The organism is Cryptosporangium aurantiacum (assembly GCF_900143005.1).
Lineage (GTDB): Bacteria > Actinomycetota > Actinomycetes > Mycobacteriales > Cryptosporangiaceae > Cryptosporangium > Cryptosporangium aurantiacum.
The window spans coordinates 169360-396645 of sequence record NZ_FRCS01000003.1 but is presented as its reverse complement, the minus strand read 5'-3'; the positions used below and the strand labels follow the sequence as shown (position 1 = coordinate 396645).

Below are 227286 nucleotides of genomic sequence, written 5' to 3'. Positions count from 1 at the left end.
ACCTCGTGCTCCGGTTGTCCGACCAGGTCTGCGTCCTGGACTTCGGGGCGCGGATCGCGCACGGCACGCCGGCGGAGATCCGCGCGGACCCGATCGTCCGCGCGGCCTACCTGGGCGAGAACCTCGAGGAGGCGCGATGACCGACCCGCTGCTCACCGTTGACGCCGTCGAGGTCCGGTACGGCGCAGCGCTCGCCCTGGCGGGACTGTCCCTGACCGTGGCCGAGGGTTCGGTCCTGGCCGTCGTCGGGCCGAACGGCGCGGGCAAGAGCAGCCTCGCGCGCGTGCTGGGCGGTCTGGTCCGGCCGACGGCCGGCACGATCCGGTTCGCGGGTCGGGACGTCACCGGTTGGGGCGCCCACCGGGCGCGCCAGGCCGGTCTCGTCCACCTCCCCGAGGGGCGGGGCGTCTTCACCGGCCTCACCGTCGCCGAGAACCTGCGGATGGCCGCCGCGATCGTGCCGCGTAGCGAACGCGCGGACGCCGTCGGCCGGGCCTACACGCTGTTCCCGGTGCTGGCCGAGCGGCGGCGGCAGCTCGCGGGTTCGCTGTCCGGTGGCGAGCAGCAGATGATCTCGCTCGCGCGTGGGCTGATCGTCTCGCCGCGCGTGCTGGTGGCGGACGAGATGTCACTGGGACTCGCCCCGAAGATGGTCGACGTCGTCTTCGAGGGGCTCTCTGAGGCGCGGGGGGCCGGCGTCACGATCGTCCTGATCGAACAGTACGTACATCGAGCCCTGGCCTTCGCCGACCACTGCGTGGTGCTGCACCGCGGCGCGGCGGCCTGGAGCGGCCCGGTGGCCGAGGCCACCGACGACGTACTCGCCCGCTTCCTCGGGACGAGTGCTGCCTAGCTGCCACATCCAAGTTTTCCTACATTACTCGCTGTTGCGATGAAGGAGCTGTGAGTGAGAACACGAGCGAATCGTGTCCGGAACCTGCTGCGAACGGCCACCGCGGCGTTACTCGTCGTCGGGCTCGCCGCCTGCGGCTCGGGGTCCGGCAGTAGCGGCAACGAGGACGGCGATGCCCTCGCCGAGGGCGCCCCGATCAACCTCGGCCTGCTGACGTCGCTGTCCGGTGGTTACTCGTCGGGATTCGTCCGGGCCGAGAAAGGCGTCAAGGCTCGTCTGGAACTGGAGAACGCGAAGGGCGGCGTCAACGGGCACAAGCTCACCTTCACGACGGCCGACGACACCTCCACGCCGGACGGGGCCGCGAAGGCGGTCCGCAAGCTGACCCAGCAGGACAAGGTGTTCGGCATCATCGACGCCAGCCCGGTGTTCTACGGAGCGGCCCCGCTGACCAAGCAGGCCGGCATACCGGTGTCCGGTGCCAGTTTCGACGGCTCGCCGGCCTGGCTCGACGACAGCTACACCAACCTGTTCGACGCCTACGGCTACGGCGACCCGGACAAGGCCTTCACCACGTACGGGAAGTTCTTCAAGAGCCAGGGAGCGACGAAGGTCGCCGCGCTCGGGAACGTCTCGCCGTCCTCGGCGGCCTCGGCCGCGGGTGTCGTCATCTCCGCCGAGAAGGCCGGCCTGCAGCGGGGCTACCTCAACACCAAGCTCCAGCCGGGCACGACGGACGTCGGCCCGATCGTCCTGGCGATCAAGAACTCCAAGTCCGACGCGGTCTACATGGCCGTTCCGCCGGCGACGGCGTTCGCGGTGATCGCCGGGTTGCGTCAGGCGGGCGTCACGCTCAAATCCTCGGTGCTGGCGACCGGCTACGGCGGCGCGCTGCTCCAGAGCGAAGCCGCGGTGGCGGTGGGCCAGGGCATCAACTTCGGCTCCGCGTTCACCCCGATCGAGGCGAACACCCCGCAGACCAAGGCGTTCCAGGAGGCGCTGGTGAAGTACGCGGGCGACACCGCCCCGCCGGACTTCGGTGCGTATGTCGGATGGGTCACCGCGGACTTGTTCATCCATGGGCTCAAGCAGGCCGGTGACGAGATCTCGCAGAAGTCGTTCATCGAGAACACCCGCAAGAGCACGTGGGACGGCGCCGGCATGGCGAAGCCGACCGACTTCTCGAACATCACGCACTCGACGCCGGGTCTCGGTCCGGACGGGTGCGTCAACATCCTGAAGCTGACCGGCAAGAAGTTCGTCCCGATCGAGGGGGCCAGTCCGATCTGCGGCGAGGAGATCCCCGGGGTCGATCCGCTGCCGTAGGCGCAGACGTGAGAGCCGGGCCCGGAACTTCCGGGCCCGGCTCTCACGAGTTGTGCGATCAGGGCTGGCCGGGACGCAGGTAGACGAACAGGCCGTCGGCGTCGGCGAGCACGTCGGCGCCGTCGGTGAGGGTGCCGCTCAGGAACAGCTTCCGCCCCTCGGTCCGGTCGACCGAGCCGGTGAACCGGAGTTCCCGGTCCAGCGGCGTGATCTTGCGGAAGTTGACGTGCAGGTAGGCCGTACGCGAGCGCGCACGGCCACCGTTGCCGGCCAGCCGGCCGAGGATCTCGTCGAAGAGCAAGGGCAGCCCGCCGCCGTGCACTGCGCCGCCGCCACCGAGGTAGAAGCGTCCGAAGGTCACGGTCCCCGAGACGTGATCGGGCTCGTGGCGGTCGTAGTGCAGCGCCGGGATCAGCGCCTGCGCACGGCCGGGAACGTCGACGAGCCGGCCGGACAACTGTCCGCCCTCGTCGGTCCGTACGGTGTCGAGCAGGGCCGTCGCGCGGGCGAGCAGATCGGCTGCGGTCTTCGCCTCAGCGGTCGACGGGCGTGCCCCGGCCACGGCGTTCTGCAGAGCCCGGAGTTCCTCGACGAGGCCCACGAACGCCGCCGCGGACTCGGGGTCCGGCGGACGGCTGTCATTCCAGCGCGGAATGCTGCCTGCGGCCGGATTGATGTCCTCGGTGGCGATCGTGGGTCCTCTCCGAAGTGAGCCGGGCGGTCAGGATTCCCGCACGATTCGTTCGACGGCTCGGCGGCGAACGAGCTTCCCCGTCTCCGTGCGTGGAAGCTCGGACCAGAAAACGATACGCTCCGGCGTTTTCGACCCGCGTAGGTGCGAGCGGACGTAGGCGCGGAGCTCGTCAGCGTCGACGTCGGAGCCGGTGCGTCGGACGACCGCGGCCTCGATCCGCTGCCCCCACTCGTCGTCCGGTATCCCGACGACGACCGCGTCCGCGACCTGGCCGTGGCGGAGGAGAACCTCCTCGATCTCGGCCGGAGCGATGTTCTCCGCGCCCCGGATGATCGTGTCGTCCGCGCGCCCGCCGATGAACAGGTAGCCGTCGGCGTCGAGGTAGCCCTGGTCGCGGGTGTCGAACCAGCCGTCGTCGTCGAGCGCAGTGCCGCTCCCGGCGTACTCCCCGGAGACCTGATCGCCGCGCACCCAGATTCGCCCCGGCACGCCGGGCGGGGCCGGCCGCCCATCGAAGTCCCGGACCTGCAACTCGATGCTCGGCACGATCCGGCCCGCCGAGGACAGCCGGGCCCGGACGGCCGGGTCGTCGCTGCCGATCGCGGCACGGTGGTCGTCCGGGCCGAGCACCGCGATCGTCGAGCTGGTCTCGGTGAGCCCGTAGGCGTTGACGAACGCGACGTCCGGCCAGCGGGTCAGAGCCCGTTCGATGACGACGGCGGGCATGCTGGCGCCGCCGTAGGCCAGGCTGCGCAGCGTCGGCACCGCGAGGTGCGCGTCGTCGGCCTCCATGATCCGGGACAGCATCGTCGGGACGACCATCGCGTGCGTGACGTTCTCCTGCCGCGCCACCTCCAGCCACTCGACCGGGGTGAACTGCTCCAGCACGATCGTCCGCCGACCCGCGTAGAGGTTGCTGATCGCATTCGCGACCGCGGCGATGTGGTACGGCGGGACGCTGATCAGGCAGGCCTCCTCGGCGTCCGCCGAGGCGAACTCAACGGTCCCGAGGACGTAGGAGACGAGGTTGTGGTGGCGCAGCACGACACCCTTCGGTGCCGAGGTGGTGCCGGACGTGTAGATCAGCACCGCCGGTGCGTCGGACTCGACGGGCTCGGCTCCCTCACCGACCTCCGCGGCGCGGGCCGCGGCCTTCTCCAACCACTCCTCGGTGGTGACGACGTTCGCCACGCCGGCGTCGCGCAGGAGCTCCGCCTCTTTCGCTCCGGCGATGCCGTACGCGTCGGGGTGGTTGGCCACGAGCGCCGTCAGCGCCTCGGCGGACAGGCGGTAGTTCAGCGGAACCAGTGGTATTCCGGCCCGAGCGGCGGCGAACAGCGCGAGCGGGAACGCCGGACCGTTGACGCCGAGGTAGATCACCGCACGAGCGCCGACCTCACGGAAGAGGTCCGCCCCGCCGCTGCTGAGGTCGCGCAGCGTCCCCGCCGTGAACGCGGTGTCTCCGCGGCCGACGATTCTGCGGTCGCCGAACCCGTCGGCGGCCATGTCCAGGAGCAGGGTGAGGTTCACCGGTTCAGTCCGAGGCCGGCAGCGGCTTGGCGGCCTTCACCGAGAGCGGGTTGCCGTTGACGGCCAGCCGACCCTGTCCGGGCTTGGTGCAGAGCACCTCCAGGGTGTCGGCGGCATCGGCGTAGCGCTTTCCGATGAGCGTGGGTTCCTGCTGGTCGGGCGCGATCGGAAGGCGGTCCTCCGCCTTGACCGACTTCGGGTCGAGCATCTCGACGCCGCCGCAGGTGATCGTCAGGTCTTCGTTCGGCGCCCGTACGACGACGACGGTGGTCCCGTCGACGAGGCTCGCCAGTGACTGGCCAACGCGCGGTTTGGTCAAGGTCGTCCTCCGAAAGTCACGGAATCCGTCGCCCGCTGCAGCGCGGTACTTCGTCCGGTGAGACGTCCGGGGACAGCGAGCGGGATGGGGGGCCGTCGTTCGGATAAAGGTACCTTAGATAACCATCTTGGGGAACAGGTCGAGGGAAGAACCCAGGTCAGGGCAGCAGGTCGATGACGTGACGATCGGTCACGCCGGTGTCCCGAGTCAGCCGCTCGCGGGCGGCCCGCATATGAGCGATCCAGTGCCGCTCGGCGCCCTCACCGTCGCGCTGCCGGAGGAACGCGAGCAACCGTCGGTAGGAACGGACGGCCCGCCGGTTGTCGGCAGCGATCTCCTCCGGGCTGCGCGGGCTCTCCCGATAGGCGGCCTCGACGTGCCGGGACGTGATCGTGCCCAGCATGGTGATCACGGTGGCCAGCGTCCGGTTGCCCGCGAGCTCGACCAGCCGCCGGTGCAGGTCCACGGTGGCGGCGCCGAACGGGAGCCGCGTGTCGGTGGAGGTGGCCGCTCGGTCGATCTCGGCGGCGAACGCGTCGTGGTCGGCGTCGCTGCCCTGCTCGGCCAGGCGGCGGGCGGCGGCGGGCTCGATGGTCAGGCGCGCGTCGTAGACGTCGCCGAGCGTGGTGCCGGCCATCGTCAGGACCAGGCCGAACAGCGGTGCCGCGGCGGCCGGGCCGGGGATACTCACCTGGGCGCCGCCGGGTGGCCCACGCCGGACCCGGACCAGTGAGTCGGCTTCGAGGAGCCGGAAGGCCTCACGCAGCGTGGGACGGGACACGCCGTACCGCTCGATTAGTTCCGCCTCGGTCGGTAGCCAGTCGCCCTCACGCAGCTCGCCGTCGACGATCTGCCTGCGGATCCGGTCGGCCAGGAGATCGGCGGTCTTCTTGGGCCGGACCGCGTCCCGTGCGCCCTGCCCCAGTGCTGGCACGTCACCCCCACGGCGTCTGATCGGCGCCAGTGTAGTAGCGGGCGTGGGGCGGCTGCCCCACGCCCGCTGAGCCGCTGATCAGCCGGCGACGATGTTCCGCTCCCGCAGGTCGGCGATGCGGTCGGCGTCGTAACCCAGTTCGGTGAGGATGGCGTCGGTGTGGTGGCCGGCCAGCACACCGCCCAGCGCCCGGGTGGATGAGCGGGAGAACCGCACGGCCGGCTGCGGCCGGAGGTGCTCCTCGAAGATCGGGCTGACCGCGGTCGTGCAGTATTCGTCAGCCAGCGCCTTGTCGGTCTGCAGGTGCACCTCGGGCAAGCCCTCGTGCACCTGCACGAGCCCGACGCCCGCCGCGACCAGCTCGCGTTCCCAGTCGGACGCCGCCCGGCCGGTGAACAGTGTGCCGAGCACCTCCGCCAGAGCCGCGTCGTTCTCGGTCCGGGACTCCGGGGTGGCAAAACGGGGGTCGTCGAGCCCGGCGTCGGCGGGTAGCGCGGCGACCAGCTCGTCCCACTCCTCCGGGGCGAGCGCGGCCAGGTACACCCACCCCTCGGCCGCCGGGTACATCCGGTACAGAGCGGCGAAGCCGTGGCCGCCGAGATCCACGGTCGGTGCGGGCGGCCGACCGGGGTAGTCGACCAACTGGTGCACGAGGGCGTGGGTGGCGCTGCCGATCATCGTCGCGGTCAGGTTCCCCAGCGCCCGCCCGCGCCGCCGGGCGAGAACGCCGAGCAGCATCGCCGACGCCACGGCCAGCGCGGCCACCCCGTCGGCCTGGATCGACGGGATCGCCGAGGCCGCGTTGAGGCGGACGGCGGCGGCTTTGATCTGGTCCATCGTCTCGGTCGCCGAGGCGGCGTCCGGCGCGTCGGTCAACGCGAAACCCATCGCCGCGCCGATCGACGGGGCGTAGGCCGGGCGCGAGCCGTAGGGCCCGTCGGTGCCGTAACCGGGGGCGTTGACGTACACCAGGTCCGGGTTGATCGCCTTCAGCGTCTCGGCGTCGATGCCGGCCCGCGCGGCCGCTCCGGCGCGGAAGCTCTGCAGCACCACATCGCTGCGCCGCGCCAGTTCGTGGACGATCGCCCGGCCCTCGTCCGTGCGCACGTCGACGGAGATGCTCTCCTTGCCCTGCATGACCTTCATGCCGCCGGCCTCGGGGAACGGGAAGACGCGGCGGATCGTGTCGCCCTCCAGCGTCTCCACCTTGATCACCCGGGCGCCCAGGTCGGTCAGCACGGTGGCGCCGAACGGCCCGGCGAACATGAGGCCGAAGTCGAGGATCGTGAGCCCCTCGAGCGGAAGCCCGCGCCCGGCGTCGGGGGCGGTTTCCTCCTGGGGTGCCGGGGCGGGCCGCGAGCGCAGCGCCGCGCCGTCGGCGTCGAGACGAGGAGCGGGGCGGGGCGGGGAGAGCGGCTTCTCGTCGACGTGGACGAGGGTCGACGGCTGGGTCACCGGACCGAGGTCAGGATCGTCGACCGTGACGACCCGCCCGTCGTGGACGAGTTGCGGATGCGCGAAGACGTCAACACCGGCGCGGTAGGGCTCCGCGCTGATGTTCTTGTTGGTGCGGAACACCTCCTCCCACTCCGCGATGGTCCGCTCCCGGACCCGGCTGATCATCAGCTCCCAGAGTTCGGTGCGCAGCTCCTGCGTGGGCAGGTTGGGCAGCCCGGCCCACTTCGGGTCGGCGAACACGTGGGCGAGGCCGAGTTCCTGCATCATGCCGGCGAACAGGCGCGGCTCGACCTGGGCGAACTGTAACCAGGTGCCGTCCTTGGTGGGGGCCGCCAGCAGCGGATAGACCAGGGCGGCGAGCGGTTCGCCGTTGTCGTCGTAGGCGTCGACCACGTGGTACGCCTCGGGCCAGCGGATACCGACCATTTCCGTGTACCAGGTCCAGGTGTCCAGCAGCGTGACGCCGCGGACCATGTCGGACTCGACGTGCTGGCCGCGACCACTGGACTCCCGCTCGATGAGCGCGGCGAGGATGCCGTGCAACGCGGCTTGCGCGGCCCCCCAGGAGGCGTAAGGCACGGAAATGAACGCCGGGCCGCGGCGGGTGATCGAGCGGTTCTTGCTTTGGAACAGCCCCATCTTGGCCATCACCAGGCCCTCGTAGGGCTTCAGGTTCGCCCATGGGCCGGTCGCTCCCCAGGCGGTGAGCTCCGCGCTGATCAGACGCGGGAAGCGCGCACCGAGCGCCTCGGCGGTCAGCCCGAGTGCCTCGGAAACCGCGCGCGGATGGGTGGTGACCAGGACATCGGCGTCCGCCAGCAGGACGTCGAGCCGCCCCCGATCGTCGGGCTCCGAGAGGTCGAGCACGACGCTGCGGCGGCCACGGGCCAGGGCGGGCCAGCCCGGCTGGCGGCGGATCGGGTTGCCGCCGGGCGGCTCGACCCCGATGACTTCGGCTCCGGCGTCAGCGAGGAACTGGGTGACGCTCAGGCCCTGCGTGGACGTCGAAAGGTCGACGACGGTAAGGCCGGCCAAGGGATCTATTCGAACCCCTCCAGGGCCGTCGTGGGCAGGGCCGGAGTTCGGGCCTGTCATCGTCCACCTCCACGTGGATGAAACGTCGTCGTTCCGCGGGTCCCCGTAGTGTGATGTGGCTCGCAGCAAGCGGTCAAGAGTCTAGATTCTTTAGCTTCGTTTTGGTCGCGGACGAAGCGTCGCCGCAGCTCCGAAGCCATCCCTGCTCGACGAGGGTCGACGTCACCTAAACATCACGAATGACCAACATAGTAAACTAAGACATCTAGCATCGAGAGTGCTGGAGTGAGCGCACGAGAACCGAAGGGAGCGATCGGTGAGCGATGCGGCAACCGAGAGCGGGTTACGGGAACAGCGGCGCGGACACGTGGTCGAGTTCACGATCGACCGGCCGGCGCGACGCAACGCGCTGACCGTCGCGCTCGTGTCCGCGCTCGCCGATCGACTGTTGGCGGCGGGCGCGCAGGGTGTCCGCGCGGCCGTGATCGCCGGTGGCCCGCCGGTGTTCTGTGCGGGCGGGGATCTCGTCGATCTCGGGGCCGTCGCCGACGAGGGACCGATCGCGGTCAACGAGGTCGTGTACACGCAGTTCCACCGTCTGGTGAGCGCGCTGAGCACCGTGCCGTACCCGGTGATCGCGGCGATCGACGGCGCGGCACTCGGCGCCGGCCTGGATCTCGCGCTCTGCTGTGATCTGCGGGTGGCCACCGGCCGCTCGACGTTCGCCAGCTCCTGGATCGGCGTCGGTCTCGTTCCGGGGATGGGCGGCGCGCATCTGCTGACGCGGAGCATCGGGTCGAGCCGGGCACACGAGTTGGTGCTGCTGGGACACACCATCGACGCCGTGACCGCGTCCGACTGGGGCCTGGTGAACCGGGTGGTCGAACCAGACGCGCTGCCCGGCGCGGTCGCGGAGGTGACCGATCGAGTGGTGTCCCTTCCAGCGACCGCGGTGGCTCGCAGCAAGGCGAGTCTCCGCCGGGCTGCGCAGGCCGGCCTCACGGAGGAACTCGCCACGCTGGGCGCCGTGCAGGGCACGCTGCTCACCGGCCCGGACTTCCGTGAGCGGACCGCACGATTCCGCTGACCGGCTGACGGCCGTGCGGAAGCGGGTCCCGGCCCGCTCCCGCACGCCGACGTCAGCGGCCGGTCCAGACCGGCGCGCGCTTCTCCGCGAAGGCGAGCGCGCCTTCCTTGGCGTCCGCCGAGTGGAGAACCGGCTCCACCAGCGACCACTGCTGGTCCCACTGACTCTCGGTCGTCCAGTCCGCGGAGCGCACGATGATCTGTTTGGTGGTCGCGACCGCCAGCGGACCATTGGAAGTGATCCGGGCGGCGAGGGCCTTCGCTCCGTCCAGCGCGCCGCCCGACGGGGTGAGCGCGTTGACCAAACCGAGGCGGTGGGCGTCCGGTGCGGCGAGCGGGTCACCGGTCAGGGCCAGCTCCATCGCGATCGCCGAGGGAATGCGGCGGGGGAGCCGGATGAGCCCGCCGGCACCGGCCACGAGCCCACGCTTGACCTCAGGGATGCCGAACTTGGCATCCTCGGCGGCGACGATCAGATCGCAAGCCAGCGCGATTTCGCAGCCGCCGGCCAGTGCCCAGCCCTCGACCGCGGCGATCAGCGGCTTCCGTGGTGGCGCCTGGGTCAATCCGCCCAGCCCCCGGCCGTCGACCGTGACGTCCTCCCCGGCCAGGAACGCCTTGAGGTCCATGCCGGAGCAGAAGCTGCCGCCGGCGCCGGTGATGATGCCCAACGTCAGGTCGGCACGAGCGTCCAACTCGTCGAGCGCGGCCGCCACCCCGGCAGAGACCGCGTGGTTGATCGCGTTCCGGGCTTGCGGCCGGTTGATCGTGATGACCACCACGCCGTCGGCATACTCCACCTGGACTTCGTCGCTCATGGTCGGGCCCTTTCGCCGCGTGGACTGTGTCTGCGAAGTAAACTATCTGAGTGAACTATCTTTACCTAGTTGGGTTGCTGGGCGGCAAGAAGCGGATGCTCCGATGAGGGCGCTGGTGCTCACCGCGCTCGACGGCCCGGACGCACTGCGCTGGAGCGAGGTGGCGGCCCCCGTTTCGTCGACACGGGTAGTGATCGATGTCCGAGCCGCGGGGATCAGCTATCCGGATCTTCTACTCACCCAGGGCCGGTATCAGCTGAAGGCCGAGGCCCCCTTCGTTCCCGGCTCGGAAGTGGCCGGCGTCGTGGTGAGCGCGCCAGCCGGATCGCCATGGCGACCCGGTGACCGGGTGTGCGCGGCCACGCCGTTCGGGGGTTACGCCGAGTCGGCCGTCGCCGACCCGGCGTGGGTCTGGCCACTGCCACCGGAGCTGAGCTTCGTCGAGGGCGCCGCGCTTCCGACGAACTACTACACGGCCCACTTCGCGCTCGTCCGGCGCGGCCGGATCGAAGTCGGGGAGACGGTGCTCGTGCTCGGCGCGGCGGGTGGGGTGGGCACCGCGGCGATCCAGGTCGCCCGTGCTCTCGGCCATCGTGTGATCGCCGTCGTGCACCGCGACGGTGCCGACGATTTCCTCCGCGGGATCGGGGCGGACGACGTCGTCCGGCTCCGGACCGGGTGGGCGGCGAAGGTCAAGGAACTCACCGGCGGACGGGGCGTCGACCTCGTCGTCGATCCGGTCGGCGGCGCGGCGTTCGACGAGGCGGTTCGCGTGCTGGCGCCCGAAGGGCGCTTGGTGGTGCTGGGATTCGCCGGCGGTGCGATCCCCACGGTCAAGGTCAACCGTCTCTTGTTCCGCAACGTCAGCGTGGTGGGGGCCGGATGGGGTGAACTGGTCCGGGCTGATCCCGATGCGCTCCGGGCCGTAGCCGGTGCGGTCGCGGATCTGGTCCGGGCCGGCCTTCGTCCGCCGCCTCCGATCATCGTTCCGATGGCGGCGGGCGCGGACGCGCTGCGGAAGCTGGGCGCCGGCGAGATCCTCGGAAAGGCGGTCCTCGTGCGGGAGGGGGCGTGACCGGCTCGCATGCCGCAGGTCACACCAGCATCGAGGAGAGAAAGCTACCTTAGTGCACTATCTTCACGGGCGAGGGCGTCAACCGGGGAAGAGGGCTGATGAGCGAACAACGGCACGCGTCCGAGCGTCGGGAGGTTTGGCGCTACCCGTTCCAGCACGAGATCCACGCCAGGTACGGCGACATGGACAGCTTCCAGCACGTCAACAACGTGGCGATCGCCCGCTTCCACGAGGACGCCCGGGTCGCGTTCCTCCGCTCGCTGTTCGGCGTCGAGATCGCTCTGCGCAGCGGGGAGTACCACTTTCTCGTCGCCGAGGTCCGGGTCACGTATCTGGCCGAGGTCGCCTACCCGGGCGCGTACCGGATCGGCGTCGGGGTCGGCCGGATCGGCCGCTCGTCGATCGTCCTCAACAGCGGCCTGTTCCAGGGCGACGAGTGCCTGGGGCTGTGCGACACGGTGCAGGTCAACATGGATCACGCCGGTCCGACGGCGTTGCCCGAAGAGCGTCGGAGGCTTCTCGAAACCGTCCGCTTCGCCGCGGCGGTGCCGCAGCCCGCCGTGTGACGCAGGCCGAGATGCAACGAGCGGCTTCGGCTCGAAGGAGAACCATGCGATTCGACGCGACTCTGCCGCCCGAGCCCGACCTGACGCCGTCGGTCGCGCGCGCGTTGGAGGCCGAGGGCTGCGACGGTCTGTGGATGGGGGAGCTCGCCCACGACCCGTTCCTGATGGCGCTGCGCGCGATCGACGCGACCGAGCGGGTCGCGATCGGAACCTCAGTGGCGATCGCGTTCGCCCGGACACCGACGACGCTGGCCAACTCGGCCTACGATCTGGCCCGCTACAGCCGGGGCCGGTTCGTCCTCGGCCTCGGCTCACAGATCAAGGCGCACATCGAGCGGCGGTTCTCGATGCCGTGGTCGCACCCGGCGGCCCGCATGCGGGAGTTCGTGCTGGCACTGCGAGCGATCTGGGCCACTTGGCATGAGGGGACCCGGCTCGACTACCAAGGCGAGTTCTACTCCCACACGCTGATGACACCGATGTTCTCCCCGGCCCCGCACCAGTGGGGACCGCCGCCGGTCTACCTGGCGGGGGTCGGAGAGCTGATGACTGCGGTCGCGGGTGAAGTGGGCGACGGGTTCTTCCTGCACGCGTTCACGACCAGCCGCTACGTGGACGAGGTCACCCGGCCCGCGCTGCTTCGTGGCCGGGCCGCGGCCGGCCGCGATGGCCTGGACGGGTTCAGCGTTTCCGGGCCGTCGTTCGTCGCGATCGGTCGCGACGAGGCCGAACTGGCGACCGCGATCGCGGGCACGAAGAAGCAGATCGCGTTCTACGCCTCGACCCCCGCCTACCGCCCGGTGCTGGATCTGCACGGCTGGGGCGACGTCCAGCCGGAGCTGACCACCCTGTCCAAGCAGGGCAGGTGGGACGACATGACCGGTCTCATCGACGACACGATGCTGGCGGCCTTCGCCGTCGTCGGGTCGCCTGCCGACGCCGGCCGGGCCTTCGCCGAGAAGTTCGGCGGTTTCGTCGACCGGGCCACTGCGTACGCGCCGTACAAAGTCGACGCGGACGTCTGGCCGGAATTCCTGGCCGCAGCCCGCGCCGCGTCGCCGTGAGCGCGACGCATCCTAAGGTGGAAGAGGCAGCCGCACGGCACGGAGCGAGGAGGGCATGGGTGGCACGTCCGTCCCGTCCTTCGGCACCGGCGGAGCCGCACGCGCTCGGCATCGAGCAGATCGTCGCCGCCGCCCTCCGCGTCGGCGTCAGCAAGGGCTTCTCGGCGCTGACGATGCGGTCGCTGGCGGACGAGTTGGGCACTTCGCCGATGGCGGCGTACTACCACGTGCCGAACAAGAACGCGCTGCTCGATCTCGTCATCGACAGCCGGTTGGAGGCGGTGGAGATCCCGCCGCCCGAGTTCGGGCCGTGGGACGCACGCGTCCGCGAGTTGCAGGGCCGCTCGGCCGCGGCGCTGGAGCCCTGGGCCGGCCTCGACCTGCTCGTCTTCGAGCGGCCGCCGACCACGCACGGGTTGCGGCTCATGGACGGCTACCTGCGGATCCTGCTGGACGGTGGGTTCACACCGCGGAACGCGGCCCAGGCGTTCAGCATCCTGCACGCCTACGGGATGAGCCGCGTGGCGTTCGAACGTCGTCTGCAGGACGCGGATCGCGGCAGCGACCGCTCGGAGGAACGTGCGCAGTGGCCCGCGTTGCGGGTCGTTGAGGACGTGTGGGCCGACCTCCACCGGTCGGATCTGCACGATTTCGCTATGGACGTCGTCCTGGACGGGCTGCGGGACCTTCTCGCCCGCCAGTAGACCGGGCGTCCATCTCTGGGCCTCTGTGAAAGGGGACTCGTGTGTTGAAGTTCGGGTACAAGGCGTCCGCGGAGCAGTTCGGTCCGCGTGAGTTGCTCGACTACGGCGTGCTGGCCGAGCAGGTGGGGTTCGACTCGGTGTGGGTGAGTGATCATCTGCAGCCGTGGCGGCACGACGGTGGTCACGCGCCGAACGCGTTGGCGTGGCTGGGGGCGCTGGGCGCGAGTACCGAGCGGGTGCAGATGGGCACCAGCGTGCTGACCCCGACGTTCCGGTATCACCCGGGTCTGGTCGCGCAGGTCTTCGCGACGCTCGGGCTGCTCTATCCGGGTCGGGTGATTCTCGGGGTCGGCTCGGGGGAGTCGATGAACGAGGTTCCGCTGGGTGTGGAGTGGCCGGACAACAAGGAGCGCTTCGCCCGGCTGAAGGAAGCCATCGAGATCATCAAGCTGCTCTGGGCCGAGGACCGCGTCGATTATCAGGGCCGGTTCTGGAATCTGGAGAAGGCCACGATCTACGACAAGCCCGAGCAGCCGGTGCCGCTGTACGTGGCGGGGTCGGGTCCGGCGGCCACCCGGATGGCCGGACGGATCGGCGACGGGTACATCACGACGTCCGGTAAGGTTCCGGAGCTCTACACCGACACGCTGATTCCGGCGCTGCGCGAGGGTGCGGAGAAGGCCGGCCGGAGCGTCCAGGATCTGGACCTGATGATTGAGGTCAAGGTGTCCTTCGACCCGGACAGGGCCAAGGCACTGGAGGACACGCGGTTCTGGGGCGCGCTGGCTCTGAAGCCGGAGGAGAAGAGCGACGTCGAGGACCCGATCGAGATGCAGCGGCTGGCCGACGCGCTGCCCACCGAGCGCACCGCGTCCCGGTTCATCGTCTCGGACGAGCCGGAGGAGCACGTCGCGGCGATCAAGCGCTACATCGACCTGGGGTTCACCCACCTGGTCTTTCACGCCCCGGGCCCGGACCAGGCCCGCTTCCTGAAGCTCTACGGCGAACAAATCCTGCCGCTGCTGCGCAAGGACGGAGCCTGAGCCGGGGGTCAGCGGTGGTGGATGTCCGTCGGTTCTACACCCGGAAGCGGCTGACCAGGGCCTGCAGGTCGGCCGACATCCGCGCGAGCTCCTCGGCCGACTGCTGAGTCGTGGAGACGGTCGCCGTCGTGGTCTGCGCGGCGGCCGCCACACCGGAGATGTTGTCGGCGATGCTGGAGGAACCGGTCGAGGCTTCGGCGATCGACCGGCTCATCTCGTTCGTGGTGGCGGTCTGCTCCTCGACGGCCGAGGCGATCGTCATCTGGTAGTCGTTGATCTGGGCGATGATGCCGGAGATCTGCTCGATCGCCGCCACCGCGGAATCCGTGTCGGCCTGGATCGCCTCGACCCGCTTGGAGATGTCCTCGGTCGCCTTCGCGGTCTCCTGAGCCAGGTCCTTGACCTCGTTCGCGACGACCGCGAAGCCCTTGCCCGCCTCGCCGGCACGGGCGGCCTCGATCGTCGCGTTGAGCGCCAGCAGGTTCGTCTGTTCCGCGATCGACGTGATGACCTTGACGACGTTGCCGATCTCCACCGACGACTCACCCAGCTTGGCCACGGTCGCGTTCGTCTGCGCAGCCGCGTCCACGGCCTTGGATGCCACTCCGGCGGCGTCGTTGGCCGACTGGGAGATCTCCCGGATCGCCGAACCCATCTCCTCGGTACCCGCCGCGACCGTCGACACGCTCCGCGAGACCTCCTCGGACGCCTGCGCGAGAAGACCGGTCTGGCTCGAAGTCTCCCGCGCGTTTCCGGCGATCGCCTCGGCCGAGACCGACAGCTGCTGGGAGGAGTCGGCCAGCGTCCGGGCCGAACTGGCCAGCGCCGCGACCGTCTGGCGGATCGACTCGGTCGCCCGGTTGACGGCGGCGGCCATCACGCCGACCTCGTCGCGGGAGTCCACCGGCGCGTGCCGGGTCAGGTCACCGTCGGCGACGCCGTCCAACACGTCCCGGACGCGGGCGACGCGCCGGGCGATACTGCGGCCGATCCACACGGCGAGCGACACGGCGATGATCAGGCCGATGACGAGCACGATCAGCATCGTCGTCTTCGCGCCGTTGGCGTCGTCGTGCGCCTTGTCGGCGGCGGCGTCGGTCTGCTTTTTCTCCAGCGCGACGAGTGCCGCGACCGCGTCGTTCATCGCGGTCTGGACCTCGCTGAACGCGGCGGAGACTTCTGCCGAGCTCGTCCCCATCGTGATTCCGGACGGCAGCGCGTCGCCGAACAGCCGGTAGTTGAGCATGGCCTTGTATTTCGTCCACGCCGCGCTGAATGTCTGCACCTGGGTCTTCCAGGTAGAAGAGGAGTCCGGGGTAGCGGCATAGGCCTGGCCCGCCGTGTCGACGGTCGCCTGGTTCGCCTTGATCGCGGTCTCATAGGTGGTCTTCGCTTCAGCGGTCGGTGCCGCGATGCTGTAGAGAAGGATGTTGGAGTTCAACGCTTTGAGCGTTCCTTCGATCTTCACCAGGTTGTTCAGCCGGGAGATGTTGCTGCTCTTCAGGCCCTGCACCTGGTCGTCGAGCGTCCCGAGCCGGTACCACGCGACCGCGCCGGTGACCATCGCGATCAGCGCCACCACGAGGACGGCGGAGAGCACCTTCGCTCCCACCGAGAGGTTGCCCAGGAGGCCGGAGCGGCTGGCGCGTGGGTTCAGCGGCGGAGCGGTCATCGATGCTGTCCTCAGAGGCGGGGCCTGAGCGGCCGACGACTGTTAGTGCCCCTATCGACTGGCGCGAACCAGTCCTGAGCGGGAACACACGAGAGGACCTGCAGCCACTGACGAAATCCGGCAGTAGTGTCAGTCTCTGTTGGCTAGCGATTCGGAGAAATCGCCTTCGATGGAGCTTAATCGCCGACTCATCCCGGAGTCTCGCCGGTCACACTGACCCTGATACTCCGACAATCCAGAGGTAAATTGTCAGTGTCGCCTCCGACCATCACGCCGCCGGTGACCGCCCTATCCATTCCCGGCCGCGGCGTAGCGGCCGACCGGCACAAGGAAGACAGCCATGCGTATTCAGGCAGCTCTGGTGGAGTCATCGGGTGGACCGTTCACGGTGGGTGAGGTCGATCTCGACAAGCCCCGTCCGGACGAGGTGCTGGTCCGGATCACCGCCGCCGGCATCTGCCACACCGACCTCGGTCTCCGGCAGAACTGGCCCGCCGCCCTCTCGCCGATGGTCTTCGGGCACGAGGGCGCAGGCGTCGTCGAGGCCGTCGGTGATGCGGTCACGACCGTCCAGCCTGGTGACGTCGTCTGCCTGAGCTACCGCAACTGCGGCGCATGCGCGGAGTGCCTGGCCGGCCACCCGGCCTACTGCCTGCGCAGTGACCTCAACGCCCGCGGTACCCGGGGCGACGGCAGCACGCCACTGTCCCGCGACGGAGTCCCCGTCTACGGAAACTTCTTCGGCCAGTCCAGCTTCGCCACCTACGCGTTGGCCTACGAGACCAACACGGTGAAGATCCCCGACGACTTCTCACCCGTCCTGGCCGCACCACTGGGGTGCGGGGTCCAGACCGGGGCGGGCACCGTCCTGAACGTGTTGCGTCCGGAGGCCGGCGCCACGCTGGTGATCTTCGGCGCCGGCGGCGTCGGGCTCAGCGCGTTGATGGCAGCTCACGGGGACGGCTGCGCGGTGGTCGCGGTGGATCCGGTCGCGTCCCGTCGGGAGCTCGCTCGCGAGCTGGGCGCCGTCGACACCCTCGACCCCGTCGGCCACCCGGACCTGATCGCGGCGTTGCGGGAGCTGACCGGTGGGGGCGCGCACTACGCGATCGACACCACCGGCCGGTCGGACGTGATCAACCAGGCACTCGGCGCGCTGCGCAGGCGGGGGACCCTCGCCCTGGTCGGGATCGGCGGGAAGGCCGAGTTCGACATCATGACCGTGATGTCGAACGGCATCCGCATCCGCGGGGTCATCGAGGGTGACGCCACTCCGGCGGACTTCATCCCCCGCCTGATCGACCTGCAGCGCGCGGGCAAGCTCCCGATCGAGAAGCTGATCACCGAGTACCACTTCGACGAGATCGAAGCCGCGGCGCGAGACGCCGCCTCCGGTCGCACGATCAAACCCGTCCTCACGTTCGCCTGACTGGCGTCCTCATCCCCTTTGGAGCCTCCGATGACCAGTGTGGAGCGCACCGCCGCGATCCTCGCCCCCGACCTCTCGCCGCACCGGATGCGCGAAATCCTCGAGGACCAGCGCACGGCCTTTCTGCGCGAAGGACCGCCCAGCGCGGCGGTCCGGCGCGATCGGATCGACCGGCTGTCGCTCGCCGTCCTCGAGCACGCCGACGAGTTGGCCGAGGCGCTCATGGCCGACTTCGGTAACCGCCCGCTCGCCAACTCGATCAGCAGCGACATCCTTGGCTCGCTGCCCGACATCGAGCACGTCCGCGCGCATCTCGAAGAGTGGATGCAACCGCGGATCATCGAGGGCACGGCCGAACGCGGCACGCCGACGTTCGTCCAGAACCGGCCGAAGGGCGTGGTCGGCGTCATCGGGCCGTGGAACTTCCCGGTGACGCTCGTCGTCACCCCCGCGATCGAGGCGCTCGCCGCGGGCAACCGGGTGATGCTCAAGTTCTCCGAGATTCCCGCCCGGACCGCCGAGGTGTTCGCCCGCGCGGTCGCCGAGCGCCTCGACTCCGAGGAGGTCGCCGTCCTCCGGGGTGGCCCGGAGACGTCGGCGGCGTTCTCGAGCCTGCCGTTCGACCACCTCTTCTTCACCGGCTCTCCCGGGGTCGGCCGGCACGTGGCCGCCGCCGCGGGGCGCAACCTGGTGCCGGTCACGCTCGAACTCGGCGGGAAGAACCCCGTCGTCGTGGCACCCGACGCGGACGTCGCCGTCGCCGCCGAGCGCATCTCCGCCGCCCGGATGATGAACGGCGGCCAGCTCTGTCTCTGCCCGGACTGGGTCTTCGTGCCCCGGGCCGGTCTCGACGAGTTCGTCGACGCCTACCGGGCGAGTACGAGGCGGTACTTCCCCACCGTGCTCGGCAACCCCGACTACGTGACCAGCGTCAACGACGCCAACTACAGCCGGGTCGTCGGTTTGATCGACGACGCCGCGGCCAAGGGCGCCACGATCGTTCCGATCGCGCCGGACGAGGAGCAGGGCGCGCTGCCCGATCCGGTGACCCGACGGATTCCGCCCACTCTCGTGCTCGGCGTCACTGAGGAGATGGACATCGCCCACGACGAGGTGTTCGGCCCGGTGATCAGCGTCCGACCGTACGACACGGTCGACGAGACGATCGAAGCGATCAACGCCAAGCCCTCGCCGTTGGCCGCCTACTGGTACGGCGCCGACACCGCTGATTTCCAGGACTTCCTTCGGCGTACGACGTCCGGAGGGGTGACCCGCAACGACATGGCGCTGCACTTCGGTATCGAGGGCACACCGTTCGGTGGCGTCGGGCAGAGCGGCATCGGCGCCTACCACGGCCGGACCGGCTTCGATGCCCTCAGCCACCAGCGCACCGTCACCGGCAGCGAACTGCCGATCGGTATCGCGCCGAGGTCGATGCCGCCCTACACGCCCGACGCTCTCGACGGACTGCGTCAGAAGGTCGCCGCAGCCGCCCAGGCCACGCGAGACCGGCTCGCGGCGCCCTGAGGGGGCTCAACCGAGCCGAAGGCCCACCTTATGGCACTGGGTGTCAGAACGGGCGTACTGTTCCTGTGGAAGGCACGAGCACCACGAGAAATGAGACTCCGATGGCTGGACGGGTTGAGGGCAAAGTCGCGCTGATCACGGGTGCGGCACGCGGGCAGGGCCGCGCTCACGCGGTGCGCCTGGCGCAGGAAGGCGCGGATATCATCGCGGTCGACATCGCCGGGCAGCTCCCGGGTGTCGACTACGATTCGCCGACTCCGGAGGACCTGGCGGAGACGGTGCGCCAGGTGGAGAAGCTCGACCGGCGGATCGTCTCGGCGAAGGTCGACGTGCGTGACCGGGCCGCGCTGCACGCGGCGGTCGAGGAGGGCGTGGCGGAGCTCGGCCGCCTGGACGTGATCGTCGCGAACGCGGGGATTTGTATTCCGCGGGCCTGGGACCAGGTCACGCAGGAGATCTACCAGGACACGATCGACATCAACGTCACCGGTGTGTGGAACACGGTGATCAGCGGAGCGCCGCATCTGGTCACCGCGGGCGGTGGTTCGGTGATCATCATCAGCTCGGCGGCCGGGCTGAAGGTGCAGCCGTTCATGGTTCCCTATACGACCAGTAAGTGGGCGGTCCGGGGTATGGCGAAGGCGTTCGCCGCTGAGCTCGGGCAGCACAACATTCGGGTCAACAGCGTGCACCCGACCGGGGTGAACACTCCGATGGGAGGCGGGGACATGCAGGCCGCGATCGGCGCGGCGATCGCCGGCTACCCGCGGCTGGGTGGCATGTTCACGAACATGCTGCCGGTCGATGGCACCGAGCCCGAGGACGTCGCCGACACGGTGCTGTTCCTCGCGTCCGACGAATCGAAGTACATCACCGCACACGAACTCGCGCCGGACGCGGGCAACACCGAGTTCTGAGGGTCGAGGGCATCCGGCGGCCGGCCGCCGGATGCCCTCACGCTCGCCGTCGTCGCTCGTCAGCCGGTCGTCGGTGTGGGCAGCGTGATCCGGTCGGGGGACGCGGAGATGAAACCGAAGAAGAAGGCACTCCAAGCCGTCACGTAGAGGCTGTTGCCGACGAGCGCTCGGTCGGCCAGCTGTGCGTCGCGCTGCAGGAGACCGGTCAGCGCGGTCAGGGCGATCGCTTCGAGACCCCAGTTCCACCGGACGTTGCCGTGCATGCTCGCGTTGAAGTAGCCCTGAGTCCAGCCTCCGGTGGCATCGCCGCCCCAATTCGTGCTCGCCGTCGCCGGCGCCGAAGCCCAGAGGGTCCGCAGGTCGTTCGGCCCACCGGGGACGTCACCGGGAGCAGAGCCGACGAGGATCCGCTCGAACTCGGCGGGGTTTCGGCCCTTGGCCTCCTCAAATGCCTGGCGGGCGCTAGCCAGCCAGGAGGGTATGGGATCGGCGTAACCGACCTCCAGGAACTGCGTGGGGTCGGCGACCACGTTGTCGGCCTGGTAGGGCCGCAGGAGAGGGTTTCTCTGCCCGAGCGGCGGTGCCTCGCCGATCGTGATCAGGTAGAAGGTGTCGTAAGCGGCGCCGAAGAGCAGGCTTCCGATGATGGCCGTGTCGCCCTTCATCGCTTCGGGGGCGGTCCGGAGCAACGTGGTGATCAGGTCGAACTTGTCGGCGGCGGAGCCGGCCACCGCGGCGTCGAGCGCGGCCAGGGCGGCGGACATCCCGCTGGTCGACTCCGCCGTCGGCGGGGTGAAGATCTCGGGTGGTAGCGGTTGGGCCACGTACTTCCGCTGTTCGGCACCGCCCCAGTAGCAGGTGGCGTAGAGCAGCCAGCGCGCTTGCCGGAGGGTCACCCCGGAGGTGAATCCGTTCCGCATCGCGGCGGCGTTGAATCTGTCAGCGAGCCAGAAGTGGAACCCGATCCAGCTGGCGGTGGGGTCGAGTCGTCGTTGCTCGGCGATCGGGTGGAACTCATCGGCGAGGCTGCGTAACAGGTCGGGTGCGGGGTCCATGGCCTCGGCCATGGCGGGGAAGAACGGAAGCATTTTGATCCCTTCGATCCGCAGCAGGGAGTCCTTGATTCTGCTAGCAGTATTCAAAGTTTGTTGGTGAATCCGATATCGGAATACCGGGTGTCGGGGAGGCACCGGATAATCGCCGGCATGACCGACTCGACGGCGGGCCCCCGGAAGTCCGCCGCCATGGCGCTGGCCGACGAACTGCGCGAGGAGGTGCTGTCCCGCTCTGCGGTCGGCGAACTGCTGGGCTCGGAGAGCGATCTGGTACGTAGGCACGGCGTGAGCCCTCCGACGTTGCGCCAGGCCATGCGGGTATTGCAGGCGGAGGGTCTGGTCTCGGTACGGCGAGGGGTCAACGGTGGGTTCTTCGCCGCCGCCCCGTCCGCGGCGGCGGTGGCTCGAGCCGCGTCCACGCTGCTGCGCCATCAAGGTGCGACGCTCGACGACATTCGCGCGGTAGTGCGTTTCGTGGCGCCCGAAGTCGCCGCCCTGGCCGCGGCGAATCCGGACGCGGGACAGCGGTCCCGGTTGTTCGCGTTCGTCGAAGACGCGTGGGCCGGCCGGCCCGACCTGACCGACGGAGAGGTTCTCGGGGTCGCCGTCGAGTTCGGGCGGGCGTTGGGCCGCCTGTCCGGCAATCCGGCGCTGGCGCTGGTGGCCGACGTGCTCAGCACTCTGGTCGCCGGAGGCGCCGGCAGCTTCGATCCGTCCAGGCCACCCCTCGGTCCCGACCGTGCCCTGGCTATCCGGGAGGCGCACCTCGCCATTGCGACCGCAGTGCTGGAACGGGACTCAGAACGGGCGGCGCGGACCATGCTCCAGCTCTGTGAATTGAGCCATGACTGGGGGCCCGCCGAGACGGATGACACTCCCGCGACCCGGTCTTCAGGCCGGACGGGGACCCCGTAGGGTGCCGCGTCCGGCCTGACGCGGCGTCTCTACACGGCTTGACCCCCGCTCGGGCCCGGCCCTGCGGCCGGGCCCGGCCGACAGGTCCTCGGCCTGCTCGGGCCGAGCGTCGGGATCTCCACGCACTTCTCTGCCGCCGCGAGGCGCCCGGGCTCAACCGCGGTGCCTAGCGAGGAGCCCGGCCGTTGCCGGACCGCTGAGCGAGTTCGGTCTCAAGATCGCTCAGAAACCTGCCGAGCGACCCCACCAGAACGTCGACCTCGCTGTCCGACCATGAGGCCAAGACCGCGGTCAGCAGGTCCTCGCCCCACATCTCGGCCTCGTGCAGCACCCGCTGGCCGGCGGGGGTCACTGCCAGGACGGCCACCCGTCCGTCGATCGGGTCCGGTCGACGCTCGACCAGGCCGCGCTCGACCAGGGCCCCGACGAACCGGCTGATCGTCGAGGCGTCCAGCGCGCATGCGGTCGCCAGATCCTTGCCCCGGCAGAGGCCGCCCGGCGGGGTGCGGCCGATGGCGGTCAGGACGCCGAGACCCCCGAGAGGAACCGCGGTCTCTCGGTTCAGGTGGTGGCGGGTTAACCGGAGGTCGCGCGAGAACGTGCGGATGTGATCGCGAAGCGCGGGCAGCGGCTCGGCGTGCGCGGGCGGATCGCCTCCGTCGGACCCCGCAGTGCCGATCGAGTTGCCGGCGGGCACGACGAGCTCGTCGTTGAGTGTGCCCATGTCCTCGTCACCTCGTTGTTCTCGCCGAAGCCCTCCTTGACATAGTGCACCCAGTGCAGTAAATCGTGCAAGGGTGAGCGGCGCACGGGGCAGACCCCAGACGGTTGAACCGATGCGTGTCTGCCGGGTCGCGACGGAACTGTTCGACGCCAGAGGCTACGACGCGATCACGATGAACGAGGTGGCAGCGGCGGCGGGAATCAGCCGACGTGCACTGTTCAACCACTTTCCTAGCAAGTCCGACCTGCTGTGGACCGGCGTCGAACCCTTCCTCTCGTCCTTGCGCCGCCACCTCGCGGGCCGAGAGGCCGAACAGGTCGGAACCGCGTTGGTCGCCGCGATCAGCAGTGCGATCGTGGACCTCGGTCCGGACCTGGCGATGACGCGGATCCGGCTGCGGATCATCGCCGAGCACCCGGCGCTGGCGCACGGTGAGCGTCCGGGGCTGCTCGCTGTGTACGAGGAACTGGTCACGTTCCTGTCCGGCCGTGCCGGGGCCGATCGGGCGCAGTTGGAGGTCCGTGCCCAGGCCGCGGCGGTGACCGCGGCGGTGTTCTTCTCGCTCCTCACCTGGGCCTCGGGACCGCCCTCGGAATCCGCCCCGGACGCGATCCGCCGAGGGCTCGCTGCGCTCGCCGAACTTGCGCCGAGCCACACCGTCCTCTGATCGTGCCGACGGGTGCTGCCACCGGTTCGGCCGCGACGGAACAGCCGCGGTGACTGACCCGGAGCCAGTTAAGCGGGGTCTATCACGCTGTCGGCCTTGGTCCGAGTAGCCGTAGCAGGAGGTCGAACGCCGGCTCGCTCGGTGACGTAGCGGGCCCCGGTCCTTTGACGGCCCGTACGGACGCACGCTCGTCGGGACTCGCCGACGCCGATCGCGGAGGCAAGCGCGCCGAGCAGCGCATCGAGTGGCCCGCCCTCCGGGCGGTCGAGGGCGAGCGGGCCGACCTGCACCGGTCGGACCTGCACGAGTTCACCCGGGACGTCGTGGACGGACTGCGTGCCCTCCTCGCCCGCCAGCGGTGATCAGGTGCATTCCGGCCGGCATCGCGCGAAGGGCCGCGCGAGTCAGTGGACGACTATCCGGGCCGAGGCGAGGTTGGGAATCCGCCGGTGTGGGTCGCTCACGTCACCGTCCCGGTGCGACGCGACTCGCGCGGTGGCGTAGTAAGTACCGGGGCGACCGTAGGTGTGCACGGTCGTGACCTCGGCCGTGGTCCGGCCGGGCTCCAGGTCGTGGTGGTGCGGAAACTCGCCGGTCCCGGCGAAGTCCCAGTCGAGGGCGACCAGCGTTCCGGCGCCCGGCGGAACTCGGACGGTGGCGGTGAGGCTCACCGCGTCTCCGGCGGCGATCTCGGCGCGGGCCCCGCCGTTCGCCGTCACGGAGACCACCGGCTGGATACCGCCGCGTTCGACAGCGTCGGCGGCGAGGATCACCTTGCCGTCGCGGTAGTCGTATCGGGTGTCGGCCGGCTCGACGCCGTTCTCCACCCAGTCGATCAGGTCGGCGAGGCTCTGTTCGATGACCGGCAGGTAGTCGATCAGCCACGTGGTCGTCGCGCGATCCGGCGCCGAGGGCAAGTACTGCGACGGGATGTGTTCGGCGTTCTCGGTCCAGCGCAGCCGGAACTTCTCGGCGGCCGAGTCCGGGCCCTGGGCGCGATGGACGGCGGTCTCGTACATGGTGCCCTGCGGCGGCCACAGCGACGCGTCGTGCGTGTGGTGCACCCAGAGCAGTTTGCCCTCGTACTGGCCGGAGTAGGCGACGCCCATCAATGGCGACATGGTCGGCACGGGGTGCTGCGCGTAGATCGGGGCGCCGTCGAGCCGGAGGAAATCGAAGTAGGCGTCCTCCATGAGGTGATGGCGGTAGTAGTAGCAGAACGCCAGGAACCTGCGGTTGTCCAGCGCGACCTGGTCGCCCACCTGGACGCCGGTGAACCGCTGCAGGTTGGCTTCGGTCACGCCGTCGCCGTGCATCAGGTCGCCGACGTGGCCTATGCAGTAGAGCTGCCGGCCGGCGGCTTCGCCGGTGAGGATCTTGATGCCGGCGCCGAGCCGGTAGCCGTCGCCCGCGTAGTCGACCTCGATCGCGACCGGGAAATCCGGTCCGGCATTCATCCCGGCCATCAGCTGGAGCCCGGCGTAGTCCGGACCCGCGTACGCGCTGTCTTCCTGCAGTATCCGGGGAGTCACGACGCGGGTCACGGTGGCCGTGGTGTCGATGAGGTCGTCGGCCACCGCGTCCGGCAGGTCGTGCCCGACGTAACCGGGCCGGGTCCAGAAGGCGGTGAAGTAGTCGGCGTCCTGCTCGGCCAGCCGGTCGGCGATCGCCGACCACAGCCAGATCTGGCCCATCGGCGAGAAGATCATGAACTCGTCACCACGCGGATAGCCCAGCCGGTAGAGGTTGGCGAGTTCTTCGCGCTGGTGGGTGGTCAACCCGGCGTACGGGTCGCCGCTGCCGCCCGGCCGCGTCGCGTCGACGACCCTGTCGGCCTCCCGGCGCAGCAGGCGCTGGACGTTGAACATCGAGGCGAAGGCCATCACCTGTGCGCCCTTCATCGGCGCGGTGGTGCCGTGTTCGGCGATCTCGCCGCCGCCCATGAACGGCAATGCCGCGTCGTAGACGTCCGGGGCGTTCTCCAGGCACAGCGGCGACCGCCGGGCGCCGCCGCTGCCGCCCCAGACGTAGGCGTGGTGCGGCCGCTGCCCGTAGATCTGCTCGGCCAGGTGTTTGGAGAGGTGAGCGACCTCGGCATGCGACCGGTACCCGTAGAGCGTTGAGTCGTCGCCCGCCCGGTGGTCGACGTCGTCGCCGATGTGACCCGAGTTCGACTCGACCATGTAGCCGCCTTGCCGGGCGACCAGCTCCAGCCCGCCCATCAGCTGTCCCATCGGGCCGCCGAACGCGTCTTCGTGGCCGGCGTGGGCCCCCTCCATCGGCTGGAGCAACCGGCCGCGGTAGACGTCCTCGCCGGGGAAGTAGAACGAGAAGCGGGTGTCGGTGTCGGCGAAGCCGCCGTGCACGAATCGGTGCGGTATCGGCTTGTCCAGCCACTCGTCCTGATCGATGTACGGGCGTCCGAAGTACGCGTCCCGGCCCTGGTACGTCTCGACGTCGAGCGCGTCCCTGGAGTTCATGAGCGTCCTTCCCTCGAGCCCGGAGACCGCGGGCGCTGACGAGCGTTCCGGCGGGTCGGGAAATTGAGCCTTCGGCTCTCTTACTGACGCTGTGTCCGCGGTGATTTCGGCGCTCAGGTCAGCGAGAGCGCCGACAAGGTGGAGCCACTCTACGACCGTTCTGACGTTATGTATATGGAATGCGGAACTCCGACTTCGCGCCTGTCGAGGCGAAGCTGACGTTGCTCGCCGACGACCTGATGTGGTGGACCTCGCCCCTGCGGCGAGCGCGCGACCGAGGAGTCGCCGCAGAGCCCGCAGTGACCGCATCGAATCCATCCCAGCCGTCGACTTGACAGTTGCGTCAAATCCTTATCGGATGACTGTCGTCGCTGGCGTTGGCGATCTGGCGGTAAGAGGATGCGGTCGGTCTTCGTCATAGCTGACGCTCCCGTCGGAGACATGACCGGAGCACAGGAGCAGCATGAGGCTGAGTTTTCAGTTCCCGACCCGGGCCGTGAAGCACTGGGAGAGCTGGGCCGGGCCGCACAGCCTGGCCGAAATCGCGGTCGCGGCCGAGGAAGCCGGGATCGACATGATCTCCACGACCGACCATCCGTTCCCGGCGCGGGATTGGCTCGCGAACGGTGGCCACCACGCGTTCGACCCGTTCGTCGCGCTGTCGTTCATGGCCGCGGCCACCCGGCGGATCCGCTTGATGACGTTCGTGCTTGTCGCCGGCTACCGGAGCCCCTACCTGACCGCCAAAGCGACGGCCAGCCTCGACCTGCTCTCCGGCGGCCGCCTGGTCGTCGGGATGGGAGCGGGGTACCAGGAGGCGGAGTTCGGCGTGCTCGACGCCTCGTTCTCGGACCGCGGCCCCCGGTTCGACGCGGCGATCGCCGCGATGCGCGCGGCCTGGAGCGGTGAGCCCGTACACCGCGAAGGCCCGCACTACCCGGCCGACGACCATGTGATGCTGCCGAGGCCGGCGCAGCGCCCCGGCCCACCGATCTGGATCGGTGGGAACAGCAAGGCCGCCCTCCGTCGGGTGGCGGCGCTCGGTGACGGATGGCTGCCGTTCGAGCAGTCGGCGGCGGCTGCGGCGGTCACCGGCACCCCCACGCTGGCCGTCGACGAATTCGCGGAGCGGGTGCGGACGCTGAAGGCCGCGCGTGTGGCGGCGGGCCGTTCGCCGGACGTGGACGTGTGCTACTCGCCGGCGACCCGCCGGGACGTGGAGCGCACCATCGACCAGCTGTCCTCGGCGCTCCCGGCGTATCGGGCGGCCGGCGCCACCTGGGTGTCGATCGAGTCGCACGCCCGGTCGGCGGCGGAGTGCCTGCGTGAGGTGGTCCGCTACGGCGAGGCGCTCGGGAGCCGCACCCCGGCCGTCGCTGGAGCCGGGGCCCCGCCCGGCCGTGACGCCACTCCGGGCGAGCCCGGGAACGCGCCGTGAGCGGCCGGCCGCTGGAGTCCGGACTCGCCGACGCACCCGCGTCCAGCCTCGCCGAGCTGCTCCGGCTGGAGCGGCTCGACGACGACGTCTACCGCAGTGTCGTGCTCTTCGACCAGGACTACCGGTTGTACGGCGGGCAGGTCGCGGCCCAGGCGCTGCTGGCCGCCGGCGGCACCGTGCCGGATGGGCGGGTAGCCCACTCGTTGCACGGATACTTTCTCCGCGAAGGGGACGCGGCGGTGCCGGTGGTGTTCGAGGTCGCCCGCGACCATGACGGACGCATGTTCTCCGCCCGGCGGGTCGTCGCCCGGCAGGGAGACCGCGTCATCTTCAGCACCGCGGTGTCGTTCGGGCGTCCGGCTGACGACGCGATCGACGAGCAGCGCGAGGAGGCGCCGACCGTGCCGCCCCCGGACGGTTTGCCGGTGCCGCTGCTTCCCGCGTTGCACCTGGTCCACGCCCGTCTACCGCCGCAGCCGTATCCCGACGCGCTCTGGCCCACCCGGATCTGGGTTCGCGTGTCGAGTCCGCTCCCCGTTGACCCGCTGTGGCATGCGGCCGCGATCACCTATGTCTCCGACGCGTCCAGCGGTCTGGGCGCCGTCGTCCTGGGACTCGCCCAGGTCGGCGCGAGCATCGACCACGCGGTGTGGTTCCACCGGCGGGCTCGGGCCGACGATTGGCTGCTCGTGGATCTCCGGCCGCGCACCGTCGGGCGCGGCCGCGGGTGGTACAGCGGGCAATTCTGGGACGCCGGGGGAGCTTTGGTCGCGAGTCTGGCCCAGGAGGCGCTGTTCCGGGTCGAGCAGTAGCGGTCTCCGCCGCTAGCGCAGCATGAGCGTGCCGCCGTCGACCGCGAAGATCTGACCGGTCATGAAGCGGGCGCCGGGGGAGGCGAGGAAGGTCACGACCGGCACGAAGTCGCGTTCGATGTCGCCGAGCTTGCCGCCCAGCGGAACGCTCTGCTTCAGCATCGCGTCGTGCGCTGCCAGTTGCTCGGGCGACATGGAGGCACGGGTCTTGTCGTACATCGGGGTCCAGATGGCCGGTGCGATGGCGTTGACGGTGATGCCGTACGTGCCCCACTCGACGGCGATCGAGCGCATCCAGGCGATGACGGCACCCTTGCTGGCAGCGTAGGCGGCTTTGTTCGGATAGCCCTGGACTCCGGCCGCGGACGCGAAGTTCAGGATCTGCCCGCCGTTGTCCTTCAGGTGCTCGAACGCGGCCTGGTTGGTGAGGAACGTGCCGGTGGCGTTGACCGACATGACGCGGCCCCAGGTGTGCATGTCGAGGGACTCGGCCGGGCCGCCGGGCGCGATGCCGGCGGCGTGGATGAGCACGTCGAGGCCGCCCAGGTGCTCGGTGGCGGCGGCGAACGCCGGCTGCACCGACTCCTTGCTCGACACATCGACCTGGACGAAGTGCGCGCCGGCCTGCTTGGCGATGTCGGCGCCGACGGGCCCGCTGAGGTCCATCGAAACGACGTTCGCGCCCGCCTTCGGTAGAGCACGGACGAGTCCTTCGCCCATGCCGCTGGCGCCACCGGTGACGATGATGCGCCGGCCGCTGAGATCGGTCACGGCATTCTTCTTTCCTCGGAGAGCAGGACTTCGGTACCGAACGACCGGGTCCAGTTGGGGAAGAGCGTCAGGAGCGCCCGGACGAGTTCGGGACGGTCGAAGGGCGTGTCGCCACACACCCATTTGCCGATCAGTGCGGCCATCCCGTGGGCGACCGCGTGGGCGATGGCGTCGCGGACAGCGGGGGCTTCCAGGGCGACCCTTCCGCGGCTGGAGAAGCCGGGTCGCAGATGCCGGGCCAGGATGTCGCCGAATCGGATCCGCAGAGAGGTCGAGTCCGGTCCGAACACCATCCGGTACAGCACGGGCTGGCTCTCCAGGTGGCTGAGCAGCGCATCGAGGCTCAATTCCGCGGCCGCTCCGTGCGATTCGAGCCCGCTGTCCCGGGCGAGGAGATCGAAGCTGACGATCCCTGCCAAAGCGTCATCCAGCGTGCTGAGGAGCAGTTCATCCGCACTCTCGAAGTGCACGTAGAAGATCGAGCGGCTGGTGCCGGCGCGGCTGACGATCGCGCTCACCGACGGCGTGCGGCCGGTCTCCGCGCAGAGCGCAAGAGCCGCCTCGGCGAGGCGGCTCTTGGTCCGGGCAGGGCGTGGGTCGGTCGACACGAACGCAGGCTACGCCTAGTGACGACTTTTTGGCCAGCTGTCCTAAAACTCGTTGCGGAGCACCAGCTCAGTCGAACATCAGGCCGCCGTCGATGAGCAGGCCGACACCGGTGATGAACGCGGCCTGGTCGGACAGCAGGTAGGCCACGGCCTGGGCGACCTCTTCGGGGGTGCCGAGGCGGCCGATCGGGATGAGATCGGCCCATTCCCGCTGGTTCTCCTCCGGGAAGCCGGCGAGACCGGGGGTGAGGATGGTGCCGGGGCAGACGGCGTTGACGCGAATGTTGCGGCGGGCGTACTGCAGAGCGGCGTTCTTGGTCAGGCCGATGACGCCGTGTTTGGCGGCGGTGTAGGCGGCCATGAACGGTGCGTTTTTGACCCCGGCGTTCGAGGCCATGTTGACGATGCTGCCGTGGCCGGCGTCGACCATGACCTTGAGTTCGGCGCGCAGACAGAGGAACGTGCCTCGCAGGTCGATGCCCATGACCTGGTCCCAGGTCTCGATCGGCATCTCGTGCAGGTCGCCGGGCTGATGCCCGATGCCGGCGTTGTTCACCGCGAGGTCAAGGCCGCCGAGGTGCTCTACCGAGCGGGCGATCAACTCGTCGACGCTGTCGGCGTTCGACACGTCCGCCGGGACGAAGGTGGCCGCGCCGCCGGCGGCGAGAATCGTCTCGACCGTCTGCTTCCCGCCGTCCTCGGAGACGTCCGAGACGACGACGTTCGCGCCGAGCGACGCGAGGTGAACCGCGGTCGCCTGCCCGATGCCGGCGCCCGCACCGGTCACGACTACACCCGCACCATCGAATGCCATGGCGGTTCTCTTCCTCGAGTCATTTATGACACCGTATCGGTGACGTAAATAGACGATAACTCCGTGTCACGCATTTATGCAACCGGACCGGTGGCGATATCCTGGGCGCATGGCGGCGTCCTCGGGCAGTGGTGCGCGTGGGCGGCCGCGCGACCCGGACGTGGAGGACCGCATCGTCCGAGCCGCGGTCGACGAGCTGGCCGAGGTGGGTGTCGCGGCTTTCAGTCTGAACTCGGTCGCGGCGCGGGCCCGGGTCGCGAAGCGCAGCATCTACAGCCGCTGGCCCGACCGCGAGGGCCTCGTCGCAGCCGGTCTAGCGTCGCTCTCGGTCGGCCTGGAGCCGCCCCGCACCGGCACGCTCTCCGGCGACCTCGAGATGTTGTTCGACCAGATCGCCGACATGCTCGCCGAGCCGCGCCGGTCCGTGTTGGCGCGCTGCGCGGCCGAGCTCGCGTCCTATCCGGTGCTCTACGCGGCGTTCAAGCGGGACGTTATCGATCAGAGCATGGCGGTGATCGAGGGCGCTCTGGTCGACGCCCGCGCGCGTGGCGAGGTGCGGTCCGGCGATTCGCCGGCTCTCGTCGCGGAGGTGTTCGTCAGTGCCATTTTCGGGCGCAGCACGTACGCCCCGCACACGCAGCCCGGCGGTGTGCCGGAGATGAAGAGCGGATTGATCGCCGTGACTCTGCACGCCTTGGCGTGGCGGCCGACGACTCCCGGTTGACTTCCTCGTCAGATTATTGACGCCTTCGGCGGCCTACCGCGAGGTGTTCAGCCCGCGCGGTGGGGTCCGAGTAGCAAATTCCCGCGTTAGCTTGACCGGTTTAGTGAGAGCAGAATCTGTTAACGAAACCGTCAAGTAGGGGTACCGTGCGGTGAAGCGCGTCACAACCGACGAGGAGTCGCGATGCCACTGCAGGACCACCATCAGATCGTTTCGGTCGACGACCACTTGATCGAGCACCCTCGGGTCTGGCAGGACCGGTTACCCGCCGCGCTTCGCGAGCGTGGCCCGCGCATCGTGGAGGCCAGCGGCAAGCACGTGTGGCACTACGACGGCGTGGTCTACCCGACCGTCGGCCTGAACGCCGTCGCAGGGAAGCCACCGGAGGAGTGGGCGCTGGACCCGGTCCGCTACGAGGACATGATTCCCGGCTGTTACGACCCGGCGGCCCGGGTCAAGGACATGGATCTGGACGGCATCCAGGCCGCGTTGTGCTTCCCCTCCTTCCCCGGGTTCGGCGGAGGCGTCTTCCAGCGCGCGCAGGACAAGGACCTGGCACTGCTCTGCCTCCAGGCGTGGAACGACTTCCACATCGAGGAATGGTGTGGGACCGCGCCGGACCGCTTCATCCCGCTGGCGATCGTGCCGACCTGGGACCCGGAGCTGGCCGCCGCGGAGATCCGCCGTACGGCCGCGATGGGCGCGCGGACGATCTCCTTCCCCGACAGCCCCGTGCCGCTCGGCCTGCCGAGCTTCCACAATGAGCACTGGGAGCCGCTCTGGAATGCCTGCGAGGAGACCGGGACGGTTCTCTCGCTGCACTTCGGTTCGGGCTCCTACGTGCCCGGGTTCTCGTTCGCGGCGACCCGTGCGATCCCCGGCGAGGTCGTGCTGCCGGACGCGCCGTTCGCGGTCGCGATCACGATCTTCTCTACCAACCTGATGTGGAGCGCCGCGGACTTGCTGTTCTCCGGTGTCCTGCAGCGCCACCCCAAGCTGCAGTTCTCGCTGGCGGAGGGCGGCATCGGCTGGATTCCCTACATCATCGAGCGGGCCGACTTCGTCTGGGAGCGGCACCGTTACTACCAGCCCATCGACTTCGATACACGCCCCTCGGACCTGTTCCGTAAGCACTTCTGGGGCTGCTTCATCGACGACGAGTTCGGTGTGGAGAATCGGCACAAGGTCGGCATCGACCGGATCATGCTGGAGATCGACTACCCGCACTCGGACTCCAACTGGCCCAACAGCCGGAAGCGGGCGGCCGAGGTGCTGGCCGACGTTCCCGACGACGAGGTCACCAAGATCACGGAGACCAACGCGCGGACGATGCTCCGGTTCCCCCGGTAGTGGCGGTCAACACCGCAGTCGTTTGCGTGGAGTGCCAGGACGGAGTGCTCGGCGAGCGCTCCGTCCTGCCCGCGCTCGGCGCGGACGCGGCACCGCTGATCAAGAACATCGCGCGCTTGGTCGACGGTGCCCGTACGGCGGGGATCCAGGTCGTCCACGCCACGTTCGGCGGCCTGCTCGGCACACCGGTGAGCACGGCCCCGATCTGGCGCCGGTTGGCGGAGCGGACCGCCGGCTGGACACCCGATCACCCTGCAACGGCGGTGCTGCCCCAGTTGAGCCACCCCGACGATCTCGTGCTGCCCCGCCGGCACGGGCTTTCCCCGACCTGGCGGACCGAGTTGCTGCCGATCCTGCGTGACCTCGGCATCGGCACGATCGTGCTGGCCGGAGTATCGCTCAACCTGGCACTGCCGATGGCTGCGGCGGAGGCGGGGCACGAGGGGTTCACCGTGGTCGTCCCGCGTGACGCGGTCGCCGGGACGCCGGCCGAGTACGGGGAAGCGGTCCTGGCCAACACGATGCGGATGCTCGCTCGGATCACTACCACCGACGAGTTACTCCAGTCGTGGCGCGCCACGCCGGAGATCCGGCCGCTAGGACCTGCTACGCCCGGACGCGCGGGCAGCGAGTGAAAGGGGAGGCCCGCTGGACGTGGATGGTGGAGCAGGCCGGGTACCTCACCGGCCACTACATCGCCGTCGACGGCGGCCAGCACCGCACGGCTTTCTGAGCGCGGAGCCTACGGAGCGGGGCTCGAAGCGGCTCCGGACGCGAACAGCGTCCGGAGCCGCTTCTTGTCGACCTTGCCGGTGGGCAGCGTCGGCAACGCGTCGACCACGTGCAGCGCCCGGGGCGCCTTGTGCCGAGCGAGTTGGACGCGGACGTGTTCCTGCAGCCCCGCGAGGGTCACCTCGCCGGCTCCGGTGGGGACCACGACGACACACACGGCCTCGCCCCAGCGCTCGTCCGGAACTCCGATCACCGCGCACGCGCCGACGGCGGGATGCGTGATGACGGCGTCCTCGACCTGCTGGGAGTAGACGTTCTCTCCTCCGGAGACGATCACGTCTTTCTTCCGGTCGACGAGATAGAAGAGGGGCACGCACAGCAGCACCCGGTCGGTGCTGCCGGTGCGCATCTGTCCCGCCGCGGGGACCTCGGCGAACTCCAGGCTGTTCGTGCCCAGCACCGCGATCCGGTCCTGGCGGCGTAGGCCGAGATCGGCCAGCGCGGTCGCCACGGACGCGGCGCGGTCACGCAGACCGCGGTTACCTCACAGAAGCTGCAACGAGAACAATGACATCGGTGTCAACTTACTCGGGTAATTGCGGCGGTGGAGTGGTCAAAGTCCAGCGAGATAGGGAGATCTGAGCATTGACGCTCATGTCACTTCTTCCTAGAGTCGGCCGCGACGAGGGGAGAACGTATGGAGATCTTTCGGAGCGTCGCGGAGCTGGAGAAGGCGGTCGGTCGCGAGTTGGGTCCCACCGACTGGTTCCTGGTCGGCCAGTCGCGCGTGGACGGTTTCGCTGACGTCACCGAGGACCATCAGTGGATCCACGTGGATCCGGAGCGGGGCGCGGCCGGGCCGTTCGGCGCCACCGTGGCGCACGGGTTCCTGACGGTCTCGCTGGTGCCGTTCTTCGTCAACCAGCTCCGCCGGGTGGAAGGCGTCCGGATGGGCGTCAACTACGGGCTCAACCGGGTGCGGTTCCCGTCGCCGGTGCGCGTCGGCAGCCGGATCCGCGCGCGCACGACGATGGCCGAGCTGGAGCAGGTCGACGATACGACGGTCCAGATGGTGTTGCGCACGGTCATCGAGGTCGAGGGTGGGAGCAAGCCGGCCTGCGTGGCCGACCTGGTGAGCCGGTACTACTACGATCCGGCCTAGGCGGCATGGTCCAGCACGCTGCGGATCGTCATCGCCACGGTGCGGATCAGGTCGCGTTCGTCGACGGGCAGTTTCTGCCCGCGGCAGTAGTACCAGGAGCGGTCGAGCATCGCGAGGACAGCGAGTCCCAGCGTCTCCGGCGTGTCGGTCGGTACGCGTTGCCGGTTGCGCAGGCTCATGCCGACGATCCACGCGGTACGCATCTGGAGCCGGGCCGAGCCGGCGCGGAACTCCTCGTCCTCCGGCGCTGATTGGGCCGAGGACAGGATGAACGCACCGTGGACGTCCATGAAGGCGAAGTAGCGCCGGACCCAGCCGGCGAGGTCGATGGACTCGATCGGCTGCGGCAGCTGATCAAGCTCGGTGACCACGTGGATGATGTCCCGGAACGACTGCTCGCCCAGGACCGTGAAGACTTCACGCTTGCCGCGGAAGTAGGTGTAGAAGCCGGCTCGGGAGATGCCGCAGGCGTCGGTGATGTTGTTGATCCGGGTTCCGCCGTAGCCCCGCTCGAGGAAGAGCGTCCGGGTTGCCTCCAGGATCGCGGTGCGCGTTCGGACTGCTCGTTCCCCGAGGGGTTCCGGGGTGTCCGGCGTCGCGTCGACGGTGGTGACTGACTCGTTGATCGTGCCCTCCAAGGCGGACGAGGCTGGCCGCCCGCAGCGGGCGGTGTCTTCGGGATCCCGGCCACGTCGATGAGGCAGACGCTCATTCGATCTTCCGCCTGACTGCACTGTCAAGCGAACCCCGCTCCTGCCCTATTGACGACCAGGAAAGCTGCTCGTTAGGCTTCTGACACTTTCGTCAAATTCTTGGCGCTGACCACCGGCGGGAGTCGAGAGATGGTTGAGGGCACACTGGCCGGGCGAACTGCTCTGGTCACCGGCGCGAGCCGGGGAATCGGAGCCGCGATCGCTCTCCGGTTCGCCGCCGAGGGCGCGAACGTGGCGCTGCTGGCCACGACGGCGCAGCCGAAGGCACGAATCCCGGGCACGGTGTTCAGCGTCGCCGGGCAGATCGAGCAGGCCGGCGGGCACGTGTTGCCGGTCGTCGGTGATTTGCGCCGCGACGAGGACGTGGAGCGAGCGGTCGCCGAGACGGTGGCGACGTTCGGCGGTCTCGATCTGGTGGTGAACAACGCGGCCGCGTTCGACACCACCCCCACCAGCCGGATCACGATGAAGCGCTACGACCTGCTGCAGGCGGTCAACGCGCGGGGCAGTTTCCTGGTCAGCCGCACCGCGTTGCCGCACTTGGAGAAGTCACCGGCCGCGCACGTCCTCTCGATCTCCCCACCGCTCACGCTCGATCCGCGCTGGACGGGCGCTCACCTGGCCTACACCGCGTCGAAATACGCGGTCAGCCTGATGACCCTCGGTCTGGCCGCCGAGCTGCGAGACGCCGGGATCGCCGCGAACTCGCTCTGGCCGAGCACCGCCGTGGCCACCGAAGGCATCCGGGTGATGCTCGGCGAGGAGGTCGCCGGACGGCAGGCCCGTCGGGTCGAGGTGATGTCCGACGCGGCGCTGGCCATCGTCCGCCGCGACCCGCGCGAATACACCGGCCGCCTGGTGACGGACGCCGAGGTGCTCGGCGCGGAGGGCGTCGACCTCGCGCGGTACAGCCTGAGCGACGACGAGAGCCAGCTGCAGCCGAGCTTCTTTCTCCCTGAGGAGGCAGGACGATGAGCACTCCGACGACCACCGAGGTCGTGCTGGCCCACGCGGCACTGCACTGCAACCTCAACACGGTCGACCTCGCCGCGGCCGAGGCGTTCTACACCGAGGCGCTGGGTTTGCGGGCGCGGATGCGGTCGATCAGCGTGAGCACGGACGGCACCCCGATGGGGCTCGGCCCCGACACGGCCAGCACCACTGCGTTTCTCTGGGACCACCGGGGGCCGCGCGCGGCCCCGGCCCTGGAGCTGGTCGGCTGGGAACGTCCGGCCACGGTGCCGGCCGAGACCGCGCCGCGAGGCTTCGTCGCCGTGGGCTTTCGGGTGAACTCGCTGCCGGCGGCAGGGGACCGGCTGCGCTCAGCGGGGGCCGCGGTCGACGAGGTGCCCCCGGTACCCGTGCGTGGCTCGCTCCGGTCCGCGCTGCGGACGGTCGACCCGGACGGCGTGACGGTCGAGATCGTCGAGGTCGCCGACGCCGACGACTCCACGGCGGCCCTCTCCCACCTGCGGGTGTACTGCACGGACCTGGCCCGGGCAACCGGCTGGTACGAGGGGATCGGGTTCGTGGTCGGCGCCACCGGCGCGGGTACGGCGTCGGTGGCGCTGCCTGAGGATCCGACGTTCTCCCTGGAACTCACCGAGCACCCGGCCGCGCCGCAGACCGACCGGGCCGCGAACACCCAGGGCCTCTACCGGATCGCGCTCGCCGTCGACGACGTCCGGGCGGCGCACGCGGTCCTGGCCGAGCGGACCGACGGCGTTCCCGAGCCGGTGTTCATCCCGATGCCCGACATACCGACCGGGGGATTCACCGTGCTGTTCCTCGCCGATCCGGACGGCGCCGTCGTGGAGCTGGTGGAGCGTCCGCGGTCGGCGGTGCGGCGGCCGGTACTGCCGGTATGAGCGGGCTCACCGCGGAGCAGCAGGAACTCCGGAGCATGATCCGTGCGCTGCTCGAGAAGCAGTCGCCCGAATCCGCCGTCCGCGCCACGATGGACACCGATCGAGGCTACGACCCCGCCCTCTGGACTTCCTTCGCGGAGCTGGGCCTGCTCAGCCTCGCGGTACCCGAGACCTTCGGCGGCGGCGGTGCCGGCTGGACCGAGCAGGGCCTGGTGTTCGAGGAACTGGGCCGGTCGCTGGCCTGCGCGCCGTATCTGTCCACCGTCGGGCTGGCGATCACCGCTCTCCTGGAGAGCGGTGACGATCGGGCGATCGAACGCTGGTTACCGAGCCTGGCGGCAGGTGACCGCACCGCGGCGCTGGTCCTTGGGGAGCGGTCCGGCCACTGGTCCACGACGGGCGAGGCCCTCACGGCGACCGCGACCGACGGTGGCTGGCAGGTGACCGGTGTCGCCGAACACGTCCTCGACGGTGCGACCGCCGACCTGCTCCTCGTCCTCGCCGTGGCCGATCCGGGGCCGACGCTGTTCGCCGTCGAGGCGGCCGGCCAGGACGTCCGGCGCACGCCGGTGACCACGTCGGACCGCACGCGGCGGATCGCCCACGTGCGGCTGCTGGACGCGGCGGCCCGGCCGATCGGTGCGATCGGTGGTGGCGCGGACATCGTCGCGGCGGCACTGCGGTACGGCCAGGTAGCTCTCGCCTGCGAACAGGTGGGCGGGGCGGCCCGTTGTCTCGAGCTCGCCGTGGACTACGCCAAGACCCGGGTGCAGTTCGGCCGGCCGATCGGATCGTTCCAGGCGGTCAAGCACAAATGCGCGGACATGCTCGTGGCCGTCGAGTCGGCCCGGTCGGCGTCCTGGGTGGCGATCCGCGCGGCCGGATCGGAAGATCTGCCGCTGGCCGCAGCCGTGGCGGCCGCGGTCTGCGCCGAGGCGTACGAGCACTGCGCGTCTGTCCTCGTCCAGGTGTCCGGCGGCATCGGCTACACCTGGGAACACCCGGCTCATCTGCACGTCAAGCGCTCCCGGGGCTCGGCCGTGCTGCTCGGCGCTCCCCATCAGCACCGTCGGCTCGTCGCCGAGCTGGCATCGATCCCCGCCGCCCATGTTCGGGAAGGAAGTCACTGATGACCTCACAGGTGCCCCTCGCGGAAGGGCTGTTCACCTGGCCCGCGGAGGACCCCGCGCTGATCGGCGGCCTGGCCTCCGACGGGTCCTTCGTCTTTCCCTACCGGCAGTACAAGCTGGTCGGCGGCGTGCGGGAAGAACTGGAGCGCGTCGAGCTGCCCCGGCGCGGAACGCTCTGGACGTTCACCACCCAGCGTTTCCGGCCGCCGGCGCCCCCGTACGCCGGCGCCGATGACATCAACTCCTTCGAGCCGTTCGCGGTCGGGTACGTCGAGCTGCCCGGTGCCCTGCGGGTCGAGGCGCGGCTGACCGAGTCCGACCCCGCCAAGCTGCGGATCGGCCAGGAGATGGAACTGCGGATCGTGCCGTTCGGCACCGATTCCGCCGGCAACGAGACGGTCCTGTACGCGTTCGCCCCGGTCTCGGAGGAGGCTCCCCATGGCACCGAGTGACGTCGCCATCATCGGCGTCGGTCTGCACCCGTTCGGCCGCTATCCGGGCAAGTCCGCGCTCCAGATGGGCGAAGACGCGGTCATCGAGGCGCTCGGTGACGCGGGGGTGGAGTGGCCGGCGGTGCAGGCGCTCTATGCCGGCAGCATGGAGGTCAAGAACCCGGAGGCGATCGTCGCGCTGCTCGGGTTGACCGGCGTCCCCGGCCGTGCGGTCTTCACCGGCTGCGCGACCGGCGCCACCTCGCTGGCGATGGCAGCGAACGCCATCCGGCTCGGTGACGCCGACATCGCGATCGCGATCGGACTGGACAAGCACCAGCGAGGTGCGTTCTCCGACCATCCGTCGGTCTCCGGCCTGCCGGACTGGTACGGGGAGGCGGGGCTGTTCCTCACCACCCATTTCTTCGGGATGAAGATCAACCGCTACATGCACGACCACGGCATCCCGGCCGAGACGTTGGCGCAGGTCTCGGAGAAGGCGTTCGCCAACGGAGCGAAGAACCCGAACGCCTGGCGGCGCAAGCCGCTCTCGGTCGACGAGGTGCTCGCGTCTCCGGTGCTGAACTACCCACTGACCCAGTACATGTACTGCGGACCGGACGAAGGCGCGGCGGCGGCGATCCTCTGCCGGGCCGACATCGCGCACCGATACACGACGCAGCCGGTCTACCTGCGGGCCAGCACGCTGCGTAGCCGCCGGGAAGGCGCGTTCGAGCTGCTCAGCCCTTCGTTCCCGCTGGCGACGGCGGACAGCGTGACGGTCGACGCCTCCCGCGAGGCCTACGAGCAGGCCGGCATCGGCCCGGAGGACGTCGACGTCATCCAGTTGCAGGACACCGACGCCGGCTCCGAGGTCATCCACATGGCGGAGAACGGCTTCTGCGCCGACGGTGAGCAGGTGGCGCTGCTGGCGGGCGGCGAGACCCGGATCGGCGGTCGTCTCCCGATCAACACCGACGGCGGGCTGCTCGCCAACGGCGAGCCGGTCGGGGCATCCGGGCTGCGGCAGGTGTACGAGCTGGTCAACCAGTTGCGTGGCCGGGCGGGCGACCGGCAGGTCGAGGGAGCCCAGGTCGGTTACGCGCAGCTGTACGGTGCGCCGGGCACGGCCGCCGTGACGATCCTGTCGGTATGAGTTCCCGCGCGGTGAGTTTCCGGGAAGAGGTCCGGGCGTGGCTGGCCACCGCCCCACGCCCGGCCGGCCTCCACGACTACGGACCGACGCCCACCGCTGCCGATGTGCCGGCCGGCCGGGCCTGGCAGGCGATCCTCGCCGAGGCCGGCTACGCCTGCCTGCACTGGCCGGAGCGCTGGGGCGGGCGGGACGCCGGCGTCCCCGACCAGGCGGCATTCGCCGAGGAAGCCGCCCGGGCGGGCGTCCCGCGACAGCTGAACATCGTCGGACCCGACCTGGTCGGGCCGGTCCTGATGACCTACGGCACTCCCGCGCAGCAGGCCGCGTACCTTCCGCGGATCCGCACCGGCCACGACATGTGGTGCCAGCTGTTCAGCGAGCCGGAGGCCGGTTCCGACCTGGCTTCGGTCCGGACCCGTGCGGTGCGCACGGACGCCGGGTGGGTGGTCGACGGGCAGAAGGTGTGGACCAGCGGTGGGGGGGACGCCGAGTACGGACTGCTGCTGGCCCGGACCGGTGGCCCCGGTCACCGCGGGCTCTCGGTGTTCGTGGTGCCGATGGACGCACCCGGTGTGGTCGTCCGGCCGTTGCTGCAGATGGACAACGAGAGCAAGTTCAACGAGGTGTTCCTCACCGGCGTCGCCCTGCCTGCCGACGCGCTGGTCGGCGCGGAGGGCGAGGGCTGGGCCGTGGCCACCGCCACGCTCGGCCGGGAGCGGCTCTCCCTCGGAGCGAACGCGGTGAGCATGTTCCGGTCGCTGGACGATCTGGTGGAGTCGGCTACCGTCCGCGGCCGGTTCGACGAGCACCTGCGGGACGAGGTCACCGATCTCTGGATCCGGGTCTGGTTGCTGCGCGCCACCTGGGAACGGGCGATCGCGTCCGGGGAAGAGCCCGGTGCGCCCGCGTTCTCGGTGCTGAAGCTGCTCAGCTCGGAGACCCAGCGGGACATCGGCAACACCGGGATCGAGGCGCTAGGCCTGGACGCCCTCTGGTCGGAGAACAACGAGCCGCTCGTCCACCGCATGCTCGTCGGCCACGCCCAGACAATTCTCGGCGGCACCAGCGAGATCCAGCGCAACATCCTGGCCGAGCGCATCCTCGGGCTGCCCCGGGACCCGTACCGGGCGCCCGCGTGAAGGGATTGGCCGATCTGATCCGGCCCGGTGCCCGGGTCGCGGTGGGGGACGGGCTGGGTGCCCCCCGGTCGGCCTACGCGGCGCTCGGTGCCGCAGCGCGGTCAGCGGGGGGCGTCCGGCTGGTGCTGGGCTGGGTGCCGGTCGCCGAGCCCGAACTGGATCTCGCCGCGTTCGCCGACGTGCGCGCGGTCATGTCGGGATGGGGCCTGCGGCGTCCGATCGAGGCCGGGCTGGTCCGGTCGCTGCCGGTACGGCTATCCGCGGTGCCGGCGCTGCTGGCCGGACCGCTGAGCCCCGACGTCCTGGTCGCCACCGTGGTGCCGCGGTCGGGCGGCGGCTACGGCTTCGGCACCGAGGTGTCCTGGCAGTGGGCCGCCGTCGACGCGGGGGCGATCGTCGCCGGTGTGGTCGCCGACGGTTTGCCGTCCGCCGACGCCGGCCCGCCGCTACCGTCCGACCGTCTCGTGCTGGTGGGGGAGTCCACGCTTCCGCCGCGGACATTGCGGCCCACTCCGCCCGGCCCTGAACACCGCGCGATCGCCGAGCGGGTCGCGGGCTACTTGCCGCCCGGCGCGCGGCTCCAGATCGGACCGGGTGCGCTCGGCGTCGCCGTGCTCGACGCGCTGCGTACTCCCATGCGGATCGACTCCGGGCTGCTCCCGGACGCCGTCGTCGACCTGGACAAGCGGGGCCTGTTGGTGGGACAGCCGGTTGCGACCTATCTCGCCGGTGGGTCGGAACTCCTCGACTGGGCGGATGGGCGGCCGCTCCTGCACCGGATCGAGTACACCCATGACCTCGGCCGGCTCTCGTCCGGCGAGCCGTTCGTCGCAGTCAACACGGCCCTGGAGGTGGACGCCCAGGGACAGGTCAACGTCGAGGCGCTCCCCGGCGCCGCGGTGGGCGGCATCGGGGGCCACCCCGACTACGCGGTCGCAGCGACCCGCTCGGTCGGAGGGCTCAGCATCGTCGCGCTGCCGCGCGCGCATCGGGGCAGCTCTACGCTCGTATCGGCCCTGTCCGGTCCGGTGAGCACACCGGGGCACGACGTGGACGTCCTGATCACCGAGGACGGAGCTGCGGACCTCCGCGGCCTGGACCGCAGCGAGCGAGCCGCCGCTATCCAGGCTCTCTGGAATTTCTAGACCGGCCGCGCCGGTCCGCGCGAGCGCGGACCGGCGCGGCCGGAGCTCACCGCGGCATACCCAGGACGCGGTCGGCCAGGATGTTCAGCATGATCTCGGTCGTGCCGCCGGCGATCGTGGCCGAGCGGGACATGAAGTAGTCACGCTGGGCCCGCTGCCCGCTCGAGTTCAGGATCCCGTCGATTCCGAGAGCGGCGAGCTGCACCTCGGCCTGGTGCTGCATGGCCCGCGCCCACAGCAGCTTGATGACCGAGTGGGCGGCACCGGGTGCGCCGCCCTCGGCGATCAGGCCGAGTGCGCGCTTGCCGAGCAGCCCGACCAACCTGGCCTCCAGGAGACACTCGGTCAGGGCCGACCGCGTGTCCGCGTCCAGATCGCGCCCGGCGAGCGCGGTCACGACGTCCTCGACGGACTGTTCCAGGCCGGCGGCCAGCTCGATGACCCCGGCGCGCTCGAACCCGAGCGTGGTCATCGTGACCGTCCATCCCGCGTGCAAGGGTCCGAGCAACGCCGACCGGGGGACCCGCACGTCGTCGTAGAAGACCTCGGCGAAGCCGCTCTCCCCGGTGATCATCGTGATGGGCCGCCGGGTGATGCCGGGGGAGTCCAGCGGTACCAGCAGCGCCGAGATGCCCTTGTGCGGCGGCGCGTCGGGGTCCGTGCGCGCCAGCAGCAGGCAGTGGGTCGCTTCCATGCCCTCGGACGTCCAGATCTTCTGCCCGTTGATCACGAACGCGTCGCCGTCGAGCACCGCGCGGGTGCGCAGAGAAGCGAGGTCGCTGCCCGAACCGGGCTCGGAGAAGCCCTGGCACCACACCTCGATACCGGCCTGGATCGCCGCCAGGTGCTGCTTCTGCTCCGGCGTGCCGTACCGCATCAGGGTAGGGGCGACGTTGTTCAGCCCGAGGACGCCGCCCATCGGCGACGGCGCCCGGTGGGTCGCCAGCACCCGGTCGCAGGCCACCCGGTCGACGATGTCGAGCCCCTGGCCGCCGTACTCGGCCGGCCACTGCGGGGCGACCCAGCCGACCGTGTGCAGCAGCTTCTGCCAGGCCATCCGGGCGGCGAACGACGGGTCATCCCCCCACTGCGCACGATGGATCGGCAACAGCCGGGCGACGTGACCGGCCAGCTCGGCGGCAGGACCGGAGGTCGGCGGCGCGAACGTCGGCCGCCGCTCGTCGGTCCGGTGGGCGGGGTCCAGCTGGCGACGCCGCGCCGCCGCGCCGCCGAACAGCGGCGTCATCACCGCTGCGCGCCGCAGGTAGAGGTGGACCTCGTGCTCCCAAGTGAACCCGATGCCGCCGAGGATCTGCAGGTACGTGTTCGAGTTCCGGTCGGCAGCGCGGGTGGCCGCCAGCAGAGCCATGGCGACGGCGTCCGCGAGCTCCGCGGAATCGTCCCCGGCGTCGAGACGGTTCGCGAGTTCGCGAGTGGCGGCGCGGGCCTGTTCGACCAGGGCGAGCATCTCCGCGCAGCGGTGCTTGATCGCCTGGAAGGACCCGATGACCTGCCCGAACTGCTGACGGTCGGCGGCATAGATCACCGCGCCGGCGAGGCAATGGCCGGCAATTCCGGTCAGTTCGGCGGCGGCCGCGGCCGCCGCCGCAGCCCGTCCCCTCCGGGCGGCCCGCAGCGCGTCCTCGCCGGAGGCGAGCACGGTACCTTCCGCGTCCCGGAGCGTCAGAGCGCCGAGCGGGCGGGTGGGGTCGACCGCCGGAAGCCGGTCGACGGAGAGCCCGGCGGTGTCCGTGCGCACGAGAACCAAGGCCGGCCGGGACGGTCCATCGGCCAGCAGCAGGACGTGCGAAGCCTCGGGCGAGAGCAGGGTCGCCACCTCGCCGGTGAGGGAGACCGCCGCACCGAGCTCGCCGTCCATCGATGCCGACACGCCGCTCGTCCGGGCAGCGCTGCCCGCGATCCAGCCGACCGTCACCACCGTGCTCCCGGCGATCAGCCGGGTGAGCGCGTCCGGGGCGTCGCCGGGAAGGCCGGCCAGCGCCGCGAGCGCCCCGGCGACCCCGACGGTCGGTGCCGGTGCCAGCGCGGCCCCCACCGCCTCCAGCGCGACGACCAGGTCGGCCCAGCGCCCGCCGCCCCCACCGAGATCCTCGGGCACCGGTAGACCGGCCAGCCCGATCTCGTCGAGCGCGGTCCAGAGTGGCAGCTCGGACACCTGCGCGGGGTCGCTGATCTGCTTGTGTCGCTGTTCGGCCGGCCAATGCCGGGCCAGCAGACCCGTTACCGCCTCGGCCAGGGCATTGTGCTCCGCCGTGTCGGCGATGGCGACGTGATCGGTCACTCGGTACCCCTCGGATGACTCAGCTGCGGCGGTCCCCAGGGCGTACTGGCACGCAGCGTTGCCTTGTCGACCTTGCCGCCGGGATTGCGGGGCAGCGCGTCGCCGCGGATCGCGACGTACTGCGGAACCTTGAAATCGGCGAGCACGCCCCGCGCGTACGCGACCAGCCCGGCCGGATCGATCGTGCTGCCCGGCCGGGGTACGACGACCGCACCGACCTTGTGCCCCATCATGGCGTCGGGGACGCCGACCACGGCGACCTCGGCGACGCCCGGGAACGCCGCGAGCGCGTTCTCCACCTCGACGCTGTAGACGTTCTCGCCGCCGCGGTTGATCAGATCGGTGCGGCGGTCGAGGATGTGGACGCGGCCCGCGTCGTCGAGGCGGACCAGGTCTCCGGTGTGCAGCCAGCCGTTCTCGTCGAGCGCCGCGGCCGTCGCCTCCGGCTGCCGCCAGTAACCGCTCATCACCTGGGGGCCGCGCACCAGCAGCTGTCCGACCCCCGCGTCTGCGTCCGGCCCGGACAGCGCCAGCTCGGTGGCCGCGACGGCGGTGCCGACCGAGTCCGCGTGGGTGAGTACGTCGTCGTGGTCGAGGCCGGTGACGCAGGCCGCCTCGGTCAGCCCGTACCCGGGCCCGAGCCGCGCGGCCGGGAACGCGTCGAGGATCGCGGCGACCTGGGAGGGCGGCGTGGGCGCCGCGCCGTAGCTGACCCGGCGGACGCCCGAGGTGTCGAGCCGGGCGAAATCCGGGTGGTGGAGTGCCTGCCAGTACATCGCCGGCACGCCGTTGAGGACGTCGATCCGCTCGTCCCGGATCGCACCCAGCCAGGCTCCGACCTCGAAGGCCGGCAGGATCACCGCGGCGCCGCCCGCAGCCAGCGCCGGGATCCACTGCATGCCGCAGGCCAGGATGTGGAACAGCGGTGCTGCCACCAGGTTGCGGGTCGGCTCGTCCGGCTCCAGTCGCAGCGCCAGCCGGCATTGCTCAGCGGCCGACAGCAGGGCCCGGTGGGAGAGCATCGCGCCCTTCGGGCGACCCGTGGTGCCGCTGGTGTAGAACAGCGCGCCGAGCGCTTCGGCGTCCGAACCGGATCGATCGATCGGACGCCCCTGCGGCACCGCGTCGTCGATCACCGCGAACGCCCCGGAGTCGGCCACGATGTAGGCGACCTCGGGCGGTGCCAGCCGGGTGTTGACCGGAACCGGGACCGCGCCGGCGAGCGTGGCACCGAGGAACGCGAGGCACCAGTCGGCGCCGTTGGGGAGGCGGATCGCGACCCGGTCGCCGGGCGCGACGCCCGCCTCGGCCAACCCCCCGGCCACCCGCGCCGCGGCCTGCCAGAGCTGCGTGTAGGTCAGCCGCCGGCCCGTGCGCAGATCGGCGATCGCCTCGGCGTGGGGCACCCGGTCGACAGTGGCTCCCAGCAGGATGCCGAGACTCGGTGCCAGGTGGGTGAATCGTGCGCCCCGATGACCGGGGACGACCAGCTCGGTGCTCATACGCCCACCGCCCGAAGCAGCCGCTCGTGGTAGACCGCCGGGCCGCCGAACAGCAGCTGGGAGGCCTTGGCCCGCCGGTAGTAGAGGTGCGCCGGGTGTTCCCAGGTGAAGCCGATGCCGCCGTGCACCTGGATGTTCTCCGCGGCGACGAACACGTACGCCTCGGAACAGACGAGGTGCGCAGTCGCGGCGGCCGCCGGCAGGCGAGCCCCCTCGTCGGCGGCTTCGGCGGCGTCGATCGCGGCGGCGTCGGCGAGCCGGACCCGGGTGAACATGTCCGCGCACTTGTGCTTGACCGCTTGGAACGATCCGATCGCCCGGCCGAACTGCACCCGCTCCCGGGCGTAATCCGCGCTGGCGTCCAGGCAGGCTTGCGCGCCTCCGACCTGTTCGGCCGCGAGAGCCGCGGTGCCCAGATCCAGCACCCGTGCCAGCACCGGCTCCGCGCCCCCGGCCGTGCCCACCAGCCGCGCGGGCGTGTCGTCGAACCGCACCCTGGCCAACGGCCGGGTGCCGTCCAGCGTCCGCAACGGGATCCTGGTGAGGCCGGGGGCGTCGCCGGGGACCGCGAACAGCGAGGGCCCGTCCGGCGTCGTCGCCACCACGAGCAACAGGTCGGCCGTGGCCCCGTCGAGTACCAGGCCGACCTCCCCGGAGAGAGCCTCGCGGTCACCGGTCACGGTAGGGAGGTCCCAGTTCTCGCTGACCGCGAACGTCGCGGTGCGGGTGCCGGCGGCGATGCCCGGCAGGTACGTCTCGCAGGCGTCCGCGTCACCGGCGGCCACCAGCGCGGACGCCGCGAGCACGACGGTCGCGAAGAACGGGCTGGGAGTCAGTGCCCGTCCGAGTTCGGAGAGGACGACATGGAGCTCGGCGAATCCGTAGCCGTCTCCGCCGTAGGCGGCGGGCAGCGCCAGCGAGACCAGACCCAAGTCGGCGGAGAGCCCGGCCCAGACCCCCGGGTCGTAGGCGCGCGCGTCGATCACCCGCCGTACGGCCTGCTCGTCACTGCGCTCCGCGAGGAACTGGCGCAGCGTGGCGCGCAGATCGTCGCGTTCGGCCGCGGTGGTGGTGACCCGGTCCGCCGAGAGCGCGGTCACTGGGCACCGCCCGAACGGCGCAGCTCACGGAACGGCGAGGTCGAGTCGATGCCCGGTTCCTTGGGAAGCCCGAGCACCCGCTCCGCCAGGATGTTCTTCATGATCTCCTCGGTGCCGCCCAGAATCCGGAGCGCCGGGGTGGAGAGCAGCAGCTCGGTCCAGGAGTAGGCGCCCCAGGCTCCGGTATCGGCGATCAGCTTCGGTCCGAGCACCTCGGCGGCGAAGTGCGCGCCGCGGGTCAGGTTCTGCGCGTACATCAGCTTCGAGACCGAGGCTTCCGGGCCGGGCTGTTCGCCGGACCGCACCTTCCGGATCGCCTGCCGGTTGAGTGCGTCGGTGGCGGCCTGGTCGGCGTAGAGCCGCGCCAGCTCCCGCCGGGTCGCCGGGTCGTTCCGGCGGCCGTTCTGATCCAGCAACCCGGTCAGGAACGGCAGCGACACCGCGCGGCCCGCCGGGCCGACGCCCTCACCGCCGACGGTGGCGCGCTCGTTCATCAGCGTGGTCAGCGCCGTCCGCCAGCCCGCGTCCACCGGGCCGAGCCGGTGGTCGTCGGGCACCCGGACGTCGGTGAGGAACACCTCGTTGAAGTCGGCGCCACCGGTCATCTGGCGGAGCGGGCGTACCTCGACGCCGGGCGCGGCCATGTCGACCAGAAACGCCGTGATGCCCCGGTGTTTCGGCGCGTCCGGGTTGGTGCGGCAGAGTGCCATCCCGATCTGGGCGTGCTGGGCGATCGACGTCCAGACCTTCTGCCCGGTCAGCACCCACTCGTCGCCGTCACGCACCGCGCGGGTGGTGAGGCTGGCCAGGTCGGATCCGGCGCCCGGCTCGCTGAACAACTGGCAGGCGATGACGTCGCCGGAGTACATCGCCGGCAGGTAGCGGGCCTTGATGTGCGGCTCCGCGTGCGCGAGGATCGTCGGCCCGATCATGCCCAGGCCGATCACCGCCAGCACACCGGTGTCGGGCACGTCGTACTCGGCCTCGATTCCGTCGTAGACCAGGTCGTGCAGCGTCGAGAGGCCGCGGCCGCCGTACTCGACCGGCCCGCTGATCCAGCCGAAGCCGGCGTCGTAGCGCCGGCGCTGCCAAGCCCGGGCGGCGGTGACTTTGGCCTTGTCGACGTCCGGCGGGTCGGTGCTGAAGTACGCGATCCGGTCCTCGCCCGCGCCCCATTCGATCGTGTTGGTCGCCGGCCGGCGCGCGGCGGCGGCGTCGAGGAACGCCCGTACTTCGGTGCTGAACGCGTCCAGGTCGTCGGTCATTCGTCGGCCTCCACTGCCACCACGGGGTCGAGGTCGGCACCGCCGAGCAGTGCGGTCCCGAGCTCCTCGGTCAACGACTGGTGTCCGCCGAGCAGCGCGTCGAGCGCGGCTCCCCGGGTGACGTAGCGGTGCACAGGTCCTTCGGCGGTCAGCCCCATGGCCCCGAAGACCTGCACCACGGCGCGCAGCGTGACGGCCTGCGCCTGGCCGGCGGCCCGTTTCGCGAGGGCCGCGGACCAGCTCGCGCCGTCGGATTCCGCGGCGCCGAGCGTGGATCGGGCGGCCTCGATCGCGACGTAGGACTCGGCGAGCCGGTGGCGGACGGCCTGGAACGACCCGATCGGTCGTCCGTACTGTTCGCGGCCGGTGGTGTGGGCCACGGCCAGAGCCAGCGCCGCGTCGCTGATCCCGATCAGCTCGGCGGCCAGCGCGCGCCGTCCGGCCGCGACGGCGTCCGCCCACGCGGTGTCCGGCCCGGCGGTACTCGCGCCGGGAGGCACGGGCAGGTTCCGCACGAGGAGCCATCGGGAGCCGCGGTCGAACCCGGTGACCGGTACGGCGGCTCGCGCCACCTCGTCCGCGGCGACGACCAGCGGGGTGAATCCGCTGCCGGTCGTCACCGGCAGGACCACCTCGTCGATCCCCTGCAGGGGTGCTAGCAGAATCCCGACCCGCTGGAGGGAGGACCCGTCGTCCGGATGCGGGTAGAGCACGGCGAGTTTGCCCGGCGCCGGCGGGAGAACCGAGGCGAGCTCAGCGAGCACGACGTCGTCGAGCAGGCGGGACCGGGCCAGCACCCGGCCGTGCTCGGTGAAGAGCAGTCTCGTCGCGGTGACGGGGTCGGCGGCACTCACTTCGGCCCAGCCGAGTTCGGCCAGGGCGGATTCCGGCTCGTCCGGCGCGGCCGTAAAGACGGCGTGCAGCGACGCGGTGAGCTGGTCGGCGGTGTCCCGGTCGAGTCGTTCGGTGACGCTGCTCATGCGCCACGCTCCCGCGGCAGCCCCAGGACGTGATCGGCGAGGATAGTTCGCTGCACCTCGGCGGAGCCGCCCATGATCGTGGCCGCGCGGCTGTACCACCAGTCCGCCCGCCAGCCGTCGGCGGCCGGGTCGTGCTCGAGGAGGAACCCGGTTCCAGGCAGGTCCCGGGCCAGGTCGTGCAGCCCGGTCTCGACCTGGGCCAGGAGGACCTTGTCCACGCTGGCCTCCGGGCCGACCGGCTCGCCGGCGGCGAGGCGTCGCACGGTGGCGGCGCTGCGGGCCCGGAGCGCCACCAAGTCGGCGTAGCAGGCACCGAACCGGCTGGCCGCCCCATCGGGCAACCGGCCGGTGAGCTGTCCGCGCAGCTCGCGGAGCCGGCGGAGCGCGGTCGCCGTGGACAACCATGCGAACATCGCCCGCTCGAACTGCAGGAGGTACATCGCCACGGCCCAGCCCTGGCCCTCGGCACCGACCAGCCGATCGGTCGGCACCACGACGTCGTCGAAGAAGACCTCCGCCAGTTCGTTCCGGTCGCTGGCCAGCGCGATCGGCCGGACGGACACACCGGGGGAGTCGGCGTCGATCATCAGTATGGTCAGCCCCCGGTGCCGCTCGGCGGCGGTGCCGGTACGCACCAGGCACACCAGCCGGGTGGCGGTCGCTCCGTGCGAGGTCCAGATCTTCTGCCCGTTGACGCGGTAGACGTCGCCGTCGCGAGTGGCCCGGGTACGGAGGCTCGCCAGGTCGCTCCCGGCCTCGGGCTCGGAGAAGCCCTGCCCCCACCACTCCTCACCGCGCAGGTACGCCGGGAGGTAGGCCGCCGCCAGGTCCGGGGCGAACCGCAGCAGGGGCGGTCCGAGCGTCTCCAGCAGTAAATAGGGCTCGGGGACCGGTAGGTCGGCCGCGGACAACGCGTCGTAGAACACGGCGCGGTGCAGCTCGTCGCCGCCCAGGCCACCGGCCTCGACCGGCCAGCCGTACCGGCTCCACCCCGCTCGGGAGAGCTCGCCGATCAGTTCGGCATGGTCGGCGATCTGCTCCTCGGTCGTGTGGTACTCCGCACCGCGCCAGCGGCCGAGGACCGACGACGTGCCGAGGTAGGCCCGTAGGCCGTCGCGGTAGTTCGCGAGATCGAGCGTCGCCTCGCTGGCGGGTGCGGTCATGCCCCCGCGCCTGTCGCCCGTGCCCGCGACTTCTCCAGGAACGTCGTCACGATCGCCCGGTGTTCCGGTGTGTCGAAGGACTGGTACTCCTCGGACAGCGCGTACTCGATGACGCCGGCGACGGCCCGCTTGAGGTGCATGTTCAATGCGCGCTTGGTGCTCTGGACGGCCTGCGGGGGGAGCTTCGCGAGCTTCGTCGCCACCGCGAGGGCGGCCTCGACCGATTCCCCGTCCGGCACGACGCGGTTGGCCAGCCCGAGCGCGACGGCCTGGTCGGCCGGGATGCGCTCGCCGGTGAGCAGGTACTCCTTGGCCCGGAGCATGCCCATCAGCAGCGGCCAGGCCGGCGCGCCACCGTCGGCGGCGGTGAGGCCAACCCCCACGTGCGGGTCGGCGATGTAGGCGCTCTCGGCGATCAGCACGATGTCGCTGCAGCAGGCGAGGCTGCAGCCCAGACCCACCGCAGGGCCGTTGATCGCGGCGACGATCGGTAACGGGAAGTCGAGCATCTCGGCGACCAGCCGGCCGGCGCCGTCGATCTCCTCCCGGCGCGCGGACCTGTCGTCCCAGAGGTCGACGAAGTGCTGCAGGTCGCCGCCGGCGCTGAAGGCCCGGCCGGCGCCGGTGAGAACCACCGCACGCGCGTCCCGGTCGGCCGCGATGTGGCGCCATACCCCGATGAGTGCTGAGTGGAGTGCCTCGTTGGTCGCGTTCAGCGCTTCCGGCCGGTTGAGCGTGACGATCCGGACGGGGCCTCGCGACTCGACCAGCAGCTCCGGTCCAAACGGATCGCTCATGAACGTCTCCTTGTCATGGTCGGACGCGCAGGTTCTCTCGATGAAAGCGTCACGAGAGTGACGCCGATTGCGCTGCCACGCGCTGGTTCCGCACTTCATCGCCATCCCACAAGTCTTTGACGAAACTGTCAAGTTCTTCTAGGGTCGGTCCGATGCCGGGTGGTCGTCCCGGTCGCCGACGGTCGGATACCCGGGTTATGGAGGCGAACGATGCGTGACGAGCGGTTGCTCGACGGTCGGGTCGTGATCGTGACCGGCGGTGGCCGGGGAATCGGGCGGGCGCACTGCCTCGAGCTGGCGGCACACGGTGCGATCGTGATGGTCAACGACCTCGGAGTCGGAGTCCGCGGCGAGGCCGGTGCGGACTCCCCGGCCGACGAGGTGGTCGCCGAGATCGTCGAGAAAGGCGGAACGGCGATCGCCGACGGATCTTCGGTCACCGACTGGAACGCCGTGTCCGGGCTGGTGGCCCGCGCCGTCGATCAGTTCGGCCGGCTGGACGGCGTGGTGAACAACGCCGGCATCCTGCGCGACGCGACGATCACCTCGCTCACCGAAGCCGACTGGGACGCGGTGATCGACGTCCACCTGAAAGGGACGTTCGCACTGACCAAGCACGCCTGTGACTACTGGCGGTCGGAGTCGAAGGCCGGTCGGCCGGTTGCCGGTCGGATCGTGAACACCACCTCCGGCACCGGGCTGGCCGGCAACGTCGGCCAGGCCGCGTACGGGGCCGCCAAGGCTGCGATCGCGAACCTGACGTTGACGACCGCGATGGAGGGAACCCGCTACGGGGTCACCGCGAATGCGATCTCGCCGGTGGCGTCGACCCGGATGACGGCAGGCACCGGCCTGGCCGCCGCGGCCGACGGCGGGTTCGACCCGTTTGACCCGGGCAACTCGTCGCCGGTCGTCGCCTGGCTGCTTTCGGCGGCGTCCGGCTGGTTGACCGGCCGCATCCTCCGAGTGGACGGCAACTCGGTGCTGCCCGTCGAGCCGTGGAGCGTCCGGCCCGGTCACGCGGGTCGGCCGGGACAGCGGGTGGACGCCGCCGAACTGGATGCCGCGATGCGCGTCGTGCTGGGCACCGCGCCCGCGGGTCTCGCCGGTCTGCGGCTCCGATGAGGGTCCGTCTCGTACACAGGGAGCGCCGATGAGGCAGTTGAATGCGGTGGGAACCTACCTTCCGCCCTGGGGGACCGAGCGGGCCCGGTCGGCCGGCCGGGACGAGGACGTGGTGACGATGGGCGTTGCCGCAGGGCGCGCCGCTCTCGGCGGACAAGGCGTCCCGGTGCGACGGGTGGTCCTGGTCAGCCGTGATCTGCCGCTGATCGAGGGAGGCAACAGCGCCGCGCTGCTGGCCGGGCTGGGCCTCGGTACGGGCGTATCGGTGGTCGAGCAGATCGGGGGTGCTCCGGCTGCCCTGGACGCGGTGGTCACCGCGGAGCGCGGCACTCTGGTGGTGGCGGTGGACGAGACACCGGCCGGCGCCGCCGCCGTACTCGTCGGCGAGACCGGACCGGCAATCACCGCGGTACGCCAGGTGACGCGCAGCCTGCCGGTGCGTGCCCGCGGCCGGGACGGGCTGGTGCGGGACTACGCCGATCCGCGCTTGGAACGGGAGCGCGGCGCCGGCGTAGCGATCGACCAGCTGGAGCTGCCGGCCAAACCCGTCGCCGTGGCCGGGCTTCCGGCGCGGCAGGCCTCGGCGCTGACCGAGGGGCGTCCACCAGCGCTCCCGACGTCGGGCGCCAGCTCGAGTCTCTTCGCGCTCGCGTCGCTGACCGGACCGGGGTTGGTGCTGGCGGTCGAGCAGGCCACCGCGAGCGCGGCATCGGTCGACGGGGTCGCTCCGACCGTGCGCCGCGACGAGCGGAGTCCGCGAGCCGGGGAAACGCGGACGGTCACGCCCGGACCGGAAATCGGGATCTCGCTGGCGGCCTACGAACGGGCCTTCGAGCCGAAGTTGCGGTGGGAAGCGGCCGCTTGCACCGAGTGCGGCACGCTTGCGTTCCCACCCCGGTACCGCTGCCTGGGATGCGGAGCGGAGGGCCGTTGGACGACGGCGTCGTTGCCGAGGACCGGGGAGGTCTACACCGCCGTGACGGTGCACGTCCCCGTGCCGGGGCTGGCCACGCCCTACTCGCTGGCGATCGTGGAACTCGATCAGGTCGGCGTGCGTGCGCTGGTACCGGTGACCGGGGCGCCCGCCGGTGCCGTCGGGATCGGTGACCGGGGGCGGCTGGTGTTCCGCCGGATGGCGATCCGGACCGGTATCCCCGATTACGGCTACGCGCTGTTGCCGGATGACGAGCGGGCGGAGGGATCTCGATGAGGCGAGTGGCCGTAGTGGGTGCCGGTATGACGGCCTTCGGCGAGCACTTCGGGCTCGGCATCAAGGATCTGCTACCGATGGCGCTGTCGGAGATGGCGGCCACGGTCGACAAGGGTCTGGACCGGGCGGACATCCAGGCGGCCTGGTTCGGTGAGCTGACGACGAGCGACGGGTTCCCGTCCGGGATCCTGGTCGACTCGTGCGGGCTGCTAGACATCCCGGTCACCCGGGTGGAGAACGCGTGCGCGACCGGGAACGACGCGGTTCGGAACGCGACCTACGCGGTCGGCTCGGGCGCGGTGGACGTGGCCCTGGTGATCGGCGCGGACAAGGTCCGGGAGTCGTCCTCGCGCGGCACGTTCTGGGAGTGGGCGGCGCTGACCCGGGACATGGCCTGGGACTACCCGCTGGGCCTGGTCGCACCGGCGAACTTCGCGTTACACGTCGCCCGGTACCTGCACGAGTCGCCGGCCACCAGGGAGCACATGGCGATGGTGGCGGTGAAGAACCACCGGCACGCGGTGAGCAATCCGAAGGCGCAGCTGCGGTTCGAGATCACCGTCGAGCAGGCGATGGCCGCGCCGATGGTGGTCGCGCCGTTCGGTCTCTACGACTGCACACCGCAGAGCGACGGCGCCGCTGCGTTGCTCCTCGTCGCCGAGGACGTCGTCGACCGGTACACCGACCGGCCGGTCTGGGTTCGTGGCGTCGGGCTTGGCCTCGACCGGGTGATGCACCAGCACAAGACCGACATGACGACGTTCCCGCCGACGGTGAAAGCCGCGCGGGCCGCCTACGCGATGGCCGGACTGGGACCCGACGAGATCGACGTGGCCGAGGTGCACGACTGCTTCACCGGCGTCGAACTGATCTCGTACGAGGACCTGGGCTTCGCCGAGCGGCTCGGCGCCTACAAGCTGATCGAGAACGGCGTCACCAGCGTCGGTGGCGCGAAGCCGGTCAACCCCAGCGGTGGTCTGAAGGCGAAGGGTCACCCGCCCGGCGCGACCGGCGTGGCGCAGTGCGTGGAGCTGTTCGAGCAACTCCGGGGTGAGTCGCACAATCAGGTGGACGGCGCGCGGAACGCGCTGGCCCACAACATCGGCGGTCCGACCGCCGTCTCCGCGATCACCGTTCTGTCGTCGGACCGAGGATGAGGCGGATATGCCCAGCAACGCGATAGCCGGTTGGTTCCAGATCGGATGGTCGACGGATCTGCAGGTCGGGGACGTACGGCAACTGCGCTATTTCGGCGAGGACCTGGTTGCGTACCGAGACACCACCGGAACGGTCCGGCTGGCCGAGGCCTACTGCCGGCACCTGGGAGCCAACCTCGCCGTGGGTGGGTGCGTGGTCGACGACGGCATCCAGTGCCCGTTCCACGGATGGGTGTGGCGGCCGGACGGCACCAACGCCTCGATCCCCTACGAGAAGCGCACCAGCCGCGTGCGCCTACGCGTCTGGCCGGTCGTCGAGCTTTTCGGAGTTCTGTTCGCCTGGCACGACCCGGCTGGACGCGCGCCGCTCTTCGACTTGCCCACCGAGTGGGCGGACATCGCGCCGCACCTGGCGGGACGGACGTTCCACGAGACCGGCCCGGCGACGCAGTCCCTGTTCCCCGGCACCACGATTCATCCCGAGATGGTGATCGAGAACGCCGTCGACCCGGCCCACTTCCGGTTCGTGCACCACACTCCGCAGGCGCCGACTGTGCTCCGCCAGGAGAACACCGACCACACCTGGTTCGCCAAAGTGGGGTTCGGACGCCGCTGGGAGGACGGAGTCGACCGCCCCGACGACCAGGTGGGCACGCTGCAGCTGAAGTTCTGGGGAACCGCGGTGGGCTTCAACGCCCAGACCGACCGGGAGCGCGTGATGATCATCCTCATCGCCACGACGCCGATCGACGACACCCGTAGCGACGTCTTCGGTACCTACTGGCCCGAGATGCTCCCGGACGATCAGGCCACCGGCCGGCACCAGTCGTACATCGACGACGCCAAGCTGGCGCTGCCCGACGACATCGCGATCTGGAACCACCAGAAATTCCTCGAGCGGCCCGCTCTGACGACCTCGGAGGCGGGCGGCTTCCGACGGATTCGCGAGTGGACGCAGAAGTACTACCCGGACGCCGGTGCCGAACCGCTCGCCCACCTGCGCGGCCGGAAAGCCACCGTGGCCGGCTAGTGAGGAGTCGTCATCAGGCCGCGCGGTAGACGCGCACCCGTGCGTGAGCCCTACTGCCCGACGGGCTCGCTGTGTTCGGCAACGAGGCGATCGACGGCCCGGCGGCGGACCAGCTTGCCGGTCTCGGTGCGGGGGAGCTCCGACCAGAAGACGATCCGGTCCGGTGTCTTGGAACCTCGCAGGTGCGACCGCACGTAGGCACGGAGTTCGGCGGCCCCCACTTCCGCACCGGGCCGTAGGACGACCGCCGCTTCGATGCGCTGGCCCCACTCGTCGTCCGGGACGCCGACGACGACGGCGTCGTCCACCTGCTCGTGGCGGAGCAGCACCTCCTCGATCTCGGCGGGTGCGATGTTCTCCGCGCCGCGGATGATCGTGTCGTCGGCACGTCCCCCGATGAAGAGGTAGCAGTCGGCGTCGAGGTAGCCCTGGTCGCGGGTGTCGAACCAGCCGTCGGCGTCGAGTACCGGACCGGTGCCGGCGTATTCGCCCGACACCTGGTCACCACGCACCCAAATCCGCCCGGGGACGCCGGCCGGTAGCGGTTGCCCGGCGTCGTCGCGGATCTGCAGTTCGACGGTGGGTACGACCTGTCCGGCCGAGGACAGCCGGGCGCGGATCGACGGGTCGTCGCTGCTGATCGCGGTGCGGTGGTCGTCGGGGCCGAGTACGGCGATCGTGGAGCTGGTCTCGGTGAGCCCATAGGCGTTGACGAACGCGACGTCCGGCCACCGGGTCAGCGCCCGTTCGATCACGGTCACCGGCATGCTGGCGCCTCCGTAGGCCACCGAGCGCAAGGACGGGACGACGAGCTGCTCGTCGGTGGCATCCATGATCCGGGAGAGCATCGTCGGCACGATCATCGCGTGCGTGACGTTCTCCTCGCGGGCTACGTCGAGCCACTCGGCGGGGGCGAACTGCTCGAGCACGATCGTGCGCCGACCGGCGTAGAGGTTGCTGATCGCGTTCGCGACCGCAGCGATGTGGTACGGCGGAACGCTGACCAGGCTGGCTTCGTCCGCCTCGGCCCCGCCGAACTCCACCGTACCGAGGACGTAGGAGACCAGGTTGGCATGGCGCAACACGACACCCTTGGGGGCCGACGTCGTCCCGCTGGTGTAGATCAGCACGGCGGGTGCGCCGGACTCGATCAGCTCGTCCTCGGCCGCCCGGTCAGCCCGCTCACCCGAGGCGGCGATCCACTCGTCGGTGGTCAGCGCAGGGAGGCCGGCACGGCGGAGCAGGTGGACCTCGGCCGGTCCGCCGACACCGAAGGCGTTCGGGTGGTTGGCCAGCAACCCCTGCAACTGCTCGGCCGACGAACGGTAGTTCAGCGGCACCATCGGCACGCCGGCGCCGGGCGGTTGACTCCCAGGTAGACGACCGAGTCTGCGCCGGCCTCCGCCAGTAGCGCGGCTCCGCCTCGGCTCAGTTCCCGGAGCCGCTGCGCGGTGTAACCCGTGGCCGAACGACCCACGAGGATCCGATCACCGAACCCGTCGGCGGGCATGTCCAGGAGCAGCGTGAGGTTCATCGCCGTCAGTCCGAGGCGGGGAGTGGCTTGGCGGACTTGATCGTCAGCGGGGCCCCGTTCACCGCCAGCCTTCCTTGGCCGGGTTTGGTGCAGAGCAGCTCGAGATTGTCGTTCTCGTCGACGTAACGCTTGCCGATCAGCGTGGGCTCGTGCTGGTCGGGAGCGAGCGGTAGGCGATCGGTCGGCCGCACCGTCTTCGGGTCGGCCATCTCGACGCCACCGCAGGTGATCGTCAGGTCCGCGGCGGTAGCTCGCACAACGACCACTGCGGTTCCGTCGACCAGGCTCGCCAGCGACTGTCCAACGCGCGGTTCGCTCAAGGTCGTCCTCCGTGTGTCAGTCGTCGTCGGCGTCCGATGACGATCTTGTCAGAGCCCCAACCAGTGATCAACCTAGGTGAAGCAGCTTCCGCGCGCCCTTATCTGACGGTACTGTCAACTGACAGGTCGTTCCGAACTGATGCTAGGCAGCGGAGGGCAGTACCCGTGACTCAGTTCACTGACGCGCCGATCTTCGACGCGGATCAGCACATGTACGAGACTCCGGAGGCACTGACCCGGTACCTCCCGGAGAAGTACCGGCGGGCGGTGCAATTCGTCCAGGTCGGCGGACGGACCAAGATCGCGATCCTGAGCCGGATCACCGAGTACATCCCGAACCCGACGTTCGAGCGGGTTGCTGCGCCGGGCGCGTACGAGAAGTTCTTCTCCGGCCAGAACACCGAGGGAAAGTCGCTGCGCGAGATGGGCGGCAAGGGTATCGACGCGCTCCCGGCGTTCCGCGGCCCGGAGCCGCGGATCGCGGTGATGGACGAGCAAGGTGTCGACGAGGCCCTGTGTTACCCCACCCTGGCGAACCTCGTCGAGCACTCCGCGGCCGAGGACCCGGAACTGGTCGTCGCGATGATCCACGCGCTCAACCGTTGGATGCTCGAGACATGGGGCTACACGTACGAGAACCGGCTCTACATGACACCGGTCATCACCTGCGCCCTGGTCGACGACGCACGTCGTGAACTGCAGTACGTGTTGGAGAACGGTGCGAAGGCGGTGCTGATCAAGCCGGCGCCGGTGAAGGGCCACAAGGGCTGGCGTTCGCCGGCGCTGCCGGAGTTCGACCCCTTCTGGGCCGACGTCGAGGCGGCCGGTATCCCGGTGGTGCTGCACGCCAGCCAGCCTCCACTGGACGGGTACATCAACCAGTGGGAGCCGCCGGAGACCAACAATTTCACCGAGATGAGCGCGTTCCGCTGGGTGGCTCTCGGTCACCGCGAGATCGCGGACATGCTCACCAGCCTGATCTGCCACGGCACGCTGACGCGGTTCCCCCGGCTCCGGATCGCCAGCGTCGAGAACGGCAGTTCCTGGATCAGGCCGCTCTTCGACGACTTCGAGGCCACCTACGGGAAGATGCCGCAGGCCTTCCTGGAGCACCCGCTCGAAGTGTTCCGCCGCAATATCTGGGTCAGCCCGTTCTGGGAGGGCTCGGTGGAAGACGTCGTGCAGACGGTCGGGTGGGACCGCGTCCTGTTCGGATCGGACTATCCGCACCCGGAGGGCCTCACCGAGCCCCGCGGCTACTACCGCTATGCCGAGGGCATGAGCGAGAAGCGCACCCGTGACTTCATGGGCGACAACGCGCGACGTCTGCTGGGGCTTCCGGTTCGGAACCCGGCCGAGGCGCCGGTTCCCGCCTAGCGTTGACGATTACGTCAACTCGGTTCTAGGGTCGGCTAGCCGGCTGGTTTCACGTCGAGGTGACCACGGAGGTCGCGTGCTTCCCTATGCCCGTCCGGAGCAGCGCCTGCTGCCCGTCCCCACCACGGAATCCCGCGCTTTCTGGACCGGCGGCGAGCAGGGCCACCTGCTGATCTACCGCTGTCGATCCTGTCGACACTGGTTTCATCCACCGGCACCGGCGTGCTTTCGCTGCCGGAGCCTCGACGTAGGCCCCGAGCCGGTATCCGGCCGGGGACGGATCGCCGCGTTCACCGTCAATCGGCAGCCCTGGATTCCGACGTTTCCGCCGCCCTATCTGGTCGCGATGGTCGAGATCGCTGAGGAGCCGGACGTGCGGGTCGTGAGCAACGTGGTCGACCTGCCGCTGGACGACGCGAAGGTCGGGCTGGAGGTCGCGGTGTTCTTCGAGCAATGGGACGATCTCTGGCTCCCGCTCTTCCGCCCGGCCGGAAGCGGCTCAGCGAGGGGAAGCCGATGACCCGCGGCGGCCCGTTTCGGGGACAGGCGGTGCTCACCGGTGCCGGTAAGTCACAGGTCGGGCGCCGGCTCGGGCGCTCCGGTCTGGAGCTGACGATCGAGGCAGCGCTCCGGGCGATCGCGGACGCCGGGCTGACTCCGGACGACATCGACGGGGTGGCCAGCTACCCGGGACCGGGCGTGCCGGACCGAGGCTTCTCCGGCGCCTCGGTGCACGAGCTGCGGGACGCGCTCGGACTTCGTAGCCGCTGGTACCTGAGCAGCATGGAGACCGCTGGGCAGATCGGCCCGGCGATCGAGGCGTGCATGGCGGTGACGCTCGGACTCGCCGACCACGTGCTGGTGTTCCGTTCGGTCTGGGAGTCCACCGCGCAGGCGACGGCCGGCCGTGCCTCGGTGCTGTTCGGGGACGGAGAGCTCCCGCCGCACCTGCAGTGGACCGGCCCGTTCGGCGCGGTGTCGGCGGCGAACTGGCTGGCGATGCCTGCCCAGCGGTACATGCACGACCACGGTCTGACCCGTGAGCAGCTCGGCTGGATCGCGATCAACGCCCGGCGCAACGCAGGCCTGAACCCGGATGCCGTCTACCGCACGCCCCTGGCGATGGACGAGTACCTGAACGCCCGGATGATCTCCGAGCCGCTGTGCCTCTACGACTGCGACGTGCCGTGCGACGGCGCGACCGCGGTCATCGTGTCCCGGCGGGACGCGGCGGCCGGGCTACCGCGCGAGCCGCTCACGGTGGAATCGGTCGGTACCGGCATGTTCGAGCGAGCCACGTGGGACCAGCGGACCGACCTCACCACGATGGCCGCCCACGATGCCGCAGCCACCCTGTGGGAGCGGACGAGCCTGCGTCCGGCCGACGTCGACGTGGCACAGCTCTACGACGGCTTCAGTTTCCTCACGGTGATGTGGCTGGAGGCACTGGGCTTCTGCGACCACGGCAAGGTCGGCCCGTTCGTGGAGGGCGGCGAGCGGATCGCGCTGGACGGCTCGCTTCCGCTGAACACCAGCGGAGGACAGCTCTCCGGTGGGCGCCTGCACGGCATGGGGTTCCTGCACGAGGCGTGCGTGCAGCTCTGGCAGGAGGGCGGGGACCGCCAGGCGGGCCGTCCGCGCGTGGCGGCGGTCGCCGCCGGTGGGGGACCGGTGGCCGGCGCGATGGTGCTCAGCCGCGACTAAGTAGTCAACCCCGGAGGAGGCCAACGATGGCTGCCGAACGCACTCTCGACCCCGCCGCCGACTCGAGACCCACCGACTGGAACTCCTCCGACGCCGCGCGGGCGTGGCCCTGGTTGCTGACCGCTTCCAGGTTCGTCGACCTGGTGGACGCCCGGGCTGCCGCGACCCCGGAAGCGCCCATGCTGTTCGAGGCCGACGGAACCACCGTCACCTGTGCGGAGTTCGCGGAACGGTCGCGGCGCGTCGCGGCAGCCCTGGCTGCCGAGGGCCTCGGGCGGGGCACCCGGGTCGCGTGGCAGCTGCCGACCCGGATCAGCACGCTCCTGGTGATGGCCGCGCTCCGCCGCCTCGGTGCGGTGCAGGCGCCGATCATCCCGCAGTACCGCGAGCGTGAGGTGACGGCGGCGCTGGCCGGTAGCGCGGCAGAGGTGTTTCTCGTTCCGGGCGTCTGGCGCGGTACGGACTTCGTCGCGCTCGCGGCCCAGGTGGCCGCAGCCGGCGGTCCGGCCCCACGGACGCTGGTGATCGGCGCCGAGGCGCCGGAGGCCGATCCGGTCGGTTCACCGGCGGAGGCGGTGGACGACCTGGACGAGGTTGCCTGGATCTACTTCACCTCCGGGTCGACCGGTGCGCCCAAGGGCGCTCAGCACACCGACACGACGCTGCTCTCGACCGGACTCGGCTTCGCGGGCAACGGGGAACTCGGCCGGACGGCGGGTGAGGTAGCGGCGATCGGCTTCCCGGTCGCGCACGTGGGCGGCGTCGAATACCTGATCGCGATGTTGGCCGGCGGGTACCCCGCGCTGGTCCTGGAGGCTTTCGTCCCGGCCGAGGCGGTGCAGCTGTTCCGCCGGTACGGCGTGACGACCACCGGCGGCGCACCACCGTTCTACAGTGCCCTGGTCGCGATGGGCCGCGCGCAGCCGGGAGAGCCGGTGCTGCCGGGCCTGCGAACGTTGAAGGGCGGTGGCGCTCCCTGCCCTCCCGCGCTGTTCGACGAGGTCCGGGACGTGCTGGACGCTGTGCTCGCACACGACTACGGGATGACCGAAGTGCCGATGATCGCGGTGGGCCGGCCGAGCGATCCGGCGGACGTGCTGGCCGCGACCGACGGGACGGTGCTGCCCAGCAACCGAGTCCGGCTGGTCGACGCGGACGGGGTGCCGGTACCGGCGGGCGAGATCGGCGAGGTACAGGTCACGGGCGCGGGTGTCTGCCACGGCTACACCGACCCGGCCGAGACCGCCGCCGCGTTCACCGCGGACGGGTGGTTCCGGACCGGCGACCTCGGACGGTTCCACCCGGCCGGCCCGATCGAGGTCGTGGGCCGGGTCAAGGATCTGATCATCCGGAACGCCGAGAACATCGCCCCGCAGGAGATCGAACAGGTGCTCGCCGGCCACCCCGCCGTGGCCGAGGTCGCGGTGATCGGCTTACCCGATCCGGTCTGCGGCGAGCGCGTCTGCGCGGTCGTCGCACCGGTCGCCGGTCACCCGGCCCCGGATCTTCCCACGCTCAACGCGTGGCTGCTCGACGCGGGGCTGATGAAGCAGAAACTGCCCGAACAGCTCGAGACGGTCGACGCGCTGCCGCGCACGGGCCTGGCCAAGGTCGCCAAGGCTGAGCTGCGGCGCCGGTTCACCATGGCCTGAGCGGCAGTGAACCGGTCAGCTCCGGAGCCGGTCAGGCTTCGGAGCTGACCAGCGTGCCGAGGATCGTGGTCGCCAGCGTCCGGACCATGTCGTTTTCGTCCACCGGCAGCTGCTGCCCCCGCACGAAGTACCAGGCGCGGTCGAGCATCGCGTTGATCGTCAGCCCGAGCGCCTCCGGGGCGTCCGTGGGCACCCGCTGCCTGCCCCGCAGGCTCATGCCGATCATCCACGCCACCCGCATCTGCAGGCGAGCCGTACTGGTGCGGAACTCCTCGTCCTCGGGCGCCGACTGCGCCGAGGAGAGGACGAACGCGCCGTGCACGTCCATGTAGTCGAAGTACTGCCGGACCCAGCCGGCGACGTCGTCGACACCGCAGGGCTGGGGGAGCTTCTCCAGCTCGCCGACCACCTGCAGGATGTCGCGGAACGTCTGCTCGCCGAGGACGGTGAACACCTCCCGCTTGTCGCGGAAGTAGGTGTAGAAGCCGGCCCGGGAGATGCCGCACGCGTCGGTGATGTTGTTGATCCGGGTTCCGCCGTAGCCCTTTTCCAGGAACAGCTTGCGGGTCGCCTCGAGGATCGCGGTGCGGGTGCGGGCCGCGCGCTCGCCGAGCGCGGTCTCCTCGGCGGTGAGGACCCCGCCGACGGGGCCGCGTGCCCCGTCGGCGGTTCCCGGGATGTCGTCGGACAGTGGCGCGTCGATGGTGCCCTCCACAGCGGATCACTCTCACCGCCGGTCGGGCGGAAATGCCTCTATTTCACGCCCTGTTGACAACTAGGTCAAGTCGGGATGGTCAGGTAGTGGCGTTGGTGGACTTCAGCGCGGCGATCTGCTCCCAGTCGTAGCCCAGCTCCAGCAGGATCTCCTCGGTGTGCTGGCCGTGCTCCGGCGCGGGGGTCAGAGTGGGCGCTTGCTCGTCGAACTGCACCGGGTTCGCGGCCAGCGCGAACGTCGCACCGTTGTCGTTCGTCAGCTGCGGGAGGTAGCCGTTTGCCACGACCTGCGGGTCCTCATGGAGTTCCGGCGCCGTGCGGAACACGTCCCAGACACCGTCGAAATCGGCCAATGCCTTCTCCCAATGGCCGAGCGGCTGCGCGCCGAACGTCGCACGCAACTCCGCGACGCAGGCCGCGCGGTTCGCGAACCGGACCCGGACGTCGGCGAAACGCTCATCGTCGATGAGGTCGGCGCGGCCGAGCCGCTGGCACAGGTCGGCCCAGAACCGGTCGGCCTGCAGTACCACCAGCGCGAGGTACCGGTCGTCGCTCGTTCGGTAGAGGCTGGCCAGCGGGTTGGGCATTTCGGCCAGGTCGTACTTCGGGATCGGCGCACCGGTGATACCGGCCCCGACGACGTCGGGAGCGAGCTGCCAGACCGCCGCCCCGAGCAGGGAAACGTCCACGGTCGAGGTCTCGCCGGTTCGCTGCCGTCGGAAGAGCGCTGCCGCGATCCCGCCGGCGATCGCGAAGCCGGCGTAGACGTCGCCGAACGCAGGCCGCTGGATCGGCGGATAACCACCCTCGCGCGCGCTCAGCGAATCACCGATGCCCCCGCGCGCCCAGTATGCGGCCAGGTCGAACCCACCGCGATCGGCCTGCGGGCCGCGGGTGCCGTATCCGTGTCCCCGGGCGTAGATGACGTCCGGGTTGTGAGCCCGAATGTCGTCGAGATCCACGCCGGATCGCTGGCGCGAGCCCGGTAAGAGGTTGGTCACGAAGACGTCGGCCTGTGCGACGAGTTTGTAGAGCACCTCGCGCCCCGCCTCGGTACCGATGTCGAGTCCGAGGCTCCGCTTACCCCGGTTGGGCTGCTCGATGAAGTGGTTGACCCCGTCGGTGCCGGTGACGACTCCGGAACTGATCAGACCGCGCTGGGGGTCGCCCGTCACCGGGTGCTCGATCTTGATCACGTCGGCGCCCCAGTCGGCGAGCACCGCGCCTGCGGAAGGAACGAATGTCCAGGCGGCGAGCTCGACTACCCGTACGCCCTCCAGGATCGTCTGCTTCATGCCGTCTCCGCCTCTCTGCGACCGGTCGATTGGCAGTTCAGCCTAGGGAGATCCCCCATACTTGACAATAGTGTCGACACAAGTTGCTCGTGTACGTTGACTCGGTCGCAGCGCTCTGGCTACCGTACTGACAGTTTCGTCAAATTATCGGAGAGGTATGCGCACCGTGGTGTCTCCTCCGTCCGATCACATGCGATCGGACGTCCGCGACGACGATCTGGCGGCCCTGCGCAGAGACGTACGCGCGTTCTTGAGCTCCGCCGTATTCACCCCGCGCTGCGACAGCTGGATGCGTGGCCTGGATCGGACCTTCACGGCATCGGTGGCGGCCCAGGGCTGGATCGGGATGACCTGGCCGCGGCAGTACGGCGGCGGCGGACGGTCGAATCTGGCCCGCCTCGCGGTCACCGAGGAACTGCTGCGCGCCGGTGCGCCGGTCGCTGCGCACTGGACGGCGGATCGCCAGATCGGCCCGGTGATCCTCCGCCACGGCACCGAGCGCTTACGGCAGGAGTTCCTTCCGGCGATCTGCCGCGGCGAGGTCGTCGTCTGTCTCGGGCTCAGTGAAACAGAGGCCGGGTCCGACCTCGCGGCCGTCCGCACCCGAGCGGTGCCCGTGCCGGGCGGCTGGTCGATCACCGGCGCCAAGATCTGGACCACCACCGCCCACCTCGCCACCCACGCCTACGTCTTGGCACGCACCGGACCGGCCGACGCGCGGCACGAAGGGCTGACCGAGTTCCTGGTCGACATCGACACCCCCGGCATCACGATTCGGCCGATCCTCGACCTCGTCGGCGAGCACCACTTCAATGAGGTGTTCCTCGCCGACGTGTTCGTGCCTGAGGGGCGGGTGCTGGGAACCGTCGGCGAGGGCTGGAAGCAGGTCACCGAACAGCTCGCGTTCGAGCGCGGCGGTCCGGAGCGCTACCTGAGCACGTACCCGCTGCTCGCCGCGTTGGTCGGAGCCGTCCGCCGGCGGCCGGACCGGGCCGCGACCGAGCAACTCGGCGCTCTGACCGGGCGGCTCGCCGGGCTGCGTGCGCTCTCGACCACGCTGGCCGCGGCGATCGACGCCGGCCGCGCCCCGACGCGGGAAGCCGCGGCGCTCAAGGTCCTCGGCACGCAGTTCGAGAAGGACGTCGTCGAGGTGGGCCGGTACGTGCTCGACGTGACCGGGGCACTCGAGGATCCGGCGATCGCCGCGCTGCTGTCCGACGCCGTCACCGCTGTTCCGGCCGGCTCTATCCGCGGCGGAGCCACCGACGTGCTCCGCACCGTCCTCGGCCGCGCCGAACGTACCGGAGGTACCCGACGATGACGCCTTACCGTCCTGAGTTGCGGCAGGTGGTGGACGACGTCCTCGCACCACACTTCGGGACGAGCGCGCCGCCGGACACCTTGTGGGCGACCGTCAGCGAGCTCGGCTGGCCTCTCGTCGGGGTTCCGGAGTCCGCCGGTGGCTCCGGGGGCGAACTGGCCGATGCTGCGGAGATCGCCGCAGGAATCGGACGCCACGCCTGTGCGCTGCCGCTGATCAGTACGGGCGTCGCGGGCTGGACACTCGCTCATCTCGGCCGTCCGGCCGCCGTTGTCCAGGACGGCGCAGCGGTGGTAGTGGCCGCTCCCGATCGGCTCAATGTCCGCGCGGCCGGGCAGGGGTGGGAGCTCACCGGCTCGGTGCCCGCGGTCTCCTGGGTTCCGGGGTCTCCACTGCTGCTGCTCGCGATCGTCGAGGTGGACACCGCCCAGTGGACCGCGGTGACGGTGTTGGACGCCGACCTCGTGCGAACCTCGGTCACCGACGGACAGGATCTGACCGGGGCGCCGTCCGGCCGCCTCCTCCTCGATCGGGTGCCGATCGTCGATTTGGTACTCGGTCCCGCCTCGCTGGCTCGTGAGGTGGCCGACCGCGCCGCAGTCCTCCGGGCCGCGGCGCTCGGTGGCGCGCTCGAGCGGGCATGCGCGCTGCTCGTCGAGCACGTGACCGTCAGGCAGCAATTCGGCCGGCCGCTGCGCGCTTTCCAGTCCGTGGCCCACCGGGCCGCCGACGCCTCTCTGGAATGTGACTTGGCGCTGGCCACAATTGCTGCGGCGATCACCACTGCGGACGGTCCGAGCGTCGCGGCCCGTTCGGCGACCGCCGCTGCCGCGCGCGCCGTGACGGCCCGGGCCGCGGGTGTCGTCGCGGAGATCGCCCATCAGCTGCACGGCGCGATCGGCATCACCCAGGAACACCCGCTCCACCTGGTCACTCGCCGGTTGTGGGCGTGGCGGGACGAGGCCGGAAGCCAGCGTCACTGGGAGCGTCGCGTCGGGAGCGCCACCTTGCCCGGCGAGGACGATGTCGCGCTCTGGGCCCTGACCACAGTGGGCGCGTGAACCGATGATCCGGGTCGGGATCGTCGGCATCGGCTGGGGCGCTCGCGTGCAGGCACCGGCGTTCCAAGCCGTGCCGGGTTACCAGCTGGTGGGGCTCTGCGCGCGGAGGCCCGAGCGGCTGGCGAAGACAGCAAGAAAGCTCGGCGTGGACGATGTCTCGACCGACTGGCGGTCGTTCGTCGAGCGCGACGACCTGGACCTGATCTCGGTCGCGACGCCGACCGGATCGCATCGGGCGATCACGCTCGCCGCGCTGGCCGCAGGCAAGGCCGTGTTGTGCGAGAAGCCGCTCGCGCTCGACGTGGCCGGCGCGGATGAGCTCGTCCTGGCCGCCGCCGCGAGCGGCCGGCCCGCCGCGTGCTGCTTCGAGAGCCGCTGGCTGCCGGACCGGCTGGCCGTGTGGGACGCCGTCCGCAGCGGTTACCTCGGCACGCCGTACTACGCCCAGGTCAACCGGAGCGCTTCGTACTGGCACCCGAGTCACCCGGCCCAAGCGGCCTGGATGTACGACCGGGATCAGGGCGGCGGTTACCTGGCCGGGATGCTCGTCCACGATCTCGATCTGATCTGCACGCTGCTGGGGGAGCCGGTCGCTGTCTGCGCCGACGTCCGGACCACGCTGCCGCACCGCAAGCTCCCGGACGGCGAGACGCTCGCGGTGACCGCCGACGACACCGCGGCGCTGCTGCTGAGGCTGGCCTCGGGAGCGCTCGCCGCCCTGAGCATCTCGGTGATGGGTGCGCATGCCGACCACGTCGGGCTGGAGCTGTTCGGCAGCGACGGGACGATCGTCGGCTCTGGCACGATCCGTGGCGCGGATCTGCGGGCCGCCCGCACCGACGATCCGGGGCTCGCGCCGCTGGCGCTGTCCGATCGGGTTCCGCCCGGTGATGCGGAGCTACCGAGCGGCCTGGCCGGGTCGGCGATCCGGGCGACAGCGCTGATGATCGCCGACTGGCTGCCGGCGTTCGACGGTCGGCCGACCGACGTCCCGACGTTCGCTGACGGGGCACGGGCGATCGCGGTCGTCGAGGCCGCGCGGCACTCCGCCGAGGGCGCCGGCTGGGTTCCACTCCCGCGTCGATGACCCGCCGGCCCGCCTGAACCACCGCGGTGGTTCAGGCGGGATCCGAGCGGCCCAGGCGGCCCAGCACCTCCGGACGGGTGGTCCGCAGTACCAGAGCCCAGACGACGCCGGCGCCGAAGGCTCCACCGAGGCAGACCGGGAACAGCCAGCCCGCGGCCGGGGCGACGACCACCAGGACGCTCGGCAACCGGATCAGCGCGTAGACGAACACGAACCCGGTCACCACCAACGCGAAGGCCGCCGCCACCATGTGGCCCTCCCACCCCAGGAAGCCGGTCTCGTCCTCTTCCGCGCCGCGCAGGAAGTACACGATGGCGGCCAGGGACGTCAGCGCGAGCGCGGCGACGATGCCCAGGCCGCCGAGGATCCCGACGACCAGGGCGACCGCGGTGTTGTCGACGGACACGGCCAGGAACGCCAGCGGGCCCGCGATCAGCGGGGCGAACCATCCGGCGCGGATCGGCGTACCACCGTCCCGGCGGGCTGCCAGGGCGGGCGGGAGAATTCCGTCACGGGCGAGCGCGGCGATCTGTCGCGCGACACTGTGGTGGATCGACGCCGACGTGCCGAGCGCGCCCAGGGCGAGCGCGGCGGTGAGTAGGTGCACCACGGTGGTCACGTGCTCAGGCCCGACCAGTCGTCCGACCACCGCCAGGAGCAACGGCTGACCGTTGCCGCCGATCGCCGACTCGTAGCTGCCCTGGGCGATGGACACCGCCTTTTCCGGGCCGGTCGCGACGCTGATGGCCCATCCGCTGATCAGCAGCACGACGGCCGAGAATGCATACGAGATCAGGGTGGCCCTGGGCACGGTACGCCGTGGTTCGGCGAGCTCGTCGGCGTAGTTCGCCCCGGTCTCCGAGCCCATGAACGAGGTCAGCGCCAAGCACAGCGCCAAGCTGAACGATCCGCCCAGCAACCAGGCCGGGTCGATCGCGTCGTAACTGACCTGCCCACCGTCCGGTGTGGTGGCTGAGCCGAAGTCGAGCCAGAGCACGGCGAGCACCTGGCTCGCGGCCAGTGCGAGGTAGATCCGGCTCAGCGTCCGCAGTTGCAGCCGGCCGAGGACCAGAACCGCGACGACCGCCACCACTACACTGATCGGAACGGGAAGGTCGATGCCGAGCAGGCTGCCGACCGATGAGGTCAGAACGCCGGCGAGTAGCACCAGGGCGCCGCTGAGCAGGACGCTGTACGACAGGACGGCCAGCGTCGCGACACCGAGGCCGACCGTCGGCCCGAGCCCATGGGTCACGAAGGCGTAGAGGCCGCCGCTGTGCCGGATCCGCCGGGCCAGGCCGCCGTACGCGACCGCGAACACCAGCAGTGCCGCGCCGCCGATCCCGAAGACGAGCGGGGTCGCCACGACGCCGCTGAACTGATACGTGGTGGGCATGATGCTCCACAGCATCACCAGCGGGGCATGGGTCATCGTCGTGATGAGCACCAATCCGGACACGCCGACGGGCTGGAGCCGGGAGCGCCGGGCCGGCTGGCCGGCCGGACCCGAACCGCCGGACGCGCGGTAGGCCGGTGGCCCGTAGATCCCGGCCCGGGCTCTCGTGGTCGGTGCTCCGATGGGCGGTGCTCCGGTGGGCGGGGGAGCCCACGAAGGCCAGACCGCGGCGTGCGGAGCTCGGTCCCGGCCGGGTGATCCGGAGGCCGTGACGCGGTCGGGCGGATCGTCATGCATGAGAGGTACTCCCAGAGTCGGAAAGGCGGTCGCGGCGACTGACGACCTGACGCCGACGCGGTCTCGACGCCACGGGATCACCGGGCGGAAACACGACCAATCGAACGTCGCCCCGCTGGGGTCGCCGCTGTGTGGGGCGTACTCTGACAGCAGGTGTACATGTTGGCAAGGGCCCGCGGCAGGCGAATTTCCCTCTCGCCCTTCGTCCAATCTGACTGCATGTCTACAGTCTCGCCGGGCGCAGGCGTGAATTCCGTGTCCGAGGGAGTGCTCGGCCGGGGCGCGGGCGGGGCGCACGGGTTTGCTCCCGAGCTCTGACGATCCGTCTCCACGACGGCCCGGGGGTCGTGACAGGTGGAGTGACGACAGCTTTCTGACGACGCGTACGCCAAGAACGGTATGCTGCGTGCGTTGCATCCCAGAGGTTTCGGAGGATCCGCCATGACGGAGACCGGCAATGGCGCGGTCGCCGACGACGCTGTCGAGCGTCCCGAGGACGACGATCACGACCTGCTGACGTTCGGCGAAGCCGGCGCCCGGTTGGAGATCGAGATCAGGGCCATGCGTCGGACGATCGCTGAGCTCGCAGGCGCCGAGACCGTCGACGAAGAGGCGCTCGCTGCCGCCGAGGCCCGGCTGGCGGCCCTACAGGAAGGGCAGCAGCGCAACCGGGCCCAGGCGATCAACGACGAGAACTTCGAACGCTTCTTCGGCTACGCCGGTAAGGCTCGTCGCAACACCGAGTAACGGAGCGCATCGTGCCGGAGCGCCGGTCCCGCCCCGCTCAGCCCGCACCGCTTGCCGAAGCGCGATAGACAACTAGTCAGAAACTGATGCGCTCGGCCATGCGTGTCAGTGCACCCCCTGGCGCACCGGTGCCCGCAGCGGCCGGGAGATTGATCCGGGTTATCCTGAACAGGATGTCAGAGGGAGAGTTTCTGCGCCGAGACGGCTACTGGCCTTCGAGCCCGGTCGTCGGTCAGCGTGGTGCCCAGACTCGGGCCCGGATCGTCGAGGCGGCGCTGCGGCTGTTCGAGACCGAAGGGTTTCACGGAACCTCGGTGGACAGTATCGCCAAGAGCGCCGCCACGTCCCGGGCGACGGTCTATCAGTACTTCGAGAGCAAGGAACAGATCTTCGTAGAGCTGCTCGAGGAGTGCGGAGCGGCGTTGTCACGAGTGGTCCGGCGGCTGGGGCCGCTGGGCCCGACCGCCGAGGGCTTCGACAACTTGCACTGGTGGCTCGGCGAGTGGGCGTGGGTGTACGACAAGTACGCCACGATCTTCGTGCAGTGGACGAACATCGACGCTCCCGGTACGAGTACGCGCCCCCTGATCGTCGGCTACATCAGCAAGTACAACGCCCGGATCGCCGAGCGGTTGGCGGCCAGCGACGTGAAGGGCATGGCGGTTGACGACGCTGCGCTCGCGTTGATCAGCCTGACCCAGCGATTCAACTTCTTCCGCCACCGCCACTACGACCCCCTGCCGGACGTCGAGGAGGCGATCGACGGCTTCGCGGTGCTGATGCAGCTGATGCTGTTCCCGGACACGCCGCCGGAAGCATTCGCCGCGCTACCGCCGTCGGACGGGACCGCTCGACGGCGGCGAGCCTCGGTCTCGGTCGTACCGACGCCGGCCACCGCGCGCCCGGGCACTCCGACCACCGCACTCAGTCGGCGCGCAACCGCCACCGTCGACGAGATTCTGGCCGCCGGGACGCGCTTGCTCGCCGAGAAGGGCTACCACGCTACCGGCGTCGACGACCTCGTTGCCGCCGCCGGCTTCGCTCGCGCGACGTTCTACAAGTACTTCGACGACAAGCTGGACCTACTGCGCCGGCTCTCGGCGGATACGGCGTCTGCGGCCGGTGTACTGGTCGAGAAGCTCGCCGCGGTCGACCTGGAAGCAGGGTCCGACGATGCGCTGCGCGCCTGGCTCCACGAGTTCGTGCCGTTCCACCGGCGCTACCGCGGAGTGATCCAGATCTGGTCGGAGGGGAAGTTCACCGACCCTGACCTGCTGGATGCGGCGGTCCGGTCCAATGCGGCCATGCGGGACGCGTGCCTGCGGTTGCTCCGGCAGGTCGAGCGCTCGTACGCGCTCGACCTCGACGTCGCCGCCGCCGTGTTCCTGGGTGTACTAGACCGACTACCGGTAGCGGCGGAGGAGCAGGGAGGTCCCGCCTCCGACGACGAGGTCGTCGAGATGATGCTCGCGGTACTCCGGCGCGGCCTGCTCAACGGCACCGTGGCGACCGGCTGACAAGAGCATCGCTCTCCATCGTGCGGAAGCGGTGCTTCTGAGCAGCGCTAGTCGTCGATCGCATCGGTATAGCCGACGCTCTTGGTCTGGAGATACTGCTCGAAGCCTTCGACTCCGTTCTGCCGCCCGATTCCCGAGGCCTTGTAGCCGCCGAAGGGGGCATCGGCGCCGTAGAACAACCCGCCGTTGACCATCGCACTGCCGGTCCGCAATCGGCGGGTGACGGCAAGGGCGCGATCCCGGTCGCCGCCGAAGACGGCGCCTGAAAGACCGTAGTCGTTGTCGTTCGCCAGCCGGACGGCATCGTCATCGTCCTCGAACGGGATCACGACGAGGACTGGGCCGAAGATCTCCTCACGCGCGATCGTCATCGTGTTGTCGACGTCGGCGAATACCGTAGGTTCGACGTAAAAACCGCGTTCAAAACGCTTGGGGACCCCACCACCGGTGGTGATGCGGGCACCCTCCTGAACGCCGGTCTTGATGTAGCCGAGAACTCGGTCGCGCTGCTTCGCGCTGATCAGCGGGCCTGACATCGTGCTCGGATCGGTGGGGTCGCCACACCCCAGTCCCGCGAAGGCCCCCGTGACCAGGTCGACGGCTTCCTCGTAGCGTGCCCGCGGAACCAGGAGGCGCGTCTGAAGTGCGCACCCCTGTCCGGCGTGCATGCACATCAGCGACGCACCCGGCACGGTCGACGCGAAGTCGGCATCGTCCAGCACCAGCATGGCCGACTTTCCGCCCAGTTCCAGGAAGAGCCGTTTCATTTGCGGACCCGCCGTAGCGGCGATATGCCGCCCGACCGCTGTCGAGCCGGTGAACGAGACCATGTCGACGCGTGGGTCGAGAACCAGTTGCTCGGCGACCTGATTGCTGCTCGTGGGCACGATGTTGAGGACGCCGGCGGGGATGTCCGTCCGCTCCGCCACCAGGCGGCCGAGTCGCGTGGCGCTCCATGGCGTATCGGGCGCCGGCTTGACCACGACGGTGTTCCCGGTCGCCAGGATCGGCCCGATCTTGTTGAGCAAGACTTCCACGGGGAAGTTCCACGGGCAGATCGCCGCGACGACTCCGACGGCTTCCTTCCAGACCAGGCGATGGCTGAGCATGCCGAACAGCTCGCTGTCAGGTAAGTGCCGCTCCCACGGATAGTCGCTGATCAGGTCGGTGGGCCAGCGGACAGCGTCGTCGATCGGCCAGTCGAGCTGGGGGCCATAGGTCATGGCGATCGGGGCTCCGGCCTCGGCGATCACTTCGCTGCGGAACGCTTCGCGGTCGTCGTCCAGTGCCTGCTGCAGTTGTCGCAGGCACCGTTGCCGGAACGCGTGGTCGGTTGCCCAGGACGTCGTGTCGAACGCGCGACGTGCCGCTTCCACGGCGCGGTCCATATCGAGTGGTCCGCCGTCGGCGGTTACGCCGAGCGCCTGCTCCGTCGCCGGGTTGACGTTCATGAAAGTCCGCCCGGACGAAGCGGTGGTCAGCGCGCCATCGATGAGCATGCGAAGTTCGCCGAGCTGGCTGGTGGTCTCTGTAGGCGTTCCCATGGCAACGCTGCCCCATTCTGCCTGTCCGCGAGCGGTTACGGGTCGAGCCGCAGAGGGCCGGAAGCGTTGGCCCCTCCATGATTTGGACAACGTAGAACCCATTGACGAAAGCGTCAACTAAGTGCAGTGTCACAGTTCAGTCGATCGGTGTCAGGAGGAGCGCATGTCCAGTGTGACCAGGTCAGTCTCGATCGAGGCGTCCCCCGAGGTCATCCTCGACCTTCTGTTGAAGGTCGAGGACCATCCCAGCTGGCAGAAGGAGGTCGAAAAAATCGAGATACTGCAAGCGGACCCGCAGGGCCGACCGGTCCGGACCAGGACGTACGTCTCGGCCATGGGACAGAAGGCAACGTACGTCGTGGGCTACAACTACCCGCGGGACGGCCAGTTCGAGTATCACCTGGTCGAGGGCGACGTGATGACCAAGAACGACTTCATCTGCACGGTCACAGCTGCGACCGGGGCGGCCTGTCAGGTGACGGTCACGCAGGACCTCGACATCAAGTGGCCGCTACCGGGTTTCATGATCGATCAGATCGCGCTCAAGGGCGTCAAAGACATGCTGAAGAGCCTTGCGGCGAGGGCGGAACAGGCCCACTAGCCGGCCCACCCCAAATAGCCACGCCCGAGGAGCCATCGTTGTGCGTGAAGCACTTCGGCGCGGGTCAGGACCGGGTTGCGCCGCCACGCGGAATAGGGGAACTCCATGAGGAGTGCCCAGAGCGCCGCCGTGGCAGCCCGACGGTCGAGTTGCCGGAGGACTGGGTTGGCTCCCAGGAGCCGACCGGCAACCTCCCACAGGTACTCGTCCATCTCTGCTCCCAGCGGTTGAAGCGGTGGGAGGTCGACGATCTCCGAGGTCCAGATGTGCAGTGTCGCGCCATGGCGCTCCACGACGTCGAGCCAACCGGCCAACCACGTCTCCAGTCCCGCCGGGCTGTTGGTCTCGACGAGTGCGGCGAGGTGCGCACGCACTGCAGTCGCAGCGCGATGCATCATCGTCTCGAAGATCGCTGTTCGGTCGCTCCAGTACGTGTAGAAGGTTCCGTGTCCGACGCCGGCGGCCTCGATGATCTCGTTCACGCTGGTACCGGCGAGCCCCTTGCGGAGGAAGGCGCTCTCCGCGCCGGCCAGCACTCGGTCGATGGTGGGCCGCGCGCGACGCGTGACAGGTTTGCGCAGCCCAAGAAGGGTTTCCTCGGTCTCGAGAGGCGGCTCTGCGGATTGCGATCCGCCGCCGACGTCTGATGGCGGGACTGAGGAAGGGAAGAGCGCCCGGTGCATCATGCGGGCCAGCACCTCGTCCAATTCGTCGAACGAATCAAAGAGATGACCGGTCACTCGGTGCCGGGTGTCGAGAACCACGTTCGAGTAGGCCACCAGACTGGCCGTGGCGAGCGTTACCGTTCTGACCTCCAGCCCGTCCAGATCCGCGCCTCCCACGACGCTCCGCATGGCGGCGACGAAGCGCGCGAAGTAAGGCTCCTGAGGATTGTCGGAGGCCGGCTCGTCGATCCCAGGGGACGGCCACTCGAGGAACGCCGCCGAATGCGAGCGGAAGATCAGGCCTAGTTGGGCGAGCCAGCCTCGCAGCGTCGCCAGGCCCGATTCGTCCGAGCCGAAGTCGGGAATGCGGTCGAAGTGCTCGAGCAGCTCCTGACCTAGCTCCTCGAAGAACATTTGGTAAAGAGCGCGCTTGCTGGAGAAATACTGATAGAAGGCGGTGTCCGAGCGCCCCGTGGCCTCGGCGATCGCGGTGGTGCTCGTCGCATGGTAGCCGCGCTCCGCGAACAGCATCCGAGCGGCGGAGATCATCTCCGCGCAGGCACGGTTGCCTGCCGGTCCGATGATCGGGCTCACCGGATACGGAGCCCGGCGTCGTCCTGGCAGGGCGGTGGTGTCGCCGGTTCGTGTTGGCTCCGTCGCCGCGCTGACGTCCGATGTGCTCATCGCTCGGGCGACCGGTCCGGTGGGAGCGCACCGCGTTCGAGTTCCATCAAGCGCAGCTTACCGGCGGAGTATCGATACAGAGAGCCGCAGGGTTCCATGTTGACAGGTGTCTTAGTAGTGTCTCTCGACACGAGACGCGCAAATCTCCGCGCCCCACCCGCGTATGGACGTCGCCACGCCGGTGCAGGCCGCCAGCAAACTCGTTTCTTCGCCGATCACTGAATTCCTTGGCGCACGGCAGTTCGGAAGGAGCGACCGCATCATGACCACATCAGAAAGCCGCGACGAGGCAGTCGGCAGCGGCGACGTCGACTTCGATCACCACTCCCTGACGTTTCGCGACCATCCGCATGAGGCGCTGGCCGAACTGCGATCACGCGGCCCGGTACTGCATTCCTCCGCGCATGATGGCTTCTGGGTGCTCACTGACTACGCCTCGGTCTTCGAAGCCGCGAAGGACGACGCACGATTCAGTTCGGCCGAGTCAGTCGGAATACCGGCCTCGGGTATGCCCTTCCCGATTTTGCCGATCGAGAGCGACCCGCCGCAGACCCAGCAACTACGGGCGATCACCATGACGCCCTTCTCCCCGGGCACCGTGAAGTCCTTGCAGCCGGACATGCGTGAGATCGCCACGGAGCTGATCGACGCGTTCATCGAGCGCGGCGAGTGCGACCTGGTCCAGGAACTCACCACCCCACTGCCCGCTCGCCTCATGCTGCGGATGCTCGGCTTCGACGAATCCACCTGGCGATCCTGGGTCGAACGGGTGCACCTGGTCATCCACGACCGCGCCCACGATCTGGACGCGGCGATGACGGCTGCGGGGAGTCTGCTCACGGAGCTCGGCACCGAAATGGAGCGCCGCCGCGAGGCAGCACCCACGTCCGACCTCTACGCGCGTATCGTCCACGGCTCCGTGGACGGCGTACCTCTCGATGACGTCCAGATCACCATGTACGGATTCCTCATGATGCTCGGTGGCATGGATACCACCAGCGGTCTGACGTCCAACTCACTCCTGCAACTCTGCGTGCAGCCGAATTTGCGGCAGCGACTGATCGACGACCGGTCGCTGCTGCCCGCTGCCACCGAAGAGTTCCTCCGGCACGACACGCCGACGCTGGGCCTGGCCCGCACCGTCACCGAAGACGCGACAATGGCCGGTCAGTCGCTGAAAGCCGGTGAGCGGGCGCTGCTGATGTGGGCGGGCGCCAACCGGGATCCGGCGGTGTTCGAGAACCCCGACGAGATCGATTTCGACCGCGAGAACAAGCGGCACCTCGCTTTCGGCGTCGGCAAACACCGGTGCTTGGGCTCCAATCTCGCACGCGAGATGTTCAAAGTGATGATCGACGAGATCCTGACCCGGTTGCCGGACTTCCGGTTGGCCGGTGAGCCGGTCCGATTCTCCGATGCCGGTGAAGTGCACGCCCTGCGCCATCTCCCCGTCATTTTCACACCAGGACCGCGCCGGAAGTAGGCAACGATGCCGACTGTCACCATAGTTTCCCAGCCGGGTAATCCGCTGTCGTCCGTCCGTCTGCCGTGGCTGATGGAGATCGGCGGATGGGTCGTATTCGCTGTCGTGGCCGGTGTGCTGGCCCACCGGTGGTGGAAACGCGGTGAGCCCTCCACTGCGGCGCTGCTGTTCATCGCGTGCTTCACGATGTTCTGGCAGGAGTTCTACGCCGACTGGGGCGCCTACCTTTACTACAACCCGCAGCTGCATCTACTGCCGTGGGGTCCCGGTTCGTTCAACACACCGAACAAGCCGGTCTATGTCCTGGCCGGCTACGGCTGGTTCTACGCCGGAGCGTTTCCGGCGATTCTGGCCGTATTCGCCTGGGCCCGACGCCGTTGGCCCGGCGCACCCTATCTCTTGGTACTCGCGTGCACGGCGCTGGTGCCCTTCTATCTCTGGAATCTTCTGACCGCCGACCTGGCTTCCTATCTGACGAATTGGTACCAGTACCTGCATCCGATCGGTCCGGCGATTCACACCAGCAAGGGTGGCTTGCCGCTGCTCTATCCCGCGTTCCCGTTCGTGTTGTTCGCACCGTTGGTGGTCTTCAGTCTCGACCGGCGTGGCGCTGACGGCCGGACCTGGTTCGAACGCGTCTGTCGTGTCCCGGCGCAGGGAACTGCGGTCGCTGTCCGACAGGTTCACCGGGTCGTCGCCTGGATCGTCGGCCTCAACGTAATGTACGCCGTTTGCCTGACCATTCCGCTCGTCCTGATCAGGATCCTGTTCTTGCCGGACAACGTCTACGTGCCGTAGGAAAATTGCGCGGGGGCACTCTTCGTCGAGCGGCGTTGCCAGCCCTGCAAGGTTAATTTCTGACTAGGCGTCTTAATCGGACCGTACATGGTGTCGACCATGCCCCCGCTCGATCGTCGGGTTGACGGCCAAGGCCGGCCTGCTGGGCCACCCGCCGCTCTTCGGTAAATAGCCTGCTCGACGAAGGTCCGACTAGTGTACGAGGGAGGCTGATCGGTTGGCCCGAAAGCGATGGGACGCGCTACGGAACGGTGAAAACGTCGGTCGATATCTGGCATGACTATTGACGTGACTGACGTCACAACGCTATATATGACGGCGTGATCACTTATGGGAGCGAGGGTCAGCGGTGATTGCACTCGGTGAGACCGATTCGTTCGACACGAACCTCGATCACCACGGCGAAGAATTTCGCGAACACAACTACGCGCGGCTGGCGGAGCTGCGCGAGCGTAGTCCGGTTGCCAAGACGTCGGCCTGGGACGGGTTCTGGTTCGTCACGTCGTACGACGCGGTTTTCGACGCCATTCGCGATCCGGAATTATTCAGCAACCATCCCGCCAAATCGATTCCTCCGAGCGCGAACCCCCCGCCTTTCATTCCGATCGACCTCGACCCGCCGAGGTTGCAGAAATACCGCAAGCTCCTGCTTCCCGCGATGTCGCCGACCGCGGCCGAAAATCAGCGGGCCGAGCTCACCGCGATCACCAACAGCCTCATCGACGCGTTCATCGAACGGGGTACCGCCGACCTGGCCGAAGATCTCTTCACACCGCTGCCGGCACGCTGGGTCCTCCGGTTGCTGGGCTTCGACGAGGATCGGTGGCCGGACTGGATCTCCTGGCTTCACGCGCTGGTTCACGACCGCGCCAGCGACATGGAGAAAACCATCGCGGCGGCCGCACACATCTACGGGACGATCGCCCAGGAGATCGTCGTGCGCCGCGACGCACGACGCCCCGGACTGCTCAGCGACCTGATGGCCGCGGAGGTCGACGGCATCCCCCTCGACGACGAAGAACTCAGCGGGATCGCGGTGCTGCTCCTGCTCGGCGGCATGGACACCACCGCCGGCCTGGCCGGAAACGCGCTGCTCCGGATCGATGCCGATCCCGCGCTGCGCCGCCGGCTGATCGAGGATCCGGCCGTGCTCGACGCCGCCGCCGAGGAATTCCTCCGGCACGACACCCCCACGCAAGGACTCGCCCGGGTCGTCACCAGGGACGCCCAGTTCCACGGCAAGCAGTTGCGCGAGGGCGATCGGGTGATGTTGATGTACGCCGCGGCCAACCGCGATCCGGCCGTCTTCGACCGCCCCGACGAGATCGTCCTGGACCGGCCCAGCAACCGCCACATGGGGTTCGCGCTCGGCGTCCACCGGTGTCTCGGCTCGAACTTCGCACGGGTGATGTTCAAGACGATGATCAGCGAAACCCTCCGGCGCATGCCGGACGTCCGGGTCGACGGCCCGATCGAGCGGTTACCCGACGCCGGGGACGTCTACGCGGTCAAGCATTTGCCGGTTCGGTTCACCCCAGGGCCGCTCGAGAACCCGATCGTCCCGCCGTACGTGTCGGCCGGGGCAGACCGGGTCGACGACCGATGACCGAGGCGGGACAGGAATCGGATGTACTCGCGAGGAACGACGAAGGGCCGGAAATGAGGATTCTCGTGCGGAACGACCTCTGCCAGGGGCACGCGCAGTGCAATGCGCAGGCCCCGGAGATCTACCCGCTCGATGCGGACGGTTTCATCGATGTCCCCACCGACACCCCGGTGCTCCCGGGCCAGGAGGCGGCCGCGCGGCTCGGCGCCGGTGCCTGCCCCGAGCGCGCGCTCCAGGTCGGCTGAGCCCGCGATGAGCGTCGATCAACGCGGACCCGTCGGGTTCATCGGAGCGGGTTCGATGGGCGGCCCCATGGTGGAACGGCTGCTGGCCGCGGGCTTTCCCGTCCACCTCTTCGCGCGCCGGCCGGAGACCCAGGAGCGGTTCCGCGCGTTGGGCGCGGTGATCGAGCCGTCCCCGGCGGCGGTCGCGGCGAGCGCTGACCTGCTGATCGTCTGCCCGTTCTCCGAGGCGCAGCTCGAGGAGATCACCGAGCACCTCCTCGCGCACGGTTCTGCGGGCACGGTGCTCGTGCAGCACGCCACGGTGTCCTGGGACGGGATCCGGCGGCTCGCGGCCCGGGGCACGTCGGCCGGGATCACCGTGCTCGACGCACCGATCAGCGGCACCTCGGCCTCGATACTCGCCGGAGAGTTGACGGTGCTGATGGGCGGCGACGCCGAAGCGGCTTCCCGCGCGGCACCGGCGCTCGCGGCGTACGCGTCAACGGTCGTGCGCACCGGGGACGTCGGGAGCGCGACCGCCGTCAAGCTCGTCAACAACCTCACCTTCGCCGCCCACGCACAAATCGCCGTCAGCGCGGTCGAACTCGGTGAAGCGCTCGGTGTGGCGCCGGAAGACCTGCTGGCCGCGTTGTCGGTGTCCAGCGCGGCCAGCACCGCGCTGGGTCACCTGCGCGCGCTGGGCAGCGTCGAACGGTTCGCGACCATGGCCGCGCCCTACCTGGGTAAAGACGTCGCCTTCGTGGAGGTGTCGGCGGCCCGGGCCGGGGTCGACACCGGCCTCCTCGGCGCGACCGTCCGGAACGGACGCTTAACGTTGTCCGCTCCGGCCGAGCGATCCGTGGGATCGGCCCAGTAGCCGGAGGAGCCCAGTAGCCGGGGGGTCAGTAGCCGAGGAGAGCCGGGACGTCCGTGATCGACCGGAGCAGGTCGTTGAGATGGGTGCAGGTCGTGGTGCCGCGAAGTTCCCGCCCGACCTTCGTGCGCAGTTCGGAGACCGGGATGCCGACGAGCCGGCCGGCGCTGGCCGCGGCCCACGGGCATTCCGGCGCCGGCAGGACCCGGGGAACGGCCTCGATCTGCGTAATTACGAGGGAATCGACGTCCAGGAGCGCGGAGAGTTCGTACTCGTGGAGTACGGTTTCGAGCCCGTCCGGGTCGCTGTAGGTGTCTCGGAACATCGCGCGGACGTCCACCTGGCCGACGCGGGGCCGGACGTCGATCCGGCGACGGCGCCGCATCCCGAGCGGAGGCAGCGGAGCGCCATCGACGGTCGGCGCGGGCGGACCCGACCGGAGCGGCACCGGTTCGCCGGCCCCGATCGGCCGAGCAGCGCGTCCGTGCCCTCGCGCGGCGGCTCGGCCGACAGCGCCGTCAGCTCCCGGGTGGCGTCGTACCGGACGCCGGCCGTGAGCCGGGCACGGTGCAGCTCGCGTTTGGAAAGCAGGTCGCGTGCCTCGGCCACGATCACCAGCGACGGGTCGCCCAGGCCGCCGGGGCGCAGCATGTCGACCGTGCTCGTCCGCCGGATGGTGCCCGGCGTCAGGTCTGGCTCGTGCGGTACCGGACCGGGGAGAGGCCCCGCGCCCGGCCCGCTCGAGCGCAGGCTTCCGACACTCACCTCGTGACCGTACGCCGGCGGCGGGAGCAGGCGGTGCCACCGGTCCGCGGACGGCCGTGCGGCTTCAGCGCCCGGTCCAGACCGGCGTGCGCTTCTCGGTGAAGGCGAGGGCGCCTTCCTTCGCGTCCGCCGAGGAGAACACCGGCTCCATCAGAACGGTCTGGCGCCGCCACTGGTCCTCGGCGGTCCAGTCCGGCGACTGAACGATGATCTGCTTCGTGACCGCCACGGCCAGCGGACCGTTGGCCGCGATCCGGGCGGCGAGTGCCTTGGCCCCGGCGAGCGCGCCACCGGCCGGGGTGAGCGTGTTCACCAGACCGAGCCGGTGGGCGTCGGTCGCCAGGAGGGGGTCGCCGGTCAGCGCCAGTTCCAGTGCGATCCCCTCCGGGATACGACGGGGGAGCCGGATCAACCCTCCTGCTCCGGCCACGAGGCCCCGCTTGACCTCGGGGATGCCGAACTTGGCCTCCTCGCTGGCCACGATGAGATCGCAGGCCAGGGCGACCTCACAGCCACCGGCCAGGGCCCAGCCCTCGACGGCCGCGATCAACGGTTTGCGCGGCGGTGCCTCGGTGAGCCCGGCCAGACCCTTACCGGGGACGGTGACGTCGTCGCCGGCGAGAAACGCCTTCAGGTCCATACCGGAGCAGAAAGTACCGCCAGCGCCGGTGATGATGCCCACCGTGAGGTCGTCGCGGGCGTCCAGTCCCGCGAGAGCGTCGGCCACTTGCCGCGAGACGGCCTGATTCACCGCGTTGCGGGCCTGCGGGCGGTTGATCGTAACCACCACGACCCCGTCGGCGTATTCCACCTGTACTTCGTCGCTCACCATTTCACCTCTCGCCGGTGCCCGGCACCCCGGCAAGGGAACGCCTCAGCAGGGTACGGTATGCGAATCTGACGGTCGCGTCTACCCAACTGCGGCTCAGACAAGCGAATCTCTCCACGCTGATCTGACAGCGCGTGCACTAGTCTTCCGCGCAGGTACCGCCGCCGCAGAAGGAGCCCCTCATGAGCGCAACGGACGTCGGCGTGCTGCTGATCCGGGTCGTCGTCGGGGCGACCATGCTCATGCACGCGTGGAACCATTTGTTCGGCGGGGGGAAGATCGCCGGCACCGCCGGCTGGTTCGAGAGCCTCGGGCTCCGTCCGGGCCGCGTCCATGCCTGGGCGAGTGTCGCCACCGAGGTTGCCGCGGGCCTGGGGCTGATAGTGGGTCTGCTGACACCGCTCGCGTGTGCGGCGGCAATCGGTCCGATGGTCGTCGCCGGCATCGCGGCGCATCGCCGGAACGGGTTCTTCGTCTTCAAGGACGGGTGGGAGTACGTCCTGGTGCTCGCGGTGGTGTCCGCGGCGGTCTCGTTGATCGGTCCGGGACAGGCGTTTTCGTGTATGCAGCGTCAGAAAATTGAAGCAGACGCAGACCCGGCCAGGCGATTCTTGTCGCTGACCGTCAGATACCGAGTCCGTTGCGCTGGGCTCGCTGCACCAGTCGTTCGGAGTAGGGCTGGCTGCGCAGCTCGCGGTCCGCCGCAGCCGCGACGAGACGCGTCAGAGCCGGGAGCTGGGTCGAGCCGGCGGTGTCGACGAGCTCGATCAGATCGATCGGGCCGTTGCCGGTCTTGTCGGCGCCGGCCAGGTCCCGGAGGCCGGCCGCGAGCGCGCTGCTCCGCCAGTTCTCGAGTTCGGCGTGACGGCGTAGGTGGTCGACGACGACCGAGGTTCGCCGGGAGGTTTCGCCCAGCGTCGTGGCGAGCTGGTCGACGAGACGGGTCACCGCACTCTCGGACGGCGTCGCCGGTGTCTCGAGCAGCCGGAGCGAGCCGCCCTGGAGCCGGACCAGGGCCGACCCGAGAAGCGCGTCGTAGGCGAGCTGCGGAATCACGCTGAGTAACGCGTCGCCTCCGGAGGGGGTGGTGGTGACGCCGATCCACAGGCTGATGACGGACTTGGCGATGACGAAGGCGGTGTGCCAGTCGAGTCGCGACCGGTCCACGGGCCGGGGGGCGAAGCGTTCGTACTCGCTCAACCGGGTCGCGAAGTCTCCGAACTCGGTGTGGGCCCCTCGCATCCAGATCCACGCCAGGTCTTCGTGGGGGTCGCCGACGTGGAAGAGCTCCCAGTCGAGCAGGCCGGAAACCCGGTTCTCGTGGACCATGAAGTTGCCCGGACCTGCGTCGCCGTGCACCGGGGCCGGTGGTGACGGATCGTCGGGCACCCGCTCGGCGAGCACGCGCAGCGCGAGCCGGATCACCGGTTGCCGATCCACCCCGGTGGTGACCGCCCGATCGGTCCACCAGCGCAGGTCGGCCTCGATCGCCTCGGTGGTGGACGCGTATCGCGGCAGATCGAACTCGTGCGGGTCGGCGGCGTGGAGTCGGGCCAGCGTCGCCAGGTAGTCGGGCGCCACCCGTTCCACGGTTTCGGCGTCGGGACTACTGGTTCCCGGCACGAGATCGAGCACGGTGCCGGCCGGATCCCGGAAAGTCGCCAGCACCGCCGGCACGGGGAACCCCAGCTCGTGCAGCCGGATCAGGACCGTCGCTTCCCGGTCCAGCGTCAGGTGGGTGCCTGCCATCACTCCGGTACCGGTTGGCGGATCGGCACGCAGGAACGCGATGCCCTCCCCGGCCGGTGACTCGACCCGGTACGCCTCCCGGGACGCACCGGCGCGTACCGGGACCAACCTGACCTCGTCCACGGCCAGCGCCCGGGCGATCTCGTCGGCACGGCCGATCCAGCTCTCCATGGTGATCCTCCCGCAGTCGGCGTGGCTTGGATGGTACCTAGAACTGACGCATAATCAGTTTTTGAGCCGAAGACGGAAGGGGTGCACCGATGAGCGAGGTTGCCAGATTGCCCGCCGCGAGTGCGAGGACCGCGACCGGCCGGGCCGGGGCGAAAGGGCGCCGGACCCGGCAACGGCTGCTGGAGGAGGTGGAGCGGCGCTGCCTCCGCGCGCCCTGCGCGAGCGTCGCGGTCAGCGACGTCGCCCAGGCGACCGGTCTGTCGCCGGCCACGTTCTACCACTACTTCCCGGACGTGCCGACCGCGGTCGCAGAAGTCGCCGAGCGCCACATGGTCCAGTTCGAGGACGTCACGGCATTGGCCGCCGCTCTGGTGCGTGACCAGGTAAATAAGGAGAAGACCGAAGAGTTCGTGCGGGCGTTCTACGACTTCTGGGCCGATCGACGGGGTCTGCTCGAAACGATCGTCGTGGCGTCCAGGGATGAGGACCCGCGGGTGTTCCGGGTGCTCCTGAACGCGATGAAGCGGCTGACGCACGTGCTGTCGGTCGCAGTGTCCGGCGGCCACCCCGTCGGGGTCGCCGGTTCGCTCGTGATGATGCTGGTGTTGTCGGCCGCCCGGCGCGAGGGATTCGAGCGCGACGGTGCCCCGCTGGACGCTCAGATCCGGTCCCAGGCGGAGATTCTCCACGCCGCACTCGCGTCGACAGAATAATTGACGGTGTATCAGATCCATGGAAACGTCGCCATCGTCCGGCAGCACTCCGCACGGATCGAGGAGGCCCCCATCGGTACCTTGGAGACGGCTCCCCACGACGAACCGGGGTGGGAGGTGTTCGAAGCGGACGACCAGTTCCACCCGTTCCCGGCCGATGAGCCACTGTGGACCGAGACGGTGTGGTTCAGCTGGCTGGTCCCCGAACGCCGCCTGCTCGGCTACGTCTATCCGATCTTCCGTCCCAACCTCGGTATCCAGTTCGGTGGAGTGACGGTCTACGACGCCAGCGGCGAGTTGCCCTGGGAGCTGACGGTCCGGCACTGGCAGAACCACCTTCCCCTTCCGGATCCGCTGCCTGACCTGCGCGATGTCACGCTGTCGGACGGCATCCGGCTGCGCAGCGTCCGTCCCGGCCGCACGTTCGAAATCGGTTACCGGAGCGACGAACTCGTCCTCGACCTGCGGTACGAGGCGCTCATGCGGCCGCTCCGTTCCGGGCGGTGAGTCCGCGCTGTTCGCGCAGGGCGGCCACCTCGACCAACCCGGGCACGTCACGGGCACCATGGTCCTGCACGGCGAGAGCAGCCCCGTGGACTGCTACGCGATCCGCGACCGCGCCTGGGGTCCGCGCCGCGATCACCGTCAACGCCGGGTCGGTTACGCCTACGGCACCGCGTCGGCCACCAGCGCGTTCCTCGCGATCTTCGGTCTCGATACGACGGGTATCGACCGGGTCTGGAGCGGCTACCTAATGCGTGACGGGGTCTGGGCGAAGCTCGAGTCCGGCGAACGCCGCGTCGACCGCGACGCTGCGGGCCGTCCCGCCGCCGTGGTGATCGAGGCCCGGGACGAGCTCGGCCGATCGCTGCACGCCAGCGGTACCGTCGTCAGCCGGATGGCCTTCACCCCCTATCCCAGCATGCTCACCTGGTGCGGCATGACCACGTGGGACTTCGACGGACAGCAGGGCTGGGGCGAGGACCAGGACGTCTGGAGTCCTCGTCGCTGGCGGCGCGAGATGATCGCCGACCGGCCGTGAAATCGTCCGGACAGCCGTGCGCCGGCCCGCGGTAGCCGCGGGCCGGCGCGAAGCGGCTTTCGCCGGGGGCCAGCAGTGGGATCAGCCGGCTGCGGCCGCGGCCGTGGCGGCCGCTGCGGTGTCTTCCAGGAGTTCGGCGTCGTGCATCGCGTCGTCGGAGCCCTTGTCGTGCCGCCAGTGGCCCAGCACGAGCAGCCCGAGCCCGCCGAGGGCCCAGAGCGCCATCGTGAGCACGTCTCCGCCGATGCCGTGGCCGTCGAAGTAGACGATGCGCCGGAGCCCGTCCAGGCCACTCGCGGTGGGCAGCACGTTATGGACGATTCCGTAGAACGGCGGAGTCAGGTCCAGCGGGACGACCAGACCGGAGGCGGGTACCCCGAGCAGGATCAGGACGAGGATCGAGACGAGAACCATCGCGGGCCCGATGACCCGGATTCCGCCGATCGTCAGAAGACCGCTGACCAGCGCCAGCCCGAACAGCATCAGCGCGGCCGGGCCCGCCTGTCCGTCGAAGGCGTCGAAGGCCACCCAGCCGTAGAGCGTCTCCACGCCGGCCGCCACCGCGCTCATCACCACGAGGGTCGCGAGCTTTCCGGCCGTGCCCAACCCGGGAACCGCGATGGAGACGACGATCCCCGTGGTGAAGCCGGCCAGGATCGCGCCGATGCCGACATAGAGCAGGCTCGTACCCAGCGGGTCGTGAGCGGACAACGGCGCCACGTCGTGGGTGGTAACGGTCGCCTTGGAGGCCTGGGCGACGGTGGTGAACACGGACGTGACGGTGGCCGAAGCCTGAGTGCCGCCGGCCGAGGCGAGGTAGAGGTCGCCGGTCGCCGGGTCGTAGGCGCCACGCAGATCGAGATTCTTCAGCTTGCGCTGGGCTTCCGCGACGGTGTCCACGCGGCTGACGTCCAGGCCGTCGCCCGCGCGCGCCTCGATCGCCTTGATCATCGTCGTGGCCGGTTCTCCGGAGCCGATGACGGCGACCTTCAGGTGGTACGGCGTGGGGGAGTGCAGAGCGCCGATGAACGACAGCGGCAGGACGATCACGAAGAACAGCGGCATGACGAGCACGCCCGCAGTCACCCGACGCTGCTTGAGCTTCGCCGCGGCCGGGTCCAGCGGAGTCTCGCTGTCGTCCGTGAGGCCCGCGAACGGGCCGGGCGCCCCTTCAGGCTTCGGCGACTTGAGCGTGCTCAACGCGAGCAGCCCGAAACCGATGAGCGCCCACATCGCCAGCGTGACGACGTTCCGGCCGATCCCGGTGCCGTCGAAGTACAGGACGCGACGCAGGCCGTCGAGTGCCGCGGGTGTGGACAGAAGCGGGTTCAGCCAGTCGAAAAAGTCCGGCAGCATGTCGCGCGGAACCGCGGCTCCGGAAGCGGGCACGCCGAGGATGACCGTGAAGAACACGGTCACCATCACCATTGCCGGACCGATCAGCCGGATACCGCCGGCGTGGAAGACGCCGGTGACGAAGCAGATCGCCGCGAGGAGCGCCCCGGTGCCGAGAATCGCGCTGTCGAACACGCCGTAGACGCAGTACGCGGTGAACATCGGGATGACGGCAGCGGCCACGGCGGCTCCGGCCAGGTAGCCGAGTTCGCGTCGGATGGAGAGGCCGGGAACGGCGACGTTCAGGACGGTGGCCGTGAGGAAGCCCGCGACGACCGCGGCCAGCCCGAGGAAAATCAGGCTGACGCCGATCCGGTCGCTGGCGGGTAGCGGCACGACGTCTTCGATCGTGAGGGTCTTGTCCGTCTGCGCGGCGACCTTCGTGAAAAGCTGCTCCGCGGCGTTTGCCCCGGCCGCGGACCCCGCGCTGGCGACGTAGACGGTTGCGGTGGCAGGGTCGTACGCCGCGCGGATCTCCAGGTGCCGCAGCGCGGACCGCGCTTGCTCCACGGTGCCCAGCGTCTCGACCTCGAACGAGTCGCCGACCTGCGCGGCCAGGCCGGTGGCGAGATTGCCGGCCGGGGTCCCACTGCCGATGACGGCCACCCGCATGTCGTGCGGTGCGGGTTGGTGCAGTGCGCCGAGGTAAACGGCCGGCAGCGCGACGAGAAAGAACAGCGGCAGGACGAGGACGCCGAGCAACGGTTTCCATCGGCTCGGCCTTCTCGATACATGCCGTGGTTCGAAACTGGTCGGCGCGGGTGATGACACGTCGATTGCCACGTCAGGACTCCTTCTTAACGACTGTTGTGTAAGCTACACCTGTCGTCTAAAGGGTCGGTAACGGAGTGATCACCATGGCTGACATGCATCTCGAGTCCCGGGCGATCGATCCGCGAGTGACGCGCACCCGCGAACTGCTCCGGGAGGCGGTACGCCGGCTCCTCCGCGAGCGGGATCCGGGCGATCTGTCGGTCACCGACATCACCACCGCGGCGAAGGTCAGCCGGCCGACGTTCTACCTGCATTACGGCAGTCCGGACGAGCTGATCGCCGACGCGGTCAGGGAGGATCTGCGGGCGCTCCTCGATGCCGCCCCGCCCGCCGTGAAGGGCGACGACGGGGTGCCGCCGGTCATGCTCGCGTTGCTCACCGAGGTGAATCGGCTGCGCTGGCTCTACGGCCGGTTGGTCGGGAAGGCCAGCCCGTTCGGGCGCAGCCGCGAGGAGGTCGCGGGGTATCTCGCCGAACGTTTCGCGGAGTTGATCGCCGTCCGCCAACCGGCGATCGAGGACGCCCTTCGGAACGACGCAGCCCAGTTCCTCGCCGGCGGGACCCTCAACCTGCTCGCCGCCTGGATCTCCGCGGAGGAAGTCGCCGGCCCGGCCGAAGTCACCGCGTTCGCGGAGCGTGCCTGGCGATTGATCCGGACGGTCGTCGAGGCGCTGGGCGACTGAGAGGGTGCTGGGCGACTGAGCGGCGCGCTGGAGCGTGTTTCAGATGGGGTGTGCGGAGTGTCGGTCGTCGAGACGTGGCGAGGTCTCCGGTAGGTCAGTCAGCGACCAAGCAGACTGATACGGGTGGGTGTGCCGTGGCGGGTTGTTCCGTCGCTGGCAGTGGGCCGGTGGCTCGGTCTTGATCCTCATCGTTGCGGGCGGCGGGGTTGATCACCTGGGACCTGTGGGTGGACTCCACCGCGACGTGGGCGTATACGCGACATCCATCAGCGGAGCCAGGGGCGGCGGCACGATCACCAACCGCCGGTGCGGTAGGCGTGTTTGAGAGGGGCGTCGCGGGTGTGAGGTCCCGGCGTGGTGGTGATCGATAGCTGGCGAGGTCTCTGGTGTCTGGTCTGCGGCCAGGCAAGGGCAGCTTAACGCCACCGCGCAGTGGCCACCCGCTACGACAAGCGCGCCGTCCTGACCATCACAGCCATCAACGACTGGGTTATGAAACACGCCCTAGGCGCCGAGCCGGCGGAACGAGTCCAACAGGTGGTCGAGGCCCCAGAGGAACTGTTCCCTGCCGTGCGCGGCGCGCGCGTTGAAGTCCAACAGGACGGCGGCGGCGTCGGCGGCCAGCAGATGACCCCACACATAGACGAAAACGGCGTACAAGATCTTCTGCCGATTCTCGTCGGCGACGCCCGCGGTGGCGAGCAGATCGTGCAGGAATCTGGCGTTGCGCGCGCCGGAAGGGCCGTACGGCAGGTGCCGGCCCATTCGGGCCGCCAGGCCGGGATAGTCCGTGATGACGTCGTGAACGCTTAGGAAGCAGGCCCGTAGCCGATCCGCCCAGTCGCCGACCTCGGGGCCGGGAAGGTCGACGCGCCCGATCACGTCGTCGACGACCTGGTCGACGATCAGCTCCATGGTGGCGAAGTGCCGGTAGATCGCCGGCGGCGTGAGGCGCAGCTCGGCGCAGAGTGCGCGGGCGGTGAGGCGGTCGAGGCCGTCGCGGCGGGCGACCGCATCTGCTGCGGCGATGATCTGTTCGCGGCTGACCGCGGGGGCGCGCACACCGTCCTTTCTACCCGCCGCCTGCGCTAGGCGATCTCCTCTCCACGCTATCGATAACACATGTTATCTTCAAACTAGGTGTACTCAGTTACCTCACTTTTCGAGCGGCTAGGAGCGGCAATGGCGCCACAGGAACTGGTCTTCGACGTCACCGGGCAGGTCGGCGCGGGGGGCACGCTGACCCAGGCCGCGTGGTTGTTCACCCCACCCGAGCCGCAGAAGGCGGTAGCGGCTCTGCTCTGCCTGGCCGGCGGAACCTACGACAAGCGGTACTGGCACCTCGAGGTGCCGGGGCACCCGGGATACAGCTTCGCCGAACACCTAGCCGGCCAGGGGTATCTCGTCATCGCGTTGGACCATCTGGGCGTGGGCGACAGTAGCGATCCGACGTCCGCCGGTCCGGTGGGGCTGGAACTGCTGGCGCGCGGTGACGCCGCCGTCGCCGCGCAGCTCACCGAGCGGCTGCGGGCCGGAACCCTGGCCGACGGACTGCCGCCGTTAACGGTGCCGCTGATCGGTGTGGGTCACTCCATGGGATCGTGCCTGACCACGATGGTTCAGGCCACAGCCGGCGCCTACGACGCGGTGGTGTTGCTGGGGTACGGCGTTCAGATCGCCAACGTGTACGAGGAAACCACCGACGCCACCGATCTCGCGGCTCGCATCGAGCAGTCCGAGGCGATCTTCCGGAAGATGAACGGGGTGGAATCCGGCGAGGTCTCGTGCGTGGTGCCCCGCGGGAATCTGCACCACATCTTCCACGCCCCCGACGTGCCGCCCGAGGTCATCGCGGCGGACGACGCTGCGGAGTCCCGGGTACCGGTCCGGGCGGCGTCGGAGGTCACCACCCCTGGCTACGTGCAACGATATGCCGCCCAGGTCGACGTCCCGGTCTTCCTCGGTCTCGGAGCCGGGCTGGACGTCTCGCCCGACCCTCACCTGGAGCCGGGCGGCTACCGCGCGACCGGCGATATCGAGGTGTACCTGGTTCCCGGGTCGCATCACTGCCACAACTTCGCCAGTGAGCGCCGTGCGCTCTGGAACCGGATCGCGGCGTGGGTGCCGACGGTAACGCGAGTCGCGGTCTGACGTCTCAGTCCTTCGCGTCCGCGCCGCGGCGACCAGGCCGGGGAGGAGACCGCCGGCACGCAGCCAGCCCGACTCGGCCGCGGTCTCCACCCGGCTCACCGCGGTGCGTTCGCGAACGCTTCCGTCGCCGGAACGGATCCGGACGGTGACGGCGGCCCCCGGCGAGCTGGAACCCGAGGCGATCGAGGCTCGGTTGCAGACCGGTGTCGCGCAGCAGGCGGGACGCGGCCCGGGAGCCTGGTGTGAGCGAGGTCTTGACCCACGGCGGCACGGTCAGGCCACGCGCGACCGCGTTGCGGGCCACCAGCCCGGCGGCCACCATCGCCCGCGGATTCGAGGTGTTGGTGCAACTCGTGATGGCGGCGATCACCACGTCGCCGTCTCGCAAGCCCCGGTCGTGGGTCGCGACCGGGCCGGCGCTCGCCGGCACCTCAGGGAGCGCGAGCCGCTGGTGCGGCCGCGAAGGGCCGGCCACCGTCCGCTTGACCGTCGAGAGGTCCAGTTCCAGCGTCTCGGCGAACTCCGGCTCGGGTGATTCCGGACCGACCAGCATGTCCTGGGCGGTCAGAAATGACTCGGCGAGCGTCACCTGGTGCTCCGGGCGGCCGGTGGTGCGCAGGTAGGCGAGCGTCGCCCGGTCGGCGGGGAAGAAGGCCATGGTCGCGCCGTACTCCGGCGCCATGTTGGCGATAGTGGCGCGGTCCGGTACCTCCAGACCGGCGAGCCCCGGCCCGCAGAACTCGACGACTTTCCCGACCACGCCGTGTGCCCGCAGCAGGGTGGCCAAGGGCAGCGCGGTGTCCGCCGCGAGCACTCCGGGCGAGAGCCGCCCGGTCATCCGGACGCCGACCACCGGCGGTACACGCAGGACGATCGGCTCTCCCAGCGCGGCGGCGGTTGCTTCGATTCCTCCGACGCCCCAGCCGACCACCGCGAGGCCGTTGATCATCGTCGTGTGGCTGTCGGTGCCGAGCACCGAGTCGAAGCCTGCCAGCCGGCGGCCGTCGCGTGGGCTGTCCGTGGTGACGACATCCGCCAGGATCTCGAGATTGAGCTGGTGGCAGATGCCGACGCCGGGCGGGATCACCCGCAACCCCGGCAACCGTTTCTGCGCCCACCGGAGGAACCGGTACCGGTCGCCGTGCCGCTCCAGTTCACGGGCGAGGTTGCGGTCGGCGGCGTCGGCGGTGCCGGCGTGATCGACCTCCAACGCGTGGTCGACGACGAGATCCATGCGGAGCCGGGGCGCGATCCGGTTCACGTCTCCACCGGTCACCGCGACGGTCTCGGCCAGCGTGACGAGGTCGGCGAGCACCGGCAGGCCGGAGGCGTCCTGGAGTAACAGCCGACGGGGGCGGAAATCGATCGTGCCGGTGCCGCTGGTGAGCGTGGCCAGTTGCTCCCCGGCCGCTCGCCGCCGTGGCGCAAGACATGCTCGGCCAGGACTCGGAGGGAGTAGGGGAGCTGCCCTACGCCTGCGGCCCGCAGGCTGACGAAGTCCACGCCGGGATGGCCCGGTAACGGGTGGCGGAACCCGCTCAATCCTGCGGCTTCCGTGGCTCGGGCCCGCGATACGTGGGCAGGAGCGGAGGTGGGATCGGGCCTTTGATCCGGCGGCCGGAGCCGCGTTCCTCCCACGCGTGGGCGAGGATGCCGACTGATCGGGACAGCACGAACAGGCCCCGGCCGAGCTCCGGCTCGAAGCCGAGCTCGGAGTAGATGACCGCGGTGGCGCCGTCGATGTTCATCGGTACCGGTCGCGGACGACCGGTGGCCAGCTGGGCTTCGATCTCCAGCGCGATCTCGAGGTGACCACCGGCCAACCGGCCGGCCGTGACCTCGGACTCGACGGCGGACAGCAGCGGATCCCGGCGGGGATCGCGGGGATGGAAGCGGTGGCCGAAACCGGGCACGAACCGGCGCGCCGACTTGTACTCGGCCAGCAGCATCCGGACCGCGTCGGCGACCGGGACGCCCTCGGCGTCGCAGGCATGGCGTACGGCGGCTAGCACCTCCATGCACTGCTGTCCCGCGCCACCGTGGGTGTCGCCCAGCAGGTTCACCCCGGTGGCCATCGCGCTGTTGAGCCCGACGCCGCAGGTGGCGGCCATCCGGGCCGCTGCGATCGAGGGCGCCTGCGGCCCGTGGTCGACGGCGGCCACGAGCGCGAGTTCGAGCAGCCGCGCCTGGTGCTCGGCGGGCAGTTCCCCGCGCAGCAGGAGCCAGATCGTCGCCGGGAACGAGGCCGTGCCGATCAGGGATTCGACAGGGTAGCCGCGCAGCCGGATCACGCCGGGTTCGATGTCGGAGATCGAGGTGCTCCACCAGTCGGTGACATCCTCGGTGGTGACGGCATCCTGGGCCGCCCGGCGGGCGGTGGTCATACGGCACCTCGCTCGCGTAGCGTCGCGATCGCGCCGGCGTCGTAGCCGAGTTCGGCCAGGACCTCGTCGGTGTGTGCACCGAGCCGGGGCGGCGGCGTCGTGGGGCCGACGCTGGCCCCGTCGACCTGCGTGGGCAGCCCGACGACGCGCAGTACACCACCGGCGGCGCTGGGCGAGGGAAGTTCCTGGACCAGCCGGCGGTGGGAAATCTGGGCCGAGGCCAGGGCCTCCGGCACGGTGACGACTGGGGCGGCCGGTACGCCGGTCGGGAGCAGGATCGCGTCCCACTCCTGGGCCGTTCTCGTCTTCAGTGAGGTCTCGAGCTCCGCACGCAGTTCGTCGCGGCGTTGTTTGCGGTCTTCTCTGGTCCGGAACCGCGGGTCGGTTACCAACTCGTCGCGCCCGAGGACCTGGCAGAGCTTCTCGAACTGCTCCTGCTTGTTCGCCGCGATGTTGAGCTGTCCGTCGGCGGTCTCGAACGTTCCGGACGGTGCCGACGTGCGGTTCTCGTTGGCCATCGGCACCGGTTCGCGGCCGGCGACCAGATAGTCGGACACGACCCAGCCCATCGAGGTCAGCGCCGCGTCGAGCATGGAGACGTCGAGGTAGGCACCCTCACCGGTGCGCTGCTGGCGAACCAGCGCGGACGAGATCGCGAACGCGGCCGCCAGCCCACCGAAGCTGTCGCAGACCGGGTACCCCACCCGGAGCGGGGCGGTCTCCGGCGCCCCAGTGACGCTCATGATCCCGGACAGGCCCTGGATCACCTGGTCGTAGGCGGGACGTTCGCGCAGTGGTCCGGTGGCGCCGAAGCCGGAGACCGCGCAGTAGATCAGGCGCGGGTTGAGTTCCCGGAGTCGGTCCGGACCGAAGCCGAGTCGCTCCAGCACACCGGGCCGGAAGTTCTCCAGCAGTACGTCGGACTCGGTGATCAGGCGGGTGAAGACCTCCCGGCCGGCCTCACTCTTCAGGTTCACGGTCACCGACCGCTTCCCGGCGTTTTGGGCGAGGAACGAGACGCCGAGGTGTTCCCGGCTCAGCTGCGGATCGGCGCCCAGTTGCCGGGCGAGATCGCCGCCGTCGGGCACCTCGACCTTGAGGACGTCGGCACCGAGCAGGGCCAGCTGGTAGCCCGCGAACGGTCCGGCGAGGACGTTGGTGAGATCCAGGACGCGCACTCCTTCCAGGAGCGACCCGCTCACAGGTAGACCTCGACGTTCCCCAGGCCGGTGGCGCTGATGCGCTGCGCGGCGGCGGTGACGGCGTCGACGTATCCGCCGACCCGATCAGCCGTGAACCGTGACGTCGGTCCGCTGACCGACAGCGCGGCGATGACGCGGCCGTCCCGGTTGCGAATCGGGGTGGCGACCGAGGACGCCCCGAGTTCCCGCTCGCCGTGGGTGATCGCGTAGCCGAGCTCGGCCGTACTGGCTGCCTCCCGGTGCAGCCCGTCGACGTCGGTCTCCGGGTACTCGACCGCCAACGCTTGCCAGACGACCGGCGGCACGCCACCCAGCAGCACCTTCGCCGCCGCGCCCTGTGCCAGCGGCAACGGGACTCCGACCTCCACCACACTGCGGACGGTGGCGGTGCCCGCCTGCTGGGCGATCGACATCCGATGGACGTCCTGCCGGATGTAGACGTTGACCGTCTCACCGCAGGCGTCGACCAACTCGTGCATCACCCGGCGGGTCTCGGCATTGACCTCCCACACGGACTGGGCCAGTCGGACCCAACTCAGGAACGTCGCTCCGAGCCCGTAGCAGCCGTCCTGCCGTGCCGAGACGAGACCCAACGTCGTCAACGTTCCCAGCAGCCGGAGAACCGTGGTCTTGGGTAGTTCGGTCAGGGTCACGATTTCGCGCAGAGTGCGCGCCGGATGCTCGGACTCGAACAGCGCGAGCAGGTCCACGGCGCGCGTGATGCTCCGAACGCCGCCGTCCGTCCGGGATGGGATCTCCGTCATCGGCATGGGCCGGAGGCTAGCTTACTAAGTTAACTCCGTGCTATATCTCCGAACGAGAATTGTCTGCATGGCGGTCCGGCCGCACCACTCCGCGGATCATTCCGCCGTCGAGCTGCCCTCTTCGGGCTGAAGGAGGCAAGGTGACCGAGCAGCAGACCGACCTCGTCGTGGTCGGATGCGGCGCCGGAGGGCTGGCGACCGCAGTCCAGTTCCTGCAGGATGCTCCTGGCCGGCGTGTGACGGTGCTCGAACGCACGCCTCGGACACAGCGCGGCGGCAACACCACCTGGACCGGTTCGTTCTTCCGCCTCGACGCCGACGGGCGTCCCGCCGCGGACTTCGAACAGCGCATGGCCGAGCTCAGCAACGGCAAGACCGATCCGGCGATCATCCGCCGGCTGGCCGCCGATGCCGAACCGACAATGCGGTGGCTCAACGAGCAGGGTGTACGGACCGTCGCGGACACCACCTACTTCCTCACGTCCAAGGGTCCCCGCCTCATGCCCGCCGGCGGCGGTGCGGCGATCGTGGAGAGGCTTTGCGTGCGCGTCGAGGAGCTCGGCGGCACCATCGAGTACGGCGCCACCGCGCGGGCCCTGATTACCGAGGACGAGCGGGTCGTCGGCGTCGAGACCGACGATGGCCGCTCCTGGCGCGCCCCCACCGTCGTGCTGGCCTCCGGCGGGTTCGAGGGCAGCGCCGACCTGCTGGCCCGCCATCTCGGCGAGCGCGGGCGGGAGCTACCGACGATCAGCCCCGGCGGCCGGGCGAACCAAGGGGAGGGGCTGGAGATGGCCCTCGCCGTGGGCGCCGGGGTCGACGGGCAGTTCGACCGCTTCCACGGCGAGCCGATCGACCCACGCACCAACATCGCCGAAGCGCTCGTGATGGTCTACCCCTACGGCATCCTCGTCGACCACGAGGGCAAGCGCTTCGTCGACGAGGGCTCCGACACCCCCGACAACACGTTCGAGCACGTCGCGTACCGGATCTGGCGCGACGCCGACCAGTACGCCTACCTCATCGCCGACCAGAAGCTGGCTCGGCAGGAGATCTCCCGGGCCGTCCTCACCGACCGGGCCCCGGAGACCGCCGATACCCTGGAGGCGCTCGCCGTCCGGCTCGGGATCGATGCCACCGCGCTGACCGCCACCGTCGACGAGTACAACAAGGCAGCCGTCCCCGGCCCGCTCGTGGTCACCGGGCTCGACGGGGTCGCCACCAGCGGGCTGACCCCGCCGAAGTCCAACTGGGCGCGCCCCATCGACGAACCGCCTTACGTCGCGTGGCCGGTGACCTGCGCGATCACGTTCACGTTCGGCGGCGTCCGCACCGATGCCGACTCTCGCGTCCTCCGTGTCGACGGCGAGCCGATCGAGGGCCTCTACGCGGTCGGCGAGCTGGCCGGCATCTACCACCACAAGTACCCCGGTGCGACGTCGGTTCTGCGCGCACTCGTCTTCGGCCGGATAGCCGGCCGCACCGCCGCCGGCCGCTGACTCCGAAGCCGCATGCCTCACCGTAGGGAAGGACCATGACCGCTACCGCCGAACCCTCCGCCCCGCCCGAGCCCGCGGACCGGGAGCACTACCAGATGTTGATCGGCGGGTCCTGGGTCGACGCGTCCGACAAGGGCCGTTTCGACTCGATCAACCCGTTCGACGGCACGCACTGGGCCGACGTCCCGGCCGCGACCGAGGACGACGTGGACGCCGCCGTGCGAGCGGCCCGCGCGGCCTTCGAGACCGGCCCGTGGGCCGGGTACTCCCCGGCGCAGCGTGCTGGTGTGCTCCGGCGGCTGGGGGACCTGATCGCGGCCAACGCCGACGAGCTGGCCCGCGTCCAGGTGCTGGAGAACGGCAAGCTGATCCGCGAGGTCGGTGGGCAGACCCGGGCGCTGTCCGGGCACTGCTACTTCTATGCCGGCGTCGCCGAGACCACCCACGGGCAGACGCTCGCGAGCAGCGTCCCGAACATGCACGTGTTCACCGTCCGTGAGCCGATCGGGGTGATCGCCGCGATCACGCCCTGGAACAGCCCGCTGGCGTTGCTGCTCTGGAAGCTCTGCCCGGCGCTCGCCGCCGGGAACACGATGGTGATCAAGCCGTCGGAGGTCACGCCGGTCTCCACGCTGCTGCTCGGCCGGCTCATCCTGGAAGCCGGGATTCCCGCGGGCGTCGTCAACATCGTTACTGGCGCCGGTCCGACCGGTGCGGCGCTCGCCGCACATCCCGGCGTCGATAAGGTGGCGTTCACCGGCTCGACCGCCGTCGGCAAGGCGATCGCGGTCACCACGGCCGAACGGCTCGCCCGGGTCTCCCTCGAACTGGGCGGTAAGTCACCCAACATCGTCTTCCCCGACGCTGACCTCTCGAACGCCGTCAACGGCGTCATCGCCGGGGTGTTCGCGGCCACCGGCCAGACCTGCATGGCCGGCTCGCGCGTGCTGGTCCACGAGGACATCTACGAGCAGTTCAGCCGCGACCTCGCGGCGAAGGCAGCGGCGATCAAGATCGGCGACCCACTCGACCCGGCGACCGAGATGGGCACGGTGGCGAGTGCGCCGCAGTACGAGAAGGTGCTCTCCTACATCGAGATCGCCAAGTCCGAGGGCGCCGAGCTGCTGGCCGGTGGCAAGAAGCCCGACGATCCGGCGCTGGCGAAGGGGCTGTTCGTCGAGCCCGCCGTTTTCGGTGGCGTCACCAACGACATGCGGATCGCGCAGGAGGAGGTGTTCGGACCGGTCGTGGTGCTCATCCCCTTCCGGGACGAGGACCATGCCGTGCAAATCGCCAACGACACCCGCTTCGGCCTGGCCGCCGGCATCTGGACCCGTGACGTCGCCCGCGCCCACCGCTTGGCGCGACGCCTGCGTGCCGGCACCGTCTGGGTCAACAACTACCGCAAGACCAACTACGTAGCCCCGTTCGGTGGCTTCAAGGAGAGCGGCCTGGGCCGCGAGAACGGTGCAGACGCGATCAACGAGTACACCGAGGTCAAGACCGTCTGGATCGACCTGGGCAACCAGATCACCGATCCGTTCAACCCACGGGCCTGATCCCCGCGCGCCGCGACCTGCAGGCCCCACGGGGCCGCAGGCCGCGGCGCTGCTTCAGCCCCGCGGAGGTACGAACTGGCACGTCAGCCGGGCGGTGCAAACCCGCCGGCCGGTGCTGTCGGTGATCTCGACGGAGTAGGTGGCCGTCGTGCGGCCCTCGTGGAGGGCGGTGCAGACGCCGGTCACGTTCCCGGTGCGGGCTGAACGATGGTGAGTGGCGTTGAGGTCCACGCCGACCGGCACCAGGCCCGCCGGTGCGGCCAGATTCGCCAGGCAGGATCCGAGCGTCTCGGCGAACGCGGCCGACGCCCCGCCGTGGAGCAGGCCGAACGGCTGCCGGTTTCCGTCGATCGGCATGGTCGCGGTGAGGCGGCCGGGCTCCACCGCGACGAATTGGATGCCGAGCGCGGAGTTGAGCTCGCCGCGGCTCGCGTTGAGGCCGGCGAGCACGGCGGCCTGGTGTGCCGGGTGGCCGAGGTCGGGACGCTCCGCCGGAGGATCCAATTCCACCGGGGGCCACCTGGTCTGCACATCTTCGATCGACATGAATATCTAAGTTAGCTTAGTGCCGTAGTGCACAGTATCTGCACCCAGTAAATAATTGCACGCGGTGAAGGAAGCTCGTACAGTGAAGGCATGGCGGACACCGATGGCAGCCTGCGGGAGCGCAAGCGCCGGGAAACGTGGCAGGCGTTGCGTTCGGCGGCGATCACGTTGGTGTCCGAGCGCGGTCTCGACGGGGTGAGCGTTGACGAGATCGCCGCGGCGGCGAACGTCTCCAAGCGGACGCTGTTCAACTATTTCTCCAGCAAGGAGGACTTGATCTTCGGGCCGGACCCGGCGGAACCGGCCCGCCTCGCGGCGATCGCGGAGGCTCGGCCGGCGGACGAACCGATCTGGGATTCCCTCCGGGAGATTCTGCTCGGCTACGTGAACGGCTACCCGGCAAAGCTGGCCCTGCACAAGCGGTTACTCGCGGCCTCGCCCGGGCTGGCCGCGCACTACGGTTCGTCGACCGCCGTCGTGGAGTCGACGATCCGGCAGTGGGTGTCCACCCGGCTCTCCGGGGACGACGATCCGCTGCAGCCGGCCTTGCTGGTGGGCGCCGCTCTGACCGTGCTCCGCGCGGCGTTCGCCGTCTGGCAGCCCGACGAGGGCTTCGACCAGCTCGCGGCGCTGGTCCGGGACGGGTTCGATCGCGTCGGCGGTGGCCTCGGGGGACCCCCCAGCCGCTAGGCGGTGCGCAGCACATCCGGAAGTCAACTCGACCGAGAGTGGTGTTTTTCGCATGAGCAAAATCTGGTTCATCACCGGTACTTCCCGTGGCTTCGGCCGGGAGTTCGCCCTGGCCGCGTTGGAGCGCGGCGACCGGGTCGCCGCGACCGCACGTAGTACGTCGTCGCTGGACGACCTGGTGGCCAAATACGGCGACGCGGTGCTGCCGCTGGCGCTCGATGTGACCGACAAGGCCGCCGTGGAGGCCACGGTGGCAACGGCCCACGAGCGGTTCGGCCGATTCGACGTCGTCGTGAACAACGCCGGCTACGGGCTGTTCGGTGCGGTCGAGGAGCTGACCGAGGCCGACATCCGCGCGCAGATGGAGACCAACTTCTTCGGTGCGCTCTGGGTGAGCCAGGCTGTGCTGCCGTACCTGCGTGAGCAGGGCAGCGGGCACCTGGTGCAGATGTCCACGATCGGCGGGATCGGCGCCTTCCCGAACCTCGGGGGTTACCACGCATCGAAGTGGGCCCTGGAGGGCATCACCGAGGCGCTGGCGCAGGAGGTCGCCGGGTTCGGCGTGAAGGTGACGCTGGTCGAGCCGGGCAGCTTCGGCACCGACTGGGCCGGGTCCTCGGCGGCGTGGGCACCGGCGAAGCCCGCCTACCAGCCGCTGCGCGACGGGATGGCCGCCCGCAGCGGCAGCACCAAGGCAGGTGACCCGGCTGCAGCGGCCCAGGCGCTGCTCAAGGTGGTGGACGCCGACGAGCCGCCGTTGCGAGTCCTCTTCGGCGACATGCCGACGAAGCTCGTCAAGGGCCTCTACGCCAAGCGCCTGCAGACCTGGGCGGAGTGGGAGACGGTCTCGATCGAGGCCGACGGCGCGTGAGCCCGACGCCGGCCGGAGGCTTTCCTCCGGTCGGCGTCACCCGGCCGGGTCCGCGACCTCGACGTGCAGATCCCAGAGCGGCGCGTCGAGGATCGCCCGGCCCAGGTCGACGACCTCCGCGCCGGCGCGCCACACCGCGACGAGATCGTCGCTGGTGACCCCGCCCGCGAACGCCAGCACCACTGTGCCGCGCAGCCCGGCGGCGTCGAGTTCCCGGTGTGCGGCGGTCAGCGTCGCGAGGTCCCCGGTGTCGACCATGACGATGCCGACACCGGCCCGAGCCGCCCGGACGGCGTCGGCCGCCGATGTCACCTGCACCGCGGACGGGCCGTGGTCGAGTTTCGCGGCCCCTGCCGCCGCGGCCTCGACGCCGCCCAGCAGGCGCACGACGTTCTTGTCCACATAGACGAACTCGCCGTCGATCAGCCGCGGTGTGACACCGCCGGCGTCCAGACCGGCGCGGAGCAACGGCTTGAGCGGCGCCGGAAGCTTTTTCCAGCCGCCGCAGGCGATCCGCAGGCCGGTCGGGCACGACGACCGGAGCTCTCGGCAGCGCCGGGCGACCCCGCCCGCGTATCCCAGCGCACCGAGGACGTGGTCCTCGGCGGCGGCGAGTTCGCCGGCCGTGCCGACGATCTCGATCAGGGGCTCGCCGGCCTTGGCCGTCGCACCGTCGGCGACCATGATCCGCCACTCGCCGCGCCCGATTCCCGGATCGAGGTGACCCAGACCGGCGACCACCCCGGGTTCGGTAGGGCTGACCACGGCCCGGTGCCGCCCCGGGACGTCCTGCAGCAGCTCCTGGGTGAGCGCCCGGTAGGCGGACCGTGTCATGACCCGGCCATCCGGTCTCGCAGCCGTCCACGGAGACGTCCGGCGAGCGCCTCGGCCAGCTCCGCGTTGCCCCAGCCGTCCCGCAGGCCGGGGAGGATCGCGTCGAGGCCGGCGGCGACCTCGTCGTTCGGGCCGGGCAGGCAGACGATCCGGCTGCCCAGGCAGCTGCCGACCGCGACTCGGACGCCGTCGCGCAGGTGCCGTCCGTGTCCGGGCTCGACCCGGAACAGGTAGGGCGTCGCCGCGCCGGGGTCGAGGCGCAGGACGGCCTCCACCGTGCAGTCCTTCGCCTCGGCGCCGACGCCACCCGTGGTGACGACGAGCCCGTAGCCCCGCCCGGCGGCGGCGCGGATCGTGCCCGCGATCAGGTCGACGTCGTCGCGTATCGTGCCGCCGAACTCGCAGGCGTAGCCGGCCTCGGTCAGGCGGGTCGCTACCGTCTCCCGGTTGGTGTCGCGGATCTGAGCCGCGGCCACCTCGGCTCCGGTGGAGAAGATCAGCACTCGCCTGGCGATCCGGGCGTCCATGCCGGTGGCGAGCCGTTGCGCGGTCGCCAGCGCGTCCGCGACGCCGACGCCGTCCGCACCGTCGGCCGCGATCCACCCGAGCACGCCGTCGGCGCTGACCCGCGCGTGCTCGCCCAAGCGCACGCCGGGTGTCCCCGCGAGGTGCGCGAGCAGCGCGTTCTTCCGGTCGAGCAGCTGGTGCGGGTAGAGGCTGGGGCGCAGCACGTCGAACGTCAGGACCGCGTCGAGGTAGTCGGTGACCAGCACCTCCGCCGGGTCGAGACCGAGTACCTCGGCCACGGCACGCGCCAGGTCGGTGAGGTTCGCGCCGTCCAGGTGGACGTCGGTGACCCGCAGTTCCTTCTTGTCGAGCAGGTCGAACGGCGAACTCATGCCAGCATCAGCGGGTCGATGCCGCGCTGCTTGAGCCACTTGGGCAGCAGCTCCTCGTCCACCAGTCGGGCGGCCTCCGGCGCGAGCTCACGCAGGTGCGTCGCCATCGAAGGGCTGACGTTCAGCGATCCGTACGACCCGTCGAAGACGATGACCCGGTCGGTGCCGGCCCGCTCGACCGCCATCTCGACGGCCTGGAACAGGTTCTCGGCCACCAGTGCGTGATCCAGGAACATCGGGTTGGAGAAGTCGTGCCGCATCGCAGCTGCCATCTCCGGGTTCGCGATCACCAGCGGGTAGAGCATCGCCATGCTGGTGAAGTTCAGCCCGATCAGCGCCTGGTTCAGGACGACGCCCTTGAGGGACTTGCTGAACCCCGCGGCGACGGCTTTTTCCACCGCGACGTCGGCGTCCGGGCGGTCGAGGTCGAACCAGTCGACCGCGTTGTAGAAGAGGTGGCCGAAGATCATCCCGCCGGCGTGGATGTAATAGGGCCACTTCGCCCCGTCGATGACCGCGACGCAGTCCCCGACGGCGCGCAGCAGCGTCAGCATCTTGCCGTAGGACCGCAGGATGTTCGCGGTCATCCGGTTGCCGATCGCGTTCAGGTCGTTGTCGGCGTCCACGTCGAGGACGCCGTCGGGAGAGGTGACCAGCGTGGTGGTGAACGCGAGCTTCGACCGTACGAACTCGGAGTCGGCGATCGCCCGGCCGATGAAGTTCCCGCTGCGCGGGCCCATCGTGATGTGGAAGATCGAGCGGGTCTCCATCCGGGCGTACGACATCCCGAACGGCTTGGTGATCCGGTCGATCGCGCGGTGCACGTAGACCTCACGCGGGTCGTCGTAGTGGGCGTGGATGATCCAGTCGCCGTCGTAGACCTTGCGCAGACCGTAGAGCGTCCCCATCGCGGTCTCGATCGGGATGCCCTGGTCCATCGGGGTGACGCCGCGAACCCTGCCGTCGAAGCGTCGGTCGAGCTCGTAGTACTCGACCAGTTCGTCCGATTCCTTCGCGCCGAGCCAGGCGATGACGACGAGCCGGACGTTGCGGCAGCCGGTGCGGCGCTGGATCTCGTCTTTGACCGTGGTCAGCATCTCGACGTAGGCCTGGCCGCCGAGCATCCCGAACCCGTGCTCGGAGCAGAGCACGTTCACGGTGTGTGCCGGCAGGATCATGCTCATGTCGACGTGCGCGAGGGCGGCCTCGGCGGCCCGGCGGACGGCGGCGGTGTCGTCACCGCCGCGGTAGGGGGCGACCGGGATGTCGGGGAAGAGCTCCCGGGTCCTGATCGAAACCAGGCCGGGCAGATCGCGGCCACGGTCGGCCTGCGGCGGTGGCCCGTAGACCGTGGGCATGACCTCGGGAGGCTCCACCACCGGGTCGAACGGCAGCGTCTGGGTCATCGCTTCTCCTCCTGCTTAGCCCGTGCGGCGGCCTGCTCGCGGCGCAAGGCGAACAACGGATAGGCGTCGGCGGCGGCCTCGTCGATCTCCAGCAGGACCTGCGTGGAGTCGTACCGGCGCACCTTCGACCCGCTCTCGTCGAGCCGGTCGCCCAGGTGCGCGCGCAGCACCCGCTGCATCGGCACGCCGCAGTAGAGCAGGCAGCCGGACGCCGCGCCGGTGGCCAGCGCCAGCTCCTCGAACGTCGACGCGCCGCGCAGCACCGCCGCCGCCATCTCCCGGATCTTCGTCGAGCTGCAGAGGCAACCCATTTGACCGGGGTCGAGCCCGGCCTTCTCGCACAGCGCGTTCAGCTCGGTCGGGTCGACGGACCGTGCGCTGGTGCCCACCTTTCGGGGCTCGTCGCGCTCGACCGCGAGCATCGCGTCGTCCGGGCACACGTCGATACAGCGGAAGCAGGAGATGCAACTGTCGTTGTCGACCACGGCGAGCGCCTCCCGCCGTGGACCGACCATCGTGATCGCCGCGGTCGGACAGGCCCGTTCACACCGGTAACACCCGGTGCAGTTGTCCTCGATGACTTCGATCGCCTGTTTGACCAGCTTCATCGGCGCTCCGATCGGCGGAAGTCGGTTTGATGTAACGATTCCTTACATCGGGAGTCCGGCCAATGTAACGACCCTTTACATCGGTGGTCAAGGAATGCAGGATGGCGGGATGCCCACCACGTCGCCGGCCGTCTCCCGCCGGTACCACCACGGCGCGCTCGCGGCCGCCCTGCAGGAGGCCGTGGTCGCGCTGGTCAGCGAACGCGGCCTCGGAGCGGTGACGATGGCCGAGTGCGCACGGCGGGCCGGGGTGAGCCCCGGCGCTCCCTACCGGCACTACGCCGGGCTGCAAGACCTCCTGCTGGCCACCGCGGACGCCTGCACGGCCCGGTGGGACGCCCGGCGCGCGGTGCACCCGGTCGATCTGTCCGATCCGGAGCGGGCCCTGCGGAACCTGCACGATGACTTCTTCGCGTTCGCCCAGGACGAGCCGGGCGCGTTCATCCTGATCTTCGACGGTGGTCTGCAACGCGAGTCGGCGACGCTTGCGACCTGGAGCCGGGCGGCGTTCGAGCAATTCGTCGATCTCGTCGCGGCCCTCACCGGCACGACGAGGTCGGAGTGCAGGATCACCGCGCTCGGCATCATCGCGATCGTGTTCGGTCACGCGAAGATGTCGCTGGCCGGGTTCTCCGGGCTGACACTCCAGCGGGCTTCGCAGTTGTCGCGGGCCAACGTCGAGATGTTGCTGGCCGGCTTCACCACCGAGCGAGAGGGCCGACAGTGATCCGGCCGGTTGACGCCCTGGTCGCTGACTCCGGACCCACTGACGCCGGGCCGGAACTGCGGCTGGATCACCGTCGGCTGGCCCGCACCGGGATCGCCGAGGCCGTGTACGCGCCGGGCAAGACGCCGGCGCAGTGCGCGGCCGCGGTCAGCGGCCTGCTGGGCGACCCCGACGGCGGCCCGGTGCTGTTGACCCGGGCGAACGCCGAGCAGGCCGCGGCCGCGCTCGCCGCGAATCCCGGCGGTGTCCGGACCGACACCGGGCCGGACACCGCTTTGTTGGCCTGGCGCCCGGCAGCACCCCGCGGCCAGAACACGATCGTTCTCACCGCAGGCACCGCTGACCTTCCGGTCGCGTGCGAGGCACTGGCGACGCTGACCGCCTACGGCGTGCAGGCGACATTGCTCGCCGACGTCGGGGTCGCCGGCCTGCACCGAGTGCTCGCCGTCGTCGAGCCGCTGCGCGCCGCCGACGTGGTGCTGGTGGTCGCCGGGATGGAGGGGGCGCTGGCCAGCGTCGCCGCCGGTCTCACCACCGCGCCGATCCTGGCGATCCCGACCAGCGTCGGCTACGGCGCCGGTCTGGAGGGCGTCACCGCGCTGCTGGCCATGCACGCGTCCTGCAGCCCCGGCATCGCGGTGGTCGGCATCGACAACGGCTTCGGCGCCGCGTGCGCTGCCCTGCGTATCCTCAACCACTCAGGAGTGGCCCATGATCGACAGCGATCTCCGCGCGCGGCTGGCCACGCTGGACGCGGCCCTGCGTGAGCTCGGATCCGTGCTCGTGGCGTTCTCCGGCGGTGCGGACTCGGCGTTCCTGCTCGCCGCGGCGGTCCGAGCCCTCGGACCCGAGCGGGTGCTGGCCGCGACCGCGGTGAGCCCGTCCCTGCCGGCCGCCGAGCTGGCCGACGCAGGCCGGTTCGCCGCCGGCCTCGGCGTCGCGCATCGCACCCCGTCGACGAACGAGCTCGCGCGCCCCGGCTACGTCCAGAACGGCACCGACCGCTGCTTCCACTGCAAGGCCGAGCTCCTCGACGTCCTCACGCCGCTGGCCGATGCCGAGGGCTTCGCGTCGGTCGCGACCGGCACCAACGCTGACGACGCCCGCGATCCGTTCCGGCCGGGCATCCGCGCCGCCGCCGCACGGGGAGCGGTGACGCCGCTGCGTGATGCCGGTCTGACCAAGGCGCAGATCCGAGCGGCCTCCCGGGACTGGGGGCTGGTCACCGCGGACAAGCCGGCAGCGGCATGCCTGTCCAGCCGGATCGCCTACGGGCTGAGCGTGACCCCGCTGCGGCTGTCCCGGATCGAGCGCGCGGAAGCCGCGTTACGCAGCGCGCTGGCGGGCGCGGGCATCCCGGTGCGGAACCTGCGGGTGCGTGACCTCGGCGAGGTGGCCCGGGTCGAGGTGGACGCCGACCTGCTCCCCGCGGTGGCCGCCTCGGCCGGGTTGCTCGACGCGGTGACCGGCTTCGACACCGTGGAACTGGATCCCCGTGGCTTCCGCTCCGGGGCGCTCAACGAGCGGCAGACGGCACCGGCCCGATGAGCGAGACGCTGGGATGGCTGGACGCCAGCGGCGGGATCAGCGGCGACATGCTGCTCGGTGCCTGCCTGGATGCCGGCGTCGAGGCGGCCACGCTGCAGGCCGCGGTCGACGGGCTGCACCTGCCGGAACGGGTGACGCTGCGGACCGAGGAAGTCCGGCGCGCAGGTCTGCGTGCCGCGCGGGTCCACGTGGACGCGCCGCCCAGCACCGCCGCCCGCCGGCTCGGGGACATCCTCGGCCTGCTCGCCGACGCCGACCTCCACCCGGTCGTCCGCGGTCGGGCCGCCGACGTGTTCACCGCGCTCGGCGCTGCCGAGGCCCGCGTGCACGGCCGGCCGATCGAGACCGTCCACTTCCACGAGGTCGGTGCGCTGGACAGTCTCGCGGATATCGTCGGCGCGGTCGCCGGGCTGCACGCGCTCGGCATCGATCGGCTGATCTGCAGCCCGATCGCGGTGGGCAGCGGCCGGATGACCACCGCGCACGGTGACCTGCCCGTGCCGGGTCCGGCCGTGCTCGAGCTGCTCCGGGCGGCCGCGGCCCCGGCGACCTCCGGATCGGTCGAGGCCGAGCTGGCGACCCCCACCGGGGTGGCGGTCGCGACGACGCTGGCGTCCGGGTTCGGCGCTATGCCGGGGATGACGCCCGCCACCGTCGGGGTCGGCGCGGGGCGTCGCGATCCGGTCGGCCACCCCAACGTCACCCGCCTGGTCGTGGGTCGCGCGGCCGAGGCGTCCGGCGAGGCCACCGTCCTGGAATCGAACGTGGATGATCTCGACCCGCGGCTCTGGCCGCCGACGCTCGCCGCACTGCTCGCCGCCGGAGCATCCGACGCGTGGCTGACGCCGATCCTGATGAAGAAGGGCCGGCCGGCGCACACGGTCTCGGTGCTGTGCCGCCCGGATCATGTCGACGCCCTGCTGCGGGTGCTGTTCCGGCACACCAGCACGATCGGCGTCCGCAAGCGCACGGTCACCAAAGCGGCCCTCGATCGGACCGCGGGCAGGGTCGAGGTGGCCGGCCACCCGGTCCGGACGAAGATCGCGTCGCTCGACGGCGAGGTGCTCAACGTCTCGGTCGAGTACGAGGACGTGCTGACGGTCGCCGCGGCCACCGGCCTCCCGCCCAAGGTGGTGCTGGCCACGGCCGAAGCCCAATGCGCCGAGGTCTACGCGCGCTGAGGTCTACGCGGTGCGCCAGGAGTACTGCGGCTCGTAGCCGAGCACCCGGCGGGCCTTCTCGATGCTCTGCAGCGACTCGGTGCCGGTTAGCTCCCGCTTCCGTGGCACGTCCGGGAAGTAGCGGTCGGCCAGCTCGCTGCTCGGGATGCTCGACACGGTGTCCGCGTTGGCGATGAGGAACACGTCCAGGCCCGTGACGTCGAGGTCCAGCGCCCGCCGGACCGCCTGGGCGCCGTCGCGTGCGTCGATGTAGGACCAGAGGTTCCAGCGCCGTCCGGCCGGGTCTTCGTCGAAGCCGGGGAACTGGGCGTAGTCGGCGGGTTCCATCACGTTGGAGAAGCGCAGCCCGATCATCTTCAAATCGGGCGCCCAGCGACACAGCTGGGCGGCCATCGTCTCCTCCAGGGTCTTCACCAGGGAGTAGGTCGACTCCGGACGCGCCTCGTACTCCTCGTCCACCGGCAGGTAGGGCGGGGGAGTGGTGAACGGTAGGCCGAGCACGGTCTCGCTGGACGCCCAGACGATGTTCGTGACACCGGCGGCACGAGCAGCGGCGAAGACGTTGTAGCTGGCTGTCATGTTCGCATGGAACGTCGCGGCGTTCGTGCGCAGCCCGGGGGCGGGGAGCGCGGCGAGGTGCACGACCGCGTCGATGAAGCCGTACTTGGAGTCGACGCCGGTCAAGGAACCGACGGCGTCGCCGTAGTCGCCGAGGTCCACCTGGACGAACGGATGCGGGCTGCCGGGCAGCGGCACCCGGTCGAGGCTGACGACGCGGTGCCCGTGCTCGGCCAGCTCGTCCAGGACGGCCCGGCCCAGCTTGCCGCTGCCGCCGGTCACCGCGATGCGCTTCATGCGTGTTCTCCGCTCAGGTCAGCCATCGACGTCCCTCGCCGCTCAGCACCCGGCCGAACTCGAGGTCGGGGAAGTGAGCTCCGGTCCCCACCGTTCCCTCGGTCTCCAGCTCCCGCCAGAGCAGTTCGCGGGTGCGTGCGGCCAGCGCCGGGTCGACGTCCGCGATGGCGCCCCACTCGGCCTCCTCCAGCTGCACCGGACAGGTGATCGCGTCGCCTAGCAGGAGGGCCCGCGCCGTGCCCGACGAGATCACGACGACGAAGTGCCCCGGTGTGTGGCCCGGCGCGGCCAGACAGGAGACGCCGGGAGCGATCGGCGCGTCGCCGGAGAGCAGCTCCACGCGGTCGGCGTCCGCGAGCGCCCGCAGCCCTTCGTACAGGTGGGGGGAGAGCGCGGCGCGCCCGCCCGCCTTCTGCTCGACGAACAGCTCCCAGTCCGCGGCACCGGTGCTGAACACGGCGTTGCCGAACACCGGGGAGCGGTCCCGTTCGTCGATCACCCACCCGGTGTGGTCGGCGTGGAGGTGTGTGCAGACCACCCGATCGATGTCCCCGGGCGTGAGCCCGTTCGCCGTGAGCCGATCCAGCAGCCGACCGCCGTCGAAGTACGAGTTGTGCACGTCGCCGACACCGGCGTCGATCAGCACGGTCGTGTCGTTGGTCCGCAGCACGAACGCGCCGATGGGCAGCTGCATCGTCCCGTCGGGGCCGAGCAGGTCCTGGTGGGCGGCGAAGTCGGCCGTCGGGCCGAAGAACGCGGCCGGAGCGTGCAGCCACCCGTCGTTGAGCGGGAGGATCTCGACGTCGCCGACCCTCACCGGAAGCCCACGACCTCGTGCGGAACGTAGGGCTCCTCGAGTCGTTTCGTCTCCTCGTCGGTCAGATCCAGGCTCAGGGCCGCGACGGCGTCCTCGAGGTGGTGCGGTTTGGTCGCCCCGATGATCGGAGCGGTCACCGCCGCCTGCTGGGCGACCCACGCCAGCGCCACCTGCGCCCGGGGCGCGCCGCGTGCCTCCGCCACCTCCGCGACCCGATCCGCGACCGCCCGGTCGGCCTCCTCCGACCGGTAGAGCGTCCGGCCGAAACCGTCGTTCTCCGAGCGGGTCGTCGTCTCGCCCCAGTCGCGGGTCAGCCGGCCACGCGCCAGCGGGCTCCACGGGATCACGCCGATGCCCTGATCGGCGCAGAGCGGCAGCATCTCCCGTTCCTCTTCGCGGTTGATGAGGTTGTAGTGGTTCTGCATCGAGACGAACCGGGTCCAGCCGTGCAGGTCGGCGGTATAGAGGGCTTGGGCGAACTGCCAGGCCCACATCGACGAGGCGCCGAGGTACCGCGCCTTGCCCGCCTTGACGACGTCGTGCAGCGCTTCCAGCGTCTCGGCGAGCGGGGTGCGGGGGTCCCAGCGGTGGATCTGGTAGAGGTCGACGTAGTCGGTGCCGAGCCGGCGCAGGCTCGCGTCGATCTCGGTGAAGATCGCCTTGCGGGACAGGCCGCCTGCGTTCGGGCCCTTGCGCATCGGGCCGTGCACCTTCGTGGCGAGCACGACGTCCTCGCGGCGCATGAAGTCTTTGATCGCCCGGCCGAGGATCTCCTCGCTGTGGCCGTCGGAGTAGACGTTCGCGGTGTCGAAGAAGTTGATGCCGAGTTCCCAGGCCCGCTGCAGGAACGGGCGGGCGTCCGCCTCCGGCAGTGTCCAGGCGTGCGCTCCCCGGCCGGGATCGCCGTAGCTCATGCACCCCAGGCAGAGCCGCGAGACTCGCAAACCGGTGGTGCCCAACCGCACGTAGTCCACTGGTGCTCCTCGATCGCTAGCGAGACGCTCGGCCTGCAAGGTAGCTTACTTAGGTTGCGATGACGAGAGGCGCTGCCCGTGGCGCTGCCGGTCCGCGACCTGGATTCGGGTATCCGGCCGCGCGGTGCCCTCCGGCCCGGTGCGGAGAGGAAGCCCGTAGCCGTTGTCCTCCAGTTGGATGACGACGGAGTCGGGTCAGTCCCACGGCGAGGCATGCACGTCGCACTCCTGCGCGAGTTGCCGCCTCATCGTCGGGCAGCACGACATCCACTCGCGGGGAATCTGCTGATGAGCGAGTGTGTGGACGCCGCCGTCCGGCAGGGAAGTGGTGGTGTGGGCGCTCACCCACGCGCCGGGCCTCCGCGCTGGCCAGCCGCCGTCTACCGAGACGAAGCGAGCCGATGCGCCTGCGGTGGCATCGGCTCGCCGGCGTTCACGCTGTTCCGAGGATGAGGGCCGCGGCGCGTACCGACATGGCCATGAGTGGCGCGTTGAGGTTGCCGGCGACCATGACGGGCAGTGCGGAGGCATCCATTACTCGCAAACCGTCGACGCCTCGAACGCGGAGCCGTGCGTCGATCACGGCGGACTCCTCCGGACCCATCTTGCACGCGCCGTAGGCATGGAAGCTGGTGCCACCGTTGAGCAATCCGTGGCTCATGATCGAGTCGTCGTCCTGCACCGCCCAGCCCGGCTGTGTCTCCCCCTTGACCAGGTCCACCAGCGGATGCGCTGCGGCGATGTCCCGCATGCGCCGGAACATGGCGAGGTAGGTCGTCCGGTCGGCGTCGTTGAACGCGTAGTTGGTGGTGATCCGCGGGTTGTCGCGCGGATCCTTGGAGACGATGTGGATCCTGCCGGTGCTCGTCGGACGCAGCGGGTTGCCGATGATCGATGCGCCGGGCCGCTGTTCCAGCGTGAGGTCGAGGGGCTTGATTCCTTGGGTGAAGGGGGTGAGCAGGATCTGCGCGTCGACCCGCGGCTGGTCGGGGGTGGTCTTCAGGAAGCCGACGAGGTCGTAGGCCGGTGAGGCGACCGGTCCCTTGCGGGTGGCGAGATACTTCAGGCCGGAGAGAGCCTGGCCGGCTTTGCTACTGAGCCGGGCGTTGTAGCCGAGCTTGGGGTTGTTGAGCCTCAACTGCAGCGGGAAGTAGCGGTGCTCGATCATGTCCTCGCCCACCATGGGGCGGTCCAGCACGACGTCAATCCCGGCCCCGCGGAGCACCTCGGCGTTACCGATGCCGGAAAGTTCAAGGAGCTTGGGCGTCTCGAGAGTACCCAGGCAGAGGATGATCTCCTTGCCGGCCGCCACCCGCTCGACGGACGATCCGGTGGCAACCTCCACAGCCACGGCCCGGTCGCCTTCAATGACGACCCGGGTGACCAGAACGTCTGTACGGACGGTGAGGTTCGCGCGCCTCTCGGCGGGCTTCAGGAAGACTTTGCTGGCGCTCTGGCGCAGGCCGTTCTTGATATTCGCCGGCACGTAGCCGACGCGTTCGTCGTCGGTGGCATTCAGATCGTCGACGCGTTTGAGTCCGATGTTTCCCGCGGCCTCCAGCATGGCCTCGTTGACCGGGTCGCCGTTCTCCTGAACGCTGATGTGCAGCGGCCCACCGGCGCCGCGCACGTCGGAGGCGCCGAGCTGATGGTCTTCCAGGTCACGGTAGATCGGGAGGATCTCGTCCCAGCCCCAGCCCGGGTTTCCGGCCGCAGCGATCGAGTCCCAGTCCGGCTTCGTCCCACGGTTGTAAACCATGCCGTTGATGGCGCTCGAGCCGCCGAGCACCCGTCCCCGCGACCAGAGTTCGGTCTGCCCGAGTGGTCCGAACGGTTCGGTCTCATAGACCCACGAGTGCTTGGGATTCTCGATGGTGAAGGCGAACCCCTTGGGTATGTGGAAGACGGGGTTACGGTCGCGTTTGCCTGCTTCCAACAGCAGGACCCGGGCCGCCGGATCCTTACTGAGTTCGCTGGCCAGGACGCAGCCCGACGTGCCACCTCCCACGACGACGTAGTCGTACGAAGCCATTCGCGCCTTCCTTCCGGTTCCGATCGCGGACCGAGCTAGTGGCTGGACACTACTAAGGCATCTGTCAACATGGAAGGGGTGCGCCGCGCGGCGGTCACGCCCAGGCGGTCGATGAAGGCGTCGTCGTGCTCGATCAGCGTGGTGGCAGGAGCCGAGCGTTTCGGCGGACGCGGCCGACGCTCCGCAGTAGAGCAGGCCGAACGGTTGCCAGCCGCCGCCCACGGGCACGGTGCATTGGGTGGCCGAGGTCGGACGCTTTGCGAGACGCCGGGCCCGAAAGGTAGCTTACTTAGATCGCGATGACGAGAGGTGCTGCCCGTGGCGAAGACGGTCCGGATGCTCGCCGAGGTACTGCTCGACAAGTGCACCGGCTGCGGCCTGTGTCTCAACGTGTGTCCCACCGTGGCGCTGACCCTGCGGGGCCGTACCCCGGACGATCCCGTGGGCCCCGGCACGCGCAAGGTCGCCGAGTTGGCCGAGCCCGACTGCTACAACGCGCAGAACTGCGTCGAGATCTGCCCCGAGGACGCGCTCGCAATGCACCCGCTGCCCGAGCCGTTCCGTGTCACCACCCCGATCGACGACGACGCCCGGGACGCGATCGGCGCGCTGTGCCGGGAAGCCGGAGTGCACCCGAAACAGCCGATCTGTTTCTGCGCGGAGACGCGGGCCGCGGAGATCGCCGCTGCGATCCTCCGGGGCGCGGATTCCCCCGAGGACGTCTCACTGGCCACCGGCGCGCGTACCGGCTGCACCGAACTCTGCCAGCAGCCGATCCTGCGGCTGCTCGCCGCGGCCGGTCACGGCGACGCGCCGAAGAACCCACCGCGCGGCTTCCAGTGGTACGGCATCGCGGCTGGCTCGGCCGACCTGGTGGACGACACCGGCCACGTCGCTCCCGAGTACGCGCGGGCCTACCCGATGTACCCGCTCGACCGCGACGTGCAGGCGCTGCGCGGAAACTTCGAGGAGGCCTGATGCTCACCCTGCCCGCGCCGCCCCTGCACACCACCTGGAAGGGGAGCGACCCGGCCGCCGCGGTCGCCATGCGCGCCGCCGAACTGCCGGGCATCGTGGCGCTGCCAGTCCGCGACCTGGATCCGGGCATCCGGCCGCCACTGTGGGCGCTCGACGAGGCCTGGGGCCAGACCGACGTCGAAGCCGTCCGGGAACGTACCCGTGCGCGGCTGCGCAGGCTTGACCTGTCCCGGATCGGGGCGGGGGAAACGGTCAACCTGCTGGCCAACCCGCACGGCTTCGCGCTCTGCGGTCCGGCGTACGTCGTGCTGCTGGAAGAGACCCAGAAGTACGTCACCGACCGCACCGGCGCGCGGGTGCGCGTCCGGATCGCCGAGTCGATGGGCCACATCGAGAACCCGGACTGGGTGAAGATCTACGACCTGGACGCCCGGCTGGGCCCGGTCAAGGAAGTCCCCCAAATCGACCGGGGCATCGAGGTCGAGACCCGGATCGGGAAGTTCTGGCTTTCCCGGCCGCTGTTCGCCGCCGACCACTTCATCCACACCCACGTCACCGAGATGCGTGAGGGCTATCTGCACCGGATGCTCGACCGGCTGCACAAGCCGTTCGGCATGGGCTACACCCGCATCGAGACCCGCTCGGCCTATCACTTCGGCTACGGGCCCCGGACCGGCCAGATTGTCAGCCGCGCGGTGTTCGAGAGCGATTTCGTGCAGAGCAAGTACGTCGGGACGATCGTCCTCGACACCAGCCCCGAGGGCGTCGTCGACGTCGACGCGGACAACGACCTGGACGTGCTCAACCGCCGGGTCAGCGCGAACATCCTGCGGACGTACGGGCCGCTGATGCGTCTGCTCGGCGAGATCGACGAGATGGTCGTGCTCTTCGACGGCCCGGGGTGCTTCGTCTACGCCTATGCGGCCGGGATGCCGTTCGACAACCTGCTCTACGCCGCCGTCGACTTCCTCGACCTGGACAACCTGGCGCTGCTTTCGGCGTTCACGTCGAAGCTGCCCACTAACCCCGGCCTCTTCCTGAGCGTCAACCCGGGGATCAAGGGCATTGTCGTCAACTACATGCCCGGTGGCGTGCCGTTCACTTCCACCGTGCGCAACATTTTGACCGTTCTTGTCGACGGACCGGCCGCCGGTTGGCTGATCAACGATCCGTCCAACGCCGAGCTGGCCGACGTCGTGGAGGTCGCCCCGGCGCTCCCCGAGGCATTGGCGCGGGTCCAGGCTGAGGCGGGCACCGATCAGGTGATCGTCTACGACTCGCTGCCCGGGGCGTTCCACGTGTCCGAGAGCCTGGCGGGCTTCCTGCGCGATCGGGCCCCGGCCGTGGTGGCCGACGTCGAGAGCCGCCTGCTGCCGAAGTGGCTCGAGCAGCGAGACCTGCATGCCTGAGATCGAACTGCTCGACAAGACCGAGCTGTGGGTGGTCGGCGTGGAGCTCCGCAGCGTGAGCATGCCGGATCTGGCCGCCGCGGCTGCTACTGCACTGAGCTTGCCGCGCGACCGGGTCCTGGTGACCGACGTGCGCGACGACCGGGTGGTCTTCGACGTCCTCCAGCCGAGGATAGAGCTGTCCGCGCTGGCCGGCCGCGAGGCCGCGTTGCTGGCCGCACTGTCCGCGGTGGCCGGGGTGGTCTTGGCCGACGACGTGCGGGTGCACTCTCTGGGCGTGCTCGGTGTCATCGGGACGCCACCGGAGCAAGTGCCGGACGTCCTCGCGGAGGCGAGCCGGATCGCCGACGGCGTGCGTGCCTACGTCGGGACGCGGGTCGCGGTGGTCTCGACCGGCGGTGAGGTCGCGGACGGCCGGGTGCGTGACACAAACCTGGAGGCCGCCCGAGCCGCGTTCGGCCCGGCCGGTTATGAGGTCGTGTTCGGTGGCGTCCTGCCCGACGACGAGGTCACGATCGCCGGACGCGTCGCGCGTCTGGTCTCCGACGGGTTCGGGGTGGTGCTGACCACAGGCGGGGTCGGCGCCGAGGACAAGGACCGCACGATCGAGGCGTTGCAGCTGCTCGACCTTGAGTTGTCCACCGCGGTGCTCGCCAGCTACCGGTCCGGGCACGGGCGGCACGTCAAGGACAGCGTCCGAGTGGGCGTCGGGCGGATCGACTGGGCCACGGTTGTCGCGCTGCCGGGACCGACGGACGAAGTCGCCCGAGCGCTACCGGTCGTGGTCTCAGGCCTGGCCGAGCGAGTCTCGGCGGCAGAACTGGCAGAGCGGATCGCTGCCGTTCTTCGTGCTCCGCTGCGGCAGGCGCGGCCACTGACGCTGCGTCCGGCCGCACGATCAAACCCGTCCTCGCCTTCAGTTGAGCAGAGATCACGATGACCACTGTGGAACGCACCGGCGCGACTGCCGGAGGGGTGACGCGCAACGACATGGCGCTGCACTTCGGTATCGAGGGCGCGCCGTTCGGCGCGTCGGCCAGAGCGGTATCGGCGCGTACCACGGCCGAACCGGCTTCGACGCGCTTAGCCACCAGCGCACGGTCACCGGCAGTGAGCCGAGCGGCATCGCGCCGCGTGCGATGCCGCCGTACACGTCCGACGCCCTCGATGGGTTGCGTCAGAAGGTCGCTAGCCAACCTGCTGCACGGGGTGATCTCATCGCGGCGTCCGGCCTCCGGAGTCGGCACGACGGACTTCCGTGACCGGCTCTTCAGGACGCACATCGCGGCGTCGCGGTGGCGAGCAGGCCGTCCGCAGTGGCGGCCTCGCCGTCGTGCCGCACGGCGCTGCCGACGATCCGCTGCGAGCCGTCCTGCTGGCCCGCTCCGCCGAAGCGGTGCTGCTGTCGGCATTCGAAGTGTGGCGGCCGGAGGACGAGCCGGCCCTTTTCGCGCGTCTGTCGCGCGGGGATTCGACGAGCTAGCCCCGTCGCGGGCCGCTTAGGTGCCGCGGTTGAGGCGGACCATCGCGCGGAAGAGCGAGGCCTTCGTCGGTGGCTCCGGTAGCGGCGCGGTGTTCTCCGCCGCGAAGGACTGGATGAAGTAGGCCAGAGTGCGACGCCAGGCGTCCGGGGCGGCGTCGCCGGTCGCAGCGATCACCCCGGCGTTGGCCATCAGGAGCAGCACCAGGTCTTCGGAGACGAAATCCTCGCGGAGTCTCCCGCCGGCCTTGGCGCGGGTGATCAGTTCGGCGAAACCGTCGTACGCCTCGACGCGCTTGGCCTCCAACACCTTGGCCGCCGGAAACGTGAGCGTGAGCAGCTCGGCGAAGCCCCGGTCGATTGCCTGCATCGCGCACACCGTCTCGAGGTAGCCGCAGAAACCGCGCCAGGGATCGGGGTCGGCGAGCGCGGTGGTGACGGCGTCGGCGTAGTCGGCCAGCTTGGCTTCGAACGCGCCGGCGATCAGGTCGGCGCGGGTGGGGAAGCGGCGGTAGAGGGTGGCGATGCCCACGCCGGCGCGCTGGGCGACGTCCTCCAGCGGTGCGTTGATTCCGCGTTCGGCGAAGAGTTCTCGGGCGGCCGCGACGATCCGTTCCCGGTTGCGTGCGGCGTCGGCGCGCAAGGCGGGCTCGGCGGCGTCGGCGGTGCTCATGAGAGCCAGCATACAAGCGGAGGTTGGCCTCCAGTTCGAGTGCTACGCTCGGCAAGGAAGTGGAGGAAAGCCTTCGCTTAAACACCGAGAGGATCAGGCATGCGCGCTCTTGCCGTCGATGCCGTACCGGCGAGCCCGGTGCTGACCGACGTTCCCGCCCCGCAGGCCGAGGCCGGCGAGTTGCTGGTCAAGGTGGCTGCCACCTCGATCAACGGCTTCGACGCCGCGACCGCCGCCGGTTATGTGCAGGGAATGATGGAGCACCGTTTCCCGCTGGTGACCGGCAAGGACTTCGCCGGTGTGGTGGAGAGTGACGCTGAGGGCTTCGCCGTCGGTGACCAGGTGTTCGGCGTCGTCACGAAGACGTTCCTCGGGACCGGCTCGCACGGCGAGTACGTGACGGTGCCGGTCGCGGTCGGTGTGACCCGGGTGCCGGAGGGTCTGAGCCTGGCCGACGCCGGTGCGCTGGGCCTGGCCGGTACGGCGGCGATCGACGCGCTGGACGCGGTGGCGCTGAAGCCGGGGGAGACCGTGCTGATCGCCGGTGCGACCGGCGGTGTCGGCGCGATCGCGCTGCAGTACGCGGTGGCCGCCGGTGCGCAGGTCATCGCGACCGCCCGCCCGGGTGCGGAGGCCGACTTCGTCCGCGGCCTCGGCGGTGAGGCCGTGCAGATCATCGACTACACCGCAGACCTGGCAGCACAGGTCACCGCTCCGGTCGACGTGGTGCTGCATCTGGCTGGTGACGGTGCCGCGCTGGCCGGGCTGGTCGCTCGAGGCGGCCGACTCGCCTCGACGCTGGGCTTCGTGCCGGAGGGGGAGATCACCGGCACCGCCGTCATGGCGACGCCGACCCGGGCGACGCTCGACCGGCTGGCGGCCGACGCCGCCGCAGGCCGTCTGCGCGTGCCGGTCACCCGCCGGTACGCCTTCGACGACGCGGCGACCGCGTTCGCCGACTTCGGCGCCGGCGCGCTCGGCAAGCTCGCGATCGACGTCGCCTGATGCCCACGATCGCCATCGTGGGTGCCGGACCGGGCCTCGGCCTGGCCATCGCCCAGGTCTTCGGCCGTCAGGGCTTCGGAGTCGCGCTGCTCTCACGCAGTCAGGAGAAGCTCGACGGTCTGGTCGCCCAGCTGGGTGAAGCCGGGATCGAAGCCGCCGGTTTTGCCGCCGACGTCCTGGACCGGCCGTCCCTGACCGCCGCGCTCGCTGCCGCGACGGAGCGGTTCGGTTCGATCGACGTCCTGGAGTACTCGCCTGCGCCGCACACCGCGTCGCCGACGCTGGCCATGGCCGACGTGCTGGACGTGACGCCGGAGAACCTGCAACCGCAGCTGGACTACTACCTGTACGGGGCGGTGACCGCGGCCAACGCGGTGCTGCCGGCGATGCTCGCTGCGGGCGCCGGGACGCTGCTGTTCACCACCGGCGCCGGCTCGGTGACGCCGCTCGCGATGATGGGCAACGTCAACGCCGCGGCGGCCGCCCTGCGGAACTGGGTGCTCAACCTGCACGGCGCGCTCGCCGACAAAGGGATCTACGCCGCGCACGTGCCGATCAACGCGTGGATCGGCTCGGGCGCACCCAGTACCGACGCCGCCACGATCGCGCAGACGTACTGGGACCTCTACACCGCACGGCAGGAAGCCGAGCACCTCTACACGGCCTGACCGCCGCTCCGGCCCGGCCCTGCGGCCGGGCCGGAGGAGAAAGACGTGAGATGGAATTCGGAATCCTGTCGCTGAGCGACATCCAGGCCGACCAGGCCACCGGCCGGCCCGTGCCGACAGGCCCTCGGCTGGATGAGATCGTCGGCTACGCGGAGCTCGCCGACCGCCTCGGCCTCGACCTGTTCGCGCTGGGGGAGCACCACGGTCTGGACTTCGCCGTCTCCTCACCGGCCGTCGTCCTGGCCGCGATCGCCGCGAGGACCCAGAACATCCGGCTGACCAGCGCGGTGACCGTGCTCAGCGTCCTGGATCCGGTCCGAGTCTACGAGGACTTCGCCACGCTGGACCTGCTCAGCCACGGCCGCGCGGAGATCATCGCCGGGCGCAGCGCATTCACCGAGCCGTTCGGGCTGTTCGGGGTCGACCTGGACGCCTACGACGCGATCTATGCCGAGAAACTGACGCTGCTGCTCCAGCTGCGCGAGCAGGACCGGGTGACCTGGTCCGGTCACTTCCGCCCGCCGCTGGACGACGCGGCGATCGCACCCCGGGCGCAGCAGCGTCCGCTGCCGGTGTGGGCAGGCGTCGGTGGCTCGCCGCAGAGCGCCGCCCGCGCGGGTCTGCTCGGGCTGCCGATGGTGCTCGGATACATCGGCGGGCCGCTGTCGCATCCCCAGCAGGCCGTCGAGATCTACCGCGCCGCAGGCGAACGGGCCGGACATCCGGAGAAGCTAAGCGTCGGCATCTCCACGCACTTCTTCGCCGCCGCGAGCGAGGAGGCTGCCGCAGGTGTGTTCCCGTACTACCGCGAGTACCTGCGGCCCAAGACACCGGGCGGGCGCGGCTTCCACGTCGATCGGCCACGATTCACCGAGGGCACCCGGCGCGGCAACGCTCTCATGATCGGGACCGTCGAGCAGCTGATCGAGAAGATCCTGGACGCCGTGGAGGCGCTCGGACTCGACCGCTTCTACGGGCAAGTCGATTGGGGAGGCCTACCGGGCGAGCTGGTGGAGGAGTCGATCACCCGGTACGCCACCGAGATCGTGCCGGCGGTTCGGGCAGCCCATCCGGCAGACCGAATATCGGATTCCGCCTGACGAATAGTGTGAGCCGCGGTATCCGCTGCGTGGATAAGGTGGCGCGATGCATCCGAGCGTCGACTTGAATCTGCTGCGCACGCTCCAGGCGCTATTGCAGGAGCGCAGCGTGACGCGGGCCGCTCAGCGCCTCCGGTTGAGCCAGCCCGCCACCAGCGCCGCACTGGGTCGGCTGCGGCGCCACTTCAACGACGAGCTCCTGACCAGGGTGGGCAACGCGTACCGTCTCACGCCCCTGGCCACGGAGCTCCTGCAACGGACCGCTACGGCGATCGCCGCGACGGACCGGGTGTTCTCGTTGCAGCCGGAATTCGACCCGCGCTCGGCCGACCGTAGGTTCACGTTGGTGCTCTCCGACTATGCGACGAGCATCCTGGGCTCGTCGCTCTCCCGTCTGCTCGACGCGGAAGGACCGCATATTCGGCTGGATCTGCGGCACGTCTCCACAGCGCTGGTCGATGCGGCGCCCGAAGCGTTGCGGGACATCGACGGCGTGGTCCTCCCGCACGGATTCCTGACCGACCTACCGTTCCTCGACCTCGTCGAGGATGAGTGGGTGTGTCTGATATCGGCCGACCATCCGGGTAACCCGTCGACGCTGAGCCTTGAACAGCTAGGTCGGCTGCCCTGGGTGCTGACCTTCCATGAACGTACGGCGTTCACGACCGCGGCCCGCGAGCTGCGGATGCACGGCGTCGAGCCCGAGGTCCGCATGGTCACTGAGAGCTACGCCAGCTTGCCGGACCTGATCGCCGGAACGTCACGGGTCGCTTTGGTGCAGCGTCGACTCACCGCCGCGTTGACCTCGTCGGGCCGCGTACGGGTCCTTCCATGCCCGTTTCCGGCCGCGCCGCTCAAGCTCGCGCTGTGGTGGCACCCGATCCATACTGCGGATCCCGGCCATCGATGGTTCCGTCACTTTATGACCGAGGCGGCCTGCTTCGGTGCGTGAGCTGCGGGTTTCGCATTCCGCTGTCGGAAGCGAGCCAGGCCACTCACGAGGAGTACGACGGCCACGAGGGACGCCGCCAGCGGCCCCCAGAGCCGCATGATGCCGATCACCCGCAGCTGAGTGCCGAGTTCGGCGGACGGCGATCTGAGGTAGAGGTTGATCGGAATCACGGACAACTGCGCCGAGATCCAGAACCGGACCGAAATGGCGAGCACTAATAGGAATCATCCCGCGGCGACGAGGGCCAAGGAGATGCCACGTTTCATTGCGACTCCTGTAGTGGATCGGTGGCGAATCGCACCGGCGATGATGTGAACCCGCTGCACGTCGGCGGCACTAAATGTGCAGGTCACGGGGGTGGAGTGGAAATTGCCGATCCGTCTGTCCGTTATTCGCCCGGTCGATAACCCGGCCGGGCCTGGGCCTATTTGCCGCGGAACTGACCTGCATCCGCGATGGCGATGAACCAAACGGTTTCGGTGCGTCGACCCACCTCTAGGCTCCCGAGTCGAAACTCACGCCGATCGCCAGCTCGGAGGTATTCCGACCGTGCCCGTTGAATCGCTTCCCACGCCGCCCGGATACGTTTCGGGTGCATGGGCTATAGACCCGGTCCATTCGAGTGTCGGGTTCATCGTCCGGCATTTGATGGTCAGTAAGCTACGCGGCCAATTCGGTAGCTTCTCGGCTACTCTCACCACCGCCGAAGACATCCGGGACTGCGCGGTGACCGCCGAGGTGGACCTCGCCTCGTTCGACACCGGCCACGAATTTCGCGACCACCACATCCGCTCGGCGGAATTCCTGGAGATCGATAGGCACCCGACGATGACGTACCGCTCGACGGGCTTGCGATTCGACGGAACGGGCTACGTGCTCGATGGCGAACTCACCCTCAAGGGTGTGACCCTTCCCGTTTCCCTCAGCCTGGAGGTGAACGGATTCGGTCCGGACGCGCATGCAGGTACCCGGGCCGGATTCAGCGCGACCGGCGAGATCAATCGGTACGAATTCGGCGTCTCTGGCAACAAGATGCTGGACGGAGGCGTCGTGATGATCGGGGAGAAAGTCCAGATTCAGATCGAGATCGAAGCCGTGCTGCAGGCCGGGTGAGCCCGTGGCCGGCCACGCTATCCGACCCGCTCGCCGCCCGGGCGCGGTGCAATTGACACTGCTGTTGGTGATGACGCATTCGCCGCTTCTCCTGATCTGGGCCGCGGTCTCGAGCATCTACCAGATCGGCGGGGTGGTGGCCACGCCGTTGGTCCTCCTCCTCGCCGGGGCACTGTTGTTCGTGTTCTCGATCGGCTACGGGGGCATCGCCCGCCGGGTCCGCTATCAGGGCGGGTTCTACGCCTTCGTCCGACGTGGTCTGGGTGGGCCGGCGGCGCTGGTCGTCGCGACCGTCGCCATGGCGGCATATCTCCTGCAACTCGCCGTCCTGCAGGTCTACTTCGCGACCGCGCTCAGCGCGCTGGTCGACATGACCTTCGAGGTCCAGGCGCCGGGTGCGATAGGTGTCGCGATCGTGGTTTGTTGCGCCCTGGGCCTGGGACTGCTGCGGTTCGGCACGATGATGCGGTTCCTCCTCGGGCTGGCGGCACTCCAGGTGGTCGCACTTCTCTGGCTCACCTTTACCGCGCTCAGCCGACCCGCCGACGGTGCGCTGTCCGGAGCTGGTCTGAACCCGTCCTGGTTGTTGACCGGGTCCTTCGGGCTCGCTCTCTGCATGGCGCTCACGGCCTTCGTGGGTTCGGAAACGGGAGCCTTCTACGCCGGAGAAGTGGATCGTCCGGAGCGGACGATTCCGCTGGCGACCTCGCTCGGCTACGTCGTCACGACCGGCGTGCTGGTCGTGAGTGCCTGGGCGTTGAGTGTGGCAGCCGGTCCGGAATCGATCGTCTACCTGGCGAGGAGCTTTGCCGACCCCCGGATCACCGAGGCCGTACCGCTCGCCGTGCCGGTCATCGGCGGGTTGGTCGACGCCAACCAGCTGGAGGGAGCGATGCGGTCGCTGCTGGTCGTCCTCGTCCTGGGGACACTCGCCAGCGTCAGTGCGCTGAACGGCGGGGCGTCGCGTCTCCTGTCGGCAATCGCCGACAACGGTCACCTACCGCACCGGTTCGCCGGCCGGAACGGCGTACCGACCGTGGCGCGTCTGGTGGGCCCGCTCGTGGGTGGCGTCATAGCCCTGGCCGTGGTGGCGCGCGATGACCGCGGAATCACCCTCGTTCTCGCAGTGACGGCGGGTGTGTGCATGCTGGCGGTTCTGGCCACCACATCGCTGGCAACGACGAACTGGTTCCTCCGCCGCGACGACGAGGAGACCGGGTTTTTCGGCTGGGAAGGTCACGTCACCGCGGCCGGTGTGACCGCCGTGGCCATGACCTGCGTACTCCTCTTCGCGAGTTCTCGACTACCGGGCGCCCTGTCGCCGTACAGCCGAACGCTCCCCACCTGGTTCCCGTTCGCCTACCTGATCGCGACGGCGCTGGGTGGCCTGCTCTGGGGGATGACCGTCCGCCATCGGAAATATTCGTCGGACGGATAAGCGGCATCCGGAGAATCGACTTCCCGAATAGCCGTGCGCATCCGAGAGTTGGCGTGTTCCCAGTTCGAGAGGAGGGACCGCGTGGCGCGCGTCGTCGAGGTCCTCTGCGTTCCGCACGATCCGACCCTGCCCGGGTCGGCCCGCGCGGGCGAGGCGGCACCGCCGCCGTTGCGGCAGGTGATCGGCCACTTCACGGAGTTGCGCGCACGGCTGGCCGCGGCCCGGCCCGACGTGTTACTGGTCGTCGCGGGGGATCACCTCAGCCAGTGGTTCCTGGACAACATGCCGACGTTTCTGATCGGGAAGGCCCCGCGAGTGGCCGGGCCGTTCCCGCACGAACGCGAGCTGTTCGGCGTGGACGCGTACGACACCGCCGCAGACGGTGAGCTGGCCCGCTACCTGCTGCGGCAAGGGCTCACCCGGTCGGTGGACTTCGGATACTCCGACGACTTCACCGTCGACCACGGCTTCACCGTTCCGCTCGGCTTTCTCCGTCCCGAGCAGGACCTGCCGGTCGTCCCGCTGTTCACCAACGTCATGGCCCCGCCACTGGCCACCGCAGGCCGCTTCTTCGACCTCGGTCGCATCGTCGCGGAGCTGATCGACGCCTACCCGGAGGACATCCGGGTCGCGGTGATCGCCAGCGGGCATCTGTCCAACGCGATCGGCGGACCGGCGATGGCACGCTTCCGCGTCGAGCCGGAGACCGAGTGGGACCGGCGCACCTGGCGGCTGTTCACCGAGGGCAAGGCCGAGGAACTCCTCGAGGACTGCACCTATGAGCGGATGATCGAGGCGGGCACCGGCACCCCGGGCTTTCTCGACTACGTGTTCGCGCTGGGCCTGGTCGGCGGCCGAAGTCCCGACTGGTCCTCGATGGTGGCCAGCGAGTTCGGACCGGCCTGCGGGTTCGCCGAGTGGGTGCTCCGGTGAGCGGCGAGCGGTATGCCCTCAACCGCGTCCTGTGGGAGGTCTGCCGCGGCGGAGAGGCGCTTGAGCGGTTCAGGGCAACGCCACCGGCGTACCTGGCCGGCCGAGCGCTGTCCCCGTCGCTCCGTGAGGCCCTGATCGCGGTCGACATCCGCACGCTATTCCTCGCGGGAGCGCATCCGTTCCTTCTCTACAACTTCGCGCTCCGCCTGGAGGGCGGCTTCAGCCTGCCGTTCGTCGGGCGCTACCTCGCGCAGCTCGAGGGCCTGCAGACCAGCGACCTCGTCACCTGACCCGACGTTCCGAACTCGACGCAGAGAAAGAGGACGACATGAGAGTCCTGATCGTGGGGGCGGGCATCGCGGGGTTGAGCCTCGGGATCGCCCTCCGCCGGATCGGAGCGGACGCCGACCTTGTCGACGTCACCGAGGACACCGAAGGTGCGTCGATCGGGCTGACCGGGCGCGCGGTCGACGTCCTGGCCGAAATCGGGGTGCTGGACGCGTGTGCGGCGGCGGGGCGGGTGCTCGGCCCTGGGCGCAGTGTGTTCGACGAGCTGCGCGACGAGCATGGCACTCGGCTACCGATCCCCGGCCCGCCGGGGCCGCCGCGTCCGCCCGCGCCACCGAGCGGATTGCCGAGCGCCATCACGATCTACCGTCCGGAACTCGCCCGGATCCTGCGCGCGGCCGCGGACGACGCCGGCGCGTCGCGTCGCGTCGGCCCCACCGTCGAGACTTTGCGGCAGGACGCCGACGGCGTCGACGTGACGTTCACCGACGGCACGACCGGGTGGTACGACCTCGTTGTCGGCGCGGACGGAATCCGTTCGACCGTGCGCCGGCTGATTTACGGTGACCTGATCCAACCGATCTACACCGGACACATGAGCCTGCGCTGGATCCTGCACGACGGGCCGGAAGGCGAGCCCGGCTTCTACACGCGCACCGGCGGGATGGTCGCGATCGCGCCCCTTCCCAGCAACGTCACGTACCTCGCCACCGGCCTGGACATGCCGAACGAGAGGGTCGATCCGGCCACCGCCCGGCAGCTCCTGCGGGACGTGCTGGCGCCCTACCCCGCACCGTACCTACAGGCGCTGCGTACCGCGATCACCGAGGACCAGACCGTCCTGGCCCGGCCGTTCGAGTGGCTGCTGGTCCCTGAGCCGTGGCACCGCGGCCGCGTCACCGTGATCGGCGATGCCGCGCATGCGACCACCGCGCTGCTGTCCTCGGGCGGGGGTATGGCCCTGGAGGACGCCGTCGTACTCGCCCAGGAACTCGCCGCCACGCCGACTCCGGAAAAGGCCCTCGACGCGTTCATGGCCCGCCGCATCGACCGCGTCCGGACGGTGGTCGAGGTCAGCGTCGAACTGCTGGAGATGCAGAAGTCGAATGCCGACCAGCGCGCGATCGGAGCCGTCCGCGGCCGCGCCCTCGGCGCGCTCTCCGCGCCCTACTGAGGGGACACCATGACCATGACAGGGCTCCTGCCAGACACGTTCGGCATCTCTACCCTCGACGAGGGTGGCCGTCGCTTCGCCGCGCTCGTCCGCCCCGACGGTGACGTCGTCGACGTGTCCGAGCACTTCAGGGACACGCACGCGATTCTCGACGCCTGGCCCGGCAGCTTCGAGACGCTCCGTCAGCTGGCGCGGACACCGGCCACCCACCGATTCGAGCGCGTCCGGGCGCTGCCGCCGCTGGCCCACCCCAACCTGCTCTGCGCCGGAGCCAACAACAAGCAGCACGTCGCCGAGATGCTTACCAAGAACGACTTCAACCAGCACAATCGTCGGCCGGGCGAGACCGACGCGCAGTTCTTCGCGCGCAACTACGCGATGATGGAGAAGCGCGCGGAGGAGGGCACGCCTTTCCTCTGGGCCGGGCTCCATTCCTCGCTGGCCGGCGCGGACGACGACGTCGTGCTCTCGGCCGTCGGCGCCCAGCACGACTGGGAACTCGAGGTCGCTGCGGTGCTCGGGGGCACCGCGCGCAATGCCTCGCCGACGCGCGCGGCCGAGCTGATCGCCGGCTACGTCATGGTCAACGACCTCGGCACCGTCGACCTGTTCCGGCGCACCGACATCCCCTGGGGCTACGACTGGATCGCCAAGCACCAGCCCGGGTTCAAACCGGCCGGGCCCTTCATCGTCCCGGCGCCGTTCGTCGACCTGTCGACGACCCGGATCACGCTCCGGCTCAACGGCCGCACCATGCAGGACTGGCCGGCCGACGACATGGTGTTCGACTTCCCGCACCTGATCGCCTACGCCTCCGAACGGGTCCGGTTGCAGGCAGGCGATCTGCTGCTGGCCGGTTCCCCGCCAGGAAACGGGCGCCAGCACGGACAATTCCTCACCGACGGCGACCTGATCGAGAGCGAGATCACCGGCCTCGGACGCCAGCGCAACCGGTGCGTCCGGGAGAGCGCCGACGTCCCGCCCCCGTACTACGGTGCATGGACGAATGCGCCGACGGTCACCTAGCCAGCCCGGGTCCGGTCGACGCTCGACCAGGCCCCGGTCGACCAGGGCGCCGACGAACCGGCTGATCGTGGAGGCGTCCAGCGTGCAAGCGGTCGCCGGACCCTTGCCGCGGCAGAGGGCGCCCGGCGGGTGCGGCCGATGGCGGTCAGGACTCCGATTGCGCCGAGCCACACCGTCCTCTGATCGTGCCGACGGGTGCGAGTGGTCTCCCGCTGCAGGCACGGACTTCTTTACTTTGCGGGGGTTGGGCGGGGTCTATCACGCTGTCGGCCTTGGTCCGAGTAGCCGTAGCAGGAGGTCGAACGCCGGCTCGGTCGGGACGTCGGCGTCGAGCAGCCAGGCCGCCTGCAGCCCGTTCAGTGTGGCGGCGACAAGTGTTGTGGCCTCGTCGAGATCGATCGCGGGGTCGACCTCGCCGCGCTCGCGGCTTTCCTGCAGGCGGCGGCGGATCTCGCTGCGGACGAAGTCCGCTCGCTCGGCGACGTAGCCGGCGGCCGCCTCGTTTCCGGCGATCGCTTCAGCCGCGAGGACGTGGACGAGCTGGAGCGGCACGCGAGCGTGGCCGGCGTGGCCGAGGAATGCCGACAGTCCGCGGGTGGTGGAGCGGTCCGCGGAGTCAACCTGCTGCTGCGCCCAGGCCCGTTGCCGCTCCAGCACGGCGAGGAACAGCGCCTCTTTCGAGGCGAAATGGTGCAGAATTCCCGAGCGAGTGAGGCCGACGAGCTTGGCGACGCTGTCCAGGGTCGTCTGGGTGTAGCCGCGCTCGGCGAAGACTGGGAGGGCGGCCGCCACGATCGAGGCTTTTATCTGCGCGCGTTCGTCGAGTTGCTTCTGCGAGGTGCGGCGTCGGCGGCGGCGCGGCCTCTCCGTGCCGTCCGGTGCTACTGACTCGTCGGTCTGTGGTTGCACCGCGAAATCCTAACGTGGGTTTGAGCGCAGGAGTCGCTCATGGTCCGGCCACCGCAAGGTTGCCGACCGCATGCGACGCGCGTCGCCGACCGGGTGCAGGGCGGTTCTCAGGACTCCCATGGCTGGAGTCGCCGGTACTGGCTGCGGAAGTAGAGAAGCGGGTCGGTCGATTCCTCGGAGGTGACCAGATCCAGCACGTGGCCGACCACGATCTCGTGGTCGCCGCCGGGGTAGCTGTCGGTCAGGCGGCATTCGATGTGGGCGAGCGCGCCGTCCAGGAGCGGTTGTCCGTGCGGGCCGGCGTGCCAGCGGAGCCCGGCGAATTTGTCACCGCCGCTTACCGCGAACGTTTGGCTCACGGCCCGCTGGTGAGCGGCGAGGATGTTGATCGCGAATCGGCCCGTGGCGCGGATACGGGGCCAGGTGGTCGAGGATCTGGCGGGGCTGAACTGCACGAGCGGCGGGTCCAGTGACAGGGCGGAGAACGACTGGCAGGTCAGTCCGATCGGCTGGTCGCCGTCGAGTGCGGTGACGACGACGATTCCGCTGCAGAAGTGGGCGAGGACTTGCCGGAACCGGGCCGGGTCGGTCAGCGTCGGCGCATCAGTCATTGCTGCTCCTTTGGCGCCGGGCTGTAGAGGACCACCGGCCATCCGCCGGGCCCGGTGACGACACATCGATGCTCGTGCGGGCCGGTCTGGATTTCCTCGACGGGTAGACCGGCGGCGACTGCTTCCGCCCGGGCGGAACGAAGGTCGTCGACCTTGAGGAGCACCCCGGGATGGTCCGCGGCACGGTCCCGCCCGGCGAGCGCGAGCCGGTGGCCGGCGAGGTCGAACTGGGCCCACCGGTCGCCGTCGACGAAGGTCGGGAGGACGCCGAGTAGCCGCGTGTAGACCGCGACCGCTGCCAGTAAGTCGTCGACCGGCAGAACGGGGGCGAGGGATCGGGCTGTCATGGCAGTACTCCGTTTCTCCGACGGGCGACCGGTGGATCCGTCAGGTCAGCTGCGGGGGATGGCCGGGACGACCCACTGGCCGCCGGTGGCGTCCTTCCAGGTGTCCTTGCCCTCGTAGGTGTAGAAGCGGTTGGCCAGCGAGCCGACCGCGGGGAAGGCGGGATTCGCGCCGAACGCGATCCGCGGCGAACCGAGGAAGACCGGTTCGGTGAACGACTTGAAGGAGGCGGCCGAGGTCTGCGCGGTGACGGTGTCTCCGGAGCCCTGGAGCAGCTTGGCGAGGGTGAGCGTCAGCTGCAGGCTCTGGACGCCGCTCGCGGCGGTCGTGACCGTCGGCCGTAGCGGGGTGAACCACTCCTGGTAGGCCTTGATCTGCGCGGCTGTCTCAGGGTTGGCGTCAGTGCTGTCGCCGTTCACGGTCGGGGACATGTATGTCCACTTCGGGTAGTCGCCGAGCCCTTTCTCGACCGCGCTGCCGAGGCAGCTGTTGAACGTCACGACGGGCGCGGTGACCGGCACTTGCTGCAGTGCCTTGGCCAGCGCGAGGCACTGGCCGGGGACCACGACCAGCGGCAGCACCATGTCGGCTTTCTGCGCGCCGCTCGCGGTGATCGAGGGAACGTAGTCGGTGCTGGTGGGCGCGTAGGTGGCCTGGGTGACGTCGATGCCTGCGGCGCGGAAGCCGTTCTTGAGCGCGGTGGCGGCCTGTACGGCGACGGGTAGGCCGGCGGCGGAGATCATCGCGACCGACTTGGCCTTCAGGTGCTCCTTGGCGTAGGTGACGAGGCTCGCCGCGCCGAATTGCCCGCCCGACAGGTAGTAGGCGTTGCGATCGTGGGCGCCGGCCAGGGAGGTCGCCATCATGCCGAGCACGGGCAGCTTCCCGCCGAGCGTGGAGTGGAACGACTGGGCGCCGGTGTCGAGCGCGCCCTCGAGGACAGCGACGACCTTCGGGTCGCTCAGGAACTCCTGCGCGCACTTCTGGCCCTGCTCCTCGACGCCGGGCACGAGGCACTTCTTCAGCTGGATCGGGTGGCCGTCGATCCCACCGAGCTTCGAGTTGACCAGCGCGACGGCCGACTCGATCTGGGTGGTGTAGTCCGGGAAGGCGTTCGGGCCTCCTTCGCTGTTGACGTAGCCGATCGTGATCGGTGTCTTGTCGGCGGTGCCTTCCTTGCCGCCGGTGTAGGCGAGCATCGTGCGCACCGATTCCGCGGAGAGGTCTTCTGAGGTGGCGCTTCCGCTGGGCTCGGCGGTGGTGTCCGGGGCTTTGTCGCAGGCGGTGAGTGCGATGGCGACCATCGCCGCGGCTAGTGCCGCGGCGATGGAGGTCCGGCGAGTGGGCATGCGGGTCTCCTTCGTCGTTGGAAGAGGCTGGTCAGGTGGCGGCTTCACCGAGATAGCTCGCGGCGAGCAGGTCGTGGTCGTCGCGAAGGTCTGCGGCGGGCCGTTCGAGGACCAGTTCGCCGTGGGAGAGCACGTAGCCCCGGTCCGCGACCTCGAGAGCGAGAGGGACGTGCTGCTCGACGAGGAGTACGCCGGCGCCTTCGTCGTCGGCGTACCGCCGGACCGTCGGCAGCAGGCGCTCGACGATGACCGGGGCGAGACCGAGGCTGAGCTCGTCGACGAGCAGCAGCACCGGTTTCCGGGCCAGTGCGCGGGCGAGGGCGAGCATCTGCTGCTCCCCGCCGGAGAGGAGCCCGGCGGGGCGCTGCCACAGATCGGCCAGGGCGGGGAAGTAGTCGCGGGCGAGTGAGCCGTCGAGGTGCTCGCCGCGGTGCCCGAGGCGGAAGTGTTCGCCGACGGTGAGGCCGGCGAAGACTCCCCGTCCCTCGAGGACGTGGGAGAGCCCGCCGCGGGCTCGCCGGTGGGACGCGAGGTTCGTGACGTCTCGTCCGTCGACGTCGATCCGGCCGCTGCCGGCCGGGAGCAGCCCGGAGATGGCGCGCAGGGTGGTGGACTTGCCGGCGCCGTTGGCGCCGAGCAGGGCGATGACCTCCCCGCGCCCGACGTGCAGGTCGAGTGCGCGGACGACGGTGCTGTTGCCGTATCCGGTGGTCAGGCCGTGGAGTTGCAGCCGGTGGGTCATCGTGTCGCCTCCGGCGATGCGCTGCTGCCCAGATAGGCGGTGAGAACGCGCTGGTCAGTCCGGATCTCCTCGGGCGGCCCATCGGCGATGACCCGCCCGAAGTCCAGCACGACCACGCGGTCGCAGACCGACAGCACGAGTCCCATGTCGTGGTCGACGAGCAGCATCGGCGTGCCCCCGTCGACGACAGATCGCAGATGCTTGCCGAGCCCGGCGCTCTCGGTGCTGTCGAGGCCCGCGGCGGGCTCGTCGAGGCAGAGCAGCGCCGGTCGGGCGGCCAGTGCCCTTGCGACGCCGACCAGCTTGCGCTGTCCCTGGCTGAGCTGCGTCGGCTCGGTGTCGGCGAGTTCGGTGAGTCCGAGCCGATCGAGGACGGCGTCCGCCGCCGCGGCTCCCTCACCTCGTCCGCGCAGTAGCTCCCTGGCCGTGCGGCGGAACCCGGGGCCGCCGGCGGCGACGATGACGTTGTCGCGGACCGAGAGGTCGTCGAACAGCTCCGCCGCCTGCCAGGTGCGGGCCAGGCCGTGTCGGGCTCGGACGTGGGGCGGGAGTCCGGTGAGCTCGCGGCCGGTGAGCTCCACACGCCCGGTCGAGCGGGCGAAGCCAGTGACCGCGTCGATGAAGGTGGTCTTGCCGGCGCCGTTCGGTCCGATCAGTCCGACGAGTTCCCCGGCTTCGACGGTGAGGTCGGCGTCGCTGAGTGCGCTGACGCCGCCGTAGCGGACGGCCAGGCCGGTGGTGCGCAGGACGGCGGTCATCGAACGGCTCCGGCAGGGGTGCGACGGTGGGTGCTTCGCCGGAGTTGCCCGGCGATGCCGTCGGGTTGGTGCGCGATCGTGAGTACGAGCGCGAAGCCGCCGAGGAGGAGTTGCCACGTGCTCGGGATGCCGATCCAGCCATCGAGGAGGTAGCCCATCAGACCCGCGGTGACGCCCAGGCCCGCGATGAGCGCCCCGGGCACGCTGGCGATGCCTCCGACGTAGGCGAACGCCACGAAGGTCAGGGCCAGCATGAGGTCGAACCGATCGGAGCTGACGGCGCCGTAGTTGTAGGCGTAGAGCGCACCGCCGATTCCGGCGATCGCGGAGGACAGCGCGAAGGCCAGCAGCTTGACGTTGCGGACGCTGATGCCGGCCGCGGCCGCTGCTCGTTCGTTGGAGCGCACCGCGAGCAGTTGCTTGCCCAGCGTGCTGCGGCGCAGGCTGCCGACGAAGAGCGCTACGCACAGCAGCACCGCCGCGCAGCACAGGCCGAAGACCGGGCTCGGGGGGGCCGCGAAGTTGATCGGGAACGGCGCGTCCGGCCCGAGCTCGATACCGGCGAGCGTCGGTGGCGGCACCTTCAACACGTCGACGCCGGCGCCCCAGACCGGATTCTGGAACCCGAAGGACTGCAGGGCCACCGCGCCGGCGATCGTGACGATCGCGAGGTTGACGCCGCGGACCCGCAACGCGGAGAACGCAGTCAGCGTGCCGAGCGCTACGGCGGCGGCGATTCCGAGCAGCGGGGCGAACGGGAACCCGAGCCCGGTCGACTCGGCCAACCGCGAGACGGTGAACCCGGCGACGCCGGCGAGCGCGACCTGGATGAGCGAGACCTGACCCACGTATCCGGTGATGACGACGAGGGACAGGCAGACGACCGTGGCGATCAGCGAGTTGATCAACGCCTGCCGGAAGCCGAACGGCAGGATCAAGAACGCGGCGGTGAGCACGATCGCGCCGATCACGGTCGGGCGCGCCAGGCGGCTGGGAGCCACCGCGGAAGGAAGCCGCTGCTCGACCGCGACGCCGCGCTGGGGGAGAGCGGCGCCCTGCCAGAGCATCGCGCCGACGATGACCAGGAAGAACAGCAGGTCCGCGATACCGGGCACCGGCTGGCCGTCGGCGGTAGGGAACCACGGCCGGCTCTGGAGATAGACCAGGACCGACTGGACTATTCCCAGGGTCAAGCCCGCCCCGGTAGCGATCAGGAAGGACGAGAAGCGGGCCAGCAACGCCGCCCCGAGTGCCGGGATGACCGCGAGCGGAATCGTGCGGGGATCGAGCTGGGTCTGCGAGGCGGCCAGCACGCCGAGCCCGCCCGCGACAACGGCGGCCGTCACGGTGTTGACCAGCGAAAGGGCGGTGGGGGCGAGCCCACTGACGACAGCCAGCGTTTCGTTCTCCGCTGCCGCCCGGCTGGCCAGGCCGAACCGCGTGAACCGGTAGACGAGCGCGAGCGCGACCGTGGCGAGCAGGACGACCACGGCCAGCGCGAAGCGGTTCTGCGGCACGGTCGCGCCGGCCATGCGCACCACGTCCTCCGGCCCGGCCGGAAACACATCGGGCGCGACCTGCCCGTCACTGCCGAACCGCAGCGTGACGGCCGACTGGATCACGACCAGAACACCCAGCGTGGCCAGCAGCTTCGCCAGTGGTGACGCGGTGCGCAGAGGGCGGAGCACCGCGAGGTCGACGATCGCACCCGCGAGTGCACAGATACCGAGCGCTGCGAGCAGGGCCGGGGCGGTGGCCCAGGGACCGCCGAAGTCGATCTGATCCGGCAGCAGGGGCAACGGAATGAGGAAGAGATATCCGTCCGTGCGCAGGCCGTAGAAGACGTAGGCGCCGAGTACCGCGAACGCGCCGACGGCGAGGTTGATCGTGCCCGATCCGCGGTGGGTGAGTACCAGCGCTAGCGCGAGCCCGGCGATGAGAGCACCCGGCCCGAGGCCGAGCAGGACGAATAACAGCAGCTGATCCATGAACGTCCTCGGTCCGAGGCGAGGGGCGAAGCGGACAGGTCGCGCCGGTTCTCAGGACCGCCGCGAGATGTGACGCGCGATACAGCGCGGCCACGGCGTCGAAACATACTGACTCGTCAGTCGGTTGTAAAGATATTGACCGACTGACGCGTCAGTCCGTAATGTGCGCCGGGCTTCATAGCCACGAGGAGGACAGCGTGAGAATTGACGTCCACGCCCATTACTGGGCCGCCCCGTACATCGACCTCCTGGTGGAGCTCGGCCGCAACGATCTCGCGTTCGCCGGCCGCCAGGCCGATGACCTGGACGAACGCGTGGCGGAGATGGACAGCGTCGGTGTCGACGTGCAGATCCTGAGCGCCATCGGGCTCAACACCGAGGTTCCGGATCCGCAGGGTTCCCGCCGTGCGGCGGCGGGGATCAACGACATCTACGCCGACGTCGTGGAGCGCTACCGGGGCCGGTTCCGGGCGTTCGGCAGCGTGCCGTTGCCCTTCGTCGACCAGGCGATCGCCGAATCCGACCGTGCCCTCGACGAGCTGGGCTTCGAAGGCATCGCGCTACCGTGCTCAGTCGACGGCAAGCCGCTCGACGACCCGTCGTTCGAACCGTTCTGGGAGAACCTGGCCACCAAGAACGCGGTGGTGTATCTCCATCCGGTCGGCTCCAACTCCGCCTGCCATCCCGGCCTGGCCGACTGGGGCCTTCACACCGCTTACGGCAGCCCGGTGCAGCTGGCCACCGCCGCGACCCGAATGGTCTTCTCCGGCCTCACGTTCCGGTACCCGACGATCAAGTTCGTCTTCGCGGTCTGCGGTGGAATCCTCCCGTACCTGTGGCCCCGGCTGGAGCGCAACCTCCGTCGCGGGCTGGAGCGCAGCGCGGAGAACGCCGTCGGCGGGAACTACTTCTCGTGGGTTCAGAAGCTGCCGCTCGACCCGGACGACCCGATGAGCGCGTTCAAACGCTTCTGGTACGACTCCAGCACTCAAGAGACGCCGATCACGATGCAGCTGGTCAAGGAGACCTTCGGCGTGGATCGGCTCCTGCTCGGCAGCGACGCGATCTTCGCCTCGCTCACCGAAGTGGTGGCCTACGTCGAGAACTCGCCGTACCTGACCGCGGGCGAGAAGACCGCCGTCCTCGACCGCAACGCCCAGGCCCTGCTCAACCTGCCGGCGCTCACCGGCGCGACCGGTAAGGACTGACCGTCGTGCACATCTCCGTATTCCTCGGGCCATTCTCGTTCGGCCCGAAGCAGGACCTCCCCAACATCGACCTGTGCCTCGCCCAGGCGACTGCCGCCGCCGAAGCCGGGTTCGCCATGGTCACGTTCGGCGAACAGCACTACAACAACTACGAGCCTTACTGCAATCCGTTCCTCATGGCGGCCCGGCTCGCGCCCTACCTCGGTGACACCTGGTTCGGGACCACGATCGTGCCGCTGGTCTTCCACCACCCGTTCCGGTTGGCCGAGGACGCCAGCGTCGTCGACCTGCTGCTGCGCGGCCGCTTCCAGCTCGGCATGTCCGCCGGACGCGTCGGCTTCTCACCCGACTTCGAGAACTTCGGCGTCGACCCGGCTCGCCGGCAGGACGTCTTCGACAGCAAGCTCGACCTGTTGCGCCGTGCCTTTGCCCACCAGCCCGGCGACGCGCCGATCGTCATGGACACCGAGTGGGACAAGGGCGCACTGAACGGGCGTCTCATGCCGGTCTCGTACCGCGCGGGTGGGCCGCTGCTCGCCGTCGGTACGAACACCGACGCCAAGATCGTCAGCTCCGCCGAACAGGGCCTCTCGGTGTTTCTCGGGCCGTGCCCCAGGCCGGATGCGGCCAGGAAGTTCCAGCTCTACCGTGACGCGCTTGTTGCCGGCGGCCGCGACGCGCAATCGGTGGCCACGCTGTCCTCACGTTGTTTGGTCACACGTCACGTCATCGTCGGCAAGACCGAGGACGAAGCATGGGAGCGCGCGGAGGCGATGGTGGGCGCCAACCCGATGATGGACCGGTCGACCGACACCCGATCCTTGCGTCAACTGTCCAGCGCTGATCCGGCGGACCGAAACGCCGCCTGGGTGCAGTCGTGGATCATCGCGGGCGACCCGGACAGCGTCACCCGCCAGCTGCGTGAGTACGACGAGGCCGGCGTGCCCCAGGTGCTCACACGGTTCACCGTCGGTGCGTACAACCCCGAGCAGATCAACGCCTCGTTCGGGCTCTTCGTCGACGAAGTGCTCCCGCAACTGGACAGCGAGCGGTTCCCGGCGTTGTCTCCGGAGGAGATCCGATCCGAGCACCGTGCCGACCCGGCCGTCCAGACGGCACCGGTAGTGATCAGCGACGGGCCGATCTCCCTGGACGGAATTTGGCACGCAGTCATCGACACGCCGATGGGCGAGCAGCAGGTCGTCCTCGATCTGACCGTCGACGGTTCCACGGTGACCGGCACGGCGACCCAGAACGGTGCGACCAACCCGATCGACGACGGCACCATCGAGGGAAACGAACTGAGCTGGAAAGTATCGGTCCGCGCGCCGTTCACGATGAAACAAGCGTTCGCCGTGTCCGTCGCCGGCGACACGATGATCGGCAAGGTCAAGGCCGGCCTCTTTCCGGCCTCCCCGCTGACCGGAACGCGCGCCTGACCGGCTCTCACCAGCTTGTTTCCCGCTATCGAATGCCGTAGCTGATGAGCCTTTCAGGCGTCCTGCTGGCGGGTGGCACGCAACGCAGCGGCTCGCCACCGCATGTCGTCGGTCAGGAGCTTGAGCTTGGTTCGAGCGGGCGAAGACCGTGGGGTCCCCGGGCTCGACGGCCTGCCGGGCGGCGATCATGTCGTCGGGCAGGACGTCGTCTTCCGGTCCATCCTCGTGTCTCCGAAGGCATCGCTGGGCATCCTGCTGACCGTCACTGCGACCGTCGCGGTATTCGGCCGGGACTGGCTGGCTGGCCTGGTCGGACTGGACAGCCCCGGCCCCCTAATCAGCTTTCTGCAGATCCGGCTCGTCGGCAGCCCGATGACGAGCCGGACCTCTTCCTGCGCCTGCTGGCTCAAGGATTCGACGAGCTCGTTCTGAGCCCCAGCCCTGCAGGGACGCACGGTCGTCAGGCTGCCGGTAAATGGAGGGTATCCTTCACTTGCGGACGGCACGACGAGTGGCCGCGCTATCGAAGAGTGAGTCGATGAGATGAACGTGGTGCTCTGGGTCGTGCAGATCCTGCTGGCGCTGGTTTTCGGTGCCGCCGGCGTTCTGAAGTCCACACAGCCGAAGGAGAAGCTGGCGCCCAACCTGCCGTGGGTTGAGGACTTTTCGCTCCCGGTGGTGCGCTTCATCGGCGTGGTCGAGCTGCTCGCCGCGCTCGGCCTGATCCTGCCGGCCGCGACCGGCTTCGCGACCGTGCTGACTCCGCTGGCGGCCACCGGTCTGGCGATCACGATGGTTCTGGCCGCAGTGACCCACGCCCGGCGCAAGGAGCCCAGCGGGATCGTGTTCAACGCGGTGTTGTTCGCGCTCGCGGTCTTCGTCGCCTGGGGCCGATTCGGCCCGTACTCCTTCTGACGGCGTAGCGAAATTTGATGGAGAGCTTCATGCGTATCACCGTTTTCGGGGGCACCGGACCGGCGGGGCTGCTCTTGATCGACCAGGCCATCAAAGAAGGTCACGAGGTCGTCGCCTTTGCCCGCTCGCCCGAGAAGCTGACCGCCAGGGATCGGCTGACCGTGGTCCAGGGACAACTCGATGACGAGCGGGCGATAGCGAGCGCGGTGCGCGGTAGCGACGCCGTCCTGAGTTTGCTGGGGCCGGGGACCGATGCCGCGGACATCCCTCCGTTGATCCTCGGGTACCAGAACATCGTCGCGGCGATGCGCGAGGAAGGCGTCGAGCGCCTCGTCGCGATGGGTACCCCGAGTATCTCTGACCCCGCGGACGGCAAGGAGTTCCTGGTCGGGCTCATGGTTCGGGGCATCCGGAAGTTCCAGCCGGTGGCTTATGAGGCGCTCGTGCGGATCGGTCAGATCGTCCGGGACTCCGGGCTGAAATGGACCATCGTCCGGCTGCCGCTGCTCACCAACGGTCCGAAGACCGCGTCGGTCAACGTGCGCATGGTGGGCGGCAAGGGCGGGGTTCGCCTTTCACGGGCCAACGCGGCCGCGTTCTTCCTCGACCAAGCCGGCGACACCACCTATATCGGCAGCGCCCCGTTCGTCACAGATAAGTAGGCGCCACCAGGTCAAGCGGTCGGCCTGAAGGACGACGCTCATCCGTCCGAACAGCCCTGTGACGGGACTGCGCGTGGCGGCGGTGTGCTTCTCGCCCTCGGCGCTGCGATGAGCTGCGGTTATGCCTCAGTGCACGCCCCCGGGCGGCGGGTATCGGCGCGAGACCGGAGAGGCGACCGTCGACCCGTGGGGACCTGTCTAGCGGACGTGTTCAATGTGTGCGCGGACGGACTCGCCGTCGGGGCTGAGCCAGCCCAGTCCTGCGACGGACAGGGCGTCGCGGACGACAGAGGTCTCGACCCCGGGGGCGACGATCAACGCACGCCTTCGACCCGGAGAATTGTGACGCCTGCGGCGACGGCGAACAGCGCGCCGGCCAGGTAGAGCGCGACATAGTTCTGTCCGGAGCCTCCGTTGTCGGTGAACAGCGGGACGGCGAGGAAGAGGGGCGCCACCGCGGGCGCGATGGACTGTGGGATGAGGTTGGCCATGCCCAGGACACCGAGGTCCTTGGCGGCGTCTTCGTCTTTGTTGGGCAGTACGTCGGCGACCAGCGCGAGGTCGACGGCGAAATAGGTGCCCTGGCCGAGGCCGACGAGGGCCATGCCCAGTAGGAACAGTGGGACCGACGTGCGGTCTGCGGGGGCCAGGGCGACGACGCCCAGGCCTACGCCGGCGATAACGGCGGAGACGAGGACGAACACCTTGCGGCGACGCAGCCGGTCGGAGAGCGGCCCGAGCGTGAGGCTGACCAGGACGACCATGAGGGTTTGAATTCCGATCGCCGCCGGCACGAGGCCGGTCGCCTGTTTCTCGGTCAGTCCGAGGTGCGAGGTGAGGTAAAAGATCTGGTAGTTGAGGGCGAACGAGATTCCCATGAACATCGCGAATCGGCTGATCCAGGCCCAGCCGAAGTCCGGGAACCGGCGCGGGTTCACCCAGAAGCTTCCGGCGAACTCACGCAGGTTGAACGATGGCCGTTCGGTGCGGGTCGCGGGCCGGTCGGACAGCAGGACGGCCGCGATCGAGACGCAGACCAGCGCGATGGCGGTGGGAACGATGATCGCGAGGGTCAAGGAGACCTGTGACAGGCCGCCGACGAGAGCCACGCCGAGTACGGCGGCGACGGCCTGGGTCAGCCCGAGGAGACCGGAGATGCGGCCCCGCCGCTCGGGGGGAACCTGATCGGGCAGCAGGGCGAGCAGGACCGCCATGGTGGCGTTGACGCCGATCTGGTTGATCGACCATCCGACGGTGGCCACGGCGACGTTGGAGGAGAGCCCGAGTACGACGGCGCCGAGGACCGACAGCAAGGCGCCGATGACCAGCCATGGGCGTCGTCGACCCAGGGGCCAGGTGGTGCGGTCGGAGATGCGTCCGAAGACGGGGTTCGCGAGGATTCCGAACACGGCGCCGATGCCGAGGACGACGGACAGGGTCGTTCCCTGCGTGTTCTCGTTCGGGTCGATCTGCGCGACCTTCAGGGGCACCGAGACGATCACCGGCGTGAGAGTGGCGATCCAGAGCCCGAGGCTTGCCAAGGCGAAGAGGGCGACGAATCCGCGGGAAGGCTCTGCGGTGGGTGGAGCCTGCGGGACGTCTCTGAGAAGAGGTTGATCTGTGGTCATCGTTGACTCCTGACCGTGAAAGGCGAGCGCCGGTGCTCCGTCGGCCGTCAGTCGGCGAGGGGGAGACGCGCCTCGAGATAAGCGGTGACCGCCTCGGAGAGCTCGCGGACGAACGAGTCCCAGTCGATTGCGGTGTGCTGGCTGAAGGTGACTCGGGGCTGGATTTTCAGGACGAGTGCCGAGAAGACCAGTTGCATCGCGAACTCCAGATGCGTCTGGTGCTCGGGAGCAGCTCCGGTTACCGGTTCGAGCACCGAGCGGAACTGCCGGCTGAGCTGGTTGAGTGCGTCCTCGCCGGCGCCGCCTTCCTCGCCGCGATCCAGCCGCATCAGAGCGCGACCGTGCTGCTGGAAGACCTCGGCCACGGCGCTCACAGCGGCAAACACCGCAGCGTCGACGGTCGGCGACTTCGCCGCCCGGGCGCGTTCGAACGCCTGCTCCTGGTGGATTTTGACCGTTTCGAGCAGGCGGTCGTGGGCGTAGTCCAGTAGCGCCTCCCGGCTCGGAAAGCGCAGGTAGAACGCTCCGCGGCTGACGCCGGACCGACGCTCCACGTCGCCGACCGTGACGGCGCCCCAGCCACCTTCGAGAAGCAACTCGACGCTCGCGTCGTAGATGCGTTCCAGCTTGTCGCGGCTTCGGTCCTGCTGCGGCTCCCGGAGCGTGTCGGCCATGGCGGGACTCCTCGGGAACGGGCGGGTGGGTCGGTGGTCAGCGCATCGTGGCAGACAAAAACCAAACCCGTCCAGTCTTGTTTTTCAAACCAGACCAGTCCAGTCTTGTTCCGTTCAGACGGCGAGGAGGCCGACGTGGTAGCTCTCGATGTGCACGCCCATCACTTACCGGCGGTGCTGGGTGAACGTTTCACGGCGTTGTCCGGACGGCCGTATCCGCTCCGGCATTCCGAGGACCAGTCGCGACGTCTCGCCGACCTCGATCGGGCCGGCGTCGACCAGCAGATCCTCGGTCTGGGAGCGGTCCAGCCCTACTGGTCCGATGCCCGGGCCGCCATCGATGGCGCGCGGTTCGCCAACGACCTGTACGCCCGAACGGTCGCCGCGCACGCGGATCGTTTCCGGGCCTTCGGCGCGGTACCGCTCCCGCATCCGGACGCTGCGGTCGAGGAGGCGATCCGCTGCCTGGACGATCTGGGCTTCGCCGGAATCGGTCTGGGTTGCTCGGCCGACGGCGTTCCGCTCGACGACCCACGGTTCGACCCCTTCTGGGCCGAGATGGACGCCCGGTCGGCCGTCGTCTATCTCCATCCCGGTGTGGCGAACAGCCTGGGTGTGGGCGTGTTGGAGTACCCGATGTTGCTCGGGCCCGTCTTCGGATCGCCCGCTGAGCAGGCGATCGCAGTCACCCGGCTCGCGCTCACCGGCGCTCTGACACGATTCCCGCGAATCCGCGTACTGGTGTGCGGCATGGGAGGAAATCTCCTGGTCGCCCGGGCGAAGCTCGCCGAGAGCCTCGAGCGCGGAGCCGCCCACGGCAGTCAGTTCGACGCCCCCGCGGTGCTCGCGGCTCTCGACAGCCTGTGGTTCGACACCTCGTCGATCGACCCGGTGCTGACCCTCGCTGCCCGGCAGGCCGACGCCGTCGATCGGCTGGTCTTCGGATCGGACACCCCGTGGGGCAGCGCGACCCGGGTCGTCACCGCGATGCGTGAGCTCCTCGCGCCGGACGAAGTGGACGCGGTACTGGCTCGCGGCGCGGATCTCGTCGGAAAGAAGGTGTCCTGATGTACGTAGGCTGCTTCCTCGGTCCCACGGGCCGTGGCCCGGCAGACGACCTGCCGCTGATCGACTTCTGCTACGACATGGCGATCGCCGCTGACCGGGCGGGGTTCGCGCTGGTCAACGTCGGCGAGCAGCATTTCACCAACTACGAGCCCTACAGCTCGCCGTTCATGATGGGCGCGATGCTGGCGCGCCATCTGGAGCGCGCCTGGTTCGGCACGACGGTAGTAAACCTCGCCTACCACAACCCGATCTCGCTGGCCGAGCACGCCAACCTCATCGATCTGCTGACCCACGGTAAGTGCTTCATCGGCCTCTCCACCGGTCACCTGCCATTCATAGCCTCCCAATGGGGGGTGCCGGCCTCATACGGCAAGGAGGTCGCGCTTCAGCGGATCGACGTCGCCCTCCAGGCGTGGGCGAAGGAACCCGGCGACCCGCCCCTGGCCTGGCGAACCGACCTGGAGGAGGGCGTCCTCGGCCTGCGGATTATGCCGGTCGGCTATCGCCGGAACCATCCGGTCATCGGCTTCGCCACCAACACCGACGCAACCATCGCCCACGCTGGCGCCCGGGGTTGGCCGGTGGCGCTGGGCCGCTACAACCTCATCGAGTCCGCCCGCAAAATGGCGATCTACCGCGAGGCGCTGGACGCTGTAGGCCATTCCGAGGATGTGCGCCGGGAATGCCTCGCGCTTTCCAGCGTGACCAAGGCGATCGTGGTCGCCGAGACCGACGAGCGGGCGTGGGAGCTCGCGGAACGCCAGCTTCGGGGCTTCATGAACTTCACGTATGCGGTCGCCACCCGACGGCGGCTAAAGGACACCCGCTCGATGAAGGAGCTCTGGGACGCCACCGTCGAAGGCCCCGTCGACATCGCGAACGACTCCTTCACCGCACCCGAGTGGATCCAGGCATCCGCGTTCGTCGGCAGCCCGGAGACCGTCGCCCGCCAGATGCTCGAGTACGCCGACGCCGGCATCGAAGGCATCAACGCCCGCTTCGTCTACGGGGACTTCGACGCCGCCGAAGCGTGGCGCGGGTTCAGGCTGTTCGCGGAGAAGGTGCTGCCGCTGGTCAATGCCGAGCAGCTTCCGGCGCCAGCACCGGAACGGGTCCGGCCGGAGCACCTGGGCGAGGCGGCAAAGACCGCGACGCTGGCGCACCTGTTCCACTGAGGAGAGCCGCTCCGATGAACGACCACCTGTCGACCGCGTTCCGCGACGTGATGGCGGAAGTGTGCACGCCGGTATCGGTGATCACCGCGATGGACGGCGTACGTCCGCACGGCACCACCGTCAGCGCCTTCGCTTCGCTGTCGATGGCACCACCGATGGTCCTCGTATCCCTGGACCGTGGCTCGAACCTGCTCGCCGTGGTGCGGACCACCCGACGGTTCGGTGTGAACATCCTTGGCCGCGAACAGCATGGCCTCGCGTCGGCCTTCGCCCGGAAAGGCGCCGACAAGTTCGACGGCGTCCCGTGGACCCTGGCCCACGGTTTGCCTCGTCTCGGAGGTGCTCCGGGCTGGTTGGCCTGCGACCTGGAACAGCTCGTTCCCGGAGGCGACCACTTCGTTGCGCTGGGCACGGTGCTCGACGCCGAGACACGTCCGGGCCGCCCACTCACTTACCACTCGCGGGCCTTCGGCACCCACACGCCGTTACCCAGCCGATAACCGCACTAGGAGCGTCCATGCATTTCTCTCTCTTCCTCGGCCCCGGAGTACGCGGTCCGCACGAAGACCGGCTCGCCATCGAGCTGGGCATCGAGCAGGCGCTGGAGGCCGACGCGGCCGGATTCACGGCGGTCTACGTCGGCGAGCAACACTTCAACAACTACGAGCCCTACGCCGACGGCCTGACCATGGCCGCCTTCCTGGCCGGCCGCCTCGAGCACGCCTACCTGGGCACCAGCGTGGTGCCACTGATCCTGCACCACCCGCTGTTCCTGGTAGAACGTGCGAACCTCCTCGACCAGCTGACCCAAGGTCGCTTCATCCTCGGAATGTCCGGCGGGCGGCCCCGCGAAGGCAAAACGTGGCACAAGCACGACCTCACCCCTGCGCAGCGCTCCCGGCTGTTCGACCAGAAGCTCGACGTGATGCTGCGGGCGTGGGCACACCGAGCCGGAGACGCACCGTTGGAGTTCGCCACCGACGACGAGCACGGCGTCATGGAGGGGCGCATGATGCCGACCTCGTACCGGGACCCGCACCCGCTCTACGCGATCGGCACCAACACCCCCGCGAAGATCGCCGAGGCGGGACGTCGAGGACGGAAGGTCCACCTCGGGCCGTTCGACCCCGAGGGCGCGGGACGCCTCGCCGCGCTCTACCGCGCGAGCATGGAGGAAGGTGGCCATCCGGCCGAGCTGATCGACGAGAATCTGCGCTGGTTCATCCACACCAAACTGATCCTCGTCGGCGAGACCGATGACGATGCGTGGGACGTCGCCGAGCGACTCTTCACCGGCCCGATGGTCATGGCCCCGTGGATCCGCCCTGACCCCGCCCAGGACGGCTGGCCGCTCCGCAAGATCTACCGCTCCGACCCCGGCCCGTTCGCGCCCGCGATGGGAGTACCCGAAAGCCAGAGCGCCTACCTCCACCGCACGGCGATCGTCGGCAGCCCTGAGACCGTTGCCGCGGAACTAGCCACCTACCGGGCCGCCGGGCTCCCGCACGTCCACGCACGGTTCATCTTCGGTGCGCTCGACGATCCCGACGTCTTCCGCCGCTCGTTCCGGCTGTTCACCAGCGAGGTCATGCCCCGCTTGGGAGTCGACACCATACCCGCGCCACCGGCTCGGCAGACCATCCTGGCCGGCTGACCCACCCGCGGCCGCGCCATCAGCTGTGCACAATGCCCGGCCGCGCGATGTCGGCCGGGCAGAGCCTGACCCACGCCTGTTTCGACGCGTGGCAGCCGTCACGGTTGTGCCCGCCGAGATGACCGGATCTTCGACGTCACGATCCGAGGAGTTCGCTGCAGTGTCGCAAACGACCTTCCCGTCCCCTACGTCTCGGCGCCCGATACTCATCTTTGGCGCACTAGTGGTCCTCGTGATCTCCGCGCCGGCCCCGATCGGCCTGTTCTCCGGCGGAGCGGCCATCACCATTGGCATCACGGCCTGGTCGGGCTCCCATTGTTGTACGTGCTGCGCGGCGCGGTGGTACTGCTGTCGGTGGCGGTCTGGTCGGCGGCGGGCCGCCTCGCACCGGACGCTGGCGGCCTGTACACCTACGCAGGACTGGGCGTGGGCCCCTCATTCGGCTACGGCGTCGCGGCACTGGGTGCGCTGGCCTATACGGCGATGGCGGTCGCCAACTACGCCTTGCTCGCCCAACAGCTCCGCCAGACCCGCAGACAGGGTGGCTACGAGCTTCCGGAGCTCAGTCACCTCGACCGACTCGTTCCCCTCCGTGGTCTCGTTCTTGGCGACTACCGGATTCTCCGCATCGCGGGTCCCGCGTATCGCCGTTAAGGCTTCGAGCGCAGCATCGTGGGCGCCAGGCAGCGTGTGGAGGTATTTCTCCGTGGTCGCAATGCTCCCGTGACCGAGTCGTTCCTTGACCACCTGCAGATCCGCTCCGCCGGCTAGCAGCCAGGATGCATGCGCGTGGCGGAGATCGTGGACGCGCGGCGTGCGCCCTCGGGCGCGACGGCGGGCGTGGTCGTGCTGCCTCCCAGAGCGTGAGTTGGTTCCGGCCACGACGTGACGGCGCCAGGCGAGGCCGAAGCCAGGCAGTGCGCGCAGCTCTTGTGAGGCCCGCCGATGCATGCGGGGATCGGGCCGTCGCCGGGCGTCCGTGGACCAGGCGAGGGCTCTCTCGCCGACTTTTCGTTGTCGCACTGAGATGCTGGCCGGACGCAACGCGATGGTCGGTGCTGGCGACAGGTAACCATGACGAGTTCCGATCCGCTTAGCGACCGCCAGCTCTGGTCCGACGCGGCCGCTGGCGATCGAGACGCCTTCGGTGAGCTTTTCGACCGGCATGGCCAGGCCGTCTACAACCACTGCTTCCGGCTGACCGGGAATTGGTCGCAGGCCGAGGACGCGACTTCGGCGGTCTTCCTGGCGGCCTGGCGCCGTCGCGCCGATCTCACGCTGGTCCGGGACTCCGCGTTGCCGTGGCTGCTGACGGTGGCGACTCACCGCGTCCACGACGAACACCGCTCGTTACGTCGTCGAAGGGCGCTGATCGCCCGCGCCGGCCCACCTCTCGACAGTCCCGATCACGCCGATGCCGTCGCGGAGAAGCTCGACGACGAGCGTCGGATGGCGGTGGTGCTCGACGCGACGAGGCAGCTTCCCCCCTCCGAGCGGGAGGCCCTCGTGCTCTGCGTCTGGTCGGGCGTCTCCTACGCCGACGCGGCGGCGGTCCTGGGCATCGCCGAGCCCAGCGTCCGATCACGGGTGAGCCGCGCCACCAGCCGCCTCGCCCGAATGCTCGGTCCCCAGATCGAAACGGTGCCCGCACGTGCCGGAAAGGACAGGACATGACGCAGCAGCCCACCTACCTGCCGCCCGAGCGTGCCTTCACCCCGGAGGTCCGGACCCGGCTCCGCGCCCGCATTCTCAGTGAGACCGTTGAGCCGGCGCCGCGTCGCGGTCGTCGCCTGGCCTGGCCGCTGGCGGGTGCAAGCGTCGCGGCGGCGGCCCTGGTGGGTGTCTTCGCCCTCTCGGCGTCAGACCCCGATCCCTCCCGAGGCCACCCGGTGGCCAGCCAGACCACTGCCGTCACCTACACCGCGCTGGCGCTGAAGGCAGCCGAGCAGAATCCGCGGCTGTTGATCGACGAGCCAGGATGGAAAGTGGATTACCTCACCGGGTTCGCCGACGAGAGCGGCTCGATCCGGTGGGCCAATGGCCAGCGCCACCTGGAGATCAACTGGCGCGCGGCGCGGGATTACCACGCACGTCGCTTCGACGACACCTGGATGCGCCAGCAGAAGCCGGAGAAGGTGACGATGGACGGCCGGACCGGTGAGCTGTTCTCTTTCGGCGATAAAAGCTGGGGGGTCATGTTCCGGCCACGCGGTGCCTCGTTCGTCGACATGCGCGTGGACGGCATGACGCGCGCCGAGGTCACGAGGGTGCTCTCGCTCGTGAAGAGCGTCGACGTCGAGACGTGGCTGGCGGCGCTCCCGCCGGAGATGGTGACGCCGGACAAGATCGACGAACGCGCTACCGAGGTACTCGCCGGCGTGCCGCTCCCGCCGGGCTTCGACCGCGCCGAGCTCCAGAACGTTGGCACCAACCAGCCTTATCACTTCGGCGCGGCAGTGGCGAGGATGGTCGGCTGCGGATGGATCGCCGAGTGGAAACGTGCGAAGGAGGCCGGCGATCACGCTGCGGTGACGCGCGCCGCTGACGCGTTGCGCGGCAGCCACGACTGGAAGTTCCTGCTGGACATGGCGGACGAGGGTGACTATCCGGCGCTCTTCTGGATGGTGACCGACCAGGTGGTCGCCGGAAAGCTGCCGCCCGGGGCGGAGGAAGGGCTGAACTGCCCCACCAGCTGACTGTCGTCGCCGGGGCATCCGAGTCCGGCTCGGGTGCCGCGTGGGCCACGGACCCACCCATCAGAGCGGATGCCAGACAGAAACCACGGTGACCGACTCACCGGCCCAGGGCTCTGGCGATCACGGATTGGATCTGATCGTCGTCCGCGCCGAGCAGGCGCGCGTCCCGCACGAACGCTCCGGCGCGGTCACGCAGCGCCTTGGTGGCGTCCGCCTCGCGATGCGCCGTCGCGGCCACGCGAGTTCCGCCGCCTCGTCGCGAGACCACCATTCCAACCGTCTCGAGCTCGCGGTACGCACGAGCGACCGTGCCGACGGCCAGTCCGAGGTCGGCCGCCAGTTGGCGTAGGGGCGGGAGGCGATCGCCGGGAGCGAGTACGCCGTACCGGATGAGCTCGGCCAGCTGGCGGCGCAGCTGCTCGTAGGGCGGCGTGGGGTCGTCGGTCATCACCGTCAACGCGGGTCGATCGGTCACTGCGCCCGTCCCCGCGGGTTCGCTCGGGTCAGCGGCGCGAGCACCGGTGCCGCGCACCAGCCCGCGAAGGTGAGAGATACCGGTACCAGCATGAGCAACCCGAAGCCCAGGTCGTCCCACCATTTCGGCCCGCAGGAAAAGAGGAGCAGGGAATTTGCCGCAGTGAGGCTGACGCCGGCAAGCGGGACGGCGAGGAGGATTCCGACCGCGCCGGTGACGGTGCGGGCCGCGCGCTCACGTAGAGCGTCGTCGACCGACGCGTCGGTGCTCCGATCGGGACGGGGACGTCGGACGATGGTGCACAGGGCAACGTAGGCCAGCAACAGTCCGACCGCCACGGCGACCGCGAGCCGCCCGGTGTAGAACAGCCCCGGCCAAGGGACACGGAACTCGGGCCCGTCGGAGCCGCACTGCCGGCTGAGTGCCCGCCCCGCGTGTCCCAGGCCGTCGGGGCGGCCTGCCGCCGTGGTGAAGGCGAACAGGGCCAGGAGCAGGATTCCGGTGACGGCAACCGCGCGACTGAGGGAGCGTGGCAGGTAGTCGCGGATACGCCGGACTTCAAGGGTGGCCGTGCGCGCCGGTCCCCGGGGTGGCCGGATCGTCAGTTCTCCGGTGATCACGCCGACGACTGTGCAGAGGCCGAACAGCGGTGCGGCCATCAAAAGTCCAGTGGCGAGTTCCCCTGATCGTGCGATCACGATGCCGACGACTGCGCCGATGGTGATACCCGTCCATCGGTGCAAGGCCGTAGGCCAGACGATCGACCAGGGGAGGTCGTCCACGACGGCCACGGGACGCCGCGACGATCGCCAACTCACGAGCGCGCCCAGGCCGCCGAAGATCGCTAAGCCGTACAGGAACGCCACCCCCAGCGACCCATCCACGAAGGCTCCAGTTGTATCAAGTGTGCGACACAAGGAACCTGACCATTCGCCGTCACATGTGTCAAGCACCTGTTACATATCGCCAGTAGATCGCCCGATACAGGCGGTTTCGTGCCGGGGGTATCTGGGTTCGCGGGGGTCGACGCGGGGACGTCGACGTCCTCAAACGGGGCACGGCTCACCCGGTCGCCCGGCTTCCTGCTGCGCGCGTCGTACCGGTGCGGGTGGCACGCGGAGGCGCTCGCCGTGATCAGTGGTCCGAGAGGTTCCAGACGCGGATCCATCGGGCCTGCAGAACGGCGGGCAGGGTGGGTGCGTCGGTCTCCAGGCCGGGCCATGCTCCGCCCACCGCCAGATTGAGCAGCAGGTAGAACGGCTGCTCGAACGGCCACGGCCCCGGAACGTCGGCCGCCGACAGCGTGTTGTAAGCGGTGCCGTCGAGCATCCACGTGACGGAGCCCGGCGTCCAGTCCACGCTGTAAGTGTGGAAGTCTTCGGCCAAGTCGGTGCCGTGGTCATGGCGGTGTCCGATGCCGCCGCTCAGCCCGCTGTAGCCCGGTCCGTGCAGTGTGCCGTGGGCTGCGGTCGGATCGCTGCTGACGTGCTCCACGACGTCGATCTCGCCGCAGGCGGGCCAGCCGACCGTGTCGATGTTCTCGCCGAGCATCCAGAACGCCGACCACAATCCGGCACCGGTCGGCATCCGCAGCCGGGCTGCGATGCGTCCGTGGCGGACGGTGAAGCGATGCCGGGTGACCAGCCGCGCAGAGGTGACGCGGCTCCCCGGCTGCGAGGTGTCGTGGGCGCGGGCGGTGACGCGGAGTCCTCCGTCGCCGCCGCTGAGGCAGGCGTTGTCGGTGGTGGCCGTGTACTCCTGATGTTGTGCGCATCCCCAGCCACCGGCGCCGACCTCGTGGGTCCACACCGAGGGGTCCGGTGGTGCTCCTGCGGGTCCCTCGAAGTGGTGGGACCAGGACGGGGAGTCGGACAGGTCGGCGTTGAGCACGGTGCGAGCATGGCCGATGAGCGTCCCGACGGAAAGAGCCCCCGGTCACCGCCTGACGTCCGCCCGGCCCGGGTGAGGGGGCCTGGCGAGCCTGTTCCGTCCGGAGGGCAAATCGCTCCTCGATGCACTGCCGCCGCGACCGCCCCTGGGCCGGGAGCTCCTGTCTCCTGGCGCGGATGCCTTCGACGTCGTTGGGGTCGGTGCCCCAGGTCGAGGGCCCGGACTGGTGTGAGCAAATGAGAGTCCGTTGCCGTTGAAGTGGCAAAAGTACCTAACGGCCGGCCCTGAGGCGCGCGGTGGAGGAACGTTCCGCTTCAGGAATGCCAGATGTCATGGGTTCAGCATCCCGGCCCGCTCAGCTCCGAGCACCGCCGACACCCTGTCGTGGATGCCGAGCAGGGTGAAGATGCGGCCGACATGTGCGTTCACTGTCCGCGAGCTGGCGGGCCGTCAGACCTAGATCGCGGGCTCCCTCAGGCAGCCCATCGCCGAGGTGCTGCAGGCGGTGAGCGAGAGCGATTTCCGCCGCACCGAACGGTTCAACGCGTCCGAGCGCAAATGCTCGATGGGTGGGGTGTGGTGACACTGGAATAGATCGCTGATGTTGTACGCCGAGGGGCGAGCGAAATCCCACCAGCGCCGGCGGAATCTGCTCGCCGGCGGTGTCAGCGAAGACGACTTCGTCGAGGTAGCGGTGCCCTCCATCGACATGCCCCCAGCGCCGTCGTGTGCGTCAACGATCTGGTCGCCCTGGGAGCATTCCGGGCTACCCAACGTCTCGGACTCCGCGTACCTGCGGACGTCGCGATCATCGGTCACGATGACATCGAGTTCAGCGCGTCGCTCGGAGTGCCGCTGACCTCTGTTCGCGAACCCACATACGAGATGGGGCAGCTCGCAGCGCGCATGCTCCTCGAGGAACTCAAGCCCGGCCACAAGCACCGGCATGTGGTGTGCCGGCCCGAGCTCGTCGTGCGGGAATCATCGGGAGAGCCCGGTGACACGAGCGCGGGCCGCTCGTCCTCCTGACCGCTCTCGATGCGCACTCCCGCTCCGGCCGCCTCGATCCGCTCTACCAGAACCCCGCTCAAGTGCGGGAAGAGCACCCCGACAACGCCCACTACCACGCCACCAGATACCACAGTGGACGGACAACGCGAACGCCTGGGGCATCACGGAGCTCACCGGCGTGCTTGAGCAGGTCGCGATCGCCGCGAGGTCGGATCGCCGGGACGCGCTCGTCGGCGCCAGTGCCGTCATCTCCCGGGCGTCGACGGCCTCCGCGTCTTCCAGTGCATCCTGTTGGATCACCCGACCGCCGCTCACTGACCGCTGAACGTTCACGTCCTCGGCGTGTCCCGGCACAGACCACAGTGCCGAATCTGGCTGGGAGTGCGCACCGCACTCCGGCCAGATCCCCGGAACGACTGATCGGGTCAGGTCTTGTTGCGGTAGTCGCGGGGTGGGATGCCGATGTGCTGCTGGAAGGCGCGGCTGAAGTCGGCGGGGCGGGGGAAGCCCCAGCGGCGGGCGATGGTGGCGATGGTGAGGTGGTCGAGGCGGCGGTCGGCAAGCTCGCGGCGGGCCCGGTCCAGGCGGCGGGTGCGGATGTGGGTGCCGACGCTGACGTGGTGGTGCTGCTGGAAGATGCGGTGCAGGTAGCGCAGAGAGATTCCGTGGGCGGCGGCGATCGTGGCGGGATCGAGACCCGGGAGGTGCAGGTTCTCCTCGATGAAGGCAGTGATGGCCAGGTAGAGGGTGTGCGTGGGGGAGCGTAGCGGCGGGTTCTCTCGCTCCAGGTGGTGGGCGAGCAGGGCGGTGGTCAGGTCCACGGCGATGTTCTGGAGGCGGACTGCGTCGCGTTGGGTGAGGTGGGTGTGGGCGTCGGCCAGGGAGGCGAGAAATCCGGCGAGGAGGCGGCCGACGCCGTGGCTTCCGGGCAGTGCGATGGCGCAGAGGTCGGCTACCTGGTGAACAGGTAGGGGAAGCGTTCTGGCACTCCGGGTCGAGCGTGCGGATTTCCCTGGGCGATCGCCGTGCCGACAGCGAGGTGTAGGCCAGGGCCGTGACCTGCGCGTCTCCGAGCGGTCCTAGCGGGAGGGCGCCGAGGCGGGCCGAGAAGGCCTCGGGGGCCGGGCTGTCGACCGTCGTTGGTATCAACGAGGCGGCGACGATGTCCGTGAAGGCTTCCAGGCGGTCTGGTGCGTCGATCGTGGCGCTGTCGAACACAGTGAGCATCGCTCCCCGCTTCCCCCGACGTGATTCCAGAGTGGCGGATCTGTCAACCTGCGCTGCGCGCGTAGGACTGTGCGCGCCGTGCTAACGACAAGGTCGCGCGCTCGCCCGAGACTCTCGGTCGGAAGAGCAGTGCGGTCGGATTCCATGCTGCCTGATCCGATTCGCCCCCACCCTTTAGTAGGGAGTGCAATGCGCACCAGCAGAAACGTGGCGTACAGAGTAGGGGCGGCGATCGTGGCCGCCATTCTGGCCTCGACAGCCTGCGTGCTGGCGGTGGCGTCGCCGGCGACCGCGGCGCCGGCCCTGGCCATTCATTCGTACCAGGCCAGTAGGGCTTGTCTCGAGCAGTACTTCAACGGGAACCAGGCAACGACGCAGGTGATGGTCGCGCCGCCGTGCACCTACAGCAATGCGCGATGGCGATTCGAGGGGGTCGGAGGAAACACCTACCGGGTCGTCAACAATCGCTGGGACGACAGCGGCCTGTGGTGCCTCTCCGCTCCGAACGGCGTCGACAGCTTCGTATTCGCGGAACTGTGCGTCAGCCCTCTGCCGGATAAGCAGAAGTGGACACCGATTCGAGCCCGGGATGCGAATCAGCTCGTGAATGAGCTGTCGCGTCAGTGTCTGACGTACTACTACACCTCGTCCGCGATTGTGGAGACCTGCCGTACTCCCACCGACTACGGCTACGAGGCGCAGGAATGGTACTGGCACTAAAAGACAGCTCCAGCTGGGCGATCGGCGCCTTCGTCCATCCGTGGCGGGACGCCGCCACGCTGACCTTGACCGTCGGGGTCGGCCTCCTCATCGGTGCGCTGACCTACGGCGCGAGCCGTCCGCTGCGCCGCGCCCGGCCGGCTCTAATCGCCACCACGACTGCCCGTCGCTGGATGCGCACGGCGATTGTGCTGTCTTCCCTGCTGGGCCCGGTCGCGAGCTGCGGGGGGCGCCCGGCCGTGTCCCGCTTCCAGTTCAACGCCTCACCCGCCACCACGTAGGGGCTCTATCGGCGGGCCGGCAGCGCGGCGGTCGTCAGGACCGAGGCCGCGGGGGGCGCTCGCTGTCGAGGTCGCGCGGGTCAACTCGCTGTTGGGCGGGGCGGTGGAGGCCGGGTGCTGGGCGTACGGTCGGGGTCTCCAGCTCGCCGCGCCCGGCGCCCCAGGGCAGGGCGCCGGGCACGAGGGATCGGTCAGCCCCAGAGCTCGGTGATCGTCGAGAACACCTTCTGGTTGTGCGAGAACTCCACCGTGTTGCCGTCCGGATCCTTGACCGCGCAGATGTACCCGATGTGCGCTGCCATGTCCCTCGGCTCCCACTCCAGTGCGCCGACCGCGCGCGCCTTCTCCGCGACTGCGTCCACGTCCTCCCGGTTGGGCAGCTCGATGCCGAGGTGCGCGAACGGGGCGAGCGTCGTCGCCTTCCGGCCGGGCTCGATGCCGAAGTTCTTGCCGATCTCCGGCTTGAACTCCGCCAGGACGAGCACGAACGGCGAGTCGACCTGGTTCTTGTTGGACAGCCAGGCGCCCTGCCCGTTGTCGTCGACGTTGCGCGTGACGAGCACCAGCGGCGTCACCGTGGTGTAGAACTCGATCGAGCGCTCCAGGTCGGTGACGGGCAGGGCGACGTGGGTCCAGCGCGGTTCGGTCAGTTCAGCCATGATGGTGGTTCCTTTCAGACGGTGGGCCACTTGGCCCGGTCGGGGAGTCCGGAACGGCGACGGATCCCGTCGCCTGCGCGCTGCGCGCGCTCCAGCAGGTCGAACTCGTCGAGCGTCGTGCAGCGGTAGTTCTCGACGACGCGGCGCCCGCCGACGAAGACCGTGTGCACACCGCGGCCGTCGGCGGACCACACCAGCTGGTTCGCGACGTTGTGCAGCGGCCGCCACTCGGGGCGGTCGGTGTCGTGCAGCACGAGGTCGGCCTGCTTGCCGACCTCGATCGAGCCGAGCCGGTCCGCTTCCTGCAGGCCGCGTGCGCCGTTGCGCGTCGCCATCGCGAAGGCCGTCTCGGCGGGAAACATCGTGGCGTCGCGTCGTGCGTCTTTGAACAGGCCCGCAACCAGGTACGTGGCGCGCATCAGGTCGTGGTAGTTCGAGGCGTTGTTGCCATCGGTGCCGATCGCGACGTTGACGCCTGCGGCCGCCATCTCCGGAAACTTGCCGATCTGCGTCACGCCGTACGAGACCTTCAGCGCGGTCGTCGGACAGTGCGAGACGCTCGTGCCGGTACTGGCCAGCAGCGCGATCTCCTCGTCGTCGACGTGCACGGCGTGGGTCAGGATGACGTTCTCGCCGAGAACGCCGAGCTCGTTCAGGTGCACCATCGGTCGCTGGCCGAACTTCGCCAGGAAGCCTTCGGGGTCCATGGCCGCGGGCGACATGTGGAAGCTCAGCCCGGTGCCGTGCTGCACCGAGAGTGCCTTCGCGGCTTTCCACAGCTCGTCGCTGCAGCAGGTGTGCCCGATGATGATCGGCCAGGCCTGAACGCGTCCGTCGTAACTCGATGCATGGCGGTTCATCGAGTCTTCGAGCGTGGCGATCGCCGTGTCGGTGTCCATCGTCAGGACGTCGTAGTCCTGGACGAGGTCCCAGGCCCACGGGCCGACACGAGCCCGGATCCCGATCTCGCCGAGGGCTTCCACGACCGGGTCGATGAAGCGCACGGTGCCCGCTTCGAGGAACGTCGTCGTGCCCGACTTGAGCATCTCGAGCGCGGCGAGCTGCGCCGAGATGTGCTCGTCCTCCTCGGTGTAGTAGGTGTGGATCGGCGTGAGCCACTCGAAGACGTTCTCGATGAACGGGGTGTCGTCGGGGACGAATCCCCGGGTCAGCGGCTCGCCGGTGGCGTGCACGTGGGTGTTGATCAGGCCTGGCGTCACGACGAAGCGGCGTCCGTCGATGACGTCGGCAGCGTTTTCAGTTCGCCACGCGGCCTGCACCTCGGCCGTCTTGCCGACGGCCGCGATCAGGCCGTCTTTGATCGCTACCGCGGCGTCGGTGATCACCTGCCGCTCGTCGTTCATGCTGACGACGGTCGTGCCGACGATGAGCGTGTCACAGAGTTCCATGGGTACCTCCGGAAGACGTGATGAGGTGCACGCGCTGGCGCGGCACGGGCTCCACGACGGCGACGGTGTGGGCCCCGCGGGTGGCGCACCAGGCGGCGAGGGTCGGCTCGGTGATGCCGCGGCCGACCGTCGAGGCGCGCATGGTCAGTGCGAGCGTGAGGTCGTGTACGGCGGCCGCGTACGTGTCCGTCGACGCGCCGTCCGGCGGGCGGAAGTAGTCGGCGACCAGCAGCACGCCGTCCTCGGCGAGGAGGTCCAGGGCGCGGCCGAGGAGCGCCTCGGCCCGTGGGGCGGATTCGGCGCGCAACACGTGGGCCAGGACCACGATTGCCGCGCGGCGTGACGGGAGGTCGGCCTCGAGGTAGTCGCCCGCGACCAGCGTGACGTCGTGACCGGCCAGCCGTTCCTGCGCGGCAGGTAGCACGAGCGGCAGGTCGACGCCGATCGCGCTCGCGACGGCGCCCGCATCCGCGGCCGCGCCGACCCTCGCGTCGGCGCCCGTGGCCGGGTCAGCGCCGGCGCCCGTGGCCGGGTCAGCGCCGGCGCCTGCGGCGAGTAAGGACTGGAGCCAGGCGCCCGAACCGCAACCGAGGTCGACGATCAGGCCCGTGCCGTCCCAGAGGCCGCGGCTGCGCAACTCCAGCGCCACCCCGCGGGCGACCGCGGCCTGGGTGGCGGCGGTCGCCGCGACGAGCGCCGGGTAGAGCGCGTCGAGGGCATCGGTGATCGGCGCCGCCGGGCGGCCATCCCGGAGCGTGGAGGCCAGAGCGGGCCAGCCCTGCTTCGGCCCGGGCGAGTGTCGAACCAGCTCGACCATCGACGCCGCCGACGACGGCACGAGAAAGCGCGCCGACGCCGCGGAGTTACTCCACCGCTCGCCGTCGGTGTCGAGCAATCCTTTCGCCGTGAGCAGCTGGGCGAGCAGCGTGAGGTCGGCCGCGTCAGAAACGCCGGTGGCATCCGCCAGTTCGGCGCTGGTCGCCGGTCCGTCCGCGAGCTGTTCGAAGATGTCGAGGTCGATCGCGGCGGAGAGGGCCCAGTAGGCCGCGAAGCCGTTGATCACATCCCACACCGGTGCGGGTCCCGGCTCCGCTGGCCGGACCTCGCGTGAGCGCGCGGTCATGGGCGCAGCACGACCTTGCCGGTGGCGCGGCGCGATTCCAGATGCTCCTGCGCGGCCCTGGCGTCGGTCAGCGCGAACTCGCTGTCGATCGGCGTCGAAAAATTGCTGTTCCAGTACAGGTCGAGCACGGGCGCGAACTCTGCGCGGTCGTACGGGTCGGAGCCCAGCAGCTGCAGACCGAAGTGGTACGCGTACACGATGTCGGTCTCCACGATGTGACCCGTCGTGTTGCCGAAGAACACGAGCCGACCGCGCGGCGCGAGGCTGAAGACGCCGGCGGCCCAGGTCGCCGGACCGACGTGGTCGAGCACGAGCTCGACGCCACGCCCGCCGGTCGCCTCCCGCACCGCTGCCACGACATCCTCGGTGGACGTATCGATGACGACGTCGGCACCGAGCTTGCGGACGTAGTCCGCCTTCTCCGGTCGTCCCACTGTGGAGATGACGCGGAGGCCGACGGCGCACGCGAGCTGGATCGCCGCGGTACTGACCCCGCTGGCCCCGGCGTGGATGAGGACTGTCTCTCCCGCAGCGGCGCGGCCCGTCACGTGTAACGCGTGGTGCGCGGTCATCCAGATCGTCGGCAACACGGCCGCTTCCACGAGATCGCGGCCGTTCGGCACCGGATGCAGGTTCGCGACCGGCGCGACGACGTACTCGGCGTACCCACCGGGAATGGTTCCGCCGATGACGGCGGCGGCCGGGCAGTGACCGTCGTGGCCCGAACGGCAGGTCTCGCAGCTGTCGCAGGGCACGGCCGGATTCACGACGACGCGCGTGCCGGGCGTGATCGTGTGTGCTCCGGTGGGTTCGCCCAACGCCTCGACGACGCCTGCGACGTCCATGCCCGCCGTATGCGGAAGTGCAAAGCCCGGGATCAGGGCCGGCCCACGCCGCTGCAACACGTCGAGGTGATTCAGCGAGCAGGCCCCGACGCGAATCAATGCCTCGCCAGGACCCGGCTCGGGCACCGGAATGTCGTCGACAACAAGGGTTTCGGGACCGCCATGGACGTGGTGACGAACCGCCCGCATCATCCGCTCCGCTCGCTCGGTTTTGCGCCGGGCGGCTGCACGCCGAACCGGCATGCAACGGGGATTGCGCCGCCACAGTTGACGCCGTGGACGCCGCGGATGGGGAGTCTGTTGCCTACTCCCGTGGCGGCGACAGTAGGCACCGAACCGACAGCGTGTCAACAGATTCGGGACGCCGTCCTGCAATGCGTGACGTTCGCCTGCGTTATAAGAAGTAATGCCCGTTCCGTGTTCCGCATTGCGCGACATCGTCTCTTGACGTGAGAGTAACGCGACTGGAATATGCCGAGTTGACGCTGGCACTCGCAGCGGAGCGCCGCCTCGGGTCGATCAGCCCGGACGGCGGCGCGAACACCAGCTCCGTCGACCCCGACTGCCGCGGACGCTCCCGCTTCTCTCGAGTGTGTTGCAGACCCTCGACGCGCCATGAGACGTCCTCGCTCCCCTCTCATCCCTAGGAGCAGTACTTGAGACGCTTTTTTCTCCGGACGGCTACCGTTGCGGCCTGCCTCGTCGTGCCGCTCGCGGCCTGCACCAATCCCAGCGACACCGCCGAGACCGCCGCCACGTCGTCGGTCGGAGCCGGCGCCGCAGGCCCGGACATCAACGGGGACGGCGAGGTCATCATCGGTGTACTCAGCCCCGGTGACCTCAACGACAACGGCTACTACGAGAGCTTCGTCGCCAAGGCGCAGGCGTTCACCGACAAGGAGGGCTGGCAGCTCATCAAGGTCGGCTCGGTCAACCAGGCCGACGCGCTGAACCAGGCCCGCAACCTGTGCCGCCAGAAGGTCGACATGGTCGCGCTCGGGGCCAGCGAGCTGAAGGACGCGCTGGGGGCGTCCGAGGAGTCGGTCTGCGGAAAGACGGCCTGGTACGTCCCCGCGCAGCAAGATCTCGAGCAGACACCGAAGATCACGATCTCCCGGGACTTCATCAACGAGGTCATCTTCGCCACCGGATACGCCAACGGTCTGCTGATGAAGGAGAAGGGCTACACCAAGGCCGGGTATGTGACCGGCCCGGAGGCCGACTTCTCCGTCCAGGCCGCCAAGGCGTTCAAGGCAGGTATTCGCACGGTCATCCCGACCGCGACGCTGGTCACCACCTACACCGGTGACTTCAACGACTCCGGTAAGGCGAAGGAAGCCGCGCAGGCCCAGGTGAACCAGGGCGTCAAGGCGCTCTACCCGTACCTGGGTGGTGCGACCGACGAGGTGGCGAAGTTCGGCAACACCAAGAACCTCATCCTCTCGACGCCGGGCACCGACCGGTGCGCCTCGACCAGCCCGAAGTTCCAGGTCTCCTCGATCTTCGACCCGGGTGAGTACTTCGCAGCGGCCCTGCAGGACTTCGCCGACGGCCAGTTGAAGATGGGCGTCGCCCGTGAGTGGCACCTCGGCAAGGACCCCGTCCCGACCGTGAAGCTCTGTGGCGGCACCCCGGCGCAGAACACCGCCCTGGAGACGTTCATCAAGGACATCGGCAGCGGCAAGATCAACGTCGACAGTGAGGTGGCGAAGCTCGGCGGCTGACGCCGATCGACGGTCGGCTGGCGCGCTCGGGCACCCGAGCGCGCCAGGCGGGTCACCCGCACCGAGGACGACGGAGGGCGCCGGCGCGGGTCAGGGTAGGCCCGTGTCCCGGACCTCGGCGCCCCCTGAGCCGGCCTCCGTTTCCGCACGGCCCGGTTCAGCGGTGACCCCCAGCGCCGCACGGGCCGCGTCGAGGATTTCCTGGGAGAGCGGGTCACCGCTGGTCGCGCGCGCCAGAACGAGCGCGCCCACCATGGTGCACAGCCGAGTGAGGCCGTCCTCCCCGTCGCTGGTGGCGAGGTGTCCGGCGAAGTCCCGGACCCCCTGTGCGTAGACCCGGCGGACCTCGCGCCCCTCCGGCTCCCGCGCGATGTCGGTGACCAGCGCCGCGACCGGGCATCCGTCCGCCCGGCCGTCCCGGTGGGCAGGCGAGAGATACGTGTTGATCAGTTCCCGCTGCGCCGCGGCCCGCTCCCCATCGTGCCGCCGCAGTTCCTCACCGTGGTGCCGGGCGAGCTCTTTCAACGCGAGCGCGGTGGCCTCGTCGACCAGCGCGTCCTTCGAAGCGAACTGCTTGTAGAAGCCGCCGTGGGTCAGCCCGGCCGCCTTCATGAGGTCGGCCACGCTGACGTGCGTCCCCTGCTCCCGGAAGAGCCGGGAGGCCGTCTCCACCACCCGGCGGCGGTTCTCCTGCGCCTGAGCCTGTGACACGCGACCCATCGGCCACCTCCCTATGGATGTCAGATCAAATCTATCCTAGGCTTCAGTTAGATTTCGAACGACATCTAATCTCGCAAGGGAGCAGAACATGGACCTCAGCCACGCCACCGCAGTGATCACCGGAGGCAACCGGGGCCTCGGCCGCCACCTCGCCGCTCAACTCACCGAGCGCGGCGCCAAGGTCTACGCGGCTGCCCGCCGACTCGAGACGATCGATCTTCCGGGGGTCGTCCCCCTCCTTCTCGACGTCACCGACGAGAACTCGATACACGCCGCCGCCCGCATCGCCTCCGACGCGACGCTCCTGATCAACAACGCGGGCATCTTCACCGGCGCCACACTGGTCGCGGGCGCAACCGACGCCATCCGCCGTGAGATGGAAACCAACTTCTACGGCCCGCTGGCCACGACCAGGGCTTTCGCCCCCGTGATCGCCAACAACGGCGGCGGTGCCGTCCTCAACATCCTCTCCGTCCTGTCCTGGGCCCACCCGGCCGCCGCCGGCTCTTACTCAGCCTCCAAGGCCGCCGCCTGGGCCCTGACCGACGCCACCCGCGAGGAACTCGCTCCGCACGGGATCACCGTCTCCGGCCTGTACGTCGGCTACATGGACACCGACATGGCCGAAGCCGTTCCGGCCGAGATGAAGTCCGATCCTGCCGAGGTCGCCGCCCAAGCCCTGTCCGGCATCGAGTCCGGCCTGCCCGAGATCCTTGCCGACGCGCTGACCCACCAGGCCAAGCAGGCCCTGTCCACCGCGCCGAGCATGGCCTGAGACGCCCCAGGCCCCTTGCCCGTAGGAGCAGAAGGACCATGAAGAGCTACCTGATCGAGCGGTACGGTGACCGGTCCGTGGTGCACGCCGCAGAGACCCCCACCCCGCAGCCGGGCCCCGCCGACGTCGTAGTCCACATCCACGCCGCGAGCGTCAACCCGCTCGACTTCAAGATCCGCGACGGCGCCTTCAAAAGGATCCTCCCGTACCGTCTTCCCCTCACCTTGGGCAACGATTTTGCCGGCACCGTGATCGCCACCGGGGCCTCGGTTACGCGCTTCGCCGTCGGTGACGAGGTCTACTCCCGCCCCGACAAAGATCGCATCGGCACCTTCGCCGAACAGATCGCCGTCCACCAGGATGACCTGGCACCCAAGCCCGCCTCCCTCTCCATGGTCGAGGCAGCCTCCCTCCCCCTGGTCGCCCTCACCGCCTGGCAGGCCCTGGTCGAGAAGGCCCGGGTCGAGCCCGGCCAGAAGGTCCTGGTCCACTCCGGCTCCGGCGGCGTCGGCAGCATCGCCGTCCAGCTCGCCAAGCATCTGGGCGCCTACGTCGCCACCACCGCGAGCGCCACCAATGCCACCCTCGTCAAGGAGCTCGGCGCCGACGTCGTCATCGACTACCGAACCCAGGATTTCGAACAGGAACTCACCGGCTACGACGTCGTCCTGGACACCCTCGGCGGCGACAACCTGGAGAAGTCCCTCCACGTCCTCAAGCCGGACGGTAAGGCCATCAGCATCGTCGGCCCGCCCGACGCCGACTTCGCCCGCGACCTCGGCGCGGGCCTCGTCCTCCGCCAGATCATGAACGCGATGAGCCTGACCACACGCCGCCACGCCAAACGCCGCGGCGCGACGTACTCCTTCCTCTTCATGAAGGCGAGCGGCGCACAGCTCCGCGAGATCACCGCCCTCGTCGACGCCGGAAAGATTCGTCCGGTCGTCGACCGCGTGTTCCCCTTCGACCAGACCCTGGACGCCCTGGACTATGCCGAGGACGGCCGCGCGAAGTCCGGCAAGGTCGTCATCGCCATGTCCTGAGAACGGCGCGACCCCGCGGACCCCACGGACCGAACGACGCCTGACTCAGCCAGGCGTGCCAGTTGATCGGCGCACGACCAGCTCGGTCGCCAGTTGGATGTGCATGCCGAGGGGAGTCTGCCCGTTGAGGAGTTGGATGAGCATCGTCGCCGCGGTCGACCCCATCGCGGCGAGCGGCTGACGAACGGTAGTGAGCCCCGGCGAGATCAGCTTGGCGGCTTCCATGTCGTCGAAACCGACGATCGACAGCGCGTCGGGAACTGGGATTTTCAGGGCGTGCGCCGCCTGAAGCGTGGTGAACGCGAGTCGGTCGTTGAACGCGAAGATCGCGGTGGGTGGGTCCGGATGGCGCAACAGGTCCACGGCGACGTCGTAGGCCGCGGCTGATTCGGTGTAACCGCTCACCCGCACGAGGTCGGGGTCGAGACCCACTCCGGCGCGTTCCAGTGCCTCGCGTGCGCCGTGCAGGCGCTCCTTGGTGCTGAAGAAGTGCGGCTCGCCGGTGATCATCGCGATGCGGCGGTGCCCTAGGCCCAGGAGATGTTCGACGGCGTGGCGCGCGCCCATCGCGTGCGTCGAGGTGACCCAGGGCATGGGTGCTGTCACCTGGTCGATGGGGTCGATGATGACGAATTTGAAGCCGCTGTCGTAGAGGGCGGAGATCTCCTGGTTCGACTCGGCCGGGAGCAGAATGAGCGCGCCGTCGACGCCCGAGGTGACGAACCCCTGTATGGCGTCACTCTGCCGGTCGCGTTCGTGTTGTGTCGTCTCCAAGACCAGGCTCAAACCGGCATCGTGAATGACCTGTGCTGCGCCGGCCAGGATGCGGGCGAAGTACTCGGCTTCGATGCGCGGCAGCGTCACCGTGACCCGGCCGGTCTGACCGGTCGACAGGGCGCGGGCGGACTGGTTGCTGGTGAAGCGGTGTTCCCGCGCGAGCCGCGCGATGGCCGACCGAGTCGAGGCGGATACCCCGGGCTTTCCGCTGAGCGCGCGGGAGACCGTCGCCACCGAAACCCCGGCCATCCGGGCGAGGTCTTCCATGGTGGCCGGCTCGCCCGAGGTCATCGTCAGCTCCCGTCTCGCGGTCGCCGGACGCAACCGATTACGCGCAGCTTGCCACAGGAATCCGGGCGTTCGAATGGTCGGAGTCGGCAGGCGGCAACTAGTGGCAACCACTGCGGGTGCTCTGGCTCGCGGTTGTTACGTTCCCGGCCACGCAAACGCTTGCGCGCTGTTTGCGGAGCCCCCCAATCCATGCGCGGGGTCAGTGAAGACCCAAGGAGAGACGATGAAACGGTTCGCACGCGCGGTCGCTGTGGCGACCGCCGTCGGCCTTGCCCTTGCGGCCTGCTCGGCGAACAACGACTCCGCGAACGACAGCGGGGTGGCTGCCGACGGCACGGCCACGGTCAAGGCCAAAGAGCTCACCGTCTGGACGAGCACGGCCGATCAACCGTACGTGCGCAACGCGTACAAGAGGTTCGAGAAGAAGTTCGGCGTCAAGCTGAGCCTCGTCGAGATCCCCGCGGACGGCCTGGAAAACCAGGTCCAGACCAAATGGGCCAGCGGCGACCGTCCGGACCTGCTCGAATACCACGCCACCTCGCTGTTCTGGGCACTCAACCCGGCGAAGAACCTCGTCGAGATGTCGGACATGCCCTATGTCGAGCGCTCGGGCGAGATCTACGAGAGCGCCGGCTCGCTGAACGGCAAGATCTATGCCGCGCTCACCGTCGGACCCGGCATGTTCGGCATGTACTACAACAGAACAGTCTTGGCCGACGCCGGGCTGACCGCTCCCAAGACCTTCGCGGACCTCGAGAAGATCTGCACCACCGTGAAGCGGAAGGCCCCGGGCGTGACGCCGATCTACGAGGCCGGCGGCTCGCAGTGGCCGACGCAGATCCAGATCCTGATGTACCTCGCCGGCACCGAGAAGGGCGAAAACTACTCTCAGGATCTCCTTGCCAAGAAAGCGACCCTCGACGACCCCGAGGGCCCGTTCGTCGCGGCGCTCACCGAGTACAAGAAGCTCCAGGGGATGGGCTGCTTCAACAGGGACGCCACGACCGCGAAGTCGGAACCGTCGTTCCAGATCCTGGCGGACGGCAAGGCGGCGATCCTGCCGCAGAACACCAGCTCGCTCCCGTCGCTGACCGAGGTGTACGGCGGGGACACCGCCAAGGCGAGCGACGCGATCGGCTGGGCGTCGCCGTCGGCGACCACGACGACGTCCGCGTGGTCGCCGTCCTTCAACGGCACCTGGTACGTCCCGAAGACCGGTGACGCCGATCGCCAGAGCACGGCCCTGGCGTTCATCCAGTGGATCACCACCGACGGCTACCAGGAGTACCTGACCGAGACCAAACGGTTCCCGGCACTGTCCGGCGCGAAGGCCGCGGAGCCGGTGGGCATCGAGAAGGACTTCGCCACCGCGTACGACGGCGACAAGGCGCTGGCCGTCAACGCGAGCCTGGTCGGCTTCGGCGCCCAGTTCCCGACGCTGATGACCGGTCTCCTCAGTGGCCAGAACACTCCGGCCGAGGTCGGTGAGCTCGCTCAGAAGGCCCTGGAACAAGGGGCGAAGTCGGCGCAGCTGGCCGGCTGGTAACGAGCGCGATGAGTTCCACGACCAGCGCTCCGGCGCGCGGCGGGGTCGACGCCCCCGCCGCGCGCGGGCGCCGCCGCAGAAAACGGCAGTTCGGCGGATGGTGGCCGTTCATCCTTCCGGCCTTCGTTCTGGTGACCGGGTTCTTCACGGTCCCGTTCCTGCTCAACCTGCGGTTCGCGTTCACGAACTGGAGCGGGTACTCCGACGTCATCTCGTTCAACGGCCTGGAGAACTACCGCGGTCTGATCGACCAGAACATCCTCTGGCCGGCCGTCCGAGTCACGCTGCTGTACGCGGTGGCGGCGATGCTCATCCAGAACGTGTTCAGCCTGTCGATGGCGCTGGTTCTGCAGCGCTCGAACCGGGTCAACGGGTTCTTCCGGTCGTTCTTCTTCCTGCCGGTGCTGGTCGCTCCGGTGGCCGCCGGTTACATCTGGGGCGCGATCCTCGCGCCCAGCGGACCGCTGAACCAGGCGATCTCGATCGTGCGCCCCGGATTCGACTACGCCTGGCTCGGCGGAGACACGAGCGCGTTGCTCAGCCTGGCGTTCGTCGACGCGTGGAAGTGGAGCGGGCTGATCACGCTGGTCTACATCGCCGGGCTCAACAACATCCCCGGTGAGCTGCTCGAGGCCGCGACGATCGACGGTGCGAACGCCTGGCAACGGTTCTGGCGTATCCGGTTCCGGCTCCTGGCACCCGCGTTCACGTTCACGGTCGTGGTGACGATGCTCGGCGCGATCAACGCGTTCGACCTCGTCGCCGCGACGACGCGCGGCGGGCCGGGCAACGCGACCACCGTGCTCAACATCGCCCTGTTCAACCAGTACGGAAGTGGCTTCTTCGGAATGGCGAGCTCGCTGAGCCTGGTCGTCACGATCCTGGTGGTCGCGCTGGGGCTCCCGCTGATCGCGTACCTCCGGCGCCGGGAGGTGGAGGCGTGAAGACCAAGAACGCGTTGCGGATCACCGCGCTCAGCGTCATCGCGCTGTTCTGGGTCGTCCTGCCGATGTGGATGCTGCTGGTCAACTCGGCAAAGCCGCTGAGCGAGGCCGCGCTGCTGGATCTCGGGCTGCCGCACGAGTGGGCGCTCTGGGAGAACTACTCGTTCGTCGTCAACGAGGGAGGGTACTTCCAGGCTCTGACGAACAGCCTGGTCGTCGTCGTTCCCACGATCGTCGTCATCGTGCTGTTCGGTGCGATGGCCGCCTGGGCGTACGCGCGGTCGCCGTCGATGACGGCGAAGGTCGCCTACAACATCACGGTGCTCTCGATCGTGCTTCCGGCGGCCATCCTTCCGACGATCTACGAGTTGCAGGTCCTCGGAATCGACGGAACCCGGTTCGGCTACTTCCTGGTGATGGCGGCGACCCGGATGGGCAACGTCGTCTTCCTCGCGACCGGGTTCATCAAGTCGGTGCCGCGGGACCTGGAAGAGGCGGCGTCCATCGACGGCGCCAGCAAACTGCAGATCTTCATCCGCATCATCTTCCCGCTCACCGTGCCGGTTTTGCTGGTCGGCTCGGTCATCCTGATCATCTCGACCTGGAATGAGTTCTTCTTCGCGGGTTTCCTGCTTCAGGGCCAAGACCGGGCCACGCTGCCCCTCGCGTTGTATCAATTCGCGTCAGCGTCGGCGGATCAGCCGGTGCTGCGCTGGAACGTCATCTTCGCCCATGTCGTCCTGACGAGCATTCCGCTCGTTCTGGTGTACCTGGCCGTCCAGCGTCGCGTGGTGCCCGGACTGTCGGCAGGCGCGATCAAGGGCTGAACCGGACCACGGCTCAGCTCACCGAGAAAGAGATTCCATGAGCACTGCTTTCCCGCCGGACTTCCTCATCGGTGCGGCCACGGCCGGCCACCAGATCGAGGGCGGCAACGTCGCGAGCGACTGCTGGGCACTGGAACACGTGCCCGACACGGTGTTCCGGCACCCCAGCGAGGACGCGGTGGACTTCTACCACCGCTGGCGCGAGGACGTCGCGCTCACCGCGGATCTGGGGCTGCAGGCGTTGCGGTTCAGCGTCGAGTGGTCGCGAGTCGAACCGGAGCCCGGCGAGTTCTCCCGCGCAGCGCTGGGCCACTACCGGCGGCTCGCCGCGACCTGCCGAGAACTCGGCCTGCGCACGTTCGTGACGTTCAACCACTGGACGACGCCGGTCTGGTTCGCCGCCGAGGGTGGCTGGACCAACCCCGCTGCCGTCGACCGGTTCGCGCGCTACGTCGACGTCGTCGCCGCCCACCTGAAGGGTGAGATCGACTGGGCGATCACGCTCAACGAGCCCAACGTCGCCACGGTCGCGGCGGTCGGCGGCGGAGGTGTGGGCGGCTCGGCCGTGGGCGACCTCGCCCGCGCGCTGGAGCACGCGAGCCGCCGCCACCCCAGCGGTCAGGGCACGTTCACGCCGATGATGCTGTGGGAGGGCGACCAACTGGGCCGATACACCGAAGCCCACCGGCGTGCCACCGAGGTGATCAAGTCCCACGTCGACGTTCCCGTGGGCTGGTCGCTGGCCTGCGTCGACTACCAGGCCGTCCCCGGCTTCGAGGACCGTGCCGCCGAGGTGCGGAACCAGGCGCTCACGAGCTGGCTCGAGGTCAGCCGTGACGACGACTTCGTCGGCGTGCAGAACTACACCCGGCGTCTGGTCGGCGAGCACGGCGTGCAGAAGCCGGGGCCGGGCGTGGCCGTCGACGACCTGAACTGGGAGTACTACCCCGAGTCGCTGGCGAACGCGGCCCGCAACGCGGCGGCGGTCTCGGGCCGTCCGGTCGTGATCACCGAGCACGGCGTCTGCACGCGCGACGACGAGCAGCGCATCCGCCACACCGGCCAGGCACTAGGCCATCTCGCCGGCGCGGTGGCCGACGGCCTCGACGTGCGGGGGTACCTGCACTGGACGCTGCTGGACGAGTTCGAATGGTTCTCCGGGTTCGACGTGACGTTCGGTCTGGTCGAGGTCGACCGGACCACGTTCGAGCGTCGTCCGCGGCCCTCGGCGACGTGGCTGGGCGGCGTCGCCGCTCGGAAGACCCTGCGGTGAGTTACCGGGGCAGTGGCGCGGTGATGATCGGTGCGTGCGCGTTCCCGCTCAGCCGGGAAGGCGACCCGGCGGTGTACTTCCGCCGCGAGTTCGAGGTGACGCCGGACCTCGCGTCGGCGACGCTGTGGGTGACCGCGCTCGGCATCGTCGAGCCGTATCTCAACGGTGTCCGGGTCGGCGACGAAGTACTCGAACCCGGCTGGACGTCGTACCGCCACCGGCTGCTCGTCCGCAGTCACGACGTCACCGCGCTGCTGCACCCGGGAGCGAACGCGTTCGGCGCGATCGTCGGCGAGGGCTGGGCGACCGGCCGGCTCGGCTACGAGGGCATCGCCCGGCGGCACCACTTCGCCGACCGGGTGGCGCTGTTCGCGGTGATCGAGCTGCGCTACCCGGGCGGCACCGAGGTCGTCGTCACCGACCGGCAGTTCCGGGCCGGCGCGGGATCGATCCGCGCCACCAGCATCTACGACGGCGTCACGACCGACGCGCGCCGCGAGGCGGGCGGGTGGAACCGCCCCGGGTTCGACGACGAGCGGTGGGGCGCCGTGGAACCCGTCGAGTGGGATCTCGCCACGCTGGTCGACCCGGTCGCGCCACCGATCCGGCGGATCGAGGAACTCGCACCCATCGAGATTCGTCCGTCGGCGCGCGGTACGACGATCGTCGACTTCGGTCAGAACATCGCGGGCTGGGTCCGGCTGCGGCTCACCGGCCCGCGGGGGCACGAGGTCACGGTGCGGCACGCCGAGGTCCTCGTCGACGGCCTGCCGGATTACACGACGCTGCGCCCGGCGCGGGCCACCGACACCTACGTCCTGGCGGGTACCGGCGCCGAGGAGTTCGAGCCCCGCTTCACGTTCCACGGCTTCCGCTACGCCGAGATCACCGGGCCCCTCGGCGCGGTGCCTCCCGACGACGTGCGTGCGGTCGTCGTCCACAGCGACATGGAGCGGACCGGCTGGTTCGAGTGCTCGAACCCTCTGGTCAACCGGCTGCACGAGAACGTCGTCTGGTCGATGCGCGGCAACTTCGTCGGGCTCCCGACCGACTGTCCACAGCGCGACGAACGTCTCGGCTACACCGGCGACATCAACGCGTTCGCGCCGACCGCCACCTTTCTCTACGACGTCTCCGGGGCGCTGCGATCGTGGCTCGCGGACCTGGCCACCGAGCAGCAGGCCCTGGGGTACGTCCCGTACGTCGTGCCCGATGTCCAGCACACGTACAAGTCGCCGACCGCGCTGTGGAGCGACACCGCGGTCAGCCTTCCGTGGGCGCTCTACTGGGAGTACGGCGACCTCGACATCCTGCGGCGCAGCTACGACTCGATGGCGGCGTTCACCCGGAGCGTCGAGGCGCTGCTCGACCCCAGTGGTCTCTGGCGCGAAGGGTTTCAGTTCGGCGATTGGCTCGACCCGGATGCGCCGCTGACCCGTCCGCGCGAGGGCAAGACCGATGCGCACCTCGTCGCCACGGCCTACTTCGCCAAGGTGGCCCGGGAGATGGCGGCCGCGGCCGATGCGCTCGGGCGTGTGGATGACGCGCGGCGCTTCGCTGCGCTCGCCGGTCGCGTCCGCGAAGCGTTCCGCGCCGAGTACGTGACCGCCAACGGCCGGATCACGAACGAGAGCGCGACCGCGTACGCGCTCGCGATTCACTTCGATCTGGTGGACGACGTTCAGCTGGCCACCGCGGGACGGCGCCTCGCGGAGATCGTCCGCCGGGACGGTGGCCGGATCGCGACCGGGTTCGCCGGTACGCCGCACGTCGCCCATGCGCTGACCAAGACCGGGCACACCGACGAGGCCTACCTCCTGCTGCTCCGGGAGGAGGCGCCCTCATTCCTCTACGCCGTGACGCGGGGCGCGACGACGATCTGGGAACGGTGGGACGCGATCCTCCCGGACGGGACCGTCAATCCGTCCGGGATGACGTCACTCAACCACTACGCGCTCGGTGCGATCGCGAACTGGCTGCACACCGTTGTGGGTGGCCTCCGACCGACCGAGCCGGGCTACCGCACCGTGCGGATCGCACCCCGTCCCGGTGGGGGCCTCACGTTCGCGAGGACCGCCCACGAGACGAGACGCGGGCGTTTGGAGGTCGAGTGGCGTGTGACCGACGACGGAATGGAACTGGTCGTGGTCGTGCCGGCGGGGACGGAAGCGACCGTCGAGCTGCCGCTGCACCCGACGGACGAGGTGTCTCAGGTCGGCCCGGGGACCCACCGCTGGACTTACCCGGTGCATACCCGACCCGTCGAACTCACCCTCGACAGCCCGGTCGACGTGCTGGCCGCCGACGCCGTCGTCTGGGCCGCGATCACCACGATCCTCCGCAGGCACCTGCCGGAAGTGTGCCCGGACACCTTCGTCGAGCGTGGTGCCGCGCTGCCGTTGTCGACGGTGCTCAACGACTACTCCGCCCTGTCCGCAGCCGCTCGCCGGGAACTCGCCGACGTGCTCAGCGGACCGTGAAGACTGTCCACCCTGGTCGTGTGCGTCAGTCGGGATGCCGGCTTGCGCGCTGCTGTTCGAGGCGATCGATCAGTCGGCTGACCGCGGCGCGGGCCTGCTCGTGCTCGGTCTTGTACCCCGCGGTCTCGTCGGCGACGATGCCGAGCCCGAGGCCCTGCACCGTGGCGGCGATGAGCGCCGGTGGAAACTGGTCGGGGTCGAGGCCGTACTCCGGCAGGAGTTTCTCCAGAGCCGCCATCTGCATCTGCCGCACTTGCCGTGCGACCTCACCCATCTCCTGCTTCAACGCCGGCCGGTGATTGGCCGCGGCGAGGAACTCGACCAGCAGGCCCGTTCCCCGGGGATCTGACGCGAGGTCCCACCAGGCACGGAGCGGCTGGTCGGACGCCATCACGGCGGTCAGCCGCTCGACGTTGAGCTCGGACACCCGCCGGAGAAGCGCGACGAAGAGGTCGTCCACCGTGGGGAAGTAGTAGTGCACGAGGGGCGGCTGGATGCCGAGGCGAGCCGCAATGCTCCGCGAGGTCACGGCAGCGTAGCCCTCGCGCAGCATGATCTCCGCAGCGGTCTCGAGGACGCGTGTCACCTTTTCTTCGGTCGCCGCGCGACGGCGACGGGGTTGCGCCAATGCACCTCTTTCCTCGGTTCGGCTCCATTCTGCCAAGTCTTCCGGGCTCCCTTGACGAGGCATTGCCGCAAAGTTTTACTAAGTGTTCAAACTTTCGGCACGTGACCCTGCTTGGAGGCGCCCGAGTGAGCAACGCGAGCCCGGTCTACTGGGACCCGTTCGACCGCGCGATCGCGCGTGACCCGTACCCGATCTACCGGCGGATGCGGGCCGAGGAGCCGCTGTACTACAACGATCGGCACGACTTCTACGCGCTGGCTCGGTCGCAGGACATCGAGACTGGGCTGCTCGACTGGGAGACCTACTCGTCTTCGCGTGGTCCGATCCTCGAGATCATCCAGTCCGGCATCGAGATCCCACCGGGCACGCTGCTCATGGAGGATCCGCCGATCCACGGCATCCACCGCAAGCTGCTTTCGCGCGTCTTCACGCCGCGCCGGGTGGCGGCTCTCGAGCCGGAGATTCGGGACTACGCCGTCCGTTGCCTCGAGCCGCTCGTCGGACTCGACCGCTTCGACCTCATGGCGGAGTTCGCCAACGAGCTCCCGATGCGGGTCATCGGCATGCTGCTCGGAATCCCCGAGTCCGATCAACGGACGGTTCGCGATCGCGCCGACGCCAAACTCCGCACGGACCCGGGGCAGCCGATGAAGGTGACCGAGAAGGCGCTCACCGACACGGAACTGTTCGCCGAATACATCGACTGGCGTGCGGACCACCCGTCCGACGATCTGATGACCGAGCTGCTCAACGCCGAGTTCGAAGACGAGACAGGCGTTCGGCGCACGCTCACCCGCGAGGAGATCCTGACCTACGTGACCGTCCTTGCCGGTGCGGGCAACGAGACGACCGCCCGCCTGATCGGGTGGCTCGTCGCGTTACTCGACCGGTATCCGGACCAGCGCGCGGACCTGGTCGAGAACCGCGACCTGATTCCGAACACCATCGAGGAGACGCTGCGTTTCGAGCCCACCGGCCACGCCATCGCCCGGTACGTCACGACCGAGGTGGAGCTGTACGGCCGCACGATCCCGGCGGGCAGCGCGATGATGCTGCTCGTCGCGTCGGCCAACCGCGACGAGGATCGGTGGGAGGACGGCGAGCGTTACGACATTCGTCGCAAGATCGACCGGCACGTCACGTTCGGCCGCGGCCCGCACCACTGCCTCGGCAACGCACTCGCGAGGATCGAAGGCAACATCGCGCTCGAGGAGATCCTCAAGCGATTCACCGAGTGGGAGGTCGACTGGGACAACGCGGCGCTGTCCTCGACGTCGACGATGCGCGGCTGGGAAACCCTTCCCATCAGCGTCGCCTGAATCGGGGACCGGAGCGGCATCGCGGCACGGCCGCGATGCCGCTCCGGTCACGACCGGTTCGGATCAGCGGCCGGATGTCAGCGGATCGTGACGCCGGCGTCCACCTTCAGCTGAGTTCCGGTGACGTACCTCGACTCGTCGGAGACGAGGTAGAGCACCGCGTTGCTGATGTCGACGGCCTCGACCACCTGCACCGGCAGCGCGTTCTGAAAAATCGGCCCCAGGTCGGCGCGTTGCTCCACGAGAAGCTCGAAGAGACCGGGGGGCACCATGCCGGTCGCCACTCCCGTCGGGTGGACGGTGTTGACCCGGATCTGATGGACGGCCAGCTCGTTGGCCAGTGCCAGGCTCAGGCCGACGACGCCGTGCTTGGCTGCGGTGTAGGGCGTGTGGAGCGGGCTGCCCTTGAGGCCGGCGGCCGAGCTGACGTTCACCAGGCTCCCGCCGCCACGCGCGATCAGGTGGGGAATCGCCGCGGCGCAGGTGTTCCAGATGCCGATCAGGTTGACGTCGACGACGGTGCGCCAGTCCTCGGCCGTGGTCTGGTCCCAGGTCCCTGCGGTGATGACACCCGCGTTGGCGACCGCGGCGTCCAGACCGCCCAGCTCGCCGACGGCGTCGGCGACGAGTGCGGTCAGGGTGTCGACGTCGCGGACGTCGGCGATGCGGGCGACGACCCGCCGACCGAGGGCGGCGACTGCCTTGGTGGTGTCCTCGAGATCCGCCTCTGTGCTCAGCGGGTAGTCGATGCCGTCGATGGGGGCGCAGACGTCGACGAGAATCAGGTCGGCGCCTTCCTCGGCGAGACGGAGCGCATGGCTGCGGCCCATGCCGCGTGCGGCTCCGGTGATGAGCACGACTTTGTTCTCAATGCGGGCCATCAGGGGTCCTATCGCAGTCAAGGGAGGTAAGCGGAAGGATTTCTTCCGCTTGCGGGGCACCGTAACGGGCGTCCTCGTCCCCGTCGAGTGGTTCGCTGGAAGAATTCGGGCATGACGACGTCCGCCCCTGCCCGGTTGCGCGCCGACGCCCAGCGCAATCGCGACCAGATCATCGCCGCGGCAAAGGCGCTGTTCGTCGACGACGGCCCCGAGGTGCCGATGGAGGAGATCGCACGGCGGGCGGGCGTCGGCGTCGGAACGCTCTACCGGCGATTTCCCGATCGGGAGACGCTGATCCACGTCGTCCAGCAGGAGACCTACGCCGCGGCATACCGGGATGCGCGTGCTGCGGTGGCGGAGGAAGGGACTGCCTGGGACGCGCTGGTTCGGCTGCTGCTCCGGTCGGCGGATCTGCGGGTGAGCATCCGGCTGCTGCTGAATTCGCCGGAGGCCTGGACGGTCGCGCGGAACGACCCGGCGATCCGACGGACGGCCGAGGAGTTGCTGGCGCTGGTCGACGACCTGATGCGGACGGCGCAGTCGGACGGCGTGCTCCGGCCTGACGTCGGCGTCGGGGACATCGGGCTCCTCGTGTCGTTGTTCTTCCGGCACCGTCCGTTCGACGCCGAGGACGCCTCCGAGCGCCTCGTAGAACGGGCGCTGATCCTGATGCTCGACGGCATGCGTGTCGTTCCGGGTACGCCGCTGCCGGGCGACCCGGTGCCCCCGAAGGATCTGCTCGGGCGCGGATAGCGCCGATTCGACCCCGGGTGTGACCGGCACAACATCGGCGGCAACTCGCGGCAACCGATCGCCAAGGTCTCCACGCTGCTGCTTGCCTACACGGACTCGGCGAGGCTCTCCCGCTGCAGGGCCTCGCCCACGCCTTCACCCGCCCGCGCCTCACCTCGGCGTGGCGGCATCACAAAGGAGTGATCCGTGCTCACTCGACCGGCGGCAACCCGACGGAGAGGGCGGCGCCTCGTCGCCGGCCTCGCCGCGGCCGTCATCCTCGCCACGACCGCCTGCTCCGGTAGCTCCGACTCCGACGGCGGCGGCACGGGCGGAAAGACCTCCCTCACCCTGTCGACGCTCACCGCTCCGCTCTCGCTGGACCCGTCCCAGCTCGCGGAGGGTCAGCAGGCATACCTGTGGAGCTCGATCTACGACACGCTCTTCTCCATCGACAACGACGGCACGCTGAACCCCAACGCCGCCGAGAGCTGGAAGTACTCCGAGGATGCTCGGACGCTGACGATCACGTTGCGCGACGGCATGAAGTTCAGCTCCGGTGATCCGGTCAACGCCGCCGCGGTCAAGGCCACCCTGGAACGGACGAAGGCCACACCCGGACAGCAGCAGGGCAAGCTCACCAGGGTCGCGTCGATCGACGCGCCGGACGACCGCACGGTCGTGATCACGTTGAGCGCCCCGGATCCGTCGCTGCTGACCAACCTCGCGTACGCCACCGGTGTCATCGGTGACCCGAAGACGCTGAACGACAAGCGCACGGCGCTGGACCCGGTTGGCTCCGGGCCTTACGTCCTCGACGATGCCACGGTCAATGGAACGACGTACGTGCTCAAGAAGCGCGACGACTACTGGAACGCCAAGGCGTATCCCTTCGAGCGGTTCACCGTCCGGGTGATCCAGGACCGGACCGCGGGCTTCAACGCTCTGCGGGCCGGCGAGCTCGACGTCGCCAACGTCGAGAATCCGCAGGTCGCCCAGGCCAAGGCTGCCGGTTTCGACGTGCGCACGGTCAAGGCGACCGCGGTCGCCGAGCTGGTGCTCGCCGACCGCAACGGCACGCTGCTCAAGCCCTTGGCGGACGAGCGAGTGCGGCGCGCGATCAACATGGCGTTCGACCGGGAGAAGATCGTCAAGACGTTCCTGCAGGGGAGCGGTCAGGCGTCCGTGCAGCTGTTCAATCCCAAGGGCGTCGCATACGACGCGGCCCTGGACAGCACGTACAAGTACGACCCGGCCGCGGCGAAGAAGCTGCTAGCCGAGGCGGGCTACCCGAACGGGTTCGCGGTCACGATGCCGAGCACCGCGGTGTCGAAGGCGTTCGAACCGCTGGTCAACCAGGGCCTCGCCGACATCGGCATCACGGTGAAGTGGGACCCGGTCCCGCCGCAGAACACCGCATCGTCGGTCGCCTCGAAGAAGTATCCGATGATTTTCTTCATCGTCGGGCTGAGCACCAGCGACCGCGAGCTGCTCGACAACTACGGCCCCCAGGGCTTCCTCAACCCGTTCGGAACCACGGACGCCGAGCTCGACGCGTTGATGACCAAGGCCGGCACCGAACTGGACCCGGCCAAGTCCGCAGCGCTGTACCAGCAGATCAACCGGCTGACGGTCGAGAAGGCGCTGAACGCCCCGCTGTTCTACATCGGAACGAACTGGGCGACGGCCAAGGGCATCGAGTACCTCGGCACCGGCGCGAACACGATGACGACCATCCGGACGTTCGCCCCCACCGCATAACCCGCGCGTCCCGGGCGGCCGATCGGTCGCCCGGAACCCGCGCTCCTCTGGCAGAACCCGAGAGACCTCATGATCTTGTACATGCTGCGCCGGTTCGCTACCGGCCTCGTGCTCGCGGTGCTGGTCACCCTGATCACGTTTCTACTGCTCAGCACGTCGTTCGACGGGGTGGTGCGCAACCTGCTCGGCAGCGCGGCGACACCCGATGCCGTCGCGGACCGCAAGGCGGCGATGGGCCTGGACCGCCCAGTGCTCGTGCAGTACCTGGACTGGCTGTCGCACGCGGCCCGCGGCGACTTCGGCACGTCCTACTTCACCAGCGAACCGGTCGCTCCGGCAGTGGCGGCCCGGTTGAGCGTCACCTTGTCGGTCGTGGTCGTCGCGCTCGTGATCACCACGGTACTGAGCGTGCTGCTCGGCGTTCTCGCGGCCGCGCGCGGGGGCGCGATCGACCGGCTGGCTCAAGGTGCCTCGCTCGTCGGCTACCTGGTTCCGGGCCTGCTGATCGCGATCGTGCTGGTCTACGTGTTCGCGATCAAGCTCAAGCTGCTGCCGGCCACCGGCTTCACCCGCCTGTCCGAGGATCCGGTGCAGTGGGCGAAGACGATCACGATTCCCGTCGTCGCCTTGATGATCGGTGGCATCGCCAGTCTCTCCGCCCAGGTGCGCGGCACGATGATCGGCGAGCTGCGCAAGGACTACGTGCGGACGCTGCGCGCGCGGGGGATCCCGACCCGCTCGATCGTTCTGCGCCACGCGTTGCGCAATGCGGCCGGTCCGGCGCTGACCGTGCTCTCGCTGGAGTTCATCACGATGCTGGGTGGCGCGCTGATCATCGAGAAGGTGTTCGCGTTGCCCGGGTTCGGCTCGTACGCGTTCGATGCGTCGTTGCAGGGCGACATCCCCGTGGTCATGGGCATCACGTTGTTCAGCGTGCTGCTCGTGGTGACCGTCAACCTGCTCGTCGACCTGGCGAACGGTTGGCTCAACCCGAAGGCGAGGGTCGCGTGAGCGTCGAGATTCTGGCGGAGGACCCAGGGCTCACCGTGCCGGCCCGCACTTCCGTACTCCGCAAGCTGGTGAAGGACCCCCAGGCAGTGATCACGGCCTCGTTGCTGCTGGTCGTCGTCGTGCTGGGCGCGCTGGCGTCAGTACTTGCCGAACACGGCCCGAACGAAGCCTCGCTGGATGCGATCAACGCCGGGCCCGGCACGCCGGGCTATCCGCTCGGTGGTGACCAGAGCGGACGCGACATCCTGTCCCGGCTCCTGCACTCGATCAACACGAGCGTGGTGTCGGCGTTGATCGGCGCCAGCGTGGCCCTCACCATCGGGGTGACCTTCGGGCTGATCGGCGGCTACTTCGGCCGCCGGATCGGTGGTCTCACCGAGTGGATCTTCAGCCTTCTGATGACCTTCCCCGGTCTGTTGCTGCTCATCGTTCTGCTGCCGGTGACCCACGGCGACTTCCGGGCCACGATGCTGATCTTCGGTGTCCTGCTCTCGCCAGGCATCTACCGCTTGGTCCGCAACCTGGTCGTCGGCGTGAAGAACGAGTTGTACGTCGACGCCGCCCGCGTCTCCGGTCTCTCCAACCTGCGCATCCTCGGCCGGCACGTGCTGGTCGTCGTCCGAGGTCCGATCGTCATCGCCGCCGCGTTCATGGCCGGTACGTCGATCGCCCTCCAATCGGGGCTCGCGTTCTTGGGTGTCGGCTCGACGACCGTCCCCAGCTTCGGCGCGATGATCTCCGAGGGGTTCACCAATCTCTACACGGAGCCGTTGCAGTTCCTCTGGCCCAGCCTTCTGCTGGGGTTGATGACCGCATCGCTGGTCCTGCTGGGCAACGCCCTGCGCGACACCCTGGAAGGCGTCAAGCTCACGCCGGCGAAGCTCACCGTGCCCGAACGCCGTCCCGCGGTCGCGACAACGGCAGCCGAAGACGACTCGCTGCTGGTCGTCGACGACCTGACGCTCGCGTACCCGACACCGTCCGGCGAACTGACCGAAGTACTGACCGGCGTTTCGCTGCGGCTGGACGCGGGCGAGACGCTCGGCCTCGTCGGCGAGTCCGGATCCGGCAAGTCCCAGACCGCCTTCGCGGTACTCGGTCTGCTGCCGGCCGAAGCGGTCGTGCTGCGTGGCTCGATCCGGTTCGCGGGACGCGAGTTGCTCAGGCTGAGCGAGCGGGAACTCCGCCGGCTGCGCGGCCGATCGATCGCGTATGTCCCGCAGGAGCCCATGTCGAACCTCGACCCGTCGTTCACCGTCGGGGCCCAGCTCGTCGAGGGCATCCGCGCTGCGTCGGGGGTATCCCGCCGAGAGGCGCGGGACCGCGCGCTCGCGCTGCTGGGCCGGGTCGGGATCCCGGACCCGAAACACACCTTCGCCTCCTACCCGCACCAGATCTCCGGCGGCATGGCGCAGCGGGTCCTGATCGCCGGCGCCGTGGCGAGCAGGCCGCAACTCCTGATCGCCGACGAACCGACCACCGCCCTCGACGTCACCGTGCAGGCGGAGATCCTCGACCTGCTCCGGGACCTCCAGCAGGAGTTGGGGATGGCGGTCCTGCTCGTCACGCACAACTTCGGCGTCGTCGCCGACGCCTGCGGACGCCTCGCCGTCATGCGGAACGGAGCGATCGTCGAATCGGGGACGACCGTGGACACATTCCGCGCGCCGCAGCACCCGTACACCCGGCAACTGCTCGGCGCGATCCTCGACCAGGACACCGTGCGGACGGATACTCCCGCCGTCGTCGTCGGAACGGACCCCGAATGAGCGCGCCGCTGCTGGAGATCGACGCCCTGCGCGTGACGTACCCCGGACGGGGCTTCCGCGCCCGGCCGCGCGAGGTGCTCCACGGTGTCTCGCTGACGATCGCCCCGGGCGAGTGCCTGGGGGTGGTCGGCGAGTCGGGGTCGGGTAAGACGACGATCGGCCGGGCCGTACTCGGGCTCGTGCGCCCGAGCGGGGGGCGCATCACCTTCGATGGCGAGGACATCACGCGTGCGTCCGCGCCGCAGCGGCGGCGCCTCGCCCGGCATCTCCAAGTGGTGTTCCAGGACCCGTACACCTCGCTCAACCCGTCGATGCTGATCGGGGACATCCTGAGCGAGCCGCTGATCGCGCAGGGCATGGAGGCGAGACAGGCGCGGGCGCGGGTCGCCACGCTGCTCGACCAGGTAGGGCTACCCGCCAACGCCTCCGAGCGGCTACCGCGGGAATTCAGCGGCGGCCAGCGGCAGCGGGTCGCGATCGCGCGGGCGCTCGCACCGGAGCCGACGCTGATCGTCTGCGACGAGCCGGTCTCCGCCCTGGACCTCTCGACCCAGGCGCGGGTGTTGGACCTGCTCATCGACGTCCAGCGCCGCACCGGGGTCGCCTACCTGTTCGTCTCTCACGATCTGGCGGTCGTGCGGCACGTCAGCCACCGGGTCGCGGTGGTCTACCGCGGCGACCTGGTGGAGACCGGCGACGCCGACACGGTCACCGCACGTCCGGAGCACCCCTACACGCAGCGACTACTGCTCGCGGCGCCGGTCGCCGACCCGGAACAGCAGGCGGCGCGGCGCGCAGAACGGCAGCGCGCTGCGGCAACGGCAACCGGTGGCAACTGATTGCTCGCCTCCGATTCGCCTCGCGTTAATAGCCGAAACACCCAAGAAATCGTGCGCGACCGCCGATCTCCTGGTGCACGGACGAAGGAGTTCGCATGGCCGTTCCGGACACCGCCGGGGCCCTCGTAGCCGAGCCGCCGAACGGAGCGCTGCCTCCGGGAGCAGCAGCTGGCCCGGCGCCCGAACGCCGAGCGTCGCGGCAGTTCCTCTGGTTGAGCCTGATCGCCTCGTTCGGAGCGCAGCTCGCCTACGTCACCCCGGTGGTGCTCTCACTGGCGATCCGCGTCGAGGACCTGACGCCCGGACGGGAGCAGAACCTGGGCTACCTGACCGGCATCGGCGCGGTGGTGGCTCTCCTGGCCGGCCCGGTGTACGGACAGCTCAGCGACCGCACCCGGAGCCGCTTCGGCCGCCGCCGTCCCTGGATCCTCGGCGCGGCGCTCGCCGGCATGCCGGCCTTGCTGGTCATGGCGTTCGCGCCGAACGTCCTCGTGCTGGGCGTCGGCTGGGTCCTGGCGATGGCGACCTGGGGCCAGGTCGGTGTGCTGATCGGGATGAGCCACGCGGATTGGCTGGGGGAGAGCCAGCGCGGCAAGGTGTCCGGCATCGCCGGCTTCCTCGCGGCGCTGGGCCCGATCGTCGGGTCGGTGCTGGCGGGCGCGGTGAGCCGCAACGACCTGCTGCTGTTCCTCATCCCCGGTCTGCTCGGGCTGGTCCTGACCATTCCGTTCGTTCTCTTCTTCAACGACACCGACAGCCGCAACCAGGTCACGGATACGCCCCTGTCGCTGCGGGCGCTCGTGTCCAGCTACCGCTTCAGCTTCACACGCGAACGCGACTTCTCGATCAACTGGTTCGTACGGTTCTTCTTCACCGCGGGGATCTACCTCGCCACCACGTTCACCTCGTTCTACGTCGCGCAACTTCTCGGGGTTCCGGTCGCCGACGCGGGCAGCACGCTCGCGATCTCGGGTGGCGTCGGGGTGCTGGCGATGATCGTCGGCGCGCTGGGCGGTGGCTGGCTGAGCGACCGGGTAGGCCGGCGCAAGCCCGTCCTGCTCGCCGCAGCGGCCTTCTTCCTCGCCGGGATGATCCTCGTTGTGCTCGCGGACGGCCTACCACTGTTCTACGCGGGCATGGCGCTGATGAACCTCGGCATCGGGGTGTTTGGTTCGGCCGACACGGCCCTGATGCTCGACGTTCTGCCCGACCGCGAGGGCGCCGGGCGGTACGTCGGCATGACCCAGGTCGCCCTGCAACTCGCGCACGCCGGGGCGCCGCTGATCGCACCGGTCTTCCTGGCGATCGGCTCCGGAGCCGATAAGAACTACGACGCGCTCTACCTCGCCGCGGGTCTGTTCGCCGTACTCGGCGCTCTCCTCGCGCTGCCGATCCGGTCGGCCCGGTGAGCGCTCCGGGCACGCACCACCGCCGGGCGACGCGATCTATCGTGCTGCCGGGATGGAGCCGCCGGTGCCGTCACCGAGCCTGGTCGGCTGAGGCGTCCCGGCTCAGCGACGCCTCGTAGCCGGTCGTCATCCAGTACAGCGCACGGTCGATCGTCGGCAGGAACTCGGTGATTTCGATCTCGCCGTCGGCGAACCGCCCCATGAGCGCGTACACGAGGTTGTCGAGCAGGTTGCCCAGGTCGCGCCGGAAGTCCGGATCGGTGTGGGCGGTGAGCGGTTCGGCGACCGGCACCACCGCAGCCATCCCCTGGGCGATCAAGCGGTCGCCCCCGGGCCCGATGCGAGCACGGTGGTAAGCCTCGAGCATGCGGGGGTGGCGCTCCCACGGTTCGAAGAGCGCTCGGTACAGGCGCATGAGGCTGGCGTGGAGTGAGTCGCCGGGCTCCGGCCGCAGCGCCTCTGCGTTCAGCCCGGCGTAGCGGTGTGCCTTCATCCACCATTCGAGTGCGGCGACGATCAACGCGTCCCGCGTGGGAAATCGCCGGTAGATCGTGCGCAACGACGTCTGGCCCCGGCGCGCGACCTCCCGGAGCTGCACGGCCTCGTAACCGTCGGACATCAACAGATCGACGACGACGCCCAGCACGGGGTCGTCGGCCGGAGCGCTCGGCGAACTACTCACGGAACCACCTTACTTTGATGTTTCTAAAACTCTTCACAAGCCCTGGTAACCGCGTTACCGTGGCTAAGTCGATGGTGACATCAATGGAGGAATAATGGGCCGTCTCGATGGCAAGGTTGCGTTTATCACCGGAGTCGCGCGGGGGCAGGGCCGAAGCCATGCCGTGCGGTTGGCGAGCGAAGGCGCCGACATCATCGGGATCGACATCTGCGAGGACATCCCCGCCAACGGGTACCCGATGGCCACCAGGGACGAGCTCGACGAGACGGTGAAGCTGGTCGAGGCGCAGGATCGCCGGATCATCGCTTCGGTCGCGGACGTCCGGGACTACGCACAGGTGAGCGCGGCCCTCGATGCCGGTGTCGCCGAGTTCGGGCACCTGGACATCGTGAGCGCGAACGCCGGAATCGCTCCGACCTCGTTCGGCATGATTCCGATCGAGGAAGAACTCGCGCAGTGGACCGCGGTGGTCGACGTCAACCTGACCGGGACGTTCCACACGGTTCGGGCCGCGTTGCCGCACCTCATCCAGGGTGGACGTGGTGGGGCGATCATCCTCACCAGCTCCTCGGCCGGCCTGGTGGGCTTCGGCGGCCTGCAGGGCGGTGGGCTCGGTTACGGCGCCGCGAAGCATGGCGTCGTCGGGTTGATGCGTAGCCTGGCCAACAGCCTGGCCGAGTACAACATCCGGGTCAACACGGTGCACCCGACCGCGGTGCGCACGATGATGGCGGTCAATCCGGAGATGACCGCGTTCCTGCAGGCGAACCCGCAGGCCGGTGCGCACCTGCAGAACCCGATGCCGGTCGACATGCTCGAGCCCGAGGAGATCAGCGCGGCGATCGCGTTCCTCGCCTCCGACGACGCGAAGCACATCACCGGCGTGACGCTTCCGGTCGACGCCGGCTTCGTCAACAAGGTCTGAATTCTTTTCGAGACCCGGTGGTGCGAATCGCGAATGGCGCCGCCGTGGTTCGGCCTGCGCCGAATACATTTCAGGAAAGAGACATAACCATGGTCGTGGACACCGTCGATACCGCGCGCAGAGAGCAAGGTCGGCGCGGATTCTCCGACATCATGACGTTCGACCCACCGGACGACACGAGCCCGGCGACGACCGGTCTGCTGGACTTCGTCTTCGCCGAGGTCTGGTCACGGCCGGGGCTCAGCCGACGCGACCGCCGGTTCGTGACGCTCGCGTGCGTGGCCGACGCCGACGCGCCACAGCCCCTGGACGATCACGTCTACGCGGCGCTCAACAGCGGTGACGTGAGCATCGTCGAGATGCGGGAGGCCGTGCTGCACTTCGCCGTCTACGCGGGCTGGCCCAAAGCGTCACGCCTCAACGGCGTGGTGGACGCCCAGTGGGCGCGCATCCACGCGGAGCGGGGAACCGAGGCCCCGCCGCCCGAACCGCTGTTGCCGCTGACCACGGCCAGCGACCCGGAGGAGCGTCTGCAGGGCGGGGAACGCCACTTCGCCGAGATCAACTGCCTGCCGTTCGCCCCGGCGCGGGACAACCCGTATCAGGGCGCGGGGATTCTGAACTTCGTCTTCGGTGAGATGTGGGTGCGGCCGGGTCTGGACATGAAGGCGCGACGGCTGATCACGGTGGCCTGCGTGGCGTTCCAGGACGCGCCGATCCCGATCGACTCGCACGTCTACGCGGCGCTCAAGAGCGGCGATGTGTCGTTCGACGAGATGGACGAGCTGGCGCTGCACTTCGCCGTCTACAGCGGCTGGCCGAAAGCGTCGCATCTCAACGGCGTGATCGCCGCCCAGCAGGCCCGCGTCCGAGCGGAGAGGGAAGCGGCATGAACGGCGCCCTGTTGATCGGCGGCGACAAGGTCACCACGTCGTCCGGCGGAACCTACGAGCACCTGTTCGCCGGCACCGGCCGTCCCAACGCCACGATCACGATCGCCGGCGCGGCGGAGATGGACGCCGCCGTGCGGTCCGCGGCCGAGGCGCAACGCGAGTGGGTCTCGTTCCCGGTCGACCGCCGCCGTGACGTGTTGCTCGACCTGGCCGACGCCGTCCGCGACCATCAGGCCGAGCTCTCCGAGCTGAACACCCACGACTACGCGGTGCCGATCTCGATGGCGGGCAACAGCGTGCTCACCGAGCGGTTCCTGCGGTACTACGCCGGTTACGCCGACAAGGCGCACGGGTTGAGCACTCCGGTCAGTGGCGGGTTCGACGTCAACCTCGTCGAGCGTGAGCCCTACGGCGTGATCGGAGTGATCGCACCGTGGAACGGTGCGCTGGTTCCGGTCGGCCTCGCGGTCGCTCCCGCGCTGGCGGCCGGCAACGCGGTCGTGCTCAAGCCGTCGGAGCTCGCGCCGCTGGCCGCCCTGCGGTTCGGCGAGCTCTGCCTGGAGGTCGGCCTGCCGGCCGGGCTGGTGAACGTCGTGACGGCCGGGGCCGAGGGCGGCGACGCGCTGGTGCGGCACCCCGGGATCGGGAAGATCCACTTCACCGGCGGGGGCGGCACCGCGCGGACGATTCTCCGGGCGGCGACCGACAATCTCACCCCGGTGGTCACCGAGCTCGGCGGCAAGAACGCGCTGCTCGTGTTCGACGACGCGAACCTCGACGGTGCGGCGATGCTCGCCGCGTTCCAGGGTCCGCTCGGACAGGCCGGTCAGAGTTGCGCCTGCGCCAGCCGGATCATCGTCCACCATGAGGTCTACGACGCCTTCCTGGAGAAGTTCGTCGCGGTCGTGCAGAGCGCGCCGATCGGCGACCCGTTCGACCCCCAGGTCATGTTCGGGCCGGTCGTCACGCAGGGCGCGGCCGACCGCATCCTCGGGGTCATCGACGAGGCGGTCGACCGCAAGATGGGCCGCCTCGTGACCGGCGGCAGCCGGCTCGGCGGCGACCTGGCCGACGGCTATTTCATCGAGCCGACGGTGTTCGCCGACGTCGACAACGCCTCGCCGCTGGCGGCGATCGAGACCTTCGGACCCGTGGTTTCGGTGCTGCGCGCCACGGATGAGGACGACGCGGTGCGGATCGCCAACGACACCACCTACGGGCTGAACGCGTTCATCCAGACCAACGACCTGACCCGGGCCCACCGGGTGGCCCGCCGCCTGGAGTCCGGCTCGGTGTGGGTCAACACGTTCAGCGACATCCAGCCCCAGGGCCCGTACGGCGGATACAAGCAGAGCGGCACCGGCCGCGCGGGCGGCGTCGAAGGCCTGCACGAGTTCCTGCGGATCAAGAACGTCCGCATCGGGATGGGCTGACGCGAAACCCCCTTGACCACCGCGATCACGCGGTCGGGCAGGCGGGTGCCGGGACGTCTCGTGGGGAGCCGGTCCCGGCACCCGCGTTGCTCACTGCCGGGCCACGGTGCCGCAGTAGGTGAACGAACGGACGAGGATGCTGCCCTGCTCGGCCCAGCAGCCGAACAGCCGACCGGTGAATCCGCCGGCGACCTCCGTGGACAGGTAGCGGCCATCCAGGCGGCCCAGCTCCGTGAACTCCTCGCCGTCGACGACGCCTGCGGCCACGTGGTCGGGCGCGGCTCCACCCGGGAGGTAGGTGGCGACGTCATTCGGTACGGCCCGTAGCTCGAGCGTCGCCCGGCCCGGATCGGTGAGCGGTGCCTCACCCAACACGGTGGTGAGCTCGCCGACATGAGCGATCGCCCGCACCCGGCCGTCGGTCACTTCGAGGTCTAGTCGGTGACGCGGGTCGATCCAGATCGAGGCGCCGCCGACGCCGCCGGTCGGGTCGACGACCACCCGTGCTGTCGCGGAGAGATGCTGCTGACGCCGACCGACCAGCACGGGTCCCTGGGCGCGCAGGCGCCATCCCTCCGGCGTCCGGGTGAAGACCGACTCGGGGAACCCGAACGGTGCCACCCACGAGGCGGGCAGGATGTCGCCCGCGAGTTCGTCGCTCGCTGCTACGGAGGCCTCGTCCGGCTCGATCGGAGCCCCGATCCGCGGCCAGCCGTCCACCCACTCGACCTCGGCAGCGAACGTCTCGCGTCCGAGTACGTGCCACTGCGGGGTGCCGCCCCTGGGTCGGACACCGTGGTACACGATCGCCCAGGTGCCGTCCGCGCGCTGCACGAGGTCGGCGTGCCCGGTGCTCTGGACGGGCGCGTCGGTGCCCCGTGCGGTGAGGATCGGGTTATCGGGGCAGGGCTCGAAGGGCCCAGCCGGGGAGGTCGCGCGGGCGATCGTCGCCGCGTGCCCGCGCTCGGTGCCGCCCTCGGCGATCAGCAGGTACCAGTACTCGCCGATCCGGTAGAGGTGCGGGCCTTCGGGGGACTTGCCGCCGGTGCCGTTCCACAGACGTCGTTGCTCACCGAGCACGACGCCCTTCTCGAGGTCGAACAGCTGCTGGACGATTCCGAGGTGGCCTCCCGCTCCGTAGCCGGAGTAGGTGAGGTAGCACGTGCCGTCGTCGTCCCAGGTCAGGTCGGGATCGAATCCGATGACGCCGGGCAGCCGGATCGGGTCCGCCCATTCGCCGGCCGGGTCGTCGGCCCAGGTGAGGACCTGGCCGCCGCCGTCGGTGAAGTTCGTGGTGATCATCCAGAAGCGACCGTCGTGGTGGCGCAGCGTCGGCGCGAGGACTCCGCCGGACGGTGTGGCCCGGGAGACGTCGAGCTGGGACGGGTGGGCCAGGACGTTGCCGACCTGGTCCCACGACCGGAGATCCGTCGAGCGGAAGAGCGGAACACCGGGTGCGTACTCGAATGTGGAGCATGCCAGCCAGTAGGTGTCGCCGGCCCGGCACACGCTCGGGTCGGGAAAGAAGCCGGGAATGATCGGACGCATGGTTCTCCTGCAGCTCTACAGCTCGATGGTGGCCTGGGCGAACTGGGCGGCGTACAACCGCGCGTAAGCACCCTCTGCCGCGAGTAGTTCGGTGTGCGCGCCCTGTTCGACGATGTGGCCGTCCTCCAGAACGAGGATGAGGTCGGCGTCGCGGATCGTGGAGAGGCGGTGGGCGATGACGAAGCTGGTTCGTCCCTGGCGCAGGGAATTCATCGCCTGCTGGATGAGCAGTTCGGTGCGAGTGTCGACGGAGCTGGTGGCCTCGTCCAGGATCAGGATCGCCGGTTCGGCGAGGAACGCGCGGGCGATCGTGATGAGCTGCCGCTCGCCGGCGGAGACGCCCGAGCCCTCGTCGTCCAGGACGGTGTCGTAGCCGTCGGGCAGGGTGCGGACGAAGTGGTCGACGTGGGTGGCTTCCGCCGCCGCGACGATGTCCGCCTGGGTGACGTCCCGGCGGGCACCGTAGGCGATGTTGTCGGCGATGGTTCCGCCGAAGAGCCAGGCGTCCTGCAGCACCATGCCGGTGGCGGCCCGGAGGTCGGCGCGCGACATCGTCGCGATGTCGACGCCGTCGAGCGTGATGCGCCCGCCGGTGACCTCGTAGAACCGGAGAAGGAGGTTGACCAGCGTGGTCTTTCCGGCGCCGGTGGGGCCGACGATCGCGACGGTCTGCCCGGGCTCGACGGTCAGCGAGAGATCGCCGATGAGGGGCTTGTCGGGGGCGTAGCGGAACGAGACGTGGTCGAACTCCACCCGCCCACGGAGCTTCTCCGGCGAAGCCGGAGCGGCCGGGTCGGGGTCCTGCTCGTCGGCGTCGAGCAATGCGAAGACCCGCTCCGCGGACGCGACGCCGGACTGCAGCACGTTGGCCATGCTCGCCACCTGCGCGATCGGCTGACTGAACTGCCGGGAGTACTGGATGAACGCCTGCACCTCGCCGAGCGTCAGCGCTCCGGACGCGACCCGCAGCGCTCCCACCACCGCGATCAGCACGTAGTTGAGGTTGCTCAGGAACAGCATCGCCGGCTGGGTCAGGCTGCTGAGGAACTGGGCACGGCGGGCCGCTCGGTAGAGCGCGTCGTTGTGCGCGTCGAAATCCGCGGCCATCTCGTCCTGGCGGCCGAACGCGGTGACGAGCGTGTGCCCGGTGAAGGCCTCCTCGACGTGCCCGTTCAGACGACCTGTCGACGCCCACTGCGCGGCGAACTGGGGCCGCGCGCGGCGTCCGATCCGGCCCGCGACGAAACCGGAGAGCGGAATCGTCACCAGGGCGACCAACGCCAGCAGCGGAGAAATCCAGAACATCATGCCCAGAACACCGACGATGGTCAGCGCGGAGATCACCAGCTGGCTGAGCGTCTGCTGCAGGGCCTGCGCCAGGTTGTCCATGTCGTTGGTGACTCGGGACAGAATCTCGCCGCGCGACTGCCGGTCGAAGTAGCTCAGCGGCAACCGGGCCAGCTTCGCCTGGACGTCGGCCCGCAGCCGGCGGACGACGCGCTGCACGATCGTCGTCGTCATCCGGCCTTGGAGGTAGGCGAGCAACGCCGCGACCAGGTAGATCACGAGTACGGACAGGAGCAGCCGCCCGACGTCGCCGAAGTCGATGCCGCGGGCCCGGTCGATCACGCCGGCGAAGATCAGGTCGGTGGCGTCGCCCAGGAGTTTCGGCCCGGCGACCGACAGTACGACGCTCACCACCGCCAGGATCACGGAGACGGTGACCAGGCCGCGCTCGGGGCGCAGCGCGGCCAGCAGTCGCAGGCTGGAGCTGCGCGGATCGCCCGCGCGCTCGCCGGGGCCGCGCACCGCGGCGGGTGACTTCGCGCTCACGCGGCCGCCTCCTCGCCGGAGCGCTGGGACGCGACGATCTCCTGATAGGTGGCGTTCGTCTCGAGGAGCTCGTCGTGGGTTCCGGTGCCGACGACGCGGCCCTGGTCGAGGACGACGATGCGGTCGGCGTTCCGGATCGTGCTGATCCGCTGGGCGACGACGAGGACGGTCGCGTCGGCGGTCTGGCGGAGGAGCGCGGCACGTAGAGCGGCGTCGGTGGCGTAGTCGAGAGCCGAGAACGAGTCGTCGAACAGGTAGATCCGTGGCCGGTGGACGAGGGCCCTGGCGATCGCGAGGCGCTGACGCTGTCCGCCGGACAGGTTCCTGCCGCCCTGGCTGATCGGGGCGTCGAGACCGTCGGGCAGCCGCCGGACGAAGTCGGTGGCCTGCGCGATCTCCAGCGCGCGCCAGAGCTCGTCGTCGGTGGCGTCCGGATCGCCGTAGCGGAGGTTCGAGGCGATCGTGCCGCTGAACAGGTAGGGCTTCTGCGGCACGAGCCCGATCAGCGTCGACAGCGCGGCGCGGTCCAGCTCGCGGACGTCTGCTCCGTCGATCGTCACCTGGCCCGCCGTGACGTCCATCAGCCGGGGGATCAGGTGGAGCAGCGTGGTCTTCCCGCTCCCGGTGCTTCCCACGATCGCGGTCACCCGACCGGGCTCACCGACCAGGTCGACGTCTCGGAGCACGGGTTCCTCGGCGCCGGGCAGTAACAACGTGACGCCGCGGAACTCCACGCGCCCCTGCCGTGCGGGCAGTTTCACCGGCTCGTCGGGCGGCACGATCTCCGGCGAGGTACGGAGCACCTCCTGCACACGCTCGGCGCTGATCTCCGCCCGGGGCAGCATCATGAACATGAACGTGGCCAGCAGCACCGACATCAGCGTCTGCAACAGGTAGCTGAGGAACGCGGTGAGTTCGCCGACCTGCAGATCACCGCCGTCGATCCGGTGCCCGCCGAACCAGAGCACCGCGACGCTGGAGACGTTCACGGCGAGCAGCACGACCGGGAACAGCGCCGCCATCACCTGTCCGGCGCGCAGCGACACGCCGTACAGCTCGTCGTTCGCCCGATCGAAGCGAGCCTGTTCGAACTCCTCGCGAACGAACGCCCGGATCACCCGGACGCCGGTGATCTGCTCCCGGAGCACGTGGTTGATCCCGTCGAGGCGCTCCTGCATCAGCCGGAAATACGGCCGGGCGCGCAGGACCACCACGGCGATGACGACGATCAGCAGCAGTAGCGCGATCAGCAGCACTCCGGAGAGCGGCACGTCCTGGTGCAGGGCGAGCGCGAAGCTGCCGAGACACACGACCGGTGCGATGACCGACAGCGTCAGCGCCGAGGTGACCAGCATCTGTACCTGCTGGACGTCGTTGGTCACCCGCGTGATCAGCGACGGTGTGCCGAATGCACCGACGTCGCGGGCGGAGAACGATTGGACGCGGTGGTACAGCGCGGCGCGCAGATCGCGGCCGAGGCCCATCGCGACGCGAGCGGCGAAGTACACGGCTACCGCCTGGCCGAGCAGCGCGACGACGCTGACGCCGACCATGAGCCCGCCGACGCGCAGGATGTAGCCGGTGTCGCCGCGGACCACGCCACGGTCGATGATGTCGGCGTTGAGCGTCGGCAGGTACAGCGAGGCCAGCGTCTGCAGCAGTTGCAGAACGATCACCAGCAGGAGCGTCCGTCTAAAGGGACGCAGGTGCTCGCGCAGCAGTCCGATCAGCATCGGTCCAGCCCGCGCGCCACCGGCGCGACCCGGTCGAGCGCCTCCGCGAGGATGGGTAGCAGAGCCGGGTCACCCTCGGCCGTCAGCCAATACCCGCTGGCCACTCGCAGCGCCACGGCGTACGCCCCGGCAATCAGCCGGGGTCCGAGGTCGTGCGCCGCGGCGCCGGTGCGTTGGGCGACGAATTCGCTGAACGCCTCCTCCACCTGAGTGATTCCGCGGAGGTACTCCGCGCGCAGCGCCGGCACCGCTGCGATCCGGCGGATCAGGTCTTTGTCCCGCTCGGTCACGACGGCCTGTTCGAGCAGTACGGCGCGGAGCGCCACGTCGACCGGCTCGTCGGTCGGACGGTCCCGGAGCGCGGAGGCGAGACGGACGATCTGGTCGACTCGAGGCGCCCAGATCGCTTCTTCCCGGCTGGAAAAGTAGTTGTTGAACGTGCGCGGCGAGACACCGGCCGCGGCCACGATGTCGTCTACTCGGACGTTCTGCGGGCCGTGCTCGAGGGCCAGGCGCAGTGCGGCGTTGCCGATCGCCTCGCGCGTCGCCTGCTTCTTGCGTTCCCGCAGGCCCAGGCCGCCCGACCCGGCTTCGTGCGTCACAGGGTCTCACCGGCGTCGGCCAGCAGGGTGCTGCCGGTCATGAACGCCGACAGGTCGCTGGCGCAGAAGAGCACCACGCGGGCGATGTCGTCGGGCACGGCGACCCGGCCGATCAGGCTGTTCGTCATCTGGGGGAGCAGGTCGGCCGGGTCGGCGCCGTCCGGGAACGCGGCCGCGACGAGCGCCATGTTGCCCTCGGTGGGCACGAACGTCGGTGCGACGCCGAGCACGCGGATGCCGTGCGGTGCGAGCTCCAGCGCCAGGTTGCGGGTCAGGCCACGCACCGCGTGCTTCGAGCCGACGTAGGCGGCGAGACCTGGGCCGACTCCGCGGAAGCCTGCGGTGGAGACGATGTTGACGATGACGCCGCCGTGCCCGGCTGCGGTCATGCGCCGCGCTGCTTCGCGCGCGCCGACGAGCGTGCCCCGGGTGTTGACGGCGAACACCTGGTCCCAGGTCTCGTCGGTCAGTTCGAGGAGGGGGACGGCCGGGAAGATGCCGGCGTTGTTGACCCAGATGTCGAGGCCCCCGAGTTCATCCACGGCCCGATCCGCCACGGCGTTGACCGTCCCGGTGTCCGTGACGTCGAGGAAGGCGCCGATCACGCGGCCCGGGTACCGCTCGTCGAGGTCCGTGGCGGCGGTGGTGGCGAGGTCGGCGTTGCGGTCGCCGATCAGGACGTCGGCGCCGGCTTCGGCGAGCCGCGCGGCGATTGCCTTGCCCAGGCCCTGGGCGCCGCCGGTGACGACGGCGCGGCGGCCGGTCAGCGACACGAGCTGAGCGACAGAGTGTGATGAAACGTCAGGCATCGGCACGGTGCGGTCCTCCAGCGGAGTGCGGAATGGACGCACCGTAAAGCAAAAATGCGGATCAGCAAATATGCATTACAAGCAAACTTGCGGATGAGCACGTTTTTGAGGCAACGAATGGCAACCGATTGTCTCGACCCGCCCCGACCGGGCTAATGGCGGGAACACGCACGACATTCGAGGAGGACGTCGAGGTGCTTCGGCCCCAGGACAACGGCAGCCGGGAGCGGAAGTCGCTCAACGGCCTGTGGAGCTTCGCGCTCGACCCGGACGGCGTCGGCCGTACCGACCGCTGGTTCGCCGGTCCGCTGCCCGGAGGGCGGCAGATGGCCGTGCCGGCCAGCTACAACGACATCTCCACCGACCCGGCCGTCCGCGACCACGTCGGCGTCGCCTGGTACCAGCTGACGACGTTCGCGCCGCGCGGCTGGGACGGACAACGGATCGTGCTGAACGTCGAAGCGGCCACTCACCGCGCGACGATCTGGGTCGACGACGTCGAGGTGGCGTCCCACGAGGGCGGCTACACCCCGTTCGAGGCCGACCTGACCGACCACGTCACCGCAGGGCAGCAGAGCCGGATCACGATCGCGGTCGACAACACGCTGACCTACCAGTCGATCCCGCCGGGCTTCGTGGAGGACACCCCGCAGGGCAAGCGGCAGAAGTACTGGCACGACTTCTTCAACTACGCCGGCCTGCACCGCACCGTGTGGCTGCACACGACCGGCCGGGAGCACCTCACCGACGTGACCGTGGTGACCGGTCTCGACGGTGCCACCGGCAGCGTCGACTACGCCGTGGAATCCACCGGCGGTGCCCGTGTCGCGGTGACCCTGCTCGACGCCGACGGCCGCGCGGTGGCGCGCGGCGACGGAGCGCGCGGCACGCTCGTCGTCCCGGACGTCCATCGGTGGGCGCCCGGCGACGGATACCTCTACGACCTGGACGTCCAGCTGCTCGACCGGCGAGGCGAGCTGCTCGACCGGTACCACCAGAGCGTCGGCATCCGCACGGTCGCCGTCGACGGGAACCGGTTCCTGATCAACGGGGAGCCGTTCTACTTCACCGGTTTCGGCATGCACGAGGACCACGCGGTGCTCGGCAAGGGCCACAACGACGCGCTCATGCTGCACGACTTCGAGCTGCTGGAGTGGATCGGAGCGAACTCGTTCCGCACCTCGCACTACCCGTACTCGCAGGACGTCCTGGACTACGCCGACCGGCGGGGGATCGTCGTCATCGACGAGACCGCCGCGGTCGGTCTCAACATGAACGTCACCGGAGGCATGTTCGGCGTCCAGGGACGCCCCACCTACAGCGCGGAGACCGTCAACGACGAGACGCGGGAGGTGCACGCGCAGGCCATCCGCGAGCTGATCGCCCGGGACAAGAACCACCCCAGCGTGGTGCTCTGGTCGATCGCCAACGAGCCGGAGTCGGAGAGCGAGGGCGGCGAGGACTACTTCCGTCCGCTGTTCGCGCTGACCCGTGAGCTCGATCCGACCCGGCCGGTCGGGTTCGTCAATATGATGATGGCGTACTACCCGACGTGCCGGGTCTCCCAGTTCGCCGACGTGCTGATGCTCAACCGGTACTACGGCTGGTACGTCGCGACCGGCGACCTCGCGGCCGCCGAGGCCATGTGGGAGCAGGAGCTGCGTGGCTGGGCGACGGAGAACAAGCCGATCATCATCACCGAGTACGGCGCCGACACCTACCCGGGCCTGCGCTCGCTGACCGCCGAGCCGTGGTCGGAGGAGTACCAGACCGCGTACCTGGAGATGAACCACCGGGTCTTCGACCGGATCGACGCGGTCGTCGGCGAGCAGGTGTGGAACTTCGCCGACTTCACGACGACGTCGGGCATCGTCCGCGTGGGCGGCAACAAGAAGGGCGTCTTCACCCGGGACCGGCAACCGAAAGCCGCCGCGTACGCCCTGCGCGAGCGATGGACGGGAAAGCGGCCATGACCGCACCGTACGACCTGCGGATCGACTCCGGCGGGGACGAGTTCCCGGTCAGCGGCGCGAACCCGCGGCTGAGCTGGAAGCTCCCGGCCGGCTGGGTCGCCCAGGAGGCGTACGAGCTCGAGACGTCCGACGGTGCGAGGATCGCTGCCACGACGAGCCGTCACCTCTACGTCGAGTGGCCGTGGGCACCGCTGGAGAGCGGGCAGGCCGTGCGGTGGCGGGTGCGCGTCACCGGCCTGGGTGGCACCTCTGCGTGGTCGGAGTGGGCCGCGTTCGAGGTCGGGCTGCTGGACGCCGACTGGTCGTCGCGGTGGATCTCCCCGGCGGAGGACCCGCAGGCCGGGCCGCGTCCCGCCTCCACGCTCGCGACCACCTTCCGGGCACGGGGGCCGGTGTCGCACGCCCGCCTGTATGCCACGGCGCTCGGTGTGTACGAAGCGTTCGTCAACGGAATCCGGGCGGGGACGGCGGAGCTGTCGCCGGGGTCGACGTCGTACGCGAGCACGCTGTACGCGCAAGCTGCGGACGTGACCGGAGCCGTGAATGCCGGGGAGAACCGGCTGGAGGTCGTGCTCTCCGACGGATGGTTCCGCGGGCTGACCGGCGCGTTCCGGGAGCCCGCGACCTGGGGTGTCCGAACCGCCGCGCGCGTCGAGCTGCACCTGCGGTACACCGACGGTGGCACCGAGGTGGTGCGCAGCGGGCCGGGCTGGACGTCGTCCACCGGCACGATCGTGCGCGCGGACCTGATGGACGGGCAGACGACCGATTTCACCGCGGTGCCGTCGTCGGCGGTTCCCGTCCTGGTGGACGCGGTGACCGCGCCGCCGATCGACTGGTCACCGGCGCCGCCGGTGCGACGCATCGCGCAGCGCCCCGCCGAGACGGTGCGCCGGCTGGACAACGGTGCGTACGTCGTCGACTTCGGCCAGAACGCCTCCGGCTGGATCACCCTGAGCGATCTCGGTCCGGCGGGGACCCGGACGGTGATCGATCACGGCGAGCACGTGGACGCGAGCGGTGACCTGACGACCGCGCACCTGGACGCACAGCGCGGGCCGGACGAGCCCCCGACCGCGTTCGTCCAGCGCGACGACGTGGTCTCCGACGGCGCGCCCGACCGGGTGTTCGAGCCGCGCCACACCGTGCACGGATTCCGCTACGCCCGGGTCACCCGCGACGTCCCGCTCCGGGCGGCCGACGTCACGATGCAGATCGTCCACACCGACCTGCGCCGAACCGCGACGTTCACGTGCAGCGACGACGACCTCAACCGCTTGCACGAGGCTGCCGAGTGGAGCTTCCGCGGCAACGCCGTCGACGTTCCGACCGACTGCCCCACCCGGGAGCGGTCCGCGTGGACCGGGGACTACCAGGTCTTCGTCCCGACGGCCGCGCGCCTCTACGACGTCGCCGGGTTCAGCCGCAAGTGGCTGCGGTCGGTCCGCGACGACCAGTTCGACGACGGCCGGATCTGCAACATCTCGCCGGACGCCAAGCAGCTGAAGGTGAACCACGAGCCGCTCTCGGACCTGCTGACCGGATCGGCCGGCTGGGGCGACGCGATCGTCCACGTTCCCTGGGTGATCTACGAGACCTACGGCGACCGGCAGGTCCTCGCCGAGAACTGGGACGCGATGGTGCGGTGGGTGGAGTTCGCTCTGAACTCCGCCCGCACTGCCCGCCACTCCTCGCGAGTGCAGCGCTCGGCCGAGCCGCAGGAGCACGAGGCGTTTCTGTGGGACGGGGGATTCCACTGGGGGGAGTGGCTCGAACCGCGGACCCGGGCTGCCGACGGCACGCTGGCCGCCCCGGTGTGGGAAGACCCCGCAGGCTGGTTCGGCGCCGACAAGGGTGAGGTCGCCACGGCCTACCTCTACCGCTCGACCCGGACGCTGGCCGCCGTCGCGGCTCTGCTCGACCGTCCGGAGGATTCGGCCCGGTACGGGGCGGTCGCCGAGCGGGTACGGGACGCCTGGCGCCGGGAGTTCCTCGACGCCGACGGCCGCACCACCGGCGACACGCAGGCCGGCTACGTCCGGGCACTGGCGTTCGGGCTCGTTCCGGATCAGCTGCGTGACCGGGTGGCCCAGCACCTCGTCGACCTCGTGCGCGCGGCCGGCATGCACCTGGGCACCGGCTTCCTCTCCACCGCCGATCTGCTGCCGGTGCTCGCCGACACCGGGCACGCCGACGTGGCCTACGCCGTCTTGCGGCAGCGCACGTCACCCTCGTGGCTCGGCATGCTCGACCGTGGCGCGACCACGATCTGGGAGGACTGGGACGGCGTCGACGAGCACGGAACCGCGACCGCCTCGCTCAACCACTACAGCAAGGGCGCGGTCGTCTCGTTCCTGCACACCCACACGCTCGGGTTGCGGCAGGCGCCCGGCTCGGTGGCGTGGGAGTCGTTCGTCGTCGCGCCGGTGCCGGACGCTGCGCTGCGCTGGGCGCGCGGGACGTTCGACTCGCCGCAGGGCCGAATCAGTGTCGCGTGGCAGCTCGACGGCGAGGATTTTGTCCTCGACGTCGAGGTGCCCGCCGGCTCGACCGCGACGGTCGTGTTCCCCGACGGTCACACGGTCCGAACCGGTCCCGGCCGCTTCGCAGAACGGCGTCCCGCGCTGCTCCGGCAGTCCTGACCGCACAGTGCCAGTCCTGGCTGTACAGGGCGCGAGCCGCGTCAGTGCCCGCGGAGCGCGTCCTCCAGTGCGGCGACGAGGTCCTCGTCCGCGGCGAGCGCAGGGTCGAACAAGGCCAGGACGTCCCGGGGCGAGGTGGCCGCCGCGAACGGCGCCGCGCCAGCGTCGCGTACCGGCGCGCCGGCGCCGTGGAGGTGGCGGATCCAGGCCGCGAGGATGCGGATCGCGCCGGTGGGCATCCGGTGCGCCGCCCGGGCGGCGCGCACGACCGGCAGCACCCGCACCGGGATCTTCTGCGAGCCGTCGGTGGCGATCTGGGCCAGCCGGTGCTGGATCCGCGGGTTGGCCCAGCGGTCCAGCAAGGCGCCCCGGTACGCGGTGATCTCGGTGGGCGGCAGCGGCAGGTAACGCGCCGCCTCGTCCCACCACTGATCGAGCCACCGTCGGCAGGCCGGGTCGGTGACGGCGTCGGCGACCGTCTCGTGGCCGACGGCGCTGCCCGCGTAGGCGAGCAGCGAGTGCCCGCCGTTGAGCAGCCAGAGTTTGCGCTGCTCGTGCGGCTCGACGTCGGCGACGAACCGGGCACCCGACTCTTCCCAGAGCGGGCGCCCGGCCGGGAAGTCGCCGCTGAGCACCCACTCGGTGTACGGCTCGGTGAAGACCGGGGCGGCGTCCGCGACTCCGGTCAGTTCCGCGGCGGCGTTGACGTCGTCCGGGGTCGTCGCCGGGGTGATGCGATCGACCATCGTCGTCACGAACGAGACGTGGTCGGTGATCCAGCGCGCGAGCGTGGGATCGACCGACTCCGCGAGCTCGGTGACGACCCGCCGGACCACCTCGCCGTTCGCGGGCAGGTTGTCGCAGGGCACGACCGCGAGCGGTCCGCCCCCGGCGGTCCGCCGGGCGGCGAGCCCGGAGACGAGACGTTCAGCCACGGTGGCGTTGGGCAGGTACCCGGCCTCGGTGACCGTGAGCGTGACGACCGCGAGCTCGCGGGAACGCCAGGCGCGCACCCAGGCGTCCGTGTCGGCGCCCGGGTGGGCGGCGACCACCGAGGCGACGACGGACGCGGTGTCTCCCTCGGGCCACCGTTTGACCAGCGTGTAGAGCCCGTCCTGGGCCGTGAGCGACTCGGCGAGCCCGGTTGACCGGCCGGTGAACGCGGTGATTCCCCAGGAGTGGGCGTCCGGCGCGGTGGCGGTGTACCAGGCCTGATGCGCACGGAAGAAGCTGCCGAGGCCGAGGTGGAGGATCCGGGCCGGTGGCGGTGGGGCGGTGCGGCGCAGGCGGGCGGGCGTCGTAGTCACAGCTTGAAGACCTTTCGCGGCTGGTCGACGACGAGCGCCGTGAGGGTGTCGAGACCTTCGTCCTCGTCGAGCCGGTGGGCGGCGACGAGCCGGGCCAGGTGGGCGGCGTCGAGACGGCGGGCCATGTCGTGGCGCGCCGGGATCGAGCAGAACGCGCGGGTGTCGTCGATGAAGCCGGACAGCCGGGAGAAACCGGCGATCTCGGTGACCGACTCCTGGAACGACCGGATCGCGCTGGGGTTGTCGAGAAACCACCACGGCACACCCGCGTAGACCGCCGGGTAGAACCCGGCCAGCGGCGCGATCTCCCTGCTGTACACGGTCGCATCCACCGTGAACAGCACCAGGTGCAGGTTCGGGTGGGTGCCGAACCGGTCCAGTAGGGGCTGCAGCGCCCGGGTGAACTCGATCGTGGTCGGGATGTCGTGGCCGCTGTCGGGCCCGAACGCCGCGAGCGTGCCGGGGTGGTGGTTACGGTGGATGCCGGGGTGCAGCGTCATGACCAGCCCGTCGTCGCACGACATCCGGGCCATCTCGAACAGCATGTGCCTGCGGAACGCCGTCGCGCCGTTTGGCTGCAGCGCGCCGGCGAGCGCGTCGGTGTAGAGGCGTTCGGCCTCGGCGACGTCCAGCGGTTCGGCGATCGCGTCGGCGTGGCTGTGGTCGGCGGAGACGGCCCGGTGGTCGAGGAAGTGCTGGCGCCGCAGTTCCAGCGCCGCGAGGTAGCCCTTGTACGAACCGACGTCGGTGTCCGCGACCGCGCCGAGCCGGGCGACGGCGTCGGCCCAGCCGGGCTTGGCGGGTTCCAGGTAGCGGTCCGGGCGGAAGGTCGGGACGACCCGGGTACCGAGACCGGCCAGCGCCGCATGGTGCTCCAACGAGTCGGCGGGGTCGTCGGTGGTCGCGAGGAACTCGATGCGGAACCGGTCCAGCAGCGCGCGGGGCCGGTGGCTGGGCTGCGCCAGCTGGTCGCCGATCTGGTCGTAGAGCGCATCCGCCGTCGCGGCGCTCGGCTGTTCGTCCACGCCGAAGACGTCGGAGAGCTCGCTCTCCAGCCAGTAACGGACCGGCGTGCCACGGAACAGGTGCCAGTTCGCGCACAGCAGCCGCCAGGCGCGGCGGGCCTGCTCGTCGGGGAGTGGAGCGTGCCCCACGCCGAGCTCCGCCAGGTCGATCCCGGCGGCGTGCAGGACGCGGGTCACGTAGTGGTCGGGCTGCACGAACAGCGCGGTGGCGTGCGGAAACGGCGAGTCCTCGGCCAGCATCCGCGGGTCGACGTGGCCGTGCGGCGACACGATCGGCGCGTCCCGCACCGCCTCGTACAGACGACGCGCGAGTGCGCGGACGCCCGCGTCGGAGGGGAACAACCGATCGGGGTGCACCGTCAGCGGCGCTGCTCCGGCCGGCGGATTCGGATTCGCCATGGCCGGGAGCGTCAACCGGTGCCGGGCGGGCCGACAAGCGGTTGCCAGTCGTTGCTTGCCGACCTTGCCGAATGCGCGGTGCGGCGCGCATGGTGCCTTTCATGGCCCTCTCCCAGGACGTGGTCGGCGGCGTCATCGGCGGCGCGGACCGCACGCTCGATCCCGACACGATCCGCCGGTTCGTGCACGCCCGCCTCGCTGAGACGGACCTGGACGGCCGCAGCGTCTGCGTCGTCGTACCGGACGCCACCCGCAGCTGCCCGTTGCCGCTGCTGCTCTCCGCCGTGCACGAAGCGCTCGACGGGCGGGCGACGAACGTGACCGTGCTGATCGCGCTCGGCACCCACGCGCCGATGACCGACGAGCAGCTAGCGGCGCACCTGGGTGGGTCCTACACCGTGCGCAATCACGAATGGTGGGATCCGGCGCGGCTGGTGCCCCTGGGCCGGATCGGCGCCGACCGCGTCGCTGCACTCTCCGAGGGCCGCCTGCGGGAGCCGGTCGACGTCGTCGTCAACCGGGCCGTCGTCGAACACGACGTCTGTCTGGTCGTCGGCCCGGTGTTTCCGCACGAGGTGGTCGGGTTCTCCGGCGGCAACAAGTACTTCTTCCCCGGCGTGGCCGGGCACGAGATCATCGACTTCTCGCACTGGCTGGGCGCGCTGATCACCAGCGCCGAGATCATCGGCACGCGCGGAATCACGCCGGTGCGAGCGTTGATCGACGAGGCGGCCGCGATGATTCCCGGCCGCCGCCTGGCGCTCTGTCTCGTCGTGGAGTCCGGGAGCGGCGCGCTGCACGCGGCGTCGTTCGGGCCGCCCGAGACGGCCTGGGCCGCGGCGGCCGAGGTCTCCGCGCAGGCCCACGTGAAGTACCTGGACGCACCCGTCCGGCGGGTGCTGTCGGTCCTGCCGACCAAGTACGACGACATGTGGACCGGCGCCAAGGGCTTCTACAAGGTCGAGCCGATCGTCGCGGACGGGGGACAGGTCGTCGTCTACGCGCCGCACATCACGCAGATCTCGGCGATGCACCCGGAGATCGAACGGATCGGTTACCACTGCCGCGACTACTTCGTAAAGCAGTGGGACCGGTTCACGCACGAACACTGGGGCGTGCTCGCCCACTCGACGCATCTGCGCGGAGCCGGCACCTGGGACCCGGAGCACGGCGAGCGGAACCGGGTGACGGTCACGCTCGCCACCGGCATCCCGGAAGACGTCGTCCGAGCGGCGAACCTCGACTACCTGGACCCGGCCACCCTCGACGTGGACGCCTTCGCCGCCGACCCGGACACCCTCGTGGTGCCCCAGGCCGGCGAGGTCCTGTTCCGGCTACGCTGAGCGGTCGACGCCCGGAGGACCAGGCGAGCGGGCAGGCTCACCGGCTCCTGCGCGCGAGGCTGCGCGCCTCGGACGATCGCGAGCAGGTTCCGAACCGCGGTGAGGCCCATCGCGTGCAGCGGCGCGGCGACCGTGGTCAGCGGCGGAGTCACCAGGTCGGCGGCGAAGATGTTGTCGAAGCCGATGACGCTGAGATCGCGAGGGATGCGGGCTCCTCGCGCGGTCAGCGCCCGGATGAGTCCGATCGCCATCAGGTCGTTGTAGGCGATGACGGCGCTGGTGGGATGACGGACGAACTCGGCGGCCGCTGCGCTTCCGCCCGCGACGGTCGGTGCGAACGGGCCGATGCGCCGGGCGTGCAGGCCCAGCTCGGCGGCGCCCTCGCGCAGTGATCGCCACCGCATGCCGTCGGCCCAGGACGCCTCCGGTCCGGCCAGGTACGTGACCCGCTGATGGCCCAGCTCGGCGAGGTGAGCTGCGGCGTGGTGCATGCCGCGCGGGTTGTCGGTGACGACGCAGGGCACGTCGGCCAGCGCCCGGTTGAGCAGGACGACCGGGCGCTGCTTCGCGATCGTCCGGATCGACGAGTCGGACATCCGGGAAGTCGCGAGCACGATCCCGTCGACGGCGGAGATCGCTCGCTCGAGCGTCTCGCGCTCCCGGGCACCGGACTCCTGCGCGTCGGAGAGCAGCATCGTGTAGCCGGCCTCCGCGGCCGCCGCCTGGGCGCCGCGGATGATCTCGTTGTGAAACGGGTTCGTGACGTCGGAGATGACCAGCGCGATCATCGACGTCTTCCCGGTCGGCAGCGCGCGGGCGATCGGGTTGGCCCGGTAGCCGAGTTCGGCCGCTGCCTCCCGGATCCGGCGTGCGGTCTCCGAGTTGACGCGCCCCGGGCGGGCGAACGCGCGGGAGACGGTCGACGCCGCGACCCCGGCGGCCTTCGCCACGTCGTAGATCGTGGGAGCCCGCTCCGGTGCGGTCATGATGCCTCCTCGTGCGACGCCGTCGGGCAGCAGCGTCCGAACGGGGCCGCTCGACGATAACCAGCGGCGGAACATGTGGCAACCGCTTGCCAAACGGCCCGTAGCGGCGATGAATGGGGCACATGACGGAGCTCCTGACTGCCGCGACGGCGCGCATCGGAAGTCTGCTCACCGGGGTCGACCGGCTCGGGGTCGCGTTCTCCGGCGGCGTCGACTCCTCCGTGCTGACCGCTCTCGCCGCCCGTGCGCTCGGCCGCGACCGGGTGCTAGCGATTCTCGGCGTCTCACCGAGTCTGGCCGACGACGAGCGGACCGGCGCGCACGAGGTGGCACGCTTTCTCGGCGTACCGGTCGTCGAGGTGGCGACGCACGAGGGCGAGCGGGCCGCCTACCGCGCCAACGGCCCGGATCGGTGTTTCCACTGCAAGGACGAACTGTTCAGCCGGATCGGCGACGAGGTCGACGTTGCGCACCGGCTCGACGCGATCGCGTACGGGGAGAACGCCGACGACGCACGCCGCCCGGACCGGCCGGGGAGCAGGGCCGCCACCGCCCACCGGGTACTCCGGCCACTGGTCGCCGCAGGCCTGGACAAAGCGGCGGTCCGCGCGATCGCGCGTGAGCTGCGGCTGCCGTGCGCGGACAAGCCGGCCGCACCCTGCCTGGCCTCCCGCATCCCGCACTTCGCCGAGGTGATCCCCGAGAAGCTCCGCCAGGTCGAGTGCGCCGAGGCCGCGCTGCGCCGGCTGGGCTTCGGTGACCTGCGGGTGCGGCACCACGGGGACGTCGCCCGCATCGAGTTGTCGCCCGACGACCTGATCCGGGCGGTTTCCGAGCCCCTGCGGGGGACGGTCCACGCGGCGATCGTCGCCGCCGGCTTTCGGTTTGCTGCCGTCGACCTCGCCGGCGTGCAGTCCGGAGCGTTCACGCTGCCGCTTGTGCAGGTGGGCTGTGACTGACGTGGGCGACCTCGCCGCGTTCGCGGAGCTCGACCTCGGGCGCACTGCACGGCGCGGTTATCCCGAGGCGATTTACTGCGAGGGCAAGACGCCGTCGCAGGTGGGTGCCATCGCGGCTGCCGTGCGCGGGCGTCCGGACATCGTCACGCTGTTCACGCGGGCCTCGGCCGCGCATGCGGAGGCTGTGCTGGCCGCCTTGCCGGACGCCCGTCACGACGCCGACGGCGCGCTACTGGCCTGGCCACCGACGCCGCCGGTAGCCACCGGCGGCCTGGTGACCGTGGTCGCGGCCGGTACCTCCGACCTGCGGGTGGCCCGGGAAGCGGAACTCACCGCGCGCTACCTCGGGCGGCCGACCGAGCTGGTCGTGGACGTCGGGGTGGCAGGGCTGCACCGGATCCTGGCGCGAGTGGCCGATCTCCGGCGGGCCCGGGCGATCGTCGTCGTGGCCGGCATGGACGGCGCACTGCCGAGCGTCGTTGCGGGCCTGGTCTCGGCACCGGTCGTCGCGGTGCCGACGTCGGTCGGTTATGGCGCGGCGTTCGGCGGTCTGGCGCCGCTGCTGACGATGCTCAACGCGTGCGCACCGGGGGTGGCGGTCGTCAACATCGACAACGGCTACGGCGCGGGCCACCTGGCTGCGCAGATCGCCGCTCCGGCGTGAGCCACCTCTGGATCGACGCGTCCGCAGGCGTGGCGGGGGACATGCTGCTCGGCGCCCTGCTCGACGCCGGCGCCCGGCTGGACGTCGTCCGCGATGCCGTAGACACGGTCGTGCCCGGGGAGGTCATCGTCGACGTCGCGCCGGTCACCCGGGCAGGCCTGCGGGCGCTGAAAGCGCACGTCGACCCCCGGGAACCGGCACCTCCGCACCGGACCTGGACGCAAATCCGGACGCTGCTCTCACCGTTGGACGGGCGGGTCCGGGACCGTGCCGTCGCGGCGTTCGCGCTGCTGGCCGAGGCGGAGGCGGCCGTGCACGGCACGCCGGTCGAGGACGTCCACTTCCACGAGGTCGGGGCACTGGACTCGATCACCGACGTGGTGGGCGTCTGCGCGGCCCTGGACGACCTCGGCGTCGAATCCGTGTCCGCCGGCGAGGTCGCCGTCGGATCGGGGCGCACGCGCACCGCGCACGGCGAGCTGCCGGTGCCGGTTCCGGCCGTCGCGCAGCTCGCGCGGCGCTGGCGCGTGCGGGGTGGGGGAGCGGGCGAACTCGCGACGCCGACCGGAATGGCGCTGGTTCGCTCGCTCGCGGAGCGCTGCGAGGAGGTGCCGTCGATGCGGGTGGACGCGGTCGGGGTGGGTGCCGGGGCGCGGGATACGCCTGGCCGGGCGAATGTCGTCCGTGTCCTGCTGGGCCAGGTCGAGGCGGCGGAACCGGGGGGCGCGGTCCTGCTGGAGGCCAACGTGGACGACCTGGACCCGAGGCTCTGGCCGGGTGTGCTGTCCGCGCTGTTGGAGGCCGGTGCGTCGGATGCGTGGTTGGTGCCGATCGTGATGAAGAAGGGCCGCCCGGCGCACACGCTGTCGGTGCTCTGCGACCCGGTGCGTGCTGACCCGTTGCGGGCGGCGATGTTCCGGCACACCAGCACGCTCGGCGTCCGCGAGTCGCCTCGGCGGAAGACCGCGCTCGCCCGTGCGTTCGTGGACGTGGACGTGTGGGGTGAGCCGGTGGCGGTCAAGGTCGGCTACGCCGACGGTGTGCTCGTCCAGGTGATGCCCGAGTTCGAGGACCTCGCGGCGCTGGCGCGGCGGCAGCGACGACCGGAACGCGACGTACTGGCCGCGGCCGTGCGGGCGGCGGCAGCGGCCGGCCTCGTGGTCGGCGCCGACGCCGCGGTGCTCGGCGGACTCCGGGCAACCACTGGCAACCGATTGCCGTAACGCCGCCCGGTCGCCGCTAATGGCCTGGTCAGCGTCGATCGCGGAGGTTCGGAAAATGTCTCAGTCCCTACCCTCGGATTTCCTCTGGGGCGCGTCCACGGCCGCCCACCAGATCGAGGGCAACAACGTCGCCGGCGACTTCTGGGCTCTGGAGCACGCCGGACTCGGGCTCGTCGCGGAGCCGAGCGGAGACGCGTGCGACAGCTACCACCGGTGGCGCGAGGACATCGACCTGTGCCGCGACCTCGGCTACACGGCCTACCGGTTCAGCATCGAGTGGGCGCGGATCGAGCCGGTACGTGGCCAGGTCTCCCGCGCTGAGCTGGCCCACTACCGGCGAATGATCGAGTACGCGATCTCCCAGGGCGTGCAGCCGGTCGTCACGCTGCACCACTTCGTCCACCCGGTCTGGTTCACCCGCGCCGGCGCGTGGCGGCAGCCGGACGCCGTCGACCAGTTCGCGCGCTACGTCGAGACGGTGGCGCCGATTCTCGACGGTGTCGGCCACGTCGTCACGATGAACGAGCCCAACATGCTGACGCTGATCCTGCGGATGGGGCAGTTCCTCGCCGCGCCGGATCCGGCCGCCGCGATGGCGGCCGCGCGGGCGCAACTCACCCCGTCGGGTTCGTCCGAGCATCTCGTCGCCGGTGCGCTGCCGCCGCCCGAGCCCGAGGTCGCCGCGATCCTCGTCGCCGCCCACGAGCGTGCCCGCGAGATCGTGCGGAAGACGACGTCGGCGAAGGTCGGCTGGTCGCTCGCCATGCAGGCGCTGACGCCCGAGCCCGGGTACGAGGCCGAGTGCGCCCGCGCCCGGGACCTCTGGGAGAACCAGTTCCTCGGCGTCTGCAAGGACGACGACTTCCTCGGCGTCCAGTCCTACACGACCAAGCGGGTGGGGCCGAACGGCCCGGAGGGCCCCGCTCCCGGCGAGCCGACGACGCTGGTCGGCTGGACGATCCGCCCGGACGCGCTGGAGATCGCACTCCGGCAGGCCTGGGACGTGACCGGTGGCACGCCGCTGCTGGTCACCGAGAACGGCATCGCCACCACGGACGACGCCCAGCGGGTGGAGTACCTCGAAGGTGCGGTCGCCGGTCTGCAGCGGGCGGTCGCCGACGGCATCGACGTCCGCGGCTATCTGCACTGGACGCTGCTGGACAACTACGAGTGGAGCCTGGGATACCGCCCGACCTTCGGGCTGATCGCCGTGGACCGCGAGACGTTCGTCCGGACGCCGAAGCCCAGCGCGCGGCGACTCGGTGAGATCGCGGCGGCCAACGGCGTGTGACCTATAGGGGCTGGGTCCCGCCCCCTACGGCTTGAGCCCGAACCAGGGCTTGGAAGGCGGACGCAGTGCCCACGATCGTCGTGATGGGGGTCGCCGGCTGTGGGAAGACCTACAGTCGGTCGGCCGGATCGCTGGGGGTCTGCCGAACCCCAGTGCTTCGAGGCTGTCGCCTGGGGGCCTGCAGCGAGTGTTCGGTGCTACGCGCGGGTAGTGAGCGGTCATGGATGCGCTCATCTTCGGTGTCATCGCCTCGAGTGCGTTGGTTCTCGGCGCGTTGGTCGGTGCCCGGATCCGGCTGCCCAAGGCGGTGCTGGCGGGAATGCTCGCGTTCGCGGCCGGGGCGCTCATCACAGCCCTGGCCTTCGAGTTGTTCGAGGACGCCTACGAGCACGGGGGGATTTGGCGTGCGGCTGTCGGCTTGATCGTCGGTGCGGTGGTTTTCACGATTCTCAGCGCGTGGCTGGATCGGGTAGCGGCCGGCAGACACGAAGAGTCCGAGGGCAGTGAAAAGCTCGATCCCGACGCCGCGGCCACAGACAGGGCACCGTCATCGGCATCGACCTCCGGAGCCGCCGGGCTGGCGCTGCTGGCCGCCGTCACCCTCGACGGTGTTCCGGAGAACGTCGCGCTCGGGGTGTCGCTCGGGGAAGGCACGGGAGGGCTGGCGCTGCTCGCGGCGATCTTCGTCTCGAACTTCCCGGAAGCCCTGGTGGGAAGTGCCTCCATGCGAGAACAGGGACGTTCCCAGCGTTTCGTGTTCGGAACCTGGCTGGCCTGCGCAGCGCTCCTGACCCTAGCTGTGGTGGTCGGCGCCGGCCCGCTCTCCACCGCGTCACCCGAGACGATCTCGTTGCCGCTGGCATTCGCCGCCGGCGCCGTACTCGCCTCGCTGGCCGACACCCTGATGCCCGAGGCCTACGAGAAGGGCGGCCCACTCGTCGCCCTGAGCACCACCGCGGGTTTCGTGCTGTCGTTCGTCTTGGCGACCCTCTGAGCACGGTTGCATGCCTGCTTGCTCCGCGCCCTCTCGCAGGACTCTTCGCCGAAACGCCGCGAGCCGCCGCGCGGGACGCATGCATTCACGAGGGGCCACAGAACTCGCGGCGGCTCACGGCGCGGTCGCCAGGTCGATGTCGCCTAGTGAGGCACGGCGCGTGGGCGTGCTCGCCTCAGGCCGCTCCGAGGGCCGCGGGTCTCTGTACCCTGTGGTCGACTCGAATGTGGACCGTCGGCCAGGGTCGCGTCGATGGGAGCGGGGTTGGAATGACCTGGATAGCGTGGCTTGCGCTCGTGGTGGCTCAGCTCGTCGTGGTCTGGGTGGCGCTGTTCCTTCTGTTCCGGGATTTGCCTAACTCGCTGTTCCTGTCGGAGAAGCTGATCTGCCTTGTGCTGGGTCTGGGTCTACTCGCGGTCGACGGGGCTGTGCTGTTCGGCTTCGCCGGTCCGGGGTGGCCGGTGCCGGCCAGGTACAGCCTCGTGCTGCTGGGGCTCGCCGCCGCGGCGTGGCTCCTCAACGACGCGGTGTACTTGTCGGTGAAGGGGCCGGACGTTCCGCACGCGATGGGGGTGGCGGTGTACCCGGGTTACGACGTCCGCGCCCGCCATCGACGACGGATCGCCGTACGGCTGGGCGGGCTGGTGGTCGCCGCGATGGCCGTGTTCTGGCTCCTGTCTGCCGCGTAGGACTTGAGCGCGGGCAGCGTGTCGTCGGATTGACCTGACGCGTAGGTGAGCGTCGGCGTCGGCGTCGCCCGAGCACGTCGCGGCCGAGACGCCGCGGTGGTCAGAGCCCACGCTCCACGGGCGAGCGTGCCGATGCGACCCCGAGGCTCTCTGAGCGGCGTCACCATTCACCTGTGAGGCGGCGCTCGGAAGCGCCGCGAGTACGGCTCTGCAGGCGGCGCGCGGGCTCGTTGGGGCCAAAATCGTGCGTGCGCGGCCTCCGCCGGAGGTTGGAGAGGAGAAGCTTCCTCAGCTAGCCGCGGTGGTGGCCGATGGGCTGGATTATGACGTCGGGTCGGTCTTCTGGCGCGTCGGGCCGGGTGGCTGAGGAAGCCCGGCTGGGGGCGTTGCGTGCCACCGGATTGACCGGCGAGGCTCCGGCGCCGTCGTTGGATCGGTTGACGGCGCTGGCGGCGCGGTTGCTGCGGGTGCCGGTGGCGCTGGTGTCGCTGGTCGAGGCCGATCGTCAGGTTTTCGCCAGCGACTGCGGGTTGTCCGGGGAGCTGGCGGTGTCGCGGCAGACGCCCCTGTCGCACTCGTACTGCAAGTATGTGGTGGCCGACGACGCTCCGCTGGTGGTCGCCGACGCGCGGACGCACGAGCGGCTGCGCACGAATCCGGCGATCGTCGACTACGACGCGATCGCGTACGCGGGTTTCCCGCTGCACAGTCCCGAGGGTCATGTGCTGGGTTCTTTCTGCGTGACCGACACCAAGGTCAGGCAGTGGAGCGAGGAGGAGCTGGAGATTCTGCGGGATCTCGCGGCCGCGGCGGAGTCGGAGATCGCACTGCGGTTGGCGCACGGCGAGGTGCTGCTGACGGCAGCCCGCATGCAGGCGGTCCTCGACAGCGCCAATGACGCCTACGTGTCCATCGACGCCGCCGGGCAGGTCACGGCCTGGAACGCCGCGGCCGAGCACCTGTTCGGATTCTCCGCCGCCGAGGCGCTGGGCCGGCCGGTCACCGAGCTGATCGTTCCCGCTCAGTACCGGGCCGCGCACGAGGCCGGGCTGGCGCGCGTCCGGGCCACCGGGGTGTCGGCGCTGGCCGGTCGGCGGCTGGAGATGGCGGCAGTCGACCACGCCGGCCGGGAGTTCCCGATCGAGATGACCCTGCAGGTCAGCGTGGAGCGCGGCGAACCGAGGTTCCATGCGTTCCTGCACGACATCACTGCCCGGAAGGCGGCTCAGGTCCAGCTGGAGGAGGAGCGCAGGCGGCTGGCCGACGAGCGCACGTTCCTGCACACCGTGCTCGACAGCCTGGACACCGGGGTGGCCGCCTGCGATCCGTCGGGGCAGCTGTTGGTGGTCAACCGGGCGATGAGCGAGAGCCACGGCGGTGTTCAGCCACGCGACCTCGAGACGTGGGCCGGCGAACTGGAGGTCTACGGCACCGACGAGCGCACCCGCCTCGGTGTCTCGCAGCTGCCGGTGATGCGTGCGCTGCGCGGGGAAACCGTGCGCGGTCAGCAGCTCGCGGTGCACGGCCAGGACGGGGCGTTCCGGCGGTTTCTTGCCAACGCCGGCCCGATCGTCACTCCCGACGGGCGCCGCCTCGGCGCGGTCGTGGCCCTGCACGACGTCACCGAGGCCCACCGTGCCGAGGGTCTGCGCCGTGCCCGGCACGCGGTGGCCCAAGTGCTCTCGGAAGTGACGTCCGCGCAGCAGGCCGCGATCGGTGCGGTCGCCGCGATCGCCGGGGAGCTGGGCTGGGCGTGCGGCGAGTACTGGGAGGTCAGCGACGACCGAAGCTGCATCGCCCGGGTGAGTTCGTGGACCGCGCCCGGCCGGGACCTGACGGTGTTCACCGGTGACGGCCCGCTGGCCATGGAGCGGGGTCAGGGCCTGGCCGGGGCTGTGTGGCAGCGCGGCACCGAGGTCTGGAGCAGCGCGCTGCCCCGGGACATCCCGAACTTCACCCGGGCGGGCGCCGCGCGCCGGGCCGGGCTACAGACCGGAATCGGCGTGCCGGTACGCAGCGGCCGGCGCGTACTGGGCGTGCTGGCCTTCTTCACCGACGCCGATCTGCCGCACGACCCGGACGTCCTGGCGATGCTTGATGCGGTCAGCGCCCACCTCGGCCGGTTCGTGGAACGGCGCCGCGCCGAAGAGCTCACTCTCGCGCTCGCCGCAGCCCGCCGCGACTTCGACCGCATCGTCGAACAGGTCAACGACTACCTGTGGACCGTGGAGATTCGCCCCGACGGCACGGTCCAGAGCGTGTACGCGAGCCCCGACGGCAGCGCGGTCTTCGGCGGTGATCTGCCCACCGACGCCGACCTTGCTCAGGTGTTGGCCGACCGTATGCACCCCGACGACCTGCCCGCCTTCGCCGCGTTCCACGCCCAGGTCTCGGCGGGTGACTCGGCCTCCGTGGAATGCCGGGTGCTCGGCTACGACGGCGTCACCCGGTGGGTGTGGACCCGGGCCTCAGCCCGCTACGAGCACGGCCGGCTGTTCGTCGACGGAGTCTGCACCGACATCAGCCGCCGGAAGGCGGTCGAGGCGGATCTGGCGGCTACCGCCGATCGCCTGCGCACCGCCCGGGACCAGCTCGCGGTTCACAAGGATTACCTGACCCAGGTGCTCGACGCGATCGAGGTCACGGTCATTACCTGCGACACCGATGGCACGATCGTGCACGCCAATCGCAATGCCCGGCGCGCGCTGCCATCCGGCGACGGACCCCTGTCCATCACCGAGGCCATCCCGAGAGTCGCCCTGGCCTACCCCGACGGCACCCCGGTGCCCGTCGGCGAGACCCCGCTGATGCAGGCCCTGAACGGCACCCACGTCGACGGCCTCGAGGCCACCATTCCGCGGCCGGACGGGACACGCCGATCGCTGCTGCTGCACGCCCGGCCGTTGCGCGATACCCACGGCGCGATCATCGGCGCCGTCGCCGCTTCCCACGACATCACCGCGCTGCGCGAGCGCGAGGCCGAGCTCCGAGCCTTCGCCGGGGTAGTCGCGCACGACCTCAAGGCACCGCTGGCCGCGATCGCCGGATACGCCGAGCTGATCGCCGACACCCTCGGCTCCGAGAACGCCAGCGACGCCGCCGCAACGGGGACGATGCTCACCCGCCTGCAGGCCGGCGTCGACCGGATGCGTCACCTGATCGACGACCTGCTCGGCTACGCCACCGCCCGCGACAGCCACCTCCAGCCCCATGACGTCGACCTGAACACCGTCGTCGCCGACATCGTCACCGAACGCACCGCCCACCTGCCGGCAGCCGGCGCCGAACCACCCCGCATCCGGGTCAGCCGCCTACCGATCGTGCACGCCGACCCGGTCCTGACCCGGCAACTACTGGACAACCTCATCGGCAACGCCCTCAAATACACCCGGCCCGGACAGCCCGCCACCATCGACATCACCGCCGAACTCGGCGCCGACCAGCCCGGCCACGCACGGATCCACGTCGCCGACCGCGGCATCGGCATCCCCGCCGCTGACCAACCCCACGTCTTCGGCACCTTCTACCGCGTCAACGCCCATCGCACCTACGCCGGCACCGGACTCGGACTGGCCATCTGCCACCAGATCGTGCACCGCCACGGCGGCGCCATCACCGCCGCCGACAATCCCGGCGGCGGCACTCTCATCAGTTTCACTCTGCCTGTCACCTGACTGGCGGCCGCTCTGCGACCGCGACCGCCGGCCTTCCGGCGATGTGACCGGCAGCACTTCGCACGTGCAGCGGCCGAGCTCGTCCGCGGCCGGGAAGTTCTCGCCCGCCGGTCGCTGAACGCGCCCGCCAGGGCCCAATTCCGGTGGAATGCGGTCTCGCCAGCGTTTGCTGCCCCGGACCGGGGGTCCGGGGTTTCATCCTTCGGTGCCGGTGGCCGAGTGCGCGGCGCCGACCGGTTTGGATTCCGGTGAACCGCGCTGACGCAGGTAGATGGAGAGGATCGCCATGGAGGCCACCGCGAGGAACTCCGACTGCCAGTTCTGCAGAGTCCGGTTCCAGAAGTCGGCGGATGCCGCGTACTGTGCCCAGCTCACCGGGGCTTCAAGTTCTCGCAGTTGGGTTTCGTTGTAGGCCGCGACACCGGCCACGGACTGCGCGAGCCAGGACAGCAGGAAGATCGCGCCCATCGTGAGCCCCAGCGACCGGCCGTAGAGGCTGCCGATCCAGCCGCCGCGGCGGACCGGTGCCGGGGAGTCCGGCCGGGCATAGGCGCCGGTGAGCTGCTGTTCGTCAGATTCGGTGCCGACGTCTGCCAGTGGCTTGGACTCCGGGGACCCACGCTGCACCAGCCACACGGTGAGCAAGATGTAGAGGAAGAACTGCAGATACTCCGACTGCCAGTTCTCCGCGACGTCGGCGGCGAATGAGGCCGAGGTGACGTAGCGGCCCAGTGAGATGCCGGGCAGGCCGCTGCCGGCCTGATCGGCGTTGAACGCGGCGTGGCCGGCGAAGGCCTGCCCGATCAGGGCGGCCCCGAAGAGCAGCAGGAATCCCAGGCCGAGTCCGTGATTGCGCAGGCTGCTCAGCCGGCTCATCGGTGCAGTCCGCCGAGGAGGAAAAAGCAGCCCAGCCCGACGCCGATCAGCAGCAGGCATCCGAGGAAGATCGCGCGCATCGCACGCTCACCGGCCTTTCACGGTGCAGTCGTAGACCTCGCCGGACTGGAGCCGGCAACCGGCCGCGGTGATCTTCCACCCGCCGGACGTGCGGGTGAGGAAGAACGTGTCGCCGTCGAAGACCACCCGGGCCTGCTGACCGTAGACATCGACGCGCCCCACGGAACCAGCGGGTGGCAGCTTCGCGGTCTGCAGCGCCTCCGGACAGGAACTCTGCTCGTCCGACTCCAGCTCCGTGCGCGTCGCCGGAGCCAGCTGCACACACGCCGCGGACATCTGCCTAGCGTCCACGGCCGCGGCGAAACGGGTGGCGGCATCGCGTGCCTCGTGCTGCACCGATTCCAGCACTCCGCAGCCGCCCAGAGCGATCATGGCCCCAGCGACGGCCAGCGCTCGGCACCCCGGCCATTTCGTCACAACAGTTACATCACCACCGACACGCTATTTACACCTCAGGAAGTGCGCCGGGGGTGGTCGGCGCCGGTCCTGCACTCACGCTGCGGCGCGACGCGAGGACGACCCTGCGCGACTGACCGCATACGGGTCTACTCAATCGATGGCGGGAGCCTCAACGACTCCGGTGATCCCGTCGATCCGGCCACGGCGCCCGGCTCGTGGCGGTTGGCAGGGGTATCGAGTGGCTATCGAGGGTGCACGACCACCGCGCTGTGCTCTGCGGGCCCCTCGCGATTGCCGGAACACCGTGCGGAGGAGTGGTCACCGCGGGGGAAGGAGGAGCGGCATGGCGGTGGAGACAGGTCCTTCCTCGGCCGAGGGGGAGTTGGGTGACGTCGGCAGGAGCTACGACCGCTACGCCGACGTCGAGCCCCTGTTCCGGCGTTACGCGGCACTCGACCCCGCCGATCCGAGGCGTGCCGCGCTCAGGGAGCGGCTCGTAGGGCTTCATCTTCCGCTTGCTGAGAATCTGGCCCGGCGGTTTCGCAATCGCGGTGAACCCTTTGAGGACCTGATTCAGGTAGCGCGGCTCGGCCTGCTCAAAGCCATTGATCGGTTCGACCCTGGCCGCGGGGTGAATTTCCTGGGCTACGCCATTCCGACGATCGCCGGGGAGGTCCGCCGGCACTTTCGCGATCTCGGCTGGGACGTCAGGGTTCCCCGACGGCTTCAGGAACTGCATCTGCAGCTCGGGCTCGCGATCAACGAGCTCTCCCAGCGCGACGGCCGGGCTCCGACCGCCCGGACGTTGGCCGCCCATCTCGGTATCCCGATCGAGGAGGTCATCGAAGGGCTGCAGGCCGCCAATGCCTACGCGTCGACGTCGCTGGACACTCCTCTCGGGGGCGAGGCGGAGGCACCATCCCTCGGCCAGACACTCGGCGGCGCCGATCCTGCCCTCGACCTCGTGGAGAACCATGAAGCGCTGATGCCGCTGCTGGCGGCACTGCCCGAACGAGAACGACAGATCTTGGGACTGCGCTTCTTCGCCGACATGACGCAGAGCCAGATCGCGCAGGAAATCGGCATCTCCCAGATGCACGTCTCGCGGCTACTCGCCACGACGCTCGCGCGGCTACGCACTCAGCTCCTCGCTGAGGATTGAGAACGCATGCACGGGCCGACCGACTGCAGCCGACACAACGACGATGCTCGGCCAGCCCCCATGCGGGAACGCGACCGCCGACTCAGCCGGCGCACGGTCCGCCGGCCAACGGCGCGCGACCGCCAACAACGCCTCGAACGGCGTCGGCGTCAGGGAGGTGGCCGGATGACTGAGCCCGTTCATGCTCGTCGGTCGCGCGAAGGGGGAGATCAACAGCCGGCGCAGGTCGGCAGCGACCGAGACCGCCGAGGTGTGGAGGGCCCGCGCGGGGCCGGTGAAGCCCGGCGAAACGCCACACGACTTGCGGTCGTGTGCACACAAGCTGTGACCTGAATGCACGATTCGCGGTTGGAAGGCCCTGATGCCCATTGCCGCGGTACGAAAGGGCCGGTTCCGTGTTCCCCTGGCGAATCTGTGGGTATCCGGTTCCCGTTGTGCAGGGCGCGGGAGAACGGGATTGGGCATGGTGGCTTTCAGCGCTGGTCTCGGCGACATTCGGCGCTGCCGTCATCTCCCGAAACGCTTCCGGCGTGCCGTTGGCGTCCGCGCTGCGCGTACGGGTCTGGCCCGTGGGCGGGCCGCGCTGTGACGACGGTGCGGCGGCGACCTCATCAGGAGGACTTTCCGGAGAACGGGCCTCTCACCCGGAGTTTGGTGGAGTTGGCCAGCACGCCCGACGACGCGTCGGACGTGGAGAGGCAACTCGTCGAGCTCGCACGGTTGGCGGCGGAGCACCTGTCGGCGGTGAGCTACGCGTCGACCACCGTGTTGCGCGAGGACTCCTACACCACGGTCGCGGCGACCCACCCGCTGGCTGCGGCCCTCGACGACGCGCAGTACGCCGACAGGACGGGGCCCTGTCTGGAGGCGTTGGACTCGGCTACCCCGGTCGCGGTCAGGGATGTCGCGATGACGATGAGGTGGCCGGGATTCCGCCGGGTCGCGCGGCGGATAGGGTTGCAGTCCTCGCTGTCGATCCCCTTGTTCGCCGGAAGCGGCCACGCGTTCGCGTCGATGAACCTCTACGGGCGCGATCGGACCGCGATGACCGACTTGACCGGCCATGTCCGGGCGGCATTCGGTTCCGCCGGGTCGACCCCCCACGCGTCGTCTACCGAGCAGCCGGCGTCCGGCGCCGGAGACCTCGCGACGGGAGTGGTGAAGGCTCTCGCCGTCCGGGATCAGATCCAGCGGGCCATCGGCATGCTGGTGAGTCGTCAAGGGTGCTCGGCGCACGAGGCCTATCTCTCGCTTCGGGTGCGCGCTGCCGACGCCGGCGTTCCTCTGCCTGCCATGGCGATCAGGACCGTGAAGCGATTGGTCTGATCACACTCCGGGCACCCGGCTGTCGCGTTCGGCCCGTCCTCTGCACCGTGGACGGGGTCTTTGCCGATGGCGGGTAATCGCTCGAGAGGCGCGGCGGGCGGCGGGCGGGTACTGTGACGCTGCCCCGGCGGTACGAAGCGGCGGGGCGACGTCAAGGAGCGGCGTAGAGACGGGGCCCCACGGGCCTCGTCACCTTCGTCGAATCCCGGCGGAGGACGTGACGAAACGCCGCTCGACCGCGTCGCGGGCCGGCGTTTCCCGCAGCGGGAAGCATCAGACAACGTGGAAGCTTGTGACCGCCTGCCCGGCGGCGGTGTCGCGCTGCCGGCCGCGGCCGCAGCCGGGATCGCCGAACTCGGCCGGATCGCCCTCGCGGACCTGTCTCTGGAGCAGGTCCTCGAACGCGTCGGGACCCTTGCGCGGGACGTGATCCCGGGCGTGACCGAAGCCTCGGTCACGCTGATCGTGAACGACCGGCCGAGCACCGCAGCGTTCACCGGTCCGCTCGCGCTGGAACTCGATGAACGCCAGTATCGCCATGGCTACGGGCCCTGCCTGGATGCCGCGCGCGGCGGCGAAATCATGCTCATCCCGGACATGGCGGCCGAGACGCGGTGGCCCCACTACTGTCCCGAGGCCCTTTCTCGTGGCGCCCGGAGCGGGTTGTCGGTCCCGCTGCCGATCCAGGAGCACGTCCTGGGCGCGTTGAACCTCTACGGGGACACTCCGAACGCCTTCTCTCCGGAGACGGTCGACGTCCCGGTGCTCTTCGCCAGCTACGCGGCGGTCGCGGTGGCCAACGCGCATCTGTACGCTACGACGGCCGAGCTGGCCGAGGGCATGCGCCAGGCCATGGTGTCCCGGGCGGTGATCGAGCAGGCTAAGGGAATCCTGATGGGACAGCGCGGCTGCTCGGCCGAAGAGGCGTTCAACCAGCTGACTGCCCTGTCGCAGCACACCAACCGCAAACTGCGTGATGTCGCGGCCGGCCTGGTGGCCCGGGCGCAGCGCCCCGCGGTTTACCGGCCCGGTGCGCCTCAGCGTGGCCCCGCAATCGACACCTGACCGACGCCCGCTGCGCGACGGGGAGTGCACCTCGGAGCAGGCGGTCGGCCGGCGATGAGCCGGCCGACCGGTTCTCTTGCTGCAGGGTCAGGACTTGAAGACGTCCTTGACCTTCTCGCCGGCCTGCTTGAGGTTGGCGCCGGCCTGGTCGCCCTTGCCTTCGGCTTCCAGGTCCTTGTCGTCGGTCGCCTTGCCGGCGCCTTCCTTGACCTTGCCGCCGAGTTCTTCGGCCTTATTGCTCAGCTTGTCCTCGGCACCCATGTGGTGGTCCTCTCGTCGGCCGGTCCGCCTACCGCAGCCCCGGCATGCGGCCGGATACCCGCCTAGCCGCGGCGCAATCGGCCCGGGCCTGGCTGACGCGGTGAGGCCGGTCAGACGGCGACTTCGGCCCAGACCGTCTTGCCGGTGTCCTCGCCGTCGTAGCCCCATCGCTGCGCGATCGCCGCGACGAGACGCAGACCGCGTCCACGTAGTGCCGTCAGATCGACCTCGCGCATTCGGGGTGGTGCGCAGCTGCGGTCGCGCACGGCGACCTGAACCGTGGAACCGCGGCGGTCGACGGTGATGCGGAACGGGGTTTGCGCGTGGTCGATGACATTGGCGAGCAGCTCTTCGACGACCAGCAGAATGTCCTCGGCGGCGGGCCCGGGCACCTGCCACTGCGTCAGCATTGTCCGGACAGTGCGGCGTACCTCGGTGACGGCCCCCGCGAGCGGTGGATACTCCTCCGCGAGCAGGGGTTTGTCGCAGGAGGATTCGGCGTTCACTCGGTGCGGCTCCTCGTTGATTCTGACCAACGCGGCAGGGATGCCTCACCGAGTGCCCCCGAAACGTCACAACGGGACAGCAGGCGCCCGGCCGAGTGCCCGTGATCCCGGCACGTCACGGTACCCGCAGTGCCAGGACGGCGATGTCGTCCTGGTGAGCGACGCCGGCGTCCATCCCGACAGCATCGTCGGGAAGGCCCTCGAGGGGAACAGCCGGACGGCCCGGCCGTGGTCGGCGGCGCAGGCCCACCGCGCACGGGGGGCAGGTGTGCGTTGGCCTCAAACGGCCAGGCCTCGCTGCTACCGTCCTTGCCCATGGTCGTTCGTCGGGCGGCAACGATCCAGTTCGTACATCGTGGCCGCTCGATACCCCTCGGGCTGGTGAAGAGCGTCCTCGGGCTGCTGTTGACGTTGTGGCCATCGCAGGTGTCTTCGTGATCCGCGCCGCGGACGGCGGAGTTCTGGCCTACCTCCTGTGGGTGCTGCGCGGCGTGTGGCTGGTGGATCGGGGTGCGCCGATGCTGTCCGACGGCCTCACCGATCTGCTTGCTCGTCGCCGGTGGCGGACAGTTCGCGACGGCCGGGCGATGGAATTGGGCTCCGAGGGCGTTCGGCACAACGGCGCCTTTCCCCGTGAGCGCGGAGCCCGGGCAGCCGACCCCGATGTGATTGTGGGCTGGGACTCCGTCGCGGACGCCGTCTTCCGTCCCGGACCGGACGAGTCGTGGTGGTTCTGCCTCGACCTTGTTCCTGCCGAATGGCCGGCGCAGCGGGCGTTGACAGCCGCGATAGCCGTAGCTCTCGACCCCAGTGAGGAATCGAGGCCGGTGACCTCGGGCGCCTGGCTGCTTGCGCTGATCAGTCCGTGGTCGCGGGGCGGCGATCGAGAGGCAGCGGTCAGGCTGTGGGCCCGTGCACCTTCCAGTTACCAGTCGGTGTTGTAAGTCTTGCTGATGTGACCCTCGTCCGGTTATGGGAATAGCCGCTCGGCGTGGGCCGGGGTCGGGCACGGTATTGCCATCGGGCTGCGACGAGGGAGTGCCGTGCACGTACTCACGACTGGCGAGAGTGTTTCTGATCCGCTCGCGCCGTATGTAGCGGTGGAGCGGCGTCCGGGCCGGCTCGGTTGCTGGGTGATGGGCCACATGGTCGGCGGGCTGGACGGCTCGGCGGCGATCGGCGGCCGAGTCGGTCAGCTCTCGACCGCGCCCGACGCCGAGCTGTTCCGGCTGATGCGGGTTCTGGCCGATGTGGTGCTGGTCGGCGCGCAGACCGTGCGCGCAGAAGGATACGGCCCGGTCACCTTGCCCCCTGAGCGAGTCGCGGCGCGGCGGGCCGCGGGGAAGTCGGACACTCCGGCGATCGCGATTGTGAGCCGCTCGCTGGACCTGGATTGGTCGGCGAAGATGTTCACCCACACTCCGGCCGATCGCCGGACGATGGTAGTGACCTGTCAGAGCGCTGATCCCGATCGGCTGGCCGCGGCCCGCGGCGCGGCGGAGGTGGTGCTGGCCGGTACCGACCGCGTCGAGCCCGCCGCGGCGCTCGCCGGTCTCGCCCAGCTCGGCCACCGGGTCGTGGTCTGCGAGGGCGGACCCACCTGGCTCGGTGAACTGGTCGCCGCGGATCTCCTCGACGAGCTCTGTCTCACGATCTCCCCGGTGATGGGCGGCGACCCGTTGCCGGTCTCGGTCACCCCGGCCGGTGCACCGGTCACTCCGTTCGCTCTGCGGCACGTGCTCGCCGACGGCGACACCCTCTTCCTCCGCTACGAACGGGGACCACGATGACCACCGAAGCGTTCAGCGGGCTGGTGGCCGCGCTCGACCCGCCGTTGATCGTGGTCACCACGGCGGTCGGCGACGAGCGGGCGGGTTGCCTGGTCGGCTTCCATGCCCAGTCGAGCATTACGCCGGAGCGCTACTGCGTGTGGTTGTCCAAGGCCAACCACACCTACCGGGTCGCGCTGCGCTCGGACTACCTCGCGCTGCATTTCCTGGACACCGGCGACCTATCACTCGCCACCCACTTCGGGACGATGAGCGGTGACACCGTCGACAAGTTCGCCGACCTCCCGACCGAAACCGGAACTGGCGGGGTCCCGCTTCTCACCGACTGCCCGAATGTGCTGGTAGTACGCCGTAGCGCTCTGCTCGACGAGGGAGGCGACCATGTCTGCCTGCCCGCCGAGGTAGTCGCGGCCCGGCACGGGAAGCCGTTCACGCCGTTCCGGCTGTCTCAGGCCGCACACCTCGAGCCGGGCCACGGCAACGAGGAACGACACGGCCCGCCCACCGAACGCGCCGCCAGCTAGCGAGACGCCGCCGAGACGCCGGCACCGGCTCGACGATGAGGCCCTAGTCCGACGCGATCCGCCGAGGCCCGACGGCGGTGCTCGATGGGTTTGTGTGCTCAGAGGGTCGGGGATCGCGGATCGAAGAAAGCCCCTCAGTGTTGTACGTCGTCGCTTCGGCAGTCTGCGGCGCCGGTCTCATCATTTTGTTCAGTGCTGGTACCGGTGCCGGAATGCCCTTCGGCATCGGATTCGTCATGTTCTTGGTGCTGGGCAGCGCCATCGGGGCCCGATGGGGTTCGGGCCCCGTCGCCAAAGGCGTCCGGTCCCGGTAACTGGTGACAACCGGGGTGGTCTCCCTCCCGCTGTTACTTGCGGCGACTCTGCTGATCCTCTGGCGGCCCAGTGCGTTTGCCGACCTACCGATGATTCCGTTCCTGCTCTGCATCGCGCTCGCCGCGGTGCTGCTCATAGCAGTCGGGTTGATGGGCGCCGATCGCAGTTCCACGAACCAGTAACGAGTTGTTTCTGTCGCTGGGCGAGTGACGATTCGAGGCAGAGGACATGCTGGTGGCGCTGCCGGTAGGTTGGTCGGGTGGGGCGCGGTCGGCGTGTCGGGATTGATGTCGGTACCGCGAATACGGTCGCCGTCGTCGCGGACGCGGAGGAGGCGCCGCGACCGGTGCTGTTCGACGGTTCGGAGATCCTTCCCTCGGCGATCTGGCGCGATCCGGCTTCGGGTGAACTCTTGACCGGCCGCGATGCGTTGCACCGCGCCCAGGCAGCGCCGGAGTCGCTCGAGCCGAACCCTAAGCGCTGCATCGATGACACCGCGGTTCTCCTCGGTGCCGTCGAGGTGCCGGTCGCGGATCTGCTCGCCGCGATCTTGCGGCGGGTGGCCACCGAGGCAGGTTGGACCGACGGCGACGAAGCCGTGCTGACGTGCCCGGCCGAGTGGGGGCCGCCCCGGCGGGCGATTCTCGCCGCCGCGGCCAGACAGGCCGGTCTCGGCACGGTGGCTATGGCCGCTGAGCCCATCGCTGCGGCCGCCGGTCTGCTGCGGCGGGCGCCGTCCGAGGCGCCGGTCGTGGTGTACGACTTCGGCGCCGGCACCTTCGACGCGTCGGTGGTGCAGCACACCGCGGCCGGCCTGCAGGTCCTTGCCGGCCGCGGCCTGACCGACGTCGGCGGGCTGGACATCGACGCCGCCGTGGCTGCGTCGATCGAACAGGTTTACACCGGCCGCGACCGCCCGCTCTGGCAGCGGCTGACCCACCCGGAGACGTCGGTCGACCGGCGCGCGCGACGACAGTGGATGCAGGAGGTGCGCGCCGGTAAGGAAGCGCTGTCCCGCACGGCGTCGACCACGATGTTCGTGCCGCTCTTCGACGACGAGACAGTGCTCGGCCGGGAGGAGTTCGAGGGAATCGCGAGGCCGTTCATCGCGGCCACGGTCGAGGTCACCCGCAACGCGATCGTCGATGCAGGGTTCGCGGTGCGGGATCTGGCCGCCGTGCTGCTGGTCGGCGGGTCCTCACGCATTCCTCTTGTCGCCACGATGATCCACCGCGCGTTGGATGTGGCGCCGACCGTGGTCGAGCGGCCGGAGCTGGCCGTGGCCGCGGGTTCCCTGCAGGTCCCCGCCGACGCCTAATTCCCCGCTCTGCCTGCCCTGCGGCGCGAGGACGAACCACCGGTGTCCCTGCCGGTTGAGGCAGCGACCAGTGCGCTCGCGCTGACCGAGGCGGGCTCCCTGACGGGTTCCCCGGACGGACCCGGCACGGATGAGACTCTCCGGCACGGCGGGCTCCCTGATCGGCGGCCTGCGGCCAAGCCGGATCGCCACGCGGACGCCGACCCCACGCCGGAGCCTGGGCCGGGCAGGGTAGTGCTGATCCTTGCCGTGCTGATCGTGGCTGCCGGTGTGCCGCTGCTGATCGCCATGAACCGTCTCACGGGCCCGACGAGCCGCGACACGCCAGCCCAGCCATCGTCGCGATCAGCGGCCACGGCTACGGCATCCGCGCCGTCGCCGACACCCTCCCGGACGCGCGTGGAGATCGCACGGGAGTGCCTGCTGGGATCGTGGACGGTGACCGACTACGGCAAGGTCGTCCTCGGAGCCGACAAGCGCGGCTACGTGGCGGAGGGCGGGGGAGGTGGCACCTATACCTTCCGGCGGGACGGGACTGCCAGCGAGAACCACCCCGCGGACCGGCCGGCACTCACCGCTGCTGGCGGCTCGAGGTACGCGGTGACGCTGACCGGTGCGAACACCTACCGGTACGGCATCCGGATAGACCGTGGATCGCTGCTGCTCGACCTCACCCGGACCAGCGGTAATCTGCGGCTGCGGATCACCCGCAACGGAGCTCTGCATCAGCAATTTCCGGTACCGGCAGGCAGCGACGACGCGATCGAACAATTCACCTGCGCGGGGAACCGGCTGATCTTCGACGGCATCGTCGACACCGTGCTCACCCGCACCACTACCTGACCACACGACTCCCAGAGATCGAGGTCAGACCGACGGTCGGACAGCCGGACGACAACCGTGCGCAGAACCGGCCGCCGAGACCGAGCCTCCACAGTCATTCCGACACGCCAGACGCGGTTCTCAAACACGCTCTTTCGGAGGCATCCGCGTTATCGTCTTTTCCTGGCAGTACACAATTTGAGGGAAGGCAATATATTGTTCGCCAGATCGACCATGGTCGCCGCCGGTCTCGGCCTGCTTGCGAGTGGCGCACTCGGTTCCGTCCCTGCTCAGGGTGCCTCTGTGCGGCACGGGGACCACACCATCACACTCAATCCCCAGCTGTACTATCACACGGCCGAAAGCTGCGCGGCGAAGGGACAAGAATACGTGAGTTTCAGGAATTGGGCGGCCTACGACTGCGTATACATCATCAATATGGACACCGACCGGGCTATTTTCTTCTTGGAACGGGAGCGCTGAAAGTTTCCGGTCGGCCGGTATTTCTCGCGAGTCAGCACGCGCTCGCCTATTGCCGTCATTAGCCCGTCCCGGGCAAATGGCCACCATCCGGACGTGCCGCGGCCCGGAGCGCGGAGGCCGCGGCGCAGGTCAGTCGTCAGGTCTCCGGTTCGCGCTATGGCGCGTCGTTGGTGGGTCAGGGCAGTGGTAGATGAACGGTGGTCGTGATCGTCTGGGCGGTTTTGGTCACGGTGAGGGTGCCGCCGTGGCGTTCGGCGATGGCGCGGGAGAGGACGAAGCCCAGGCCTGAGGTCGTGTTGCCGGTGCCGGTGGTGTTGGCCTGAGAGAACCGTTCGAAGGCTTCGTCGGGCAGGTCGAGTCCGCCGGGATCGGTGATCGTGAGGCGGGCGGTGTCCGTGGCCCGGTCGAGGATCAGGTGCACGTCACCGCCTCCCGGGTTGCCGGTGATCGTCGTGGTGAGCAGCTTGTCGATGAGTTGCCGGAGCCGGTCACGGTCACCGTTGACGTGAACCTGGTGGGGGAGTGTGGTGTGCAGGCGGATGCCGGTGGCGGTAGCGGCCGGTAGCGCGGCGGCGGTCGCGTCGGTGATCAGGGCGCACAGGTCGACGTGGTGGGTGGCGAGCGGTTGGTCATCGCATTCCAGCGCGGTCAGGTCGAGCAGGCCTTCGACGAGTTCCCGCAGGGCTTGGCTGTTGCGGTCGATGCCTTCCAGGAGTTGCCGTTCGGTGTCCGGGCGCGGGCCGGGATCCTCGAGCAGGAACTGGATGTAGGTGCCGATCGTGGTCAGCGGGGTTCGCATGTCGTGGCCGATCAGCGCGGTGAAGTCCGCGCGGGCCCGGGACAGCTCGGCGGCCAGTTCCTCGGCGTGACGCCGGATCAGGAACTGGGCGATCTGGGCGGCGACGTCGCCGAGCAGCCCGGTGAGCAGGAACTCGTCGTGTTCGACGGTGTCGGCGAAGCAGGTCAGGACACCGAGCACGTCCTCGCCGTCGCGGACGGGAACCGACAATACCGAGCGCAGCCCGCGCTCGGCGAAGACGTGCGCGCGGTCCCGCGAGTCCGGATCGGTGATCCAGTGCGAGGACGCGAGGTCGGGTTCCCAGATCGGTTCGCCGGTCGCCCACACCTGGGTGGGGATTGTGTCGGCGTCCCGCGGCATCCGCGCCGGGAGGATCTCGTCGAGGTCGTAGTCTTCCGGGTGCCACTGGGCGATCCGGTAGAGGGTGTCGGTGGCGGGCTCGGACAGCCGGAGACTGAGATACGGCCAGCTCAGCGTCTGCCCGACCAGCCGCAGCACGTCCTGGGCCAGGTCGGTCAGGGACCGGGGCTGGTTGAGGATCTTGGCCACGGCGAGCTGGCAGTCGCGGAACCGTTCGGCGCGGCGCCGGTCGGTGACGTCCTGGACGGTGGTCACGGCGCCGATCCGCCGGCCGTCGCTGGTGCGGATGGGTTGCGCGCTGGCCACCACGTGCCGGTCGGGATGACCGGGCACACGGATGAGGGTTTCGGACTCGCGTGTGGTGCCGCCCTGCTGGGCTTTCTCCAGCACTCGGGTGTCGGGGCCCATCGGCTCGCCGTCGGGGCGGTGCAGCTGAGTCAGTGCCACGGCGTGCGCGGCGTCCAGGGGTAGCTCGGCCGGTATGGCGTGCAGCGCACGCAGCGCACGGTTGAACACCACCGCGCGGCCTTCCTCGTTCACCGCGATGACGCCCTCACCGAGGCTGTCGAGCAGTGCCTCGGCGAATCCGCGCTGGGCGTCGACGGCGTTGTCGGCTTTCGCCGCGGCGGCACGTGCGGTCTCAGCGGCGTCGACCTGGTCGGTGATGTCGGTGAGGAAGACACACACCACCGCGCTGCCGCCGGGGCCGTGCAGGGTCGACATGCGCACCCGGGCATGAACGGCCCGGCCGTCGCGGTGGCGCAGTACCGCGGTTCCGGTAATCGTCTCGCCGTCGCCGGCCAGCAGTGCACCCAGCACGTCCGGGACCGGCCGACCGTTGTAGTGGGCGTCGAACAACTCCGCCACCGGCTGTCCGCAGGCCTCGGCCACGGTGAAGCCGAACATGTCCCTCGCTGCGGCGTTCCACCCGGTGATCACCCCGGCCGGGCTCAGGGTCAGGAACGCTTCGGCGAGTGAGTCCAGAACCTCCATGGTGTCCAGCTCCGCCAGCAGCGCCGTGCCGATCTCCGGGACGGTCGCCGGTACCTGGTCGACCAGCACCGCGAGCTCCGTCAGCGCCGAGCGGTGCGCATCGGTCCACGGTCGGGCCCGGGTGTCCAGCACGGTCAGGGACCCGACCGGACGCCCGGTGGCATCGCGCAGCGGTATCCCCAGGAACGCCCGGATGCCGTACTCCCGCGTCAGCGGATGCTCCCGCAGCTGTTTCTCGGGGTCGGTGCGCATGTTCTCGCAGGCGACCGGTGCGTCGCCGCTGACGACGTACTTGCATACCGAATACGCCTCGGGAATGCATCCGTCGGCGACCAGGGCGGCCGGCGTGCCGTAGCTCCCGGCCAGATGTTCCTGCTCCACGCCGACGAGAGTGATCACGCCCATCGGCGCGTCGGACAACCGGGCCGCGACCTGGGCGATGCCCGCCAGCGGCACGGGCAGCGCCGCCATCACCCGCAGGGCCCTGTCCACCGCCGCCAGCCGCGCCGGGTCCGCCAGCACTCCCGAGTCTTCGACCACCATGGCCGGCACCGCCTTCTTCCGAGGCGATCCTCAGTCCTGGCACTGAGCCCCACCCGGCCACGACCAGGGACGTCGTCCGCACGGTGAGTCTGCGCTGCAGAATCGTCATACTTTCACCAATAAATATACTATTGGGGCATTATGGCGCCATGAAGGTTTTGACTCCTGGTTGTCCGTGACCGCACCTCGAGCGGGCGCACTCGGCCGGGAAGTTCACCCCGCTACGAAACGCCTGGTGGGACGCTGCGCGCCGTGCTCCTCGGCGAGCAACTCGACAACAACCCGGACCGCTGGCGCGCCGCCCGCGGCTCGCACTCTCGCGCACCGGCTCCGCGGTACCGGCGGGGCCGCCGATAGGCGCATCTAGGGCAGGCGGGCTTCTTCGCGGTCGTTTCAGCTGGTCGGGCCGGAGGGGGCCGCGTGACGAGCAGAGCGCCGCTGGTCACGCCGTTCACGAAGACGGGACCGGTGTCGGCGAGGATCGGTTGCGGCGGTGTGCCCGGCGGGACGATCGCGAGATCGAGGTCCGGAGGCGCTCACCTCAGAGTGCGCGGGCGCTGAGGTACTCCTTCGGCGCCTGGGCAGGGCCATCCGTCACGGTGGCGTCGTGTTCGGTAACTCCGGCTGCCGCCGTGCCGCGCATCAGGCGGTGATATACTGCTATTTCTGCACTTAGATACCGCTTCATTCCGTGGCCGCACGACTCGGTGCATCTGGCCATGCTCATGCAGACACAGGTCAACTATGTGGCTACGTGGTGTTGCCTTCGCGGCTTCCTGGCCATACGGCCAGGAAGCGGTGACGTGCCGTCCGCGGGCATGGTCAACGGTGCCAGTGCGATGAGCGCGACCAGTACGGGTATGGCGTGCTCGTTGACCACGATTGCGGAGGCGGCCGCGCACGTCGCGCAGGCACCTGCGGGGTTGGTCTCCTTGGTCGACGAGGAGTGGGACCATTTCGCCGGAGTGTTCGGCGCGCCGGGGTCGTTGGCTGCAGGAGATCGCATTCCGCTGGTCGATTCGTTGTGCCAGCATGTTGTGGCTGGCCTGCGGCCGGTACTTATTACCGATGCCGACGGCGACGAGCGGGCGCGGAATTCGCCGGGCGCTGCCCGGCTCGGATTGCGCGCCTACGCCGGTGTGCCGCTCTGCGATGGTCAGACGGTGGTCGGTGTGCTGTGCGCGGTGGACGTCCGGGCCCGGCCCTGGACCGCGGAGCAGGTGGCAGCGCTCAACGCAGTCGCACTCACCGCCGGTCTGATCCCCGGGCTGGTTCATCCCGCGCCGGACGATGACGGCCCGCCCGATGTCACTTCGGTGATCGACGCCCTCGCCGAGGCGTTCGTCGCCGTGGACACGACCGGCCGGATCCGGCTGTGGAACACGGCGGCCAGCGCGCTGTTCGGATGGACCGCGGCGGAAGCACGCGGCCGGTTCCTCCACGATCTCCTGCTACCCGCGGCGGACCTGGCCGAGAGACGTCAGGCGTTGTCCCAGCTGCGCGATCTTCTCCTCGAGCGGCGGGACGGACAGGGGGCGCAGCGGGTTCTGCGGGTCCGCACGCGGGACGGTGGAGACGTGCCGGTCCAGGTGGCTCTCTCTGCGTTGCCGGTGCCGGGCGGCAGCTGGATCTGCGGCACGATGGTGGACCTGTCGCTGCGCCGCGACGGGCGAGCGCCTGCCCGTACCGGCGGATTTCTTCGTACCTTGCTCGATAGCTTGACCGCGAGCGTCTACGCGTGCGACGCCGCCGGGCAGACCGCGTTCACCAACGCTGCGCTGGGTGGGCTGCTGGACCTGCCCGTCGGCGTTCCTACCGCCGCGGCCGACCTCGGACGCGACCACCTGGTCTGGCCGGACGGGCGCCCGCTGGTCCCGGCGGAGCATCCCAGCGCCCGCGCCCTGGCCGGTGAGCAGGTCCGTCAGGCTGAACTGGGTCTGGCGGTCCCCGGACGCCCCCGGCGGACCCTGATTGTCAACGCCGAACGCATCGTCGTGGACGGTGTCGTCCTCGGTGCGGTGGTGGTGCTCGACGAGGTCACCGAGCAGCGGCGTGCCCAGCGGTTCCGGGAGTGTGAGCTGGCCGTCTCCCGGGCCCTGGTCGATGCCGCCGGGACTGCCGAGGCGGCCCAGGCGGTCCTGGCTGCGATCGCGGATTGCTGGAAGTGGCCGCACGCGGAGTTGTGGTTGGTCGACGAGTCCGCCGACGTGCTGCGGCCGGCGGCAACCTGGACCGCCGAGCCGGGCCGCGGCGATCCGCTCGTCGTCCCCGCACTGTCCCCCGGGCAGGGACTGGCCGGTACGACCTGGTCCACCGGCGCTCCGGTGTGGGTGGCTGATCTGACGGCCGGTCACTGTTTCGAATACGAGACCCTGCCCTGGCCAGGATTGCGCACCGCGCTGGCCGTTCCGGTCCGCTCAGGGTCGGACGTGCTCGGTGTCCTCGCCCTCTACGCCGACACCCTCGATGAGGATCAGGAGCTGCTGACCAGCCACCTGTGCAGCGTCGCCGCATACGTCGGTGAGTATCTGCAGCGGCGCCGCGCCGAGGAGGTGGCGCTCGAGCTGGCCCGCACCAAGGACGACTTCCTGGCGCTGGTCGGCCATGAGCTGCGCACTCCGCTGACCTCGATTACCACGTACACCCAGCTGCTGGCCGACCTGCCTGAGCAACTGCCACCGGAGATCCGGCCGATGATCGAGGTCATCGGCCGCAACAGCGACAGCCTGACTGCGATCATCGATGACCTCCTCGACCTGGCCGGGCTAGAGTCCGGCAAGATCACGCTCCGGCCGGCCGACATCGACCTAGCCGGTCTCGTCCGTGACGCCGCGGTCTCGGTGCGGGCCGCCGCCGACCGGCGCCGGGTCACCCTTATCCTGGACGTTCCCGATCGGGTGCCCCTCCACGGCGACCCGCAGCGCCTGCGGCAAATGCTGGACAACCTGTTGTCGAACGGGGTCAAGTACAACCGCGACGGCGGGACTCTCACGATCCGGCTGGCCACCGATTGCGCCGGTACCGTCCTCACCGTCTCCGATACTGGCATCGGTATTCCCGAAGCCGAACGCGATCAGCTCTTCCAGCGCTTCTTCCGGTCCTCCATCGCACGCGCCAGCGGCGCGCCCGGCACCGGGCTGGGTCTGGTCGTCACCCGCACCATCGTCGAATGCCACGGCGGACAGATCGCCGCGAGCGACAACAAGCCCGGTACCACCATGACCGTTCGCCTACCGTCTGCTGCGCCGTCCGCGGCCGCCCGCACCGGCCCCGGCGGCGAAGGGTGAGCAGCGACGCGACGCGGACGCCGTCCGAGAAGGCCTGGCCGCGACGGCCGAGGTGCTCAGCAGCGAGGTCACGAATTCCTCGCACTGCTCCGGCAGAGCTGAGCGACTGCCTCGTCGGTGCGCGGTCCTCACCAACTGGCTGTGGCGAATCTGCGACCCTATATAGAGTACGAGTATGGACCCTCGGATGACCCTGCAGACACAACTCGTGCTGCGTGATCTCCTCGCCGAACCCGACGCGGAACGCTACGGCCTGGCGGTGGTCGACGGCACCGGCTTGCCGCCGGGCACGATCTACCCGATCCTCACCAGGTTGGAGACCGCGGGCTGGGTGACCAGCCGGTGGGAAGACGTCGATCCCCGGGCCGAAGGACGCCCGCGCCGGCGTTTCTACCGCCTCACCGCCGATGGAGCACGGCAAGCGCGCACCGCGCTCGCCCGGGTCGAGGAGCGTCGGCGTCGGCCGGGCCGGGCGTCGGTGGTGCGCAGCGCGGGGGCCGAGGCGTGAGCGCCTCCGAGCCGACGTTACGGATCCTGCTCGCGGTCGCGGCCCGGCTCCTGCCGCGTGCGGCGCGGGCTCGGTGGCGCGAGGAGGCCCTCGCTGATCACCGATGGGATCGCCGCCGGTGCTCACCTCCTGTCCCTCGATGCAGCGGAGCGACCGACGGCGGTGTTCTGCGCCAACGCCTTGATCGCGGTGGGTCTCGTTCGCGTGGCGACCGACGCAGGCTTGCGCATCCCGGACGATCTTGCGGTGGTCGGCTTCGACGACACCGACCTGGCTAGCGCGGCCAGCGCCGTCGAGCTGACCAGCGTGCACCAACCGGCCACCGAGATCGGCCGCGCCGCCGTGCACGTCCTCCTCGAGGAGATGGCCGACCGGACGCGGGAGCACCGCGATCTCGTCTTCGAGCCGGAGTTGGTCGTGCGGGAGTCCAGCACCGTGCGACAGCCTCGCCGCCGCCCGTCGGGACGCCGCTCAACGTCCGGCTAAGCACGGTCCGGTTCGGACGAGCTTCACGAGGGCCGCCTGGCGGCCCGTCGCCGCGCCGACCGCGGCGTCGCCTCGGTCGCTCAGTAGCGCGGGCCCCAGCGGTGGTACCGCGCGGCCTCCTCGAGCAGCCGCCGCCGGTTGATGTCGCGCAGTATCGCGACGGTCGCGAGGACACCGCCGGCGATCAGGACCCCGAGGCAGCCCACGCCGCCGACCCCGACGTTGAAGTAGAAGCCGGCCGTCCTCGTGACCGTCGCGTTGTCGGTGATGACGAAGCTCTCCTGGCCGCACATGATCCCGTACAGGCCGGACTTGCGTACCTCCAGATCGTGCCGAGCCACCCATGTCGAGTTGCTGTGGGTGACGCGCGGATCCGCGGGGTCGGATCGGCGGAGCTCACCGGCGTCCGCCGGGATGGTCGTGCAGTCTTCGGTGAGGGTCGTCCTCTCGGGCACATAGATGCCGTAAATGCGTCCCGCCTGTAAGGGGTGCTCGATGCGCGTGCCGAACGACTGCGCGAGGACTGCCCGGGAACCGGGCGTGACGCGTTCGGTGGTCCTGAAGCTGAGGGCGCAGCCGGCGAGGACGCTGACCGCGAAGACGACCCCGGCGACGGCGTACCAGGCTTGATGGGGCCGAACGCGGCTGTTGTCGATAGGAAAGGTCAACGGCGACGCCCTCCCTCGGTCTGGCGGACACCGGCCGCCCGTCCTGCCCGGAATTGTCGGCGGTCGTAGTGGCGCAAATCGCGCCTACGACAGGTATCCGACTCGCGCCGAGCGGAGCCGACCGGTGGGCGCCGGTCCAGGGCGCGAAGCATGGGGACGCGACGACAGCGGCTGGCCCAGCGACCCGCGTCCGCGGCAGTTGAAACGTTGACGAAGCGCTCTGGATGCGCTGAAGTACGGCCAGGTTCGCTCCGCACGACGGGCGCGCCTCGGCGGAAGGTGCCTGTGTGATCACGGATCCAACGCTCCTCCGAATCGGCGACGCGGCGCAGCTCAATCACCAGGGCGAGCGGGAGACGGCACGTCGTCTTCTCGGCGAGCTCTGGGACGAGATCGGCCGTGAGCGCGGGGATCCGCTCCAGCGGTGCACACTCGCGCACACCATGGCTGATGCGCAGGATGACGTGCGTGAAGAACTTCTGTGGGATCAGCGAGCGTTGGAAGCAGTCGAACTGCTCACCGATGCGCGCCTGGCAGAGGCCGGGGTGTCGCTGTCGGTCGCAGGCTTGTACCCGTCGCTACACCTGAGCTTGTGCGAGTGCTATCGGAAGCTGGGCGATCTCGATCGTGCTCGTCAGCATCTTCAGCAGGCGCGCGACACGATCGGCGCGCTGGGTGACGATGACTATGGGCGGCTGATCCGGGACGGCCTTGAGAAGGTAGCCGACGTGCTGCGCTAACCCGCGTGCCAGCAGTTGCCGTCGAGGGGAATACGGAGGCGGCCCTGCGGATCGAGATGAAGGTGGGCGCCGATACCGGGGGTCTTCAACAGCTCAGATTCCAGGTGGCCAGGTGGCGTCTGCGAGCCCGTTTGCGCTGGGCGCTCATGGGCTCGGCTTGGTGAGCCGGCGGCGAGATCTGTGAGCCCGACACGCTCGCATCCGGTCATTGTTTAC

Annotated in this window: 212 protein-coding genes and 3 pseudogenes (1 of these 215 only partly in view); 130 read left to right on the top strand and 85 right to left on the bottom strand. The window is 69.7% G+C overall.

Translation table 11 applies throughout. From position 1 onward, the window contains the following. The 3 genes in view from BUB75_RS47055 to BUB75_RS12715 are tightly spaced (at most 54 nt apart) and all read left to right on the top strand, a layout consistent with a single transcriptional unit that may run on beyond the window. A protein-coding gene (locus tag BUB75_RS47055) for an ABC transporter ATP-binding protein (RefSeq protein ID WP_073256273.1) crosses the window boundary here: on the top strand, nt 1–140 show its final stretch. 646 nt of this gene lie to the left of the window's left edge; the window shows 140 of its 786 coding nt (coding positions 647–786); its start codon lies beyond the left edge, outside the window; its stop codon occupies nt 138–140. Continuing rightward, on the top strand, nt 137–853 hold the full coding sequence (locus BUB75_RS47050; protein WP_073256270.1) for an ABC transporter ATP-binding protein: 717 nt from the start codon (nt 137–139) through the stop codon (nt 851–853). Before BUB75_RS47055 ends, BUB75_RS47050 begins: the two co-directional genes overlap by 4 nt. A 54-nt stretch (nt 854–907) precedes the next feature. After that, nucleotides 908–2179 carry an ABC transporter substrate-binding protein gene (locus BUB75_RS12715; RefSeq protein WP_073256267.1) on the top strand — a complete coding sequence of 424 codons (1272 nt, stop codon included), beginning with the start codon at nt 908–910 and terminating at the stop codon, nt 2177–2179. Between the two features lie 58 nt (nt 2180–2237). Here the strand turns inward: BUB75_RS12715 and BUB75_RS12710 are convergent, their stop codons facing one another. From BUB75_RS12710 to BUB75_RS12690, 5 genes are all read right to left on the bottom strand, one after another. Continuing rightward, complete coding sequence (locus tag BUB75_RS12710; RefSeq protein WP_073256264.1) at nt 2238–2780, bottom strand: hotdog domain-containing protein; 543 nt, start codon at nt 2778–2780, stop codon at nt 2238–2240. Between the two features lie 120 nt (nt 2781–2900). Then, nucleotides 2901–4403, bottom strand: a complete 1503-nt coding sequence (locus BUB75_RS12705) for a class I adenylate-forming enzyme family protein (protein WP_073256261.1) — start codon at nt 4401–4403, stop codon at nt 2901–2903. 4 nt (nt 4404–4407) lie between these two features. Beyond that, on the bottom strand, nt 4408–4722 hold the full coding sequence (locus tag BUB75_RS12700) for a hypothetical protein (RefSeq protein ID WP_073256258.1): 315 nt from the start codon (nt 4720–4722) through the stop codon (nt 4408–4410). 157 nt (nt 4723–4879) lie between these two features. Beyond that, nucleotides 4880–5656, bottom strand: a complete 777-nt coding sequence (locus BUB75_RS12695) for a FadR/GntR family transcriptional regulator (RefSeq protein ID WP_084740963.1) — start codon at nt 5654–5656, stop codon at nt 4880–4882. Nucleotides 5657–5734: 78 nt separating this feature from the next. Then, a complete protein-coding gene (locus BUB75_RS12690) occupies nt 5735–8149 on the bottom strand; it encodes a CaiB/BaiF CoA-transferase family protein (RefSeq protein ID WP_218617465.1) in 2415 nt (804 codons plus the stop codon). A 316-nt stretch (nt 8150–8465) separates the two neighbouring features. Between BUB75_RS12690 and BUB75_RS12685 the strand changes: the two genes are divergently transcribed. Then, a complete protein-coding gene (locus BUB75_RS12685; RefSeq protein ID WP_084740961.1) occupies nt 8466–9236 on the top strand; it encodes an enoyl-CoA hydratase/isomerase family protein in 771 nt (256 codons plus the stop codon). Nucleotides 9237–9288: 52 nt separating this feature from the next. Here BUB75_RS12685 and BUB75_RS12680 read toward each other — a convergent pair whose 3' ends face one another. Further along, on the bottom strand, nt 9289–10053 hold the full coding sequence (locus tag BUB75_RS12680) for a crotonase/enoyl-CoA hydratase family protein (protein ID WP_073256246.1): 765 nt from the start codon (nt 10051–10053) through the stop codon (nt 9289–9291). A gap of 103 nt (nt 10054–10156) precedes the next feature. Between BUB75_RS12680 and BUB75_RS12675 the strand changes: the two genes are divergently transcribed. The 5 genes from BUB75_RS12675 (at nt 10157) to fgd (ending at nt 14505) form a co-directional block, all read left to right on the top strand. Further along, nucleotides 10157–11128 carry an NADPH:quinone oxidoreductase family protein gene (locus tag BUB75_RS12675; protein ID WP_073256243.1) on the top strand — a complete coding sequence of 324 codons (972 nt, stop codon included), beginning with the start codon at nt 10157–10159 and terminating at the stop codon, nt 11126–11128. Nucleotides 11129–11226: 98 nt separating this feature from the next. Continuing rightward, nucleotides 11227–11694 carry an acyl-CoA thioesterase gene (locus BUB75_RS12670; RefSeq protein ID WP_073256240.1) on the top strand — a complete coding sequence of 156 codons (468 nt, stop codon included), beginning with the start codon at nt 11227–11229 and terminating at the stop codon, nt 11692–11694. A 44-nt stretch (nt 11695–11738) separates the two neighbouring features. Continuing rightward, nucleotides 11739–12758: an LLM class F420-dependent oxidoreductase gene (locus BUB75_RS12665; RefSeq protein ID WP_073256237.1), complete on the top strand. Its 1020-nt coding sequence runs from the start codon at nt 11739–11741 to the stop codon at nt 12756–12758. A gap of 59 nt (nt 12759–12817) precedes the next feature. After that, on the top strand, nt 12818–13462 hold the full coding sequence (locus BUB75_RS12660) for a TetR/AcrR family transcriptional regulator (protein WP_073256234.1): 645 nt from the start codon (nt 12818–12820) through the stop codon (nt 13460–13462). Between the two features lie 41 nt (nt 13463–13503). Next, nucleotides 13504–14505: a glucose-6-phosphate dehydrogenase (coenzyme-F420) gene (fgd, locus tag BUB75_RS12655; protein WP_073256231.1), complete on the top strand. Its 1002-nt coding sequence runs from the start codon at nt 13504–13506 to the stop codon at nt 14503–14505. Nucleotides 14506–14539: 34 nt separating this feature from the next. Here the strand turns inward: fgd and BUB75_RS12650 are convergent, their stop codons facing one another. After that, nucleotides 14540–16177: a methyl-accepting chemotaxis protein gene (locus tag BUB75_RS12650; RefSeq protein WP_073256228.1), complete on the bottom strand. Its 1638-nt coding sequence runs from the start codon at nt 16175–16177 to the stop codon at nt 14540–14542. A gap of 340 nt (nt 16178–16517) precedes the next feature. On the opposite strand from BUB75_RS12650, the gene BUB75_RS12645 reads away from it, so the two are divergent. From BUB75_RS12645 to BUB75_RS12635, 3 genes are all read left to right on the top strand, one after another. After that, nucleotides 16518–17606: an NAD(P)-dependent alcohol dehydrogenase gene (locus tag BUB75_RS12645; protein WP_073256225.1), complete on the top strand. Its 1089-nt coding sequence runs from the start codon at nt 16518–16520 to the stop codon at nt 17604–17606. Nucleotides 17607–17636: 30 nt separating this feature from the next. Beyond that, entirely contained in the window at nt 17637–19133 is a 1497-nt protein-coding gene (locus tag BUB75_RS12640) for an aldehyde dehydrogenase family protein (RefSeq protein WP_084740959.1), read from the top strand. 101 nt (nt 19134–19234) lie between these two features. Continuing rightward, nucleotides 19235–20050 carry a mycofactocin-coupled SDR family oxidoreductase gene (locus BUB75_RS12635; protein ID WP_073256201.1) on the top strand — a complete coding sequence of 272 codons (816 nt, stop codon included), beginning with the start codon at nt 19235–19237 and terminating at the stop codon, nt 20048–20050. 59 nt (nt 20051–20109) lie between these two features. Here BUB75_RS12635 and BUB75_RS12630 read toward each other — a convergent pair whose 3' ends face one another. Beyond that, complete coding sequence (locus BUB75_RS12630; protein ID WP_073256198.1) at nt 20110–21138, bottom strand: hypothetical protein; 1029 nt, start codon at nt 21136–21138, stop codon at nt 20110–20112. Between the two features lie 156 nt (nt 21139–21294). Here BUB75_RS12630 and BUB75_RS12625 point away from each other — a divergent pair, with 156 nt between their 5' ends. Next, entirely contained in the window at nt 21295–22020 is a 726-nt protein-coding gene (locus tag BUB75_RS12625; RefSeq protein WP_178379848.1) for a FadR/GntR family transcriptional regulator, read from the top strand. Between the two features lie 166 nt (nt 22021–22186). Here BUB75_RS12625 and BUB75_RS12620 read toward each other — a convergent pair whose 3' ends face one another. After that, the gene (locus tag BUB75_RS12620; protein WP_073256192.1) at nt 22187–22744 is read right to left on the bottom strand and encodes a MarR family winged helix-turn-helix transcriptional regulator; all 558 of its coding nucleotides are present in this window, start codon (nt 22742–22744) and stop codon (nt 22187–22189) included. 112 nt (nt 22745–22856) lie between these two features. Between BUB75_RS12620 and BUB75_RS12615 the strand changes: the two genes are divergently transcribed. Both BUB75_RS12615 and BUB75_RS46205 read left to right on the top strand, forming a co-directional pair. Continuing rightward, on the top strand, nt 22857–23411 hold the full coding sequence (locus tag BUB75_RS12615) for a TetR/AcrR family transcriptional regulator (RefSeq protein WP_073256189.1): 555 nt from the start codon (nt 22857–22859) through the stop codon (nt 23409–23411). Nucleotides 23412–23575: 164 nt separating this feature from the next. Continuing rightward, entirely contained in the window at nt 23576–23773 is a 198-nt protein-coding gene (locus tag BUB75_RS46205) for a hypothetical protein (RefSeq protein ID WP_073256186.1), read from the top strand. A gap of 42 nt (nt 23774–23815) precedes the next feature. On the opposite strand, the gene BUB75_RS12605 is transcribed toward BUB75_RS46205, so the two are convergent. Further along, nucleotides 23816–25891 (bottom strand): PKD domain-containing protein, encoded by a 2076-nt coding sequence (locus BUB75_RS12605; RefSeq protein ID WP_073256183.1) that lies wholly within the window; start codon nt 25889–25891, stop codon nt 23816–23818. Nucleotides 25892–26354: 463 nt separating this feature from the next. Between BUB75_RS12605 and BUB75_RS12600 the strand changes: the two genes are divergently transcribed. Both BUB75_RS12600 and BUB75_RS12595 read left to right on the top strand, forming a co-directional pair. After that, on the top strand, nt 26355–27329 hold the full coding sequence (locus BUB75_RS12600) for a TIGR03619 family F420-dependent LLM class oxidoreductase (protein ID WP_073256180.1): 975 nt from the start codon (nt 26355–26357) through the stop codon (nt 27327–27329). Next, a complete protein-coding gene (locus BUB75_RS12595; protein ID WP_073256177.1) occupies nt 27326–28141 on the top strand; it encodes an acyl-CoA thioesterase in 816 nt (271 codons plus the stop codon). Before BUB75_RS12600 ends, BUB75_RS12595 begins: the two co-directional genes overlap by 4 nt. A 12-nt stretch (nt 28142–28153) precedes the next feature. On the opposite strand, the gene BUB75_RS12590 is transcribed toward BUB75_RS12595, so the two are convergent. From BUB75_RS12590 to BUB75_RS12580, 3 genes are all read right to left on the bottom strand, one after another. After that, nucleotides 28154–28912 (bottom strand): SDR family NAD(P)-dependent oxidoreductase, encoded by a 759-nt coding sequence (locus tag BUB75_RS12590; RefSeq protein WP_073256174.1) that lies wholly within the window; start codon nt 28910–28912, stop codon nt 28154–28156. Beyond that, nucleotides 28909–29520 (bottom strand): TetR/AcrR family transcriptional regulator, encoded by a 612-nt coding sequence (locus BUB75_RS47045; RefSeq protein WP_073256171.1) that lies wholly within the window; start codon nt 29518–29520, stop codon nt 28909–28911. The genes BUB75_RS12590 and BUB75_RS47045 overlap by 4 nt, the downstream gene beginning before the upstream one ends. A 67-nt stretch (nt 29521–29587) precedes the next feature. Continuing rightward, on the bottom strand, nt 29588–30334 hold the full coding sequence (locus BUB75_RS12580) for an SDR family NAD(P)-dependent oxidoreductase (RefSeq protein ID WP_073256168.1): 747 nt from the start codon (nt 30332–30334) through the stop codon (nt 29588–29590). A gap of 109 nt (nt 30335–30443) precedes the next feature. Between BUB75_RS12580 and BUB75_RS12575 the strand changes: the two genes are divergently transcribed. From BUB75_RS12575 to BUB75_RS12565, 3 genes are all read left to right on the top strand, one after another. Then, nucleotides 30444–31058 (top strand): TetR/AcrR family transcriptional regulator, encoded by a 615-nt coding sequence (locus BUB75_RS12575; protein WP_178379847.1) that lies wholly within the window; start codon nt 30444–30446, stop codon nt 31056–31058. A 183-nt stretch (nt 31059–31241) separates the two neighbouring features. After that, on the top strand, nt 31242–32408 hold the full coding sequence (locus tag BUB75_RS12570; RefSeq protein ID WP_073256165.1) for an amidohydrolase family protein: 1167 nt from the start codon (nt 31242–31244) through the stop codon (nt 32406–32408). Beyond that, the gene (locus BUB75_RS12565) at nt 32408–33043 is read left to right on the top strand and encodes a cysteine hydrolase family protein (RefSeq protein ID WP_073256162.1); all 636 of its coding nucleotides are present in this window, start codon (nt 32408–32410) and stop codon (nt 33041–33043) included. Before BUB75_RS12570 ends, BUB75_RS12565 begins: the two co-directional genes overlap by 1 nt. A gap of 107 nt (nt 33044–33150) precedes the next feature. On the opposite strand, the gene BUB75_RS12560 is transcribed toward BUB75_RS12565, so the two are convergent. After that, the gene (locus BUB75_RS12560; protein WP_073256159.1) at nt 33151–33651 is read right to left on the bottom strand and encodes a class I adenylate-forming enzyme family protein; all 501 of its coding nucleotides are present in this window, start codon (nt 33649–33651) and stop codon (nt 33151–33153) included. Between the two features lie 186 nt (nt 33652–33837). On the opposite strand from BUB75_RS12560, the gene BUB75_RS12555 reads away from it, so the two are divergent. After that, nucleotides 33838–34302, top strand: coding sequence for a MaoC family dehydratase (locus BUB75_RS12555; protein WP_073256156.1), 465 nt, complete (start codon nt 33838–33840; stop codon nt 34300–34302). On the opposite strand, the gene BUB75_RS12550 is transcribed toward BUB75_RS12555, so the two are convergent. Continuing rightward, nucleotides 34299–34940, bottom strand: coding sequence for a TetR/AcrR family transcriptional regulator (locus BUB75_RS12550; protein WP_084740955.1), 642 nt, complete (start codon nt 34938–34940; stop codon nt 34299–34301). The two genes, BUB75_RS12555 and BUB75_RS12550, sit on opposite strands and share 4 nt — an antisense overlap. A gap of 204 nt (nt 34941–35144) precedes the next feature. Between BUB75_RS12550 and BUB75_RS12545 the strand changes: the two genes are divergently transcribed. From BUB75_RS12545 to BUB75_RS12515, 7 genes are read left to right on the top strand one after another with little or no spacing between them, the layout of a single operon-like run. Then, nucleotides 35145–35990, top strand: coding sequence for an SDR family oxidoreductase (locus tag BUB75_RS12545; RefSeq protein WP_073256153.1), 846 nt, complete (start codon nt 35145–35147; stop codon nt 35988–35990). Further along, nucleotides 35987–36883 carry a VOC family protein gene (locus BUB75_RS12540; RefSeq protein ID WP_073256149.1) on the top strand — a complete coding sequence of 299 codons (897 nt, stop codon included), beginning with the start codon at nt 35987–35989 and terminating at the stop codon, nt 36881–36883. Before BUB75_RS12545 ends, BUB75_RS12540 begins: the two co-directional genes overlap by 4 nt. Continuing rightward, nucleotides 36880–38013, top strand: coding sequence for an acyl-CoA dehydrogenase family protein (locus BUB75_RS12535; protein ID WP_073256146.1), 1134 nt, complete (start codon nt 36880–36882; stop codon nt 38011–38013). The genes BUB75_RS12540 and BUB75_RS12535 overlap by 4 nt, the downstream gene beginning before the upstream one ends. Then, nucleotides 38013–38465 carry a Zn-ribbon domain-containing OB-fold protein gene (locus BUB75_RS12530; RefSeq protein WP_073256143.1) on the top strand — a complete coding sequence of 151 codons (453 nt, stop codon included), beginning with the start codon at nt 38013–38015 and terminating at the stop codon, nt 38463–38465. The genes BUB75_RS12535 and BUB75_RS12530 overlap by 1 nt, the downstream gene beginning before the upstream one ends. Next, nucleotides 38452–39600, top strand: a complete 1149-nt coding sequence (locus BUB75_RS12525) for a thiolase family protein (protein ID WP_073256140.1) — start codon at nt 38452–38454, stop codon at nt 39598–39600. Before BUB75_RS12530 ends, BUB75_RS12525 begins: the two co-directional genes overlap by 14 nt. Continuing rightward, complete coding sequence (locus tag BUB75_RS12520; RefSeq protein WP_073256137.1) at nt 39597–40739, top strand: acyl-CoA dehydrogenase family protein; 1143 nt, start codon at nt 39597–39599, stop codon at nt 40737–40739. The genes BUB75_RS12525 and BUB75_RS12520 overlap by 4 nt, the downstream gene beginning before the upstream one ends. After that, nucleotides 40736–41884: an acetyl-CoA hydrolase/transferase C-terminal domain-containing protein gene (locus BUB75_RS12515; RefSeq protein WP_073256134.1), complete on the top strand. Its 1149-nt coding sequence runs from the start codon at nt 40736–40738 to the stop codon at nt 41882–41884. The genes BUB75_RS12520 and BUB75_RS12515 overlap by 4 nt, the downstream gene beginning before the upstream one ends. Nucleotides 41885–41930: 46 nt before the next feature. Here the strand turns inward: BUB75_RS12515 and BUB75_RS12510 are convergent, their stop codons facing one another. Genes BUB75_RS12510 through BUB75_RS12480 form a run of 7 tightly spaced genes read right to left on the bottom strand, consistent with a single transcriptional unit; the run spans nt 41931 to nt 50993 of the window. Further along, nucleotides 41931–44186 (bottom strand): acyl-CoA dehydrogenase family protein, encoded by a 2256-nt coding sequence (locus BUB75_RS12510; RefSeq protein ID WP_073256131.1) that lies wholly within the window; start codon nt 44184–44186, stop codon nt 41931–41933. Beyond that, nucleotides 44183–45688: a class I adenylate-forming enzyme family protein gene (locus BUB75_RS12505; protein ID WP_073256128.1), complete on the bottom strand. Its 1506-nt coding sequence runs from the start codon at nt 45686–45688 to the stop codon at nt 44183–44185. The genes BUB75_RS12510 and BUB75_RS12505 overlap by 4 nt, the downstream gene beginning before the upstream one ends. Continuing rightward, nucleotides 45685–46788 carry an acyl-CoA dehydrogenase family protein gene (locus BUB75_RS12500; RefSeq protein WP_073256125.1) on the bottom strand — a complete coding sequence of 368 codons (1104 nt, stop codon included), beginning with the start codon at nt 46786–46788 and terminating at the stop codon, nt 45685–45687. Before BUB75_RS12500 ends, BUB75_RS12505 begins: the two co-directional genes overlap by 4 nt. Further along, entirely contained in the window at nt 46785–48053 is a 1269-nt protein-coding gene (locus BUB75_RS12495; protein WP_073256122.1) for an acyl-CoA dehydrogenase family protein, read from the bottom strand. Before BUB75_RS12495 ends, BUB75_RS12500 begins: the two co-directional genes overlap by 4 nt. After that, complete coding sequence (locus BUB75_RS12490; RefSeq protein WP_073256118.1) at nt 48050–49033, bottom strand: acyl-CoA dehydrogenase family protein; 984 nt, start codon at nt 49031–49033, stop codon at nt 48050–48052. The genes BUB75_RS12495 and BUB75_RS12490 overlap by 4 nt, the downstream gene beginning before the upstream one ends. Next, nucleotides 49030–50196 carry an acyl-CoA dehydrogenase family protein gene (locus BUB75_RS12485; protein WP_073256115.1) on the bottom strand — a complete coding sequence of 389 codons (1167 nt, stop codon included), beginning with the start codon at nt 50194–50196 and terminating at the stop codon, nt 49030–49032. Before BUB75_RS12485 ends, BUB75_RS12490 begins: the two co-directional genes overlap by 4 nt. Then, on the bottom strand, nt 50193–50993 hold the full coding sequence (locus tag BUB75_RS12480) for an enoyl-CoA hydratase/isomerase family protein (RefSeq protein WP_073256112.1): 801 nt from the start codon (nt 50991–50993) through the stop codon (nt 50193–50195). Before BUB75_RS12480 ends, BUB75_RS12485 begins: the two co-directional genes overlap by 4 nt. A gap of 210 nt (nt 50994–51203) precedes the next feature. On the opposite strand from BUB75_RS12480, the gene BUB75_RS12475 reads away from it, so the two are divergent. Genes BUB75_RS12475 through BUB75_RS12460 form a run of 4 tightly spaced genes read left to right on the top strand, consistent with a single transcriptional unit; the run spans nt 51204 to nt 55515 of the window. Further along, entirely contained in the window at nt 51204–52118 is a 915-nt protein-coding gene (locus BUB75_RS12475; protein ID WP_073256109.1) for an SDR family NAD(P)-dependent oxidoreductase, read from the top strand. A gap of 28 nt (nt 52119–52146) precedes the next feature. Then, the gene (locus tag BUB75_RS12470; protein WP_073256107.1) at nt 52147–53328 is read left to right on the top strand and encodes a Zn-ribbon domain-containing OB-fold protein; all 1182 of its coding nucleotides are present in this window, start codon (nt 52147–52149) and stop codon (nt 53326–53328) included. Then, complete coding sequence (locus tag BUB75_RS12465) at nt 53325–54485, top strand: thiolase C-terminal domain-containing protein (RefSeq protein WP_073256105.1); 1161 nt, start codon at nt 53325–53327, stop codon at nt 54483–54485. Before BUB75_RS12470 ends, BUB75_RS12465 begins: the two co-directional genes overlap by 4 nt. 7 nt (nt 54486–54492) lie before the next feature. Next, nucleotides 54493–55515 (top strand): Rieske 2Fe-2S domain-containing protein, encoded by a 1023-nt coding sequence (locus tag BUB75_RS12460; protein ID WP_073256103.1) that lies wholly within the window; start codon nt 54493–54495, stop codon nt 55513–55515. 50 nt (nt 55516–55565) lie between these two features. On the opposite strand, the pseudogene BUB75_RS12455 reads toward BUB75_RS12460, so the two are convergent. Then, nucleotides 55566–57049: pseudogene (locus tag BUB75_RS12455) on the bottom strand (class I adenylate-forming enzyme family protein). 5 nt (nt 57050–57054) lie between these two features. After that, nucleotides 57055–57369 (bottom strand): hypothetical protein, encoded by a 315-nt coding sequence (locus BUB75_RS12450; protein ID WP_073256102.1) that lies wholly within the window; start codon nt 57367–57369, stop codon nt 57055–57057. A gap of 165 nt (nt 57370–57534) precedes the next feature. On the opposite strand from BUB75_RS12450, the gene BUB75_RS12445 reads away from it, so the two are divergent. The 4 genes from BUB75_RS12445 to BUB75_RS12430 all read left to right on the top strand — a co-directional run bounded on the left by BUB75_RS12445 (nt 57535) and on the right by BUB75_RS12430 (nt 62102). Further along, nucleotides 57535–58746: an amidohydrolase family protein gene (locus tag BUB75_RS12445; RefSeq protein WP_073256100.1), complete on the top strand. Its 1212-nt coding sequence runs from the start codon at nt 57535–57537 to the stop codon at nt 58744–58746. A gap of 76 nt (nt 58747–58822) precedes the next feature. Continuing rightward, entirely contained in the window at nt 58823–59266 is a 444-nt protein-coding gene (locus BUB75_RS12440) for a Zn-ribbon domain-containing OB-fold protein (protein WP_073256098.1), read from the top strand. Continuing rightward, complete coding sequence (locus BUB75_RS12435; protein ID WP_073256096.1) at nt 59263–60450, top strand: thiolase family protein; 1188 nt, start codon at nt 59263–59265, stop codon at nt 60448–60450. The genes BUB75_RS12440 and BUB75_RS12435 overlap by 4 nt, the downstream gene beginning before the upstream one ends. 26 nt (nt 60451–60476) lie before the next feature. Beyond that, nucleotides 60477–62102 (top strand): class I adenylate-forming enzyme family protein, encoded by a 1626-nt coding sequence (locus BUB75_RS12430; protein WP_084740954.1) that lies wholly within the window; start codon nt 60477–60479, stop codon nt 62100–62102. 31 nt (nt 62103–62133) lie between these two features. Here BUB75_RS12430 and BUB75_RS12425 read toward each other — a convergent pair whose 3' ends face one another. Beyond that, complete coding sequence (locus tag BUB75_RS12425; RefSeq protein ID WP_218617461.1) at nt 62134–62817, bottom strand: TetR/AcrR family transcriptional regulator; 684 nt, start codon at nt 62815–62817, stop codon at nt 62134–62136. Between the two features lie 79 nt (nt 62818–62896). Beyond that, nucleotides 62897–64111 (bottom strand): CaiB/BaiF CoA transferase family protein, encoded by a 1215-nt coding sequence (locus BUB75_RS12420; protein ID WP_073256093.1) that lies wholly within the window; start codon nt 64109–64111, stop codon nt 62897–62899. Between the two features lie 190 nt (nt 64112–64301). On the opposite strand from BUB75_RS12420, the gene BUB75_RS12415 reads away from it, so the two are divergent. From BUB75_RS12415 to BUB75_RS12405, 3 genes are read left to right on the top strand one after another with little or no spacing between them, the layout of a single operon-like run. Continuing rightward, nucleotides 64302–65432, top strand: a complete 1131-nt coding sequence (locus BUB75_RS12415) for an acyl-CoA dehydrogenase family protein (protein WP_073257169.1) — start codon at nt 64302–64304, stop codon at nt 65430–65432. Further along, a complete protein-coding gene (locus BUB75_RS12410; protein ID WP_073256090.1) occupies nt 65429–66493 on the top strand; it encodes an acyl-CoA dehydrogenase family protein in 1065 nt (354 codons plus the stop codon). The genes BUB75_RS12415 and BUB75_RS12410 overlap by 4 nt, the downstream gene beginning before the upstream one ends. 4 nt (nt 66494–66497) lie before the next feature. Next, entirely contained in the window at nt 66498–67580 is a 1083-nt protein-coding gene (locus BUB75_RS12405) for a Gfo/Idh/MocA family protein (protein ID WP_073256087.1), read from the top strand. Between the two features lie 31 nt (nt 67581–67611). Here BUB75_RS12405 and BUB75_RS12400 read toward each other — a convergent pair whose 3' ends face one another. Further along, a complete protein-coding gene (locus BUB75_RS12400; RefSeq protein WP_178379846.1) occupies nt 67612–69039 on the bottom strand; it encodes an APC family permease in 1428 nt (475 codons plus the stop codon). Between the two features lie 675 nt (nt 69040–69714). On the opposite strand from BUB75_RS12400, the gene BUB75_RS12395 reads away from it, so the two are divergent. After that, nucleotides 69715–70020 (top strand): hypothetical protein, encoded by a 306-nt coding sequence (locus tag BUB75_RS12395; RefSeq protein WP_073256081.1) that lies wholly within the window; start codon nt 69715–69717, stop codon nt 70018–70020. Between the two features lie 173 nt (nt 70021–70193). Then, the gene (locus BUB75_RS12390; RefSeq protein ID WP_073256078.1) at nt 70194–71537 is read left to right on the top strand and encodes a TetR/AcrR family transcriptional regulator; all 1344 of its coding nucleotides are present in this window, start codon (nt 70194–70196) and stop codon (nt 71535–71537) included. A 47-nt stretch (nt 71538–71584) separates the two neighbouring features. Here the strand turns inward: BUB75_RS12390 and BUB75_RS12385 are convergent, their stop codons facing one another. Further along, nucleotides 71585–73081 (bottom strand): aldehyde dehydrogenase family protein, encoded by a 1497-nt coding sequence (locus tag BUB75_RS12385; protein WP_073256075.1) that lies wholly within the window; start codon nt 73079–73081, stop codon nt 71585–71587. Between the two features lie 163 nt (nt 73082–73244). Here BUB75_RS12385 and BUB75_RS12380 point away from each other — a divergent pair, with 163 nt between their 5' ends. After that, nucleotides 73245–73682, top strand: coding sequence for an SRPBCC family protein (locus BUB75_RS12380; RefSeq protein ID WP_073256072.1), 438 nt, complete (start codon nt 73245–73247; stop codon nt 73680–73682). Here the strand turns inward: BUB75_RS12380 and BUB75_RS12375 are convergent. Further along, nucleotides 73679–74941, bottom strand: coding sequence for a TetR/AcrR family transcriptional regulator (locus BUB75_RS12375; RefSeq protein ID WP_178379845.1), 1263 nt, complete (start codon nt 74939–74941; stop codon nt 73679–73681). The genes BUB75_RS12380 and BUB75_RS12375 overlap by 4 nt on opposite strands. 352 nt (nt 74942–75293) lie before the next feature. Here BUB75_RS12375 and BUB75_RS12370 point away from each other — a divergent pair, with 352 nt between their 5' ends. The 5 genes from BUB75_RS12370 (at nt 75294) to BUB75_RS12350 (ending at nt 80019) form a co-directional block, all read left to right on the top strand. Then, nucleotides 75294–76514: a cytochrome P450 gene (locus BUB75_RS12370; protein ID WP_073257167.1), complete on the top strand. Its 1221-nt coding sequence runs from the start codon at nt 75294–75296 to the stop codon at nt 76512–76514. Nucleotides 76515–76520: 6 nt separating this feature from the next. After that, nucleotides 76521–77312: a hypothetical protein gene (locus BUB75_RS12365; protein WP_218617459.1), complete on the top strand. Its 792-nt coding sequence runs from the start codon at nt 76521–76523 to the stop codon at nt 77310–77312. A gap of 349 nt (nt 77313–77661) precedes the next feature. After that, nucleotides 77662–78918 carry a cytochrome P450 gene (locus tag BUB75_RS12360; protein WP_084740947.1) on the top strand — a complete coding sequence of 419 codons (1257 nt, stop codon included), beginning with the start codon at nt 77662–77664 and terminating at the stop codon, nt 78916–78918. A gap of 53 nt (nt 78919–78971) precedes the next feature. Then, nucleotides 78972–79163, top strand: a complete 192-nt coding sequence (locus BUB75_RS12355) for a ferredoxin (protein ID WP_073257161.1) — start codon at nt 78972–78974, stop codon at nt 79161–79163. A gap of 7 nt (nt 79164–79170) precedes the next feature. Then, entirely contained in the window at nt 79171–80019 is an 849-nt protein-coding gene (locus BUB75_RS12350) for an NAD(P)-dependent oxidoreductase (protein ID WP_073256066.1), read from the top strand. Between the two features lie 25 nt (nt 80020–80044). On the opposite strand, the gene BUB75_RS12345 is transcribed toward BUB75_RS12350, so the two are convergent. Further along, nucleotides 80045–80464, bottom strand: coding sequence for a DUF2889 domain-containing protein (locus BUB75_RS12345; protein WP_073256063.1), 420 nt, complete (start codon nt 80462–80464; stop codon nt 80045–80047). A gap of 381 nt (nt 80465–80845) precedes the next feature. Next, nucleotides 80846–81610, bottom strand: a complete 765-nt coding sequence (locus BUB75_RS12340) for a crotonase/enoyl-CoA hydratase family protein (RefSeq protein WP_073257159.1) — start codon at nt 81608–81610, stop codon at nt 80846–80848. Nucleotides 81611–81792: 182 nt separating this feature from the next. Between BUB75_RS12340 and BUB75_RS48475 the strand changes: the two are divergent. Beyond that, nucleotides 81793–82056, top strand: a pseudogene (locus BUB75_RS48475) (DoxX family protein); the annotation flags it as partial. Nucleotides 82057–82234: 178 nt separating this feature from the next. Here BUB75_RS48475 and BUB75_RS47035 read toward each other — a convergent pair. Further along, nucleotides 82235–83530 (bottom strand): phosphotransferase family protein, encoded by a 1296-nt coding sequence (locus BUB75_RS47035; RefSeq protein ID WP_073256060.1) that lies wholly within the window; start codon nt 83528–83530, stop codon nt 82235–82237. Nucleotides 83531–83619: 89 nt separating this feature from the next. Between BUB75_RS47035 and BUB75_RS12325 the strand changes: the two genes are divergently transcribed. The 3 genes from BUB75_RS12325 to BUB75_RS12315 are packed head-to-tail and all read left to right on the top strand — an operon-like array spanning nt 83620 to nt 85285. After that, complete coding sequence (locus BUB75_RS12325) at nt 83620–84243, top strand: TetR/AcrR family transcriptional regulator (RefSeq protein WP_143175167.1); 624 nt, start codon at nt 83620–83622, stop codon at nt 84241–84243. A 6-nt stretch (nt 84244–84249) separates the two neighbouring features. Further along, the gene (locus BUB75_RS12320) at nt 84250–84750 is read left to right on the top strand and encodes a hypothetical protein (RefSeq protein ID WP_143175166.1); all 501 of its coding nucleotides are present in this window, start codon (nt 84250–84252) and stop codon (nt 84748–84750) included. 7 nt (nt 84751–84757) lie between these two features. Beyond that, nucleotides 84758–85285, top strand: coding sequence for a DUF7065 domain-containing protein (locus tag BUB75_RS12315; protein WP_425430880.1), 528 nt, complete (start codon nt 84758–84760; stop codon nt 85283–85285). A gap of 81 nt (nt 85286–85366) precedes the next feature. Here the strand turns inward: BUB75_RS12315 and BUB75_RS12310 are convergent, their stop codons facing one another. Continuing rightward, complete coding sequence (locus tag BUB75_RS12310) at nt 85367–87382, bottom strand: hypothetical protein (protein WP_073256048.1); 2016 nt, start codon at nt 87380–87382, stop codon at nt 85367–85369. Between the two features lie 155 nt (nt 87383–87537). On the opposite strand from BUB75_RS12310, the gene BUB75_RS12305 reads away from it, so the two are divergent. Next, a complete protein-coding gene (locus BUB75_RS12305) occupies nt 87538–88137 on the top strand; it encodes a TetR/AcrR family transcriptional regulator (protein WP_143175165.1) in 600 nt (199 codons plus the stop codon). A gap of 504 nt (nt 88138–88641) precedes the next feature. Here BUB75_RS12305 and BUB75_RS12300 read toward each other — a convergent pair. Continuing rightward, nucleotides 88642–89199: a TetR/AcrR family transcriptional regulator gene (locus BUB75_RS12300; protein ID WP_073256043.1), complete on the bottom strand. Its 558-nt coding sequence runs from the start codon at nt 89197–89199 to the stop codon at nt 88642–88644. A gap of 120 nt (nt 89200–89319) precedes the next feature. Here BUB75_RS12300 and BUB75_RS12295 point away from each other — a divergent pair, with 120 nt between their 5' ends. Beyond that, nucleotides 89320–90288 (top strand): alpha/beta hydrolase, encoded by a 969-nt coding sequence (locus tag BUB75_RS12295; RefSeq protein WP_073256040.1) that lies wholly within the window; start codon nt 89320–89322, stop codon nt 90286–90288. Between the two features lie 4 nt (nt 90289–90292). Here the strand turns inward: BUB75_RS12295 and BUB75_RS12290 are convergent, their stop codons facing one another. The 4 genes from BUB75_RS12290 to BUB75_RS12275 form a co-directional block, all read right to left on the bottom strand. Further along, on the bottom strand, nt 90293–91603 hold the full coding sequence (locus BUB75_RS12290; protein WP_073256037.1) for an aconitase family protein: 1311 nt from the start codon (nt 91601–91603) through the stop codon (nt 90293–90295). A gap of 223 nt (nt 91604–91826) precedes the next feature. Next, complete coding sequence (locus BUB75_RS12285; RefSeq protein WP_073256034.1) at nt 91827–92672, bottom strand: citryl-CoA lyase; 846 nt, start codon at nt 92670–92672, stop codon at nt 91827–91829. Beyond that, nucleotides 92669–93874, bottom strand: a complete 1206-nt coding sequence (locus tag BUB75_RS12280) for a CaiB/BaiF CoA transferase family protein (RefSeq protein ID WP_073256031.1) — start codon at nt 93872–93874, stop codon at nt 92669–92671. Before BUB75_RS12280 ends, BUB75_RS12285 begins: the two co-directional genes overlap by 4 nt. Then, nucleotides 93871–94638 carry an IclR family transcriptional regulator gene (locus BUB75_RS12275; protein ID WP_073257157.1) on the bottom strand — a complete coding sequence of 256 codons (768 nt, stop codon included), beginning with the start codon at nt 94636–94638 and terminating at the stop codon, nt 93871–93873. Before BUB75_RS12275 ends, BUB75_RS12280 begins: the two co-directional genes overlap by 4 nt. Nucleotides 94639–94778: 140 nt before the next feature. Here BUB75_RS12275 and BUB75_RS12270 point away from each other — a divergent pair, with 140 nt between their 5' ends. Together BUB75_RS12270 and BUB75_RS12265 are read left to right on the top strand one after the other, a co-directional pair. Further along, a complete protein-coding gene (locus BUB75_RS12270; protein WP_073256028.1) occupies nt 94779–96137 on the top strand; it encodes an FAD-binding protein in 1359 nt (452 codons plus the stop codon). 35 nt (nt 96138–96172) lie between these two features. Continuing rightward, on the top strand, nt 96173–97696 hold the full coding sequence (locus BUB75_RS12265) for an aldehyde dehydrogenase (protein WP_073256025.1): 1524 nt from the start codon (nt 96173–96175) through the stop codon (nt 97694–97696). 54 nt (nt 97697–97750) lie between these two features. Here the strand turns inward: BUB75_RS12265 and BUB75_RS12260 are convergent, their stop codons facing one another. Beyond that, complete coding sequence (locus tag BUB75_RS12260; RefSeq protein WP_245806244.1) at nt 97751–98206, bottom strand: PaaI family thioesterase; 456 nt, start codon at nt 98204–98206, stop codon at nt 97751–97753. A gap of 126 nt (nt 98207–98332) precedes the next feature. Between BUB75_RS12260 and BUB75_RS12255 the strand changes: the two genes are divergently transcribed. Beyond that, nucleotides 98333–98932, top strand: coding sequence for a TetR/AcrR family transcriptional regulator (locus BUB75_RS12255; protein WP_073256022.1), 600 nt, complete (start codon nt 98333–98335; stop codon nt 98930–98932). A gap of 52 nt (nt 98933–98984) precedes the next feature. Continuing rightward, nucleotides 98985–99803 (top strand): SDR family oxidoreductase, encoded by an 819-nt coding sequence (locus BUB75_RS12250; RefSeq protein ID WP_073256019.1) that lies wholly within the window; start codon nt 98985–98987, stop codon nt 99801–99803. A gap of 36 nt (nt 99804–99839) precedes the next feature. On the opposite strand, the gene BUB75_RS12245 is transcribed toward BUB75_RS12250, so the two are convergent. From BUB75_RS12245 to BUB75_RS12230, 4 genes are read right to left on the bottom strand one after another with little or no spacing between them, the layout of a single operon-like run. Then, on the bottom strand, nt 99840–100637 hold the full coding sequence (locus BUB75_RS12245; RefSeq protein WP_073256016.1) for a hypothetical protein: 798 nt from the start codon (nt 100635–100637) through the stop codon (nt 99840–99842). Beyond that, on the bottom strand, nt 100634–101536 hold the full coding sequence (locus BUB75_RS12240) for a molybdopterin-binding protein (RefSeq protein ID WP_073256014.1): 903 nt from the start codon (nt 101534–101536) through the stop codon (nt 100634–100636). The genes BUB75_RS12245 and BUB75_RS12240 overlap by 4 nt, the downstream gene beginning before the upstream one ends. After that, nucleotides 101533–102942 (bottom strand): hypothetical protein, encoded by a 1410-nt coding sequence (locus tag BUB75_RS12235; RefSeq protein WP_084740931.1) that lies wholly within the window; start codon nt 102940–102942, stop codon nt 101533–101535. Before BUB75_RS12235 ends, BUB75_RS12240 begins: the two co-directional genes overlap by 4 nt. Continuing rightward, nucleotides 102939–103550, bottom strand: coding sequence for a 4Fe-4S binding protein (locus BUB75_RS12230; protein WP_073256011.1), 612 nt, complete (start codon nt 103548–103550; stop codon nt 102939–102941). Before BUB75_RS12230 ends, BUB75_RS12235 begins: the two co-directional genes overlap by 4 nt. A gap of 109 nt (nt 103551–103659) precedes the next feature. Here BUB75_RS12230 and BUB75_RS12225 point away from each other — a divergent pair, with 109 nt between their 5' ends. Genes BUB75_RS12225 through larC (BUB75_RS12210) form a run of 4 tightly spaced genes read left to right on the top strand, consistent with a single transcriptional unit; the run spans nt 103660 to nt 107006 of the window. Further along, complete coding sequence (locus BUB75_RS12225) at nt 103660–104277, top strand: TetR/AcrR family transcriptional regulator (RefSeq protein ID WP_073256008.1); 618 nt, start codon at nt 103660–103662, stop codon at nt 104275–104277. Further along, nucleotides 104274–105044, top strand: a complete 771-nt coding sequence (larB, locus tag BUB75_RS12220; protein WP_218617456.1) for a nickel pincer cofactor biosynthesis protein LarB — start codon at nt 104274–104276, stop codon at nt 105042–105044. Before BUB75_RS12225 ends, larB (BUB75_RS12220) begins: the two co-directional genes overlap by 4 nt. Next, complete coding sequence (gene larE, locus BUB75_RS12215) at nt 104989–105825, top strand: ATP-dependent sacrificial sulfur transferase LarE (protein ID WP_073256005.1); 837 nt, start codon at nt 104989–104991, stop codon at nt 105823–105825. The genes larB (BUB75_RS12220) and larE (BUB75_RS12215) overlap by 56 nt, the downstream gene beginning before the upstream one ends. Next, complete coding sequence (gene larC, locus BUB75_RS12210; RefSeq protein WP_073256002.1) at nt 105822–107006, top strand: nickel pincer cofactor biosynthesis protein LarC; 1185 nt, start codon at nt 105822–105824, stop codon at nt 107004–107006. The genes larE (BUB75_RS12215) and larC (BUB75_RS12210) overlap by 4 nt, the downstream gene beginning before the upstream one ends. 3 nt (nt 107007–107009) lie before the next feature. Here the strand turns inward: larC (BUB75_RS12210) and BUB75_RS12205 are convergent, their stop codons facing one another. The 4 genes from BUB75_RS12205 to BUB75_RS12190 all read right to left on the bottom strand — a co-directional run bounded on the left by BUB75_RS12205 (nt 107010) and on the right by BUB75_RS12190 (nt 111684). Continuing rightward, complete coding sequence (locus BUB75_RS12205; protein WP_073255999.1) at nt 107010–107861, bottom strand: NAD-dependent epimerase/dehydratase family protein; 852 nt, start codon at nt 107859–107861, stop codon at nt 107010–107012. A 13-nt stretch (nt 107862–107874) separates the two neighbouring features. Then, on the bottom strand, nt 107875–108678 hold the full coding sequence (locus tag BUB75_RS12200) for an MBL fold metallo-hydrolase (RefSeq protein WP_084740925.1): 804 nt from the start codon (nt 108676–108678) through the stop codon (nt 107875–107877). Continuing rightward, complete coding sequence (locus BUB75_RS12195) at nt 108675–109652, bottom strand: aldo/keto reductase (protein ID WP_073255996.1); 978 nt, start codon at nt 109650–109652, stop codon at nt 108675–108677. The genes BUB75_RS12200 and BUB75_RS12195 overlap by 4 nt, the downstream gene beginning before the upstream one ends. Nucleotides 109653–110085: 433 nt before the next feature. Further along, a complete protein-coding gene (locus tag BUB75_RS12190; RefSeq protein ID WP_073255993.1) occupies nt 110086–111684 on the bottom strand; it encodes a GMC family oxidoreductase in 1599 nt (532 codons plus the stop codon). 318 nt (nt 111685–112002) lie between these two features. Here BUB75_RS12190 and BUB75_RS12185 point away from each other — a divergent pair, with 318 nt between their 5' ends. The 4 genes from BUB75_RS12185 (at nt 112003) to BUB75_RS45055 (ending at nt 115554) form a co-directional block, all read left to right on the top strand. Further along, on the top strand, nt 112003–112662 hold the full coding sequence (locus tag BUB75_RS12185) for a 4Fe-4S dicluster domain-containing protein (RefSeq protein WP_143175164.1): 660 nt from the start codon (nt 112003–112005) through the stop codon (nt 112660–112662). Continuing rightward, on the top strand, nt 112662–114071 hold the full coding sequence (locus BUB75_RS12180) for a hypothetical protein (RefSeq protein WP_073255990.1): 1410 nt from the start codon (nt 112662–112664) through the stop codon (nt 114069–114071). The genes BUB75_RS12185 and BUB75_RS12180 overlap by 1 nt, the downstream gene beginning before the upstream one ends. After that, nucleotides 114064–115011, top strand: a complete 948-nt coding sequence (locus BUB75_RS12175) for a molybdopterin-binding protein (protein WP_073255987.1) — start codon at nt 114064–114066, stop codon at nt 115009–115011. Before BUB75_RS12180 ends, BUB75_RS12175 begins: the two co-directional genes overlap by 8 nt. 318 nt (nt 115012–115329) lie before the next feature. Further along, nucleotides 115330–115554, top strand: a complete 225-nt coding sequence (locus BUB75_RS45055) for a hypothetical protein (RefSeq protein WP_143175163.1) — start codon at nt 115330–115332, stop codon at nt 115552–115554. A gap of 16 nt (nt 115555–115570) precedes the next feature. Here BUB75_RS45055 and BUB75_RS12170 read toward each other — a convergent pair whose 3' ends face one another. Further along, on the bottom strand, nt 115571–116224 hold the full coding sequence (locus tag BUB75_RS12170) for a TetR/AcrR family transcriptional regulator (RefSeq protein ID WP_073255984.1): 654 nt from the start codon (nt 116222–116224) through the stop codon (nt 115571–115573). Nucleotides 116225–116323: 99 nt separating this feature from the next. Here BUB75_RS12170 and BUB75_RS12165 point away from each other — a divergent pair, with 99 nt between their 5' ends. The 10 genes from BUB75_RS12165 (at nt 116324) to BUB75_RS12115 (ending at nt 125921) form a co-directional block, all read left to right on the top strand. After that, nucleotides 116324–117229 carry an NADP-dependent oxidoreductase gene (locus BUB75_RS12165; RefSeq protein WP_073255981.1) on the top strand — a complete coding sequence of 302 codons (906 nt, stop codon included), beginning with the start codon at nt 116324–116326 and terminating at the stop codon, nt 117227–117229. Beyond that, nucleotides 117229–117897, top strand: coding sequence for an SDR family NAD(P)-dependent oxidoreductase (locus BUB75_RS12160; RefSeq protein WP_073255978.1), 669 nt, complete (start codon nt 117229–117231; stop codon nt 117895–117897). Before BUB75_RS12165 ends, BUB75_RS12160 begins: the two co-directional genes overlap by 1 nt. 50 nt (nt 117898–117947) lie before the next feature. Further along, a complete protein-coding gene (locus tag BUB75_RS12155) occupies nt 117948–118997 on the top strand; it encodes an LLM class flavin-dependent oxidoreductase (protein ID WP_073255975.1) in 1050 nt (349 codons plus the stop codon). Nucleotides 118998–119043: 46 nt separating this feature from the next. Then, nucleotides 119044–119949 (top strand): LysR family transcriptional regulator, encoded by a 906-nt coding sequence (locus BUB75_RS12150; RefSeq protein ID WP_073255972.1) that lies wholly within the window; start codon nt 119044–119046, stop codon nt 119947–119949. A 549-nt stretch (nt 119950–120498) separates the two neighbouring features. Then, on the top strand, nt 120499–121062 hold the full coding sequence (locus tag BUB75_RS12140; RefSeq protein ID WP_218617455.1) for a YceI family protein: 564 nt from the start codon (nt 120499–120501) through the stop codon (nt 121060–121062). A gap of 70 nt (nt 121063–121132) precedes the next feature. Beyond that, on the top strand, nt 121133–122500 hold the full coding sequence (locus BUB75_RS12135) for an APC family permease (protein ID WP_245806254.1): 1368 nt from the start codon (nt 121133–121135) through the stop codon (nt 122498–122500). 81 nt (nt 122501–122581) lie between these two features. Further along, the gene (locus tag BUB75_RS12130) at nt 122582–123433 is read left to right on the top strand and encodes a DODA-type extradiol aromatic ring-opening family dioxygenase (RefSeq protein WP_073255960.1); all 852 of its coding nucleotides are present in this window, start codon (nt 122582–122584) and stop codon (nt 123431–123433) included. Next, a complete protein-coding gene (locus BUB75_RS12125; protein WP_073257144.1) occupies nt 123430–123723 on the top strand; it encodes a hypothetical protein in 294 nt (97 codons plus the stop codon). The genes BUB75_RS12130 and BUB75_RS12125 overlap by 4 nt, the downstream gene beginning before the upstream one ends. A 38-nt stretch (nt 123724–123761) precedes the next feature. Then, nucleotides 123762–124895, top strand: coding sequence for an FAD-dependent monooxygenase (locus BUB75_RS12120; RefSeq protein WP_073255957.1), 1134 nt, complete (start codon nt 123762–123764; stop codon nt 124893–124895). A gap of 15 nt (nt 124896–124910) precedes the next feature. Then, the gene (locus BUB75_RS12115; RefSeq protein ID WP_218617454.1) at nt 124911–125921 is read left to right on the top strand and encodes a fumarylacetoacetate hydrolase family protein; all 1011 of its coding nucleotides are present in this window, start codon (nt 124911–124913) and stop codon (nt 125919–125921) included. Between the two features lie 258 nt (nt 125922–126179). On the opposite strand, the gene BUB75_RS12110 is transcribed toward BUB75_RS12115, so the two are convergent. The 7 genes from BUB75_RS12110 to BUB75_RS12085 form a co-directional block, all read right to left on the bottom strand. Then, nucleotides 126180–126713 carry a TetR/AcrR family transcriptional regulator gene (locus tag BUB75_RS12110; RefSeq protein WP_178379843.1) on the bottom strand — a complete coding sequence of 178 codons (534 nt, stop codon included), beginning with the start codon at nt 126711–126713 and terminating at the stop codon, nt 126180–126182. 224 nt (nt 126714–126937) lie between these two features. Then, nucleotides 126938–127441 (bottom strand): flavin reductase family protein, encoded by a 504-nt coding sequence (locus BUB75_RS12105; RefSeq protein WP_073255948.1) that lies wholly within the window; start codon nt 127439–127441, stop codon nt 126938–126940. Next, on the bottom strand, nt 127438–127788 hold the full coding sequence (locus BUB75_RS12100; protein WP_073255945.1) for a VOC family protein: 351 nt from the start codon (nt 127786–127788) through the stop codon (nt 127438–127440). The genes BUB75_RS12105 and BUB75_RS12100 overlap by 4 nt, the downstream gene beginning before the upstream one ends. A gap of 45 nt (nt 127789–127833) precedes the next feature. Next, complete coding sequence (locus BUB75_RS12095; protein WP_073255942.1) at nt 127834–129135, bottom strand: ABC transporter substrate-binding protein; 1302 nt, start codon at nt 129133–129135, stop codon at nt 127834–127836. A 31-nt stretch (nt 129136–129166) separates the two neighbouring features. Further along, entirely contained in the window at nt 129167–129877 is a 711-nt protein-coding gene (locus BUB75_RS12090) for an ABC transporter ATP-binding protein (protein ID WP_073255939.1), read from the bottom strand. Beyond that, complete coding sequence (locus tag BUB75_RS44180; protein ID WP_084740914.1) at nt 129874–130635, bottom strand: ABC transporter ATP-binding protein; 762 nt, start codon at nt 130633–130635, stop codon at nt 129874–129876. The genes BUB75_RS12090 and BUB75_RS44180 overlap by 4 nt, the downstream gene beginning before the upstream one ends. Beyond that, nucleotides 130632–132623 (bottom strand): ABC transporter permease, encoded by a 1992-nt coding sequence (locus tag BUB75_RS12085; RefSeq protein WP_084740913.1) that lies wholly within the window; start codon nt 132621–132623, stop codon nt 130632–130634. The genes BUB75_RS44180 and BUB75_RS12085 overlap by 4 nt, the downstream gene beginning before the upstream one ends. 197 nt (nt 132624–132820) lie before the next feature. On the opposite strand from BUB75_RS12085, the gene BUB75_RS12080 reads away from it, so the two are divergent. From BUB75_RS12080 to BUB75_RS12060, 5 genes are all read left to right on the top strand, one after another. Next, nucleotides 132821–133831: an amidohydrolase family protein gene (locus BUB75_RS12080; protein WP_073255936.1), complete on the top strand. Its 1011-nt coding sequence runs from the start codon at nt 132821–132823 to the stop codon at nt 133829–133831. Between the two features lie 5 nt (nt 133832–133836). Continuing rightward, entirely contained in the window at nt 133837–135270 is a 1434-nt protein-coding gene (locus tag BUB75_RS12075) for an LLM class flavin-dependent oxidoreductase (RefSeq protein WP_073255933.1), read from the top strand. 72 nt (nt 135271–135342) lie between these two features. Beyond that, nucleotides 135343–135702, top strand: coding sequence for a hypothetical protein (locus BUB75_RS12070; protein ID WP_143175160.1), 360 nt, complete (start codon nt 135343–135345; stop codon nt 135700–135702). Between the two features lie 111 nt (nt 135703–135813). After that, a complete protein-coding gene (locus tag BUB75_RS12065) occupies nt 135814–136185 on the top strand; it encodes a DoxX family protein (RefSeq protein WP_073255928.1) in 372 nt (123 codons plus the stop codon). Nucleotides 136186–136214: 29 nt separating this feature from the next. Beyond that, nucleotides 136215–136847, top strand: a complete 633-nt coding sequence (locus BUB75_RS12060) for an NAD(P)-dependent oxidoreductase (protein WP_073257141.1) — start codon at nt 136215–136217, stop codon at nt 136845–136847. Nucleotides 136848–137161: 314 nt separating this feature from the next. Here BUB75_RS12060 and BUB75_RS12055 read toward each other — a convergent pair whose 3' ends face one another. After that, the gene (locus BUB75_RS12055; RefSeq protein WP_073255925.1) at nt 137162–138475 is read right to left on the bottom strand and encodes an MFS transporter; all 1314 of its coding nucleotides are present in this window, start codon (nt 138473–138475) and stop codon (nt 137162–137164) included. A 47-nt stretch (nt 138476–138522) separates the two neighbouring features. Beyond that, complete coding sequence (locus BUB75_RS12050) at nt 138523–139149, bottom strand: TetR/AcrR family transcriptional regulator (RefSeq protein ID WP_073255922.1); 627 nt, start codon at nt 139147–139149, stop codon at nt 138523–138525. A 33-nt stretch (nt 139150–139182) separates the two neighbouring features. Between BUB75_RS12050 and BUB75_RS12045 the strand changes: the two genes are divergently transcribed. Genes BUB75_RS12045 through BUB75_RS12030 form a run of 4 tightly spaced genes read left to right on the top strand, consistent with a single transcriptional unit; the run spans nt 139183 to nt 143046 of the window. Next, a complete protein-coding gene (locus BUB75_RS12045; protein ID WP_178379842.1) occupies nt 139183–140217 on the top strand; it encodes an amidohydrolase family protein in 1035 nt (344 codons plus the stop codon). After that, entirely contained in the window at nt 140217–141392 is a 1176-nt protein-coding gene (locus BUB75_RS12040) for an LLM class flavin-dependent oxidoreductase (protein WP_073255916.1), read from the top strand. Before BUB75_RS12045 ends, BUB75_RS12040 begins: the two co-directional genes overlap by 1 nt. Nucleotides 141393–141406: 14 nt before the next feature. After that, complete coding sequence (locus BUB75_RS12035; protein ID WP_073255913.1) at nt 141407–141892, top strand: flavin reductase family protein; 486 nt, start codon at nt 141407–141409, stop codon at nt 141890–141892. Nucleotides 141893–141909: 17 nt separating this feature from the next. Then, a complete protein-coding gene (locus BUB75_RS12030; RefSeq protein ID WP_073255910.1) occupies nt 141910–143046 on the top strand; it encodes an LLM class flavin-dependent oxidoreductase in 1137 nt (378 codons plus the stop codon). Between the two features lie 435 nt (nt 143047–143481). Here the strand turns inward: BUB75_RS12030 and BUB75_RS48800 are convergent. After that, nucleotides 143482–143865, bottom strand: a pseudogene (locus BUB75_RS48800) (tyrosine-type recombinase/integrase); the annotation flags it as partial. 255 nt (nt 143866–144120) lie between these two features. Between BUB75_RS48800 and BUB75_RS12020 the strand changes: the two are divergent. Both BUB75_RS12020 and BUB75_RS12015 read left to right on the top strand, forming a co-directional pair. Then, nucleotides 144121–144720, top strand: a complete 600-nt coding sequence (locus BUB75_RS12020) for an RNA polymerase sigma factor (protein ID WP_073255907.1) — start codon at nt 144121–144123, stop codon at nt 144718–144720. Continuing rightward, entirely contained in the window at nt 144717–145742 is a 1026-nt protein-coding gene (locus BUB75_RS12015; protein ID WP_073255904.1) for a hypothetical protein, read from the top strand. Before BUB75_RS12020 ends, BUB75_RS12015 begins: the two co-directional genes overlap by 4 nt. 97 nt (nt 145743–145839) lie before the next feature. Here the strand turns inward: BUB75_RS12015 and BUB75_RS12010 are convergent, their stop codons facing one another. The 3 genes from BUB75_RS12010 to BUB75_RS12000 all read right to left on the bottom strand — a co-directional run bounded on the left by BUB75_RS12010 (nt 145840) and on the right by BUB75_RS12000 (nt 148107). After that, the gene (locus BUB75_RS12010) at nt 145840–146190 is read right to left on the bottom strand and encodes a GntR family transcriptional regulator (protein ID WP_073257138.1); all 351 of its coding nucleotides are present in this window, start codon (nt 146188–146190) and stop codon (nt 145840–145842) included. Between the two features lie 23 nt (nt 146191–146213). Beyond that, nucleotides 146214–147101: a hypothetical protein gene (locus BUB75_RS12005; RefSeq protein WP_143175159.1), complete on the bottom strand. Its 888-nt coding sequence runs from the start codon at nt 147099–147101 to the stop codon at nt 146214–146216. 250 nt (nt 147102–147351) lie between these two features. After that, entirely contained in the window at nt 147352–148107 is a 756-nt protein-coding gene (locus tag BUB75_RS12000; RefSeq protein WP_218617451.1) for a glycoside hydrolase family 16 protein, read from the bottom strand. 594 nt (nt 148108–148701) lie between these two features. On the opposite strand from BUB75_RS12000, the gene BUB75_RS11990 reads away from it, so the two are divergent. After that, on the top strand, nt 148702–149136 hold the full coding sequence (locus BUB75_RS11990; protein ID WP_084740898.1) for a substrate-binding domain-containing protein: 435 nt from the start codon (nt 148702–148704) through the stop codon (nt 149134–149136). Nucleotides 149137–149543: 407 nt separating this feature from the next. Here the strand turns inward: BUB75_RS11990 and BUB75_RS11985 are convergent, their stop codons facing one another. Further along, nucleotides 149544–149939 carry a helix-turn-helix transcriptional regulator gene (locus tag BUB75_RS11985; RefSeq protein ID WP_073255892.1) on the bottom strand — a complete coding sequence of 132 codons (396 nt, stop codon included), beginning with the start codon at nt 149937–149939 and terminating at the stop codon, nt 149544–149546. A 640-nt stretch (nt 149940–150579) separates the two neighbouring features. Between BUB75_RS11985 and BUB75_RS11980 the strand changes: the two genes are divergently transcribed. Together BUB75_RS11980 and BUB75_RS11975 are read left to right on the top strand one after the other, a co-directional pair. Then, nucleotides 150580–151065, top strand: a complete 486-nt coding sequence (locus tag BUB75_RS11980) for an RICIN domain-containing protein (RefSeq protein WP_143175158.1) — start codon at nt 150580–150582, stop codon at nt 151063–151065. Next, entirely contained in the window at nt 151050–151346 is a 297-nt protein-coding gene (locus BUB75_RS11975) for a hypothetical protein (RefSeq protein ID WP_073255887.1), read from the top strand. Before BUB75_RS11980 ends, BUB75_RS11975 begins: the two co-directional genes overlap by 16 nt. A gap of 191 nt (nt 151347–151537) precedes the next feature. Here BUB75_RS11975 and BUB75_RS11970 read toward each other — a convergent pair whose 3' ends face one another. From BUB75_RS11970 to BUB75_RS11955, 4 genes are read right to left on the bottom strand one after another with little or no spacing between them, the layout of a single operon-like run. After that, nucleotides 151538–152005, bottom strand: a complete 468-nt coding sequence (locus tag BUB75_RS11970; protein ID WP_073257132.1) for a VOC family protein — start codon at nt 152003–152005, stop codon at nt 151538–151540. A gap of 14 nt (nt 152006–152019) precedes the next feature. Beyond that, complete coding sequence (locus BUB75_RS11965; protein ID WP_073255884.1) at nt 152020–153414, bottom strand: amidohydrolase family protein; 1395 nt, start codon at nt 153412–153414, stop codon at nt 152020–152022. Then, on the bottom strand, nt 153401–154537 hold the full coding sequence (locus tag BUB75_RS11960) for a class I SAM-dependent methyltransferase (protein ID WP_084740894.1): 1137 nt from the start codon (nt 154535–154537) through the stop codon (nt 153401–153403). Before BUB75_RS11960 ends, BUB75_RS11965 begins: the two co-directional genes overlap by 14 nt. Further along, on the bottom strand, nt 154534–155820 hold the full coding sequence (locus BUB75_RS11955) for a zinc-binding dehydrogenase (protein ID WP_218617450.1): 1287 nt from the start codon (nt 155818–155820) through the stop codon (nt 154534–154536). The genes BUB75_RS11960 and BUB75_RS11955 overlap by 4 nt, the downstream gene beginning before the upstream one ends. A 218-nt stretch (nt 155821–156038) precedes the next feature. Here BUB75_RS11955 and BUB75_RS11950 point away from each other — a divergent pair, with 218 nt between their 5' ends. Next, a complete protein-coding gene (locus BUB75_RS11950; protein WP_073255878.1) occupies nt 156039–157106 on the top strand; it encodes a BMP family ABC transporter substrate-binding protein in 1068 nt (355 codons plus the stop codon). A gap of 90 nt (nt 157107–157196) precedes the next feature. Here BUB75_RS11950 and BUB75_RS11945 read toward each other — a convergent pair whose 3' ends face one another. Further along, a complete protein-coding gene (locus BUB75_RS11945; protein ID WP_084740891.1) occupies nt 157197–157826 on the bottom strand; it encodes a TetR/AcrR family transcriptional regulator in 630 nt (209 codons plus the stop codon). An 88-nt stretch (nt 157827–157914) separates the two neighbouring features. Between BUB75_RS11945 and BUB75_RS11940 the strand changes: the two genes are divergently transcribed. After that, nucleotides 157915–158601 carry an SDR family oxidoreductase gene (locus BUB75_RS11940; RefSeq protein WP_073255875.1) on the top strand — a complete coding sequence of 229 codons (687 nt, stop codon included), beginning with the start codon at nt 157915–157917 and terminating at the stop codon, nt 158599–158601. Between the two features lie 38 nt (nt 158602–158639). Then, a complete protein-coding gene (locus BUB75_RS11935) occupies nt 158640–159644 on the top strand; it encodes an NADP-dependent oxidoreductase (RefSeq protein ID WP_073255872.1) in 1005 nt (334 codons plus the stop codon). 45 nt (nt 159645–159689) lie between these two features. Here the strand turns inward: BUB75_RS11935 and BUB75_RS11930 are convergent, their stop codons facing one another. Then, nucleotides 159690–160712: a LacI family DNA-binding transcriptional regulator gene (locus BUB75_RS11930; protein WP_073257126.1), complete on the bottom strand. Its 1023-nt coding sequence runs from the start codon at nt 160710–160712 to the stop codon at nt 159690–159692. Between the two features lie 223 nt (nt 160713–160935). Between BUB75_RS11930 and BUB75_RS11925 the strand changes: the two genes are divergently transcribed. The 5 genes from BUB75_RS11925 to BUB75_RS11905 are packed head-to-tail and all read left to right on the top strand — an operon-like array spanning nt 160936 to nt 167782. Further along, nucleotides 160936–162258, top strand: a complete 1323-nt coding sequence (locus BUB75_RS11925; protein WP_073255869.1) for an ABC transporter substrate-binding protein — start codon at nt 160936–160938, stop codon at nt 162256–162258. Nucleotides 162259–162266: 8 nt separating this feature from the next. Then, the gene (locus tag BUB75_RS11920; RefSeq protein WP_084740887.1) at nt 162267–163202 is read left to right on the top strand and encodes a carbohydrate ABC transporter permease; all 936 of its coding nucleotides are present in this window, start codon (nt 162267–162269) and stop codon (nt 163200–163202) included. Continuing rightward, nucleotides 163199–164029 carry a carbohydrate ABC transporter permease gene (locus tag BUB75_RS11915; RefSeq protein WP_073255866.1) on the top strand — a complete coding sequence of 277 codons (831 nt, stop codon included), beginning with the start codon at nt 163199–163201 and terminating at the stop codon, nt 164027–164029. Before BUB75_RS11920 ends, BUB75_RS11915 begins: the two co-directional genes overlap by 4 nt. Nucleotides 164030–164066: 37 nt before the next feature. Further along, nucleotides 164067–165302: a glycoside hydrolase family 1 protein gene (locus BUB75_RS11910; protein WP_073255863.1), complete on the top strand. Its 1236-nt coding sequence runs from the start codon at nt 164067–164069 to the stop codon at nt 165300–165302. Beyond that, nucleotides 165299–167782 carry a glycoside hydrolase family 78 protein gene (locus BUB75_RS11905; protein ID WP_073255860.1) on the top strand — a complete coding sequence of 828 codons (2484 nt, stop codon included), beginning with the start codon at nt 165299–165301 and terminating at the stop codon, nt 167780–167782. Before BUB75_RS11910 ends, BUB75_RS11905 begins: the two co-directional genes overlap by 4 nt. A 25-nt stretch (nt 167783–167807) precedes the next feature. Here the strand turns inward: BUB75_RS11905 and BUB75_RS11900 are convergent, their stop codons facing one another. Further along, the gene (locus BUB75_RS11900) at nt 167808–168368 is read right to left on the bottom strand and encodes a TetR/AcrR family transcriptional regulator (protein ID WP_218617449.1); all 561 of its coding nucleotides are present in this window, start codon (nt 168366–168368) and stop codon (nt 167808–167810) included. Between the two features lie 167 nt (nt 168369–168535). On the opposite strand from BUB75_RS11900, the gene BUB75_RS11895 reads away from it, so the two are divergent. Beyond that, nucleotides 168536–169729 carry a cytochrome P450 gene (locus BUB75_RS11895; protein ID WP_073255854.1) on the top strand — a complete coding sequence of 398 codons (1194 nt, stop codon included), beginning with the start codon at nt 168536–168538 and terminating at the stop codon, nt 169727–169729. Between the two features lie 77 nt (nt 169730–169806). Here the strand turns inward: BUB75_RS11895 and BUB75_RS11890 are convergent, their stop codons facing one another. Continuing rightward, nucleotides 169807–170610, bottom strand: coding sequence for a mycofactocin-coupled SDR family oxidoreductase (locus tag BUB75_RS11890; protein WP_073255851.1), 804 nt, complete (start codon nt 170608–170610; stop codon nt 169807–169809). Between the two features lie 111 nt (nt 170611–170721). Between BUB75_RS11890 and BUB75_RS11885 the strand changes: the two genes are divergently transcribed. From BUB75_RS11885 to BUB75_RS11860, 6 genes are all read left to right on the top strand, one after another. Next, nucleotides 170722–171363 carry a TetR/AcrR family transcriptional regulator gene (locus tag BUB75_RS11885; protein WP_073255848.1) on the top strand — a complete coding sequence of 214 codons (642 nt, stop codon included), beginning with the start codon at nt 170722–170724 and terminating at the stop codon, nt 171361–171363. A gap of 186 nt (nt 171364–171549) precedes the next feature. Then, a complete protein-coding gene (locus tag BUB75_RS11880; RefSeq protein ID WP_073255845.1) occupies nt 171550–173103 on the top strand; it encodes an ABC transporter substrate-binding protein in 1554 nt (517 codons plus the stop codon). A 69-nt stretch (nt 173104–173172) separates the two neighbouring features. Beyond that, nucleotides 173173–174114 carry an ABC transporter permease gene (locus BUB75_RS11875; RefSeq protein ID WP_073255842.1) on the top strand — a complete coding sequence of 314 codons (942 nt, stop codon included), beginning with the start codon at nt 173173–173175 and terminating at the stop codon, nt 174112–174114. Next, nucleotides 174111–175883: a dipeptide/oligopeptide/nickel ABC transporter permease/ATP-binding protein gene (locus tag BUB75_RS11870; protein ID WP_218617447.1), complete on the top strand. Its 1773-nt coding sequence runs from the start codon at nt 174111–174113 to the stop codon at nt 175881–175883. The genes BUB75_RS11875 and BUB75_RS11870 overlap by 4 nt, the downstream gene beginning before the upstream one ends. Beyond that, complete coding sequence (locus BUB75_RS11865; protein ID WP_073255839.1) at nt 175880–176722, top strand: ATP-binding cassette domain-containing protein; 843 nt, start codon at nt 175880–175882, stop codon at nt 176720–176722. Before BUB75_RS11870 ends, BUB75_RS11865 begins: the two co-directional genes overlap by 4 nt. A 95-nt stretch (nt 176723–176817) precedes the next feature. Continuing rightward, on the top strand, nt 176818–178131 hold the full coding sequence (locus tag BUB75_RS11860; RefSeq protein WP_073255837.1) for an MFS transporter: 1314 nt from the start codon (nt 176818–176820) through the stop codon (nt 178129–178131). A 70-nt stretch (nt 178132–178201) separates the two neighbouring features. Here the strand turns inward: BUB75_RS11860 and BUB75_RS11855 are convergent, their stop codons facing one another. After that, nucleotides 178202–178750, bottom strand: a complete 549-nt coding sequence (locus BUB75_RS11855) for a TetR family transcriptional regulator (RefSeq protein ID WP_084741092.1) — start codon at nt 178748–178750, stop codon at nt 178202–178204. 157 nt (nt 178751–178907) lie between these two features. On the opposite strand from BUB75_RS11855, the gene BUB75_RS11850 reads away from it, so the two are divergent. The 3 genes from BUB75_RS11850 (at nt 178908) to BUB75_RS11840 (ending at nt 182064) form a co-directional block, all read left to right on the top strand. Continuing rightward, nucleotides 178908–179738 (top strand): mycofactocin-coupled SDR family oxidoreductase, encoded by an 831-nt coding sequence (locus BUB75_RS11850; protein ID WP_073255831.1) that lies wholly within the window; start codon nt 178908–178910, stop codon nt 179736–179738. Between the two features lie 89 nt (nt 179739–179827). After that, on the top strand, nt 179828–180631 hold the full coding sequence (locus BUB75_RS11845; RefSeq protein ID WP_073255828.1) for a carboxymuconolactone decarboxylase family protein: 804 nt from the start codon (nt 179828–179830) through the stop codon (nt 180629–180631). Further along, complete coding sequence (locus tag BUB75_RS11840) at nt 180628–182064, top strand: aldehyde dehydrogenase family protein (RefSeq protein ID WP_073255825.1); 1437 nt, start codon at nt 180628–180630, stop codon at nt 182062–182064. Before BUB75_RS11845 ends, BUB75_RS11840 begins: the two co-directional genes overlap by 4 nt. Before the next feature lie 90 nt (nt 182065–182154). On the opposite strand, the gene BUB75_RS11835 is transcribed toward BUB75_RS11840, so the two are convergent. The 5 genes from BUB75_RS11835 to BUB75_RS11815 are packed head-to-tail and all read right to left on the bottom strand — an operon-like array spanning nt 182155 to nt 188589. Then, entirely contained in the window at nt 182155–183612 is a 1458-nt protein-coding gene (locus BUB75_RS11835; RefSeq protein ID WP_073255822.1) for a glycoside hydrolase family 43 protein, read from the bottom strand. 15 nt (nt 183613–183627) lie between these two features. Further along, nucleotides 183628–185445 (bottom strand): ABC transporter ATP-binding protein, encoded by a 1818-nt coding sequence (locus BUB75_RS11830; protein ID WP_218617445.1) that lies wholly within the window; start codon nt 185443–185445, stop codon nt 183628–183630. Further along, the gene (locus BUB75_RS11825) at nt 185442–187178 is read right to left on the bottom strand and encodes an ABC transporter ATP-binding protein (RefSeq protein ID WP_073255819.1); all 1737 of its coding nucleotides are present in this window, start codon (nt 187176–187178) and stop codon (nt 185442–185444) included. The genes BUB75_RS11830 and BUB75_RS11825 overlap by 4 nt, the downstream gene beginning before the upstream one ends. Continuing rightward, nucleotides 187172–187780, bottom strand: coding sequence for a TetR/AcrR family transcriptional regulator (locus BUB75_RS11820; RefSeq protein WP_073255816.1), 609 nt, complete (start codon nt 187778–187780; stop codon nt 187172–187174). Before BUB75_RS11820 ends, BUB75_RS11825 begins: the two co-directional genes overlap by 7 nt. Then, complete coding sequence (locus BUB75_RS11815) at nt 187777–188589, bottom strand: SDR family NAD(P)-dependent oxidoreductase (protein ID WP_073255813.1); 813 nt, start codon at nt 188587–188589, stop codon at nt 187777–187779. The genes BUB75_RS11820 and BUB75_RS11815 overlap by 4 nt, the downstream gene beginning before the upstream one ends. Before the next feature lie 155 nt (nt 188590–188744). Here BUB75_RS11815 and uidA point away from each other — a divergent pair, with 155 nt between their 5' ends. Both uidA and BUB75_RS11805 read left to right on the top strand, forming a co-directional pair. After that, nucleotides 188745–190562: a beta-glucuronidase gene (gene uidA / locus BUB75_RS11810; RefSeq protein WP_073255810.1), complete on the top strand. Its 1818-nt coding sequence runs from the start codon at nt 188745–188747 to the stop codon at nt 190560–190562. Then, complete coding sequence (locus tag BUB75_RS11805) at nt 190559–193204, top strand: family 78 glycoside hydrolase catalytic domain (protein WP_073257114.1); 2646 nt, start codon at nt 190559–190561, stop codon at nt 193202–193204. The genes uidA and BUB75_RS11805 overlap by 4 nt, the downstream gene beginning before the upstream one ends. 41 nt (nt 193205–193245) lie before the next feature. On the opposite strand, the gene BUB75_RS11800 is transcribed toward BUB75_RS11805, so the two are convergent. Both BUB75_RS11800 and uxaC read right to left on the bottom strand, forming a co-directional pair. Next, nucleotides 193246–194511 carry a mannitol dehydrogenase family protein gene (locus BUB75_RS11800; RefSeq protein WP_073255807.1) on the bottom strand — a complete coding sequence of 422 codons (1266 nt, stop codon included), beginning with the start codon at nt 194509–194511 and terminating at the stop codon, nt 193246–193248. Continuing rightward, nucleotides 194508–195935: a glucuronate isomerase gene (gene uxaC, locus BUB75_RS11795; protein WP_073255804.1), complete on the bottom strand. Its 1428-nt coding sequence runs from the start codon at nt 195933–195935 to the stop codon at nt 194508–194510. The genes BUB75_RS11800 and uxaC overlap by 4 nt, the downstream gene beginning before the upstream one ends. A 101-nt stretch (nt 195936–196036) precedes the next feature. On the opposite strand from uxaC, the gene BUB75_RS11790 reads away from it, so the two are divergent. Then, the gene (locus tag BUB75_RS11790) at nt 196037–197278 is read left to right on the top strand and encodes a lactate racemase domain-containing protein (protein WP_073255801.1); all 1242 of its coding nucleotides are present in this window, start codon (nt 196037–196039) and stop codon (nt 197276–197278) included. Here BUB75_RS11790 and BUB75_RS11785 read toward each other — a convergent pair. Continuing rightward, nucleotides 197179–198264 carry a LacI family DNA-binding transcriptional regulator gene (locus BUB75_RS11785; RefSeq protein WP_073257111.1) on the bottom strand — a complete coding sequence of 362 codons (1086 nt, stop codon included), beginning with the start codon at nt 198262–198264 and terminating at the stop codon, nt 197179–197181. The two genes, BUB75_RS11790 and BUB75_RS11785, sit on opposite strands and share 100 nt — an antisense overlap. A 122-nt stretch (nt 198265–198386) precedes the next feature. On the opposite strand from BUB75_RS11785, the gene larE (BUB75_RS11780) reads away from it, so the two are divergent. The 7 genes from larE (BUB75_RS11780) to BUB75_RS11750 all read left to right on the top strand — a co-directional run bounded on the left by larE (BUB75_RS11780) (nt 198387) and on the right by BUB75_RS11750 (nt 207758). Further along, entirely contained in the window at nt 198387–199223 is an 837-nt protein-coding gene (gene larE, locus BUB75_RS11780; protein WP_073255798.1) for an ATP-dependent sacrificial sulfur transferase LarE, read from the top strand. Further along, nucleotides 199216–199887 (top strand): nickel pincer cofactor biosynthesis protein LarB, encoded by a 672-nt coding sequence (gene larB / locus BUB75_RS11775; RefSeq protein ID WP_218617442.1) that lies wholly within the window; start codon nt 199216–199218, stop codon nt 199885–199887. Before larE (BUB75_RS11780) ends, larB (BUB75_RS11775) begins: the two co-directional genes overlap by 8 nt. Beyond that, nucleotides 199884–201110, top strand: coding sequence for a nickel pincer cofactor biosynthesis protein LarC (larC, locus tag BUB75_RS11770; RefSeq protein ID WP_073255792.1), 1227 nt, complete (start codon nt 199884–199886; stop codon nt 201108–201110). The genes larB (BUB75_RS11775) and larC (BUB75_RS11770) overlap by 4 nt, the downstream gene beginning before the upstream one ends. Nucleotides 201111–201165: 55 nt before the next feature. After that, nucleotides 201166–202401, top strand: coding sequence for a glycoside hydrolase family 1 protein (locus BUB75_RS11765; protein WP_073255789.1), 1236 nt, complete (start codon nt 201166–201168; stop codon nt 202399–202401). 220 nt (nt 202402–202621) lie between these two features. Beyond that, entirely contained in the window at nt 202622–203395 is a 774-nt protein-coding gene (locus BUB75_RS11760) for a ZIP family metal transporter (protein ID WP_073255787.1), read from the top strand. Between the two features lie 269 nt (nt 203396–203664). Further along, complete coding sequence (locus tag BUB75_RS11755; protein WP_073255784.1) at nt 203665–204084, top strand: hypothetical protein; 420 nt, start codon at nt 203665–203667, stop codon at nt 204082–204084. 359 nt (nt 204085–204443) lie between these two features. After that, on the top strand, nt 204444–207758 hold the full coding sequence (locus tag BUB75_RS11750; protein ID WP_178379841.1) for a PAS domain S-box protein: 3315 nt from the start codon (nt 204444–204446) through the stop codon (nt 207756–207758). Nucleotides 207759–207953: 195 nt separating this feature from the next. On the opposite strand, the gene BUB75_RS11745 is transcribed toward BUB75_RS11750, so the two are convergent. Beyond that, the gene (locus BUB75_RS11745; RefSeq protein WP_073255778.1) at nt 207954–208634 is read right to left on the bottom strand and encodes a DUF6766 family protein; all 681 of its coding nucleotides are present in this window, start codon (nt 208632–208634) and stop codon (nt 207954–207956) included. Between the two features lie 87 nt (nt 208635–208721). Then, nucleotides 208722–209087, bottom strand: a complete 366-nt coding sequence (locus BUB75_RS11740) for a hypothetical protein (RefSeq protein ID WP_073255774.1) — start codon at nt 209085–209087, stop codon at nt 208722–208724. A gap of 370 nt (nt 209088–209457) precedes the next feature. On the opposite strand from BUB75_RS11740, the gene BUB75_RS11735 reads away from it, so the two are divergent. The 3 genes from BUB75_RS11735 (at nt 209458) to BUB75_RS11720 (ending at nt 212667) form a co-directional block, all read left to right on the top strand. Next, nucleotides 209458–210276: an RNA polymerase sigma factor SigF gene (locus tag BUB75_RS11735; protein ID WP_073255771.1), complete on the top strand. Its 819-nt coding sequence runs from the start codon at nt 209458–209460 to the stop codon at nt 210274–210276. A 654-nt stretch (nt 210277–210930) separates the two neighbouring features. Then, entirely contained in the window at nt 210931–211602 is a 672-nt protein-coding gene (locus BUB75_RS11725; protein ID WP_073255765.1) for a GAF and ANTAR domain-containing protein, read from the top strand. Between the two features lie 282 nt (nt 211603–211884). Further along, nucleotides 211885–212667, top strand: coding sequence for a GAF and ANTAR domain-containing protein (locus BUB75_RS11720; protein WP_218617441.1), 783 nt, complete (start codon nt 211885–211887; stop codon nt 212665–212667). Nucleotides 212668–212754: 87 nt separating this feature from the next. Here the strand turns inward: BUB75_RS11720 and BUB75_RS11715 are convergent, their stop codons facing one another. After that, nucleotides 212755–212928: a CsbD family protein gene (locus BUB75_RS11715; RefSeq protein WP_073255762.1), complete on the bottom strand. Its 174-nt coding sequence runs from the start codon at nt 212926–212928 to the stop codon at nt 212755–212757. A 110-nt stretch (nt 212929–213038) separates the two neighbouring features. Next, nucleotides 213039–213434 carry an ATP-binding protein gene (locus tag BUB75_RS11710; protein ID WP_073255759.1) on the bottom strand — a complete coding sequence of 132 codons (396 nt, stop codon included), beginning with the start codon at nt 213432–213434 and terminating at the stop codon, nt 213039–213041. 434 nt (nt 213435–213868) lie between these two features. On the opposite strand from BUB75_RS11710, the gene BUB75_RS11705 reads away from it, so the two are divergent. From BUB75_RS11705 to BUB75_RS11685, 6 genes are all read left to right on the top strand, one after another. After that, nucleotides 213869–214378 (top strand): hypothetical protein, encoded by a 510-nt coding sequence (locus BUB75_RS11705; protein WP_218617440.1) that lies wholly within the window; start codon nt 213869–213871, stop codon nt 214376–214378. 99 nt (nt 214379–214477) lie between these two features. Next, nucleotides 214478–215224, top strand: a complete 747-nt coding sequence (locus tag BUB75_RS11700) for a pyrimidine reductase family protein (protein ID WP_084740876.1) — start codon at nt 214478–214480, stop codon at nt 215222–215224. Beyond that, nucleotides 215221–215748 (top strand): flavin reductase family protein, encoded by a 528-nt coding sequence (locus BUB75_RS11695; protein WP_073255750.1) that lies wholly within the window; start codon nt 215221–215223, stop codon nt 215746–215748. The genes BUB75_RS11700 and BUB75_RS11695 overlap by 4 nt, the downstream gene beginning before the upstream one ends. Nucleotides 215749–216065: 317 nt before the next feature. Then, the gene (locus BUB75_RS47025) at nt 216066–216245 is read left to right on the top strand and encodes a hypothetical protein (protein WP_143175157.1); all 180 of its coding nucleotides are present in this window, start codon (nt 216066–216068) and stop codon (nt 216243–216245) included. A 77-nt stretch (nt 216246–216322) separates the two neighbouring features. Next, nucleotides 216323–217381, top strand: a complete 1059-nt coding sequence (locus BUB75_RS11690) for an Hsp70 family protein (RefSeq protein WP_073255747.1) — start codon at nt 216323–216325, stop codon at nt 217379–217381. 399 nt (nt 217382–217780) lie between these two features. After that, on the top strand, nt 217781–218224 hold the full coding sequence (locus BUB75_RS11685) for a hypothetical protein (protein WP_143175156.1): 444 nt from the start codon (nt 217781–217783) through the stop codon (nt 218222–218224). A 637-nt stretch (nt 218225–218861) separates the two neighbouring features. On the opposite strand, the gene BUB75_RS11675 is transcribed toward BUB75_RS11685, so the two are convergent. Beyond that, a complete protein-coding gene (locus tag BUB75_RS11675; RefSeq protein ID WP_073255737.1) occupies nt 218862–221381 on the bottom strand; it encodes a PAS domain-containing protein in 2520 nt (839 codons plus the stop codon). An 839-nt stretch (nt 221382–222220) separates the two neighbouring features. On the opposite strand from BUB75_RS11675, the gene BUB75_RS11665 reads away from it, so the two are divergent. From BUB75_RS11665 to BUB75_RS11655, 3 genes are all read left to right on the top strand, one after another. Beyond that, on the top strand, nt 222221–224668 hold the full coding sequence (locus BUB75_RS11665; protein WP_178379839.1) for an ATP-binding protein: 2448 nt from the start codon (nt 222221–222223) through the stop codon (nt 224666–224668). Nucleotides 224669–224855: 187 nt separating this feature from the next. Continuing rightward, nucleotides 224856–225176 carry a PadR family transcriptional regulator gene (locus BUB75_RS11660; protein ID WP_073255734.1) on the top strand — a complete coding sequence of 107 codons (321 nt, stop codon included), beginning with the start codon at nt 224856–224858 and terminating at the stop codon, nt 225174–225176. 57 nt (nt 225177–225233) lie between these two features. After that, nucleotides 225234–225662, top strand: a complete 429-nt coding sequence (locus tag BUB75_RS11655) for a substrate-binding domain-containing protein (protein WP_073255731.1) — start codon at nt 225234–225236, stop codon at nt 225660–225662. Nucleotides 225663–225742: 80 nt separating this feature from the next. Here BUB75_RS11655 and BUB75_RS11650 read toward each other — a convergent pair whose 3' ends face one another. After that, nucleotides 225743–226330 carry a hypothetical protein gene (locus BUB75_RS11650; RefSeq protein WP_073255728.1) on the bottom strand — a complete coding sequence of 196 codons (588 nt, stop codon included), beginning with the start codon at nt 226328–226330 and terminating at the stop codon, nt 225743–225745. A 287-nt stretch (nt 226331–226617) separates the two neighbouring features. On the opposite strand from BUB75_RS11650, the gene BUB75_RS11645 reads away from it, so the two are divergent. Beyond that, the gene (locus BUB75_RS11645; protein ID WP_073255725.1) at nt 226618–227070 is read left to right on the top strand and encodes a hypothetical protein; all 453 of its coding nucleotides are present in this window, start codon (nt 226618–226620) and stop codon (nt 227068–227070) included. Nucleotides 227071–227286 lie beyond the last annotated feature (216 nt).

Coding starts and splice junctions, on each gene's coding strand:
- BUB75_RS47050 (WP_073256270.1), top strand. CDS start 137: ATGACCGACCCGCTGCTCACCGTTGACGCCGTCGAGGTCCGGTACGGC.
- BUB75_RS12680 (WP_073256246.1), bottom strand. CDS start 10,053: ATGAGCGACGAAGTCCAGGTGGAGTATGCCGACGGCGTGGTGGTCATC.
- BUB75_RS12675 (WP_073256243.1), top strand. CDS start 10,157: ATGAGGGCGCTGGTGCTCACCGCGCTCGACGGCCCGGACGCACTGCGC.
- BUB75_RS12670 (WP_073256240.1), top strand. CDS start 11,227: ATGAGCGAACAACGGCACGCGTCCGAGCGTCGGGAGGTTTGGCGCTAC.
- BUB75_RS12665 (WP_073256237.1), top strand. CDS start 11,739: ATGCGATTCGACGCGACTCTGCCGCCCGAGCCCGACCTGACGCCGTCG.
- BUB75_RS12650 (WP_073256228.1), bottom strand. CDS start 16,177: ATGACCGCTCCGCCGCTGAACCCACGCGCCAGCCGCTCCGGCCTCCTG.
- BUB75_RS12645 (WP_073256225.1), top strand. CDS start 16,518: ATGCGTATTCAGGCAGCTCTGGTGGAGTCATCGGGTGGACCGTTCACG.
- BUB75_RS12640 (WP_084740959.1), top strand. CDS start 17,637: ATGACCAGTGTGGAGCGCACCGCCGCGATCCTCGCCCCCGACCTCTCG.
- BUB75_RS12635 (WP_073256201.1), top strand. CDS start 19,235: ATGGCTGGACGGGTTGAGGGCAAAGTCGCGCTGATCACGGGTGCGGCA.
- BUB75_RS12630 (WP_073256198.1), bottom strand. CDS start 21,138: ATGCTTCCGTTCTTCCCCGCCATGGCCGAGGCCATGGACCCCGCACCC.
- BUB75_RS12625 (WP_178379848.1), top strand. CDS start 21,295: ATGGCGCTGGCCGACGAACTGCGCGAGGAGGTGCTGTCCCGCTCTGCG.
- BUB75_RS12620 (WP_073256192.1), bottom strand. CDS start 22,744: ATGGGCACACTCAACGACGAGCTCGTCGTGCCCGCCGGCAACTCGATC.
- BUB75_RS12615 (WP_073256189.1), top strand. CDS start 22,857: ATGCGTGTCTGCCGGGTCGCGACGGAACTGTTCGACGCCAGAGGCTAC.
- BUB75_RS12605 (WP_073256183.1), bottom strand. CDS start 25,891: ATGAACTCCAGGGACGCGCTCGACGTCGAGACGTACCAGGGCCGGGAC.
- BUB75_RS12600 (WP_073256180.1), top strand. CDS start 26,355: ATGAGGCTGAGTTTTCAGTTCCCGACCCGGGCCGTGAAGCACTGGGAG.
- BUB75_RS12580 (WP_073256168.1), bottom strand. CDS start 30,334: ATGGCATTCGATGGTGCGGGTGTAGTCGTGACCGGTGCGGGCGCCGGC.
- BUB75_RS12575 (WP_178379847.1), top strand. CDS start 30,444: ATGGCGGCGTCCTCGGGCAGTGGTGCGCGTGGGCGGCCGCGCGACCCG.
- BUB75_RS12570 (WP_073256165.1), top strand. CDS start 31,242: ATGCCACTGCAGGACCACCATCAGATCGTTTCGGTCGACGACCACTTG.
- BUB75_RS12555 (WP_073256156.1), top strand. CDS start 33,838: ATGGAGATCTTTCGGAGCGTCGCGGAGCTGGAGAAGGCGGTCGGTCGC.
- BUB75_RS12545 (WP_073256153.1), top strand. CDS start 35,145: ATGGTTGAGGGCACACTGGCCGGGCGAACTGCTCTGGTCACCGGCGCG.
- BUB75_RS12540 (WP_073256149.1), top strand. CDS start 35,987: ATGAGCACTCCGACGACCACCGAGGTCGTGCTGGCCCACGCGGCACTG.
- BUB75_RS12535 (WP_073256146.1), top strand. CDS start 36,880: ATGAGCGGGCTCACCGCGGAGCAGCAGGAACTCCGGAGCATGATCCGT.
- BUB75_RS12530 (WP_073256143.1), top strand. CDS start 38,013: ATGACCTCACAGGTGCCCCTCGCGGAAGGGCTGTTCACCTGGCCCGCG.
- BUB75_RS12525 (WP_073256140.1), top strand. CDS start 38,452: ATGGCACCGAGTGACGTCGCCATCATCGGCGTCGGTCTGCACCCGTTC.
- BUB75_RS12520 (WP_073256137.1), top strand. CDS start 39,597: ATGAGTTCCCGCGCGGTGAGTTTCCGGGAAGAGGTCCGGGCGTGGCTG.
- BUB75_RS12505 (WP_073256128.1), bottom strand. CDS start 45,688: ATGAGCACCGAGCTGGTCGTCCCCGGTCATCGGGGCGCACGATTCACC.
- BUB75_RS12495 (WP_073256122.1), bottom strand. CDS start 48,053: ATGACCGACGACCTGGACGCGTTCAGCACCGAAGTACGGGCGTTCCTC.
- BUB75_RS12490 (WP_073256118.1), bottom strand. CDS start 49,033: ATGAGCAGCGTCACCGAACGACTCGACCGGGACACCGCCGACCAGCTC.
- BUB75_RS12485 (WP_073256115.1), bottom strand. CDS start 50,196: ATGACCGCACCCGCCAGCGAGGCGACGCTCGATCTCGCGAACTACCGC.
- BUB75_RS12480 (WP_073256112.1), bottom strand. CDS start 50,993: ATGAGCGATCCGTTTGGACCGGAGCTGCTGGTCGAGTCGCGAGGCCCC.
- BUB75_RS12475 (WP_073256109.1), top strand. CDS start 51,204: ATGCGTGACGAGCGGTTGCTCGACGGTCGGGTCGTGATCGTGACCGGC.
- BUB75_RS12470 (WP_073256107.1), top strand. CDS start 52,147: ATGAGGCAGTTGAATGCGGTGGGAACCTACCTTCCGCCCTGGGGGACC.
- BUB75_RS12465 (WP_073256105.1), top strand. CDS start 53,325: ATGAGGCGAGTGGCCGTAGTGGGTGCCGGTATGACGGCCTTCGGCGAG.
- BUB75_RS12460 (WP_073256103.1), top strand. CDS start 54,493: ATGCCCAGCAACGCGATAGCCGGTTGGTTCCAGATCGGATGGTCGACG.
- BUB75_RS12435 (WP_073256096.1), top strand. CDS start 59,263: ATGACCCGCGGCGGCCCGTTTCGGGGACAGGCGGTGCTCACCGGTGCC.
- BUB75_RS12430 (WP_084740954.1), top strand. CDS start 60,477: ATGGCTGCCGAACGCACTCTCGACCCCGCCGCCGACTCGAGACCCACC.
- BUB75_RS12420 (WP_073256093.1), bottom strand. CDS start 64,111: ATGAAGCAGACGATCCTGGAGGGCGTACGGGTAGTCGAGCTCGCCGCC.
- BUB75_RS12415 (WP_073257169.1), top strand. CDS start 64,302: ATGCGATCGGACGTCCGCGACGACGATCTGGCGGCCCTGCGCAGAGAC.
- BUB75_RS12410 (WP_073256090.1), top strand. CDS start 65,429: ATGACGCCTTACCGTCCTGAGTTGCGGCAGGTGGTGGACGACGTCCTC.
- BUB75_RS12405 (WP_073256087.1), top strand. CDS start 66,498: ATGATCCGGGTCGGGATCGTCGGCATCGGCTGGGGCGCTCGCGTGCAG.
- BUB75_RS12395 (WP_073256081.1), top strand. CDS start 69,715: ATGACGGAGACCGGCAATGGCGCGGTCGCCGACGACGCTGTCGAGCGT.
- BUB75_RS12390 (WP_073256078.1), top strand. CDS start 70,194: ATGTCAGAGGGAGAGTTTCTGCGCCGAGACGGCTACTGGCCTTCGAGC.
- BUB75_RS12385 (WP_073256075.1), bottom strand. CDS start 73,081: ATGGGAACGCCTACAGAGACCACCAGCCAGCTCGGCGAACTTCGCATG.
- BUB75_RS12380 (WP_073256072.1), top strand. CDS start 73,245: ATGTCCAGTGTGACCAGGTCAGTCTCGATCGAGGCGTCCCCCGAGGTC.
- BUB75_RS12370 (WP_073257167.1), top strand. CDS start 75,294: ATGACCACATCAGAAAGCCGCGACGAGGCAGTCGGCAGCGGCGACGTC.
- BUB75_RS12365 (WP_218617459.1), top strand. CDS start 76,521: ATGCCGACTGTCACCATAGTTTCCCAGCCGGGTAATCCGCTGTCGTCC.
- BUB75_RS12355 (WP_073257161.1), top strand. CDS start 78,972: ATGAGGATTCTCGTGCGGAACGACCTCTGCCAGGGGCACGCGCAGTGC.
- BUB75_RS12350 (WP_073256066.1), top strand. CDS start 79,171: ATGAGCGTCGATCAACGCGGACCCGTCGGGTTCATCGGAGCGGGTTCG.
- BUB75_RS47035 (WP_073256060.1), bottom strand. CDS start 83,530: ATGGAGAGCTGGATCGGCCGTGCCGACGAGATCGCCCGGGCGCTGGCC.
- BUB75_RS12325 (WP_143175167.1), top strand. CDS start 83,620: ATGAGCGAGGTTGCCAGATTGCCCGCCGCGAGTGCGAGGACCGCGACC.
- BUB75_RS12305 (WP_143175165.1), top strand. CDS start 87,538: ATGGCTGACATGCATCTCGAGTCCCGGGCGATCGATCCGCGAGTGACG.
- BUB75_RS12295 (WP_073256040.1), top strand. CDS start 89,320: ATGGCGCCACAGGAACTGGTCTTCGACGTCACCGGGCAGGTCGGCGCG.
- BUB75_RS12285 (WP_073256034.1), bottom strand. CDS start 92,672: ATGACCACCGCCCGCCGGGCGGCCCAGGATGCCGTCACCACCGAGGAT.
- BUB75_RS12275 (WP_073257157.1), bottom strand. CDS start 94,638: ATGACGGAGATCCCATCCCGGACGGACGGCGGCGTTCGGAGCATCACG.
- BUB75_RS12265 (WP_073256025.1), top strand. CDS start 96,173: ATGACCGCTACCGCCGAACCCTCCGCCCCGCCCGAGCCCGCGGACCGG.
- BUB75_RS12255 (WP_073256022.1), top strand. CDS start 98,333: ATGGCGGACACCGATGGCAGCCTGCGGGAGCGCAAGCGCCGGGAAACG.
- BUB75_RS12250 (WP_073256019.1), top strand. CDS start 98,985: ATGAGCAAAATCTGGTTCATCACCGGTACTTCCCGTGGCTTCGGCCGG.
- BUB75_RS12245 (WP_073256016.1), bottom strand. CDS start 100,637: ATGACACGGTCCGCCTACCGGGCGCTCACCCAGGAGCTGCTGCAGGAC.
- BUB75_RS12240 (WP_073256014.1), bottom strand. CDS start 101,536: ATGAGTTCGCCGTTCGACCTGCTCGACAAGAAGGAACTGCGGGTCACC.
- BUB75_RS12235 (WP_084740931.1), bottom strand. CDS start 102,942: ATGACCCAGACGCTGCCGTTCGACCCGGTGGTGGAGCCTCCCGAGGTC.
- BUB75_RS12230 (WP_073256011.1), bottom strand. CDS start 103,550: ATGAAGCTGGTCAAACAGGCGATCGAAGTCATCGAGGACAACTGCACC.
- BUB75_RS12225 (WP_073256008.1), top strand. CDS start 103,660: ATGCCCACCACGTCGCCGGCCGTCTCCCGCCGGTACCACCACGGCGCG.
- larE (WP_073256005.1), top strand. CDS start 104,989: ATGATCGACAGCGATCTCCGCGCGCGGCTGGCCACGCTGGACGCGGCC.
- larC (WP_073256002.1), top strand. CDS start 105,822: ATGAGCGAGACGCTGGGATGGCTGGACGCCAGCGGCGGGATCAGCGGC.
- BUB75_RS12205 (WP_073255999.1), bottom strand. CDS start 107,861: ATGAAGCGCATCGCGGTGACCGGCGGCAGCGGCAAGCTGGGCCGGGCC.
- BUB75_RS12190 (WP_073255993.1), bottom strand. CDS start 111,684: ATGGCTTCGTACGACTACGTCGTCGTGGGAGGTGGCACGTCGGGCTGC.
- BUB75_RS12180 (WP_073255990.1), top strand. CDS start 112,662: ATGCTCACCCTGCCCGCGCCGCCCCTGCACACCACCTGGAAGGGGAGC.
- BUB75_RS12175 (WP_073255987.1), top strand. CDS start 114,064: ATGCCTGAGATCGAACTGCTCGACAAGACCGAGCTGTGGGTGGTCGGC.
- BUB75_RS12170 (WP_073255984.1), bottom strand. CDS start 116,224: ATGAGCACCGCCGACGCCGCCGAGCCCGCCTTGCGCGCCGACGCCGCA.
- BUB75_RS12165 (WP_073255981.1), top strand. CDS start 116,324: ATGCGCGCTCTTGCCGTCGATGCCGTACCGGCGAGCCCGGTGCTGACC.
- BUB75_RS12160 (WP_073255978.1), top strand. CDS start 117,229: ATGCCCACGATCGCCATCGTGGGTGCCGGACCGGGCCTCGGCCTGGCC.
- BUB75_RS12155 (WP_073255975.1), top strand. CDS start 117,948: ATGGAATTCGGAATCCTGTCGCTGAGCGACATCCAGGCCGACCAGGCC.
- BUB75_RS12150 (WP_073255972.1), top strand. CDS start 119,044: ATGCATCCGAGCGTCGACTTGAATCTGCTGCGCACGCTCCAGGCGCTA.
- BUB75_RS12135 (WP_245806254.1), top strand. CDS start 121,133: ATGACGCATTCGCCGCTTCTCCTGATCTGGGCCGCGGTCTCGAGCATC.
- BUB75_RS12120 (WP_073255957.1), top strand. CDS start 123,762: ATGAGAGTCCTGATCGTGGGGGCGGGCATCGCGGGGTTGAGCCTCGGG.
- BUB75_RS12115 (WP_218617454.1), top strand. CDS start 124,911: ATGACAGGGCTCCTGCCAGACACGTTCGGCATCTCTACCCTCGACGAG.
- BUB75_RS12105 (WP_073255948.1), bottom strand. CDS start 127,441: ATGACTGATGCGCCGACGCTGACCGACCCGGCCCGGTTCCGGCAAGTC.
- BUB75_RS12100 (WP_073255945.1), bottom strand. CDS start 127,788: ATGACAGCCCGATCCCTCGCCCCCGTTCTGCCGGTCGACGACTTACTG.
- BUB75_RS12095 (WP_073255942.1), bottom strand. CDS start 129,135: ATGCCCACTCGCCGGACCTCCATCGCCGCGGCACTAGCCGCGGCGATG.
- BUB75_RS12090 (WP_073255939.1), bottom strand. CDS start 129,877: ATGACCCACCGGCTGCAACTCCACGGCCTGACCACCGGATACGGCAAC.
- BUB75_RS44180 (WP_084740914.1), bottom strand. CDS start 130,635: ATGACCGCCGTCCTGCGCACCACCGGCCTGGCCGTCCGCTACGGCGGC.
- BUB75_RS12085 (WP_084740913.1), bottom strand. CDS start 132,623: ATGGATCAGCTGCTGTTATTCGTCCTGCTCGGCCTCGGGCCGGGTGCT.
- BUB75_RS12065 (WP_073255928.1), top strand. CDS start 135,814: ATGAACGTGGTGCTCTGGGTCGTGCAGATCCTGCTGGCGCTGGTTTTC.
- BUB75_RS12060 (WP_073257141.1), top strand. CDS start 136,215: ATGCGTATCACCGTTTTCGGGGGCACCGGACCGGCGGGGCTGCTCTTG.
- BUB75_RS12055 (WP_073255925.1), bottom strand. CDS start 138,475: ATGACCACAGATCAACCTCTTCTCAGAGACGTCCCGCAGGCTCCACCC.
- BUB75_RS12050 (WP_073255922.1), bottom strand. CDS start 139,149: ATGGCCGACACGCTCCGGGAGCCGCAGCAGGACCGAAGCCGCGACAAG.
- BUB75_RS12040 (WP_073255916.1), top strand. CDS start 140,217: ATGTACGTAGGCTGCTTCCTCGGTCCCACGGGCCGTGGCCCGGCAGAC.
- BUB75_RS12035 (WP_073255913.1), top strand. CDS start 141,407: ATGAACGACCACCTGTCGACCGCGTTCCGCGACGTGATGGCGGAAGTG.
- BUB75_RS12030 (WP_073255910.1), top strand. CDS start 141,910: ATGCATTTCTCTCTCTTCCTCGGCCCCGGAGTACGCGGTCCGCACGAA.
- BUB75_RS12020 (WP_073255907.1), top strand. CDS start 144,121: ATGACGAGTTCCGATCCGCTTAGCGACCGCCAGCTCTGGTCCGACGCG.
- BUB75_RS12015 (WP_073255904.1), top strand. CDS start 144,717: ATGACGCAGCAGCCCACCTACCTGCCGCCCGAGCGTGCCTTCACCCCG.
- BUB75_RS12010 (WP_073257138.1), bottom strand. CDS start 146,190: ATGACCGACGACCCCACGCCGCCCTACGAGCAGCTGCGCCGCCAGCTG.
- BUB75_RS11975 (WP_073255887.1), top strand. CDS start 151,050: ATGGTACTGGCACTAAAAGACAGCTCCAGCTGGGCGATCGGCGCCTTC.
- BUB75_RS11970 (WP_073257132.1), bottom strand. CDS start 152,005: ATGGCTGAACTGACCGAACCGCGCTGGACCCACGTCGCCCTGCCCGTC.
- BUB75_RS11965 (WP_073255884.1), bottom strand. CDS start 153,414: ATGGAACTCTGTGACACGCTCATCGTCGGCACGACCGTCGTCAGCATG.
- BUB75_RS11960 (WP_084740894.1), bottom strand. CDS start 154,537: ATGACCGCGCGCTCACGCGAGGTCCGGCCAGCGGAGCCGGGACCCGCA.
- BUB75_RS11955 (WP_218617450.1), bottom strand. CDS start 155,820: ATGTCGCGCAATGCGGAACACGGAACGGGCATTACTTCTTATAACGCA.
- BUB75_RS11945 (WP_084740891.1), bottom strand. CDS start 157,826: ATGGGTCGCGTGTCACAGGCTCAGGCGCAGGAGAACCGCCGCCGGGTG.
- BUB75_RS11940 (WP_073255875.1), top strand. CDS start 157,915: ATGGACCTCAGCCACGCCACCGCAGTGATCACCGGAGGCAACCGGGGC.
- BUB75_RS11935 (WP_073255872.1), top strand. CDS start 158,640: ATGAAGAGCTACCTGATCGAGCGGTACGGTGACCGGTCCGTGGTGCAC.
- BUB75_RS11930 (WP_073257126.1), bottom strand. CDS start 160,712: ATGACCTCGGGCGAGCCGGCCACCATGGAAGACCTCGCCCGGATGGCC.
- BUB75_RS11925 (WP_073255869.1), top strand. CDS start 160,936: ATGAAACGGTTCGCACGCGCGGTCGCTGTGGCGACCGCCGTCGGCCTT.
- BUB75_RS11920 (WP_084740887.1), top strand. CDS start 162,267: ATGAGTTCCACGACCAGCGCTCCGGCGCGCGGCGGGGTCGACGCCCCC.
- BUB75_RS11910 (WP_073255863.1), top strand. CDS start 164,067: ATGAGCACTGCTTTCCCGCCGGACTTCCTCATCGGTGCGGCCACGGCC.
- BUB75_RS11890 (WP_073255851.1), bottom strand. CDS start 170,610: ATGGCCCGCATTGAGAACAAAGTCGTGCTCATCACCGGAGCCGCACGC.
- BUB75_RS11885 (WP_073255848.1), top strand. CDS start 170,722: ATGACGACGTCCGCCCCTGCCCGGTTGCGCGCCGACGCCCAGCGCAAT.
- BUB75_RS11875 (WP_073255842.1), top strand. CDS start 173,173: ATGATCTTGTACATGCTGCGCCGGTTCGCTACCGGCCTCGTGCTCGCG.
- BUB75_RS11865 (WP_073255839.1), top strand. CDS start 175,880: ATGAGCGCGCCGCTGCTGGAGATCGACGCCCTGCGCGTGACGTACCCC.
- BUB75_RS11860 (WP_073255837.1), top strand. CDS start 176,818: ATGGCCGTTCCGGACACCGCCGGGGCCCTCGTAGCCGAGCCGCCGAAC.
- BUB75_RS11855 (WP_084741092.1), bottom strand. CDS start 178,750: ATGTCCGACGGTTACGAGGCCGTGCAGCTCCGGGAGGTCGCGCGCCGG.
- BUB75_RS11850 (WP_073255831.1), top strand. CDS start 178,908: ATGGGCCGTCTCGATGGCAAGGTTGCGTTTATCACCGGAGTCGCGCGG.
- BUB75_RS11845 (WP_073255828.1), top strand. CDS start 179,828: ATGGTCGTGGACACCGTCGATACCGCGCGCAGAGAGCAAGGTCGGCGC.
- BUB75_RS11840 (WP_073255825.1), top strand. CDS start 180,628: ATGAACGGCGCCCTGTTGATCGGCGGCGACAAGGTCACCACGTCGTCC.
- BUB75_RS11835 (WP_073255822.1), bottom strand. CDS start 183,612: ATGCGTCCGATCATTCCCGGCTTCTTTCCCGACCCGAGCGTGTGCCGG.
- BUB75_RS11825 (WP_073255819.1), bottom strand. CDS start 187,178: ATGCTGATCGGACTGCTGCGCGAGCACCTGCGTCCCTTTAGACGGACG.
- BUB75_RS11815 (WP_073255813.1), bottom strand. CDS start 188,589: ATGCCTGACGTTTCATCACACTCTGTCGCTCAGCTCGTGTCGCTGACC.
- uidA (WP_073255810.1), top strand. CDS start 188,745: ATGGCGGGAACACGCACGACATTCGAGGAGGACGTCGAGGTGCTTCGG.
- BUB75_RS11805 (WP_073257114.1), top strand. CDS start 190,559: ATGACCGCACCGTACGACCTGCGGATCGACTCCGGCGGGGACGAGTTC.
- uxaC (WP_073255804.1), bottom strand. CDS start 195,935: ATGGCGAATCCGAATCCGCCGGCCGGAGCAGCGCCGCTGACGGTGCAC.
- BUB75_RS11790 (WP_073255801.1), top strand. CDS start 196,037: ATGGCCCTCTCCCAGGACGTGGTCGGCGGCGTCATCGGCGGCGCGGAC.
- BUB75_RS11785 (WP_073257111.1), bottom strand. CDS start 198,264: ATGACCGCACCGGAGCGGGCTCCCACGATCTACGACGTGGCGAAGGCC.
- larE (WP_073255798.1), top strand. CDS start 198,387: ATGACGGAGCTCCTGACTGCCGCGACGGCGCGCATCGGAAGTCTGCTC.
- BUB75_RS11765 (WP_073255789.1), top strand. CDS start 201,166: ATGTCTCAGTCCCTACCCTCGGATTTCCTCTGGGGCGCGTCCACGGCC.
- BUB75_RS11760 (WP_073255787.1), top strand. CDS start 202,622: ATGGATGCGCTCATCTTCGGTGTCATCGCCTCGAGTGCGTTGGTTCTC.
- BUB75_RS11755 (WP_073255784.1), top strand. CDS start 203,665: ATGACCTGGATAGCGTGGCTTGCGCTCGTGGTGGCTCAGCTCGTCGTG.
- BUB75_RS11745 (WP_073255778.1), bottom strand. CDS start 208,634: ATGAGCCGGCTGAGCAGCCTGCGCAATCACGGACTCGGCCTGGGATTC.
- BUB75_RS11740 (WP_073255774.1), bottom strand. CDS start 209,087: ATGATCGCTCTGGGCGGCTGCGGAGTGCTGGAATCGGTGCAGCACGAG.
- BUB75_RS11735 (WP_073255771.1), top strand. CDS start 209,458: ATGGCGGTGGAGACAGGTCCTTCCTCGGCCGAGGGGGAGTTGGGTGAC.
- BUB75_RS11715 (WP_073255762.1), bottom strand. CDS start 212,928: ATGGGTGCCGAGGACAAGCTGAGCAATAAGGCCGAAGAACTCGGCGGC.
- BUB75_RS11695 (WP_073255750.1), top strand. CDS start 215,221: ATGACCACCGAAGCGTTCAGCGGGCTGGTGGCCGCGCTCGACCCGCCG.
- BUB75_RS11675 (WP_073255737.1), bottom strand. CDS start 221,381: ATGGTGGTCGAAGACTCGGGAGTGCTGGCGGACCCGGCGCGGCTGGCG.
- BUB75_RS11665 (WP_178379839.1), top strand. CDS start 222,221: ATGAGCGCGACCAGTACGGGTATGGCGTGCTCGTTGACCACGATTGCG.
- BUB75_RS11660 (WP_073255734.1), top strand. CDS start 224,856: ATGACCCTGCAGACACAACTCGTGCTGCGTGATCTCCTCGCCGAACCC.